This window comes from Streptomyces sp. Je 1-369 (assembly GCF_026810505.1).
Taxonomy (GTDB): domain Bacteria; phylum Actinomycetota; class Actinomycetes; order Streptomycetales; family Streptomycetaceae; genus Streptomyces.
The window spans coordinates 8,407,143-8,632,069 of sequence record NZ_CP101750.1 but is presented as its reverse complement, the minus strand read 5'-3'; the positions used below and the strand labels follow the sequence as shown (position 1 = coordinate 8,632,069).

Genomic DNA, 224,927 nt, shown 5'->3' with positions numbered 1-224,927 from the left:
GGAGCGTGATCACTGTTCCCGCCAGGACGGTCACGGTGACCTCGCCGAGCGGGCGGTGGATCCAGTCGGCGTCGTACCAGTCCCAGAAGCGGGATCCCTTGGCGAGGAAGCCGTGCAGCAGGTACCCGTACAGCGTTCCGGCGCCCAGTGCCGTGAACCACAGCCTCCGCCCCGGCACCCACGCGAAGAAGCAGGCGACGAGGACCAGCGAGCAGCCGAAGAGCCCGATGGTCATGACGGCGCCCGCCCAGCCGGGCGCGGCCAGTTCCTGCGCGCTGTCGCGGCGGTAGAACCACGCCGCGTTCATGCGCGGGGCGGCCCAGTAGGCGAAGGCGAGGGCCATGGCGAAGACCGGCAGGGCCAGGATCCGCGCCTCGCGGCGCCGCACCATCTGGAAGTGGGCCGGTTTCAGGACGAGGCCCAGGACGAAGAAGGGCAGGAACTGCAGGACGCGCTGGAGGTCGAGGTCGTCGCCGATGTCGGGGGACACGGAGGCGAGGACGGCGATGGCGAGCGCGAGCGGCAGCGGCCACCGCACGAGCTTCCAGAGGGGCGTCGTGAGGCGCCAGATGAACAGCGCGGCCAGGAACCAGGTCAGGTACCAGGGGTCGAGCAGGCTGATGGGGTAGTCAGGGTCGCCGCCCGCCCACCTTTTGAAGAAGGTGTACGCGACTTCGAAGATCACGTAGGGCACGGCGATCCCCGTGACCAGGCGGCGGATGCGGTTCGGGCCCGCGTCGAAGCTGCGGGAGAAGTAGCCGGAGATGACGATGAACGCCGGCATGTGGAACGTGTAGACGGTGATGTACAGCGCGGCGGCGGCCCTGCTGTCGCCGCGCAGCGGTTCCCACGCGTGTCCCATGGCGACGAGGACGATCGCCAGGTACTTGGCGTTGTCGAAGAACGAGTCCCGCCGCTTGGCCGGTTTCGCCGCGTCCGTGGCCGGGCTCGCAGCGACGGGCGGGCGCGGGGTGGGGCGTTGGGGAGGCAGCGCCAGTGTATGAGGGCCCGTCGGCCGTGCGGTCTCACTCAAGATGCCTCCCACAGTGAACCTGGGCCTGCGCCATCACGTCTTGCTCCGGTGCGGGTGATACGCCGTCGCGGAACATCTCCGGCACCCTAGCCATACTTCTACAGTCGCGTAAAACCCCACTGGCCATGGGCTTCACCGCGCGGATCGGGCGCCCCTCGGGACAGGTGCCGTACGCCGACTGCCCCCGGATACCCACAAAGACGTCAACGAATCAGAGGCGCTGCCGAAACGGATGAGGCCGGCGCGACACCTTCTGGTGTCGCGCCGGCCTCATGTGCCGTCAGTGGCTGCCGCTCCGATGGCGTGCGCGGGCGTGCGGGTCAGTCCGTGCCGAACTCCATCGCGGCGCGGTCCAGCGCCGCGTCCTGGGTGGAGACCTGGCCGCGGGAGGCGATGGCCTCGGCGCCGCCTTCCGGCATCTCCGGCATGCTGCCGATCAGGCCGGTGGCGGCCGCCTGGGCGGCGCCGATGGACGGGTTGGCGGTGCCGATCAGGCCGAGGCCCGCGTACTGCTCCAGCTTGGCGCGCGAGTCGGCGATGTCGAGGTTGCGCATGGTGAGCTGGCCGATGCGGTCCACCGGGCCGAACGCCGAGTCCTCGGTGCGCTCCATGGACAGCTTGTCCGGGTGGTAGCTGAAGGCCGGTCCCGTGGTGTCGAGGATCGAGTAGTCCTCGCCGCGCCGCAGCCGCAGGGTCACTTCGCCGGTGACGGCCGCGCCCACCCAGCGCTGCAGCGACTCGCGCACCATGAGGGCCTGGGGGTCCAGCCAGCGGCCCTCGTACATCAGCCGGCCGAGGCGCCGCCCTTCGTTGTGGTACTGGGCGAGGGTGTCCTCGTTGTGGATCGCGTTGACCAGGCGCTCGTACGCGGCGTGCAGCAGGGCCATGCCGGGCGCCTCGTAGATGCCGCGGCTCTTGGCCTCGATGATCCGGTTCTCGATCTGGTCGGACATGCCCATGCCGTGGCGGCCGCCGATGGCGTTGGCCTCCATCACCAGGTCGACGGCGGAGGCGAACTCCTTGCCGTTGACGGTGACCGGGCGGCCCTGGTCGAAGCCGATCGTCACGTCCTCCGCGGCGATCTCGATCTCGGGGTCCCAGAACCGCACGCCCATGATGGGCTCCACGGTCTCCACGCCGGTGTCCAGGTGCTCCAGCGTCTTGGCCTCGTGGGTGGCACCCCAGATGTTGGCGTCCGTGGAGTACGCCTTCTCCGTGCTGTCGCGGTAGGGCAGCTCGTGGGCGACGAGCCACTCCGACATCTCCTTGCGGCCGCCGAGCTCGGTGACGAAGTCGGCGTCCAGCCAGGGCTTGTAGATCCGCAGCTGCGGGTTGGCGAGCAGGCCGTACCGGTAGAACCGCTCGATGTCGTTGCCCTTGAAGGTCGAGCCGTCGCCCCAGATCTGGACGTCGTCCTCTAGCATCGCGCGGACCAGGAGGGTGCCGGTGACGGCGCGGCCGAGCGGCGTGGTGTTGAAGTACGCGCGACCGCCGGAGCGGATGTGGAACGCGCCGCAGGTCAGCGCGGCCAGGCCCTCTTCCACGAGCGCGGCACGGCAGTCGACCAGGCGTGCGATCTCGGCGCCGTAGGTCTTGGCGCGGCCGGGCACCGAGGCGATGTCGGGCTCGTCGTACTGACCGATGTCGGCGGTGTAGGTGCACGGGACGGCGCCCTTGTCGCGCATCCACGCGACCGCGACGGAGGTGTCGAGACCGCCCGAGAAGGCGATGCCGACGCGCTCGCCGGCGGGGAGGGAGGTGAGGACCTTAGACATAGGAAGAGTATGCATCATCGCGCATGGTCATGCAAAGACGGGTGTGACTCGGTACGCGGCGCCTTGCATGAGGAGGCCGGCTGGACCTGGCACCCGACGCCGGTCCTGTGAGGTACGAGGGTCAGGCTGCCCCATCGAACGGGGTGATGCGGCGGTATGCGGCCCGGGCGTACCACACCCGGGCCGTGGCCGTTCCGATGAGGGCGGCGGCCAGCAGGCACGCCACCCAGCCGGGGTCCCGGTGTCCGGCCCAGGAGAGTTCCCCGGTGGGGTGGGCGGCGAAGACGTTCAGCAGGGCCCAGCAGAGCAGGGCCGTGCCCGGCGCCGCGACGAACCGGCCGAGCGTTCCGACGAGCGCGGCCAGTACGGACAACGCGGCGAGAGCGAGGCCGGTGCGGTCGAGCGCGCCGAGCAGATCGAACGCGATGACAAGGACGAGGGAGCCCGAACAGGCCGTCGTCCAGACGAACGGCGTGGCCATGGGTTCAGGGACGGCCCTTGCGCCCTTGGCGATGTACCGCCACTCCACCACCGTCGTTCCTCCCCACCACCGGGTGCCGGGCGCCACACCGGCCCCCGGCCTCTCCCCGGTCGGCCGATTGTCCCACCCCGTAACGGGAAGGCCGAGGTCGGATCAGTAGAGCTTGTTCACGGCGGTGGCGGTCGTGGTCTTGAAGTCGGCCACCTGAGCGTCGGCGAAGTCGCCCATCCGACCCCACTGCACGAGCGTCACCGTGGTGCCGTCGCGGCCCACCGAGAACATGTTGATGTCGGAGGCGCCCCACGTGGCGGTGGTGTGGACGCCGTAGACGTGGGCGCCGTCCTCGGCGTTCACCTTTCCGTAGTACTTCTGCTTCGCGGTGATGTCGGGGTACTGCTGCATCACCTTCTTCGCGCAGCCGTCGAGGTTCTTGCGCAGCAGCGCGGCGAAGTCCTTGGCCCGCTGTTCGCTGCGCTCGACCACGGTCACCTGGAGGGCGCCGGTGTCGAGGTCGGTGCGGTAGGTGCGGTGCACCGAGATCGACGGCAGAACCTCGCCGACGCACATCGGCAGCGGGTCGGGCTGCCCCGCCGTGACCGGCCCGGCGGTCCAGGAGGACGAGGCGTGCGGCGGCAGTTCGCTCGGCGAGAGGAAGCGAGGGGTGCCGGCCGCGGCGGCCGGTACGGTGCTCGCGGCGATGCCCGCCGCGGCCAGGGCAGCGCCCATGGCGAGCAGTCCCTTGTTCACGCGCGTGTTCGTCTCCATCGTGTTCCCCCATTTGATGCGGTCGGTGTGCTGGTCCGGGACCACGTGAGCGTCACACACCGCCCTCCTGATCCCACGCTCCATACGACCCGCGACCCCCCGCACCCGTTGCCCTCCGCCACGTCACAGCTCGGTCCCCGCTGTCACCGAACGGCAACAGCGCTCACGCCCCGTCGGTGACCATCGCACCATTCACTCGTTTGACGGAGGTCAGGACGTAACACCGTCAGCCTTCGGAAGGTTCCTCGATCGATGAGCACATCGCAGCGGCGCCGGGGCAAGGCGTTCGAGCCCGTGGCCCTCGATCATGCCGAGGCCGTCATCGTCGACCAGTACACACGGCTCGTACGTCTCGCGTACCTCACCCTGCCCGGCAGGCTCAGTCGGCATCGGCGTGTTCTCGCCGCTCATTCTCTGGTACAGCGTGCCCTGCCGGGTTTCAGGGTGCGGCATGCGACCGTCCGGGTTCCGCTGCCGCGTACGGGGAGTGGGGGTGAGCCCGCCAGGACGGGTACCGCTTACATGACCGCGCGGGTGCTGTGCGCGGCGCTGGCTCACGAGCGGCGGCCGCGTGGGTGGCCGGACCGGCTGCCGCCGCCCCGCGAACTGCGCCCGGCGCTCCCTGTGGTGTGGGGGCTGCGGCTCTTTCCCCGCGCGGGCGGCACGGAGGAGATCGCGCTGGCGCAGGTTCTCTCCAAACTCTCCGCGCCCGCCCGTGCGGCGTTCGTGCTGTGCAGGCTGGACGGTCTGGCGCACCCCGAGGTCGTTGATCTGCTCGCCGCCGCCGACGTGCCCGATCCGGAGGCAGCGCTGCGCGCCGCCCGCCGCGTCGAGGAGCAGGCCGGCGAGGCGGCGGGCAAGCTGCTGCGCTCGCAGGAGTTCGACGCCTGCTCCGTGCAGACCCGCCCCACCGACCTGCTCCGCCGTCGGCGCCGCTTCCGGCTCCTCTGGTGCGCGGCGGGCATCACCGCGATCAGCTGCGCGGCGCTCCTGACGATCGGCCCCGTCCCGGTCCCGGGCGAAAAGCCGACACGGCCGACCGGCGGGCGCCCCGCGATCAGCGCCGACGCGCTGCTCCGCACCTCCCCCGCCGTGTGGGCCGACACCTCGCGGGTGGACTTCAGCGCCTGGCCGGTCCGCGGCGCCCGCGCCGACGACCGCGAGCTGCTGACCCGCGCCCTCGCCGCCTGGACCGAGCCCCCACCCGGCACCCGCGTCGGCGCCGCCCGGGCGACGACCACCGAACCCCCGCCCGCAGCAACCCAGTTGCTGTACGCCGATGTCGTGGGCGGTGAGGCGGTCGTACTGTTCCACGACGGTCGGCGCGTGGTCCGCTACGTGGAACCCGCGTCGCCGAAGGAGCCCGCCTCCCTCGACTTCTCGCGCGCCGACGACTCCGACGTGACCACGGCGGCCGCGCTCACCGTCAGCCGCAAGGACGGCAGGATCCGCTACCTCACGGCTCCGTGGATCGCGGAGGCCCGCACGCGCGATCTGCTGCGCCCCAACTCCCCCGGCCGACCGCTCGACGTGTCCGGCCAGGGCCTCACCGCGGCCGTCGACGCACCGTCGGCCGCGGGCCCGTGCGACAGCCTGCCGGTGCTCCAACTGCGTTCGTCCGCCCGCATCGTGGAGAAGCACGCCTTCCTCGTCACCGACCTCGGCGACCTCGCCCCCGCGCACCTCAGCCACACCCCGCTGCCCGGCACGGGCGCGCCCGCCCGCCAGCCGCGCGAGGCCACCAGCGGCACCGCGCTGCGGAGCTGGGCCCGGGGTGCGTGCCACCTCTCCGAACTGCGCGGCCGAGGCGTGCGGGCCGTCAACCAGTGGGACTTCGCCGATCAGAAGCTGCCGGAGGACGGCGGCCGGGCCGTGTGGTCGTGCACGCGCGCCTCGACCTGGCGCGGGCCGGGAAGTGTCCTGCTCCAGTTCCGTACGTCCGCCGAGTCCGCGACGGCACCGGCGAAGGTCGTCGGACGGGCCCGCTCGACGGCCGCGTGCAGCAGGTTCGGCCAGCATGTCGTGGCGAGTGCGCGGTGGACGGCGGGCTCCGGGCACCGGTACCTCCTGGCCGCCGGCAGCCGCGACGTCACCCGGATCACGGTCACCGGGGAGGTCGACGCGGAGCGGCGCGGCCGAACCCTGGCCGTTCGGGCTCCGAAGGACGCCCGCGTGACGGTGCGGGCACGTCTGGCGGACGGTGAGGACCTGGCCGAGGTCGGCGCTCATGCGAACCCGCACGGCTCGGCGCCCGACCCGGCGCGTGACCGTGGGTCGGCCACCTCGGGTGGCGGACGTCGATGACGTAGTCGTGCGCGTGCCGCCAGCCGTGGGGGCCCGCGTGCGCGTCGGCGAGGTGCGGGTCGTCGGCGGGCAGGGCGGTGTGGAGGTGGGTGAGGCGGGCTGGGTCGTGGGTCGGCCACAGCAGCGCGGCCGTGGTCGCGGCGGCCAGTGCGAGAACGGTGAGTGTCGCCGCCGCGACGGTCATCCCCGCGGTGGCGGCCAGCCATCCTGCGAGCGGGTAGGTGAGCAGCCAGCAGCCGTGGCTGAGAGCGAACTGGGCGGCGAACGCGGCCGGCAGGTCGGCGGGCGCGGCCGAGCGGCGGATCAGTCCGCCGCTCGGGGTCAGGACCATGGACGAAGCCGCGCCGAGGAGCGCCCAGGCCGCCAGCAGCCCTCCCCAGGACCGGGTGCCGTGCGCGATCCCCGTGGTGAGTGCGGCGAGCACCGCGCCGAGCACGAACCCGGCGGGCAGCATGACGCATCGGTCGCCGAAGCGTTCCAGGGCGCGCGGCAGGAGCACGGCGGCAGCCATGGAACCGGCCCCGAACGCGCCCAGGGCCAGCGACACTTCGCCCGCCCCGAGACGCAGGTGTTCCCTGACGAGCACCACCGTGTTGACGATGACCATGGCACCGGCGGCGGCCGCGACGAGGTCCAGCGCGAGCAGGGCGCGTAGCCGGGGCGTGGCCCAATGGAGGCGGGCGCCGAACGTCACCCGTGCCTGGACGCCGTCGCGCTCGACCGGGCGCGGCGCGGGCAGCGCGACCGACACGACCAGGGCCGCGGACGCGAGGAAGCCGAGAGCCGTACCGGCGAACAGCCAGTTGTACGTGACCGTCGCGAGCAGTGCGGCGGCCAGGACCGGGCTGAGCAGGCTCTCGAGTTCGTAGGCGAGCCGGGAGAGCGACAGGGCGCGCAGGTAGTCGCGCTCGGCGGGCAGGATCTCGGGGATCGTCGCCTGGAAGGTGGGCGTGAACGCGGCCGATGCGGCCTGGAGCAGGAAGATGAGGACGTACACCTGCCACACCTGGTGCACGAACGGCAGGACGAGTGCGGTACCGGCGCGGACGCCGTCCATGGTCACCAGCAGGGCGCGGCGTGGCACGCGGTCGGCGAAGGCGCTGATCAACGGGGCGAGGCCCACGTAGGCCACCATTTTGATCGCCAGTGCGGTGCCGAGGACGGCGGAGGCGTCCGCTCCGGCGAGGTCGTACGCCAGAAGGCTCAGGGCAACGGTTGCGAGGCCCGTGCCCGTGAGGGCGACGACTTGGGCGGTGAACAGGCGGCGATAGGTGCGGTTCCACAGCACTGAGCGCATGACGGTGTCCCCTGGGTCGACGGCCCGGACACCTCTACGGTAGACGACATGTGCGCAGATGCGCACATGTCGACGAGAAGAATTACGCGTGCCAGGGCGCGCCGGTGACCTGATGGTCGGCGTGGCTCAGCGCCTCGGTGACCAGGCGCCGCAGATGGCCGTCGCGCAGCGAATACACCATCCGGCGCCCGTCCTTGCGGGCCTGGACGAGGCCCGCGAGCCGGAGCTTGGCCAGATGCTGACTGACGGCAGGCCGGGCCGCCTCGCTCTCGGAGGCCAGCTCGGTCACGTCCGCCTCTCCTCCGGCCAGCAGCCACAGCAGGTGCAGCCGGGTGGGGTCGGCGAGCAGCGCGAACACGGTCGTGGCGGTCTCCAACTGCTCCCTGCCCGGGCTCCGTTGGTGCCCATGATGTGCAGGTGAGGTTTCCGTGCGCTCCGACATGGACCCATCGTAGGGCCGTACGCCCCGGCGGCACCGGAACGGTCCCGCTGTTCCGGTGCCGCGTGCGAAGTCGGACTCTCAGCCCCGCAGGCGCGCCCAGGTCTTGGGCCCTACGATGCCGTCGTCATTGAGGTTCCAGTTGCGCTGGAACTTCTTCACGGCCTTGAGAGTGTCGCCGCCGAACTGGCCGTCGACTCCGTAGCGGCCGATGTTGTACCCCCGGTACTGGAGAATCGCCTGGATCTCCCTGACCTTGTTCCCGCGGTCGCCGTAGTCGGCGTATGTGTTGTTGACGTCGTAACCGCAGTAGTAGCCGAAGTTCGAGTAGTAGGCGCAGGCGGCCAGAGCGGTGGACGGCGCGGCCGACGGGGCGGCTGCCGAGGTGGTGGCCGCCGACGGGGTCGCGGCCGATGCGGTGGCGGCGACACCGGTGGCCGCCGTCCCGGCGAGGAGACCCGCGGCCAGCAAGGTCGCGGCAGTGCGGTGGATGGGCATGTGAGCTCCCTGATGGAGGGGCGGCGTCGCAGCCGCCTCGGACGGGAATGCCCGGGCACTGTCCACGGTAGGAAAACGGCCGCCGGAACACGTCAACCGACGGTGTGACTCCTGTCTGCTCCCACGGTTTGCGGCTCTGCTCCCATGGTTTGCGGCTCTGCCCTCACGGTTTGCCGCGTGGTCAACCCTCGGTGCACCGTGAGGCGCCTCCCTCAATCCCGCGCGGTACGACGGCGTACGCCCGTACACGACTGCTGTGACCCGACCACTACAGGCTCGTCGCCTCGATCACGCACATAGGGCCACCCGTCTCCACGACACGGTCGAGGCGGAACCCCGAGCCCGACAACAGGGACTGCCAGTCCGCGCGGCTGCGTTCCCTGCCGTTCAGCATGCCCATCATCGTGAGGTCGAGCAGGGTCGCGACCTCCGGGGCGGAGCCCTCGTCCAGTACGGTCTCCACGAGGAAGAGGCGGGCCCTGGAGCCCGCGGCCCGGCGTACGCGGTCCAGAATGACGGCGCTCTGTTCGTCGTTCCAGTCGTGGAGGATGAAGCAGGCCAGGTAGGCGTCCGCGCCGGGCGGCACGCTCTCGAAGAAGTCGCCGCTCCAGGTGCCGACCCGATCGGCGACCCCGGCCGCGCGCAGTACGGGTTCGGCGCCGGCCACGACGTGCGGCAGGTCGAAGACGGTCCCCCAGAGCCACTCGTGCCGCCGGGCGAGCGCGGCGAGCGCCGTGCCGTCGGCGCCGCCGATGTCGACCAGGTGGTGGACCTTGCTCAGGTCCAGGCTGTCGAGGGCGTCCTGCCGGAGGGCGAGCAGGTTGCCCATGGCGGCGCTGAAGCCGTCGACCCGGTCCGGTTCCTCCGCGATCCAGTCGAAGAGCGGCTTGCCCAGCTCCCGTTCGGCGGCGGGCACTCCGTCGTGCAGCGTGGACCAGAGGCCGGCGAAGGGTCCGTAGTGGGTGTCCATCCACATGAGGGCCACATCGCGCAGCGAGTCGTCGGTGTCGCTGCACAGCGTGTGCCCCAGCGGGCCGAGGCCGACGGTGTCCCGGTCCGCGTCGAACGCGAAGACCTGCTCGGCGGCGAGGGTGCGGATCAGCCGCCGCAGCAGGTCCGTGCGGACACCGGCGGCCGCGGCCGCTTCGGCGACCGGCCGCGGTCCTGCGGCCAGGTGGTCGGCCACGCCCGCGCGGGCGATGACGTACAGGGCCTGGGAGACCTGGAAGCCGGCGAGCAGACGCAGCATGGCGACGGCCGGGGGACGCGTACCGGAGGCGGCGCGCGTACCGGCGGCGGAAGTGGAGGGTCCGTTCAATAACATGATCGAAGCCCTACCCCCGGGCCGACCACGCACCACCACCCCTCGCACCCTGTGGCCGAAAGCCCTCGCGCCGCCGGACCGGACGGGCCGCCGGGCCCGCCGCTCCGGCGTGCCGGTTCAGGCCTTCGTCTCCGGCGCCTCGGAGGCGGTGACGGGCGCGGGGACCGTGGCGGGTTCGATGCGGTCGGTGGTGGGGCGTACGGGAATGAGCGCGGCAACGACCGCGGCCGTCAGGCCCACGCCGCAGCCGATCGCCATGGCGACGCGGAAGCCGCTCTCGGAGGGCAGGGCGTAGCCCCCGAAGTCCGTCGTCAGCTGGGCCAGGACGACACCGATGACGGCAGCGGAGACCGAGCTGCCGATCGAGCGCATCAGGGTGTTGAAGCTGTTGGCCGACGCGGTCTCCGACGGGGGTACGGCGCCCATGATGAGGGCGGGCATCGCGCCGTAGGCGAAGCCGACTCCCGTGTTGCAGACGATCGTCACGATCAGCAGGCTCCAGGTGGAACCGGAACCGGTCAGGGGCAGGCCGAGGCCGTACCCAGCGGCGATGACGAGGCTGCCCACGGACAGGGTGACCTTGGGGCCGCGTGCGGCGGACAGCTTCGCGCCCAGCGGGGACATGGCCATCATCATCAGTCCGGCCGGCGCCATCCACAGGCCCATGGCGACCATCGACTGACCCAGGCCGTAGCCGGTGGCCTCGGGGAGCTGGAGCAGCTGCGGTACGACCAACGACTGGGCGTACATGGAGAATCCGACCAGGACCGAGGCCGCGTTGGTCATCAGCACCTGAGGTCGGGCGGTCACCCGCAGGTCGACCAGCGGGTCGGTCAGGCGCAGTTCCCACCAGGCCCAGGCCAGCAGCGTGACGACGGCGCCGGCGAACAGGCCCAGCGTGGTGGCGCTCCCCCAGCCCCAGTCGGCGCCCTTGGAGACACCGAGCAGCAGGCAGATCAGTCCGGCTCCGAGACCGACCGCGCCGAGCCCGTCGAAGCCGCCGCGCGCGGCGTTCTGCCGTTCGGCGGGTACGAGGCTCAAAATCAGGGCGCCGACGACGACGGCCAGGCCCGCGACGACCCAGAACAGCACGCGCCAGCTGGCATTCTCGGCGATCGCGGCGGCGAGCGGAAGGCCGAGCGCGCCGCCCACGCCCATGGACGCGCTCATGAGGGCGATGGCCGAGCCGAGGCGCTCCGCGGGCACCACGTCGCGCAGCAGGCTGATGCCGAGCGGTACGACGCCCATGCCCATGCCCTGCAGTCCGCGGCCGGCGATCATCGGCACGACGGACGAGGACACGGCGCACACGACGGAGCCCACGACCAGTGGTATCAGGGAGACGAGCAGCATGCGGCGCTTGCCGAACATGTCGCCGAGGCGCCCGGCGACGGGGGTCGCCACGGCGGCGGCCAGCAGGGTCGCCGTGATGACCCACGAGGCGTTGGACGCGGACGTGTCGAGCAGGTCGGGGAGTTCCGCGATCAGCGGCACGACCAGGGTCTGCGTGATCGCGGCCACGATGCCCGCGAGGGCGAGGATGCCGATCACGGCGCCCGGCCGGGTCGCTGGTTGTGCACTGTCCACGGGTGCTCCCTGTTGCTGCGTAGTGCTGTTGGTTGCCGTATGCCGGTGTGCCGTGGCACAACACCACGGAGACGATGTGCACCGTACACGAGATGTGCATGATGCACATCAAGTGTGCGATGCACTCCATGTGCAGCATGCACACAATCCGTGATATATCTGCTCGCATGGACAAGCCGCTGGATCAGATCGAATTCGAGACGATGCTCCTCGGCCGCCACATGAGCCTGCTCACGTCGAGGGGCGGCGGGCGGCTCGACCGCAGCGCCTACATCGTTCTCAGCCGGATCCGCGCCGAAGGCCCCATGTCCATCGGACAGTTGCGGGACGCGTTCGGGCTGGACACCTCCACGCTGAACCGGCAGACCGCCGCGATGCTGCGGGCCGGCGTCGTCGAGCGCATCCCCGACCCCGACGGCGGCATCGCCCGCAAGTTCGCCATCACCGGAGAGGGCGAGCGCCGTCTGGACGACGACAGGTCCGAGAACGTCGCGGGCCTCGGCAAGGTCCTGGCCGACTGGTCGCCCGAGGAGGCGGCGCAACTCGCGGACTGTCTCGCCCGTCTCAACCGTGACATCGAGCGACTCGACGGGCGTCCTTGGCCGCGCGACTGAGCTACTCCGTGTGCCGCTCGCACGGGACGAAGCGGCCCCGGCTGCAGATGTGCACGCCTCGCCCACCCCGTCGTCGTCAGCGATGCCGGGCGATGAGCATGCGGGCCATCTCCTTGGCCCGCAGGGCCGCGTCGTGGTCGCCCTCCGCCGCCGAGATGATGGACCCCTTCATCAGGATGTGCCAGGACCGGGCGAACCCGTCCGTGTCGCGCAGCCCCGCTTCTTCGGCCATGCCGCCCACGAGGGAGCGGATGTTCTCCAGGTACTCGATGCTCGCCCGCCCCAGCGGATGCTTCCAGCCCATCTCCAGCAGAACGTTGATGAACGTACAGGCGTCGAAGTCATCGCTACGGAACCACTCGTCGAAGACGTCGAAAATGGCCAGCAGCCTGCCTTCCGGGGTTCCGCCGCGGCTGCGGGCACCCGCGACGACCCTCCCCAGGGTCCACTGCCGCTCCCTGCGGGCCAGGAACGCCAGGACGAGCTGGTCCTTCGAGGGAAAGTGCCGGTAGAGGGTCGCCTTGGCGACTCCCGAACGCGCGATGACTTCCTCGATGCCGACATCACGGATGCCGCGTTGCGAGAAGAGCTCGTACGCGGTCCTCAGAATCCGTTCGCGGGGCGCCAACTGTTCCGTTTCAGGCGGCGAATGACTGTCCATCACCGACCAGAATAGTCCTGGACACGGGCGCCGCACGCTGCCATGGTCGAGGCAGCGACGCACGAGACAGACCGGTCTTTCTGGTCCCTGCCGATCACGGCTTTCCGCCCCAAGCACCACAGGCCCCCATCACCACCACAGGTCCCGGTGTGCTCACCAACCGGCAGGGCAGCCGACGCGGGAGATACCGGCCACCTGCCCGCCACCGGGAGCCGTCCCGACGGGTGGGGCCGCACGCTCCCTGGCGCGCCCCTCCCGCCAGGTGAGCCGCCCCACCCGTCGGACGCGCGACGCGGCCTCTCACCTTGAGTACGGGTGGTGTCTCGGCCGGGGCCACGCCCATGTCCGCGGTCGGCGCTCAGAGCCTGTCTTTGAACCCCCGTCGTTCGCGCGGAGCGCGGGCGCAGCGGCGTTCGGTGCGTGCGATCGGTGTGCGGCGTGCCAGGTCATGTGGCGGAGCCACCTGTCCTGGGACGCCGTGCGGCATGGGGGTCCCCCCTGCTCGAGCGGAGCCGAGAGCTTGGGGGAGTGCGTGCCGGGCGTCGGGGCGCAGGCGGGGGTTCAAAGACAGGCTCTCAGTCCCAACGGACCGGCAGGCGGCGTGGGCCGCGGACGAGCATGCCGGTGCGCCACGACAGCGCCCCGGCATCGGGGTCCTGGGCCAGACCGGGGCAGCGTTCCAGGAGGGCGCGCACGGCGATACGGCCCTCCAGCCGGGCCAGCGGGGCGCCCAGACAGTAGTGGATGCCATGGCCGAAGGCGATGTGGCCGCGGGCGTCGCGGGTGATGTCGAAGCGGGCCGGGCCGGGAAAGCGGCCGGGGTCACGGTCCGCGGAGGCGAGGGCGATCAGCACGAACTGCCGGTCGGGGACGACCGTGCCGGCGATGCCCACAGGACCATCCGTGAAGCGCCAGGTGGCCGCCTCGATCGGCCCGTCATAGCGCAGCATCTCCTCCACGGCCCCCTCCAGGAGGCCGAAGTCGGCCCGCAGGGCTGCCAGTTGGTCGGGGTGGTCGAGCAGCGCCCGGGTGCCGTTGGCGATGAGGCCGGCGGTCGTCTCATGGCCGGCGAAGCGGAACCGACGAAATATGGTCCGCGAGTCGACGGAATGCGCTAGGCCGGTCAGTGGGCCGGGCGGCCGGATCGCGTCCGGAACGGCGCGGCCGCTCCGCGTGACGGCCGAAGGTGCAGAGCAAGCTCAGTGGCTGGGAACGCCCTCGTCCTCGAACTCCCTCTTGAGGTTGCGCAGCGTCCGGTCGATGTTGCCCACCTGGAACACGGCGAAGGTCCGGCCTCGCGTAGCGATGCGGTCGAAGGCGTTCGCCACGAAGTCCGGCCACGAGCGCCGGTCGTCCGTCCAGGTCTCGGTCACCCGCGTCACCGTCCCCGCCCCCTCCGCACCGGCCTCCGTCCCCGCTTCCACCTGCTCGAAGCGGTACTCCCAGGTCGCGATGGGGGCGCTCAGCCGGGGGCGCTTCAGGCCGATCGCGTGCACCCGGAACGCGAAACGGCTGCCGGGGTCCGCCGCGGTCACCGTGCAGCGGGTGGTCCAGCGGAACGCTCCGCGCTTGTTGTGGCCCACGAAGACCAGGCCCGTCGCGGCCGGTTCGTCCGGGCCCGGCACGGTCGCGCCGAGGTTCTCCGGGCTCCAGCGGCCCATCTGCGCGGGCCTGCTGACCTGCGCGTACACCTCCGACGGGGACGCCTGGACCAGGATGCTGCGGGAGACGCTCAACGTGCGGGCCATGGGGAATGCTCCGTTCCTCGGCCCCCGACCTTACCCGCCAGTAGGTCCGACGGGAAGCGCCAGATCATCGCGCGTTCCCAGGGGCGGATGTGCCAGTGCCGCCCGTTCCTTGGTCAGCGCCTTGGTGATCCTGCGGGCCAGGAGCGGGTCGGCCGGCAGCGTGTGCGCGGCGAACCAGCGGGCGGCCGACGGGTCGGGGGACGGCTCCACGAACTCGGCACCCGCGTAGTCGTCGAGCGGTGGATCGTAGATGTATCCGGCGACCACCCCGTGCCGCACCAGGCGGTCCACCAGCTGGTCGCGGTCCCGCACCAGGAGCGGTACGCGGAAGAGCGGCGACGGCCCGCCGTCGGCGGGCAGGTCCTGGAGCGCCCGGGTCGCCCAGCCGGTGCCCGCCAGGAGCGACGAGCCCGCCCTGCGCCGGGCGAGGTCGGCGTCGAGGCGGGCGGCGCGCAGCTTCAACTGCCCGCGGACCAGGGCCCCGTGGCGGGACCGGTAGCCGTGCAGGTCGACGCGTACCCACGGGTCGTACGCGGCGAGACTCGGCGCCTCGGACGCGCAGCCTGCGAGACGGGGCGCGTGGAGGTTCATCCGGAACGTGTCGCGCTCGCGCTCCAGCATTCCGAAGCGCTGCAGGGTGCGCCATACGGGGTGCACGAGGTGCAGGCCCCGCACGGTCGAACGGGCCAGGGGGCGCAGGGTGGTGGACAGGTCGGCGCGGAGGCTGCGCGGGAGCAGGAGTTCGTCGCGCAGCGTTTCCAGCTTGCGGCGGGTGCGCTCGTCCTCGACGGCGAGGAAGCCGCCGGCCGTCGCCGCCACGTGCTTGGAGAGGCTGAACGCCGCCGCGGTTCCGAACGTCCCGATCGGCTGCCCGTCCACGCGCGTGCCGATCGCGTGCGCCGCGTCCTCGAAGAGCGGGATGCCCAACTCGTCGCAACGGCGGCGCAGTTCCACTACGCGGTCGGGGATTCCGTACAGGTTCGTGGTGAGGACGGCGTCCACGTTCCGCCAGGTCCGCTCCGGCACGGCGGCCGGGTCGATGTTGCCGTCCCAGACGGAGACGGGGGCCTGCACCGGGCGCAGTCCCGCCGCGAGCACCACGAAGAGGATCACGTCGTCGTTCACCGGGGACATGAGGACGCGCCCGCCGGGTCGGCACCAGTGCCGCAGCGCCAGGTAGAGCGCGAGCCGCGCCGAGGGTGTGTAGACGCAGGGACGTCCAAGCCGCCGTGCCATCGCTGTGGCGAGCCCCGATCCGTACGGCAGCATCCTCACCTCTTCCGTACCGCTCTCGAACCGTGCGTCCTCCGTACCGGCCCTCGCTCAGCGCCCGGCGTCCCGGCGCGACGTGCGCATCGTGCCGACGGTCTTCAGGAGCCGGTCGGCCGGCTCCTTGAGCCGGGGGTGGGCCAGGACCGTGTTGCGCAGGCCCCGCACCGGTCTGCGCCACAGCCGGTGCGCCGCGGCCACGGGGTGGGGGCGGGTCGCGAACCCTTCGCCGACGCGCAGTTCACGGGTCTTGAGCCAGTCCTTGTACTCCTTCTCACCCCGGCCCATGTCCATGATCCGCACCCCGTTCCTGCCCGCGGCCTCCGCCATCCGCAGATGCATGATGAGGCCCGGGGAGTAGTAGCCGAGTTCGGGGTCGTACGCGGTGAACCATGCGGCGGACACCGTGCGCGAGGTCGGCCCGAAGTGCGCGGCCACCGGCCGGTCGCCCGCGTACACGACGGACAGCATGCCGGTGAAGTGGTCCTCGCGGACCTGGAAGAGGTCGTGCGCCAAGTCGACTATCCAGGGCCGCGCGAAGCGGTCCATGCGGCCGGTCCTGCGGTACTGGGCGGACTTCCAGCGCATGAGGGTGCGCAGTATCTCGGGGTCGCGCTCGTCGTGGACGAACCGCATCTCGCCTACGTCGCGGCTCAGGCGGCGCTCCTTCTTCAGCGTCGTCTTGGCCAGGCCCGGGTAGGCGCCGCGCAGCCACTCCGCGTAGCTCTCCGCCTCGCCGACCTTCAGGTCGAGCACCGGGGAGGCGAAGGTGCCGGTGACGTACGCGCCGAACGGTTTCTGCTCCTCGACGAGGTGGTCGAACTCGAAGACGGAGAGCCGGCAGGCCCGCAGCAGGTCGTCGGTGTTCCAGGTGGTTCCGGGCCGGTGCACGAGCGCCTGGCAGTCGGAGAGGCCGAGGCCGATGGCCCGGCCCACGCCGAAGGCGTTGCGCTCGAAGGGCAGGAAGCCGACGGCCTCCCCCTTCTCGCGCAACACCGCCACGTATGTCCCGCCCCGGTGCCTGGCGACGCCCATCGCGAACTCGGGTGCCAGGAAGGGGTTGGCGAACCGGGGCGACTCGTCCATCGCCCGGTGCCAGGCCGCGCGCAGCGACGCGCTCAGCCCGTCGAGCCGGTGGATCGTGAAGTCCATCTCAGGCCGACCGCCCTTCCCGCGAGCTGACCGTTCCCCCGCCCCTGTCCTGCGAGGCTCAAAGGTCGCGAAAGCGTACGCATGTGTCAAGAGCGCCGACCACGAGCGCGCCGCCGGGTGCGGGTCGGCGCCGCGTCACTCGCAGTACTCAGCGTCGAGGATCGCGCCCATGGACCCGCCGTCCCAGTCCGCGTTGTAGCTGTAGGACAGTTGGTGCCGGCCGTCCTCCGTGCTGTACGCCATGGAGAGCCAGCCGACCATGCCGCCGCCGTGGCCCCAGAGCGTGGTGCCGCAGCTGGTCCTGATCCGTGAGAGGCCGAGGCCGTAGGACATGTCCGGTGCGTCGGGCACGGCGACGGTGGTCTTCATCGCCTTGAGCTGCTCCGGTGGCAGGAGCCTGCCGCGCAGCAGCGCGTCGTAGAAGCGGTTGAGGTCGCCGGTGGTGGAGACGATGTCGCCGTCGGCCCAGCCCTGCGAACCGTTCATCTCGGTGATGTCGTCGATCCGGTCGGGGTCGGAGGGGAAGAGTTTCGCGTAGCCGCGGCTGCTGGGCCCGGGCAGGTGGATGCTGTTGCCGGGGTTGGTGGTTGACTTCAGTTTCAGGGGCTTGATGATGCGGTCGCGGACTTCGGCCTCGTACGTCCTGCCTCCGGTCCTCTCGATGATCAGTCCGGCCAGGATGTAGTTGGTGTTGGAGTACGAGTGCTTGGCACCGGGCTCGAACAGCGGCTTGTGGGAGAGGGCCACGGCCACGTGCTTCTCGGGCGGCAGGGTGTCGTACCGGTGCGTGAGGTAGCCGTCGCCCTCCAAGTACGTCTTGCTGTACTCCGCGTCGGCGAGGTAGTCGAACAGTCCGCTGGTGTGGTTGAGGAGCTGTCGCACGGTGATTTTGCGGCCGTCGTTCCCGTTGCCGCGCACGAGACCGGGCAGCTGTCGCTCGACGGTGTCGTCGAGGTCGAGCTTCCCCTCCGCTTCCATCTGGAGCAGCACGGTCGCGACGAACGACTTGGTGATGCTGCCGACGCGGAACCGGTCGTTCTTGCCGCGCGGCGCACCCGATGCGAGGTCGCCGACGCCCGCCGTCGACGACCAGACGCCGCGCGCGTCGCGTGCCTGTGCCGCGATGCCGGGGGTGCCCGCACGCACGGCCGCGTCCATCGCACGCTGGGTGGCTCGGTGGCTCTTGTCCGCGGAAGCCCGCTGGCTCCTGCCCTCGGAGGCCGGGTGGTCCCTGTCCGCGGAGGCCTGGCGGTCCCTGTCCGCGGAGGCCCGGTCTGAATCCGCTCGGGCCGGGGCGACGAACGCGGTCGCCGCGACCGCCGCCGCGACGATGCCCACCACTCCGGTCCTCGTGCGCTTGCGTAACGCCATGCCTCACTCCTCGCAGGTGTCGGCCGGGGGCTCAGCCACCCCTGTGGCAAGACCTCGAGCCGGTGCGGGGGGTTGAGCGGGCGGCCGATGCACCTCGTGCGTAATGGCGCTATACAGGCCGAGGTTGAACGGTGTACCGGTCCTTCACCTTCACCTCGGCGACCGAGCGCCCCTCGGGGAAGACGCTCTGCCAGTCGCCGATCACGTGGAGCTCGTCAGTACCCATCGCGCGTACGACGGTGAGGCCCTCCTCGTACGCCTTGTAGGCCTTCATCCAGAGGTTGGAGAACGCCTGCGAACGGATCAGGTGCATCCAGTCGGGGCGGTAGAGCTCGCGGTTGTAGTTCGACTCCCCCATCGTGGCGACGAACTTGGAGTACATCGCCTTCACGTACTCCAGCGTCACCTCGTCGTCCTCGCCGATCGCCCGGTCGCGGGCGTCCTTGAGGGCGACGCGGAACTTCTCCAGGAGCCCTTCGGTCGCGCCCGAGGTGTACGACTCGTGGATCGTGGGTGGTTCGCACAGCCCGTACTTCGGCGACGACAGGCGCAGGAGCAGGCGCAGCGTGGGCTCGGTGATCCAGAGCGGCCCCGGCTCGTCGCGGTTGCCGATCGGGTTCGGCAGCACGCCCTCGTGCTCCCAGACGGGAGGCGTGACGAGGTGGACGCCGGCGCGGCGTCGGTCGTGGCCGAAGCCGGTGGAGTGCTCCAGCTGGCCGATCGGGAGGTGCGTCTTGAGCGCGGAGAGATAGGCGCCGTTGATGTCCAGGGCCGTCACCTCGTGCGCGCCCGGCGGGAGTTCGGGGCGGGTCCACTTGGGGCGGGCCTCCCAGATCTGGTCCGGGCCGCGCGAGGTCTGCTTGCGGAGGATGTCGGGGATCCAGGGGTGCGCCACGATGTCGTAGCGGCCGCCCTTGCGGGTCTCGTCGAGCAAGGCCATCGCATCCGGGATGGCCCGCTTCACGAGGGCGGCGGTGGCGGCTTCGACGTCACCCTCGTGCGCGGCGAGCGCGTCCCGCACGGCGCGGCCGATGGCGTCGGGGGCCTCGGCTGTTGTTGCTGCCGTGGCGCGGCGGCCGGTGGGGGCGAGTTTCGTGGGGGTGGGGGCGAGTGCGGGCGCCGGTTCGGGGGCGGTGGTGCCGCACTCGGCAGGGTCCAAGTGCTGCGTGAAGCCTTCGATCTGGTCGGTCGCGGGGCGGCCGCACAGGACGCACGGTTCGGGGTCCGGCTCGGGCGGAGGCGTGGGCGCGGGTGTCCGCTCGGACTCCGGTTCAGGTTCCGGTTCGGGCTGCGGCTGCGGCTGCGGCGTGAGCCTCGTGCGGGCCGACGCCAGGAAGTACGCGTACTTCTCACGGATCGCCCCCGTCGGTTCCCGTCCCGACTCCCAGCCGCCGACCGTCGTCGGACTGACGCCGATGGCCCGCGCCACCTGCGCCTGGGACAGGTTGAGGGCGTCGCGCAGGGCGCGTCGTTCCTCGGCGGGGGGCAGCTCCGCTTCGGGCCCGGACGCCGCCACCAGGGCGTCGATCGCGTCGAAGTCGCTCACCGCCGGGCCCCCTTCGGCTCGTCGGCCGCGGCACGGCGACTCGGCACAGTGCGGCGGCGGTCGGCGGCCAGCGTCTCGCACGCGCGCGTGGGACCGGCGAGGAGGTCGAGCACGTCGATGCCGTAGTGCGCGGCGATCGCGTCGCAGTCGTCCAGGCCCCAGGCGGCGGTGCCCGACTGACGACGCGACACCTGCGTCTGGTCGACGCCGAGCACGGCGGCAAGGGTTGCCTGCGTGTCGCCGGTGAGCTGCATCAACGCGGCCACGGCCGCGCGCAGTCGCTCCCTGGAAGACATCCTCATGGCCGCAGCCTAGCCAAGGGCGCGCGTTTTTCGCACATGGCACGCGGAATACGCATTCATCGAGGTCAGAGAGTCACCACGCATCGATCCGCCAGACGAATACCTCAGTACTCGGGCCGCGTTCCGAGAACAGGCCCGAGGCGGAGACCTCCCGCAGCAGTGTCCGCAGGTCCGCCTCGAAACGGTCGCGGCGACTGCCGAAGAGGTGGGGTGCGGAGCCGGACATCGAGAACACCTCCGCCACGACGTCGTCGACCGAGCGTTCCAGAGTCTGCCCGCCCGGGACGACGAGGCGCTGCGGACCGGCGAATCCGGCACGGGCGAGTACGTCGCGCTCGCCGCCAGGGGTGCCTTGCGGGAGAACGCCGCGGCCTGCTCGGCGTACCAGCGCCCTCGGCGATCATCCCGCCGTCCGGGTCCACGCCCACGACCTCGTGGAACAGAGGGGCCAGCGTCAGCGCGAGGGTTCCCGGACCGCAGCCCACGTCGATGAGGCGCCCTCGGCCGTCGAGCTGCACGGCCTCGACCAGCGCGGCGGCCAGCCCCGGCGCGTAGGGAAGGCGTCCGCGCGCGTACGTATCGCGCTCCCCCGTCGGCCGGAGCCCGCACGCAGAACGTACTCTTTTCGCTCATCCGGGTCTTTGCCCGCGAGATGCCATCAAGGTGCCCGCAAGAGGAGTTTCATCAGTGGAGTTTCGGCTGCTCGGAGCGGTTTCCGTCGCCACTGAGGTCGGCGTGCTGCCCCTCGGCCCCGCCAAGCGGCGCAGCCTGCTCGCCGCCCTGCTGCTCAGGCCGAACCATCCGGTCCCGGTCGACCAGCTGACGGCCGCGCTGTGGGACCACGAACCGCCCGCGCGGGCACGCGGCGTCATCCAGGGCCATGTGTCGCGGCTGCGGGTCCTGTTGAACAGCGCCGAGGCCGACATGTTCGGCGTCGAGCTGCTCACCCAGGGCACCGCGTACGTCCTGCGGATGCCGGAGTCCCTGCTGGACGCCCACCGATTCGAGGAACTGGTGACGTTGGCCCGCAGCCAGCGGGCGCCCTCCGATGCCGTGGCGATGTACCAGGAGGCGCTGTCGCTGTGGCAGGGTCCGGCGCTGACCGGCGCGTATCCGAGTCAGCCGCTTCAGGCCGCCGCGCAGGCCCTGGAGGAACTCCGCCTCGCCTCCGTGGAGTCGCTGGCTACGGCCTACTCACTGATGGGAGAGCACGCGCGCGCCGCCGCGGTCCTGCGCGCGGAGGCGAGCGTTCACCCGCTGCGCGAGTCGCTGGCCGCCGCGCTCGTGCGGGAGCTGCAGCGGGCGGGGCGGCGCTCGGAGGCCCTCGACTGGTTCCACCGCACCCGGCGGCTGCTCGCCGACGAACTGGGGGTCGACCCGGGCCGGGAGCTGGCCGACGCGTACACGGATGTGCTGCGGGGGGAGGACGAGGCGGGTGGTACGGCGCGACGTTCCGGTACGGCGCGACAGCCCGCCTCGCCCGCTGTCACCGCCTCCGCCTCCGCCTCCGCCTCCGGGGCGACCCCAGCCCCGGCCTCGTCCTCTCTTCCGCCTGTCCCTGTACCTGTACCTCCACCTTCACTTTCACCTTCAGTCACCCCCGAACCGTCAGCCTCCACCTCACCGTCAGCCTCAGCCTCGATCTCCACCCCAGCCATCCCTGCACCACCTCCCACAGTCGACCTCCTCCCCCGCATGCCCCGCGGCTTCCACGGCCGTGCCGACGAGCTCACCGCCCTGTCCCGGGCCGCCGCCGGCGAAGCGCCGGTCTGTCTGGTCACCGGGCCCGCGGGCGTCGGCAAGACGGCGCTCGTGGCGCATTGGGCGCACCGCAACCGTGAGCAGTTCCCCGGCGGGCTGCTCTACGCCGATCTGCGCGGGTTCAGCGACACGGGTGAGCCGGCCCTCCTCGAAGTGCTGCGGGAGTTCCTGCTCGCGCTGGGCGTCGCGCCGCGCCGCATACCGGAGTCGGCCGGCGGCGCGTCCGCGTTGTTCCGTTCGCTGTGCGCCGACCGCAGGATCCTCGTCGTACTCGACAACGCGCGGGCGTCCGAGCAGGTCAGGGAGTTGCTGCCGGGCGGTGCGGAGTGCGTCACCGTGGTGACGAGCCGGTACCGGCTGCGCGGACTCATCGCCTCCGACGCGGCCCGGCCCGTCCCCCTTGACGTACTCGAACCGGAGGACAGCACGGCGCTGCTCGCCGCGGTGCTCGGCCAGGAGCGGGTGCTCGCGGAAGAGGTGGCCGCCCGGCGCCTCGCGGAGCTGTGCGGCGGGCTGCCGCTGGCGCTGCGGGTCGCGGCCGCGAGGCTGGCGGACCAGCCCGACTGGCCGTTGAGCTCGATGACCGCCGAACTGTCCGACGAATCACGCCGGTTGAGCCTCCTGGACGTGGAGGACACGGGCGTCAGGGCGGCGTTGCGGCTGACGGTGCGGCGGCTGCCGGACGATGCCGCGCACCACTTCGCCCATCTCGGGCAGCATCCGGGGACGCACGTCGACCGGTACGCCGCCGCGGCGCTCGCGGGCACGGACCCGGACACCGCAGCCGCCGCGCTGGACAAGCTCACCGCGGCGCACCTGGTGATCCGTACCGCGCCGGACCGCTGGACGCTGCACGACCTCGTACGGCTTTACGCGCGGGGCCTGGAGGCCGGGCCGGACGCCCTGGTGCGCGGGCTCGACCACAGTGTGGCCACGGCGCTGGCCGCCGCCGACGCGGCCGAGCCGGGCGACGAGTCGTGTTTCTCACTGCCCGTGGACTTCCGGCCGCCGCAGGCCACCAGGGAGTTCGCCGACCGCGAGCAGGCGATGGCCTGGTACGCGGCCGAGCGCGACGACCTGGCGCTGGCGGCGGCCGCCGCGCGCGCCGGAGGGCTGCACGGCAGGACGTGGCGGATCGTCCTCGCGCTCTGGCCGCAGATCGTGTGGCGGGTGCGGGACGACTGGACTCCCCTGCTGCGTACGGCACTTGAGGCGGCGCGGGCCGACGGGGACGCGCGAGCCGAGTCGCGGGTGCGTGCCCTGCTCGGGTGGGTTCTGACGGAGGAGGGCCGTACCTCCGAGGCGCTGGCTCATCTGGAGGCCGCGCCCGTGCTCGCCGCCCGGGCCGGTGACCGGCGGGGCGAGGCGACGGCGCTGATCAACCTGTCGCTCGCGCAGTCCGAACTCGGCAGCCCCGAGGAGGCCGCCGAGGGCTGCGCGCTCGCCGCGGAGCTCGCGCACAGCGTCGGCGACCGGAACACCGAACGCCTCGCCCTGTACCACCTGGCCCGGCACCGCCTCGACGCACGGGAGTGGCAGCCGGCCTTCGAGACGGCGGTCGCCGCGCTCGACCTCGACGCCCCCTCGGAGGCGTCGGCGGCGGCCCGGGTGCTGCTGCGGACTGTCATCGGCGAGGCACTGCTCGGCATGGGCGACGAGGCCGAGGGCATCCGGCGGCTGGAGAGCGCGGCCCGCGAGGCGGAGTCGTCCGGCTACGACGACGGTGCGGTCCGCGCGCTCGGTGCGCTGCTGCGGGTGTCGGCGGACACGGGGCTCCAGGCGCGGTACGACACGGCGATGGTGCGGCTGATGGCTCGTACGTGACGGGCGGTGCTCACGGTCCGCACGCGCGTCGGCCCCGGCCGCCCGTGCGCCTCACTCCGCGGCGCTCCCGGGCGGCGTCTCCTGCTCACCGCGGGCGGCGTGCTCGGTGAGCTGCTCGTTCACCTCGCGGGTCTGCTCGGCGAGCCTGCGGGCCCGCTCCTCGGCGCGGTCCGCCCGCGCGTTGATGCGGGCGATGTCGTCCTCGATGACCTTCAGGGCCGTCTCGGTCGCGGCGTCCGCGTCCTGCGGCGGCAGGTCGTCGGGGAGCGCCTCCAGCGCGGTCTTGACCGCGGGGATGCCGCCGCGCTCGTGGATCTCTTTCCAGAACTCGTAATCCATCGCGCCATCCTGGCCGATAGGGCGGCGCCGACGCGAACGGCGGCCGGGGCGGCCGGCCGCGGGAGGGCCCCCGAGTGCCCGCGCGCTAGGACGCGGGCGCGGCGGGCGTACCGGCGCGGGCGGGCGTGCTGAAGTCCAACAGGTCCTCGGCCGTCTGCTGGGTCTCCTCCGCAGCCTTGCGGGCCGTGGCGACGACGTCGCCGTGTTCCTGGACGAGCGTGTGGTAGATCGGCGCCTGGGTGGCGTCATTGGCCGGCATGACCTGCGGCTCCTTGTTCGGGGACGGTGTTCGACTGGTCGGCCGTGGGCGGCCGACCCGCGACCTTACGCGAACCTCGTACCTCGATGGCACCCGACCCCGATCATGAGACGGGCGCTTGTGACGACCTTCACACGCGAGGGGCCGCCGGGGCCGGTGCGGCCTAAGGTGACGGTGTGCGCGAGGAGAGCATCGAGGTGTCGCCCGTCGTGCGACGCCGGGCCGAGCTGCTCGGAACGGCCGGTGAAGAGTGGCTGGCGGGACTGCCCGCGCTCATCGCCGACCTCGAGCACCGGTGGTCCGTCACGGTCGGGCCGCCGTTCCGTGCGGGAGCGGGCGGGTACGTGGCCCGGGCCCGCGCCGAGGACGGTACGGACGCGGTCCTCAAGCTGGCACTGCCCGAGCCCGGGAGCGCGGGGCAGATCACCACCCTCCTGCGTTCCGGAGGCCGCGGCTACGTCCGCGTACTCGACCACGATGCCGACCGGTTCGCACTGCTCATGGAGCAGCTCGGCACGCCGCTGTCGGAGCTCGCCTTCCCGCCCGAACGCCGGATCGCCGTCCTGTGCGCGACGCTGCGCCGGGCGTGGCAGGTGCCGCGCTCTCCCGAGCTGCTCGTGGAAGCCGCCGAGGGAGGCAAGGCCAGGGGGCTCGCCGTGCTCGTCGAACGGTTGTGGCGGGACCTGGGCCGCCCGTGCTCCATCGCTGCCTACGACCGCGCCATGACGTACGCCGAGCGCCGCGCTGCCGCCCACTGCCCTTCCCGGGCGGTGGTCGTCCACGGCGACCCCCACCCGGGCAACCTGCTGAGGCTGCCCGCTGCGGGGGCGCCACGTGCGGGGGCGGAGAGCGGCTTCGCCTTCGTCGACCCCGACGGCTTCCTCGCGGACCCGGCGTACGACCTCGGTGTCGTCCTGCGCGACTGGTGTGCCGAGCTCCTGTCCGGCGACGCGCCCCGGCTGGCCCGCCGCTACTGCGCGCTCATTGCCGAGGCAAGCGGGACCGACGCCACGGCCGTCTGGGAGTGGGGCTACCTCGAACGCGTCTCGACGGCGCTCTACCTCCTGGCCCACGGCGCGGAGGGACCGAGCCGCCCGTTCTTCGACACGGCGGAGATCCTCGCGGACACGAACCCGTAGCGCGCGTGAGGGGCGCCCCCGCCCCCCATAAAAACCCGTGCCGTGACGGCCCCCCTCTGTTACCGTCCCCGACATGAACAAGCGCGCTGCGATGACGACGACGCCGGAGAGTGTCCCGGCGCGCTGACCATGTCTCAGTTCGAAGCCCCGGGGCGAGTGCCCCGGGGCTTCGGCTTGCGGTCACTCGCCTCATGTCCGCGAGGAGACCCTCATCATGAAGAACGCCACCAGCGATTACGCCCCCGCCCACGACCACCGCAAACTCGGCCGCGAGCTCGGGCTGTTCGGCACCGATCCGCTGATCGGCGCGGGGCTGCCGTACTGGCTGCCGGACGGGGCCGCCGTGCGGCACGCCCTGGAGGAGTACATCCGCGACGCCGAGCGGCGTGCGGGCTACCGGCACGTGTACTCGCCCGTGCTCGGGAAGCGGGAGCTGTACGAGATCTCGGGGCACTGGTCGCACTACAGCGACGACATGTTCCCGCCGATGGATGTGGGCGGCGAGCAGGTGGTGCTGCGGCCGAGCCTGTGCCCGCACCACGCGGTGATGTACCGCTCCCGCTCCCGCAGTTACCGCGAGCTGCCGCTGCGCATGGCCGAGACCGGGGGCATGTACCGCGCCGAGCTCTCCGGCGTGCTCGGCGGGTTGAACCGGGTCCGCGCCATCCACCTCAACGACGCGCACGTCTTCTGCACCCTGGACCAGGCCGCCGACGAGGCGCGCGCCGCACTGGAGATGATCCGCCGGGCGTACGACGCGCTCGGCATCAGGCCCGCCCGTTTCCGGCTGTCCCTGCCGGGCCCCGGCGGCAAGTACGTCGCCGACCCCGAGAAGTGGCGGCGGTCCACCGCCCTGCTCACCGAGGTGCTCGACGGTTCCGGGCTGCCCTATGACGCCGTCGAGGGCGAGGCCGCGTTCTACGGCCCGAAGATCGACGTGCAGGTCGTGGACGCGGCGGGCCGCGAGTCCACCCTCTCCACCGTCCAGGTCGACTTCCACCAGCCCGAGCGGTTCGATCTGCACTACATCGGCGCGGACGGCGCCAAGCACCGCCCCGTGATGGTCCACCGCAGCATCATCGGCAGCGTCGAGAGAGCCGTCGCCCATCTCATCGAGCGGCACGGCGGCGCGTTCCCCGCCTGGCTGGCGCCCGTGCAGCTGGTGGTCCTGCCGGTGTCCGAGGCCCAACTGCCGGGCGCCGACGACCTGCTGCGGAGGTGCGCGGAGCGCGGTCTGCGGGCCGAACTCGCCGGTCCCGAGCTCGGCAGTCTCGGCGCGCGCGTGCGGGCCGCCCGTCTCGTGCCCTACCAGGCCGTCATCGGCGCCAAGGAGGACGCCGACGGCATGGTCGCGCTCCGGCTGCGCGACGGGCGGCGCGTCGATCCGATGCCGGCCGCCGACGCCCTCGCCCGCATCAACGCCCTCGTCGGGGCGCACCGCACCGAACTGTGGGACACCGAGTAGAGGTCAGAGCGCGCCGATGACCAGCGTCAGACCCATGACCGTCATCGTCGCGGCGATCAGGAAGTCCAGCGCGCGCCAGGCGGCGGGCCGCGCGAAGAAGCCGCTGAGCAGCCGCGCGCCGTAGCCGAGCGCGGCGAACCAGCAGACACTGCCGAGCATCGCGCCCGCCCCGAAGGCCCAGCGCAGCGCGTCGTGGCCGGCGGCGACGGAGCCGAGGAGGAGGACGGTGTCGAGGTAGACGTGCGGGTTGAGCCAGGTCATGGCCAGACAGGCGAGCACAGCGCCGCGCCGTGACCCGGCCGTCGCGCCCGTGGCCGTCATGGCGGTGGGGCGCAGAGCGCGGCGGGCCGCGAGTACGGCGTACGAGAGGAGGAAGCCTCCGCCTATCAGGCCGACGAGGGTCAGCGCGGGCGGCCAGGCCGTGACCACCGTGCCGACTCCGGCCACGCCCGCCGCGATGAGCACCATGTCGGAGAGCGCGCAGATGGTGACGACGCTGAGCACCGACTGACGTCGGATGCCCTGGCGCAGTACGAAGGCGTTCTGTGAGCCGATGGCGACGATGAGCGAGAGTCCGGTGCCGAATCCGGCAGCCGCGGCGGTCAGTGCTGTTCCCATGGCTTCGACGTTAGGGATCTTTGGCTGCCTAAGTACAGGTAATGATTCTGATGTAGCTTAAGCAAATGTGAAGTCAACACTGTCCGAGCTGCCGCTGGAACACGTGCGGACGCTGCTCGCCGTCGTCGACGAAGGCACCTTCGACGCCGCGGCTGCCGCCCTGCACGTCACGCCCCCGGCGGTCAGTCAACGCGTGAAGGCGCTTGAGCGCCGGACCGGGCGTGTCCTGCTGATGCGGACGAAGCCGGTCCGGCCCACCGAGTCGGGGCAGGTCGTGGTGCGGTTCGCGCGGCAGCTGGCCCGTCTGGAGCGCGACGCGCGCGCCGAGCTCGGCATCAGCGACACGGGCGAGCCCGCCGTGCTGCCGGTCGCGGTGAACGCCGATTCGCTCGCCACGTGGTTCCTGTCCGCGCTGGCCCGGATCGCGGACGAGCCGCGGATCTGTTTCGAGCTGCGCCGCGAGGACGAGGACCACACGACGTCGCTCCTTCGCGAGGGGTCGGTGATGGCGGCGGTCACGTCGTCGCCGGACGCGGTGTCGGGCTGTACGGTGCGGCGGCTCGGCCGGATGCGGTATCTGCCGGTCGCCTCGCCCGAGTTCGTGGCGCGGCGGCTCGGCGACTGGCCGCGCGTACCGCTCGGGGATGTCCTCGCGGACGCTCCGGTGGTCTTCTTCGACCGCCGCGACTGTTTGCAGGACGACTTCGCGCGCAAGGTGACGGGCGGGCGCGGAGCGAGCCCCCTGCGCCATTACGTCCCCTCCTCGCGCGGCTTCGTCGAGGCGATCGAGGCGGGCCTCGGCTGGGGTGTGGTGCCGCGGGCGCAGGCCGAGCCGCTGCTGCGCGCCGGGACGCTGGTCCTCCTCGATGCCGAGCGGGTCATGGACGTACCGCTGTTCTGGCAGCAGTGGAAGCTGGACTCCCCCGCGCTGGCCGCGCTGGCGAAGGCGGTGGTCGCCGCGGCTGCGACGGCTCTCGATCAGTGACACGGCGCGAACAGAACGTGCGGCGCGCGCGAGTCATGTCTAGCGTCACTGGCATGAACACTGATCCGCAGAGTTACGAGCTCCTGCTGGTGCCCGAGTTCACCGAGGGCGACGGAACGGCGGAGGGCGGCTCCGCCGGGGCGCTGCGTTCGGCGCTCGTGGTGGCCACCGGGGAGACCGGCGCCTCCGGCTATCCGCGGTACGTGGGCGACGGCATGGAGGCCGACATCGACCCGGAGACGAGGTCCGTCGAAGCGGTCCTGATCGACGGGGCCGAACTGGACTACGGCCTTTCGGTACGGATCGCGCCCGCGGGGCCGGGGACGGCAAGGTGACAAAAAGAATCGTTGCGTCAAGATTTCCGCCGCACAACTACTTATGCGGAAACCCGCAACATAAATCATTTACGCTGGCTTGAACGTATCGCTTTCCTTGGGACTCACAGGTTGAACGGGTAGGATTCGGTCACCAAAAGACCTGCAAAAAGACCGGCCAGAAGTAATCCTCCTGCCGACCACGTGGGGAGCTGGGTCATGCGACCGGGCGAGCGGATCGGGGGCCTCGTTCAGTCCCTCTCGGAACATCTCGTCAACAATGTCGAGGAACACGCATGGGAGGGGGCGCGTCGCGCTTTTCTCCAGAACGGATTCACGAAATTACCCTTCTTGGTGCCCGACCGGGTCAAGTCCTCGGTCGCGGACGAAATAGAAGGTCTCGTCGCCGAACACGGTGTGCGGCGCGGAATGAGCTTCGAGGAAACCGGCGGCACACCCCGGCTGATGCGCAATGTCCGGCATCACGAGATCAGCGAACACGGGACCGTGATCCCGCAGGTGTACGGGTCCACCGAACTGCTCGAAGCCCTGGGGAGGGTCGCCGGAGAGCCGGTGCTCCCGTGTCCCTACGAGCCGGAGCGGTACGTGATCACCGAGCTGGAGCAGTCCGGTGACACGCACGGGTGGCACTGGGACGACTACAGCTTCGCGCTCGTATGGGTGGTCGCGTGCCCGCCCGCCGAGCACGGCGGATTCGTGCAGTGCGTGCCCCGCACGTACTGGAACAAGCAGGACCCGCAGCTGCACCGGCAGTTCATCGGACAGCCCATCCACTCCTTCGAACTGCGGCCGGGCGACCTCTACTTGATGCGCACCGACACCACCCTGCACCGCGTCTACCCGCTCAGCAGCGGCCGGCGCCTCATCATCAACATGGGCTACGCGTCCCGCGCCGACCTGCACAAACCGATCAGCCACGAGACCATGGACGGGCTCTGGAACGGCTCCCGCGAGGATCAGACTGAGCGGATGGACCACACAGATCAGGCGGAGCAGACCGTATGACCCCAGTGGAGGGGGCCACGGCGCCGGCGCCCGGGCCCCCTCGACTGGTCCGTCAGTTGGGCACCTCGGGGCTCGTCGCGCACTACGTCACCTCCGTGATGGGCGCGGGCGTGCTGCTGATCCCCGCTCTCGCCTGGGCGGAGGCAGGGCCGTTGTCCCTCGTCGCATGGGGGGTGCTGATCCTCTACAGCTATCCCTTCGCGCTCGTCTTCGCGAAGATGTCCGTGCGGCATCCCACGAGCAAGGGCGTCGCGCAGTTCGTGGAAGCGGCGTTCGGCGTCCGCGCGGGCCGGATCGCCGCCGTCTTCCTGCTCCTCACGCTGCTGGCGGGCAATCCGGTCCTTGGGCTCGCGGCCGGCCGCTATCTGCTCGCGGCGGTCGATCCCGCGGCCTCGAACCGGGCGTCCCTCCTCGCGGGCGCCGCCGTCATCGTGTTCTGCGTCGCGCTCAACCTCTGGGGAATCAGGGTGAGTACGCGCGCCCAGATGGCGGTGCTCGGTTCCGTGGTGCTGCTGCTGGCCGTCGTCATCTGTCTGGCACTTCCCCAAGGGGACTACGGACGCCTCACCCCGTTCGCCCCGCACGGCTGGGGCTCCCTCGGCAGTACGGTGCTCATCTGCTTCTTCGGATTCATCGGCTGGGAGAACGCGGCCCCGGTCGCCGAGGAGGTCCGGGACCCCGAACGCACCTTTCCCAAAGGCATTCTCTACGCCGTCAGTTGCGTGGGACTTCTCTATTTCGCCATGGCGTTCACCGTCTCCGTGGCCCTGCCCGACGCGTCCGCGGGCCAGTCCGATCTGACGGCGTTCGTACGGCTCCTCCAGGTGGCCACGGGGTCGGGCCTGGAGAGCACCGGGTACCTCGTCGCGGGCGCTCTGCTGCTGCTCACCACCAACGCCTGGTGCCTGGGCACCTCGCGCGTCGTCTTCGCACTCGCCCGGGACGGCATCCTGCCGACCCGGCTCAGCAGGCTCTCCCGGCAGGGCAAGGTCCCGGCCCGCGCGGTGCTCGCGCTCCTGCCCGGCTACGCCGTGTCGGTGCTGCTGCTCCTCGCCACCGACTCCAGCGAGACGGCGCTGATCAAAGCGTCGTCGGCCACCTACCTGCTCATCTTCCTCATGGCCTTCCTCGCCGCCGCCCGCCTGCTCCCCCGGGGCGGGACCGCCCGCCTGAACCTGCTGCTCATCGCGACGACCGTCGCGATACTGCCGTTCTTCGGCGTCAGCGTCGTCATCGCGCTGGCGATGCTGCTCCTCTCCGTCATCGCCGAGCGCCGGCTGCGCAAGCGCGTCCCCCCGTCCACCGACACAGGAGTACTCACGTGACCGCGCGACACATCCTGCGGATACAGGACCTCTCAGCCAAGGAAATGTGCTCCCTGCTCGACCTCGCCGAGGCGATGAAACGCGGCGACGACTCGCGCGCTCCCCTGGCGGGCCGCTGCATAGGCCTGCTCTTCAACGTGCCGTCCACCAGGACCCGCGTCTCGTTCCAGGTCGCCGCCTCGCAACTCGGCGCCGACTGCTATCCGTACGGGGTGGAGGAGCTGCGGCTCGCCAACCGCGAGTCGATCGAGGACACCATCGGCGTACTCAACCGCTACCTCGACGCCCTCGTGGTGCGCTGGTACGACATGAACGACTACGGCGCCGGGCACCGACGGCTGCGCGCGATGGCCGAGCACGCCACGATCCCCGTCATCAACGCGCTGGACGACGAGGAGCATCCCTGTCAGGTCCTCGCCGACCTCATGACGCTGCGCGAGCTGTACGGCGCCGACGTTCCGGCCCGACGGATCGTGTACGCCTGGTCCTACTCCCCGCGGCAGAAGACCCCCGGCGTCCTGCACTCCTCCATGATGGCCGCGGCCCTCCTCGGACACCGCGTCACCGTGGCCCACCCGCCGGGCTTCGCCCCCGAGGAACGTGTGACCCGCGCCGCCCGTGACATCGCCGCCCGCACCGGCGCGAGCGTCGACCTGACCCACGACCTGGAGGGCGCCGTCCGCGGCTGCGCGGCCGTGTACACCCTCAGCTGGAAGTCCCCGACCCTCGTCGGCCAGGAGGAGATCCAGGCGCGGACGCGGCTCGCGGACCGGTGGCGGATCACCGAGCCGCTGATGCGGCTGGCGGGCGACGATGCGGTGTTCCTCGACTGCATGCCCACCAACCGGGGCGAGGAGGTCGACGCCGAGGTCAAGGACGGACCGCGGTCGCGGATCTTCCAGCAGGCGGAGAACCGTCTGCACACCCAGAAGGCCCTGCTCACCCAACTGTTCGACGGAACACTGACGGGCGGCGGACGATGAGGGTCGCCCGCTCGGGCACACGGGTGGCGCTGGTCACCGGGGGCGGCGGAGGCATCGGCGGCGCCGTCGCTCGTCGGCTCGCGGACGAGGGCGCGGCCGTAGCGGTCGTCGACCGGGACGCCGAGGCGGAGACCGTGGCCCGGAGCATTCGCGCCGACGGCGGGCACGCCGAATCGTTCCTGTGCGACGTCTCCGACGAGGAGGAGGTGCTGACCCTCGTGAAGGAGGTCGGCGGTCGCCTCGGTGCCATCACCGACGTGTGCTGCGTGGCGGGGAGCATCCGGCGCGGGACGGTGCAGGACCTGTCCCTGGAGGACTGGCACAAGTCGTTCGCGGACAACGTGGACTCGGTCTTCCTCGTGTGCCGGGCGGTGCTGCCGCTGATGGAGCGGGCGGGCCGCGGCAGCATCGTCACCGTCGCCTCCGGGTGGGGGCTGCGCGCCGGGGAGAAGGCGGCCGCGTACTGCACGGCGAAGGCCGGTGTGGTCATGCTGACGCAGGCGATGGCGCTGGACCACAGTCCGGCGGGCATCCGCGTCAACTGCGTCGCCCCGGGCGACACGCGCACGCCGATGCTCGCCCGCGAGGCGCGCCAACTGGGCCAGTCCGACGCGGACTTCCTCGCCGAGGCCGCCGACCGGCCACTGGGCAGGATCGGTACGCCCGAGGACATCGCCGCCGCGGTCGCCTTCCTCGCCGGCCCCGACGCGGACTTCGTCACGGGCAGCGTGCTGTCGGTCGACGGCGGGGGAAGCGTCTGAACCGGTGTCCTAGAAGGCGCCGTCGGGGGCTGCTGCTCGCGTGAAGTATTCGAGCGTGCCGGTGAGGTCGAGGAGCCGCTCCAGGTTCGGGGGCCGGTCGTCCAGGTGCAGCCGTGTCCCGGTGTCGGCGGTACGGCGGCCGATCATCAGCAGGATGGACAGGCCCATGGAGTCGACGTTGGCGATGCCCGCGCAGTGCAGGTGCAGGTCCCGGAGCTGCGGCCGGGCGCCGAGCTGGTCGGTGACCTCGGCGAGGAGGAACTCGGCGTTGTCGTAGTCGAGATCGCCGGTGATCTCTATGTGGACGGTGTCCGCGGTGCCGGCGGTGGCCAGGCGCAGCGCGGCGTGCGATGTGGTCATACAGGTGTTCCAGGCGCGGTGGCGTGATCGGTGGTGAGGGCTTCGAGTCCGCTGCGGAGGATGCGGGATGCCCGGGGGAAGTCCTTGAGTTCGCGGAGGAAGAGGTCGAGGGCCGGGGGGAGTGACCGTGCGGGCACCCCTCGGGCCTCCAGGATCCGGGCGGTCCAGGTGATGAACCAGCGGAAGAGTTCTTCGTCGCCGAGGTAGAGGGCCGTGGCGAGGAACTCCACGATGTGCGCGAGGTCCTCCGCGGTGCGCTCGCGCTGCGTTTCGTCGTAGCCGCGCATGGCGGGGAACGCGTCCTCCAGAGCGCGGAAGACGGTCCGCACCAGGGAGTCGCCGCTCCGGGTGACCATCGTGTATTCCTGGTCGGCCAGGTGCGGGAGGTCGTCCAGCTGCTGGTGGTCGGCCTGCGGGCGCGGCAGGCGTCCTTCGGCGAGGTGGTCGGCGGCGGTCGGGGCATCGGGCGCCCACGCGTCGGCGCCCAGCAGCCGCGCGTAGCGGCCGCTCGGTCCGAACGCGGCGCCGCCGACCAGGACGGGCACGCCGACGGCCTGGCACGCGGTGATCGCCGCGTGCGCGGTGGGGAGTCTGGTGGCGATCGAGCTGGACAGCGCGACCGCGTCGGCCTGCGTGGTGTGCAGGTGGGTGATCAGATGCGGTACGGGGACCTGCGCTCCCAGGTAGTCGACCTGCCAGCCGCGCAGCTTGAGCACCTCGGCGAGGAGCCGGGCGGGCAGGGCGTGCCATTCGCCGTCCACGCACGCCACCGTGACCCGGCCCCGGTCGGGTGTCCTGCGGGCGGCGGGGTGCAGGGCCAGGGCGGCGACGGCGCGTTCGTTGATGGAGGTGGCCGCGTGCTCCTGGGCGATGCTGAGGCGGTTCGCGGCCCACTCCTCGCCGACTCGGCTCTGCACCGCGGCGATGACGTCCACGAGGACGGCTTCCGGATCGGCGCCGTCGTCGAGGGCGCGCAGGAGGACTTCGGTGGCCGTGTACTCGTCGCCGACCGCCACGGCCTTCCACAGCCGGTCGGCCAGCTCCGGGGGCGGGGGCGGGACGGCGGCCCGGAGGCGGGGCGGGGTGCTGGTGCTCATGCGGTGAACCTGCCCCGAGTGCGGCCGTTCACGGCACTCAGGTGGTGCGTGCGGGGTGCGGAGATGGCGACGACGGCCATGTCGTCGTGACGGCGGTTGCCGAGCCACTGGGAGGCGAGCATCTGGACATGTTCCACGATGCCCTCCGACGGCATGCCGGCACATCCGGCGAGGGCACGCTTGAGGCGTCCTTCGCCGAACTGCGCGTCGCCCATCGGGCCGCCCTGGGCTTCGGTGATCCCGTCGGTGTACAGGATGCAGGTCTCCCCCGGCGCGAGCGTGACCGCCGTGGTGCGGGCGGGCACGTTCGGCATGGCGCCGACGAGGGTGCCGCGGGTGTCGGCTTCCTCGACCGTGCCGTTGGCGCGGATGATCAGCGGGGGTGGATGACCGGCGCTGGTCAGCCGCAGGTGCACCTCGTCGTCCCTGCGGATGGCGGAGGCCAGGACCAGCGTCGCGAAGCGGGTGTGGTGGGAGTTGAGCAACGCCGTGTTGAGCAGGGTAAGCATGCGCTGGTGGTCGTCCGCCATCGGCAGCAGCGCGTGGAGGGTATTGCGGATCTTGCCGGTGAGGACAGCGGCCTCCAGGCCCTTTCCGCAGACGTCGCCCAGCGTCACCAGCGACGGCTCGCCCTCGACGGTGGCGGGGTGGACGTCGTAGAAGTCCCCGCCGATGCGTTCGTAGTCGGCCGAGGGCCGGTATCGGCCTGCGAAGTCCACTCCTGAGATGTGCTGCAGGGTCGGGGGCAGCAGCTCCCGCATCAGCACTTCGGTGATGGCCGTCTGCTCGGCGTAGAGACGGGCGGCCGACATCGCCGCTCCGGACCGTGCGGCGAAGAGGCGGGCGAAGACCTCTTCCTTCTCGGTGAAGCCGACACCGCCCTCTTTGCGCAGCAGGATCAGCGCACCGGCGGGGACGCCGTGCCCGGGCAGCGGGGTGATCACTATGGCGCCGACGGGGCCGAAGCCCTCGGGAATCATCCACTCCGGCGCCGCCGACGGGTCGATCCACCGCGAGGGCACCGGCGGGAACCCCCGGAGGGCCTCACCGAGGCCGGGGACCTCGTTGGGGTCGACCGCCTGCTCCGACGTGGTGGGGCTGCCGCCGCGCAGGCAGGTCACCACGGGCAGCCGGTGGCCGCGTGCCGGGGCGATGGCCAGCGCCGCGTCGGCGAGGTTCTCGGCGGCCAGCTGCGCGGTGACGTCCATGCAGCGCCCCAGGTTGAGGGAGGAGAGCAGCGTGCTGGACGCCTTCGCCAGGAACGCGGTCCGCTCCCTTTCGATGTGCAGGGCTTCGCGGGCGAGCTGATGGTCCGTCTGGTCCACCAGCCACCAGGCGACCGTGCCGTCGTCGCGCACGCTGGGGTGTGCCTCGAAACGGCGCGCTCCGATCACACCGGACAGTGGGGCGTCCGATGCCTGTACGGGGCGTGGTCCGGGCAGGCGCGTGGCGCGATGGGCGGCGGCCAGCCAGGCCGGGACCACGTCGTCGAGGTGCGTCCCGGGTCGGGCCGCGGGGAGCAGTGCCCGCGCGGCGGCGTTGCACTGCGACAGGAAGCCCGCCGCGTCAGCGACAAGGACTGGGTAGGGGGCACCGTTCCACGGGAAGTCGGGCTCCGTGACCGCGGCGGTCTGCATGTGGGGGGAGACCAAATATCGAGGACCCGCTGGGCGAATCCCTCACCTCACCAACTCATAGGGAAAATGTTGCCTTGCGGCAACGATCCCGCACGGGACACCTTCCTGGCAACCCGTGTCCGGTCGGGGAGATGGCCGCGTCCTGCTGGCATAGTCGCGAGCATCCGAACACCATGCAGCTTCGGCCCGCCGAGGGGTACCCATGTCCGGCAATGACAGCACCTCCCCGTACGAGATCCTCGACGAGCGGTTCCGTACCGGGCAGTGTGCGAACGGCGACGACCGCCTCGAACAGTTGCACGGGGGCTGCCGGTGGGCCGAGGGGCCGCTCTACCTCCCCGCCTGGCGTCAGCTCGTCTGGAGCGACATCCCGAACGACCGGCTGCTGCGGTGGGACGAGTCGACCGGCGCGGTCTCCGTCTTCCGCTCCCCCGCCGGGCACGTCAACGGCAACACCCTCGACCGGGAGGGCCGCCTCATCAGCTGTGAACAGGGCAACCGCCGGGTGACGCGCACGGAGCCGGACGGCAGGATCACGGTGCTGGCCGAGCGGTACGGGGGCAAGCGGCTCAACAGCCCGAACGACGCGGTCGTCCGCTCGGACGGATCGGTGTGGTTCTCGGACCCGGACTTCGGGATCCTCAGCGACTACGAGGGACATCGCGCCGAGCCCGAGATCGACGGCCTCAACGTGTACCGGATCGACCCTTCGACGGGCGAGGTGCGTCTGGTGGCGGACGGTTTCGGGGGGCCGAACGGGCTCGTCTTCTCACCCGACGAGCGGCAGTTGTACGTGTCCGACACGCGCGGCGGCTGCATCCGCGTCTTCGAGGTGCGTGAGGACGGCACGCTCTCCGAAGGCAGGGTGTTCGCCGAGACGAAGGACGACGTCAGCCGGTTCGACAACATCCGCTTCGACGACGGCGGCCGTCTGTGGGCCGCCGCCATCGAGGGCGGGGTGCACTGTTACGACCCCGACGGCACCCTCATCGGGCGCCTGCGGGTGCCGGAGCCGGTCTCCAACATCACCTTCGGCGGCCCGAAGAACAATCGCCTGTTCATCACCGCGACCAGTTCGCTGTACTCACTGGTCATGTCCGTGACGGGGCTGCCGCGCGTGCTCCGTTGAGTGTCAGAAGCGGACGTCGGAGCAGGCGTAGAAGGCGTTGCCGGTGTCCGCGATGGTCCAGACGCCGAGGATGATGTGCTGGCCGGTCTTCTGGGGCAGAAGACCGCTGTGGGTGACCGTGGAGCCGGGCTGACGGCCGCCGAAGGGCACCGCGAGGAACGGCTGCGGGTCCAGGTCGGCCCTGGTCAGCGGCTTGGTCGGGTCCCAGCCGTCCTTGGTGATGTAGTAGCGGAAGTCCGTCGTGGCGTGGCGGGCGGTGATGCGCCAGACGAAGGTGTGGTTCTGGCCCGCCGTCAGCTTGGTGGTGGGCCACTTGCCGCCCCGCGGGTCGTCCAGTTCGGAGAAGCGTCCGATGCCGCCCGAGCAGATGCGGCCGTCGCCCGGCCCGCGCGCGGGGAATCCCTTGGGTCCCTCCACGCTCGGCGGCTCCCACTGGATCTGCCCGCAGTTGCGGACGGTGCCGTTGCCGCACAACTGCTGGCGGCTGACGGGCGAGTCGGTGTAGCCGTGGGCCTGGGCGCTGCCGCTGGTGGCCAGCATGGCCGATCCCGCGAGGCCGAGGCCCAGGAGTAACGAGGTGAGCTTCCTGCGCATGATGTGCTCCCGTGGTCCGAGGATGCGGTTGGGGCCGGACGCACACCTCTGGAGCACCGCCGCTAGCACCGTGCGGAGCGGGCGGCAGTGCGGGAACAACCGGAGGGCACACGTCCGACGCGGTCTAGACCAAGTCCGAGGCTAGCCCCACGAGTTAGGCATGTCCATACCAATGGAGCCCCTGCGGATGGAACCCCACCGACGGCCGATCGGCGGCGGGACTCCATCCGCAGGGGCAGGGCCACCCGCACCGCTCACTCCGTGGCTTCCGCCTCCACCGGCTTGGGGATGAGGAAGGACGTCGCGAAGGCCAGCGCGATGAGGACGACTCCGGCGATCATGCCTGCCGTGTAGCCGGCGGGTGACGTCTTGTCGGCCGGTGCCGCGGCGGTCTGCACCGCGTACAGGACGGCGAAGCTGAGGCCCGCGCCGAGGTTGAAGGCGCCCGCGTTCAGGCCGGGCAGGAAGCCCGGGTTCTCCTTCGGGGAGAGCACGATGCCGAGCCCGTTGAGGACGATGTTGCCCACGCCCGCGTAGGTGACGCCGATCAGGACCGACGCGACGAGCAGCAGCAGCCGCGAGTCGGCGTGCAGCGTGAACAGCATCAGGGCGACCGTCACGGCCGAGCCGATGAGCCCGAGGCGCAGGATGCGCCCGTAGCCGTACGTGGCCGCGAGGCGTCCGGCGATGGGTCCCATGGCGAGGCCCGCGAGGGCGTACGGCGTCAGGGTCCACCAGGCGCTGTGCTCGGCGCTCATGCCGAAGCCTGCCTGCGCGTCCTGCGCGAACGCGGGGATCATGCCGTTCATCACGGCGAACACGCCGGTCATGGTGAGGACCGTGGTGAGCAGCAGGGCCCAGGTGGAGCGGCGGCGCAGGTGCCGGGTGGCGACCAGGGGGTGGCTGCTGCGGTCCTCGATGCGCCAGAACAGGGCGAAGGCTACGGCGGTGACGACGAAGAGGCCCACGACGAGCGGCCAGTTCGCGTTGCCGAGCTTGCCCGCCTCGTTGAGGGCGATCAGGGCCGCGCCGACCGAGATGACCAGGAGGGTGACTCCCGGCCAGTCCATGCGGCTGTCCGCGCTGTCGGCGGACGGGGCGGCCTTCGACTCGGGGGTCAGGGTGGCGACGAGGAGCGTGGCGATCGCGGCGACGCCCGCCATGGCCCAGAAGACGGACTGGAAGCCGTGGTGGTCGGCGAGGTAGCCGCCGGCCAGGGAGTCGACGCCCGCGATGCCGCCGTTGACCGCGGTGATGACGCCGAGGAGCGTGCCGTACTTCTTCGGCTCGTGGACCTCGTTGCGCAGCATGATGAGGCAGAGCGGCACGGTGGGTCCCGAGACGCCCTGGATGACGCGGCCCGCGAAGAGCATCGGCACGCTCTCGGCGAGGGCGGCGACGATGCAGCCGACCACCATCAGCGCGAGCATCCCGGCGAGCACCTTGCGCCGTCCGACGAGGTCGCCGAGGCGGGGCAGGAAGAGCGAGAAGAGCGCGGCCGACGTGAAGAACGCGGTCTGGGTGAGGCCCACCTCGGCGGAGGTCGCGCCGAGGGAGTCCTCGATGTTCTTCAGGGCGGGGCTGAGCATGCTCGCGTTGAGCTGGAAGGCGAAGCAGGCCGCGAGGAGCGCGGTGACCAGGACCCCGATGCGCACCGGCCGGGAGCCGCGGGCGCCGCCCGGAGCGGCGGCGGGTTCGGTGAGGGCGTTCATGCGCTGACGTCACCGATCCGCTCGAGGGCGTCCACGATCAGGTCCCAGAAGCGCGTGTGGTCCAGGTCGACGGCGACCTGGGTGGTGCAGTCGTCCGGGGCGGGGGCGCGGAAGTCCGTCACGGTCATGCCGAGGGTGAGGGTTCCGGTGAGCTCGATGTCGACGGGAGCCTTACGGACGGTCATGACGCTCGGGTCGATGACGTAGGCGACGGCGCACGGGTCGTGGACCGGCGGGGCGTCGAAGCCCTGGGCCTCCAGGTACATGGCGCCGAAGAAGTCGAGGAGCTCGTTGACGAAGAGGGCGGGCTTGGTGCCGACCTTTCCGATGCGCTCGATGACCTCGGGGGTGGCGAGGGCCTGGTGGGTCAGGTCGAGGCCGACCATGGTGACGGGCCAGCTCTCGTTGAAGACGATGTGCGCGGCCTCGGGGTCGATCTTGATGTTGAACTCGGCGACGGGGCTCCAGTTGCCCGTGTGGTAGCCGCCGCCCATGAGCACGACCTCGCGGACGCGCTCGACGATGCGGGGCTCCTTGCGGGCGGCCAGGGCGATGTTGGTGAGGCCCGCGGTGGGGACGATGGTGATCTCGCCGGGCTCGTGGGCCATGACCGTGTCGATGATGAGGTCGACGGCGTGGCGCTCGTCCAGGGCCAGGGTCGGCTCGGGCATGACGGGGCCGTCGATGCCGCTCTCGCCGTGGATGTCGGGGGCGGTCTCGACGTCGCGTACGAGGGGGCGGGGGCAGCCCGCGGCGAACGGGACGCCGGTGATGTTCGCGATGCGGGCCACCGAAAGGGCGTTGCGGGTGACCTTCTCCAGGGTCTGGTTGCCCACCACGGTGGTGACGGCTACCAGCTCGACATCCGGGTTTCCGTGCGCCAGGAGCATGGCGATCGCGTCGTCATGTCCGGGGTCGCAGTCCAGGATGATCTTTCGGGGCATCGCGGAACCTCTTTGTTCGGCTGAGCGGGCGCTGCACATGCGGCGACGCTCGGGAAAACGTTCTCCCAAGACTGTGTGCACCGGCGCGAATTATGTCAATGGTCAACGACACACCCCGGCAAACTCGCCCGGAACGGACAGGAGTCCGAAGCGCGTTCGGCACCACAGAAATGGTCCAACAGGGAGAATACGCCCGGAAAATCGGCTCTGGTGACGTTGGTGGCCCGCTGATAACGTTTGCCGAAACGCATCGAAGGGTGGGCGCGGCGTGGCCGACGTAACGCTGAGAGACGTGGCCCGGGCCTCCGGCTGCTCCGTCGCCACGGTCTCCCGGGTTCTCGCGGGCACGCGCCCCGTCGGCGCGGAGACCGCGCGCCGGGTGCGCGAGGCCGCCGAGACGCTCGGCTACCGGCCGAACCACGCGGCGCGGGCTCTGCGCAGCCGTTCCACGGGCACGGTCGGGCTCGTCCTGCCGCAGATCACGAACCCCTTCTACCCGACGCTGGTACGCGAGTTGACGCACGCCCTGCACGCCGGGGGCCGTGCCGTGCTGCTCGCCGACTGCGACGACGATCCGGTGGCCGAGGCGGAGTACATCGCCGATCTGCTGGGCCGGCGGGTCGACGCGCTCCTGGTGATCCCGGCGCACGAGGAGCGCAGCCGGGAGGCGGTGACCGCGGCGGCGGCCCGGGTGCCGCTCGTCCTGATGGACCGGGGCTGCGGGCCCGCCGTCGCCGACTCCGTGGCGGTGGACAACACCGCGGGCATGGCTCTCGTCCTCGACCACCTCGCCGCCACGGGCCGCCGCCGCGTCTGCTTCCTCGGCGCGACGGGCACGGCATCGGCCGCCGCGGAACGCCGGGTCGCCTACGCGTCCGGCGCCGCGGCGCTCGATCCCGGGGCGCCGGACCGGGTGGCCCTCGGCGACTTCTCCGTGGAGTGGGGCCGGGCCGCGGTCGACGAGGTCTGGCCCGCCCGGCCCGACGCCCTCGTCTGCGCCAACGACCTGATCGCCATCGGCGCGCTGCAGCGCCTGCAGCAGCTCGGCGTCGACGTGCCCGGCGAGGTCGCCGTCACGGGCTTCGACGACATCCCGATGGCGGCGCTCTCGGCGCCGGGCATCACGACGGTCCGCCAGCCGGTGGCGGAGCTGGCGGCGGAGGCGGCGCGCCTGCTCGGCCGCCGTCTCGCGGGGGGCGAGGACGGCCACCCCCGGCAGGCGATACGGCTGGCACCCGGACTGGTCGTGCGGGAGTCGAGCGTGGGGGGCGCTGGCGTGGCGGGTGCGGGAGTGGTGGACGGTACGGTTCCGGCGCCAGGGGGCGCCGCCGCACTATGGCGGTAATGGCACAGGCTCGCAGGTCAACGCCGCACGCGATAGCGCGAATAGACGACGGCGGCTGAGCCGACAGCGCGGGTCTCGACGAGGTCGAGGTCCACTCGGCGCTCGTGCTGGGCGAAGAACGGGGTGCCGCCGCCGACCAGCACCGGATAGCTGCGGATGCGGTACTCGTCGATCAGGTCCAGCGCGGCCACGTCGGCGGCGAGACCCGCACCGCCGATCGCGATGTCTCCCTCCCCCGGTTCGGCCCGCAACCGCTCGATCTCTTCCGCCGGCGTGCCGGAGGCCAGCCGGGTGTTGCTCGCCCGCACCTCCGACAGCGTGGTGGAGAAGACCACCTTGGGGAGCGCGTTCCAGAGCGCGGCGAACTCGAGCGTGGGGGCGTCGAGCGACGGGTCCTGGTCGGCGGTCTCCCAGTACAGCATCGTCTCGTACAACCGCCGTCCCAGCAGATGCACGCCGAGCCCGCGCACCTCGTCCATGGCCAGGCTGAAGACGTCCTCGTCGGGCTCCGACCAGTTGAAACCGCCGTCCGGCCCAACGATGTAACCGTCGAGGGAAAGGCTCATGGAGTAGGTCACGCTGCGCATCGGAAGTCCTCCCGCCGGCGGGCGTCGGACGTCGGGCGCCGACGGATATCAGAAGGGTGCGGCGTGCGGTACATCGAAGCACGAGCTCTCGGCCCCATCAACCGCGAGCCGCCGGGCAGTTGCGCCGCGCTCCCTTCAGCGCACGGCTCCCGGCACCGTCCACGCGTGGACCGGCACATCCTCCGACGCCAGTTCCAGGGAGTGGCGGAAGATCTCACGGTCGCAGGCGCCGGCGCGGCGGGCGCGGCGGTGCCAGTGTGCGGGGGAACGGCCGGAGGCGACGCGGGCCTCGATGATGCCCAGCCACCGCTGGATCTCGTCGTCCGTCACACCGGCCCCGGCCAGACCGCGGGCCGCGCGCCCCAGGAGAGAGCCGACCACGTCGTGCGCGGTCCGCTGGACCGGCGCGCTGCCCGCCCGCGGCCACCACAGTGTGGCGTCCAGTCCCTGGCGGGCGGCGGCGTAGAAGTTGGCGCGTGCGTGCGCGAAGGGCAGGGGCGGGACCACCGGCTCGTGAGCGGCCGCGTGGTCCAGGACGAGACCGATCAGCAGGGCGGTGTTGGCGGCCATGTCCACGGGGGTGGGGCCGGAGGGCAGGGCGCGCATCTCGATGCGCAGATGCCCGTCGCCGGTGGGGTCGTACACGGGACGGTTCCACCACCAGACGGTGCCCACGTGCAGCCGTAGCTCTTCCAGTTCCGCGGGCCCTCCGCCCCACGTCGTCTGCGTCGGTGGTATGTCGGCGCAGATCGGCACGAGCGGGCGGTGCCTGCACGCGGCCTCCATGAGCTCGCCGACACCGTCGCGCACCCATCCCTCGCCGAAGCCCGTACGCTCGCCCGGGCCGGACGAACCGGTGCGGTACGTGCCGAAGGTCTGCTCGTACCACGGGATGCGGGTCTCGTCCCACAGCAGGCGGCCGAGCAGCACGGGCGAGTTCGCGCAGACGGCCAGCACCGGGGCGATGACGAGTTGCGCCGCGTTGTAGTAGCGGGCGAAATCCACCGCGGGGACGGTCAGGTGGATCTGCCAGGAGCTGACGGCTCCCTGGGCACACAGGGTGTCGGAACGCAAGCGGCAGCTCTGCTCGCCGCGGACGTTCAGATAGCGCGGGACGCGGCCGAGGGCGTCGTCGAGGACTCCGTAGCGACGCTTCGCGGAGACGTTGTGGCGGGTGAGGTCACCGGGGCGCAGGGTGGACAGGATGCCGGAGCAGTACGGCACCGCGCCGTGCGGAAGGGCGGCCTTGGCGACCGCACTGAGCAGGTCACGCGTCTCCTGGTGCAGGGCGGTGAAGGGGGACCCGCGCACGGGAACGGGGGTGAGGTTGCCCTCCAGGTTGTACCGGTTGACCTCCAGGACGAGACGTGGGTCGGCCGCGGCGAGGCGGACCTCCTCGTTCCGCGGGACGGGGCGACCGTCGTCCGGGTCGGCCAGGAACATCTCCAGTTCGGCGCCGAGCATCGGTTGCGGAAGGCCGAAGGAGGACCGGGTCACCGTGTCGCCGAGGACGCCGAGCGACTGTTGCAGCCTCGTACGGAAGAGCTGGTGATCCTGATCGGTGAACACGGTCTGCCGCAATTCGCGACCCATGGCCTGCTCCTCGTCCGATGACCGACACGACTGCACGACTGACCGACACGACGGCTCCGTGCCCCCGACCGGGCCGCCCCGGGGGGCCGCCCACCGTTTGGAGTCGTTTCACAGCAGTATGTGGCGATTACCCGTCCGCGGCTCCCCGAGGTGACGGAGGGCGGACCAAGGGCCGTGTGATCCGGCCGGAATACTGGCCGCCATGAACAAGGTCGAGGTAGTCGTCGCACACTCCGAACGCACCACTCTGCGCGTCGGTGACATGTTTTTGAAGGTGGATGCCGATCCGGAGCGCCTCGACGCCGAGGCCGAGGCGATGTCGCTGGTGCCGGTGCCGACCCCGCCGATCCTGTGGCGCAAGCCGTCCGTGCTCGCGATCGCCGCGGTCCCGGGGACAGCGCTCGGACGGCTCGGCGAACCGTCGACCGCGTCGCCCGCGGCATGGGCGGCGGCGGGCAAGGCGATCCGCACGCTGCACGACGCGCCGTTGCCCACCCGGCACGGCCGCGGCCCGGACGAGCTGGCCGCGGATCTCGACGCCGAATGCGCGTGGCTCGTGGCGAACGACGTCCTGCCCGCCGACCTCGTCACCCGCAACCGCGAGATCGCCGAGCTCGCGCTGCGGCCGTGGACTCCGGTGTTCACGCACGGGGACCTGCAGATCGCTCACGTCTTCGTCGACGGGGACCAGGTCACGGGCATCATCGACTGGTCCGAGGCGGCCCGCGGCGACGCGCACTTCGACCTCGCCACCCTGACGCTCGGACACGAGGACTGTCTCACCGACGTGCTCGTCGGCTACGGCACGGACGTCGACCTCGACGCGATCCGCGCGTGGTGGTCCCTGCGGAGCCTGCTGGGGGTCCGCTGGCTGGTGGAGCACGGCTTCGACCCGACCGCGCCGGGCTGCGAGGTCGACGTGCTGAGGGCCCGGATGTGAGGTGACGCGGCCGCGTCACCTCACATCCGGGCCCCTATGTCTCAGCGGCCGACCCGCCACGTGAGCGAGTCCGTCAGCAGGGCGCGCAGGTCCGGGGCGCGGACCGCGTCCGTCGGGTCCGTGGCGCGGACCGTCAGCTCGTGGGTGCGGCCGTCGGCCGGGACGCCGAGGGAGCGGGGCGTCACCACCAGGTCGCCCCGTGCACGACGGACCTCGCGCCCGTCGACGCTCCAGCGCAGCTTGATGCCGTCCGCGGCGCGCACGCGGACCTTGTCGTCACGGCGCACCGCGCGGTCCGTGGGCGTTTCCGCGGTGACGACGGACGCGTGCCGGTGGAAGCCCGCGATCATGGCCTCGCGGCCGGGAAGGTTGAACTCGCGGCCGAGCGTGCGCATGATCGAGTCCGCGGTGGGGCGGTAGAGGCCGCGCGGGTAGTAGCCGCCGCCCTCGTACGCGCCCACCTTGCCGCCGTCCGGTGAGGCCTGGCCGATCCACCGGTACCACTTCTTCTTCTGGGCGGTGAGCTGCGCGGCCGTCAGCTTGCTGATGTTGCTTTCCCAGGGTTCGGCGCCGGTGTACGTGCCGTACTCCTCGTACCAGTACTCGTCGGCCAGCTTGCCGAGCGAGTGCCCGGTCTCGTGGACGACGACCTGGTCGGACTGGGCGTTGTCCGATGAGGCGGTGGCGATGCCGTCGTAGCCGGACGGCGAGGTGATGTCGTTGTAGCCCGCGCCGCCGTACTTGGTGGAGTTGGCGAGGACGATGACGAGGTCGGGGTCGGCCGCCTTCTTCGCGTACGTCTCGACCTTGTTCGTGTCCACGCACAGCAGCCGCTCGATGCCGTCACAGAAGAAGGCCGAGCCGAGCGCGGTGTCCTTCACGGTGCCGTTCGTCGGGTCGTTGGAGACCCCGGACTGGCGCGAGACGGCGTCGACCGCCCACACGTTGAACAGGCTCTTGTACGACGCGTAGGGCTCGACGGCCGAGACCTTCGCCCACTTGGCGCGTACGTCGGCGTGGAAGTCCTCCTGCTGGGAGGCGGTGTAGCCGTCGCCGATGAAGACGACGTCGAGTTTGGTGCCGGTCGGTCCCGCCTGCACGATCGGGACGACGTCGCCGTCGCCCTTGATCTTCTCGCGTTCGCTCGACGAGAGCGCCGGGGAGGCGGGGACGTCGGTGTGGCGCGGGTGGGCGTCGGGTCCTGTGAAGTACTCGACGCGCTGGGACTGCGCGGCGGCGGTCGGCTCCGGGGCCGGGTTCGCGGCTGCCGCCGTGCCGACGGGCCCCGCGGCCGTGGCCGCCGCGGCGAGGGCGATGCCCGTGGCGAGCGCCACTCTCAGGGGCGTGCGTCTGGTGCGGATGGATATTCGATGCGTGGGGGGCATGGGCTTCCTTCCGAAGTCCGCGATATAAATGGCGGGTTAAGTAGAGTTAAGGCGCGGCTCAACGTAGAGGCTCCCGGGAGTCGAGGCAATGGGTGAGCTTCAATTCGCTGGTGGGGTGGGTGTGTTCACGCCGCAGTAATGAGCGGATCCGCCCGGCCTCGCGTACGAAGAGTCAAGCCTTCCCGAGAGAGGACGCAGTGGCGCACAAGAGTTCCGAGGCCGTGTCACCCGACGACCCGGCCGAGATCGGCCGGCGCGTCCTGCGCCTGCGCGGTGAACGCGGCCTCACCCAGCGGCAGTTGGCCGAACCCGCCTACACCGCCGCGTACGTCTCCACGCTGGAGTCCGGCAGGGTGCGCCCCTCCGAAGCCGCGCTGCGCCACCTCGCCGAGCGCCTCGGCGTCAGCTACGAAGAGCTGGCCACAGGACGCCCCGCCCACCTCGCCGCGGAGCTGCGCCTGCGCCTCACCGACGCCCGCCGCGCCCTGGCCACCGGCGCGCCCGAGGACGCGGCCGAATTCTTCCGCACCGTCCACGAGGAAGCCGTCACACACAGCCTGGCCGAGGAGCAGGCCGACGCGCTCCTCGGACTCGGCGACTGCCTCCTGGAGTCCGGCGAACTCACCGACGCCCGCGACCGGTTCGCCGCCGCCGAACGGCTGCTCGCCGACCAGCCGCTGCCGCGCCGCGTCCCCGCCGTACGGGGACGTGCCACCGCCCACCTGCTCAGCGGTGAACTGCGGTACGCCTGCTACCTCCTGGAGAGCACCCTCGACGAGCTCGACGCCGCCGGGCTCCACGACCCCGAGGCCCTGCTGCTCCTCTACACGGCGTCCATCGCGCCCTACATGGACATGGGCGCGCACGCGCGGGCCGCGCACGCCGCCGAGCTGGCACTCGCCCTCGCGCCGCGCGTCGACGACCCGGCGCTCGTGGCGGGGATGCACCGCGGGGTGGCCCGCACCCTCATCGCTGAGGGGCGCATCGCCGAGGCCGACGCGTCGCTCGCCAAGGCCCAGGAGCTCTACCGCCAGCTGCACATCCGTACCGAACTCGCCCACTGCCACTGGATGCGCGGCTACGTACACGCCCAGGACGGCGACCTGGAGCACGCCGAGAACGAGCTGCGCACGGCCCGCGGCATCCTCGCGTCCAAGCGCGCCGCGCTCTTCACCGAGCAGGTCGAGGTCGAACTGGCGGACGTGCTGCGGCGGCGCGGCAAGACCGACGAGGCCGAGGCGCTCCTGCGTCCCCTGCTCACCGCGGGCGACGAGGAGGAAGGAGGCGCCGGGCCGCTCGGTGCCGGACGCGGCGCGGTGCACGCGGGCGGCGCGCACCGGTTGCTCGGCCTGATCGCCGAGGAGCGGGGCGACACCGAACGCGCCGAGCAGCACTACTGCGCCGCGCTCTCCCTGCTCGAACGCTCCAGCGCGGTCGGCGATCTGGCCGACCTCTGCCGCCTTCTCGGTGACCTGCTGCGCCGCGCGGGGCGGGTGGAGGCCGCGATGGACGCGTACCGCACGGGCCTCGGACACCGCGCCGCCCCCGGCACCACCACGCTGGGCCCCGCACCCGCCACTCCCCCGATGTGACGTGCCCCGCCGTCCCAGGTGACCCGCCGCTGCATCGAAAGATGTACGGCGATCTCATCCACCGTCACGACTCCCATGATCGTGAGGGCGCCGAGGATGGGGAGTATCCCTTGCCGCGGCGGTGTGGAGCGGCGGCAACCGGCATCGAGGAGACACAGTGGTTCTGGGACGCGCGCTGGGCGGCGGTCTCATCATGGGCGTGGCCCTCGGCGTGGGCACGGCGGTGGGGCCCGTGCTCGCCGACGGCCTCGGCCTCACCGGGTTCGCGGCGCGGCTCGTCCCCGCCGCGCTGGTCAGCGCGGTGGCGGTGCCGCTCGTCGTGCTCACGCTGCGCCGCCGCGGCACCTCCCTGCGGGCCATCGGCTTCGGCGGTTGGGCCGGAAACCTGCGGGCCCTGCTCGTCGGCGCGGGCGTGACGTCAGGCGCCGCGGCGCTCGTGCTGGGTGCGGCGACGGGCGCCGGGCTGCTGACCTGGTCACGCCCGGACCTGCCCGAGCTGGCCGGGTTCCTGGTGACGAACGGCGTGGTCGCCCTGCTGCTGGAGGCGCTGCCCGAGGAGACGACGCTGCGCGGGCAGACGTGGACCGCGCTGCGCGGCCGGTTCGGCGGCGCGGTCTCCGCGCTCGGGACGACGGCCGTGTTCCTGGTGGTGCCCGGCCTGTCGACCGTGGTGGAGGCCGGGGTCGCCCCGCTGGTCGGCGGGGACGCCGGGCCCGTCGGCCTCGCGCCGGGCGGCCAGAACCCGGTGGACTACCTGATCCTGCTGACCGTCTTCGGCCTGATGCTCGTCACGGCCCGGACCGCCGTACGGCGCGCCCCGCTGTGCGTCGGCATCGGGGCGCATCTGGCCTTCCTGACCGTCAACCGGGTCGTGTTCGAGGGGGACGAGCGCGGCGCGGGGTGGTCCGTGCACCTGTCGTCCCCGGACGTGGAACTCCTCGTACCGGTGTACCTGCTGGTCGCCATGGCCGGGTTCGCGGCATGGCGGCGAGTGGAGGGGCGACGCGCGGGCGGTGACGGGTTCGCCGGTCCGGGGACGGAAACGCCGTCCACGGCGGACGCCGGTTCGCTCAGTCGCCGAGCAGCCGCCACGCGGTGAGGCTCCTGCCGAGGTGTCGCCGCAGGGAGCCGGTGCGCGGCGCCGTCCCGGGCCTCCGACCTCTCGGGTCCCCCGGGATCACGACGACCGCCTCAATCCGCCGGGGCGCGCCGGGGCTGCGGGGGCGGCGCGGATACGCCTCATGGACGCCGTCGGGCGGCGTGCTGCACCATGGGCGAGCAGGCTGCTGTGCACGTGCTGTACAGCGGTTCCCTGCCGCGCCGCGCCATGCAGTACCGCGCCATGTCATGCCACGACAGTCCGGGCCCACGCCCGGAAGGGAGCGGCCTCTTGGCCCCCTCACCGCCCGCGACCGCGTCCGCGTCCACGTCCACGTCCACGTCCACGTCCACCCACCGTGCCGTCCCGTCCAGCGCCGACGTCGTGATCATCGGGGGCGGGGTAATGGGGACGAGCATCGCGTTCCATCTCGCCGAGGCGGGCGTGCGCGACGTCCTCGTCGTCGAGCGCGGCGAACTGGGCTGCGGAAGCTCCGGGAAGCCGATCGGCGGGGTGCGGGCGCAGTTCTCCGACCCGCTCAACATCGAGCTGGGCCTGCGCAGTCTGCGCGCCTTCCGGGACTTCCCGCAACGGCCGGGCGCGGACATCGGCCTCGACACCGTCGGCTACCTCTTCCTGCTCACCGACCCGGCCCGGGTCGCCGACTTCGAGGCCGGGGTGCGGACGCAGAACGCCCTCGGCGTGCCCAGCCGCATGATCGGACCGTCCGAGGCGCGGGCGCTCTGCCCCTACCTGACCACCGATGGCCTGGTGGCTGCCGCGTACTCCCCCGACGACGGCCACGCACGCCCCGCGCTCGTCGTGCGCGGGTACGCACGTGCCGCCGCACGGGCAGGCACCGTGTTCGCCACCCGTACCGCGGTCACCGGCCTGGACGTGACTGGAGATCGCGTCACGGTCGTCCACACCGACCGCGGGCCCGTCTCCTGCTCGACGGTCGTCTGCGCCGCCGGTGCGTGGTCGGCGCGGATCGGCGCCATGGCGGGTGTCGGGCTGCCGGTCCGGCCGCTCCGCCGCCAACTCGCCTTCACCGTCCCGCTGGTGCCTCCCGCGCCGCGCATCCCGTTCACGATCGACTTCGCGTCGTCGGCGTACTTCCACAACAGCGACGACGGGCTGCTCCTCGGCCTCGCCGACCCCGGCCAGGCCGAGGGTTTCGACACCACGTGGACGCCGGGCTGGCTGGAGCTGTTCCGCGACGTGGTGCGGCAACGGGCACCCGCCCTCGCGGAGATGGAGACCTCCGGCGGCTGGGCTGGCCTGTACGAGGTCACACCCGACCACAACGCGCTGATCGGCCGCTCCGACGCACCGGTCAACTTCCTCTACGCCACGGGTTTTTCCGGCCACGGTTTCCTCCAGGCCCCAGCGGTGGGCGAGATCGTCCGCGACCTGTACCTGGGACGGCGGCCGTGCGTCGACGTCGAGCCGTTCGGTGCGCACCGTTTCCGCGCCGGGTCCGAGAGCCGCCCGGAAGCCCACGTGGTGTGAAGCCGACAGGACGCCAGAAGGAGCAACCGGAAGGATGACGTGTCGATGGTCGAGCAGTGGCGGCTGCGCGCCGGTTTCGCCGAGCGGCTCTCGCGGATGTACGGGCGTGAGGTCCCCGCGTACACGACGCTGGTGGACGTCTCCCGCGAGGTCAACGAGGACGTGCTGCGCAAGCGCGGCGCCGACGCCGAGCGCCTCGGGTCGATCGGCCGCGTCACCGCCGAACGGCACGGCGCCATCCGTGTCGGCACCCCGCGGGAACTGCGGCAGGTCGGCCGCGTGTTCGGCGCTCTGGGCATGCACCCGGTCGGCTTCTACGACCTGCGCGACACCACGACCGGCGCCCTCCCCATCGTGTCGACGGCGTTCCGGCCGGTGGACGAGGACGAACTGGCCCACAACCCCTTCCGGGTCTTCACGTCCATGCTCACCGTGTCCGACGCCCGCTTCTTCGACGACGGGCTGAGCGCCCGCCTCGACACGTTCCTCGCGGGCCGCGAACTGTTCCCGCCGGAGCTGCTCGCGCTGGCCGACCGGGCCGAGGCCGAGCGGGAACTGTCCGGCGCGGACACCGAACGCTTCCTCGAACTCGCCGTGCGCTCCTTCGAGTTGTCGGCCGAACCCATCGACGAGGACTGGTACGCGCCCCTGGAGCGGGTCTCCGCCGTCGCCGCCGACATCGGCGGCGTCCGCAGCACCCACATCAACCACCTCACCCCGCGCGTCCTGGACATCGACGAGCTCTACCGGCGCATGACCGAACGCGGCATCGAGATGATCGACACCATTCAGGGGCCGCCGCACTGGGCAGGACCGGACGTGCTCCTGCGCCAGACCTCGTTCCGCGCGCTCGCCGAGCCACGCGCCCTGCGGGCGGCGGACGGCAGCGTGCGGCGCGGCGCGCTGCGGGTGCGGTTCGGCGAGGTGGAGGCCCGCGGCATCGCCCTGACCCGCGAGGGCCGCGTCCTCTACGACCGGCTGCTCGGCCTCGTCGACGAGCGGGCCGTGTCGCGTCCGCGGGCCGAGCGGGCCGCCGTGGCCCGCACCGTGTGGGCCGAGCACCTGCCCGCGACCGAACACGACTTGGCCGCACGGGACCTCGGGTTCTTCACGTACCACGCCGTCCCCGACCGCCCCGCGGACGGCCGCCGCCCGCCCACCGACCTCGGCGGGCTCCTGGCCGGAGGCTGGCTGCGGGCCGAGCCGATCGTGTACGAGGACTTCCTGCCCCGGTCGGCCGCCGGCATCTTCCACTCCAACCTCGACGCAACCGGGTCCGGGGAGAGTGCCGGGCACGGCGACCGGGAGAGTGCCGCGTACGACGCCGACCGGCTCTCCGGAGCCATGGGCCGCGATGTCCTCGACCCCTTCGCCCTGTACGAGCGGCAGCGGGACCGCTCCCTCGCCGTTCTTCCCCGCGCACTGCGTCCCACCCGCGCACCACGTCCCCAGGGAGCGTCATGACCGGCATCGCCCTGCCCGCCACCGACGAGCTGCGCGCCCGCGCCCGCTCGGCACTCGACCGGGTCGGCGTCACCGTCCCCGAAGGGAACGGTCTGCGGGCCCGCACCCCCATCACCGGCGAGGACCTCTTCGGTCTCGCCGCGACCGGCCCCGCCGGGACCGAGGAAGCGCTTACGGCGGCCCGTGCCGCCTTCCTCGACTGGCGCACCACCCCCGCCCCGCGCCGGGGCGAACTGGTCCGGCGCCTCGGCGACCTGCTGCGGGACCACAAGGAGGACCTGGCGGACCTGATCACCATCGAGGCGGGCAAGATCCGCTCCGAGGCGCTCGGCGAGGTGCAGGAGATGATCGACATCTGCGACTTCGCGGTCGGTCTGTCCCGGCAGCTCTACGGACGCACCATCGCCTCCGAGCGTCCGGGGCACCGCCTGGCGGAGACGTGGCATCCGCTCGGTGTCGTCGGCGTCATCTCCGCGTTCAACTTCCCGGCGGCGGTCTGGTCGTGGAACACCGCCGTCGCCCTGGCCTGCGGCGACACCGTGGTGTGGAAGCCCTCCGAACTGACCCCGCTGATCTCCCTGGCCTGCGACCGGCTGCTCGCCCGGGCCGCCGCCGACGTGGGCGCGCCCCGCGACGTGCACCGGCTCCTGCTCGGCGACCGCGCCGTCGGCGAGCAGCTCGTGGACGATCCGCGGGTCGCGCTGGTCAGCGCCACCGGGTCGACCCGCATGGGCCGCGAGGTCGGCCCACGCGTCGCCGCCCGCTTCGGCCGCTCCCTGCTCGAACTCGGCGGCAACAACGCGGCGGTCGTCGCCCCGTCCGCCGACCTGGACCTCGCCGTGCAGGGCATCGTGTTCGCGGCGGTCGGCACCGCCGGGCAGCGCTGCACGACGCTGCGGCGCCTCATCGTGCACCGCGACGTCGCGGAGACGCTCGTGGGGCGCCTCACCGCCGCGTACCGGAAGCTGCCCATCGGTGACCCCTTCGACCGGGCGACACTGGTCGGGCCGCTGATCTCCGCACGGGCGCTCGCGGAGATGCGGGGCGCGCTGGACCGGGTGCGCGGCGAGGGCGGCGAGGTGCTCGCGGGCGGCGCCCGTCGTCCGACGCCGTCCGCGCCGCACGCCGCGTACGTGGAACCGGCGGTGGTGCGCGTCGGCCGACAGACCGACACCGTCCGTGAGGAGACGTTCGCGCCGCTCCTGTACGTCATGACGTACGACACCTTCGACGAGGCGATCGCCCTCCACAACGACGTTCCCCAGGGCCTCTCGTCGAGCATCTTCACCCGCGACCAGCAGGAAGCGGAGCGTTTCGTGTCCGCCGAGGGCTCCGACTGCGGCATCGCCAACGTGAACATCGGGACGTCCGGCGCGGAGATCGGCGGCGCATTCGGCGGTGAGAAGGAGACGGGCGGCGGCCGCGAGTCCGGCTCCGACGCGTGGCGTGCCTACATGCGGTCGGCCACGAACACGGTCAACTACTCGGGCCGGCTCTCCCTCGCCCAGAACGTCAGCTTTCTCTGACCCAGCCGTTAATCCGGGCAGCCCCAGGACGCGCCGGTGAGTTCGCAGCTCGCGTCCCACAGCCGCGCCGCCACGGAGGGGTCGGCCAGGTGGTCCCACACCGGTTCGCGGCGCGGCTCCCCGCGCAGCCCGAAGACGCGCGGGCCCCACAACTCGCCGCCCCGCACGGCGGGGTCGAGGACGGCACGGACCGCAGGCCATGCTCCGGCGTCCTTGCCCTGGACGAGGATGGCCGCGGGTGCCGCGCCGAGCCGTGCGCCGGTCGTCCGCACGTGGACCGGCGGCCGTGAGGGGGTGAGGGAGTCGAGGGCGCCGCCGGGGTGGGCCACCACGCTCGACACCGTGCTGCCGGTGGCGCGCAGGCGGCGGTCGAGTTCCATGCCGAAATACATCTGGGCCAGCTTGGAGCGGCCGTACGTGCGCTTGGCTCGGTAGTCCTTCCGGTTCTGCAGGTCGTCCAGGTCGAGCCGCTCGGACTTCGCAGCGAAGCTGCCCATGGTCACGACGCGGGCCGCCGGCGCCGCCGACAGCAGTGGCATCAGCCACCGGGTCAGCGCGAAGTGCCCGAGGTGGTTCGTGCCGAACATGAGCTCGTGGCCGTCGCCGGTCTCCTGGCGCGGCGGGTCGTCGAGCGCGACGCCCGCGTTGTGCACCACCGCGTCGAGCCGGTCCACCGCCAGGGATTCCACGGCTGACGGCAGTGACGCGAGGTCGGCGAGGTCGAGGCGTACGGCCCGGACCCGCGCGCCGGGGACCCGCATACGGATCGAGTCCATGGCGGCCTCGGCCTTCGCCGGGCTGCGGCTGCCGAGCACGACGGTCGCGCCGGTCGCCGACAGCTGCTCCGCGACGAAGTACCCGATGCCGGCGTTGCCGCCGGTGACCAGGTACACACTGCCGTCGGCGCGCGGCAGGCGTTGGACGTTCCAGGGCGGGGTGGGGGATGCGGGCGACATGGCGGCGGGGGCTCCCTTGGTGGTGCGGTCCTGTGAGCACCCACGGTGTCAGCGTCCACCGACACTTCGCCGACAGCTCGACGACGGTCGTGCCGGTCGACCGACAGCTCGCCGACACGGTGAACGTTTCCCGTGCCCGCCGCGTCACAGGAGCAGCCGCGTCAGGGCTTCGGAGCCGGTGTCATGACACCGGCTCTCACTCAGGAGGTCACATGCTCACCCGTTCTCTCCGCGCGCTCGCCGCGGCCGCCGTGTCCGGCGCGGCCCTGGCGGCGGCTTCCGGCTGCGGCGGCGGCCAGCGGGCTCCCGCCGACGGCGCGGACGACGGCCTCGTGGAGGCCCGGCTCGCGGACCGTGCCCGGCAGGTCGCCGGGGCCTGGGACGGGTCCGCCGCGGCCGCCGCGTGGCGCTCCGGCTATCACCCCGCCGGGGAGACGGTCCAGCCGCCGCGGGGCGGACTGCGCGGCCGGGCCGACGAGCGGGCCTTCGAGGACGGGCGCTTCGTCCTGCGCGGCAAGCCACCCGGTCCCGGGCCAGAGAACGGCCGCGTGACCTGGTCCCGCGGACCGGCGCTCACGCGGCCACTCGTGGGGGCGGACGCGGCGTACAGGTCCCTCGCCCGCTCCCCGGTCGCAGTCGCGGGAGAACCGCGCCTCACGGTGACCGGGGTGGAGCGGGGTGAGATGCGCGTGGCCACCAGCCGCGGACCGGCGACGGTCCCGGCCTGGCTCTACGCCCTGGACGGCTACGCCTCGCCCCTGAAACAGGCCGCGGTCCTCCCGTCGAAGCCCCCTCGGCCACCGATCGGCCGGGCCCGCGACCTCCCCGGCCTTCCGCTCCACCGGCTCGTCGGGACAGCCGCGGGCGGACGGGCGGTGACCGTGACCGCCCTCCGCGGCGCCTGCGACGACGGAGCGGTGGTGACGGCGCTCGAAACCCGCGGGAGCGTCGTGCTGACGCCCTCCGTCAGGAAGCGGGAGCGGGACGACGACGCCCCCTGCACCAGTCAGGCGGAGATGGAGCGGGTGACGGTGGAGCTGGACCGGCCGGTCGGCGATCGCGTCCTGCTCGACGCGCTCACCGGCCGGCCGGTCCCCTACCAGGTCATGCGCGGCAGCACGCCCTGACCTTCGCCCGTTACGGCGCCATCTCGTACGTCCCCGCCAGCGCCTCGACGCGCTCCCAGACCCGCGCCGAGCGGGCGTCGTCGACGACCGGACGCCGCACCGCGCCGAGTGCCCACGTCTGCTGGTCCTCGGTGGCGGAGTCCTTGCCGTGCAGCTCGACGGCGTGCGTGGAGAAGTCGCGTACGAGGACGGCGAAGAGCTCGTCGAGCACGTCCTGGTCCAGGCCGGTCAGGCGCGCCTGCTCCAGGATCAGCTGGCCGTGCACGACCAGCGCGAAGAGCTGGCCGACGGCGAGGAGCAGGTCGAGGTCGCGGCTCTGCCGCTCGTCGGGGGCGGCGGTGGTGACGAACTCGCAGAGGGCGTCGGCCTGCTCACGGAAGCGGGCGACGTTGGGCACCTCGGCGTACGCGTCGAAGGCGGTGCGCCAGTCGTGGAAGCGGATGGCGCCGAGGCCGCGGGCCGGGCCCTGCCGGAAGAGGAAGGCGTCGTCGGCCGCGTCGACGCGGGTCGGTACGGGCGCGTACTCAGCCGGGTTCAGGAGGTGGTTGCCCATGAACTTGAGGATCAGCGCGAGGTTGACGTGGACCGTGCCCTCCAGCTTGGGCAGGCCTCGGATCTCGACGGCCGCCTGCGCGAAGTAGTTGTCCTTCTCGAAGCCCTTGGCGGCGATGACGTCCCACATGAGGTCGATGACCTTCTCGCCCTCCGTGGTCACCTTCATCTTCGTCATGGGGTTGAAGAGGAGATAGCGGCGGTCGTCGGGGCCCGCCGAGCGGAAGTAGTCGACGGCGCGGTCGCTGAAGAGCTTCATCCCGACGAGGCGGACGTAGGCGTCGGTCAGCTCGCGGCGCACGTGCGGGAAGGCGGTGACGGGGCGCCCGTAGAGGATGCGGTTGTGGGCGTGGGTGACCGCCTCGTACATCGCGTGCTCGCAGATGCCGATCGAGGCGGTGCAGAGGTTGAACTTGCCGACGTTGACGGTGTTGAGGGCGGCGTCGAAGGCGGCGCGGCCGGTGTGCAGCACGTCGTCGGGGCCGACCGGGTAGTTCTCGAGTCGGAACTCGCTCACGTACTTCGACGAGTCGACGACGTTCTTGACCAGGTGGTACGCGTCGTGGCGGCTGTCGGCGGCGAAGAAGACATAGCCGTCGGGGCCCTCGACGTCGGTGCGGCGGCCGAAGACGGAGACGAGCCCGGCGGCGTTGCCGTTGCCGATGTAGTACTTGGATCCGGTGGCACGGAAGCCGCCGTCGCCGTCCGGCTCCAGGAGCATGTCGGTCGAGTAGATGTCGGCGCCGTGGCTCTTCTCGGACAGGCCGAACGCGAACACCTCGCCCTGGTCGAGGAGTTCGGCGGCGCGCGTGCGGGCGGCGGCGTTGTCGCTCTGCCAGACCGGGCCGAGGCCGAGGATGGTGACCTGCCACGCGTACCAGTAGTCGAGGCCGTAGAAGCCGAAGATCTCGTTGAGGGCGGCGATGCGGGCGGTGTCCCAGCGCTTGTCGCCCTGCCCCTCCGCCGCGGCGGACGCCGGGGTGAGGAAGGTCGCGAACAGCCCTTCCTTGGCGGAGAACTCCAGGAAGTCGGCGAGCCAGGCGCGGGTGCGGTAGTCCTCGATGAGCTTGCGCTTGCCGCGCGCCTCGAACCAGTCGACGGTCGCGCGCAGCAGCCTGCGGGTCTCGGGGTCGAAGTGGGTCGGGTCGTAGGTGTTCGGGTTGAACAGCAGCGGGTCGGCCATGGCGGTTCGCCTTTCCAAGAGGTACGGGGAGCGCGCTCAGCGCTCGGGGTTGAGTCGGTGGAGGGTGGCGAGCACGTCGTCGAGCCAGGCGAGGGTCATCCGCTCGTACGCGATGCCGCCGCGCAGCACGACGTGCTGGAGCTCTTGTCCGGCATCGAGTTCCGCGCGGCCGGAGGCCTCGGGTGCCTCGCGGGGCGGGGCGTCGGGGCCGGTGAAGTCGCGCCGCTCCCCCGCGAGGTAGTGCGCGAGGCGGTCGGCGTGTGCCTGGCGGTGCCGCTCCACCTCGTGGATCAGCGCGACCGGGTCGTCGAAGGCCGCGCCGCGGATCTTCACGGCGAGCTCGTGCCGGACGCTCTCGGGTTCGATCGGCTCGTGCAGCCACTGGGAGAGCGCGGCCCGGCCCGGCGACGCGACGGAGTACTCCTTCTTGTCCGGCCGGTCCTGCTGGACCACCTCACGGACGTCGACCCAGCCGTCGCCCTCCATGCGTTTGAGGACGCGGTAGATCTGCTGGTGGGTGGCCGCCCAGAAGTAGCCGATGGACCGGTCGAACCGCCGGGCGAGTTCGTATCCGGAGCCCGGCTTCTCCAGCAGGGAGACGAGGATCGCGTGCTCGAGCGCCATACCCGAATTCTTCTATGCAACTAGTTGCATAGACAAGCGGCACGGGTCAGGTGAGACACGGCTCACCCGACGAGGTCGGCTGTCGGCCGGTAGGGCATGTACGTCGAGGGCTCAGCCCGCCGCCAAGCGCCGTACCGCCGCGAGCGCCCGGTCCGCGTGTGCGCTCATACGGAACTCGCTGCGGACCACCTCGGCGACGGTGCGGTCCTTGCCGATGACGAACGTGACACGTTTCGTGGGCGCCAGTGAGAAGCCGCGGGTCACGCCGAACCGGGCGCGCACCATGCCCTCGGGGTCGGCGAGCAGGGGGAAGCCCAGGGTGTGACGCTCCGTGAACTCCCGCTGCCGGTCGACCTCGTCGCCGCTGATGCCCACGGGCCGCGCTCCCGCGGCGGCGAACTCGGCGGCGAGGTCGCGGAAGTGGCAGGCCTCCGCCGTGCAGCCGGGAGTGAGGGCCGCCGGGTAGAAGAACAGCACCACCGGGCCGTCGTCGAGGAGTTCGGAGAGGCGGCGCGCGGTGCCGGTCTCGTCCGGCAGCGTGAAGTCCTCGACGGTGTCGCCCACCGCCACGCGCGCCGTCATGCCCGGGTCCTGAGCGACGTGAGGTCCATCGGCGCCACGGTGCCTCCTCGAGTGCGGGAGCGAAACCCTACTCGACCGGCGGCGACCGGCCGTCGGCAACCCGCCCCACCGTCCTTGACCTCCCGAAACGGCGTCGTGCGATGCTGGGGAACGCCGGGAGGCACCGAGCGAGCGACGGGGAGTACGGGCAGAACGATGGCAACGGTACGACGGACAGCGAAGGGCATCTGGGACCGTTACTCGGCATCCGACCCCGGGCTCCTGCGACTCATGGCGGGACTGCGCACGGTCGGGGCGATCCTCCTCGCCCTCGCCGTGCTCGCACCGCTCGGCACATCGGTGACGCACCTCGTCGCGGGCGCGATGACGGCGATGGTCGCCACGTTCGCGATCCAGGAGAAGGAGGTGCGGGGCCAGGCGGTCACCCTGGCGCTCGGCCTGCCGGTCGCGCTCGCGGCCATCTCACTGGGGGCGCTGCTCAACTCACGCGTGGTGGCCGGGGACGTGTTCTTCCTCGTCCTGATCTTCGGGGCCGTCTACTGCCGCCGGTTCGGCGACCGCGGCACCGCGCTCGGACTCATCGGCTTCCAGGTCTACTTCGTCTCGCTCTTCGTCAGCGCGTCCACGTCCGCGCTGCCCAAGCTCTATCTCACCCTGACGATCGCCTTCGCGTGCAGCGCGGTCGTGCGGTTCGCCGTGGTGCCGGAGACCCCCGAGCGCACCCTGGCACGGCTGCGCGAGGCGTTCCGGGCCCGGCTGGCCCAGCTGATCGCCCACCAGATCGAACTCCTCGACGCGGACGCGGACTCCGGCGAGGGCCCGGAGAAGGTCCTGGACGACCTGCGACGCAGCACCGCACGGCTGCACGAGGCCGCACTGATGATCCAGGGCCGCCTTGAGGAGGGCTCGCGCGACGCGGCAGCTGCGGCGCTGCTGCAACGCAGGGTGGCCGACGCGGAGATCGCCGCGGAACGCCTCGGCGTGCTGCTCCTCAACGCCCGCAGCGCGGAGCGCGTGGAGACGCTCACCCTGCACCTGCCGAGCGCCGCCGCCCCCCTCACGCGGCGCGGCCGCATCGCGCCCGACGCGGGCACCGCCCTGCGCAGGGACCTGCGCGCCCTGCACCTGCTCGTGGTGCGCCTTGTGCCGGACGACCGCGGCACGGCACTCCCGTACGTGCGCAACAGGCTGCTCGGCTACCGCGAGGAGCAGGGCCTGCCGCAGGGATCCCCGGCGATCCAGGACTGCTTCCGTGCGATCGGTGAGGCGGCGCGCGCCATCCTGGGTCTGCGGCTCGCGACGGACGCGGCGCCGGACGAGGAGTACGACAGTCCGGAAGTGATGCGGTCCCGCGAGGAGTTCGAGGCCGAGGAGATCTCGATATCCGGTGAGGCCGCCGCGGCGGAGGAGCAGACAGGGCTGCGGCGGCCCACCACCCGGGCGGCGGTGCAGGTCTCGGTCGGCTCGGCGCTCGCGATCGTGGGCGGCGAGTTCCTGTCCACGCAGCGGTGGTACTGGGCGGTGCTGACCTGCTGGGTGGTGTTCCTCAACACCGCGTCCACGGGCGAGATCATGGTCAAGGGCTACCGTCGCCTGCTCGGCACGGTGCTCGGCGTGGTGGCCGGGGTGGCGCTGGCCGGGGCCGTCGGCAACCACACGTGGGCCGCGTTCGCCCTGGTCGTGCTCTGCGTCTTCGGCATGTTCTTCACCGCGCCGCTCTCCTACGCGATGATGTCGTTCTTCGTCACGGCGATGCTGGGCCTGCTCTACACCCTCCTCAACACGTACAGCCTCGACGTCCTGGTGCTGCGCATCGAGGAGACGGCACTCGGCGCGGCCTGCGGGATCATCGCGGCGGTCGTGGTGCTTCCGGTCCGGACCTCGCACCGGACCGACGAGGAGCTCGGCACGGTCCTGGCGCGACTGCGGGACGTCGTGTCGGCGGCGGTGTCCCAGCTCAGTGGCGGGCCCGCGGTCGACCTCGTGGACCTGGCGCGCGACCTGGACACGGCGCTGGACGATCTGCGCAGCTCCACGAAGCCGCTGACGCACCCGATCGCCCCGCTGCGGGCCCGTCGGCAGACGGCCCGCTACATCGTCGCGCTCCTGGAGACCTGCGCGTACCACGCCCGTTCGCTGGCGGCGACGGCCGAGCTGGTGCCCTCCAGCAAGAGCGTCGCGGCCGACGCGCGCCTCGCGCTCGCCGGGCGGCGCATCACGCACAACATCGACCTGATCGCCGCTCAGGTGCGCGACGAGGAGCCCGACGGTGTCATCGAGTCCGGGTCGAGCATCGCCTCGATGCTGGACAGCGGGCGCCACGAGGTGCTGCGGACCGGTTCGGTGGCGTTCCGCGTGCTGCGGCACCTGCAGCGGCTCGACGAGGGGATCGTCGGTCTTGCCCGGCCCCTGGGGGTTCCGCTCGCGGCGCCCGAGTCAGCCCCTGAACCCGAGCGTCGCCTCCCGTGACGCGTTGCCGTGCGCGTCGACCGCACGCACCCGCGCCACGTAGCGTGCGCCCTTCTCCGTGGCGGGGAGGGGGATGTCCAGGGAGTTGGGACGAGGCATGAAGTAGTACTCGGAAAGAACCTTCGACGAGAGCAGCTTCGTGCCGGTCGCCGTGTTCTCGATGTCGACGCGGTAGTGGTGCACCATCCGGTCGTCGCGGGCCTGCCGGACTCGCAGGGTCCGGCCGCCGTCGGCGAGGGTGAGCGGGCGGCGGCCCGTGAACTCCGGTGCGGTCTTGTCGCGTCGGGCGTCGGTGTAGGTGAAGGCGTCCTTGATCTGCTGGGGGCTGTTCCCCTTGAGGCGCACGGTCCAGGTCGGTCCGCTGAGGGTGCCCGCGCTGGCGTACGGTGGCTGCCAGTCGGCCGACCACGTGCCGTCGGTGTAGATGTCGTGCTTGTCGGCGGCCATGTTGACGCGTGCGATCTCCGTGCGGTCGCGGTACACCTCGACGAACAGGGCCTGCGCGGTCGGCGCCTCGAAGCGGTCCGCGAGGCCCTTCTCCGTGACGGCCTGGTAGCCGTGGTCCATTTCGACGTACGACATCGAGCCGTCGTTGACGGCGGTGAAGTCGCGCTGGTGGACGGAGCGTTCGTCGTTGATGTTCAGGTGTGAGTGGCCGGAGAAGTAGATCACCTGCGGGTGGGGGGCGAGATCCTCGGTGAGACGGGGGTTCGAAGCCTGCTGGCCGTCCATCGCGGTGCCGGGGGCGGGCCGGTGGCCCTGCACGAGGACGGGGGTGCGGGCGTTCGCCGGGTCCGCCGCGATCTCGGCGAGCCGCTTCTTGAGCCAGGCGCGCTGCGCGCGGTCCGAGTCGTACGTCTCCGTGTTCACGGTGAACAGGTGCAGACCCCGCACGGTCGACTCGTAGTAGCCGCCGCCGGAGTCGGGGAACCAGGCGCGGGGGTAGTGGGCGCGCATGTCGGCGAGGCTCGCGTCGTGGTTGCCGTGGGAGAGCAGGACCTGGGTGTCGTCCATGGCCTTGCGCTTCAGGTTGGCGCGGAAGATCTCGGAGACGATGCGGTGGTCGCCGCCGCGGCCGTCGCCGTTGTCGTTGATCATGTCGCCGTTGGAGAGGATCGCGTCCGGCTCGGGGAATACCGACCCGATGGTGTCGAAGAAGCTCTCGTACTTCTTGTCGTTCTTCTCGTGGCCCCCGATGTGCACGTCGGACATGACGACCAGGCGGGCGACGGGCTTCTCCTTCCCCCGGACGAGATAGCCGGCCGACACCGGGACGCTCGCCCGGCCACCGCGGAACGCCACGGCGGTGACGTTGGTGTCCTTCGTGAGACGCAGCGGCCTGCCCGGCACGACGGCGCGGTCCGCGCGGGTGGGTGTCGTCCCGTCCAGGGTGTAGCGGATCGTGGTGCCCCGTTCGGCCCGCAGCGTCGGCGAGACGGGCTGTTCGTAGCGGCCGCCTGGCGTGCCGAAGGTCGGGGGCGCGGGGGCGGTGTGCGCGGCGGCGGGCCCGACGACCGGCAACAGCAGCGCCAGGGACGCAGCGGTGATCACGAAGGGGGTACGCCTCACGGGGGTACGTCTCACGGGGGTCCGGATCCTTGCCTCTGGCCGGGCCTACGGGGCGTGCTGCTGCCCGGCGTGAACTCCCGTGACGCTAGGATCCGTTGATGAGGTAACGAGGCAAGACCAGTTACCTTTCGGTGACTTGCCCATGAACGGCTTGCCCGTGAACGGCTTCCCAGTGAACGACTTACCCGTGAACCGCCGCAGTGGGCGGGCGGCATGCCGGGTGCACGTCGTGGACGGCGCACCCGGCACGCGCCGTCCGCCCTACTCGTGCGCGAGCATCCCCGTGCGCAGCCGGGCCAGCGTCTTGGACAGCAGCCGCGACACGTGCATCTGCGAGATGCCCATGACGCTGCCGATCTCGGCCTGCGTCATCTCCTGGCCGAACCGCATCTCGATGATGCGGCGCTCCCGTTCGTCGAGCTCCGCGAGGAGCGGGGCGAGGGCGTGGATGTTCTCGATGACCTCCATGGCAGGGTCCGGCTCCCCCATGATGTCGGCGAGCGAGCGGTTGTTCTTGTGCGTGGTGCCGTCGTCGCTCCCCCCGTGCTGGGAGTCCAGGGAACCGGCCGCGTACCCGTTGGCGGCCACGATCACCTCGAGGACCTGCTCCTCGGTGACCGACAGGTCCTCCGCGAGTTCACGGACGGTCGGCTCACGGCCGAGCACGGCGAACAGCTGCTCCCGGGCCCTGACCAGTTCGGTGCGGAGTTCCTTGAGCCTGCGCGGCACGTGGACGGCCCAGCTGGTGTCACGGAAGTGTCGCTTGATCTCCCCGAGGATGCAGGGGACGGCGAACGACACGAACTCGAAGCCGCGGCTCCTGTCGAACCGGTCGATCGCCTTGATCAGCCCGACGGTCCCGACCTGGACGATGTCCTCCAGCTGCCCGTTGCCACGGTTGCGAAAGCGGCCGGCCACGTAGTGGACCAGGGAGAGGTTCATCTCGATCAGGGTGTTGCGCGCGTACAGGTAGTCGGGCGATCCCTCCTCAAGGGTGTGGAGCCGGTCGAAGAAGAGCTTCGACAGCTCGCGGGCGTCCTTCGGTGCGACCTGGTCGGCCTCCGCGACGCGGGGCAGTCCCACGATCTCGTCGCGCGTCCGCCGTATCGGCTCCACGGCATCGTCGACGGCGTCGGCGACGCCCTTCTGCCGAAGAAACATCGTCTGATTCCCCATGTGCTCGGCTTGCATGACTCGGCTGTTCGGCGTCCCCGCCCGCGGACTCAGCTCGCCACCACCGTGAACGGGATGCCTTCGCGGTCTGCGAGGACGGCCTCGCGCCGGTGCGCCGGCCCCTGTGGCGGGGTGATCACCCGGCCGCCCCAGCCCACCGCGGCAGCGGCGGCGGAGTCGACGTCGGGCACGCGGAAGCACGCGTGCCAGCGGTGCCGGCCCTCGAAGCCCGGCGGGGTGCCGTCCCGCAGCGCGGCGACGGTGCGCAGCCCGTCGCGGACCAGGATCCGCCCGTCGGCGTACTCCACCTCGCAGCAGTCGCAGGAGGAGTCCGCCCAGCCGAGCGCGCCCCCGTAGAAGAGGGCCGCGGCGAAGATGTCCCGCGTGAGGAGTTCGAGCCGGGCGACCGGTCCCTCGCCCACCGTCCAGTGCTCGTCGGGAGCCTGCTCGCGCAGTCCGAACACGGCGTCGTCGGGGCCCGCCGCCACCACGACGCGTCCGGCACTCGTCGCCAGCGGGCCGACCGCCACGGTCGCGCCGCGCTCATGGAGCCTGGCCACCGTGACGTCCACGTCGTCGACGGCGAAGTACGGCATCCAGCCCGCGTAGATGCCCAGGTCCGACGCGGTCTCGCTGAGCGTGCCGACCGGCCTGCCGCTCTGCAGGGCGAGGGACCGCGGCCGGCGCGGCGAGCCGAGCAGCGGCACGTGGCACCAGCCGAGCACCCGGCTGTAGAACTCCTCGGCGGCCCGGATGTCCCGCGAGGCAAGGCTCAGCCAGCAGGGTGCGCCGCGCGCCTTCCCGAGGGTCGGCGGCAGGCTGCCACCGGACGTGGCCGGCTTGCGGGCGCCGGTCGGGATCAGGCGGGTGCCTCCGGCCCTGCGCGCCGAACCGTCGCGGGTCCAGACGCGTCGAGCCGTCCTGTCCCGGCCGTGCGCGCTCGGAGCCGGTGCCTCGCTCCGGGCCCGCCGCTCCCGGTCTCTGTCCATGTCGATGTCCCTTTGCACAGCGCTCTCTTCTCACCCGGTATGTGCCGTCCCGCGTGTGGTTCCGCAAACGGAAGCTCGCGTACCGGGACCTTCCGCACGGACCTGTGGGACTTAGGCCCTGCGTCGGGTGGCTCGAAAGGCCCGGTAATTCGATTGCTCCGGGTCCACGCTGCTGACATGGTCACGGCCATGCCCACCTTTGCCGCGCCTGACGGAACCGAGCTCGCCTACCGCGTCGTCGGGGGCGGCGGGGGCACCCCCGTGATCTGTCTGCCGGGCGGCCCGATGCAGGATTCCGCGTACCTCGGTGACCTCGGGGGTCTTGCCGCGCGGCGGCCGCTGCTCATGCTTGAGCTGCGCGGCACCGGCCGCTCCGCCGTACCGGAGGACCGCTCCTCGTACCGCTGCGACCGTCTCGTGGCCGACGTGGAGGCGCTGCGCGTACACCTCGGTCTGGAGACGCTGGATCTGCTGGCGCACTCCGCCGGAACCAATCTCGCGGTGCTCTACGCGGCCCGTCATCCGGAGCGCGTCGGCAGGCTGGCGCTGATCACGCCGAGTGTGCTGGCCGTCGGCATCGCCATCGACGGCTCCGTACGGCGCGAGACTGCGCTGCTGCGCCGGAACGAGCCGTGGTTTCCGGTGGCCTTCGCCGCCCTGGAGGCGATCGTGGGCGGCCGGGCGACGGCCGAGGCCTTCGAGGCCATCGCGCCGTTCGCCTATGGCCGCTGGGACGAGGCGGCACAGACCCATCGGGCCGCCGAGGACGGGCAGCGCAACGACGAGGCGGCCGCCGTGTTCGGGGCCGATGGCGCCTACGACCCGGAGGGCACGCGGGCCGCGCTCGCACGGCTGGGGTGCCCGGTGCTGGTGCTCGCCGGGGAGGCCGACCTGAACTCGCCGCCGCCCGCGATGGCCGAGCTCGCGGGGCTGTTCCCGGGCGCCGGACTGGTGGTGCAGTCCGGCGCCGCGCACTTCCCCTGGCTGGACGACCCGGCCGCGTTCGTGGCGGCGACCGGGCCGTTCCTCAGCTGAGGGAACCCGCGAGAAGGGCGTGCCTCACCAGATCCGTACGCGCTCCGACGGGTCCAGCCACAGCCCGTCGCCCTCCGCCGTGCCGAACGCCTCGTGGAACTCGTCGAGGTTGCGGACGATGTTGGCGCGGAACTCCGGCGGCGAATGCGGGTCGATCGTCAGGTACTGCTGCTCCTGCTCCTTGCGGCGCTTGGTCCGCCAGCAGTACGCCCAGTTCTTGAAGAGCCGCTGCGACCCCGTCATGCCGTCGCTCTCGGGCATCGGCGCCCCGTCGAGGGCGATGAGGTAGGCGGTGTGGCCGATGGTGAGGCCGCCGAGGTCGCCGATGTTCTCGCCGACGGTGAGGGAGCCGTTGACGAACTCGCCGGGGAGGTTGCGGGGCGAGAAGGCGTCGTACTGCTTGACGAGCGCCTTCGACTTCGCCTCGAACGCGGTCTTGTCGTCGGCGGTCCACCAGTCGTTGAGGTTGCCCGCGCCGTCGTACTGCGCGCCCTGGTCGTCGAAGCCGTGGCCGATCTCGTGGCCGATGACCGCGCCGATGCCGCCGTAGTTCTCCGCCGGGTCGGCGTCGGGCGAGAAGAACGGCTTCTGCAGGATGCCCGCGGGGAAGCAGATCTCGTTGGTGCCCGGGTTGTAGTACGCGTTGACCGTCTGCGGCAGCATGAACCACTCGTCGCGGTCGACCGGCGACCCGATCTTGCCGAGCTCCCGGTCGGACTCGAACGCGGCCGCCGCCTGCGCGTTGCCGAGGAGGTCGTCGGGCGAGACCTGCAGCGCGGAGTAGTCGCGGAAGGTGTCCGGGTAGCCGATCTTCGGGCGGAAGGTCGCGAGCTTGTCGTACGCGCGCTCCTTCGTGTCGTCGGTCATCCAGTCGAGGCGGGCGATCGACTGCCGGTAGGCCTCGAGGAGGTGGGCGACGAGGTCGTCCATCTTGGCCTTGGAGGCCGGCGGGAAGTGCCGCGCGACGTACTGCTTGCCGACGGCCTCGCCGATGGAGCCCTCCACGAACGCGACCGCGCGCTTCCAGCGGGCCCGCATCTCCGGGGTGCCGTTGAGGGTGCGGCCGTAGAACTCGAAGTTGTTCCGCACGAACTCGTCCGTGAGGTACGGCGAGCAGGCACGCAGCACGCGCGTGAGCAGCCAGTCCCGCCACTGCTCGATCGGCACCTCGACGAGGAGCGTGGAGAGGTGGGTGAGGTAGGACGGCTGGCGGACGCAGGTCTCCGCGATGGTGGCGTCCGAGCCACCGAGCGCGGTGGCGTAGCCGTGCCAGTCGAACTCCGGAGCCAGCGCGGTGAGCTCGTCGGCGGTGGTGAGGTTGTACGTCTTGAGGACGTCGCGGGTCTCGGCGCGCTCCCAGTGGCCCGCGGCGAGCTTCGTCTCCACGGCGAGGACGGTCCGCGCGGCGGTCGCCGGGTCGGCGTGCTTGCCGAGGGTGAGGAGCTCGGTGAGGTACGCGACGTACTTCTCGCGGATCTCGGTGAACTTGTCCTCGCGGTAGTACGACTCGTCGGGGAGGCCGAGTCCGCCCTGGAGGATGTTGAAGAGGTAGCGGTCGGAGTCGCGGTCGTCCGTGTCGACGTACGCGCCGAAGAGGCCGGAGCCGCCGATCCGCTCGAAGCGGCCGATGAAGGCCGCGAGCTCCCGGGTGTCCGACACGGCCGCGGCCTCGTCGAGCAGCGGCTGAGCCGGGGCGAGGCCGCGGGCGGCGATGGTCTCCTCGTCCATGAAGGAGGCGTACAGCGCGGCGATCTTCCGGGCGTCCTCGGAGACCTCGCCCCGGCCTGCCGAGACCTCCTCGGCCAGTTCCTGGATGATCGTCTTGACCTGTTGCTCCGCGGTGTCGGCCAGCTCCACGAAGGGGCCCCAGCTGGAGCGGTCGTCGGGAATCCTTGCGGTGTCCAGCCAGACGCCGTTGACGTGGCCGAAGAGATCGTCCTGCGGCCGGATCTCGGGGTTCATGCCCGGGCGGGCGTCATCCAGAATGCTCATCCGGGCAGCCTATGCGAGGGGTCCCCCCGGCACGACGGGCCGCGGGGGCCGTTCGGCGCGGAGCGAACAGCGAGCTGCTCCCGGGCGGCCCCGCGGTACGCCAACTCGCGCGCAAAACATCTCAATAGGAGCGATAAAGTATCGCGTCAACCTTCGTACGCCTGTGACACCCAGGAGCACCTCTGTGACCGTAGCCATCGTTCCGTCCCAGGAAGACGTCCCGTCCCAGGAGGCCGTCCCGTCCCAGGAAGACGCCGCGTCCGCCGAGGCCACCGCCGACACGGCCGCCCTGATCGCCGAGGACGCCCGCGACTTCGGGGTCTACGCGCGCACCGGCGGCTGGGCCTTCGGTCTCAAGGTCGCCCGCAGCGTGCGGCCCGGCGGGCAGAGCGCGGGCGAGACGCCGAAGATCTCCGCCAAGGAGTTCGCGGAGCTCGCGGGCTGCTCGGCCGACCGCGTCATGCGCTACTACAAGGCGTGGGACAAGGCCGCCGACGACGGGATGGTCCCGCACTTCGAGGCGCTCTCCCCCGGCATGGACGTCGAACTGCCGGACGCCGACGTCTGGTTGTCGTACTACAGCGCACGCTCCAGCGCCCTCACCCAGCGCGGCGAGGCGATCACGGAGGCCGCCGAGGCCGAGGGCATCCGCCCCACCAAGGCCCTGGAGGTCGCGGAGAACCCCACCGCGCTGCGTGCGGCGATCCTCGCCGACCCCGGGACCGCGGAGGCGGCCCGCAAGGCCCTGATGGACCGCCTCGACGAGGACCCGGCGCTCCGCACCGAGCTGGTCCGCGACATCGTCCGCACCGACGACCTCAAGAAGGCCGTGGCCGCCGAGTCCAAGGCCGGTGACCGCGTCGACTACGTCCGCCAGATCGTCGAGAAGGGCCAGGTAAAGACTCCTGCCGGGCAGATGATCGACGCCCCGGCCGAGCTGCGCGAGGAGGCCGAGCGCCACCTGTCGCTCATCGACGAGCTGGACGAGGGCGAGGAGTCCGGCGAGTGGGCGCGCGAGGCGTACGACACCGTGCGCGACCTCGTGGCGCAGACCGTCCAGAGCAACCCGGAGCTGCGGGTGCAGGAGCGGCGCGCGAAGTTCTACAGCAGCCTGCAGAAGGCCACGAAGGTCTTCGAGGAGCTGACGTTCGACGACGTCGATGACATCGACGACATCTACGAGGACGACATGGTCAAGCGCCTCGAGGACCTCCAGCAGGCCATCGGCGCGTGCATCACCGCTCTCCGGACCGCGACCGTACGTCCCGAGTCTGACCAGGCCCCCCGCCCGTAGCACTCGAGTCGTACGCGAGGACCCGTACCTGGAGGGATTCGCCACCCCAGGCCCTGCTCATAGCTTTTTGATCATGCCGTTTTACCGGACGATCGAAAGGCGTCGCATCCATGTACGTCAAGGCATTCGCCCCGGAGTACCAGGGCGAGCTGGGCTCGGAGCTGAGCGTGAACTCCTCGTACGAGGACGTGCGCGCGTCGGCGGGCCGTGCGCTGTCCCGGGCGGGTGGCGCCGCCGAGCGGGCGCGCGCGGCGCTGGCGCTCGCGGAGGCGAGCAGGCGGCTCGGCCGGGTCGACGACGCGGGCGCCGCCTGGCGGCAGAGCTACCGCAGCGCCCGCGCCGCGGGGGACGAGGGCGCCATGGCGTGGGCGCTGTGGAGCGGCGGCACCCTCGCGCGGCAGTGCGGGGCGCTGCGGCTCGCGCGGCGGCTGCTCGCCCACTCCGTGGAGCTGGCCTCGGGCAGCGGTGACCGGCTCGCGCACGGCTACGCGCTCGCGGGTCTCGCCGAGACGGGACGCATCCAGGGGGATTACGCGGCCGTCGCCGCGCTCCACGAGGAGCTGCTCGAACAGGGCCGGGCGCACGGCGAGGCGCGGCACATGGTGTGGGCCATGACCGGGATAGCGCAGATGCACCGCAACCGCGGCGATCACGCGAAAGCCTTGGAGCTGTTCGAGGAGTCGGTGCGGATCGCGACCGACGCGGACGACGCGCGGGGGCGCGCCTGGTCGCTGCGGGGCGTGGCCGACGTGCTGTCCCTGCGGGGCGATCCGGACCGCGCCCTGGCGCTGCTCTCCGAGGCGGAGGCCGTGTGCCGGGCCATGGACCTGGCGAGCGCGCTCGCCTACAACCACAAGATGCGCGGGAACGTCCTGTACCGCGCAGGGCGGTACGAGGCGGCTCGCGAGACGTACGCCGTCGCCCTCGACGAGTTCACCGCGATGCGGGAGCCGCGCGGCACCGCGCTGTCCCGGCTGGGCCTCACCAAGTGCCGGGCGCGGCTCGGGCGTCCCCGGGCGGCGACGCTCGCCGAGCTGAAACTCCTGGAGGCGGACTTCGACGGCATGGGACTGCGGCACGCTCGCGACATGGTGGTCGCGTTCCGGGCCGAGGTGGCGCCCGCCGCCGGACAGGTTCTCAGCGCGAGAGTGTGATGCGCACCCCGACCGTGCCCTTCAGACCTCGGCGGATCCGGCTGCCGAAGAGCGTGAGGAAGCCGGGCACCCCGTACTTGTGCAGGATGAGGGTGCGATAGCGGGCGGTGACGTCGGGCGTGCAGATCTCGGCGGTGGCGGGCACCTGCTCGCCGGTCGGTCTGCCCCGCCGGTCGCACGGGCCGACCATGACGTCCGCGCGCCTGCGGATCCGCTTCACCTTCCAGGATTCGCCGGGCGTCCAGATGCCGAGGGCGCCGTCGTCCTCGACGACCCAGACGGGGGTCGGCACCAGGGTGCCGTCTTTCCGGTAGGTGCTGACCAGCAGATACTTTCCGGAGCTGAGCTGTGCCAGCGGGGTGTCGTGCATGCGGAGAGTCTAGGACGCGCCGCACACCACCCACGTAACCCCTATTATTGGTTACATGGAAGAGTCCCCGGGCCTCGTGCTGCGCTCCCACAGCGGGTCCACCTACCGGTTCGACCCCGGCGCGCTCTGCCTGGAGCTGCTCCCCACCGGCGGTCCGGGTGAGTTCCGGCGGTACGAGGTGCTGCACGCGCCCGGCGACCTGACCGCCTGGGCGGAGCGGTCACGACTGACACCGACCCCGGTCCTCGACGTGTCCGACACCGAGGTGGCGGACGCGCGGCGGCTGCGCGACGCGCTGTTCCGCGTGGCGACCGCGCGGGCCCACGACGAGCCCGCGGATCCGGCCGACATCGCCGCCGTCAACGCGGCGGCGGCCCACGCTCCGCTGGTCCCCGCCGTCGGGCCGGACGGCGGGCGCGCCTGGGCCGGGCCCGCGGACGGCACCAGCCTGCTCGCCACGGTCGCGCGGGACGCGGTGGACCTCCTGACCGGACCGTTCGCGCACCGCATCCGCACCTGCTCGGCCGGGGACTGCGCCCTGGTCTACGTCGACACCTCGCGCCCCGGACGGCGCCGCTGGTGCTCGATGGAGCACTGCGGCAACCGCCACAAGGTACGGACGCTGCGTGCGCGCCGCTCCGAGGAGAGCTGAGTTCACCGGGTCGCCTTCGACCTCCCCCGAAGTATCGACGGTTCACGCCGGAGCGGTCCTCCACGGGGACACCTCGACCACCGCGTCCACGGGCAACGGCCCGTAGATGTGCGGGAACTCCACTCCCCCGGGCCGCGGCGCCTCGAACCGCACCGGCGCGGTGAGCCGTTCGCTGTCGATACCGAGGACCACCAGCTCGTCGGGCCCCTCGTACCCCCCGTAGAGGAACGCGGCGACCCCCGGCAGCTGCTCGGGCAGCGAGCAGTGGATGAAGCCCACCTCGCCCAGCGTCTTGCCGCGGGTCGACATCTCGTACGTCCCGGTTCGCCTCGCGGCGTCCCACAGGGCGCGCTCGGTGAGGTGCAGCAGTCGTGTCATGGAGCAACGGTATGCGGTGCCCGGAACTATGGCCGTACGGCCTCCAGCGCCTCGGCGACCGCGGTGTGGAAGCGTGCGTGTTCCCGTGCGCTCGGGGGCAGTTCGGGGTTCCAGGAGAGGGTGGGGACGTGCGGCCCGAGGGCGTCCCCCAGGGGCGCCGCGTTGCCTCGTACGTCGGTGAGGACGAGGTCGGGTTCCAGTGCGGCCGCCTCGGCCCAGGTCGTCGTGGCCCAGTTCGCGCCCTGCCCCGGCGCGGGGTCCACGAGGCCGACGCCGAACCCGGCGAGGGCGGCGAGGTCGGGCCACGCGTAGGGCCTCGCCAGGTGGACGGAGTCGGGTCCTGCCGGGGAGAGGGCGAGCACACGCGGCCGTACGGGGCCTGCGGCGGCGGTCAACCGGCGCTCGGCGGCGGTGAGTTCAGCGTCCGCAGCCGAGTCCGGAGCGGCGCCCAGGCTGCGCGCCAGGGCGGTGAGCCGGTCCCTGATCCCGGTGAGGCTGCGGCCGCCGCCGACGTCGAGCACGACGAGCGGGACCTGCTCCTCCAGGTGCTTGGCGGCCTCCGGGTCGATGCCGTAGACCTGGCCGCCGCCGTAGGTCAGCGCCACGACCAGGTCGGGCCGGGCGGCGAGGAGGGCGTCGAGGTCGAGTGCGGGACCCGCTCCGAAGTAGGGAAGGGCGGTGAGGGGGAGGCTGCCCGTCTTGGCCGGGTCGGGCAGGGCCGGGTCGTCGTGCGCGGAACCGAAGATGCCGACGGGCCGTATGCCGTGGTCGTGCAGGGCCGCGCCGGTCGGTACGTAGGCGACGAGCCGGGACGGGCGGCGTGCGGCTCTCACCAGGTGGTCCCTGTCGTCGGTGAACTCCCAGTTGCCGCCCGCTCGTTGTGCCATGATCTCCGATTCCTCCTGTCGTCCCGCGCCGCGACCGGTCCTGCCGTGGCCGTCCCGCTGCTACCTGCCCGGGCGCACCCCGGCGTACACGGGTCGGTCCCCTCGCTCCGCCGGTGGGCCTAGGCCTCACGCAGGTACCGGTCCCGGTCGTGCGACAGATGCGGGGGCGGGGTGCGGATTCGTAGCGTCGTCGGTGTCAGCGCGAGCTGGCGAGCGAGCAAGCAAGCAAGTACCGAGCCGGGGAGGCAATCATGAGCATGCACGACACGCAGCGAGCCGTCAGGGGCGGACGGGTCGGAAGGGGACTGGCCGGGGACGGTCCTTTCGAGGGCGGGGCCACCCTCAAGTTGGCCGTCGTCGTCGCCAGCACGCGGGAGGGCCGCTTCGCGCCGACCGTCACGGCCTGGTTCCTGCGCCAGACCGCGCACCGCCACGATCTGGACGTCGACGTGATCGACCTGGCCGAGGCGCGCCTCCCCGAGGGGCTGTCCGGGCGCCCGGGTCCGGAGGTCACCGACGTCGCGGCGCGCATCGACGCGGCGGACGCGTTCGTCATCGTCACCCCCGAGTACAACCACAGCTTCCCCGCCCCGCTGAAGACCGCGCTCGACTGGCACTACACGGAGTGGCGCGCCAAGCCAGTGGGTTTCGTCAGCTACGGGGGCCTGTCGGGCGGCCTGCGCGCCGTCGAACACCTGCGGCAGGTCTTCGCGGAGCTCCACGCGGTGACGGTGCGCGACACCGTGAGCTTCCACGGCGCGCGCAGCTGCTTCGACGCGTCCGGCGAGCCGCTCGACCCGACCGGCCCCGAGACCGCGGCCAAGACGATGCTCGACCAGCTCACGTGGTGGGGCCGGACGTTGCGCGACGGCAAGACGGTACGCCCGTACGCCGCCTGAGTCAGCGCCCGGACCTGACTTGGCGTCACCTTCGCAACCAGTGTCCCGCGCCCCGCACCCAGTCGGCGAACAGCGCCTCGTCGCCGAGGACTTCGATGCCGTCGGCGGGCGTTGGGGTGCGGCGTCGGTAGAGGAGGAGCAGGAGGTCGGTGAGCGGGCCGCGTACGGCGGTGGTCGCCTTCTTGTGGGCGTGCGAGACGGTGATCGGGGCTCCGGTGAGGTCGATCAGCCACTCCCCCGTCCCTGCGGGGGCGTCCGTGGCGTGGAAGTGGAGGGTGTGGTCCGGGCGCAGGAGCGCGTACATCGCGGCCTCCGATTCGTAGGCCTGGGGCAGCGTGCTGAACTCCAGCCACTCTTCGAGGCCGTCGAGGGCGACGTCCGCGTCGAGGGTGTACGTTCCGCCGACCGCCGCGGTCGCGTCGAAGCGGTGGACAACCGTCTCGTACGTCATGCGGCGGGCCCAGAAAAGGGGCGTGCCGCCGGGCGCGACGGTCCACACGCGCACCTCGGGCCCCGCCTCGCGCAGCGTCTCCGCGAACTGTACGGCGCCTTCGGTGAGCCAGGCGGACAGCGCCGGGACGTCGTCGTCCGCTTCGGGTGTGACGAGGTTGACCTGCTCGTCCGGCACGGGTCCGGTGGCCCGGGTCCGGACCACCGTCTCGGCCCAGCGGTGCGCGCCGCCCACGTGGCGCAGGAGGTGAGCGAGGGTCCAGCCGGGGCAGCCCGGCACGGGCGCGGTGGCATCCGCGCCGGTGATGGTCGAGGTCAACTGGGCGGTCTGGTCGACGATTCGGTCGGCGTAGCGGTCGTGGACCGCGTGGAGGCTCGGACGCGTCATGGCGTCACGGTAGACCACGGACCGCAACGTGCTGGGCACGAACCAAGGGCTCGTGAGGACGGGCGAGGGGGCGGGGGGCGGGGGGGGGGTGCGGGGTGCGGGGGTGTCGGGGGTGTCGGGGGTGTCGGGGGTGTCGGGGGTGTCGGGGGTGTCGGGGGTGTCGACTGTGGGGAGGGTGTCGCTCGGTCGGTCATGTGGGGTTCGCCGAGGTCGAGGAGGTCCCGGTCGCTGAAGCCGAGGCGGCCGCTGCGCTGGTCGGCACCGTTGCGTCGCCCGGTGCCGCCGGACGCACGGACGCTGCCGGACCCCTCGGCACGGCCGGGCTTGCCGATGTCGCCGAGCCAGTCGGCACCGCCGGGCCTGCCGACGTCGCCAGAAACTGTGTCGCCGCCAGTTCCCCGTACAACGGATCCGCCGCCACGAGTTCCCCATGCGTACCCACCGCTCGTACCTTCCCCGCGTCCATCACCACGATCCGGTCCGCGAGCGTCACCGTCGACAGGCGGTGGGCCACCACCAGGACCGTGACCTCGCGGGACACCTCGGCCACCACGTCCCTCAGCGCCAGTTCGTTGACCGCGTCCAGCTGCGAGGTGGCCTCGTCGAGCAGCAGCAGGCGCGGCTTCCGCAGCAGCGCCCTGGCGATCGCCACCCGCTGTCGCTCGCCGCCCGACAGCTTGGAGCCCCGGTGGCCGACGACCGTGTCCAGGCCCTCGGGCAACCGCTCGACCACCGCGTCGAGCCGGGCGCGCACCAGGACGTCCCGTATCTCGGAGTCCGTGGCGTGCGGCGCCGCGAAGAGGAGGTTCTCGCGCAGGGTGCCCGCGAGTACGGGCGCGTCCTGCTCCACGTATCCGATCGTGGCCCGCAGTTCGGCCAGCGGCCACTCCCGTACGTCCTCGCCGTCGACCAGGACCCGGCCGCCCGTCACCTCGTAGAACCGCTCGATCAGGCCGAACACGGTCGTCTTGCCCGCGCCCGACGGCCCGACGAACGCCGTCATCCCCGGGCCCGGCACGTCGAAGGTCACGCCGTGATGGACGTACGGAAGGTCGTCGCGGTAGCGGAAGGTCACGTCGTCGAAGGTGACGGACGCGGCGGTGGCGGCGGTCGCGGCGGGTGTTGTCGGCGCGGTGCGTCGCGCCCCGTCCACCGTCCCGCTCTCGGTCCGTTCCGTCCGCTCCGTCTCCAGGCGTTCCGCCTGTACGATCCGTGCGATCGCCGCCGACCCCACCTGGTACTGCGATGCCGCCTCGACCAGGCGCGACACCGGGTCGATCAGATAGAAGAGGAAGAGCAGGAACGCCACCAGCGTCGAGACGGAGATCGCGCCCGAGGCGACCCGCGCGCCGCCGATGCCGAGCACCGCGAGGAACGACACCTGCACCGCGAGGCCGACCGAACTCCACGCCACCGACTGCCACTTCGCCGACCGTACGCCGTGCCGCCACGCCTCCTGCGCGGCCGCCTCCACCGCGGCCGACTCGCGCTCTTCGGCGCCGGAGGCCTTCAGCGTACGGAAGGCGCCGAACGCCCGCTCCAGCGCCGTGGAGATCGTCCCCACCGCCTCCTGCGCACGCTGCGTCGACCGCGCGATCTTCGGCATGACGACGGAGACCGCGCCGCCGATCAGCACGATCACGCCGAGCGTGACGCCGAGCAGCACCGGGTCCATCAGCCCCATCATCACGATCGTCGCGACGAAGGTGAGGCCTCCGGAGGCCGCGGAGACCACGGACTGGGTCGTCACGGCCCGCAGCAGCGTCGTGTCCGAGGTGACGCGTGACATCAGGTCGCCCGGCTGGGTCCGCTCCACCTCCCCGAGGCGCAGGCGCAGCAGCCGCCCGATGAGGGTGCGTCGGGCGGCAAGGACCACGGACTCGGCGGTGCGCTCCAGTACGTACGCTCCGACGGACTCGATCGCGGTGCCGAGCACGACCAGCGCCGTGAGGAGGACGAGGATGCCGGTGATGGAGTCGTCGCTGCCGAGCCGGTCCACGAGCGACTTGGCCGCGAGGGGCTGGGCGAGACCGGTCACGGAGCCGATCAGCGTCAGGAAGGCGCCCAGCGCGACGGCGCCGCGGTGCGGGCGGAAGTGGCGGTACAGGGCGCGCCAGGTCTCTTTCGCGGGCAGCCGTGCGGGCTTCTCCGGGGTCGGGGCCGGCGCCGGGAACCCGGTATTCGCGGGTGGTGTTGGCGTTGGCGTTGGCGTGGGTCTGGGGGTTGGGCTGGGAGCTGCGTCGGTCACGTCGGGCAGGACGCAGCGAGGCGTGATCCACCTGACTGACGTGTATGGGGCACCGAACAGGGGTGCGACGGACAGGACCGCCCGGCGCCGCGCTCATCCAGCAGCTGATCGCCGACATCGAGGCGGGCACATCAATGGCTAGGGGAGCGGGAACTTACGACGCCGCGGACGAGGCCGAACCCGACGACGCCCCGAAGCCGCGCCGCAGACGCCCACCGGGCGCACCACCGCCCGACCGGACTCCCTGAACTCCCCTCACCGCGCCCCCCGCCCCTCCAGAACCACCTTCCAGTCCGGCACCCCCCGCGTAGCCGCCTCCGTGCGGGACGGGGTCGCTCGGCGGCCGCCTCGGGTGAAGAAGTCGGCGAGGGGGAGCGTCGCCGCACCCACCGTGACCGCGTCGGGGCCGAGTTGCCCGAGGTCGACCGTGGCACGCGACGCCGGATAGCGGAGCGCGTACGCCTCCGTGTACTGCCGGACCGCGGGCAGCAGGTACGGGCCCAGTTGGAGGCCCGCCCAACCGCCGACCAGAACGCGTTCGGGGCCGAAGAGGTTGACGAGGTCGGAGATGCCCGCCCCGAGATACTCGGCGGTCTCGTCGAGCACGGCGGCCGCGACGGGGTCGGGCGCGCCGCCGTCCCGCGGATGCGCGGCCGCCAGCAGCGCGCTCACCCCGGTCTCCTCGTCGGCGCCGGCGGGCAGCACACCCCCCGCCTCCTGCCAGCGCGCGAGCAGCGCCTCGGCGCCCGCGTACGCCTCGAGGCAGCCTCGCGCCCCGCACCGGCAGCGGCGGCCTCGGACGTTCACCGTCAGGTGGCCCCACTCGGCGGGCCCGCCGCGCGCGCCGCCGTGGATGACGCCACCGGTGACGACGCACGCGCCCACTCCGGAGCCGATCAGCACGATCGCCGCATCGTTCGCGCCCCGTCCGCCGCCGAACCACATCTCGGCCTGGCCGAGAGCGCGGGCTCCGTTGTCCACGAAGTAAGCCGTGTCCGGGGGGAGTTGGATCGCGTCGCGCAGCATGCGTTCCAACGGGACCGCGTCCCACCCGATGGTCTGACCGTGCACCACCGTGCCACCCGCGCCGCCCATACCCCCAGCGCCACCCATACCGCCCCCGCCACCCCCGCCGTCGACGATGCCCGGCACACCGACCCCCACGCCGATCAGACCCCCGTACGGCACGTCGGCGGCGCCCCCGACCCCCGGCCCTGCACCCGTCCCCGTTTCGATCCCCGCCTCCGCCACCACCTCCGCCACACCCTCCGCGATATGGCGGACGACCGTCTCCACATCGTGTCCCGAGTCCGTCAACGGGCGTTCCGTGCGGGCCAGTTCCGTGAGTGCCAGGTCGAACGCCTCCACGCGGACCCGCGTCTCCCCCACGTCGACGCCGATGAGGCGGCCGCTCGACGGTGCGACGCGCAGCAGCGTGCGCGGGCGGCCGCCGTCGGACTCGACGCTGCCCGCCTCCTCCAGGAGGCCGTCCGCGGTGAGTTCGGCGACGACGTTGCTCACGGAACCCGAGCTGAGTCCGGTCGCGGGGCCGAGTGCCTGGCGGCTCATCGGCCCGCCGAAATACAACCGTTGCAACACCGAGGCGCGGTTGCCCACGCGCAGGTCGCGCACCGTTCGACTGCTCCGCTCGGCCATGTGGCTCCTCTCCGATCGGCAACATACCCGTGCGCGACCCCTTGACGCGACTTTCTCTCAGGTTTTAACTCACGTCCTAAATTAAGTCGTGAATCTGTTCAGACGTCGAACTCGGCGCCTCCTCACGCCTGTGCTCCTTCGTTCTCATTCCCGTTCATCCACCACGAAAGGGACGGATCCGTCATGCGCAGACTCCGAGCCTTGGCAGCTCTCGCCACCGTGACCGCTCTCTCCGGTGCCACCCTCACGGCCTGCGGCGGCGGCACGAACACCGGCGGCGAGGGCAGCAACGCCTCGCCCAAGACGCTCACTTACTGGGCCTCCAACCAGGGGCCGAACATCGCGGCGGACAAGAAGATCCTCGCGCCCGAGCTGAAGAAGTTCGAGGAGCAGACGGGGATCAAGGTCGAGCTGGAGGTCGTCCCCTGGTCCGACCTGCTCAACCGGATCCTCGCGGCGACCACGTCGGGACAGGGCCCCGACGTCCTCAACATCGGCAACACCTGGTCGTCCTCGCTCCAGGCCACGGGCGCCCTGCTGCCCTGGGACGCGAAGAACTTCAAGGCGATCGGCGGCAAGGACCGCTTCGTCGACGCGGCGCTCGGCTCGACGGGCACCGAGGGCAAGGACCCGGCGGCGGTGCCGCTGTACTCACTGTCGTACGCCCTCTACTACAACAAGGCCATGTTCAAGGAGGCGGGCATCAGCAAGCCGCCGGCCACCTGGGACGAGCTCGTGACCGCGGGCAAGAAGCTCTCCAAGGGTGGCAAGTGGGCGCTGGGCGCCGAGGGTTCGAACCTGGTGAACAACATCCACCAGGCCTTCGCCCTCGGCAAGCAGCACGGCGCGGACTTCTTCGACGCGCAGGGCAAGCCGACCTTCACCTCGGACGGTGCGGTGTCCGCCGTGAAGCAGTACGTCGACTTCATGGCCAAGGACAAGATCATCGCGCCGGGCAACGCCGAGTACGCGCAGAACCAGTCGCTGCGGGACTTCGCGCAGGGCAAGACGGCGATGGTGCTGTGGCAGGCCGCGGCGACCACGTTCGAGGCGCAGGGCATGAAGCCGGACGAGTGGGGCGTGGCCCCCGTCCCCGTGGCGTCCGGGAAGCCCGGCGCGGAGCGGCAGGTCAACTCGATGGTCGCGGGCATCAACCTCGCCGTCTTCAAGAACACCGACAACCTCGACGGCGCCCGCAAGTTCGTCAAGTTCATGACGAGCGACGCCGAACAGGCCCGCCTCAACAAGGCGTACGGGTCGATCCCGCCGGTCACCGCCGCGCAGAAGGACGCGGCCTTCGACCGGGCCGACACGGCCGTGCTGCGCGACACGCTCCGCAAGAGCGCCGCGCCGCTGCCGCAGGTGCCCAACGAGTCGCAGTTCGAGACGTCGGTGGGCACGGCCATCAAGAAGCTGTTCGCCGACGCGGCCGCGGGCAGGCCGGTCACCGCGGAATCCGTGAGGTCCGAGCTGTCCAAGGCGCAGCAGCAGATGCCGAAGAGCTGAGAGCCGAGAACCGAGAGTCGAGAGCTGAGAGCCGACCCGTGACCACCCTCACCACACCACCCCCCTCCAAGGAGCGGGCCGCGCCGCCCGGCGGCAAGCGCCCCTCACGGCTGCGCCTGCCCGCCCGCCTGCGCCGCGTCTCGCTCCCCTACCTCCTGCTGCTCCCCGCCCTGCTCCTCGAACTCGTCGTCCACCTCATACCGATGGGCGTCGGCATCGTGATGAGCTTCAAGGAGCTCACGCAGTTCTTCATCCGCGACTGGGGCGCCGCCCCCTGGACGGGCCTGGACAACTACAAGCTGTCGGTGGACTTCGACGCCCCGGTCGGCGAGGCGCTGCTGCACTCGTTCTTCGTGACCGTCGCGTTCACGGTGCTGTCCGTGGGCCTGTGCTGGCTCATCGGCACGGCCGCCGCGGTCTTCATGCAGGAGCACTTCCGCGGCCGCGGTCTGCTGCGGGCCGTCTTCCTCATCCCGTACGCGCTGCCGGTGTACGCGGCGGTCATCACCTGGTCGTTCATGTTCCAGCGCGACACCGGTCTGATCAACCACGTGGTTCACGACCAGCTCGGACTCACCGACAGCCGTCCGTTCTGGCTCATCGGCGACAACAGTTTCGTCGCGCTGCTCACCGTGTCGGTGTGGAAGGGCTGGCCGTTCGCCTTCCTGATCGTCATGGCGGGGCTGCAGAACATTCCCAAGGAGCAGTACGAGGCGGCGGCGATCGACGGGGCCGGGATGTGGCAGCAGGTGCGGCGCATCACGCTGCCGTCGCTGCGGCCCGTCAACCAGGTCCTCGTCCTGGTGCTGTTCCTGTGGACGTTCAACGACTTCAACACGCCGTACGTGCTGTTCGGCAAGTCGGCGCCCGAGGCCGCCGACCTCATCTCCATCCACATCTACCAGTCGTCGTTCGTCACCTGGAACTTCGGCACCGGCTCCGCCATGTCGGTCCTGCTGCTGCTCTTCCTGCTTCTGGTGACGGCCGTATATCTCCTGGTGACCTCGCGGGGAAGGAAGACCGCCGATGTCTAGCCGCTCACCGAGGTCCGGCCGCTCACCCATGGCCGCGCCGCGTTCGTTCCTGTGGTCGCGGCGGATCTTCCTGACGCTCCTCGCCGGCTTCGTGCTGCTTCCCGTGTACGTGATGGTGAGCAGCTCCCTCAAGCCGCTGCAGGACGTGTCCGGCTCGTTCCGCTGGATGCCCAGCGGGTTCACCGTGCGGCCGTACTTCGACATCTGGAAGACGGTGCCGCTGGCCGACTACTTCATGAACTCGCTGATCGTGGCGGGCGCGGCGACGGTGTGCTCGGTGGTCATCGCGGTGTTCGCCGCCTACGCGGTCAGCCGTTACCGCTTCCGCGGCAAGCGGGTGTTCACCGTGACCGTCCTGTCGACGCAGATGTTCCCGGGCATCCTCTTCCTGCTGCCGCTCTTCCTCATCTACGTCAATGTCGGCAACGCCACCGGCATCGCGCTGTTCGGCTCGCGCGCCGGGCTCATCCTCACCTACCTCACGTTCTCGCTGCCGTTCTCCATCTGGATGCTGATCGGATACTTCGACTCGGTGCCGCGCGAGCTGGACGAGGCGGCGCTGGTCGACGGCTGCGGGCCGCTGCGGGCGCTGTTCCGGGTCGTGGTGCCCGCCGCGATCCCCGGCATCGTCGCCGTCGCCGTCTATGCCTTCATGACCGCGTGGGGAGAAGTGCTCTTCGCCTCCGTCATGACGAACGAGACCACGCGCACCCTCGCCGTGGGCCTCCAGGGCTACGCCACCCAGAACGACGTGTACTGGAACCAGGTCATGGCCGCCTCGCTCGTCGTGAGCATCCCCGTCGTCGCCGGCTTCCTGCTCCTGCAGCGCTATCTCGTCGCCGGACTGACCGCCGGAGCCGTCAAGTGACGCTCCCGCCCCTCCCGGACCCGCCCCTTCCCGAAAGGAACCCCGTGACCGACCCCTCCTCCCCGGCCACCTCCTCCCCCGACCTCTCCGCGCTCCCCCGGGACTTCGCGTGGGGCGTGGCCACATCGGCGTACCAGATCGAGGGGGCCGTCGACGAGGACGGCCGGTCGCCCTCGATCTGGGACACGTTCGCGCGCACCCCGGGCGCGGTCGACGGCGGTGACACGGGCGACGTGGCCTGCGACCACTACCACCGCTGGCCCGAGGACATCGCGCTGATGCGGGAGCTCGGCGTCGACTCCTACCGTTTCTCGCTCGCCTGGCCGCGGATCGTGCCCGGTGGCGACGGGCCGGTCAACGCGGCGGGCCTCGACTTCTACGACCGGCTCGTCGACGCACTCCTGGAAGCGGGCATCACCCCCAACGCGACCCTCTACCACTGGGACCTGCCGCAGGTGCTGCAGGACCGCGGTGGCTGGCCCGAGCGTGCGACCGCCGAGCATTTCGCCGCGTACGCCTCGGTGGTTGCCGAACGCCTGGGCGACCGGGTGCCGCTCTGGGCGACGCTCAACGAGCCGCTGTGCTCCGCCTGGATCGGTCACCTGGAAGGCCGCATGGCGCCGGGTCTCACCGATCTGACGGCGGCCGTGCGCGCCTCGTACCACCTGCTGCTGGGGCACGGTCTGGCCGCGCAGGCGATCCGTGCTGCGGCGCCCCGCGCGCAGGTCGGCATCGTCAACAACCTGTCGCCGGTGGTGGCCGCGTCCGACCGGCCGGAGGACGTCGCCGCCGCCCGGCGGGTCGACGGGCACACCAACCGCTGGTGGCTCGACCCGCTGCACGGGCTCGGCTTCCCCGCCGACATGCGGGAGGTGTACGGCGTCGACCTGCCGGAGCGTGCGGGTGACCTCGCGACGATCGCGCAGCCGCTGGACTGGCTGGGCCTCAACTACTACTTCCCCGCCGTCGTCGCCGACGACCCCGAGGGCCCCGCGCCGTTCGCCCGGCAGGTGTACCGGCCCGAGGTGCCGCACACCGGCATGGACTGGGAGATCGACGCGGACGGTATCGAGAGCCTGCTGATGCGGCTGACAGAGGAGTACGGGGCGCGGCGGCTGTACGTGACCGAGAACGGCTCGGCGTTCCCCGACCTCGTCCGCGCGGACGGCACGATCGACGACGTGGAGCGCACCCGTTATCTGCGCGAGCACCTGGCGGCGTGCGCCCGTGCGGCCCGTCGGGGCGCCCCGCTGGCCGGGTACTACGCGTGGTCGCTCCTGGACAACTTCGAGTGGGCGTACGGCTACGACAAGCGTTTCGGTCTGGTCCACGTCGACTACGCGACGCAGCGCCGCACGGTCAAGGGCAGCGGCCGCCACTACGCGGACCTCGTCCGGACCCACCGCCACCGCACCGCGCGGGCCGCCTGAGCTCGGAGCCTGTCTCAGCGGCGCAGGCCGGGCAGCATCCGCATCTCCCCTATCCGCAGCAGGCGCGCGAGGACGAGATAGCCGACGGCCATCGTCAGCGCGCCGGCGGTCAGCGCCAGGGCCGTCGCGGCCGTACCGGCCGAGGTCACCTCGGATCCGGCGCGGGCGGCGGCCCAGCCGAGGGCACCGGCCAGGGCGGACGCGAGGATCAACTTGCCGTACGTACGCGTCAGCCGACGGCCGTCCAGGTAGCCGCCGAGGCGGCGGCGCAGCAGCCGCGCGGTGAGCAGCAGGCCCACGGCGTACGACAGCGTGTACGCGGCGGCCATCCCGGTGACCGCCCAGCGCGCGGGCAGCAGCAGATGGCAGACGGTGGCGAGGCCGATGTTCACGCCCGCCACCCAGGCCGCCATCCAGAAGGGGGTGCGGGTGTCCTCGCAGGCGTAGAAGCCGCGGAGCAGGAGGTACTGCGCGGAGAACGGGATGAGGCCGAGGCCGAACGCCTGGAGCATGTGGCCGAGGGGTTCGGTGGCCGCGGCGTCGGACGCGCCGTGGGCGAAGAGCAGTTCCGCGGTCTGCGGGCCGAAGGCGAGGAAGAAGAACCCGGCGGGCACGATCACCGTGCCGGTGACGCGCAGCGCGCGGGACAGTTCGCCGCGCAGGTCGGCGGTCCTGCCCTCGGCGGCGGCCTTGCTCATCCGGGGCAGCAGCGCGGTCACCAGGGAGACGGTGACGATGGACTGCGGCAGGAGCCAGATGGTCTGCGCGTACGAGTAGGCGGTGTAGCCGACGCCGTCCTTCGGCAGGGTCCGGTCGGCGGCGTTGGCGTAGTTCGTGACGACGGTCAGCGCGACCTGGTTGGCGAGGACGAGCAGCAGCGTCCAGCGGGCGGCGCGGGCGCTCCTGCCGAGGCCGGTGCCGCGCCAGTCGAAGCGCGGCCTGAAGCGCAGGCCCGCGGCGCGCACGTACGGCACGAGCGCGAGGGCCTGCACGGCTATGCCGAGGGTGGTGCCGATACCGAGGAGTCCGACCTGCTCGGCGGTGATGTCCCGGACGTCGTCGGGCACGGTCATCAGACCCAGGTATGCGCCGAACATGGTGACGAGCACGACGTTGTTGAGGACCGGGGTCCACATCATCGCGCCGAACTTCTCGCGGGCGTTCAGGACCTGTCCGAGGATCGCGAAGAGCCCGTAGAAGAAGATCTGCGGCAGCAGGAACCGGGCGAAGACGACGGTGAGCTCGAACGCCTCGTGGTTCTCGGCGGTGTCCCTCATGTAGAGCGCGACGATCTGCGGGGCCGCCCATACCGCGAGGGCCGTGCCGACGCCGAGGACGCAGACGACGAGGGTGATCAGGCGCTGCTCGAACGCCGTGCCGCCGTCGGGGTCGTTCGCACGGGCGCGCACCAGCTGGGGCACCAGGACGGCGTTCAGGGCGCCGCCGATGAGCAGGGTGTAGAGGCTGGTGGGGACGGTGTTGGCCGTGTTGTACGTACCGGCGAGGAGGCCGGTGCCGAGGGCAGCGCCCTGGAGGACCTGCCGGATCAGGCCGGTGGCGCGGGAGACCACGGTCCCGAAGGCCATGAGGAGCGAGGAGCGCGCGAGGGTCGCCACGTCAGCAGCACCTCGTGTGCGGCTCGGCGCGTACGTACGGCTCGGCCCGGCGTATGTACGGCTCGGCGCATATGACTTCGAAATCCATGCACTTGATCTTCGCACGGGCCTGTGACACCTCACGGTCACCCGAACGCGTCACCGCCACGCGCGCGTGGCCTCGCCCTCCCGCCGTAACGTCCGATTCGTCCCCGATCGTGCGTTACCCGGCAAGAAAGCGAGACCCCACCCCCCATGTCGAGATCCGCGCCAGCCCTCCCGGCACCGGCCCGCTTCGTCGTCCTCTTCCTGCTCGCCCTGCTCACCGCGGCGAACGGCTTCCTCGTCGCCCCGGGGCAGGCTCACGCGGCCCAGGCATCCGCCTTGGCCGCCACCGCGCCCGCCGTCGTCGACGAGTCGTGCACCAGCAGCGACCCCGCCGTCTGCATGATCCGGGAGATGACTCCGGAGCAGCGCGCGCAGGCGCGCGAGACCCGGATCCGCTATCACCAGCTGCTCGACGCCATGGAGCGCACGGCCGACGAGATGCACGACGCGGGCCGCTCGGACGAGGAGATCGCCCGCACGCTGGTGGACATGCGCAACGAAGCCAAGGACATCACGCGCGCGGGCATGTCGCCCGAAGCCGTGCAGGCCCTGGAGGCACGCAACATGAAGAAGTACGGCAACCCGCTTGGCCCGACGGCGGACCAGCAGTACGCCAAGTACGGCAGCTGGAAGGCGGTCATCGCGGCCGCCACGCGGAGCAGCGCCGCCGTGGACCGGGAGCTCGGCCTGGAGCCGCGCGGCTGATGACGCGTCTGTCGGACTACGACCGGCACGGCCGGGTGTGGGACCTGGATCCCGCTTCGGGGCTCCTCTCCCCCGCACCCGGCGGCAGCTGCCACGGTTTCGTGCACCTTCCTGGAGACGGCGAGCAGGCGGCGGGCGCGCTGTACGGCGCCGGGGAGGACTCCGGGACGCTGTGGCTGCAGTTCGGGGCGCGGCGCTGGGACTGCGCGTCGGCCTCGGTCCGGCAGGCTTCGCTGCCGGACGGCACGCGGCACTTCGCCGTCGCCGGTTCCGGCGGCGACCCGGAGTTCGAACTCCCGTACGCGGCGCCGGATTCCCACCCCTTCGACCCGGCGTACGACTGGCTGGACGAGCTCGCCGACGATTTCTACCTCTGGGTGGCGGACCGGCTCGCCACCGCCGCATCGCGTCAGACGCTGCTGGAGCACTTCCGGGCGGGGTTCCCCGCCCCCTGAGCGGTCTCCCGCAGGATGCCCGCCGCGCAGGCCGCGACGGCGCAGAACGCCACGGGCAGGAAGAACGTCAGGTTGAGCGGCACGAAGTGGGTGAGCGGGCCGATCACGGCGGGGCCCGCGAGCATGCCGAGATAGCCGAGCCCCGCGACGCGGGAGACATTGACGCCCGCGGTTTCGGGGTCCGCGTGGCCCGCGGCGCTGAAGAGCTGGGGGATGCAGCCCGAGAGGCCCGCGCCGAACACGGTCCAGCCAGTCAGGGCGAGCGGGATCCAGGGTGACAACGCCGCCACCGTCAGGCCCACCGCGGCGACGGCGGCGCCGTACCGGAGGATGGCCACCGGCCCGTACCGCGCGGCCACCCGGTCGGCGAGGAGGCGGCCGATGGTCATGGCCGTGGCGAAGGCGCCGTAGGCGAGGGCCGCGGTCGCGGCGGGCGCGTCGAGCACGTCGCGCAGGTGCAGGACGCTCCAGTCGTTGGCCACGCCCTCGCAGAGCATGAGCATCAGGGCGAGGGCGGCGAGGACCCAGATCCGGCGCGGGGTTCCGCGCCGCGATGGCGTCGGGGACTCGGGCAACGGTACGGATCCGGGTTCGGGGCGCAGCAGCGCGGGAGCGGACACCGCCGCCGCCACGACCCCGAGCGCGGCCACCGCGCCGAGCGTCGCGGCCGGGCTCCAGCCCCAGCTGAGCGTGCGGGCGCCGACCAGCGCGGCGAGGACGCCGCCGATGGAGAACGTGGCGTGGAAGGCAGACATGACGGGGCGTCGGTAGCCGCGCTCGACCTGCACGGCGTGGGCGTTCATGCTGACGTCGAGGCAGCCGTTGCCGAGCCCGAAGGCGAGCAGCGCGGCCCCCAGCGTCCACACGTTCGTGGCGAGCCCCGGCAGCACCACGGCCGCGGCGCACAGCGCGGCGCTGACGGGCACGACGATGCGGGCGCCGAGCCGGTCGGTGAGCGGCCCGACGATCTGCATGCCCACGAATGCGCCGGCGCCGAGCAGCAGCAGGAGCCAGCCGAGCACGGCGTGACTGATCCCGGCACGGTCCTCGACGGCGGGGATGTGGACGATCCACATGCCCATGAGGAAGCCGTTCAGCGCGAAGTAGGCGAAGGTGGCCAGTCGGCCGACTCGCAGTGTTCTTTCCATGCTTTCGAACATAACGAACAGTTTCGATGTTCGGAAGATTGATCTGCGAACAGAATTGTTGTTTGCTGTGTGCGTGGCCAGTACAGATCGACTGAGGCAGATCACCGAAGCCGTACGCGACGCGGGGCGGCTCGGTGTCGCGGAGCTCGCCGGGCTCACCGGCGCATCCGAGATGACCGTCCGCCGCGACCTGGAGGTTCTCGCGGAGCAAGGTGTCCTTGAGCGCTATCGAGGTGGCGCACGGAGCCTGCTGCTGCGCGGCGAGGAACCGCCGTTCGCGCTGCGGGAGCAGGAGGGCCTCGCGGCCAAGCGGCGCATCGCCGCCGCGGCGGCCGGGCTGATCGCGGACGGGGAGTCCGTCGTCGTCGACAGCGGCACGACCTGCCTCGAGGTCGCCCGCGCCCTGGAGCACCGGCGCCTGACCGTGATGCCGCTGTCCCTGCACGCGGTGAACGCCCTGTCGGCCGCCCCGCAGGTGACGCTCCTGGTGCCGGGCGGGCGGCCGCGCCCCGGCGAGCTGGCCCTCACCGGCCCGCTGACCACCGCGTCCCTGGCCGCACTGCGCTTCGACACCGCCGTGATCGGCTGCTGCGGACTGACCGCGGCGGACGGCCTCACCGCCTACGACCTGGACGATGCCGCCGTGAAACGAGCCGCGATCGGCTCGGCCCGCCGCGTCATCGCCGTCGCGGACGCCGCGAAGCTCTCCCGTACCGCCCTGGCGTTCGTCGCCGCCGCCGACGCGCTGCACGCCGTCGTCACGGACGACGCGGCACCGGACACGGAGACCGACATGATCGCCGCGGCGGGCGTGGCCGTACGAAAGGTATGACCCCCATGAACGACCACCACCGCACTCACGACGTCGTGCTCTTCGACATGTGATCTCGCCAGTTGGAGCGCCGTCGACGACACGAGGGTCGTCCTCGTCGAGGAGCTGGCGGCCGCGGGACAGCCCGTCGCGCTGCTCTCCAACATCCCCGAGGAACTGGCCGCCCACTACGAAGAGCGGCATTCCTGGCTCAAGCACTTCCAGGTGTGCGCCTTCTCCTGCCGCACAGGCCACGCCAAGCCCGAACCCGGCGCCTACCACTGGTGCCTCACGACCCCCGCCCGGCTGCGCGAGGTGCTCCGCCTCAGCGCGTGATCGCGCCCAGCAACGCCTTGGCACACAGGTCCCTGACCTGCTCCCGCGTCAGGTCGGGCTCCTCCAGCCACTCCAGACAGACCGCCACCATGAACGCCAGCCACCCGCGCACCGCGAGGCGCAGCGCGGGCAGGTCCTGCGTGCCGTGCGACGCGGCCGGGTCCGCGGCGAGGGCGGCGAGGATCTGCCGCTCCTGCGCGGCGAGACCGTTGCGGTAGACCTCGCGGACCAGCGGGTCGCCCGCCGCCTCGGCCCGGTGGAAGGCGCGGAAACCCTGTGCGTGGCTCTCCACGTAGCCGAGGAACGCGTCGAGGCCCGTACTGATCTGCTCGCGCACCGGCAGCCCGGGGACCGCCGCCGTCAGGCGCAGCATGCGCTCGCTCTCCCGGTGCACCACGGCGGCGAAGAAGTCCCGCTTGGTCGGGAAGTAGTGGTAGAGGAGCCCCCGCGAGACGCCGGCGATCTCCGCGACGCGCTCGATCCACACGTCGTCGTAGGGCTTCTGCGCGAAGAGCCGCGCCCCGACCGAAAGCAGCTGCTCACGCCGCTCCTCGGTACTCAGTCTGCGGCGCGTGCGCTCCTGGGGATTCGCGGCCATGCAGGCACCTTACTTGACGCCAATTCAATAGGGGCACCAGACTGGGATCTCCTATTGAATCCACGTACAACAGGCCCAACGGGCCCGTCGGACAAGGGAGATGGGCACATGGCGCAGACGACGCGGTCCGCGGCGGCGAACGGACCGGACGGGCAGCGTGCCCCGGCCCCTCCCCCAAAGGGTTTTCGCAGCGCCGAGCTCGGCTGGCCCGAGCTGCACCGGATACCGCATCCGCCGCGTCGGCTCCCGGTGGTCGGCGACATCCTGGGCGCCAACGTCCGCACGCCGCTGCAGGACTCGATGAAGCTGGCGGAGCAGCTCGGTCCGATCTTCCGGCGCAAGGCGTTCGGCAAGGAGTTCGTCTTCGTGTGGGGCGCCGACCTCGCCGCGGACATGGCCGACGAGTCGCGGTTCGCGAAGCACGTGGGGCTCGGCGTGGCCAATCTGCGGCCGGTCGCGGGCGACGGTCTCTTCACGGCGTACAACCACGAGCCCAACTGGCAGCTGGCTCACGACATCCTCGCCCCCGGGTTCAGCCGCGACGCGATGGCGGGCTACCACCCGTTGATGCTGGACGTCGCACGGCAGCTGACGGCCCGCTGGGACGAGCGGGAGGCGGCGGGCCGGGCGGTGGACGTGCCGGGCGACATGACGAAGCTGACGCTGGAGACGATCGCCCGTACCGGTTTCGGGCACGACTTCGGCTCTTTCGAACGGTCCGCTCCGCACCCGTTCGTGTCGGCGATGGTCGGCACGCTCTCCTTCGCCCAGCGGCGCAACGTCGTGCCGCCGCTGCTGACCCCGCTCGTGCTGCGCGGCGCCGACCGGCGCAACGACGCGGACATGGCGTACCTCAACCGCACGGTCGACGCGGTGATCGCGGCCCGCCGCGCGGAGGGCGCTCCGGGGTCGGGCGACAGCGGAGACCTGCTGGACCGCATGCTGCAAGTGGCCCACCCCGAGACCGGGGAGCGGCTCACTCCGGAGAACATCCGCCGCCAGGTCATTACTTTCCTGGTCGCCGGGCACGAGACGACGTCCGGCGCGCTGTCGTTCGCGCTGCATTACTTGTCGCGCTCCCCGAAAGTGCTCGCCCGCGCGCGGGCCGAGGTCGACGAGGTCTGGGGCACCGAGGGCGAGCCCGCGTACGAGCAGGTGGCCAAGTTGCGATATCTGCGCCGGGTGCTCGACGAGTCGCTGCGGCTCTGGCCGACCGCTCCGGGATTCGCCCGCGAGGCCCGCACGGACACCGTCCTCGGGGGTGAGCATCCGATGCGGCGCGGCGCGTGGGCGCTGGTTCTCGCGACGATGCTGCACCGCGACCCGGCCGCATGGGGCGAGCACCCCGAGGAGTTCGACCCCGACCGGTTCGCCCCTTCGGCCGTACGCGCGCGCCCCGCCCACGTCTTCAAGCCGTTCGGTACTGGCGCACGCGCCTGCATCGGACGTCAGTTCGCGCTGCACGAGGCGACCTTGGTGCTCGGACTGCTCCTCCGCCGCTACGACCTGCACGCCGATCCGGGCTACCGGCTGCGCGTCGCGGAGCGTCTCACCCTGATGCCGGACGGCCTGACGCTGCGTCTCTCGCGCCGCGCCCGGGCCGCGTAGAGCGCGATTGTCAGACCCGTGCGCAAGAGTGGAGGTGGCATCCCGAGATGCCGCCATGCCATCCAGCGCAGAGGAGTCGCTCGACATGACCGGCACGACGTCCGAGGAACTGCTCGCCGCCCAGGCCTGCTTGCGCCTGCTGCACACGGCGCGCGCCACACTCTCCGACTCCGCGTCGGTCTCCCCCGTGGCCGCGGCGACGCTGCTCGCGGGGCCCATCGCGGAGGCCGACGAGGCGCTGCGCCGGGCGGGTCTCGCGGGCAACGAAGCAGCGCTCATCGACCGGATCTACGATCTCGCGCCGCCTCTCCCGCGCTCCGCGGACCCGGGTCCGCCGTCCGAGGAGCGGGCGCGGATGTCCCACTCCTGCGCACGCGAGGGCAGCCAGTCATGAGCGCGGACCAGGGCAACGCCTCGTACGGGCACAAGGAGTTCAAGCGCTCCAAGAGCCACTTCTCGGACCGCGTCACGGCGGACGGCAGGGACGGCTGGCCGGTGGAGGCGGGGCGGTACCGGCTTGTGGTGAGCCGCGCCTGCCCCTGGGCGGGCCGTTCGCTCATCGCGCGGCGACTTCTCGGCCTGGAGGGCGCCGTCTCGCTGGCCGTCACGGACCCGATCCAGGACGACCGGAGCTGGCGGTTCACGCTGGACCCCGACGGCCGCGACCCGGTGCTCGGCATCCGCTATCTGAGCGAGGCGTACGAGGCGCGGGAGAGCGGCTATCCGGGAGGCGTAAGCGTTCCCGCGCTGGTCGACGTGGAGAGCGGCAAGCTGGTCACGAACGACTACCAGCAGATCACGCTGGACTTCGCCACGGAGTGGACGGCACTGCACCGCGAGGGGGCGCCTGACCTGTATCCCGAGCCGCTGCGCGACGAGATCGACGCCGTGATGGACGGCATCTACCGCGACGTCAACAACGGTGTGTACCGGTCCGGTTTCGCCCCGGACCAGGAGACCTACGAGTCCGCGTGCCGCGACGTCTTCCACCGTCTCGACCTGGCCTCCGAGCGTCTGTCGAGCCGCCGCTATCTCGCCGGGGACACGATCACCGAGGCCGACATCCGCTTCTTCTGCACGCTGGTGCGGTTCGACGCCGTCTACCACGGCCACTTCAAGTGCAACGTACGGAAACTGTCCGAGGACCGGGTCCTCTGGGCGTACGCGAGGGATCTCTTCCAGACGCCCGGTTTCGGCGACACCATCGACTTCGACCACATCAAGCGGCACTACTACCAAGTGCACACCGGCATCAACCCGACCGGCATCGTGCCGCTCGGCCCGGACCTCTCGGGGTGGCTGACGCCGCATCACCGGGAGGAGCTGGGCGGCCGCCCCTTCGGTGACGGCACGCCTCCGGGGCCCGTGCCCTCCGGGGAGGAGGTGCCCGTCACGGCCAGGTCGGCTCCTTGTCGGGCTTCCACGTGAACTTGTCGCCGCCCACCCAGCGCACGGCGTCCGGGTCGTCGAGGTCGTGCACGGTGATGCCTGCCATGGCGGCCGCGTCGAGGACGTCCGTGACGGTCTTCGCCTTGCCCACCACCTCACCGTCGATCTCCACGATCCGGAACGGGGGGTGGCCGGGCTGGACCCCGAGCACCGTGATCCGGGGATGCGCCATGTACAGATAGCTTTCGGTCATGTCCGGAACTCTTCCATGACGCGCCCCAGGGCCGCCTCGCCAGTCGGCCGCTCGGGCTAGAGGGTGCGGACACGGGGCTGAAGAGCCCGCTCGACCGCGGCCACCACGCGCCCCGCGCCGTCCTCCGCCGCCAGCGTCCCGGCGAGGCGTTCGGCGGCGCGGGCATGCGTGTCCTCACGGACGGCGCGGCCGAGCGCGTCGGCCAGGCGGGGCGCGGTGAGGTCCTTGAACGGAACCGGGACGGTGGCCGCGCCCAAGGACGCCAGCCGGGCGGCCCAGAAGGGTTGGTCGGCCGTGACCGGCACGGGGACGGCGGGGACGCCCGCACGGAGTGCCACCGCCGACGTGCCCGCCCCCGCGTGGTGCACCACGGCCGCCACCTTGGGAAACAGCAGGGCGTGCGGCACCTCACCGATCGTCAGGACGTCGTCGCCGGACGCCGCGAGGCCGGCCCGGCCCGCCTGCAGCACACCGCGCAGCCCCGCCGTCCGCAACGCCGTCACAGCGATCTCGCTCAGCCGGTCGCCGTCACCGCCCGCCATGCTGCCGAACCCGATGAACACCGGCGGCGGCCCCGCTCGCAGGAAGTCGTCGAGTTCCGGAGGCAGCCGGTCCGCCGGATCCTGGTACGGCCACCAGTTGCCGACGACGTCGAGTCCGGGGCGCCAGTCCGCGGGCCGCGGCACGACGGCCGGGCTGAAGCCGTGCAGCACCGGCCACCGCGCCCGCTCCTGCCGGGCGCGGACACTGCCCGGCGCGGCCGCGGGCAGCGAGAGGCGGGCGCGCAGGTCACGGACCGCGTCGGCGTAGACACGGTCCACCATGCGCAGGGAGAAGGCGCCGAGCGCGCGGTTCCCGAACCGGCCGAGCGACCGCGTGCCACCGACGACCGGCGGGAACGCCCGAGTGGGATGGGTGGGTTGCAGGTACGCCCCCACGGCCGGTATGTCCATGGCCTCGGCCAGCTGCCAGCCGAGCGGCGCGGTGGTCGTGGAGAGTACGAGGAGGTCCGCGCCGCGCACGGCGGCATCGGCGAGTCCGCCCCCGAGCCCGTGCACGAAAGCCGAGGCCGAGCGCATGAGTTCCGTGCGGCCGCCGGCGCGCTGACCGTCCTCCGGAGAGGCCTGCAGCTCACGGAAGCGCAGGCCGGCGGCCTCGACGAGCGGCGCGAACGAGCGGTGCGTGGCGAGTGCGACCTCGTACCCGGCGGCGCGGAGCCGGGCGCCGAGGCCGGTGTAAGGGGCGACATCGCCGTAGGAACCGGCTGCGGTGATCAGTACGCGTGTCATCGAACACCTTCGGGGAGGGAGGAGCGGGAGGACTCGGCGGCGGCGCCGACCGCGCGACTCTCGACCTCAGGTACAGCGTGAGGGTTGGCGTCTTCCTCAGGTCGAGCCTGAGGTCCCGTGCGGCTCTCGGCGTTGGCCCGTACCGCCGTACGCAGATACGTGGCGAGCCCCGGCCGCTGCTGCGACGGCGGCACGACGAGCGCGAAAGCGCGGGCGTCGTCGACGAAGTCGTCAGCGATGCGCCGATGCATGTCGGGCGGGCACGGCGTGAACCAGCGGGCGATGTGCTGCCGGTGCGCCTCGGCGAGTTCCAGGGCCCGTTCGCCCGCAGCGGGCTCCCCGGCGTCGAAGGCGGCGAGCAGGTCCTCCCTCCACCGCGTGGCCTCGCCCATGAGGTCCGCCCAGTCCTCCTTGGTGTGCTCGGCGGCGCTTTTCATGGCCGCTCGATGCCCGTCGCTGCCCTGCCACTTCAGCTCGGCGTCGGTGGCGTAGCTGAGGTCGAACGTGATCTCGCCGAACACCTCGAAACGTTCCCGGGGATCGAGAGGCACCCCGGTCTGCTGCACCTCCATCGCCCGCTCGGCGACCTCCACCAGCCGCTCCAGCCTGTCGATCTGTTCACGCAGCGCCTGGCGCCTCGCGCGCAGCCGGGCGAGGGCGTCGGCCTGCGGGTCGGTCAGGATCTCGACGATCTCGTCGAGGGCGAAGCCGAGCTCGCGGTAGAAGAGGATCTGCTGCAACCGGGCCAGGTCGGCCTCGCCGTAGAGGCGATAGCCACCGTTGCTGCGCTCGCCGGGCGTGAGCAGCCCCGCGCGGTCGTAGTGATGCAGGGTGCGGACGGTGACGCCGGCAAAGCCCGCGACCTGACCGACGGTGTAACTCATGGACCTCGCCTTTCGTCGGCGCCCAGCTTGAAGCCTGACGCGACGTGAGGGTCAACCCGGGTGCCTGCCTCGACGCCCAGCCCCTTCAATTGCTAATGGGATCCATTTTCATATAGCGTGCGGACGTCCGCACGAAACCCCTGCCCACCCCCGCCCCGGAGGACCCCATGGCCGTACCCAAAAGGAAGATGTCCCGCAGCAACACCCGGCACCGCCGTGCCCAGTGGAAGGCCGTCACCGCGCAGCTCGTGCCCGTGACCGTCGACGGCGTGTCGCACATGGTGCCGCAGCGCCTGGTCAAGGCGTACGAACGCGGCCTGGTGCGCCCGGAGAGCTGACGGCGCGCCCCCTCACCCCGGGGTCAGGTCAGCTGCCGCAGCAGATGCGCGCAGGCCGCATCCTCGTCCCCGTACCGGGCGAGCGGCTGGTGCGTGCCCCTCTCGTACGTACCGACCTCCCACTCCCCGCCCTCGACCCTGCGCAGGTAGACGAAGTCGGGGGGCGTGGGAGCCGGCTCGTGGACGCCGTCGATCCAGTAGTAGCCGTCGGCGACCCCTGCGGCGCGCACAGCCGCCGCGGCCTCACGGGCGTCCACGATCCGCGTCCTCTCCGCTAGCCGTTGGCGGGCTCGAGGTACCCGTGGTCCAGCAGCCACCTCACGTTGAGCCGCTGGCCCTGACCCGGGTCCAGGAAAGCCGGGTCCAGCTTGATCTGCTGGCCGCGGCCGGGCTGCTCGAACCAGGGGGCGATGCTGCCCTGCCAGACGTGGAACGGCTTGTTCACCTCGTAGACCCGGTAGTCGCAGGCGAAGGCCGCCTCGCGGGTGTTGAGGTTCTGCGGGGGCAGGGCGCGCTTCGCGTACGGGTCGCCCGCGGGCGCGAGGTACCCGCCGAACTCCGAGCCGAAGCGGTCCAGCTCCTCGCCCTTCTTGAGGAGCTCGCGGTGCTTGTCGACCTGGCCGTTGACGGTGGCGAAGCCGTCATTGGGCGGGTATTTCCAGCTGCCGGTGCTCGCCGGGCCCTCCCAGTACTTCTTCAGGAAGGCCTTCGGCGTCAGCTTGCCGGTCCGCTTCCAGTTCTTCAGGAGCGGGCCGACAGGGCGCTGCCCCTTCTTGGGGAGCCAGGCCGGGCCGAGGCGGGCGTCCCCGTTGAACTTCCCGGTGCACGGCTCGTGCGCCGCGCCGGCGGCCGCCGGGGGCGCGGGGGCGGCGGAGGCCGTGACGCTCGCGGCGGGGGCGGCCGCCATGGCGCCGGCGACGCCGAGCGCGGCCAGGACGGTACGGATCCGGATCACACGACTGTGGTCCACTCGACAGCTCCTAGGGCATCTGTGTGCAGTCGACAGCTATTGCTCGCACAACGTATCGGAGCCATGGCTCTCCGTTGCGCGCCATGGTCAACTCGCCGTGATGTCCGCCCCCGTTGGCCGAATTCGGCCACTTGCGCCGCCCTCCTCCCTGCCGGTCGCCGCGCCGGTGCGTGCGGCTCTTGTCCGCTCCCTCCTCCACGCGGCACTGTGTGTCTGCCACATCCGTCACTACCGACGCACGAGGTGCAGGTATGAACAGCGGAGCAGAGCCGGGCAGGGATTCGCGGAGCGGCCCCGGGCGGCGGAGTTTCATCGGTGCGCTGGTGGGGGCGGCGACCGCCGGGGCGCTCGCGTCCACCTCTGCCTGTGGGTCGCCCGGCCCGGCGAGCCGCGAGCGCTCCGACCTCACCCGCCGCAGCACCGCCTCCTCGGCCGCGCACCATCCGCGCCGCGAGGGACGGTTGTTCCTGGGGACGTACACCTCGCAGGAAGGCGGCGGCAACGGCATCGGCCTGGCGACGTACGACGACGCGACGGGCCGCATCACCGGCACCGGCACGCTCGACGGCGTCCCCGACCCCTCCTACCTGGCGCTGCATCCGTCGGGTCGCACGCTCTACGCCGTCAACGAGCGGGCGAAGGGCGGCGTGACCGCCGTCGCGCTCTCCCCCGGCGGCGAGCACGACGTCCTCGGCACTAGGGAAACCGGCGGCAACGGCCCCTGTCACCTCTCCGTGCACCCGAGCGGCCGCTGGCTGCTCAGCGCGAACTACGGCTCCGGCAGCGTGGCCGTGCACCCCATCCAGGCGTCGGGGGCACTCGGCGAGCGGACGGACCTCGTCACGCACTCCTCGCCGCCGCCGGGCCCCGGCCGGCAGGGGCCGCACGCGCACCAGATCATCACGGCCCCGGACGGCCGCCACGTCCTGGCCGTCGACCTCGGCAACGACACGGTCTACACGTACCGCCTCGACGACAAGGCCGGCACGCTCAGCCGAGCGTCGTACGCGAGCCTGCGCCCGGGAGCGGGCCCGCGCCATCTCACCTTCCATCCGTCGGGCCGCTTCGCGTATGTCGCCGACGAGCTGGACAACACAGTCGTCGTCTGCGCGTACGACCCCGCGACCGGCCGCCTCACACCTGGCGAGCCGCAGTCGACCGGCACGGGTGAGGGCACCAGTTATCCGGCCCAGATCGTCGTGACGCGCGAGGGCCGCTTCGCCTTTCTCGCCAATCGCGGGCACAACAGCATCACGCGGTACGCGATCGAAGGCGAAGGCGCCCGGCTGCGGCTCCTCGGCACGGTGCCCGTCGGCGGGGACTTCCCGCGTCAGCTCGCCTTCTCCCCGTCCCAGCGGCTGCTGTTCGCCGCGAACCAGAAGTCGAGCTCGGTGAGCGTCTTCCAGGTCGACGGGGACAGCGGCGCGCTCCGCCTCACGGGCAAGCCGTTCGCGTCACCGATCGCGGTGTGCGCGCTGCCTCTCTAGGGCCTGTGTCACCGGCGGCTCAGTTGGACGTCAGCCCGCCGTCCACGGCCAGGGCGGTTCCCGTGGAGAACGACGCGCGGTCGCTGCACAGCCACAGCGCCGCCTGGGCGATCTCGACCGGCTCCGCCATGCGCTTCTGCATCTGGCGGGCGACGAACGCCTGCTCCAGCTCCGGGTGGGCCTCGACGGCGTGGCTGATCATCTCCGTGCGCGTGGTGCCGACGACGAGTGTGTTGATGCGGATGTCGTGCGCTGCGTACTCGGCCGCGGCCGCCCTGGTCATGCCGAGCACCGCGTGCTTCGCGGCGACGTAGGGCACGGGTGCTCCGGTGGCCACCATGGCCGCCGTGCTGGCCGTGTTGACGATCGCGCCCTTGCCCGCCTCGAGCATGACCGGGATCTGCGAGCGCAGGCAGTTCCAGGTGCCGCGTACGTTGACGTCCATCGTCCGCTCGAAGACGTCCTGGTCGAGCTCGTGCAGCGGCAGCATCTGCGAACCCGCGTAGCCCGCGTTGTTGAACGCCGCGTCCAGGGCGCCGAAGTGTTCGCGCGTCGCGTCGACGGCGCGCTGGACGTCCTCGGCGCTCGCGACGTCACCGGCGCTGACGGCCGCCCGTCCGCCCGAGTCGTTGATCTCCTGGGCGAGTTGCCTGAGTGTGTCCTCGCGGCGGGCCATCAGCAGAACCGCCGCCCCTTCGGCGGCGAAGAGCCGTGCGGCGGCCTCGCCGATCCCGCTCGAAGCCCCCGTGATCATGACGGCCTTGCCGGCCAGCATTCCATTCGTGTCGGTCATGCCGTGAGTAAAACCCGTACGGGACCGGACCACACCCCTCAACGATCATGAGATGCCCCACAGTGACGGCCGGGTCAAGGGCGCCCCTGACGCACCCTCACGGCGTGGCTGAATACCGTACGGACCTACCGCAGACCCATGGCCAGAGCCAACACCGCCCGTACTTGACGATGTACTGTCACGAGCGAGCGTTGGTGGCACTGAGCGAGATCCAGACTCCCCACACCCAAGATCGAGACTCCCCACCCCCGAAGGGACAACGATGCTGCACTTCAGACGGCTGGTCATAGCCCTCGCGGCCACAGCGGCCGCCCTGACCACGGCACCAGCGGCGAACGCCGTGTCCACGCCGGACACGGTCGCGGCCAAGAGCGCATCCGCCGTGGTGACACTCCGGTACGACGCCAGCCAGGCCAGGGGCTGGGAGACGGCGATCGACGCCGGAGTCGCCTCGTGGAACACGAACGTGGACAACGTCAAGCTGGCCAAGGCCCAGCCCGGCACCCGGGCCGAGATCCAGATCGTGGCCACCAGCGGCTGGCCGCAGGCGACGATCGGTCCGGTCCGGCCTGGTGGTCGCGGCCGCGTCGAACTGGGCAGCCAAGCGGTCGGCCAGGGGTACGACAAGACCCGCATCGCCGCCCATGAGATCGGCCACAACCTTGGCCTGCCCGACACCAAGCCGGGCCCGTGCTCCCAGTTGATGTCGGGCTCCACCGGTGGCGTCGGCTGCAAGAACGCGGTGCCCAACGCGGCCGAGCAGGCCCGCGTCGAGGGCTTCTACGCCAACGGCGCCGCAGCACGCGTCCCGGCCGCCGGCCACATGGTCGTGGACGCGCCCTAGCCACACGAGCCACACGAAAACCCCCTGCGCACAGGTGCCCGGCCGTGACACCCTCTCGGCCGGGCATCGCGACGGGTGATTCGGAGTACTGGTTCATGGCAGACGGCGGACTCGGTGTGCGGCTTCTTTCGGCGGTTCGGGCCGGGGACGCCGAGAGGGTGCAGGATCTGCTGGACGAAGGCGCGGATCCGGACACGGTGGACGAGAACGGGCTGCCCGCGCTCTGTGTCGCGGTCGCGGCGTACGACGCGCCGGTCGCCCAGGCGCTCGTGGAGGGCGGCGCCGCTGTCGAGCGTGTGCTGCCCGACGGGACGACGCCTCTGTGGCGTGCGATTGACGGCGGCTCACATGCCGTCTTCGAGGCCGTGCTCGGCCGGGAGACCCGGATGCGGCTGCCGGAATCCCGTGGCGCGGAGCTCATCGCTCTGGCCTCGGAGTGGTACGGGACGGGGGTGACCGAGGTGTTGCGGCGCAGGACCGGCGCGGCGGGGCCCGTCACCACCGCCCGCGTCGAGGACGACCTGTACGACTGGGTGGACGAGGTCTCGCTCGGCGGGCTCGTCGTACGGGCCGGACACGGCGCGATCCTGAGCACACTCGAAGCGGCCTGCCGCGTCCAGACCCCCGTCGACGAACTGATCGCCCGTGCCGTCCGGCAGCCGGACGAGGAGCACGTCGACTGGGCGGCGGCCTGCTGGGTCCTCGTCCGGCGCCGCGACGACGAGTCCTTCCCGGCCGTGGTCGCCCAGCGCCACCACCCGGATCCGGTGCACCGCCGCTTCGTCGCCGACTATCTGCGGACGCGCTCATTCTGTGACGTCGAGCATCCCCGGTACGGGAAGAACGAGACCGCGGCCCTGGCGGCCTGGTCCGCCGAGGAGACGGACAGCGCCGTCCTCGCCAAGGTGTTGGGCGCGTTCACGGAGTACGAGCACCCCGGCCTTGAGGCGGCAGGCCTCCGTCACGTAGATCATCAGGATCCGCGCGTGCGACGCGAGGTGCCGTACGCGTTCCTGACGGACGGCGGTCCGCTTTCCCCGGCAGGCCGGGAGGCGCTGCGCGCCCTCGTCCGCGACCCGGACACGGAAGTGCGGCTCAGGGCCTGCTCGGTGGGCGCGAGCGACGAGGACCTCCGACCGGAGATCACCAGGGCGCTGCTCCGCATGATCGAGGACCCGGACCCCGCCGTGCACCGCCGGGCGACCGAGACCCTGGCCACTTCCCCGGACCGCACACCCGCCGTGTCGGACGCTCTGATGGCGATGCTGGACGCGGACGACCAGCTCGTCCGTCTGGAGGCCGCGTGGGGTCTGGCCCGCCGCGACGATCCGCGCACCGAGGAGGCGTACGCGCGCGTCGGCCCACTCGGCCCGGGGTTCGAGCACGACCACCGGCCCGGTGAACTCCCGCACTGGCGGTGGCGCAGGAAGGACGCGGAGGACGCGGCCTTCCGCAACGGCCATTAGGGCTTGACGAAGACCACGTCGGCCGCCCGCGGCACCACCTCGACCTCGTCGCCGAGGGTCCACTCCGCGACACGCGAGACCATCGCCGCGGGCACCACGTCGCTGATGCCCTCGGCGGCCGGGATGTCGTAGGTCGCGTGGGCGTCGTGCGGCAGGACCACGCGGAAGCCGAGTTCCAGCGCGGTGCTCGCCGTCGCCCTGACGCACATCTCCGACATCACGCCGCACACGGCGAGTTCCCGCACGCCGGCGTCCCGCAGCAGCGATGCGAGCGGGGTCTCCTCGAAGCCGTCGTCGACGGTCTTGCGCAGGACGACCTCGCCCCGGTCCGTGTCGGCGGGGAGGTGGATCTCCCAGCCGGGCGTGCCCGTCTCGTCGGAGGTGCCGGGCTCCCCGTCGTTCTGCAGCTGGACGACGACCGCGCCGCTCTCGCGCGCCCTGGCCAACAGGTCCCGTACGCGGTCCAGGAGGCGGTCCGCGTCGGGCACGGCGCCGTCGCCGGTGACGAACGCGGTCTGCATGTCGACGACGATCACTGCCTGGACGGGCGCGACGTCGTCAGTGGGGGTCAGGGGCGGGGCGGGGTGCGTGGGCATCGGCTGGTTCGTCACCCCGCCATCATCCCTACGAGACGTGAGACCTCAACTTGATTAACGTACGGGGGTATGAGCACGGACCTGACCGTCCTCCTGGTCGTCGCCGCCGTTCTGGTCGCCGCGACCCTCGCCGTCGCGGTCGCCCTTCTCATACGTCTCGTCCGGACCCGCCGCGCGCTGCGCAGAGCCGGCCTGCCCGTCGAGCGGCAGTGGGTGTTCTGGGGCGCCGTCGCCTACCTCGTACTGCCGACCGACCTGGTGCCCGACCCCGTCTACCTCGACGACATCGGGGTGCTGCTCCTCGCGCTGCGGTCGTTGCGGTCAGCCTCCGACGGGCCGACCGCGCCGCGTGGCTGAGAGGCGCGCCTTCATGAGGAGGGCGTGCATGCACTCCGTCACCTGCGTGACGTCCTCGACGAGCTGGTGGAACGGGAGGCGTACGTCGGCCTGGCCGCGGGCGCGTTCGAGACGCAGGGAGATCCCGTGCCGGTCGAGGGCGAGCGGGCGGACCCGCACCACGCCTTGCAGGCTGTCCGGGCTGATGAGGCGGGTGAGCTGCTCGACGGCGTCCGGGTGGGCGTCGGCGAGATGGGTGAGCAGGCGAGACTCGGCCTCGGCGAGCGGATCGGGCACGGTCAGGGCGAACTCGTCGAGTTCCACGCCCTGACGCTCCCCGGTGGAGTCGTGCAGTACGGCGCACGTCGGCTCGAAGACCAGGTGCTCGCCGTCGTACCCCAACGCCCCGGAGAGCCAGAGCCGCGCGCGGATCCGGTCCCTCAGCGGCACCGGTGAGACGTCGGCGAACTCGACCAGGGTGGACGGTTCGCCGCGTGGCGCGCAGATGACGGCGGCGGCGAGCGCGCTGTCCTCGGGCGGTGACAGCAGGATCCTGCCGTCCTCGGTCACGGTGTGCGCGCCCACGAGTTCGTCCCTGCCGATCTCCGTGGTCACCGCGCAGGACCACGCGGTGGCGAGCACTGAACGAGCGCGTGCCGCCGCTGAGGGCACGGTCGTGCTGCTGTGACGGACACCCATCCTCAACCTCCATTAGGTAAGCCTTGCCTAACTTATCGAAGATTGCCCGACAGGGCCAGTACGCGTCTTGGCCCCGCGCGGCGAACCACGCGGGGCCAAGAGTCGTACGTACAGGTGCGGAACCGGGTGTCAGTGGCCCCGGGCGATCCACTCCTCCAGATGGGGCGCTTCGGCACCGACCGTGGTGCTGTCGCCGTGCCCGGTGCGCACCACCGTCGCGGGCGGCAGCGTCAGGATCCGCTCCTTGATGGACTCCACGATCGTCGGGAAGTCACTGAACGAACGGCCCGTGGCGCCGGGTCCGCCGGCGAACAGCGTGTCTCCGGTGAAGACCGTACCGAGGCCGGGCGCGTGCAGGCTGACCGCGCCGTGGCAGTGGCCCGGCGTGTGCAGCACCTTCAGGACCGCGCCCGCGACGGCCAGTTCCTGTCCGTCGGAGAGCTCGCCGTCCGGGGCACGGTCGGGATGGGTCTGCTTCCACAGCTCCGCGTCCGCCGGGTGCAGCAGGATCGGCGCGCCCGTGCGGGCCGCGAGCGCCGGGGCCGCGTCGATGTGGTCGTCGTGGGCGTGCGTGCAGACGATCGCGACGAGGCGCCGCTCCCCCACCGCGGCCGCGATGGCGTCCGCGTCGTGCGCGGCGTCGATGACGACGCACTCGTTGTCGTCGCCCACGATCCACACGTTGTTGTCGACGTCCCAGGTGCCGCCGTCCAGGGAGAACGTCCCCGACGTGACGAGGTGGTCGATGCGCACGCCGGAGGCGTCGTTCGTGGCTTCGGCCGCCATCAGAACATCACCACCGAACGGAGGACGTCGCCGTGGTGCATGCGCTCGAAGGCCTTCTCGACGTCTTCCAAGGCGATGGTCTCCGTGACGAACGCGTCCAGGTCCAGACGCCCCTGCCGGTACAGGTCGATGAGCATCGGGAAGTCGCGGGACGGCAGGCAGTCGCCGTACCAGCTCGACTTGAGTGCGCCGCCGCGCCCGAACACGTCGAGGAGCGGAAGCTCGATCTTCATGTCCGGGGTCGGGACGCCGACCAGGACAACCGTGCCGGCCAGGTCGCGGGCGTAGAAGGCCTGCTCGTACGTCTCCGGGCGGCCGACCGCCTCGATGACGACGTCGGCTCCGTTGCCGTCGGTCAGCTCGCGGATCGCCTCGACGGGGTCGGCGGAGCGGGAGTTGACGGTGTGCGTGGCGCCGAGGCCCTTCGCCGTCTCCAGCTTCTGGTCGTCGATGTCCACAGCGATGATCTTCGCGGCTCCCGCGAGGCGGGCGCCCACGACCGCGGCGTTGCCGACGCCGCCGCAACCGATGACCGCGACCGAGTCGCCGCGGCCCACGTTGCCGGTGTTGATGGCGGCGCCGATGCCCGCCATCACGCCGCAGCCGAGGAGTCCGGCCGCGGCGGGCGAGGCCTCCGGGTCGACCTTGGTGCACTGCCCGGCGGCGACGAGCGTCTTCTCGGCGAAGGCCCCGATGCCGAGCGCGGGCGACAGCTCGGTGCCGTCGGCCAGGGTCATCTTCTGCTTCGCGTTGTGCGTGTCGAAGCAGTACTGGGGGCGGCCGCGCCGACACGCACGGCACTGCCCGCACACCGCGCGCCAGTTGAGGATCACGAAGTCGCCGACCGCGACCTCGGTGACGCCCTCGCCGACCGACTCGACGACGCCCGCCGCCTCGTGTCCGAGCAGGAACGGGAAGTCGTCGTTGATGCCGCCCTCGCGATAGTGCAGGTCGGTGTGGCAGACCCCGCACGCCTGGATCTTCACGACGGCCTCTCCCGGCCCCGGATCCGGGACGGTGATCGTCTCGATCCGTACCGGCTCGCCCTTCGCGCGTGCGATCACGCCCTGCACCTGCTGCGCCATGACTTCAGCCCTTCTCTGTCTGCACGTCTTACCTCCCACATCGTTACAGGTCGAGCGCGTCGGCACAGCACTCCCTCCGCCCCTTCCCGCACTCCTTCCCGCACTCCTTCCCTTCGCTTCTGTCGGAGACGGAGGGCCCCGCGATCTAGGGTGTGCCCGTGCGCACCCTCGCCGCCCAGACCCTGCTGCCGGTCAATACGGCGCTCGCCGTCGCCCTGCTCGTGCTGCTCCTGGCCGCCGCGACGGCGGCGGCCGTCTTCCGGCTCGCCCCCGACGGCTCGCGCGACCGGGCGCGGGAGATCGCCGTCGCGGGTGTGCGCGCCACCGCGCAGCTGGCGGCCGCGTCCCTCGTCATCGCCTGGGTCGTGCACCACACGGCCGCCCTCTACGCCTTCCTCCTCCTCATGTTCGCCGTGGCCACCCGCACGGCGGGACGGCGCGTCACACCGAACTCCACCTGGTGGTGGGCGGCGCTGCCCGTCGCGGGCCCCGTCGTCCCGGTCGTCGCCGGACTGACCCTCGCGGGCCTGCTCCCGGTGCGGGGCGTCGCCATGATCCCGGTGACCGGCATCCTCATCGGCGGCGCGCTCACCGCGACGGTCCTCGCGGGCCGCCGCGCCCTCGACGAACTCCACACCCGGTACGGCGAGTTCGAGGCGGGCATCGCCCTCGGCCTGCCCGACCACGACGCACGCATCGAGGTGATCCGGCCCGCCGCGTCGGACGCGCTGCTGCCCGGCCTCGACCAGACCCGCACGGTGGGCCTGGTCACCCTGCCCGGCGCGTTCGTCGGCATGCTCCTGGGCGGGGCGTCACCGGCGATGGCCGGAGCGGTGCAGCTCTTCGTGCTCATCGCCCTGATGGCGGTCCAGGCGATCGCCGTGGCGCTGACGGTGGAACTGGTCGCCCACGGCCGCCTGCACCGAACCGCCCCTACGCCCTCCGGCCCCTCTACTCCCCCTGCTCCCCCTACTCCTTCCGCTCCTTCTGCTCCCTCGCGAGGAACCTCGCCGCCGTCGCGGTGACACGCCCCGCTCTGCGCGACGCGTCCGCGGCGCGGGCCCTGTCGTCGGCGGCGTCCCCGGAATCCCCGCCGGGCTCAGCGCGGCGCCGCACGGTCGTTTTCTTGCGGAGCCTGACGGTTCGGCGGGTCATGTGCGCCGCCCCTTCCGCAGGCCCTTCCGCGAGCCCTTCCGCAGGCACACGAACGCCGGGACCACGCTGTCCGTGTCGGCGTCGAGCAGCAGATGCCGCATCTCGGCCGCCTCACCGTCCCGGATGCGCCGTTCCCGTTCTTCCTTCGTCAGGTCCAGTTCTGCGACGGTCGCCACGTCTCCCCCTGGTTGCGGTACCCGTATACGTACTCGCGTGTGGATTCGGAGCCACGGGGCCCGAGGATTGGGCGCATGCCGGAGCGTATGCTCCGGATCATGTCTGTCTACGAAGCGGTGGAAATCGAGAACCTCCAGGGCGGCCCCGCCGACCTGCGCCAGTACGAGGGCAAGGCCGTCCTGGTCGTCAACGTCGCCTCCAAGTGCGGTCTCACTCCGCAGTACGCGGGTCTGGAGCGCCTCCACGAGCAGTACGCGGCGCGCGGGCTCAGCGTGCTCGGCGTGCCCTGCAACCAGTTCATGGGCCAGGAGCCCGGCACGTCGCAGGAGATCGCCGAGTTCTGCTCGGCGACGTACGGCGTGACCTTCCCGATGACCGAGAAGGTCGACGTCAACGGCGAGAACCGGCATCCGCTGTACGCGCGGCTCGTCGACACGGCGGACGCGGAGGGTCACACGGGCGACATCCGCTGGAACTTCGAAAAGTTCCTCGTCGACCCGTCCGGCAACGTCGTGGCCCGCTTCTCGCCGCAGACCGAACCCGACTCCCCCGAGCTCGTCGCCGCCGTCGAGAAGCACCTGCCGGCCTGACGAGACCCGGCTACCTCCTACCGGGCCAAGCCGATCTGCGGACTCCGGGCAGCGCTCATACGGTGACTGAATGGTCATCAGGTACCTTTCGCGCTCCTCCTCCGTCCGCACCGCGGCCCTCGCCCTCGGTGCTCTGGTCCTCCTGTCCTCACCGGCCGCCGCCACCGAGGCCCCGGCCGAACCCGCGCCCCCGCGGCCCGTCCCCGCGTACTCCTCGGCCCTCCTCGACCGGGCGGGCACCCAGGTCCGGCCGGGCCCCGGCGCCCCGGCCGTCCCCGGCAACGTGTCCGCGCTCGCGTGGGTGGTGGCCGACGCCCGAACGGGCGAGGTGCTCGGCGCTCGGAACGCGCACCGCAAGCTGCCGCCCGCCTCGACGCTCAAGTCGCTCTTCGCCCTGGCGACGCTCCCGCGGCTCGACGCCACCGAACGGCACGTGGTCGCGCAGCACGAGCTCGACGGGGTCGGCGAGGGCAGCAGCATGGTGGGCGTCGCGGAGGGGCGCGCCTACCGGGTCGCCGACCTGTGGCGGGGCGTGTTCCTCAGCTCGGGGAACGACGCCGTGCACGTCCTCGCGGGGCTCAACGGAGGGCTCCAGAAGACCGTGCAGGAGATGCGCGACAAGGCCCGCGAACTGGGTGCGCGCGACACCCACGTCGTGTCGCCCGACGGCTACGACGCGGCGGGGCAGGTCTCGTCGGCGTACGATTTGGCGGTCTTCGGCAGGGCCGGGCTCGCCGATCCGGACTTCTCCCGGTACTGCTCGACCCGCGTCGCCCAGTTCCCTGCGGGCGGCTGGTCGTACCCCATCCAGAACACCAATCGGCTGCTGACCGGCGCCGACGGCGTGGCGGCCTACCCGGGGCTGCTCGGCGTCAAGAACGGCTACACGAGCCATGCGGGCTCCACCCTCATCAGCGCGGCGCAGCGCGACGGGCGCACGCTCGTCGTGACGGTGATGAACCCGCAGGCGGGCGGCGGGCGTGCCGTGTACGAGGAGGCGAGGTCGCTGCTCGACTGGGGGTTCGCGGCGGCCGGGAAGGTACAGCCGGTGGGCTCCCTGGTGCCGCTGGAGGAGAGCCGTCCGGCTCCCAGTCCCGCGCACGCGGGCGAGCAGGCCCCTCAGGCCGTGCGGCCCGGCGACTCCGAATGGCCCGCGCTGCTGCTGGTCGCCGCGGGCTCGGTCGTCCTCCTCGCGGGCTGCGCCATGGCCGTCCGGCGGCGGAGGGCTACGGTGGCCCGACGCAAGGACGCGCGACGCGTCATCGAGTGAGGCGTTCATCGAGTGAGGCGTTCGGGGAGGTCGTGCGGTGAGTGATCTGCTGGGGGTGGCCGTGCTCGGGGCGGGCCACATGGGCGCCGACCACGTGCGGCGGATCGGCGGGACGGTGGGCGGGGCCCGCGTGGTGGCGGTCGCCGATCCCGACACGGCACGGGCCGGGGCGACGGTGGCGGGGCGCGCCGGGGTGTCCGTTCACCGGGAGGCGCAGGACGCGTTGCGTGCGCCCGGGGTGGAGGCGGTCCTGGTGGCCTCACCGGAGGCGGCGCACGAGGAGGCCCTGTTCGCGGCCCTCGCGCGCGGCCTTCCGGTGCTCTGCGAGAAGCCGCTGACCCCCGACTCGGCGTCGGCCCTCCGGGTCGTGGAGGCGGAGGCGCGCCTCGGGCGCAGGCTGATCCAGGTGGGGTTCATGCGCCGGTACGACGCCGAGTACGCGGCGCTGAAAGCGCTCCTCGACTCCGGGGACCTGGGCCGCCCCCTGCTGCTGCACTGCCGCCACCGGAACGTGTCCTCTCCACCGCACTTCACGTCGTCGATGCTGATCAGCAGCTCCGTCTCGCACGAGATCGACGCGACGCGTTGGCTGCTCGGGCAGGAGATCACCGCGGTGACGGTGGTGCGGCCGACGCCGTCGGCGGGCGCCCCGCAGGGACTGCTCGACCCGCAGCTGGTGCTCTTCGAGACGTCGGGGGGCGCGGTCGTCGACGTGGAGATCTTCGTCAACAGCGGATTCGGCTACGAAGTGCGGTGCGAGGCGGTGTGCGAGCGGGGCAGCGCCCAGATCGGGGACGCGCACACGATGGTCGTCAGGACGCCGGGCCGGGCGTACGAGGACGTGGCGCAGGACTATCTGGTGCGGTTCGCCGACGCGTACGACCGGGAGGTGCGGGCGTGGGTGGCCGCCGCCGGGGAGGGCGGGGTCACGGGGCCGAGCGCGTGGGACGGGTACGCGGCGGCGGCCGTCGCGGAGGCGGGGGTGGCCGCGCTGGGGACCGGTGCGCGTACGGGCGTGGAGATGGCCGAGCGGCCCGCGCTGTACGGCTGAGTGGTCAACGCTCCTCCTTGTATCCGTATATCCGTGCTTCCTCAGACGCCGTCGAGCAGGCGCGAGAGTCCCCGGTCGAGGTCGAGGACCTCCTCCTCGCCGCCCGCGGGCACGACGGCGTACGACCGGACCAGGAACCGGCGCAGCACGAGCTTGTCGAACTGCACGAGGGCCAGTCCTTGGTGCGAGTGGAATTCGAGGACCGTCCGGGCCCGCCCGCACGGCCAGATGTGCACGTCACCGCTGCCCGCCGGCGCCGCCATACCCTCCTCGAGGAGCTGCCGGGCGAAGATCCATGTGACCTCCGCGCCGTCGAGCGACGCCTGCGAGGGGAAGACCATCTGAATGGCCAGGGGGTCCTCCGCCGAGTAGCGCAGGACGACGGACAGAGCGCGTTCGCGACCCTCGGGGGTGATGAGACGGGCACGTGCGGGCTGTTCGAGGGTGACGGCCATGAGCGGGGCTCCACTTCTGGTGTTTCTGCGCTCGGTATGCGGTTGCGAGGACTCCTGTGCCCTTATGACCCCTTACGAAGGGGTGTTATTACGCCAACCTGTCGAGATATCCATGTGACCTGCGCCACTCGCCTTCCCTTATCCGGACACTGCTTACCTGGAGTTACGAACCCCGTCACGCCCGCCCGGGTGCCCACCACAGGCGAATACACGCGTACCTCCGAGAAACATCAGCCGCGCGGGGGCAGCCTCGAAACGATCGGTTGACGCGCCTCACGGCCTCTACGCCCTCCTTGATGCGCCCCGCCCCCATGCGTCCCGCCCGCCCCCGATGCAGGATGACCTCATGCTGCTCGCCCGGCTCGCTCATGTGTCCAAGGAAGTGGCCGCCACCTCGGCGCGGTCCCGGAAGATCGCGCTGCTCGCCGAACTGTTCCGGGCCGCGGAGCCGGACGACGTGCCGATCGCCATCCCGTATCTGTCGGGGCGGCTGCCCCAGGGACGGCTCGGGATCGGGTGGAGCACGCTCAAGCACGCGGTGCCGCCCGCCGACGAGCCGACGCTCACGGTGCGCGGTGTGAACGAGGCGCTCTCCGCGATCGGAGCGGTGGCCGGTGCCGGGTCGCAGGGGGAGCGCAAGCGGCTGGTCGGCGAGTTGATGGGGGCGGCCACCGAGGACGAACAGCGGTTTCTGATCGGGCTGCTGACCGGTGAGGTCCGGCAGGGCGCTCTGGACGCGGTGGCGGTCGAGGGGCTCGCCGTGGCCACGGAGATTCCGGCGGACGCGGTGCGGCGTGCGGTGATGCTCGCCGGGTCCGTGAGCCCCGTCGCCCAGGCACTGCTCGCGGACGGCGCGGCGGCGCTGGACGAGTTCCGGCTGACCGTGGGCCGGCCGATCCTGCCGATGCTCGCCCACAGCGCCGGTTCCGTCGCGGAGGGCATCGAGAAGCTGGGGGCGTGCGCGGTCGAGGAGAAGCTGGACGGCATCCGAGTGCAGGTGCACCGGGACGGGGACGACGTACGGGTCTACACCCGCACCCTGGACGACATCACCGATCGCCTGCCCGAGCTGACCGCCGCCGCGCTCGGTCTGGACGGCTCGCACTTCATCCTGGACGGCGAGGTCATCGCGCTGGACGCGGCCGGGCGGCCCCGGCCTTTCCAGGAGATCGCGGGGCGCGTCGGGTCCCGCGTCGACGTGTCGGCAGCGGCGGCGGGGCTGCCGCTCTCCCCCGTCTTCTTCGACGTCCTGTCCGTGGCGGGGCGGGACCTTCTCGACCTGCCGTTCACCGAGCGCCACGCGGAACTGGCGGCGCTGGTGCCCGAGCCCATGCGGGTACGGCGCACGCTCGTGACCGAGCCGGACGACGAGCGGCAGCGCGGCGAGGCGCAGGAGTTCTTCGAGGCGACGCTGGGGCGCGGCCACGAGGGAGTCGTGCTGAAGGGGCTCGACGCCCCCTACAGCGCCGGGCGCCGGGGCGCGTCCTGGCTGAAGCTCAAGCCCGTGCACACCCTGGACCTGGTGGTGCTGGCCGCCGAGTGGGGACACGGCCGCCGCACCGGCAAGTTGTCCAACCTGCACCTGGGCGCGCGGCGCCCCGACGGCACGTTCGCCATGCTGGGCAAGACCTTCAAGGGCATGACGGACGCCATGCTCGCCTGGCAGACGGAGCACCTGCGGAGCCTGGCGGTCGAAGAGAGCGGCTACGTGGTGAAGGTGCGCCCCGAACTCGTCGTGGAGATCGCCTACGACGGACTCCAGAAGTCCACGCGCTACCCGGCGGGCGTCACGCTCCGGTTCGCGAGAGTCCTGCGGTACCGCGAGGACAAGTCTCCGGAGGAGGCGGACACCGTGGAGACGGTACTGCGGAGCGGTCCGGGCGGAGCCTGACGACCCCGCTGGGTGGATTTTGCCAATCCTTGGCCCCGATAGGGTGACAGACCGGGGGAGATCCATCCATCACGCAAGGGGAGAAGCTGTGCCCGCCTCACGACTCAGCCGTACGCCGCTTCCTGGCATCGGCATCCGGTACGACCTCACGACCCGAGAACAGCAGCGCCTCTCGGTGATCGCGCACCGGGACGGAGCACGGACGCTGAGCGCCTACCGGTCCGACGACCCGGACGAGTGCGCCCTGTCGACGCGACTGAGTTCCGGCGAGGCCGACGCCCTCATCGACGCCCTCATGCCCTCGCACCACAGCCCGACCCTGCTGCACACCACGGACCTGGGCCTGGTCGCCGAGCGCGTCCTGCTCTCGGCGACCTCGTACTGGAACGGCCGGCTCCTCGGCGAGACCCGGATGCGGACCGAGACCGGTGTGTCGATCGTGGCCGTGCTGCGCAGGGCCGACGCCATTCCGTCGCCCACCCCCGACTTCCGCCTCGCGGGCGGGGACACCCTGATCGTCATCGGAACGCGCGAAGGCGTCGAGACCGCCGCGACGATACTCGGGCGGGAGTGACCGTATGCATTCCGCTGTCTTTCTGATCGAATTCGGTGCGATCATCCTCGCGCTCGGCCTGCTCGGCCGGTTCGCGGGTCGCTTCCAGTTCTCGCCGATCCCGCTGTACCTGCTCGCCGGACTCGCGTTCGGCGAGGGCGGGCTGCTGCCGCTGGGTGCCAGCGAGGAGTTCGTCGCCATCGGTGCCGAGATCGGCGTCATCCTGCTGCTGTTGATGCTCGGCCTCGAGTACACGGCCAACGACCTCGTCAGCAATCTCAAGACGCAGTACCCGGCCGGCCTGGTCGACTGCACCCTGAACGCGCTGCCCGGCGCCATCGCCGCGCTGCTCATGGGCTGGGGTCCGGTCGCCGCCGTGGTGCTCGCCGGTGTCACGTGGATCTCGTCGTCCGGTGTCATCGCCAAGGTCCTCGGCGACCTCGGCCGGCTCGGCAACCGCGAGACGCCGGTCATCCTGAGCGTCCTGGTCCTCGAAGACCTGGCGATGGCCGTCTATCTGCCCATCATCACCGCCCTGTTGGCGGGCGTCGGCCTCGCGGCAGGCAGTCTCACGCTCGCCATCGCGCTGGGCGCCGCCGGGCTCGTCCTCTTCATCGCGGTGCGCTACGGGCGGCTCATCTCGCGGTTCGTCTCCAGCGACGACCCGGAGAAGCTGCTCCTGGTGGTGCTTGGTCTGACCATCCTCGTCGCGGGGATCGCTCAGCAGCTCCAGGTGTCCGCGGCCGTCGGCGCGTTCCTGGTCGGCATCGCGCTCTCCGGTGAGGTCGCCGAGGGCGCACACTCGCTGCTCGCGCCGCTGCGTGACCTGTTCGCGGCCGTCTTCTTCGTCTTCTTCGGGCTGCACACCGATCCGGCGAGCATTCCGCCGGTGCTGCTGCCCGCGCTCGCGCTCGCCGTCGTCACCGCCCTGACGAAGATCGCGACCGGCTACTGGGCGGCCCGCCGCGCGGGCGTCTCGGTCAAGGGCCGCTGGCGGGCGGGCGGCGCGCTGGTGGCGCGCGGCGAGTTCTCCATCGTCATCGCGGGTCTCGCGGTCGCCGCGGGCATCGAGCCTTCACTCGGGCCGCTGGCCACGGCGTACGTCCTGATCCTCGTGATCGTGGGGCCGCTGACCGCGCGGTACACGCAGCCCATCGCGGGTCATGTGAGCGGCGTGCTGGCGCGGCGTCGGGCACCGGCCGCCGCCGAGGCCGTGCGGGCCCCCGCTCCCCGGGACACCGTCGAGGCCCTGGACGGGCCGGGGAAGGACCCGGCGGACCGGTCCTAGGACCGACGCATGGCCCCTGTTGCCGTGGTGGCGGCACGCGGGAGGTAAGCAGTACTCCCCCGTGCCGCCCGCAGCGCCCACCGACCGGCTACAGGCCGGTGCAACCGACTACAGGCCGATGCATCTGGGCCGGAAGGCCGCGTCGGCCGGGCCCTCGCGGTCCAGCGCGTTCAGCACCCACCGGGCCACGACCGGATCCTTCGTCGCCTGGTCGTGCAGGAACGGGTCCAGGGGACAGTGGTCCTGGAGGACCACATTCGTGACGTACTCCTTGGGACCGCTCAACAAGGCGCTGGTGTACGGGATGACCACCTCGTCGTAGCGCGTGGTGATGACCGTGTAGTCGGGCCCGGCCGGGGTCTCGGTCCCCTCGTTGAGCTTCGTCAGGAGCTCGGATCCTGTCACCTGGTCGAGGCAGGCCGGGCAGGCGATGTCGCCGAGCGGCTTGGCCAGGGGGTTGGACGTGCCGTGGTTGGACGGCACGATGCCGATCAGGTCGTCGACCTTGTCCGCTCCGCCGAGGAACTTCACGTAGTAGCGGGGCATCATGCCGCCCTGGCTGTGCCCGACGAGGTCGACCTTCGCCGCCCCCGTGGCGGCGCGGACGGCCTGGACGAAGTCCTGGAGCTCCGCGGCCGAGTGCGGGACCGAAGCGGTCGCCATCTTGCCGTAGTTGAACGCGAAGACGCAGTAGCCCGCCCGCTTCAGCTTCGGCGAGAGCGTGGCCCAGTTCTCCGCCATCAGTTTGAACGTGCCGTTGACCAGGACGACGGGCTGCGGGTGCGCCGCGTCCGGCTTGCAGGACCAGTCGTTGGCGCCGCGGGGCGGGATGTCCAGGACCGAGGCAGGCGCGGCGGCGGGGGCGGAGGACGCGTGGGCCGGGGCGGCCAGGCCCACGCATCCGAGGGCGAGGGCGGCCGCGGCGGTCAGCAGGGACCGTAGGGCGAGACGCGGGTGCAGGTGCATCGGCATTCCCAACGTGGAAGGGGAGAGAGAGCAGGCGACGAACAGCGTTCGGCAATGCCGACCGTTGAACGAGATCATTTTCGATGCGGACACGCCGCGTCAAGGGGGTTACCGACCGGTACGTATTCTTCGTGCGCGGAACGAAACCTTCCGATCACCGGGCGGCATACGGGCAGTTCGGGCAGTTCACGGAGTCGCCTCCCGCTAGCACCCCCCGGCCTGGCACGATGCTCTCCATGACCACTGGGCCGGTGTTCCGCCTCGCACGAGCCGCGATGTTCGCGGCCGTCTGCGTGGTGGCCACCGCCCTCGGTCACGCGGTCATGTCCGGTGCCACGCTGCCCTGGTGGGCCGTGGGGTACGCGTTCGCCGCCACGCTCGCCGCCGCGTGGTGGCTGACGGAGCGCGAGCGCGGGGCCGCCGCCGTCATCGGCGCGACGGTCGCCGCGCAGCTGTGTCTGCACGAACTGTTCGGCCTGGCACAGCGGATGGCGGGGCCGCCGGGCGGTGCGTCGGCCGTCACGCGGGCCTACCCGGACGACGGCATGAACCACATGAACCATCCGATGCCGATGAACGCGCCGTCGTCCGGTGGCGGTCCGGTCGGAGCCGACTCGTCCGCTTCCGCTTCGACGCACTCCGCCGCCATGCCCGACGACGGCCTGTCCCACTGGGTCATGTCCGTCTTCGGCCACAGCGGCTTCGGCATGTTCCTCGCCCACGTCGCCGCCGCGCTGATCTGCGCGCTGTGGCTGTGGCGCGGCGAGGCCGCCGTCTTCCGTACGGGACGTGCGCTCGCCGCGGCCGTGTTCGTGCCGCTGCGGTTCGTTCTCGCGGTCGTCGTCGCGGCCCTTCCGCCGACGCCGCCCCACATCGCCACGCGCGTGCCGGTGCCGCGCCTGCGCGGGGTCCTGCTCCAGCACGTCGTCTCACGCAGAGGTCCACCGGTCCTTCCGGTCAGTTCCTGAAACCGCCCGCACCCCCAGGTGCCGGGCGGATCTTCGGCGTCCGCCCGTTCCCCGACACGGCGAACAGGCCACAGGGCGCCGCTCTCCGAACTCCCTTCACCGAAGGACCTCTTGCGATGACACCTGCCCCCGCACCCGCCCTTTCGCGGTCCCGGCCCGGCATCGACCCCACCCGCGACGAGCTGACCACGCAGTGGGCGCTCGCGGCCCGCGACGGCGACGCCCAGGCGTTCGAGCAGTTCGTGCGGGCCACCCGCCGCGACGTCTGGCGCTTCGTCGCCCACCTCAGCGGTGACCTGCACGGCGCCGACGACCTGACCCAGGAGACGTACCTCCGTGCCCTGACCGCACTGCCCGGCTTCGCCGCGCGGTCGAGCGCCCGCACCTGGCTGCTCGCCATCGCGCGCCGCGTGGTCGCCGACCGCTTCCGCTCGGCGGCGGCCCGCCCCCGTATCGCCGACACCGGCGACTGGCAGGCCGCCGCGGAGCGGGCCCAGCCGCACGGCCTGCCGGGCTTCGACGAGGGCGTGGCCCTGCTCGACCTCCTGGAGACGCTCGACGCGCCGCGCCGCGAGGCGTTCGTCCTGACCCAGCTCGCCGGGCTCCCGTACGCGGACGCGGCGGACGCCGTCGGCTGCCCCATCGGCACGGTGCGTTCGCGCGTGGCGCGGGCCAGGGAACGGGTGAGCGAGCTGCTGCTCGCGGCGGACCACGCCGCGTAGCCGCCCGTACCGCGGCCGGGGTCCTGTCGCCGGGCCCCGGCCGCGCCCGGTCGCGGCCCCCGAGCAGGGCGTTTAGCGTGGTGCGGGAGTGCCTGCGGGGGTGTCTGGAGGTCGTCGCCATGGACCGTGAAGCCATGCCCGCGCCGGAACCCGCTCCGGCGTCCGATGCCACGCGTGAGACCGGCGCGTCCGTGCCGTACACGGGAGGCGGGCGGCACGAACACCGCTGGCTGATCCTCGCGGTGGTCGGTATCGCCCAGCTCATGGTGGTGCTCGACGCGACGATCGTGAACATCGCGCTGCCGTCGGCCCAGAAGGATCTGGGCTTCTCCGACGGCAACCGCCAGTGGATCGTCACCGCGTACGCGCTCGCCTTCGGCTCGCTGCTGCTGTTCGGCGGACGCATCGCCGACCTGGTGGGCCGCAAGATCGTCTTCCTCGCCGGTCTCGCCGGGTTCGCGGTGGCCTCCGCGATCGGCGGCGCGGCGACGAGCTTCTCGATGCTGGTGGCCGCCCGTGCCCTGCAAGGCGTGTTCGGCGCGCTGCTCGCCCCCGCGGCCCTGTCGCTGCTCACCACGACGTTCACGGATCCGCGGGAGCGCGCCAAGGCGTTCGGCATCTACGGCGCGATCGCCGGCGCGGGCGGCGCGGTGGGGCTGCTGCTCGGTGGGGTACTCACGGAGTATCTGAACTGGCGCTGGTGCCTGTACGTGAACCTCGCGTTCGCCCTGATCGCGATGGTCGGCGGCGCGCGGCTGCTGCACGCGGGCGCTCCCCCGGACCGGCCCAAGCTCGACGTGCCCGGCACGCTGCTGGTGTCGGCGGGGCTCTTCTGCATCGTGTACGGCTTCTCCAACGCCGAGACGCACGCCTGGAGTGATGTGCTGACCTGGGGGTTCCTGGTCGTCGGCGCGGTGCTCCTGGTGCTGTTCGCGTGGTGGCAGACACGGGCCGCGCATCCGCTGCTGCCGCTGCGGGTCGTCCTCGACCGGGACCGCGGGGCGTCGTTCCTCGCGATGTTCATCTCGGGCGCCGGCATGTTCGGCGTCTTCCTGTTCCTCACCTACTACTTGCAGCAGATCCTGCAGTACACGCCCGTCAAGACCGGCCTCGCGTTCCTGCCCATGGTCGCGGTGATGGTGGTGGCCTCCGTGGTGACCACCAACAACCTGTTGCCGCGGGTGGGCGCGAAGCCGATCGTGCCGCTGGGCATGGGACTCTCCGCGGCCGGTATGGCCTGGCTCACCGCTCTCGACGTGAACAGCGGTTACGCCGCGCACGTCCTGCCGCCGCTGCTGGTCGCCGGGCTCGGTCTCGGTCTGATCTTCGCGCCGGCGATGAGCATGGCGACGGCCGGTGTCGCGGCCCACGACGCGGGCGTGGCCTCGGCGATGGTCAACACGAGCCAACAGGTGGGCGGTTCGATCGGCACGGCCCTGCTCAACACGCTCGCGACCACCGCCGCCTCCAACTACCTGGTGGGCAGGAAGCCGAGCCCGGAGGTACAGGCGCAGGCGGCGATGCAGTCGTACTCGACCGCGTACTGGTGGTCGGCCCTCTTCTTCGCGATCGGCCTGGTCGTTACGGTGATCCTGTACCGCAGAGGCGCGCCGAGGCCGACGGATACGGACAGCGGCGCGGTCCACTTGTAGGGCGGTGGCCGACGCGATGGGTTCTGGCCCTGGCACGGAGCAGGCCGAGGGCGGGGTCGCCCTCGCCTCGGCCCGCGGCCGCTGGGTGCTGCTGTGCGCGGTGCTCGCGTCGGGCATGGCGCTGCTCGACGGCACGGTCGTCAACGTCGCCCTGCCGACGCTCGGCAAGGACCTCGACGCGTCCCTCTCGGCCCTGCAGTGGGTCGTCAACGCCTACATGCTCACGCTCTCCGCGCTGCTGCTCCTCGGCGGGGCGCTCGGCGACCGCATCGGGCGGCGGCGCACGCTCGTCATCGGCGTGGTGTGGTTCGCGGCGGCGTCCGCGCTGTGCGGGCTCGCGCAGGACGCCGGGACGCTCATCGCGGCCCGCGCTCTCCAGGGCGTCGGCGGGGCGTTGCTGACGCCCGGTTCGCTGGCGCTGGTCCGCGCTTCGTACCGCCCGGACGACCAGGCCCGCGCGGTCGGGGCGTGGTCGGGGCTCGGCGGGGTGGCCGGGGCGGTCGGGCCGTTCCTGGGGGGCTGGCTCATCGACGGGCCCGGCTGGCGGTGGATCTTCCTGATCAACGTGCCGCTGGCCGCGCTGGTCCTGTTCGCGGTGCGGCACGTGCCGGAGAGCCGCGACGAGACGGCGGCGCGGCAGCCGTTCGACGTGCCCGGCGCGTGCCTCGCCGCGCTGTTCCTCGCGGGCGTCAGCTTCGCGCTGATCGGCGCGTCCGGGGACACGTCGGCGGCCGGGGTGATCCTGCCGGGAGTGCTTGGCCTCGCGGCCGGTGCGGGCTTCGTGCTGGTCGAACACCGCAGGCGGAACCCGATGCTGCCCCTCGAACTGTTCCGCTCGCGCCTGTTCACCGCGGCCAACGTGATGACGCTCTGCCTGTACGCGGCCATCGGCGGCATCCTGTTCATGCTGCCGGTCCAGTTGCAGACGACGCTCGGCTACGACGCGCTGCGGGCGGGCACGGCGACGCTGCCGATCACTGTCCTGATGCTGCTCCTGTCCGCGTCCGCGGGCGACCTCGCACGGCGCCTCGGCCCGCGGCTGCCGCTCGTCGCGGGGCCGCTGGTGGCGGCCGCGGGGGTGCTGCTGATGCTGCGGGTACGGCCCGGCGCGGAGTACGTCACCGGAGTACTGCCCGCGGTGGTCGTCCTCGGTCTCGGCATGAGTCTCTTCGTGGCCCCGCTCACGGCGACCGTGCTGGCCTCCGTCGACGCGAGCCGCGCGGGGCTCGCCAGCGGCGTCAACAACACGGCGGCGCGCATCGCACAGCTGCTCGTCGTCGCGGGTCTGCCGCTCGCGGTCGGCCTGTCGGGCACGGCGTACGCGGATCCGGACGTGCTGAACGCGTCCTTCGGCAAAGCGGCGGTGGGGTGCGCCGCGCTGTTCGTCCTCGCGGCGGCCGCGGCCGCGGTGTTCGTCCGGCCGGGCCGGACGGCGGCCTGGGACGGCGAAGGCGGCGAACACGGCGGCGAGCCGCAGTGCAGGACGTGCTGCGGGGTGCAGGCGCCGCCGCTGGAGCCCGGAGGACGTAACGGCGAGTGACGCCGGAGGCATCCTGGATACCGCGCAAGTTGTACATCCCTTTTCCGCTACCGCGGCTGATGGAGACCGACATCAACTCCAGGTTGAGCGACATCAACTCACGGGTTGACGAAAGCCGTTGCGCCGCCCCGTAGCTTCTGACGTGCACTGAGGCGGGCGGGTCGACCAGGACCCTCAGAGCCCGCTTCCACGCACAGCACATCAACAGAGTGTCATCCGAAGGGGGAACACATGCGTAACAGCATCATGGCGAGGACGCTCGTGAGCGTCAGTGCCGTCGCCGCGATAGCCGCCGGCAGCCTTGCGGGGGCGAGCGCGAGCTTCGCCGCACCCGCGTCCGACGCGAAGCCGGCGGTGAGCACCAAGGCCGTCACGCCGCAGGCGGTCAACAACCTCGGTCTGAACACGGCGCGGGCGAAGAACTGGCAGTGCTGGCTGAAGAAGAAGGGGTTCAACCCCGGCACGATCGACGGGAAGCTGGGCTCCGACAGCTGGAAGGCGGCGCAGCGCATGTTCCGCGTCAGCGCCGACGGGATCGTCGGGCCCGACACGATCCGGGGTCTGCAGAAGTACCTGAACGGCTTCGGCTACGGCCTCGTCGTCGACGGGGACGCCGGCACGAAGACCAGGGCCGCGTTCTGGCAGTTCAACGCGAACTGCTGACCGGGACTTGAGGGTGCGGCGGGGTGTCCTGGGCGATACGCCGCCGCACTCGGGCTGGCGGGGAGAAGACGGGGGATGGTGGCGGTTACCGCGATGTCTCCCGTACGAACAACGTCACCGACACGCTCGCCTCGAAGCCGTTGCTGCGCATCAGCGCCGCCGACGCCGTGTTGCGGGACTCGACGTCGGTGACGACGGCGCTCGCGCCCGCCTCCGTGAGCGTCGTGCAGCAGGCCTTCACGAGACGGCTCGCGATGCCCTGCCCCTGGTACTCGGGGGCGCTCGCGATCCACTCCAGGTTGCCCCAGTCGGTGCGCTGGTCGAAGCCCATCGAGCCGAGCACGTATCCGGCGAGGTGGTCCCCGGCGAGCGCGACCCAGCAGGCGGACGCCTCACCGTCCGCGTGCCGGGCGATGGCGGAGAGGGACCAGGAGGTGTACGGCTTCACCGACGTGTCGTAGACGCGGCGGCCCAGCGCGAGTACGTCGGCCAGATGGGTGGCCCGCATCGGTTCGAGGACGATCTCCGTCTCGCGCTCCGGCGCGGCGGGGCTGGTCATGAGGCCTCCCAGGGGGCGGATGCGGCGCCGGGGCCGCGGCTGCGTGCACCTCACGCTATGAGGCGGCCCGGGCTCGCGCACGCCGGGAGACCGCCCCGAGCCGCCGCGGGGCCCGCCCGCGGGCCACGAACGAAACGCCGACCTCGACGCGCCGGGCAGCCGCTCACCCCGTGCCTGCCGGGCCAACTCGCCCAGGTCTACGAGCCTTTGATCAGTTGGACGTGTGTCCGAGGCACCCCTCCGGAGCCCTTATCGTGGACGACATGTCCGTTCCTGAGCTCATCCGCATCGTCTCCCGCTCCTCCCCCATGGCCCTCGCCCAGGTGGAGCGTGTCCGCACCGAACTCGCCGCACTGCACCCCGGCATCCGTACCGAGGTCGTGCCGGTCACCACCTCGGGGGACCGCTGGATGGGCGATCTCGCGGCGCTCGGCGGCAAGGGAGCGTTCACCAAGGAGGTCGACGCGGCGCTGCTCGCCGGTGAGGCGGATCTCGCGGTGCACTGCGTCAAGGACGTACCCGCGGACCGGCCGCTCCCCGCGGGCACCACGTTCGCCGCCTTCCTCAAGCGGGACGACATCAGGGACGCCCTCATCCACCCGGACGGGCTCACGCTCGACGAGCTGCCCGCAGGGACCCGCATCGGCACGTCGTCGGTGCGCCGCGTGGCACAACTCGCCGCCTCGCACCCGGAGTTGGAGTGCGTTCCGATGCGTGGGAACGCCGGCCGGCGACTGGCGAAGCTCGCGGCAGGTGACGCCGACGCGCTGCTGCTCGCCCAGTCGGGCCTGGACCGCATCGGCCGCCCCGACCTCGCGAGCGAGATCCTGTCGGTGGAGACGATGTGCCCGCCGATCGGTGCGGGCATCCTCGCCCTGCAGTGCCGCGAGGACGACACCGCGACCATCGACGCCGTGTCGGACCTGGGCGACAAGGAGGCCTGGCGCGAGGCGACCGCGGAGCGCATGTTCCTGCACGTCCTTCAGGGGCACTGCAATTCGCCGATCGCCGGGTACGCCCGTTCGGAGCGTGGCGGCGACCTGTCGCTGCGCGCCTGCGTGTTCACGCCCGACGGCAAGACGGTGCTCAACGCCCACGAGTGGGCGGGCCCCCTCGACCCCGCGACGCTCGGCACGTCCGTCGCCGTGGCACTGCTCCGGCAGGGAGCGCGCGAGCTGATCGACGGCATCGCCCACTGAACGGCGGGGCCGCCGCCGCCCGGTCCGCGGCGTCGGGTGACGTGCCGCCGCCGCAGGCGGCCGGGACGGTGACGCCCATCGCGGCGATCAGCGCGAGTACTGCGGAGCGCCGCAGGGTACAACGTCCACCCGGTCACAGGGGGTACGCCGAGGTGACGATCACTTGGGGCTGACGTTGGCGCCGCCGGACCCGGCAGGTCGGTGACGCGCACAAGGCCAGCTTTCCGTCCCGTTCGCCCGCGACGATGCTGATCGCATCGGCGTTGATCACACGTCGACGAGGTCGGCGAGCGGCACACCCTGATCCCACCGGCGCGGACCGGGCGCGGCGCCATGGACCGTCTCGGCCTCCGGGAGCCCTGGGCGGCAGGTTCCCGGCGCACGTTCTCGCTTCTGGCACCACCGCGCGGCGTACGCGAAGCAGCAGGCCACCCGGCCGCAGACCATCGGCTACGCGCTCGTCGACTCACCGGTCGGGCTTCTCGCCTGGATCCTCGACAAGTTCGCCGAGACGTCCCGTCAGCCATCACCATGTATCCCCACGACATCGAGAAGTCGCCGCGCCCCTGGGGTACCGAGGACCTGCGAGAGGGCCTGGTGGCGGTGCTGGCCGCACACAGGTGAACGCGGCCGGTGCCGACACCCGGTCACCTCGTGGTCAGGCCGCGCTCTTCTTGCCGCCGCGGCGTCCCGCGCGGGTCAGCGCGTCGATGAGGTCGTCCCTGCTCATCTTGGAGCGGCCCTCGATGTTCTGGTCCGTGGCGCGCTGGTAGAGCTCGGCCTTGCTCAACTCCTTCAGCTCGGTCCTGCTCGGCTCCTTCAGCCCGCTCTTGCCGCCCCGGGCACGGTCGAGGCTGCCCTGGAGTACTTCCATCAGGTCGACGACCTTGGTGGCCTCGGGTGCCTCGTCGGCGGCCGTGATCTCCTGTCCCTCCGCCTTCGCACGCACCAGCTCCCGCACCTTCTCCTGATAGGTGTCGTGGTACTTGGTCGGCTCCCACGGCGCGTCCAGGGCGTCGATCAGCTGGATCGCCATGTCCCGCTCCTTGCCCTTGGCGGCACGGGCCGAGGGAATCTCGGGGAGTTCCTGGCCCGGGTCGCGGACCTCGTCCGCCCAGTGCAGGGTCTGGAGCACGAGCACCTTCTCGTCGGCCCGCAGCGCGGTCAGATACTGCTTGCCGCGCATCACGAACGTAGCGATGCCCGCCTTGCCGACCTCCGCGAGCGCCTCTCTGAGCAGCCCGTACACCTTGGTGTGGTCCTTACCGCGGGGGGCGATGTAATACGTGCGGTCGAAGTAGACCGGATCGATCGCGTCCAGGTCGACGAAGTCGCTGATGTCGATGGTCCGGGAACGCCCGGGGGCGACCTCGTCCAGCTCATCGGGCTCGATGACGACGTACTCGCCCTCGGTCGCCTCGTACCCCTTGACGATGTCCTCGGTCCGCACTTCCTTGCCGGTGCGTTCGTTGACGCGCCGGTTGCGGATCCGGTCGGACGTGCCGCGCTGAAGCTGGTGGAAGTGGACGGTGTGGTTCTCGACGGCGGTGTACAGGCCCACCGGCACGCTGACCAGCCCGAAGGTGATCACGCCGGTCCAGATCGCACGTGCCATGTACGCCCACTCCCGTCGCCATGCCCTAGTGGTTCCTACTGGTTCCTGCTGGTTTCTACTGATCCCTGCTGACCACGCTGGCATCGCGGGCCGCACGGCGCCCGCTGGGAGCGGCCGAGCGGCGGAGACCTCACGGGGACGGCCGGGAACCACTGGAACAGGGACGGACGGCGCTAATCGAGTTCTTCGCGGAGACGCTCCGACTCCTCCGCGGCCTCTTGCGCCGCTTGTTCGGCCTCCACCGTCGCGTCCGCCGCCGTCCGGCGCCGCTCCTCGGCCTCCTTCCGCTCCCGCTCGGCGTCCTTCTCCTCCCCCTGGATCCGCTGAAGCCGCTCGCGAGCCCTCCGCAGCTCGTCCTCCGCGTCGGACACCTGCTGACGGGCCTGGTCGTGCCGGTCGCGGGCCTGTTGGAGCGCGGCGTCGGCTGCCTCTTGTTCCCGGCGTCGCTCTCCGAGCCGTTGGTCCGCCGCTTCGGCCGCCTCGCGGCCCTCTCGGGCCTGCTTCTCCTGCTTCTGGCGGCGGCGCTCGGCGAGTTCGTCCTTGCGTTCCTTCTGGGGCGCCGGGCGCTCCCGAGGCGCTCGTTTCGCCGCGGGGGCCGCCGTGCGCGCCGTGGGCGCCGAGTGCCGACCGGACGCGGACGGGAAGTCCGCGGGCGGGGTGAGCGTGCTCTCCAGGCGGCCGGTCGACCACTGGTCCGCCGCGTCCTCGTCCGCGAGTACCGCGCGCAGGGTGGACGCGACGTCCTGCTGTGCCGCGTCCGAAAGGCGGTGGCCGGCGTCACGGGCGAGCGTGGCGGCCTGCCGGGAGAGGGCGGAGACGACGCTGGTGCGCTGCTTGGACAGTTCCTTGATCTCTGCGGCGTCCAGGCTCCGGTACGCCTCGCGCAGTTCCCGCCCGAGCTCCAGGAAGCGGCGGCTCTCCGCGGGCTGCGAGTGCAGCAGCAGGTTCGCCGCCCAGGCCGCGAGAGTGGGGCGGCGGGCGGCACGGATCCGCCGGGCGTCCTCCGCGCGCCCGTCCGTCCTGGCCCGCGCGGCCAGCTCCTCGCGGCGGGAGACGAACCGGGGCGGCGCCGTGGCGTAGAGCTCGTCCAGAAGACTCTCTACGTCACGTTCCTCGCCACTGTCCCGACCACCTTTGCTCCGCATCAGCTACAGAGTCCCCCGGACACGGCCACCACGCACGTCGGGCGTGCGTGACGACTCCCTCCGGAGCCGGAGTGACCATGTGGCAGACCTTCACCCCACGGGCCGACTACTGTACGGACACGGCCTGTTGCCCTCCGTGGCGACTCGAGGAGGAATCCTGTGTCATCGCCCTGCGACCCCGAGCACGCTCCCGTCGGCGATGTGGGCACGGCGCTCATGATGATCGACTCACGGCTCAAGACCATCCACGCCGGCAAGACCGAGGTCGACCCCGAACAGCAGGAGATGGTCCGGCAGTTCGCGGCGTCGCTGGGGCCGAGAGGGGCCGACGACCTGCTGAACGGTGCGTGCACGCTCATCTATATGTTCATGTCGTGGCTGCGGAAGGCGCATGAGGACCACGGCAAGGACGTCATCGAGTACGTGGTGCCCACGCTCGTGGCGACGATGCGCATGATGCCCAAGAGCATCCCGTCCGAGGCGATCCCCACCATGGCCGGTCTGGTCATCGCCGCGGGCACCGGCCTGAGCCCCAACCTCTGGCGCCAGCAGTACGGGGACTGGACCGAGGCCGAGATGAACCCCCTGGAAGCCACGGCCTTCCTGCTCGCGGAGCACATCAACCGCATCACCGACGATCCCGATTTCGCCACCCGCATGGTCTCCGAGACCCTGGCCGGCGCGGACGAGGCGGCCGGTGTGAACGCCGCGTTCGACGAGTACGACGACGGAGACGACGAAGCCTGAGGGACAGGGCGCGGCGCTCTCCGGCGTCCGGCGCGTCACACCTCGGGCGCCAGGTCCGGGCGCAGCCGGTGCCACACCGGGTGACGCAGGAGACCGGCCCGCGTGCGGGTGGTGTAGCGGACCTCGGCGACCAGGCGCGGCAGTACCCACCTGGCGCCGGGCGCCGCGGGCGCGGGGGCGAAGGGGCAGTCGTCGACGGCGGCGATGTGCAAGAGGCGGGCGAGGTCGGCTCGTTCGCGTTCGTTCCATCCCGTGCCCACGCTCCCCCGGTAGACCAGTGCCCCGTCCACGTACTCCCCCACGAGGACCGCGCCCGGCAGTCCGCCGAGACGCCCCTGCCCGGGCATCCAGCCACCGACGACCACATCCACGGTGTGCACGTTCCTGACCTTGATCCAGACCGGGGAGCGCCTGCCCGGCTCGTACACGGAGTCCAGCCGTTTGAGTACGAGCCCCTCCAGGCCCTGCGATCGGGCGAGTTCCAGCGCCTGGTGGCAGTGCCCCGTCACCGCTGTCGGTACCGACCAGTCCGGGCCCGCCTGGACGAGCTCCTTCAGGGTGTCGCGGCGCCGGGTGTACGGCAGTTGGGTCAGGAGTCGGCCGTTCAGGTGGAGGACGTCGAAGAGGATCAGGTGCGCGGGGGCCCGGGCGGCGAGACGGGCCGCCTTCGCCGGGGAGCCGGAGAGGCCCATCCGGGGCTGGAGGCGTTCGAAGCTCGAACGGCCCGCCTCGTCGAGTACGACGATCTCGCCGTCCAGTACGGCCGGTGCGTCGCTCAACACCGTTGCCAGTCGCCGTAGTTCGGGGTACGCGGCGGTGATGTCCGCGCCCGAGCGGGAGCGGATGACCAGGGTGCCGTCGCCGGGCAGGTACACCAACGCCCGCTGTCCGTCGTGCTTCGTCTCCGTGCTCCACAGGTGCTCGTTGGCCGGGGGCGGCAGCGCCCCCGGGGTGGCGAGCATGGGGGCGATGCGCGGCAGGGCCGTCATGCGGGTCGGCTCTCGCCCGCTTCGCCCTGCGCGGACGGCTGGGCGAGGGCCCACAGTTCGAGGTAGGCGCGCTGGGTGAACGCACCGGTCAGGGTGGGGCTGGTGTTGGCCAGGGCCACCAGGGCGACGTCCGTCTGTGGGCTGAAGCCCGCGAAGGCGGTGAAGCCGCGGGTGCCCCCGGAGTGGTGGTAGAGGTCGCGGTCGGGGCGGGATCGGATGTTCCAGACGAGGGCGATACGTCTGTCCGTGCGGGGCAGCGCGATGCGGGGACGGGTGACGTCGGCGAGGGCGTCGCGCAGTGTGCGGGGGACGGTGGTGGGCGCCGTGGACGGATCGCGGAGGGCGTCGAGCGTGGTCAGGAGGTCGCGTGCGGTCGACCGGACCATTCCCGCCGCGGGCAGGGTGGACATCTGCCAGGCGGGGCGGGCCCGGCCGTGCCAGTAGCCGGTGGCCTGTGGCTGGTCGGTGGTGCAGCTGGTGCGCGTGAGACCGAGCGGTCGCAGGACGCGGTCGGCGAGCAGCGGGGCGAAGTCTCGCTCACCGGCGGCGCGGGCGAGCAGTTCGCCGAGGAGGCCGACGCCGAAGTTGGAGTAGCGCACGCGGGTGCCGGGGGCGGCCCGGGGCCGGGTACGGGACAGGGCGCGGTGCAAGGACGTGGCGGAGTAGCGCGCGTACGGGTTGCTGAACCAGGTCGGCGCGGCCGTGCGCAGGAAGCCGGATGGCAGTCGGGGCAGGCCGGAGGTGTGCGTGGCCAGGTGCAGGAGGGTGATGGGCTCGTTCCGCGGGCGGGGGGCGGCGGCGCGGGGCAGGAAGCGGGTGATCGGGTCGTCGTACGCGACCTCGCCGCGCGCCACCATCTCGGCCAGGAGGAGCGCGGTGAACGTCTTGGTCAGGGAGCCGATCTCGAACCGGGTGTCGGGGTCGGCGGGCGCTCCGCCGTCGCAGGTGGTGGTACCGGTGACCGGCAGGGCGTGGTCGGGGCCGCGCCGTACGGCGAGGGCCACCGTGCTCGCGCCGGGAGCGGTGGCGCGCAGGGCGTCGAGCATGCGTGCCGCCCATGCGGGCCCTCCCCCTGTCGTGCTCCGGCCCGCGATCCCCGCTTCATCGCCGCCCGGACTCCTCACCCCGTCGCCCCGCCCAGCGTCCGCGACACCGCGAGTGTCCCCGCGACTGCGGCTACCACGGCGGTGTGCTGGTGGTCGGTGAACCGTTGCTCGGGGTCGTCGTCGACCGGGTCCCCGTCGCGCGGCATCAGCCCGTCCGGGTGCTGGACCGCGGCGAACCGCTCCCAGTCGGCGGGCTCGCAGTACGGCTCCTCCAGACAGCAGCCCACGATCAGCAGCTCGCCCACCAGATCCCACTGCTCGACCTCGGTCCAAATGTCGATCCAGACCGGCAGCCAGGTGGTCACGTACGCGGCGAGACCGGCGGGCAGACCGGAGGGCGTGCCGCCCCAGTCGGTGAGGTGGTAGACCGTGTGGGTGAGGCAGTAGCCGGTCATCCAGTCGATGAGCCAGGGCTCCGGTGTCGCACCCAGCCAGGTGGCGCGGGTCAACGTGCCCCAGTCGTACGCGCGTTCCCCGCCGCCCAAGCCGACGATGCGGGCCGCGTTGGCCACCGCGAGCCGCCGGTTGGGAAGGTACTCGGAGCTGCGGACGGAGCGCAGCGCACTGGTGTGGGCGATCAGCCGTTCCAGAGGTTCATGGCGCAGGCCGCCGCGCACGAACGGTGCGTACGTCTCCAGGGGGTCGGTCATCATCGGATAGCGCAGCAGCCGTTCGTACAGCATGTCGCCCTTGCCGAACTGCTCCCAGCAGAATCCGAGGAGTTCGCCCGCCATGCGCAGCTCGGCGCTGCCCGCGACCGACTCGCGCAGCACGAGGGAGGCGGCGGTGGCGCTCTCCCCGAGGGGTTTGTAGACGCTGTTGGGGTCGCCGAGGTCGGCGGTGGTGTCGGGCGGCAGCGCGCCGCGCTCGCGGTGTGCGTGGAGCCAGGCGAGGGCCTGCGAGCCCACCTGGTGGGCGGTGCGCGTCACGGGCGCGGTCATACGTCCTCCAGTCCGAGCAGCCGCCGGGCGATCGCGACGTCGAGGGCGAGCCGCGGTCCGGCGCCGTACAGGCCGAGGTGTTCGACGAGAGGTACCGGGTCGAGGGGCAGGGGCACGCCTTCGGTGTGCAGCAGGACGAGCCAGCGCGCGATGCGGGCGCCGGTCGGGAAGTCGTGGCGGAGCATGGCGCGGGTGGCGCCGCGGGCGAGGGCCAGCGGCGCGGCGCCGGTGCGGGCCGCGGAGTGGACGGGTCCTTCGAGGCCGGGCAGGGCGAGCGGTGAGAGCTGGCCCATGCGGACGGACCAGCGCTGCCACTCGGTGTCGGCGGAGCCGTCGGACGGGTGCGGCGGATCCGTGAGGACCGGGGCGCCCGCGGGCTGCGGCGCGAGAGGCCGCCCGTCGGGCTGCCCCTCGGCCCCCTCGGTGAACCGGGCGAGCAGGGCCGACGTGGCCCAGTCGCGCCAGGCGACGAGCCACGGTTCGGCGGCGCCTTCGGGCGGTGGTGCGGGAGTGCCCACCGCGGGCGGGAACACCGCGAAGGACTGCGTGACGGCGGCGGCGTCCTGGGGGTGGAAGACCGCGTCGCACAGCAGGTAGGGGGCGAAGCCGTCGGCTCCGACTACGCGGAGAGCGGCCAGCGCCGCCTTGGGGTCCTCCGCGCGTTCGACGTGTTCCGCGAGCATGGCGGTGCCCCCGACGCCGCGCAGGGCGTCGAGGGCACGGAGAGCCAGGTCAGCCGCTGACGCGGCGTACGCGGTCTGCGACTGCTCGGGGCTCACTTGCCTTTCGGCTCCTTCGGCTGCTTCGGCGAGAGAAGGATCAGCGCGAGGAGGGCGCCTTCCGCTCGCGGCGAGTAGATCGGTGCGTCGCTCAGAATCGCCTCTGGCTCCACCATGGCGGTACTGAGCGCCTCGGTGTCCGTCGGAGTGAAAAGAAGCGGTGTGTGCTGAGCAAGCATCAGTGCCTCCTCATAGATACGTCGTCACCGAGTTCAGTGACGCCCACCCTCGGACTAGTCTAAGGCCATTAGCCCCATATGTCTGTTTTGCGAATCTCGATGCCCACCCAGGAGGTCAACTCGCCCTACCCTTACGGCAGTTCATCCAATAGAGCCAGGAAACCGGCGGCCGGAGGTGACGGTGCGAGACGGCTCCAGACGAGGCGCTCCACCCGTACCGGCCCATCAGTGATCGGTACGCACCGCACACCGTGCAGTTCCGCCGCGAACGGCGCGGGCAGCAGGGCGACGCCCAGGCCGTGGCGGACCATCCGGGACATGAGCTCGACGCCGGACACCTCGAAGGCGACCTCGCGCGACACCCCGGCGGCCGCGAACGCCTCGTCCGACTGGGACCGTGCGGCGCTGCCCTCGGCGAAGTCCACGAACGTCTCGTCGGCGAGACGGCGGAGGTCGACCTCCTCCTCGGCGGCCAGCGGATGGTCCGGCGCGACCACGGCGACGTGCTGCCCGTGGGCGAGTTCGCGGTCCCGGACGCCCTGGGGCCGGAAACCGGGCTGCACGCCGAGGAACGCCGCGTCGACGACGCCCTCGCGCACCTGCTCCACCAACCGCTCACTGGAACCGGCCCGCAGCGTGATCCGTACCTGCGGGTAGCGCAGCCGGTAGTCCCGCAGCACCGCGGGAAGGTCGACGGCCGCCACGGTGGGGATCGACCCCACGGTCAGCTTGCCCCGCACCTCGCCGACCGCCGCGGCCACCTCGGCACGGGCCCGTTCGGCCGCTTCGAGGGCCTGGCGTGCGGCGGGCAGGAACGCCTCCCCCGCGCTGGTCAGCCACACCTTGCGACTGGTCCGCTCGAACAGCCGGGCACCCAGCTCCTTCTCGAGCCGCGCCACCTGGTGGCTGAGCGCGGACTGCACGACGTGGCATTTCTCCGCCGCACGCGTGAAGCTCGCGGTCTCCGCCACCGCGAGGACGTACCGCATCTGCTGAAGGTCCATCGATCCATCGTGAAACACGATGGATCGGATGACAAACATGCGTTGGACCGATGGATCGGTGGTCGGAGATCCTGGAGTCAGCCCGGAGAGCCCCTTCTCCCCTCCCTGTGAACCAGCCTCAACCAGCCTCTCCTCCACTCCAACCCACGGAGACAGCCATGCGCGTCATCGCCTTCGACCACCTCGTCCTGAACGTCGCCGACATCGAGCGCTCCCTCGCCTTCTACACCGGCCCGCTGGGGCTCGACCCGGTGCGGGTCGACGAGTGGCGGGCCGGCCAGGCCCCCTTCCCCTCCGTGCGGGTGAGCCCCTCCACGATCATCGACCTCATCGAGGGGCCCGACGGCGAACCGGCGGGCTCCAACGTCGACCACATCTGCCTGGTCGTCGAGCCCCTCGACTGGCAAGAGGTCATCGACTCCGGGGAGTTCACGGTGGTGGACGGACCCGGCGAGCGCTTCGGCGCCCGGGGCACGGCCCTCTCCCTCTACGTCAAGGACCCCGACGGCAACACGGTGGAGCTGCGCTATTACCCGCAGAACGCCTGATGAGGGGAGTCGTTCTCAGTTGCCGGAGTTGCCGAAGGGGACGTCGTCCGTAGTGGCCATGCGGCGGGACTCGGCGTGGGACCGGACGAACTCGTGGATGTGGGCGATGGCCTGCTTCGCGTCCGACTCGTCCTTGCCGCAGCCACCGGTGCCGGAGGCGCCGTCGGGGTAGCAGGAGGCCCGGTGGCCGTAGATCAGGCCGTCGGCGTTGCCGCCGGACGCGTCCAGGAGGCGGTTGGTGGCCTCGCCGTCGCCGGCCGCCGTCGTCCAGCCGAAGACACGCGCCAGTTCACCCCGGTCCCGCGCCTCCGAGCCGAGGCGGACCTGCTTGGCCACGTTCCCGAGGACGGTCGGCAGGTTGAGGTTGAACAGGCCCTTGTCCATGACCCGTTGGTTGTTCGCGATGGCTCCGCCGAACTCGCCGTACTGCGACCGGACTTCCTCGGCGTCGCCGCTGATGTCCACGCCTTCGAGGTCGGTGAGGTCGCGGCTGACGTCCTTCCAGCCGGTGCCGCCCGCGGTGCCGTAGAAGCCGTACAGGACCCGCACCCCGGCGCTCTCCAGCTTGGTGCGGGCCAGGTCGCGCAGGGCGGCGACCGAGCAGTGCCGCCACTTCGTGTCGCCGCTGTCGCAGTAGTCGGGGTTCTTCAGGTCCAGCCAGACGAACCCGATGTTCTTGCCCGCGCGGCGCTGCTGCGCGATCCGGTCGAACATGTCCGACATGGTGTCGCCGGAGCTCGTGGGGAGCCCGTCGTGATCGGCCCACCAGCCCTTCTTCCACGCGGTGGCGTCGATCTCCATCGCGTTGGCCCCGTGGTCGAGTGCCTTGTCGACGCCGTCGGCGGTCAGCACCCGGTGCGCGATCGCCCAGACCGGCCGTTTGTCCTGCGACTCGGCTTGAGACTTGGCTTGCGACTCGGCCTGCGGCGCGTCGTCGGCCGCGGCGCTTGCCTGCGGGGCGGCCAGGCCCATCGCCAAGGCGCCGCTCGCGGCGGCGAGCGTCGCCGCCCGGGCGGTCGAGCGGGTACGGGCTCCACGTATCACGGTTGTTTCTCCGTCCGTTCCTGTGCCGCGCTCCGTCCGGGCGCGGCACAGGAAGGTGACGGCGCCGCGGGTAAGAGCGTGCCGGACACGTGCATCCGTGTCCGGCCTCAATTGCCGCGCCTGCCCACACCGTCACCTGCGAAACATTTGCGCTGGTGGGAGAGTTGGCGCGGTCACGGGCACAGGGACCCGCGCGGCTCAGCCGTGATGCTGGTTGTAGGGGTGCGTGACCTTGTCGTTCAGAGCGCTGCCCCAGGCCCGCACCCGGGCCGCGACGGGGTGGGCCGGGGGCGCGGTGTCCTTGCCCTCCGCCAGCGGTTCACGCCTGCCGGTGCCGCTGGGCAGCGCCCTGGCCGCCAGCGAGCTGACGCGCGTGGTCAGACCGGGAGCCACGCCGTGGACGAGGTCCGCGGCCCGCGCCATGGGTGTCAGCACGAGCCTGACCCGTCGCCGCAGCACGGCACGGGTGATCCGGGCGGCCGCGCGCTGGGCGTTCATGGAGACGAGCGGCGTCCCGGCGAGCGCGGAGAACCAGGCGTACTCGGCGGTGCGGTCGCCGCCGAACCGCGCGTGCAGGTGGGAACCCGTCCGCATGAGGCCGGGGTAGACGGCTGTCACGCTCACGCCGTCCGCCGCCGCCTCGGCATGCAGCCCCTCGGCGAGCACGCCCGCCGCCGCCTTGGCGCAGGCGTACGGCAGCAGGTGCGGCACTCCCAGTAGCCCGCCCACGGACGAGATGATGCCGAGCCGCCCGCCGTGGGGGCTTTTCCGCAGGTACGGAAGGGCTTCCAGGGCCGCGTGCAGGGTTCCCTTGAACATCGTGTCCATGGCGCCCTGGAACTCCTCGGCGCCGATCGACTCCACCGGGGCGACCTGGATGATGCCCGCGTTGGCGATGACGACGTCGAGTCCGCCGCGCCGCTCGTACGTGCCGCGCATCAGGGACCGCACCTCGTCCTGGTCCCTGACGTCGCAGACCACGATGTCGACTACGGCCCCCGGATGCCGCCCCAGCAGTCTGCTCCGGGCCTGCTCCAGTTCCTCGCGGTCCCGGGCCGCGAGGGTGACGGCACAGCCGCGTGCGGCGAGCTGGTCGGCGATCAGCAGGCCGAGGCCGCGCGAGCCGCCCGTGACGCACGCCGAGAGCCCGGTCGGCTCCTTCTCGGAGCGGAGGGTGGGCATGCCGTCAGCCGGCCGGGTAGGGGCTGTCGTTGAGCAGCTTGGCGAGGTGCACCGCGTTGACGGCGAGGGTGTGCGTGGTGTCGGCCACCTCTTCGGGGGTCTCGTCCAGGTCCTTGTAGTCGGTGCCGTGCTGCGCTTCCCCGACCCAGTAGGTGACGGCGTTGGGGGCCAGGGAGAAGCCGATGTCGTTCAGCCCCTGGAACACGTCGGCGCTGACCTTGTGGGCTCCGTCCTCGTTGCCGACGACGGCCACCGCGGCGACCTTGCCGAAGACGAGCGGCCGGCCCTGGTCGTCGGTTTCCGACGACTCGGCGTTGAGCCGTTCGAGGACGAGCTGGCAGACGCTGGAGGGGTGCCCCAGCCAGATGGGCGTGGCGATCAGAAGGATGTCGGCCTGGAGGACCTTCTCGCGCAGGCTCGGCCAGTCGTCGCCGTCCCCCAGGTCGATGCCCACACCGGGGAGCACGTTGTGGTCGGTCACGCGGACCGTCTCGGTCGTGACGTCGAGCTTTTCGAGCTCGCGCAGCACCTGGTCCGAGAGCAACTGGCTGCTGGAGGGCGTGGGGGACGAGTTGAGAGTGCAGACCAATGACAGGGCGCGCATCACGGTTCTTTCTACGAGGTGGTGGACCACGGGGTGGTGGACATTGCGGTGGTGGACATCGAGCGCGTGTTCTCTCCCAGGCTGCGCACACTGTCGTGCGTACCGCCACGGGACCGCCTCGGGGGCGGTGGTACCTCCGGGTACCCCGAGCCTCTCCGCGCCACACACCCGGCACAGCGCGACGCGGGGCCCGACGGTGGGGATGATGAAGCCGAAGGGATATACCAGCCCGGTCGACATCAGAACGGTACAAAGATGAACAGCTATGAGACACCTGTCGGCGAGCATGTAGCGAGCGGCTCGGTGGCCGGTGCGCCCTGCTGGGTCAGCCTGACCACACGCGATCTGCTCGGCGCGCAGGAGTTCTACCACGCCGTGCTGGGGTGGGACTGGCGCGTCGGCAAGCTGGGCGATCAGTACAGGTTCGCGAGCGTGGACGGCCTTCCGGTGGCGGGCGTCTCCGTCGTGGAGGCCATGGGGCAGGCGGCGGTGGCATGGACGCCGTTCTTCGCCGCGGCCGACGCCAACGAGACCGTCGCCCGCAGCCAGGAGCGGGGCGGGACGACCGCCGTGGGGCCCATCTCGTTCCCGCCGGGACGGGCGGCGCTCCTGGCCGACCGGGACGGCGCGGCCTTCGGCGTCTGGGAGGGCCAGCTCGTGAACAACTGGGAGCAGTGGCGCCGGGCGGCCCCGGTCTTCGTGGAGCTCTACACCCGCAACGCCTTCGACGCGGCCATCTTCTACGCGGAAGTCCTCGACTGGGCGTCGGACACGGGTTGCTGCGAGGTCCATTACGAGGACGAGAAGGTCGTACTGCGCAACCAGGGCGACGTGGTGGCCCGCATCCACTCGGGCGCCGTCGAGTCCGCACCCGATCCCGGGATCCGGCCGCACTGGCAGGTCCACTTCACGGTCGCCGACGTGGGGGCCTGCGCCGAGGCGGCGCTGGCGCACGGCGGGACGGTCCTTCAGGGCGGAGCGGGGTCGGCGGAGGCCATCCTCAGTGATCCTGCCGGGGCGCGCTTCGTCGTCGCCGAGGCCGCGCGGCCGGGGCAGTGACGAGTTCGCCCTTTCCTGCGTAGCGGCCGGGCGGAATGCCCACGATCCGTTTGAAGTGCCGGTTCAGGTGGGCCTGGTCGTAGAAGCCCACCTCCGTCGCCACCGCCGCGGGCGGTCTGCCGTCGAGGAGGAGCCGCCGGGCACGCTCGACCTTGCGCGCCATCAGGTACTGATGCGGGGCGATGCCGAACGCCGCGCTGAACGCGCGCACCAGGTGGGTGGGGTGCGCCTGCACTTCCCGCGCGGCCTCCCCCAGCGTCACGCCGTCCAGCACGCGCGCGTCGAGGAGCTCCCGCAGGCTGTGCGCCACCCCGCGCCCCGGCTCCGGTCCCGACGCTCGGGCGCGGGGCCGCAGATGTCCGCGGAGCCGTTCGCCGACCAGGGCGAGGCGGCTCTCGGCCTCCAGCTCGTCGCCGCGCCGCCCCAGAGCCCCGTGCAGCTGGCCGATGCGTCGGCGCAGCAGCGGGTCGGTGATGTCGGGGTCGTCCACCGCGGGGCCGATGAGGCTCTCGTCGAGCAGGGGCGCGTCCAGGTACACCACGCGCTTGCGGAAGCCGTGCGCCGTGGCGGGGGAACCGTTGTGCGGCACCTGCGGCGGCAGCAGGGACACGGTGTCCCCCGGGGTGCCGCGTTCGCGACGGTCCAGGTCGTAGCGGACCGCGCCGTCGTCGACGATCAGCAGCGTCCATACGTCGTGGACGTGCATCGGGTAGGCGTGCTCGGTGAAGTGGGCGTGGAAGACCTCCACGACGCCCGGGACCTGCGGGCGCCACGCGGAGACCTGCTGCGACGACGGCACGCTAAGAACGTACAAGACGTGCACGCGGTGCTGTCGGCAGCCTGGGACGCATGACGACCGATACCACGCAGAACCAGAACGCACCCGTCCGTTTCGACACCAAGATCGCCGTGATCCTGCGCGAGGACCTGGAGACCTGGCAGCGGCTGAACGTCACCGCGTTCCTGGTCAGCGGCCTCGGCACGCGGAACCCTGAGGTCGTCGGCGAGCCGTACGCGGACGCCGACGACACCCCGTACCTCCCGATGTTCCGCCAGCCGGTCATGGTCTTCGAAGGGACGAAGGAAGTGGTGACGGCGGCCCACCGCCGCGCCCTGAGCCGTGAGCTGCCCCGGTCGGTCTTCACCTCCGACCTCTTCGCCACCGGCAACGACCGGGACAACCGGGCGGCGGTGCGGGCCGTGCCGGCGGACCAGCTGGACCTGGTGGGCCTGGCCGTGTACGGCCCCCGCAACGCGGTCGACAAGGTGCTGAAGGGCGCCCGCATGCACGGCTGAGGACACGCGTTACGCCTGCTCCCGCGCTACGCCTGCTGCCGTGCCCGGCGGCGCAGGGTCACGCAGGTGGCGAGGACGCAGCCGGCGGCGAGCACGATCAGTCCGCGCAGCCACACCTCCCCCTCGACCTGGGTCGCGAGGACCACGCAGGACGCGGCACCGAGCGCGGGCACGACCGCGGGGGCCCGGAAGTGATCGCGGTCGGAACGCTCGTGGTCGCTGTGCTCACCGGCGGGGTGCTTGCGCCGCAGGACCAGTGCGGCCGTGTTCACGATGAAGAAGACGACCAGGAGCAGGAGCACCAGCGTGGAGGCGAGCGTGGCGACGCTGCCGGTCAGGGCGAGGAGCAGGGAGAGCACCGTCGTGGCGGCGATCGCGGCCCACGGGGTGCGGCGGCCCGGCAGTACGCGGGTCAGGGCGCGGGGCAGCAGACCGTCGCGTGCCATGCCGAAGGTGAGGCGGGAGGTCATGATGCCGGTGAGCAGCGCGCCGTTGGCGACCGCGACCAGGGCCACGACGCTGAACACGCGTGGCGGTACGCCGCCGGCCTCCTTGACGACTTCGAGCAGCGGTCCGCTGCTGTCCACCAGGGTCTGCGTCGGCACGGCCGCCGCGGCGACGCAGCCGACAAGGACGTACACCAGTCCGGCGGTGATCAGCGCGCCGAACAGGGCGCGGGGGTAGGCGCGGCGCGGGTTACGGGTCTCCTCGGCCACGTTGACGGACGTCTCGAAGCCGACGAAGGAGTAGTAGGCGAGGACGGCGCCGCTCAGCACGGCGGCGGTGGGGCCGCTCCCGGCCGTACCGACGTCCGCGAGACGGCCGACGTCCCCGTCGCCCCGCAGCAGGACCCACGCGCCGAGTCCGATGACGAGGACGAGTCCGCCGACCTCGATGACGGTGGCGACGGCGTTGGCCCGGGTGGACTCGCTGATGCCGCGCAGGTTGAGCAGTGCGAGCGCGGCCAGGAACACGACCGCGACGAGGGCGACGGGCAGGGAGACGAACTCGGCCAGATAGTCCCCCGCGAACCCGCGCGCCAGCGCCCCCACCGAGACCACACCGGCGGCGAGCATGCAGAAACCGGCGAGGAACCCGACGAAAGGACCGTAGGCGAGGGTGGCGTAGTGGGAGGCGCCACCGGCCCGCGGGAAGCGTGTGGCCAGCTCCGCGTAGGACGCGGCGGTCAACAGGGCGAGCCCCAGGGCCACGGCCAGCGGCAGCCACACCGCGGGGCCGGACTCCGCGGCGACCTGCCCCACCAGCACGTAGACCCCGGCGCCCAGGACGTCACCGAGGATGAAGAAGTACAGGAGCGTGGTGGTGAGCGTCCGCCGGAGCGGGGTGCCGGGCTCCGTCGAGGAATGTGGCGTGTCGTTCATGGCCCAACGTGTGCCCGCTGAACAGGCGAAACACCCACCGTGCCACCATTCGGCCGTGCTGGGGGGCGTTCGGGCGTACCGGCCCGCCGAAATCTGGTGGCATCCAGGCTGATGCTCAGGATTTTTCTGGGTAGACGGGCGTTGTGAAACAGGAGTGTTTGGTGGGCAAGGCGGACCGCGGCCGGACGGCGGGTATGGACGACCAGCGATCGTCGGTGGGCGAGTTCCTGTCGGTGTCCGCGGCCTTCGAGGAGAGCGCCGAGATCGGTGCCGCCCGCGATCTGGCCCGCAGGTTCCTGACGGATGTGCAGGCCGTGCACGGGCTGCCCGTCTCGGCGGGAGCGATGGGCACGGTGCAGCTGGTGGTCAGCGAGCTGGTCACCAACGCGCGCAAGTACGCGCCCGGTCCTTCGCTGCTGGCCCTGGACGTGCGGTCCGGCGCCGTCGAAGTGAGCGTGTGGGACAGCAGCACCGCCCTGCCCACGATCCTGCCGCCGGACCCGAGCCGCATCGGCCAGCACGGTCTGGAGATCGTCATGGCCCTCTGCCGGAGCTTCGCGGTGCACCGCGAGCCGGTGGGCAAGCGGATCACCACGGTGATCGAGCTGGCGGAGAACTCCCCGCTCTGAGGGCCGCTACTACCGTGGTTCTCCCCAGTCCAGACGCAGCACCGCGAGGTCGTCGGAGTGCCGTCCGGCGTTCAGCGCGTGCGTCTCCTCGATGAGGCGGTCGACGTGCTCGGCCGGGTCCGCCGTCGGCAGGCCCCCGATGAGCGTGAGCAGCCCGTCGACGCCGAGCCGTTCGCCCGTGGCTCCGTTGTGTCCCTCGGTGAGCCCGTCCGTGTAGAGGGTCAGGGCACCGGAGGCCGGGAGCGGGACGACCGTGGAGGGCCACCTGCGCAGTCCGGGTACGACGCCGAGGGCGATGCCGTGCGCGGCCGCCAGTTCCTGGGTTCCCGCCCCGGTGGTGAGCAGGGGTTCGTGGTGTCCCGCCAGGTGGAGGGTGGCGGTGGCGGCGCTCTGGTCGAGGGTGAGGAGCGTGCACGTGGCGAACAGGTGCTGGCTGCCGCGCTCGGCGATCAGGATGCGTTCCATGAGGTGCAGCAGGTCGTTGCCGCGGTGTCCGCCGAGCACCAGGGAGCGCCAGGCGATGCGCAGGAAGACGCCCAGCGCGGCGGCGTCCGGCCCGTGTCCGCTGACGTCGCCCACGACGGCGTGCAGCAGCCCGTCGTCTCCCTCCACGACGTCGAGGAAGTCCCCGCCGAGCAGCGCCCACGCGGCGCCGGGCAGATAGCGCGTGGTGACGCGGACCGTGGAGGTGTCGAGGATGGGCTGGGGCAGCAGACCGCGTTCCAGGCGTGCGTTCTCCTCCGCCCGCAGCCGTGCGGCCTGCGCTTCGGCGTTCGTACGTTCGGTCTTGCTGCGGTAGACCGCGTAGCGCACCGTCCGGTGCAGCAGGTCCCCGTCGACCTTCCCCTTGACCAGGTAGTCCTGGGCTCCGGCGGCCATCGCGTTCGCGCCGGCCTGGGCCTCGGAGAGCCCGGTCAGGACGATCACCGCGGTGTGCGGTGCCAGGCGCCGGACCGCGGTGACGGCGTCGATGCCCGAGACGTCGGGCAGGTGCAGGTCGAGCAGGACACAGTCGATGGGGCCGCCGGCCAGCTCGGTGCGCGCTTCGGCCAGTGTCGTACGGATGGTCAGCTCGAACCGCAGTCCCGTGTCGTGGAGGAGCTCCTCGACGAGCAGGGCGTCGCCCTGGTCGTCCTCGATCAGCAGGATGCGGTACATCTGCTCGTCAGGGACGGCTGACACGATTGAGGTCATGGTGCGTGCTCCGCGCCGGAGCGGGTGGCTTCCGGCAGGGTGGATGGGCCGATGGCTTCCGGGGGCTCGGGTGCCAGGGTGAAGGTGATGCGGGCGCCTTCGCGGTACTCCGGGTCCACGCCGATGGTGCCGCCGTGGAACTCGACGATCTTCTTGCACATCGCGAGGCCGATGCCACTGCCGCTGTAGGCGTCCTTGGTGTGCAGCCGCTGGAAGATGACGAAGACCTTGTCGGCGTACTCCGGTTCGATGCCGATGCCGTTGTCGGTGATGGTGAACCGCCACAGTTCGCCCTCCCGCTCCGCCGTCACGCGGATCTCGGGCGGTGTTCCCGGGCGGCGGAACTTGACGGCGTTGCCGAGGAGGTTCTGCCAGAGCATGCCCATCTGGGTGGGGTCGGCGACCAGCGTCGGCAGCGGATCGAGGGCGATCGTGGCGTCGGCCTCCTCGATGGCGACGCTCAGCGTGGACAGGGTGCGGGCCAGCACCGTGTCGAGATCGACGTTCTTATGGGCGTTGTGCAGCCGGCCCACCCGGGAGAAGTCGAGCAGATCGTTGATGAGGACCTGCATGCGGTTGGCTCCGTCGACCGCGAAGTCGATGTACTGGTCCGCTCTGGCGTCGAGCTGTCCCGCGTACCGCCGCTGGAGGAGCTGGGTGAAGCTGGAGACCTTGCGCAGCGGCTCCTGGAGGTCGTGGGAGGCCACATAGGCGAACTGCTCCAGTTCGGCGTTGGAGCGCTGCAGCTCCGCGGCCTGCGCGTCGAGGCGCAGGCGGGCCTCCTCACTGAAGGCGAGCTCCCGTACGAGCCGTCGGCGCATGAAGTCGATCTCACCGCTGAGGCGGCGCAGGTCGGCGGGGCCCGTCGGGGTGATGTCGTGGTCGAACTCGCCCCCTGCGATGGTCCGGGCCTCCGTGCCGAGCTGCTCCAGCGGCCGGTTGATGCCGCGGCGCAACCCTTCGAAAATGAGAGCGGTGAGGAGGACGATGAGCGCCCCGATGGAGGCGAACACCCAGTTGCGCATGGCGGTGGTGGCCATCAGGTCGTCCCTCGCCCGGGCCCGCTCGGCACGCAGCCGCTCCTGCTGGCCGTTCAGTGCGTTCCGCACCCGGTCGAAGGCCTTCTTGCCTTCCCTCGCCCGTTCGCCCGCCAGGGGGGAGGGTGTGCCGGGCGGCGCCGCGGCGACCGGCCGGGCGAAGCTCTCCTGCCAGCGGGCCACGGCCTCCTGTACGGCCGACAGGTCCTTCCTGCCCTCGGAATCGCCCTTCAGCAGCTCGGCGAGACGGGCCTCGTTCGCCTTCTGTTCGCTGAGGCCGCGCCGGTAGGGGGAGATGAAATCCGGCGTACCGGTCAGCCCGTACCCTCGGATTCCGGTTTCCTGGTTGAGGATGGCCGTTTCCAGGCGGATCGCGGTGGTCAGCGCGGGCGAACGGACATCGACCAGGTCTTTGCTGATGGTGGCGGTGCGCGAAAGGACCCACGCTCCCGTGGCCCCGAGCAGCGCCAGGATCGCCAGGGACAAGGCCACCCCGACACGGAGCCATCTCCGTGTCGTCCACGTGGAGAGCGCTCCCACGCGCGGCCGCCCTTCTTCGCCGGTCATCCTGTGGACTCCTAGTTGCGACAGCCGCGTTGAGGATGCGGCCCGCATACTCTAGAGGCTGACAACACTTGTTGTCGCCAGCAGTCGTGGGGACCTAGAGTGCCTGACATGCCAGGCATGAACTTCGAGTTGCGAGCCACTCCGCAGGAGACGGCCGACATCGCCGACACAGCGGTCGGCGCCGTCGCGCAACGCCTGGCCTGGCAACTCCTTGACGGACCCGAGCACCCGGCATCGGACGACCCGGCGCAGGCGCTGCTCCTGCTCCATGTGCTGGACCAGCTCCAGCAGGCGACCGAGCGGCTCCAGCGGGAGGCCGCCGGGGCCGCGGCCGAGGCGGGCGCCGGCTATCCGCAGATCGGCGCCGCGTGCGGCATGACCCGCCAGGGCGCGCGGCGTCGCTGGCCGGGGCTCTTTCACCACTCCCCCGAGAAACGCACGGAGCGTTCCATGATGACGACCCCCGCCCGCCCCTTCGACGTCCTGCTCGTCGAAGACGACATCGCCGACGCGATGCTCATCGAGGAGGCACTCTCCGAGCGCGGGGCCCGCAACCTGGTTCAGGTCACCGACGGCGTCGCCGCCCTGGAGCACCTGCGCACCCCGGGCACCCCGCGGCCCGACCTCATCGTCCTCGACCTGAACATGCCGCGCATGAACGGCCGGGACCTCCTGAAGGTCCTCAAGGCGGACGAGGACCTGCAGACCATTCCCGTGGTCGTCCTCACCACGTCCACCGCCCCGGAGGACGTGACCGGCGCGTACAGCAGCCACGCCAACGCGTATGTGACGAAGCCCGTCAACCTGGAAGAGTTCGAGACGGCCGTGCAGAGCATCGACGCCTTCTACCTCGACACCGCCACGCGGCCCCGTCCCTGAACCGGCTACCGGCCCGCTGAACCGACTACCGGCCCTCCGCGGCCGGTGGTCCGCCCGTCAGGTACCGGGTGAGCATCGTGACGAGCTCGTCCTCGAACCGCGCCCGGTCGACGTCGCCCGGCCCCGCCATCACCTTGTGCACCACCATCTCCACCGTGGAGACGACGAGCCGGGCGGCGACGTCGACGTCCACGACCCGCACCTCGGGGTGGTTGCGGAGCAGCCGGTGGGCGTAGGCGATGCTCCGCGTCTCGTTCTGCGCCACGCGCTCCAGCAACTCCGGGGCGCGCGGTCCCTGTTCCATCATGACGCGGAGCAGCTGCGGGTCGTCGCGGTGGCTGTCGATCACGTTCCCGACGTAGGAGCGCAGGATGCTCTCGACGGGCCGCGTCCGCAGCGCGTCCTGGTCCGGCTGGGCCGCCTCGATGGCGGCCATCCCCGCGTCGAGGTGCCGGATCAGCAGCTCGACCAGGATCGCGTCCTTGTTCGGGTAGTACTGGTACAGCGATCCGATCGAGACGCGGGCCCGCTCCGCGATGCGGTTGGTGGTCCCCGCGGCGTACCCGTACTCGGCGAAAACGTGAGCAGCGGCGTCGAGTATGCGCTGCCGGGTCAGCTCCGCCCGGACCTGACGGGGCTGTTTACGTGGCTGAAGTCCACGTCGGTCGGACGACATCACACCTCCTGCGAGGGCCCGTGAATGCGAGTAGCGTGGGACCTGAGTAATTGCTCACAATACTGTCATGAGCTGCGGCGATGCGGGGGCCGCCCCTGCGGCCGCACACCGTCGTCCGTCTGAGGAAGGCACCATGACGCATGCCCCCGCACGCCCCCGTCGGATCTCTCCGGACGAGGTCATTGCCCGCCTCGGGCAACCCGATCCCGTGATCAAGGAGAAGGTGGCGGATCGTATCGATGACTATGTACGTCACTTCATAGCCCACTCACCGTTCCTGACCATGGCCACGGCGGACGCGGCCGGACGTGCGGACTGCTCGCCGCGCGGCGACTATCCGGGCTTCGTGAAGGTCCTCGACGAGCACACCGTCGCCCTCCCCGACCGCCCCGGCAACAAGATCGCCGACTCCTTCCGCAACCTCGCGGAGAACGACGGCGTCGGGCTGTGCTTCTTCGTCCCCGGCGTGCGTGAGGTGCTGCGCCTCAACGGCAGCGGTTACGTCACCGACGAACCCGATGTGCTGGCACGGATGCGCATCGAGGCCAAGCGGCCCGAGCTGGCGATCGTCGTCGAGGTGGCCGAGGTGTACTTCCACTGCGGGCGGGCGCTGCTGCGCTCCCGGCTGTGGGACCCGGCGAGCCAGGCGCTCGCCGAGGGCATGCCGACGATCGGGGAGATGGCGGCCGCGCAGTTCGGTCTCGACGTGGACCCGAAGCTCCTGGAGGCGTCCCTGGAGGACGCCTACCGCAAGCTCTACTGACCGCGCCGCCCACCACCTCCCGTAGACCGAGGAACCACCCATGCAACAGACCGTCGTCGAGCACATGGACCGGCTCACCGAAGACGTCATCACCCTCACCCTGCGCGCCACCGCGGGCGACCTCGCCCCCTGGGACCCCGGCGCCCACATCGACCTGTCGCTGCCCAACTGGCTGGACCGGCAGTACTCGTTGTGCGGTGACCCCGCGATGCGCGACGCCTACCGCGTCGCCGTCCGGTACGACCCGCTCAGTCGCGGGGGCTCGGAGTACGTCCACCGCTTCCTGCGCCCGGGCCGCACCCTCGGGGTGTCCCTCCCCCGCAACCACTTCCCGCTCGTCCCGGCGCCGCGCTATCTCTTCCTCGCCGGCGGCATAGGCATCACGCCGCTGCTTCCCATGCTCCGTGCGGCGGTCGCCGCCGGGGTTCCCGCGACGCTGGTGTACGTGGGTCCCGCGCTGGACAGCATGCCGTTCGCCGACGAACTGCTCCGCTCCTACGAGGACCGGGTGCGCATCGTGGAGACCGGCCGACAGGGCAGGCCGGACCTGCACGCCCTCGCGGCAACGCTGCCCACCGACACGCTGGTCTACTGCTGCGGGCCCGCGACGATGCTGACGGCGGCCGAAGCGGCGTTCCCCGCGGAGCGGCTGCACGCCGAACGCTTCCAGCCGGTGGCCCGCACCTTCGGCCCCGACACGGCGTTCGAGGCGGTCTGCGCCCGGTCCGGGGAGACCGTCGCCGTACCGGCCGACGAATCGCTGCTCGACGCCCTCGCCCACGCGGGACACCCCCTGCCCGCAGGCTGCCGCGAAGGCGTCTGCGGCAGCTGCGAGATCACCGTCCTGAACGGCACCCCCGAGCACCGCGACGACATCGGCGCCCCCGAGAACCGCATGTTCCCCTGCGTGTCCCGCGCCGCCTCCCCCCGCCTCGTCCTCGACCTCTGAGGACGGGTCACGCGGACCCGGTCGAGTCCTCGTACCTCCGCCGTCCTGGCCGGATCGGCTCCCACCATCGGATGTCTCCCCGCGCTTTGCGCGTCTTGATCGCCGTCATGCGGCATCCTCGTCACGGGCAACGCCGCCCTGACGACGACCGGAGGGTTCCGCCACCGATGCGAGATGTGCAGGGGCTGGATACGGGCGGGGCGCTGCCGGCGGAGCCGTCCGGGTTCGTGGGCCGGGTGCTTGAAGTGGAGGCCGTGTGTGGGCAGTTGACGGCTCGGCGCATGGTCACCCTGTGTGGGGCGGGCGGGGTCGGCAAGACGCGGATCGCGTGGAGGGTCGCTGCGCGGTTCGGTTCGGCGTACGAGAGGCGGTGGGTCGATCTGGCGTCGGTGTACGACGGGGCGCTCGTCGGGCAGGCGGTCATCACCGGGCTCGGGCTCCAGGACCAGACCGGGCGGTCCTCGGTGGAGGTTCTGACCGAGCATCTCGCGGAGCGGGACGTGCTCCTCGTACTCGACACGTGTGAGCATGTGACAGACGAGTGCGCCTCCTTGGCCGGTGCGTTGCTGGACGCGCTGCCGGGGCTGCGGATCCTGGCCACCAGCCGCGCTCCGCTGGGCGTGCGCCACGAGTGCGTCGTGCCGGTCGGGCCCATGTCGACCGGCCCCGATGGTGATGCGATCGCCCTGCTGACGGCACGTGTGGAGCAGGCGGGGCAGGCAGCCGGTGAGCCGTCTCCCGACCGGGTGCCCGCGCACGATGAACCCGACGAACTCGTGTCGCTGTGCGATGTGCTGGAGGGCATGCCCCTCGCCATCGAGCTGGCCGCCCCGCTGCTGCGGTCCGCCTCGGCGCGGCAGCTGAACCGTCAACTCGCCGAGCGCCTGGACCTCCTGTCGCCGGACACGCCGTCCGACACCGATCTGACAGCCGTACGTCCACGGCACGCGGGACTGCGCACCAGCATCGGCTGGAGCCACGAATGGTGCACCCCTCACGAACGGCTGCTGTGGGCCCGCCTCTCGGTGTTCCCGGGGAGCTTCACGATGACGGCGATGGAGTTCGTCTGCACCATCAAGCCACTCTTCGGGTACGACCTGACCGATGCTCTCGCCTCCTTGGTGCGCAAGTCCGTCGTGGTGCGCGAGGGGCCGCCGGGGGCCCGGCGGTACCGGATGCTGGACACGGTGCGTGAGTACGGTGCCGAGTGGCTCGAACGCTGCGGTGAGCGGGACGAACTGTGCTTGCGGCACCGGGACTTCTACCGGCATCTGGCACTGACCGGCGCAGAAGGCTGGCTCGGGCCGCGGCAGCCCGAGGTGTATCGGCAGGCGGCCGCCGAGCACGCCAATCTGCGCGCGGCCCTGCAGCACTGTCTGCGCACCGACCCTCCGGCCGCGCTGCACATGGCGGCCGACCTCTTCTACTTCTGGTTCGCGTGCGGCAACCTCCGCGAGGGCCGCCACTTCCTCGAAGCCGCCCTCGCGTCGGACCCGCCGCACGAGCCCGGACGGGCCCGGGCCCTGTGGGTGTGCGCCGTCGTCGCGTCCTGCCAGGGTGAGCACCGCATCGCGCTGAAGCGGGCCACCGAAGCTCTGGAGCTCGCGACGCGAACCGACGACGGACCCGCCCGGGCCTGGGCCACGTACGCGCAGGGCCTGGCGCTCACCCTCCAGGGGGACACCGGCCCTGCCCTGGAGCGGTTCGAAGTCGCCCTCCCGCTCGCCGAGGCCGCGGGCGAGGAGATCGCCGGGCTGCTCTGCACGGCCTCCCACAGCTACCTCCTCATGGCCCTCGGCGAACTCGACCGGGCCCAGGACCTCGCCGAACGGGTCATCGCACGCGCCGCGCCCACGGAGGACATCTGGGTCCGATCGTTCGGCCACTACGTGATCGGCACCCTCGACACGGTCCGCGGACATCCCGCCCGTGCGATCCCCTCCCTGCGCACGGCACTGGAGGCGAAGTGGCTCCTCAACGACGCGTACGGCATCGCCATAACCCTCGACACCCTCGCACTGGCGGCCGTCGACGACGGGCAGGCGGAGTGGGCGGCTTGGCTGCTGGGGCTCGGGGACCAGGTGTGGCGGAAGGTCGGCGTGCCCCAGCTGGGCGCCCCCGACATGGTCGAACGGCGCAGGACCTGCGAACAGCGGACCCGCGCCGCGTTGCCCCCGCCGACGTACGAACGCCACCACAGGGCCGGGCTGACGCTGGACACCTCGACGGACGACGTCCCTGCGCACCTGCGGGAGCCCTACCTCCTCGCGTGACCCCCGAACCGGGCGATCGTTGGCAAACCATGAACAATACGACGCGTGTACTGGCCACTTTCGCCCTCACCGGCGCCGCCGCTCTGTCCTTCTCCGGCGTGGCGCAGGCCCAGGCACCGGACCAGCAGAACCCGCTGCCGGTGGGCGACGTGACGAAGGACGTGCTCCGCGTCTTCAATCACAGCGTCGCCCCCGCCCTCGACAAGCAGGCACACGACCTGCTCCACCGAGACCGCAAGTAGCCGCCTGCGCCAGCCGCACGGAGTCCTACGCGACCTGTTCCCCTTCGACGAACGTCATCCTGACCTCGGTGGCGTGGACCTGCGTGATCGGTACCTCGAAGGGGTTCCGGTCGACGACGACGACGTCGGCGAGCATGCCGGGTTCGATGCGTCCGACGCGGTGCGCCATGCCTTCCTGGCGGGCGGCGTTGACCGTGAACAGGTCGAAGGCCTCCTCCAGGGTGATGGCCTGGGACGCGCCGAAGCGGTCGGTGCTGCCTCCCGGTTCCTGCCGGGTCACCAGCGTCTCCATGGCCGACCACGGACTCACCGACGGCACGACGCACCAGTCCGAGCCCGCCACGACCAGTGCGCGGGCCTCGAGCATCTCCCGGACGGGCCAGGCGCGTTCGACCGCCTCCGGGCCGACGGCGGCCGCGATGTCGGAGCAGATCGGGGACGGCCGCCACAGGTAGGGCGAGACTTCGAAGGTCGCGCCGATCCGCGTCGCGCGCTCGATGTCCGCCTTCGACACGAACGTGCAGTGACCCACGTTGTGCATGCACGGGCTGTGGCCGTTGGCCGTACGGGCGGCCTCGATGGCGTCGAGCGCCGCCCTGACCGCCGCGTCGCCCGCCGCGTGGAACTTGACCGTGATGCCCATCCGGTCGAACCGGGTCACCGCCTGGTCGAGGACGGCGGGCGCGACCACGAGCATTCCGTGCCGCCCCGCCTCGTCACCCCGTCCCTCCACGGTGTCCTTGTACGGTTCGAGCATGGCGGCCGTGTGGCTGTCGGTCGGCACGCCGTCGAGGAAGATCTTCACGCAGTCGGGCGTGATGTGGGCGCTCGCGTAGAGGTTGCGGTGCGCGATCACCTCTTCGCACACCGGGGCGTACGGCGACCACACGAGGCTGAGGCGTACGCGCTGACGGACGGCGCCCCGCGCGGCGAGCCGGGTGTAGGCGCGCAGTTCGGCCCGCGGCCCCGCGGTGAAGCCGACCGCGGCTTCGGTGAACGACGTGATCCCGTAGGAGAGCATCTCCCCGAGCGCCCACTCCAGAGCCGCCTCCACCTCGTCGTCGTCCGGTTTCGGAGCCGACGCCGCGAGCAGATCGGCGGCCGTCTCACGCTGGATGCCGGTCGGACGGCCGGTCGCGTCCCGCTCGAAGATGCCGCCCGGCGGGTCCGGCGTGCCGGGGCCGATGCCGGCGATGCGGAGCGCCGCGCTGTTCGCCCACGAGCTGTGTCCGCTGGTGTCCTCCAGGAGGACCGGGTGGCCGGGGGCGACGGCGTCGAGCATCGTACGTTCCGGGGTGCCGCCGAGGGCGTACGCGTCCCACTGCCCGCCCAGGATCCACGCGCCGGGCGCGGCGCGGGAGGCGTGCTCGGTGACGATGCGGAGGGTGGCGGTGAGGTCGGAGCCCTGCGGGATCTTGCAGCGGCGTTCGCGGACCCCGGCGTAGATCGGGTGCACGTGCAGATCGTGCAGGCCGGGCAGCACGGTGCCGCCGGCCACGTCCCGCACCCGCGTGTCCGGCCCGCGCCTGCGCAGCACGTCCTCGCGGGTGCCGACCGTCTCGATGACACCGGCGCGCACGGCGAGCCCGTCGGCCCGGCCGGTCGGCGTCCTGACGTGCCCGCCGACGACGATCAGATCCGCGTACTGCTCGGTCATGGCGACCCGCTTCCGGCTCAGCGGCGGTTGATGAATCCGGCGTCGACGGGCAGCGTGACGCCGGTGATGTAGCGGGCTTCGTCCGAGGCGAGCCACAGGACGGCGTTGGCCACATCGTCCGGCTCGATGGTGTCCACCGGCAGGGCGTTCGGGGATCCCCCGGACAGGACCGGGTCCTGGGCGACGAACTCGACCATGGCCGGGTCGGCGACCATGCGGGTGGCCACGCCGGTGGGGTGCACGGAGTTCACCCTGATGCTGTGCGGGGCGAGGTTGTTGGCGTACGTCCGCATCAGCCCGACCACACCGTGCTTGGACGCGGCGTACCCGAGGCCTCCGTTGCTGGCCCCGCCGATGCCGACGAGTCCCGCGGTGGAGCTGACGATGACGATCGAGCCGCCCTGGTCGGCGTCGATCATCGAAGGGACCGCCACCTCGATGGTGTGGAAGGTGCCGGTGAGGTTGATGTCGATGGCGTCGTGCCACGCCTGGACTCTGTCGTCCACCAAAAGCGGCGCGATTCCGGCGTTGGCGACGACGACGTCGATCTGCCCGAACTCGGCGAGCCCTGCGTCGTACGCCTCCTGGAGGGCGGCCCGGTCGCGCACGTCGGCCTGCCTGGCGACGACGCGGCGCCCCGACGCCTCCACCTCCTCGACCGCTTCGGACAGCTCCTCCGGCGTCGACTGCGGGTAGGGCACGGTGTCGACCGACCGGCAGATGTCCACGATGACCAGGTCGGCGCCCTCCTCCGCCAGCCGTTGGACATAGCTGCGACCGAGGCCGCCGGCCGCGCCGGTGACGAAGGCGACCTTGCCTTCGAGACGCCCCATTCCGTGGGTCATGTTCGTGGTGTACCGCGCGGGCGTCGGCCTGGCCAGGGGGTCATGAGGGGAATCGGACTCAGGGCTGCTCGTCGCGCGCCGGGCAGTCGTCGGAGGGGCTGGGGCCGGAGGGGGAGGGTGCCGGAGGTGTGCTGGTCCGGGAGGGCGAGGGGAGCGGGGTTTCCGAGGGGGGCAGGGTGTCGGAGGGTGAGGGGTCGTTCGACGGGGGCGGGGTGTCGGAGGGGGACGGGGTGGGGCAGCCGGGTGGGGTGGGGCCGGGGTGGGAGGGGCCTGGGTGGGAAGGGCCCGGCTCCGAGGGGCGTGGGGTCGTGCCGGGGGTGGAGGGGCGCGGGCCGGGATGGGTCGGTCGTGGGGAGGCTGAGTCGCCGGGTCGCGGGCGGGGCGGGTGCGACGGCTGGGGGCCGACGACCACGCCGCCGCCGACCGGCCGGTCCGCCGGGGTCCTGCCGCCCGGCCCGGGGCTGGTCGGCAGGGGGCCGCGGCCGTCGGGGACCGCGTGCACGCCGCGCCGGTAGAAGTCCAGCCAGGCCAGGACCGTGCGCAGGTAGGCCGTGGAGTGGTTGTAGCTGAGGACCGCCCGGTCCAGGCCTGCCCGCGTGGCGAGGTCGCGGTCGCCCGCGCACAGGTAGCGGCCCGCGGCGAGTGCCGCGTCGTGGATGTTGTTCGGGTCGGCGCGGCCGTCGTCGTTGCCGTCCGCGCCCCAACTCGCCCACGTGGAGGGGATGAACTGCATCGGTCCCACCGCCCGGTCGTAGGTCGCGTCGCCGTCGTACGCCCCGTCGTCCGTGTCGGAGATCCGGGCGAAGCCGCCGCCGTTGAGGACGGGGCCGAGGATGGGCGTACGGGTCGTGCCGTCGGCGTCGACGCGGCCGCCACGCGCATGGCCGGACTCCACCTTGCCGATGGCGGCGAGGAGTTGCCAGGGCAGTCGGCAGCCGGGGTCGGTGGTGGCGAGGGCGGTCTCGGCGCGCCGGTAGGCGGTGAGGACGGTGGACGGGATGCCGGACTGGGTCCCTACGGCGGCGCTCCGGCTGCCGCCGCCACCTTCGGGTGCCCCGTTCCGGACGCGCAGGGGCGGGAGTTCGGTGTGGTAGACGTCGGCCGAGGGCCCGGCGGGCGGGAACCAGCCGTCGGCCTCCGGTTCGTTGTCGGGGGCGGAGCCGTGGCGGGCCGGGGCCAGGGGGCTGCCGGGCGCGGCCGACGCGGTGAGCCCGGCCATCGCGAGGGCCGCGACGACCGTGCCCGACATGCCGCGGCGGATACGGAGGCCGCCCTTCTTGCGGTGCCTGTTGTTCCGGTGCCTGGTGCTCGTTGCCATCACTCACCTCTTGGGGTTGCGGCGCTGCTCAGCAGTCGGGGGCGGCGGGCCGGTTCGCGAAACGGTCGGCGAGATACGTCATGGCCTCGGCGTTCGCCGCCTGGATCGGCCAGAGGTGGTCGCTGATCGGCGGGCGGCCCGTGGTGTCGTACGTCTTCCAGGTCAGCGGCACGCCCTGCGCGCAGTACGCCTTGTGCAGGGCGTCGGCCTGGTTGGGTTCGACGAGGGCGTCCTGCGTCGCGTGGTACTGGAATACCGGCACCTTGATCTTCGAGGCGGCGCCGAGGGTGTTCTCGGTGTAGCGGGCGACCCAGGGTGCGTCGACGAGCGGGCTGCGGGTGACGTACGCGGACAGCGACTTGTTGCCGTACTTGTTGATCATTTCGAGGGCGCAGCCGCCCGCTTCCAGGTCGGCGACCATGGCGCGTCCCGCGTCGTTGAGCACGCCGCCGAACTTGAGCTCGGGGTAGGCGTGGTCGAGGCCGATGAGGGCGTAGAAGAGGAAGCCGGAGCCGGGGCGGCCGTTGAGCGGCAGGGCGACCTCCATGAGGTTGCCGGGGACGCCGCCCGCGACGATGCCCTTGAGGTTGAGCTCGGGCGCGTAGTCGGCCGTGGACTCCCCCGCCCACAGCGCGGCGCCGCCGCCCTGCGAGTAGCCGCGGAAGGCGACGGGTGCGTCGGCGGAGAGTCCCGCGGCGGGCAGCCGCTGGGCCGCGCGGACCGCGTCGATCAGGGCGGGTCCGAGTGACTTGCCGACCATGTACGTCGTCTTCGGTCCCGGCCGGTAGCCCTCGTAGTCGGGGACGGCGACCGCGTATCCCGCCTTGAGCATGGCGTTGATGACCCACTGTTCGTACAGGGCGCCCTTGGCGATCATCCGGGAGGGGGTGCAGCGGAAGGCGGGGCCCTGGGTGCCGGGGCCCCAGCCGACGATCGGCCGTGACGCGGGGCTGCCGCCCTTGGGCACCAGGACGGTGGCGGTGACGGCGTGCGGTCCGCCGAGGGCGTCGGTGGACCGGTACATCACCTGCCAGGTATCGGCGAGGGCGCGCGGCGTCGGGGTGCCGGGGTCGACCTTGCGGGAGCGGATGACGTCGCCGGGCCTGCCTTCGGGAAGGGTGGCGGGCGGTACGTAGAAGTCGTCGGGCGGCAGGGCCGCGGTGGTGTGCGCCGGGGCCGGGCGAGGGGTGCTGTCCGCCGGGCCCGCGGAGAGCGTGCAGGCCGCGAAGGTCAGGGCGAGGGCGACGGTGAGCCGCCCCGCCGGTGGGGAGGTGCGTACCGGCATGTCAGTTCCCCCGGAGGTCGGAAGCGTTGGTCGGGCCGAGGCGGGCGATCACCCGGTAGGCGTTGCTCAGCGGGGTCCGCCGGACGGCGGGTGCGAGCAGCAGGTCGAGGCCGTACGCGACGAGGACCAGCGGCAGTGCGGCGAGCGCCACGGCCCAGCGGACGGTGACCGCGGCCCGCCCCGGACGCCGGGCGAGCCAGGGCGCGTCCTCCTTGGGCATGGCGCGGGCCGCCCAGAACCAGGTGGCGCAGGCGAGGTCGACCGGGATGTGCTGGTTGCCGCTGCGGTGGGCGGAGACGATGGTGAAGCCGATGCGTTCCAGTTCACGGCAGAGGTTACCGATCGGGACGAAGTGCAGGTGCTGGGGCTGGAACCAGGGCATCCAGCGGCCGCGGAAGAGCCTGCCGAGGGGTGATTCGGGGTTGGGGACCTCGATGAGGAGGTGCCCGCCGGGCCGGAGCGCGGTGCGGGCGGCGGCGAGCTCGCTGCGCGGCATCAGCGTGTGCTCCAGGTAGTGGAACATGCTGACGGTGTCGTAGCGCCCGGCCAACTCCGTTGCCAGTCCGGTCAGTTGTCCACGATAGGCGGCGGCTATCCGCCCCTCCTTCACGGCGAGTTCGACGCTCTCCCCCATGTCGAGGCCGTCGAACTCGGTATCCGGAAGCTCCTCCTTGGCCGTGGCGCAGAAGTGGCCGTGCGAGGTGCCGACGTCCAGCCAGCGGCGCGGCCGCGCATGGGCGCGCAGGGCGCGGGCGCTGTGCCGGAACCGCTTCGCGCTGCCGCGTCCGGCGAACATCTTGGCCGTGGACTCCTCGCCGAGGCCGTCGTAGAAGTCCCCGTAGTAGAAGCCGAGGCCCTCGGCGGTCAGTTGCGGGTTCTGGAAGATGTGCCCGCAGTCCCGGCACTCGTCGAGGACGAAGGTGCCGGGCTTGTTCTGGACATGGTCCCGGCTGCGCAGCCGGTGGCGGAGGCGTTCGGAGGTGCACCAGGGGCAGGTGGTGCGCCGGGGCTGGAAGAACCGGTCCACTCCCCCGGCCAGCAGCCGCCGGTAGTGGGGCCTGCGCTCGGCTATATCTGCAGTCCGTGCCACGGGTTCTCCTGCTCTTCGATGGCGAGCTCTTCGAGATGGGCGGCCGCGGCGGGCGCTCCGCCCGCTTCGCGGAAGGAGTGGGCGATGCGGCGGGCGGCCGCGGCGAATCGGGGTCTGCCGAGCACGTCGTCCAGAGCGGATCCGACGGCTCTGGCGTCGGCCCTGCCGAACCGCACGCGTACGCCCGCGCCCGCGTCGGTGACCTGGGCGGCGACCACGGGCTGGTCGTCGCGGATCGGGGCGACGACGAGGGGGACGCCGTGCCACAGGGCCTCGGTGACGGTGTTGTGCCCGGCGTGGCAGACGACGGCGTCGGTGCGGGCGAGCAGGGCGAGTTGCGGAACGGCGGGGCGTATCAGGACGTCGTCGTCGCCGCGCGGGGGTCCGAGGAGTCCGCCCGGGTCGACGACCACGGCGCGCATGCCGCGGGAGCGGGCGCGTACGGCGTCGACGCACTGGGCGAGGAAACGGGCGCCCACGGCGGTGTTGGCGGTCCCGAGAGAGACGAGGACCAGCGCCCGGCCCCCGTCGTCCCGGTCGACCCACTCCCAGGGGAAGCCGGTGACATCGGCGCGCGGGCCGAGCGCGGGACCGACGAAGCGCACCGGCCCGCGGCCGTGTGCCGCGGGACCCGCGAGCTCACTGGTCGAGAAGACGAGGGTGAGCCGGGGCGAGAAGCGCGGATCGTAGCGGGCCGATGGGTCGCCGAGGCGCAGCCGCAGGCCGTCCAGGAGGTCGGTGAGCCACAGGTCGACCTTCGGGATGCCGATGAGGCTGCCCGAGAGTTCGGCGGAGGTGGTCGACGAGGTGACGTAGGGGACGCCGAGCCGCTCCGCGACCAGTGCGCCCGCGACCGTCTGCTGGTCGACGACGAGCAGGTCGGGCCCGAACTCCATGACGGCGGTGGTCACCCCGGGCGCCATGGCGTACGCGAGCGGCGCGAAGAAGTCGTCCCACAGGAACTTCAGGGCGGCCACGCCGCGCAGGTCGCGGGGCCGGTCGTCGAGGGCGGGCGCGCCCGCGCAGGGGAAGACGGGTGCGTCGGGGGCGACCCGGCCCGTGAGGACGGCGGGCTGCCCGGCCCAGGCCACGGCGTGCCCGCGGGCGGCGAGTTCGGCGGCGACGGCCGCGGCCGGGTTGACGTGCCCGGCGAGCGGCGGAACGACGAAGAGGAAGCGGCTCATACGACACCTCCCGCGAACGGCAGCCGTCGCGTCGCCCAGTCCAGGGCGATGGCGCCGACGCTTTCGGCGTCCTCGACGAGGACCGAGTGCTTCTGTCCCGGAACGACGGAGACCTCGCAATGGGGCAGCAGTGTCGCCAGGCGGGCGGTCTCCTCGGCGACGAGGCCGCCCTGGCCGTTGATCAGGAGCACCGGCCGGTCCAGGGCGCGCAGCTGGTCGTCGGTGAGGGTGCGGCCGCCCGGGATGTCCTGAGCGATGGAGGTGGTGGCGATCAGCCGTCCGGCGGCGCGGCCGAGGCGTGCGATGTGGGCGTCGTGCAGGTCGTCGCCCTGCCGGGTGGAGGCGAGCGCTCCGTACTCGGCGACGAACCAGGCGAGCGCTTCTTCCTCGGTACGCGATCCGGTCGCCTGGTGCAGGGCCCCGGACATGGTGGCCGCCCAGCCGCGCGTCGCGGGCCCCGACTCGACGACGGTGACGCAGGCCGTACGTTCCGGATGGTGCACGGCGAAGTCCAGGGCCACGGTGCCGCCGAAGGAGTTGCCGAGCAGGTGTACGGGGCCGTCGATGTCGAGGGCGTCGAGCAGGGCGGCGAGGTCGTCGGTGAAGTCTTCCAGGGTGTAGCCGGTGGGCGGACGCTCGCTGCGGCCGTGCCCGCGCAGGTCGTACATGAGGACGTCGAAGCCGGCGTCCGCGAAGTGCGGTCCGAGGGTGAAGTAGAAGCTGGCGAGGCTGTCGATGAAGGCGCCGTGGAGGAGGACGATGGTTGGAGGGTGCGGAAGGGGAACTCGGGCGTGCGGCGCCGGTGTGTGCGGGATCGGGCTGTGCGTGAGCCGCTGGACGTGGTGGAGGAGGCCGTTCGCCCGCACCTTGGCCACGGTCAGCCTCCCGTGCCGGGCCGCAGGGCGCGGCACACGTACGCGACGAGGTCGCCCACGGTCAGGGCGATGATCTCGTCGAGTTCCAGGCTCGCGAGGTAGGCGGCGAAGTTGGCGTCCGGCCCGTACCAGTCGGCGAGCAGTCCGGCGAGGGTGACCAGGTCGATGCTCTCCATCTCCAGGTCGTCGCCGAAGCGGGCGTCCATGCCGATGTCGGCGGCGTCCGGGGCGTAGTCGCCGAGCACGGTGGTGATCATCTCGGCGATCTCCCGGAGCACCCGCCTCTCGTCCGGCGCGACGGTCGTCTTCACAGGTCGTACTCCTTCACTGTCCAGGCCACGATGTGGTCCTTGACCGGTGCGGCGGGGACGTTGTCAGGTGCTTCAGGTAGGGGTGCGGGTGCGGGTGCCAGGTGTTCGCAGCGCACGTGGTGGCGCTGACGGTCCGTCTCGACGATCAGTCCGTGGGGGCGTACCGCACGGACGGCGAACCCCCGGGGCCGGCCGCGCAGACCGAACCCCTCGGCCTTGGCGGCGGCTTCCTTGGCCGCCCAGAACCGCGTGAACCACACGGCTTCGCGTTCACCACCGGCGGTGTTGAGCCCGGCGAGCAGTGCGCGTTCGCGTTCGTCGAGGGCGGCGCGGTAGGTGGCCTCGGCGCGGTCGGCGACGACTTCGACGTCGATGCCGACGCCGGTGTCGGGATGCTCCCGTTCGGCGTGCGGTCGTACGAGGGCGACGGCGGTCTCCGCGCGGTGGGCCAGCGACAGGTCGAGGGCGGGCAGCTCGCGGCCGTGCAGACCGACGGCGTACGGGCGTCCCGCGGTGTCGTTGCGGACGGCGATCTCGGCCGGGTACACGGCGTCCGGGGACCGCTGCCACAGCCAGTGCCGCACCGCGTCCTTCGCGGCGATCCGGCCGAGCAGCCACTGGCGGCGGCCACGCGGCGGATGGGTCAGGTACACGGCCCGTTCGGCGGCGCCGAGTTGGGTGCGCATCACGAGGTCGCGCGACGCCAGGTCGGGCCAGGCGTCGGTGAGCAGCGTCCAGCCGCCGGGCCGCGCTTCGGAGAGGGTGCGGCGCTCGGGGTAGCCGCCGGGGCGGTCGGCGCCCGGCACGTCGAAGCGGCGGTCCTGCCATCCCGTGATCTCGGCCCAGACGGTGCCTGCGACGGTCAGTTGGACGTCGGCGGTGAGGGCGGTGCCGGTCAGGGAGGCCACTCTGGCGTGGCATTCGACGGGGGTGCCGGGGGCCGGGTGCGGGCCGAAGAAACGGAAGGCGTGCATGCGTACGGGGAAGACGACGTTGCGCTCGGCGTGCGTGGCCAGGATCCAGTGCCCGAGCAACTGGCCGACGTTGTCGAGCAGGGCGCCGGGGGCGGCGGGTGTGGTGATGGTCCCGCGGACGTGGCGGTCACCGATGGCGGTGAGTTCGGTGAGCCCTTGGTAGGCGGGCCCGTGAAACATCCAGCGGTCCCGGTACAGCTCCTCGGCGGTGAGGGAACAGGGCCGTTCGCCCGCGTCACGGCGCCAGCGGGCGGGCGGGCGGCCGGGGTGGGCATCGGCGACCTCGAGAACGGCTCGCGCGTACGACCCGAACGCAACGCGCACGAGACGCTCATCGGCCTCGGACGTCACGACGACCTCGACCTGGGTGGCGGGTTCGGCCACGATCCACTGCTCCAGCCGCACGTCGTGCACGGCGACGACTCGCTGCCCGGGGCGGGCCCGCTCGACGGCCCGCGTCATGTGGTGGACGACGGTGGTCGCGGGGACGACGGGGTGCCGATCGGAGAGATCGGGCCAGCCGGGGCGCTGCGGGATGAAGCAGTGGTCGAGGAGGTGGGGCATGGAGGTGGTGTCGATGGTCAGGGGGGAGTCGGTGGTCAGGGGGGAGTCGGTGGTCAGGGGGGTGGGGTGGGCGGCCCCGGGGCCCGCGTCGCCCGCCTCCGACGTCGCGGCGGTGACCGGTCTCGCAGGTGGCGGCTGCGGGGTTGGCTTGTCGGCTTCGGAACGGCGCCGCGCCACCGACCCGGCGAACAGGGTTACCGCCGCGTCCGCCGTTTCCGTGAGCGCGGACCGTAGTTCCGCTGCCGCCGGGAAGAGCGTGGCCAGGGTGGCGAGGCGGTTGGGGCCGGGGGGCGGGGTGTGGTTCAGGGCGGTCAGCAAGGCCTCGCGGAGGTCCGCGCGGGCGTCGGGCGGGAGCGACACCGATGCTGCGCCCAGGTCGAGGCGGACCGGTCGGCGCGCGGTGGTACGGCGGGACAGTGGGGTGAACGTCGCCCGGGTGCTGCCCTCCGTCCACAGCGCGGCGACGACGCGACGCAGTTGGGCGAGCCCGCCGCAGCGGGGCGTGTCCGCGGCGACGGTCAGGCCCTCGCGGCCCGCCAGGGTGGCCTCGATCAGGGAGCTCAGGCGGCCGGTGCCCACCTGTACGAAGGCCCGGAACCCGGCGGCGTACATCGCGTCGATGAGCGGCCGGAAGCGGACGGGTTCGAGCAGGTGGCGTACGAAGAGGTTCCGTACCTCGTCCGGGGCCGGGGGGAACGGGGAGGCCGTGGTGCCCGACCAGACGGGGACGTGCGCCGCGCGGACGGGGGCGCGGTGGACGTCGGCCGTCAGTGGGCTCAGGTAGGGGGCCAGCATCGGGGTGTGGAAGCCGGAGCGGAACGGCAGGATCTGCGCGACGGTCCGCCGCTCGCGGAAGTTCTGGACGAGGGCGTCGACCGCGTCTGCCGGGCCGCAGATCATCGACTGGGTCGGGGCGTTGTCGTGGGAGAGCACCACGTCGGTACGGGAGCCGAGCACCTCCAGGACCTGCTCCGCGGACGCGCCGACCGCGGCGAACGCGACACCGGGCACGCGGAGTGAGTCGGGGTCGAAGTCGGCGAGCAGCGCGTCCGCCGTGGCCGTGTCGTACAGGCCGCCCGCGAGCATCGCGGACCATTCTCCGATGCTGTGTCCGGCCACCGCGTCGGGTGCGACGCCGAGGGCCCGCAGGGCGCCGTCCAGTACGCGGCCGACGGCGAGCACGCCGACACCGTGGCGGCCGACGTCACCGACGACCACGTCGGCTCCCGTCGGCAGCGGCATCGGCATGGGCAGCCCGAAGTGCTGGGCGACTTCCCCCACCCGCGGGGCGAACTCGGCCTCCAGGCCGGGGAACACGAAGGCGAGCTTGCCGCCCGCACCGGGTGCGAGCAGGGGATTCGGGGCGAACCAGACGTCGCCTCTGCCGCGCCAGGCGCGTCCTTTGGCCACCGCGCGGCGGGCGAGGGCGAGGCGTCTGGCGTCGGGGGCCACGATCGCGAGGCGCATCCGGCCGCCCGGGGGCGGCTCCGTGTCCGCGCGGGCCCGCAGCGCGGAATCGGGGGCGTCCAGGCAGTCGGCGAGGAGCTGCGGGCTGTCGGCGGTGAGGCGGAGCACCGGTTCCGGCTCCCGGACGACGGCAGCGGTGGTGACAGCTGTTCGGGTCCGTGCGCGTGCGGAGTGTGGGGCCTCTTCCAGGACGACGTGCGCGTTGATGCCGCCGAAGCCGAAGGCGTTCACCGCGGCCCTGCGGACGTCACGTCCATCGGCCTCCCACGGCTGGGCCGTGCCGAGCGGCCGGAAGCGGGTGCCCGCGAGGGCGGGGTGCGGGTCCTCGCAGTGCAGGGTCGGCAGCAGCGTCGCGTGGTGCAGGGCGAGCGCCGCCTTCACCAGGCCCGCGACTCCGGCGGCCGGCATGGTGTGTCCGATCATCGACTTCACCGAGCCGATGACTGCTCGCCGAGGGTCGTCCGGCGCGCAGCCGTGCGGCGGGCAGCCGTGCGGTGGCCCGAACACCTCGGCCAGCGTGGCGAGTTCGGCCGCGTCTCCGGCCGGGGTCCCGGTGCCGTGCGCTTCGAGGAGGCCGACGGTGCCCGGCGCGCGCGGGTCGATGCCCGCCGCCTGCCAGGCCTGGCGGACGGCGCGGGTCTGGCCGCCGGGATCGGGGCTGACCAGACTCGCGGTACGGCCGTCGGCGGCGACGCCCGTACCCCGGATGACCGCGTAGACGCGGTCGCCGTCACGTGTCGCGTCGGCGAGGCGCTTGAGGACGACGATGCCGGTGCCCTCGCCGATGAGGATGCCGTCGGCCTTCGTGTGGAAGGGGCGACTGCGCTCGGACGGCGACAGCGCGCCGAGGCGGCTGAAGACGCTCCACAGTGTGACGTCGTGACAGTGGTGGACGCCGCCCGCGAGCATCACGTCGCACCGCCCCGTGCTGAGTTCGGCGACCGCCTGGTCGACGGCGATGAGTGACGAGGCGCAGGCCGCGTCCGTCGTGTACGCGGGGCCGCGCAGGTCGAGTCGGTTGGCGATGCGCGACGCGGCGAGGTTGGGGACGAGCCCGATGGCCGACTCGGGGCGGTCGGGGCCGAGTTGCCGCGCGAAGGCGTCCTCTATGCGGGCGAGCCGGGCCGCGTCCAGCTCCGGGAGGACCTCGGCGAGCGTGTGGACGAGCTGGCGTGCGGTACGTACGCGCTGGTCGTTCCGGGCCTGGGCCGGGGTGAGGTAGCCGCCTCGGCCGAGGACCACGCCGATGCGGTCGCGCTCGGGGAGGCTCGCCTCGCCGCCCGCGTCGTCGATCGCGCGGGCGGCGACCTGGAGGGCGATGAGCTGGTCGGGTTCGGTGCCGGGTACGGAGTCCGGCATGACGCCGAACCCGGCGGCGTCCACGGTGGCGAACTCGTCGACGAAGCCACCGCGTCTGCAGTAGATGCGCTCGGGGTAGAGGGAGGCGTCCCAGCGGTGCCCCGGCACCTCGGTGATGGCGTCGGCGCCCGAGACGAGGTTCTGCCAGTACGTGTCCAGGTCGGGGGCGCCGGGCAACAGGACGGCCATGCCGACGATGGCTGCGTAGCTGGTGGCTGGCGCATCCGTCACGCCGTAGCAGGTCGTCATCGCGGCCTCACAGGGTTGACGCGGTGAGGACGACGGACGTCGCGGCCGGGTCGCCCCAGGCGAGTTCGCGGAGCAGGGCGAGCACGCCTTCGTCGGGGTCGATGAGGCGGACGCCGCGGCGTGCGTAGTCGCGGCCGAGCTCCGGCGTGACCATCCCGGCGTGGCCGCCCGTCGGCGCCCAGGGGCCCCAGTGGACGGTGAGCGCGCGGTTGCCCGTACGGGCGGACCAGTCCGCGCCGAGGCTTTCCAGGGCGTCGTTGGCGGCGGCGTAGTCGCACTGGCCGCGGTTGCCGAGCACGGCGGAGACGCTGCCGAACAGGACGGCGAACAGAGGGTGTTGTGGGTCGTAGAGGGCGGCGGCCGCGTCGAGGAGGTGGCGCGCTCCGTCCACCTTGGTGCCGTACACGCGGGCGAAGGAGGCGGCGTCCTTGTCGACCATCAGCCGGTCCTCGATGACGCCCGCACCGCCGACGACACCGTCGATCCGGCCGTACTCGGCCATGACCTCCTTCAGTGCGCGGTCGACGGCGTCCGGGTCGCGCAGATCGGTGACGTGGTAGCGGGCGGGGCTGCCCAGTCGTCCCAACTCGGCCAGAGTGGCGGCCACTTCGCGCTGGGCGAGGATGAGCCCGGCGGTCCGGTCGACCTCGGCCGGGTTCCGGTCGCCCTGCGCGGCGAGGGCCGCCCGCAGCTCGGCACGGTCCCGCGCGGCGGCTGTTTCCGGACCTTCGGGGGTGTCGGGGAGTGGCGTACGGCCCAGGAGTTCGACGCGGCAGCGCGCGGCGGTGGCCAGGGCGAGGGCGAAGCGGGCGGTGATGCCGCGGCCTCCCCCGGCGAGGACCACGACCGACTCGCGGGTCAGCCCGCAGGCCAGCACTTCGGCGCTGCCGTCGCCCCCTGCGGGGCCCGCGCCACGGTGTGCGGACGGCCCCGGAGGGGCCGCCTCCGCGCGGGGCACGAAACGGCCTTCGGGCGTGTGGTCGACGACGGGCTCGGGCTGCGGGTCGGACAGTTCGGCCACCAGCGCGCGGGCGAGTTCCTCGTCCGGAGGCCACGCGGACGACTCGGCCACGCGCACCAACCGGCTGTTGGTGGCGGGGTACTCGTGCGCGACGGTACGGAACAGACCGGGCAGACCGGCTCCTGCGGCACCGGTGACGGGGCAGGCGGCGATCAGCCAGGCCGGGCGCGGGGCCAGCACGGCGACGTAGGCGGCGAAGCCGGTGGGGAGCGCGGGCGGGGCGCCCTCCGCCAGGGCACCGAGGTGGATGACGCCGTCGAGGTGGGGGGCGTGCGGCCTGGAGGCGTTGGGGTTGGGGTTGGGTGTCGATCGGTCGCCGCCCGCCCCAGCGGAGGCATCGGTCAGTTCGTGGTCCCGGTCGAGCAGTACGACGTCCGCCCCGCGTTGCCGTAGCTCGGCCGTCACCGAGCGCGCCACCCTGTCCGCGCGGTCGGTCCGTGGGGTGCCCCGTTCCGCGTTCATGGCCGTCGACGGTCCGGCGCCCGAGGGTGCGCCACCCAGCACCGCGAACCGTTTGCCGGTCAGGTCCAGGTCCGCCGCCCCAGGTGGCAGCGGCAGCGGTACCCGCCCCACCACGTACCGCTTGGGCGCCGTCCCGAGCGGCACGTCATCCCGCGTTTCGTTCCGGCGGGCCTCGGACGCGCCCACCCCCGTCGACGCCACCCGCCTCGCCGTAAGCCACTGCGTGATCGCCTCCGCCGTACGCGCCCGGGACAGCGCTTCGAGTTCGGTGTCGCCGAGTCCCATCGCGTCCGCTCCCCCACCCAGCAGCCCCGCCAGCTCCCCGGCGATCTCGGTGCGTTTGATGGAGTCGATGCCAAGGTCGGCCTCCAGGTCGAGGTCGGGCTCGATCATGTCCGCCGGGTAGCCCGTGCGGCCGCTGATGATCCGCAGGACGGCGTCGAGCAGGTCGGCGCCGGTGGCGGGCTCCCGGGGCGCGGGCACGGGCGCGGCCACTGGCTCGGGGGCGGGCACACGTACGGACGCCGTCTCCGTTTCCGTTTCCTGCCCCTGCTCCGGCAGGGGCACCTCCACCGACCCCGCCGCCGCCAGCGCCGAACCCCCGAAGTACGCCATCAAAACGTCCCGCTGAGCCGCCACCACCTCCCGCGTCCCTCGCAGGAACTCGGTCAGCAGCTCGTCCCGGTCCGGCCGCCCCGCATCGGACACATCCGCCTCCAGAGTGATACGTCGGGCCGGGCGCAACGCGCCCGGCAGCGGCTCGCCCGAGGCGTCCCGGACAAGGTGGCCGTCGACAGTCCAGCCCGGCGACGCGCCTGCCGACGCGGACCCCTCAGGGTCGGCCAGGTCGGTCGTCGCGCGGCCGTGGAACAGCCACCCCGTGTCCACGGGCACGCCTTCGACCGCGAGGCGGGCGAGGGCGGTGAGGAAGCCGGGCAGTCCGGCGCCCGCGTGCGGTTCGGTGGGAATCGTCCGGTGCGGACGGTCGTCGCCGAGGACGCGGCCGACCAGCGTGCTCAGCACGCGTCCGGGGCCCACCTCGACGAAGATCCTCGCCCCGGCCTCGTACATCGCCTCGATCTGCGCGGCGAAGCGGACGGGTGACGCGATCTGCGCGGCGAGACCGGCCCTGATGGCCTCGGGCGAGTACGGGTAGGGCGCGGCGGTGGCGTTGGCCCACACCGGGAACTCCGTTTCCCGCACGGTCACTTCCGCGAGGGCCTCGGCGAACACCGGTCCCGCGCCCGCGACGAGCGGGCTGTGGAAGGCGCAGGCGACCGGCAGCATCTTGGCGCCGTGCCCCGCGTCGCCCAGCGCGGCCACCGCGGCCCGGACCGCCGAGGTCGAGCCCGAGATGACGCACTGGTCCGGCGCGTTGAGGTTGGCCAGCACCACCTGGTCCGCCTGCCCCGCCCCCCGCAGTACCGCCAGGGTCGCGGCCTCCCCCGCCCCCACCGCCGCCATGGCGCCCGCGTCCTCGCCCGCCGCGTCGACGATGGCTTCGGCGCGGCGGGTACTCAGCGCGAGCAGGTCGTCCGGCGTGAAGGCGCCCGCCGCGCAGAGGGCCACGAGTTCGCCGTAGGAGTGCCCGGCGGCCATGTCCGGGCGTACTCCCGCGCGGGTGAGCAGGTCGGCGGTGGCCAGCCCCGCAATGCCCAGGGCCGGTTGGGCATTGCGGGTGTCCGTGAGGCCGGCGCGGCTGCGTTCGTCCGCGTCGGGGATGAAGTCGGCCGGTGGGTAGAGCGCCTGAGCGCAGGCGGAGCCGAGGCGCAGGTGTTGCTGTGTCTCGGGGAAGGCGATGAGCAGTTCGCCGCTCATGCCGGGACGTTGGCTGCCCTGGCCGGGGAAGAGGAAGGCGACGCGGCCGCCGTCCCCGAACGTGCCGCTCCCCGTTACCCCTCCCACGAAGATTCCGGCCGCCGGGTCGTCCTCGCCTGCCGATGCTCGCCTCAGCAGCCCCGACAGGCTGTCCACGTCGCGGGCGACGACCGCGATGCGTACCGGCCCTGGACGCCCCGCCGCACGCCGGGCAGCCGTGGCCGCTACATCCCGCAGGCGTGGCGTGGTCGGCCCGCGGTCGAGCTGGTCGACGAGGTCGAGCAGCCACCGCACCTCGCGGGCCGCCGCTTCCTGGTCGTCGCCGCGGAACGTGAACAACTCGGCGGGCCAGTGGGCGTGCCCGTGCGACGGGGGCGCTCCGCCTTCGTGGGCGCGCAGGACGACGTGGAAATTCGTGCCGCCGAAGCCGAACGCGCTGACCCCGGCGCGGCGTTCGGCGGGTGCCGCCGCCCACGGGCGTGCCTCGGTGTGGAAGGAGAAGGGGCTGGTGTGCGGGTCCCAGGCCGGGTTGGGGCGGGTCAGTTGACAAGTCGGCGGCAGGACCCCGGTGTGGAGGGCCAGGGACGTCTTGATGAGGCCCGCCAGGCCCGCCGCGCACTTCGTGTGGCCGATCTGGGACTTGACCGAGCCGAGCGCGCAGTCGCCGGTCCCGGCTCCGGCCTCCGTGAACACCTGGGTCAGTACCGCGAGTTCGGTACGGTCGCCGACGACCGTACCCGTTCCGTGCGCCTCGACCAGTCCGACCTCGGCGGGCGAGATGCGGGCCTGGGCGTACGCGCGTTCCAGTGCGGCGCGCTGACCCGCGGGGCCCGGCGCGGTGAGGCCCAGGGAGCGACCGTCGCTGGAGCGGCCCACTCCCCTGATCACGGCGTAGACGCGGTCGCCGTCGCGTTCGGCGTCGGCGAGCCGCTTGAGCACCACGCAGGCCACGCCCTCCCCGAGCGCGATGCCGTCGGCGGCCGCGTCGAACGTGCGGCAGCGGCCGGTCGGGGACATGGCGCCCACGGAGGCGAAGAGCAGGTAGTCGTTGATGCCGTTGTGCAGGTCGGCGCCGCCGCACAGCACCAGGTCACTCGTGCCGTGGACGAGTTCCTTGCAGGCGGCGTCGACGGCGGCGAGCGAGGAGGCGCAGGCCGCGTCGACCGTGTAGTTGGCGCCGCCGAGGTCGAGGCGGTTGGCGATGCGGCCGGAGATGACGTTGGCGAGCATGCCGGGGAACGAGTCCTCGGTGAGGCGGGGCAGCTGCCCGGACAGCGCCTCCGGCACGGAGTCGACGTAGGAGGGCAGGACCGTGCGCAGCGTGGTGGCGTGGGCGAGGTCGCTGCCCGCCTCCGCGCCGAAGATGACCGAGGCGCGGGAGCGGTCGAAGGAGCGGTCCGCGTACCCGGCGTCGTCGAGGGCGCGGCGGGCCGCTTCGAGGGCGAGGAGCTGGACGGGTTCGATGGCGCCGAGCGAGGCGGGCGGAATGCCGTAGGACAGCGGGTCGAAGGGGATCCTGGGCAGGAAGCCGCCCCAGCGTGAGGGGGTGCGGCCGCTGTCGGCGCCGTAGTGGACCGCCGGGTCCCAGCGGTCGGCGGGGACTTCGGTGACGGCGTCGGTACCGTCGAGGATCTGCGCCCAGTAGGCGTCGAGGCCGTCCGCCCGCGGGAACATGCAGGCCATGCCGACGACGGCGACGTCCAGCGGCTCGGGCGCCATGGCGGCCTCGGTCGGCGACGGCTCCGGGAGCGGAAAGCGGGGGCGCAGAGCGGCCCGCCGCGCGGCCAGGAAGTCCGCCGCCCCTGCCCCGACCTCCGTGTGCAGCGCGCGGATCGTGGTCGGTCGCGTACGCAGCAACGACACCTGCCCCGCCATGAACATCCCGGCGGCCAGCTGACGCGGCTCGTCGGCGGTGAGCAGCTCGCCGTCGCGCCGCTCCACGCCCTTGCTGGCGATGCGCAGCCGCCCCAGGTTCAGGCGCTCCAGCTCCGCCCATCTGCGCTCCGGCGCCAGGCCCTGCTCCCGCAGCCGCTCCTCCTCCACGGCGAACGTCGCGGTGAAGGGGCTCGGCACGCAGCGGGTGGCGTGGCCGGGCGCGGTACGCAGGAGCGCCGTCGACTCCGCGGCGACGACCTGCCGCTGGAAGCCCGGCTGTACGGCGCCGAGGGCGACCGCCTCCCGCGTGAAGAGGTACGCGGTGCCCATGAGGACGCCGACCGCCATGCCCCGCGCGGCGAGCGGCGCGGTGAGGGCCGTGACCATCGCGGAGGACCGCGCGTCGTGGATGCCTCCGGCGAACATCACCTGGGTCTGCGCGAGCACCTCGGGACCGGCGTCCGCGTACTCCTCCAGTACGGCCAACTGCGCCTCCCACAGGGGGAAGGAGGCGAGCGGCCCGACGTGCCCGCCGCACTCGGAGCCCTCGAACACGAACCTGCGGGCTCCTGCGTCCAGGTACTGCCGCAGCAGCACGGCCGACGGGACGTGCAGGAAGGTCCGGATGCCGGCGGCCTCCAGTTCGGCGGCCTGTCCGGGTCTGCCGCCCGCGATGACGGCGTGGCTGGGCCGGGCCTCCCGTACCGCCGCGAGCTGGGCCTCGCGGATTCCCTCTTCGGCGAAGCCGAGGATGCCGACGCCCCACGGGCGGTCGTGCAGCTCGGCGCGGGTGGCGGTGAGGAGGGCGCGGGACTGTTCGCCGTCCGCGAGTGCCAGCGCGAGGAACGGCAGCCCGCCCTCGTGGGCGACGGCCGCGGCGAACTCCGGGCAGTCGCTGACCCTGGTCATCGGGCCCTGCGCCACGGGGAGTTCGGTGCCGGGGGCGCGGGGTGCGGGGGGCGCCGCTGCCTGGGCGATGGCGGTACGTATTCCACGTACCGCCTCCGCGGCGGTGCCCCAGCGGGCGGCGAACCGGGCGGCGAGGAAGCCGTCCTCGCCGACGGGAAGCGGGCGCTCTTGGGGATGGCGCGGCTCTCGCGGGTGGCGCGGAGGCGTGTCTCGGGGGCGGTGCGGCGTCCGTCCGCCGTCGACGGGAAGCGCCGCCCGAGCCTGGTCGCGGCGCGGGATCCGTCCCCCGTTGACCGCGGTGGTCCCGACCCCGTCCATCGTCGCGAGCACGGCGCGTTCGCGTTCGGGCAGGCCGGATTCCGCGAGCAGGGCGAGCTGCGTGTCGAGGACGACACCGGCCGCGCCGCCCATCACGGCGGCCGCGGCGGTACGGGGGCCGATGCCGCCGCACGCCCAGACGGGCACCGGCAGGTCGGGGTCGGCGAGGATCTGCTGCAGAAGAACGAAGGTGCTCGGGCCACCGACAGGCGGGGCACCCGCGCTCAGCCCTCCCGCACCCCGAGCGCCGCTCTCGCCGCCACCCTCGCTGCCACACACGACCAGGCCGTCGGCCCCGTCGGCCACCGCCCGGACAGCCTCCTCGCGGCTGGCGACCTCGACCAACACCCAGTAGTAGCCGCTGAGTTCGCCGGCCGGCCAGGCGGACCCCAGGCCCAGCAGCACCGCGTGCGGGCGACCCGGCGGCAGTGCGTCCAGGTCGGCGGGGCGCAACGCGCACCGCTCGCCCACCCGCACCCCGAACCGTTCCGGCTCCCAGCGGCAGAGCCGGGCGAGTTCCTCGCGTGCGTGCCGGTCACCCGTCCCGAGGTCGAGCACGCCGAGGCCGCCCGCCCGGCACACCGCGCTCACCAGACGGGCGTCCGGGCGACCGAAAGGGCTCACCCCGAGGACCGCGTCCAGGATTTCCTCAGAAGACAGCATGCGCACTCCGACCGCTCGTCGACACAGGCAATTACGTTGAATTGACAATCGAGCCGAGTGCGGAAGCTAGTAGCGCCCCGAGAAGCAGGTCAAGAGCTGTTTCGCCACGTACCGGAGATCTGTTGCGCGGTGAGTAAGGGGCCGGGCTCAGTTGTCACTTGGACGCACCTCCGAGAATTTGGCAGCCACGCACAAACCCAAGGCGTTTTTTGCTCACGTGAGGATGAAGTCGCCCCCGAAACCCGGCAACTGAATTCTGCCGGTAATCCACATCTTGACCGCCCAACTACTCGTCAGTAGTTTACCGATTCGAAACAGAGTCGTATCTGGCGAAGATAACGACATGTACGGCCATTCTTCCTTCACCCGTTCTGCTCCTTCACGCAGTACGAGAGGCAGCTCATGAGAGCTCATCGAAAAAGAACCGGGGTCCGCGGCATCCTGTGTACCGTCGCGACCGCGGGACTCGTCGCCGGTCTGGTCACGCTCACACCCGGCGTCGCCACTGCCGCCCCTGTGCAGCTGGCCCAGAAGTACACGTGCAAGTTCCCGATCATCAGCAACGACCCGATCGAGATCCAGATCTCCTCGGACATGCCCGCCACCATGAACGTCGGCGAGACGGTCCCCGAGTACGACATCAAGGCCCTCACCAAGGTCAGCGCGCGGGCCGCCCAAGGGCTCGGCGTCATGGGCGCGGTGACCCTGGAGGGCAAGGCCACGGCGGACGTGGTCGTCGCGCTGCCCGGCGGCGAGGGCACCCTGCCGATCAAGGTGGTCAACAACGTCGCCAAGGCGAACATCCCCAACCCCGCCGCCGCGTTCGAGGTCAACGCGACCGGCAAGTCACCCGGCTCCTTGCTGACCTGGGCCAAGCCCGGCACCGCCAAGTTCGACGTCACGGGCCTCAAGCTGCACAACATGATCGCCCGGGACGCGTCCGGCGCCCCGGTCCAGCTCCCGCCGTTCGGCGACGAGTTCGACGCAGCCTGCACGCTCGACGCGGGCCAGAAGACGCTCCTGCACACCATGGAGATCAAGGGCGGCGGCACCGACCCCGATCCGGACCCCGGCCCCGACCCCACGACCGGCAAGCAGAACGTGAACACCAAGGTCACGCCGGAGCAGGGCGGCGGTCAGCTCACCATGGCCCAGGCGGGCGACACCGTCGCGCTGTCACCGGTCGAGGAGGGCGCGGGCGGTAAATCGACCGGCGACCTGCAGAAGGTGACCGTCAAGGACGCCCGTAACGGCGCCACCGGCTGGTCGCTCACCGGGAAGGTCACCGACTTCACGGGCAGCGCCGGCGCCATCGGCGCGGACAAGCTCGGCTGGACGCCGTCCTGCGCGACGGCGGCCGGCTCGGCCAGCACATGTGTGCCCGGCTCGCAGGGGCCGGTCGGCACGGCGGGCGCCACGCTGGCGAGCGCGCCCGACGCGGCGCAGACCGGCGGCGAGTTCACGGTCGGCGCGGGCCTCGCGCTCGACGTACCGGCGACCGCGGCGGCGGGTGAGTACGCGTCCGTGCTCACGCTGACGCTGACCTGACCTGACCAGTCACACCTGTTCCACCCGCTTTACCAGTCACACCTGTTCCACCCGCTTTACCAGCCCTACCCGCTCCACCTGCTCCACCTGCTCCACCTGCTCCACCTGCTCCAGCGCTGTGCCCGGTGGACCGGCCGTTGTGCGACGGCCGGTCCACCTCTCTTCTCTCCCTGGGGGCCGCATGAATGTCGTCCGTACGCAGTCCACGCACCGCAGACGCGCCGCCGTGCTCCTCACCGCGCTCGCCATGGCGCTCGGTCTGCTCACCGCGAGCCCGCCGTCGGACGCGTACGCTGCGGACAACGGCCGTTGGTCCGTCTTCCCCACCGCCCGCAAAGGCGCCGACCATCGGGCGTACTTCCGGATGCAGGCCGATCCCGGGCGCACCCTGCGCGACAAGGTCACCGTCTCCAATCTCGCCAAGGAGCCGGTGACGTTCCTGCTCTACGCGGCCGACGCCTACAACACCCCGCGCGACGGCGGCTTCGCGGTACGCGAGCGGAGCGAGAAGCAGCGGTCCGTCGGGGCCTGGGCGCGGCTCGCACGGTCGGAGGTCACCGTTCCCGCGGGCGGCAGAGCGACCGTGCCCTTCACCCTCGCCCTGCCGCGCACCGCGCCGCCGGGCGACCATCCCGGAGCCATCATCGCCCTGGACAAACGCGTCGCCCGCGCCAAGGGCACCGGCGTCGGCGTCCGGCAGGCGGTCGGCGCGCGGGTCTACCTCCAGGTGAAGGGCGAACGGGCGCCGGGGCTGAGTGTGCGGGACGTGCGCTTCGACTACAAGGTGCCGCCGCTGCCCGGCCTCGGCAAGGACGCCACCGTCACGTACACCCTCGTGAACAGCGGGAACGTGATGCTCGAACCGAGGGTCGACCTCAAGGCCAAGGGGCTTTTCGGCCGGACGTCCTTCGACAGCGCGGGCAACAAGCTGCCGGCCGAGCTGATGCCCGGCCAGCGCGTGCGGATCACCCAGAAGTGGGCCGGACCCCCTCCACTGGACTGGGGCAGCGTCGAGCTGACCGCGAGCGACAAGGCCGGTGAGCTGGTGGCGAGCGGAAGCACGGGGTATCGCACGGTGAACTGGAGCGTGCTCGTGGCGCTCGTCCTGGTGGTGGTCTTCCTGGTCGTCGGCGTGGTGGTGCGGCGTCGCAGGGCCCGCACCACCGCGCGAGGTTGACGCGGCAGGGCGGCCGGAGGCCGGGGCGGCCTGCCGTCGAAGAACCCGCCGCCAGACCGCCCGCCCGCCCTCGAACAACCCACCGTCAGACCGCCTGCCCGCCCCTCCTGATGCGCTGCGGCAGGTAGTGGAAGGCCGCTATGCCCGCGGCGCCGAGTCCGCCCGCCGCCGCCAGCATCAGGCCGACGCCGGACGTGCCGGTGGCCGCGAGACCGCCCGAACCGCCGGTCACCTCGGTGTTCAGGTCGGTGCCTGAGGAACCGGAGCCGCCGGTCGTCGTCCCGCCGTCGCTCGCGGGGAGACCGCCGGAGCCGCTCGGGTCGGTCGGGTCGGCGGGGTCCGCGGGCGGGTCCGCGGGCGGATCGGTCGGCGGGTCGGTGGGCGGGTCCGTGGGCGGGTCGGTCGGGGGATCCGTGGGCGGGTCCGTCGGGTCCCCACCGCCGCCGCCCGTGATCGTCATCTTGTGCAGGAGCGTCTTCTGCCCAGCGTCGAGGGTGCAGTCCGCGGTGAACTCGTCGCCGTTCGGCGGAAGCGGTACGGGCTTGCCCTCCGCGTCCCGGGCGATCATGTTGTGCAGCTTCAGGCCCTTCACGTCGAAGGCCGCCTCACCCGCCTTGCCCCAGGTCAGCAGCCCGCCGGGCGACTTGCCCGTCGCCGTCACCTCGAACGGCGCGGCCGGATTGGGGATGTTCGCCTTGGCGACCGTGTTGACCACCTTGATGGGCAGGGTGCCGTCGCCGCCGGGCTGGGTGACCACGACGTCGGCCGTCGCCTTGCCCTCCAGCGTGACCGCCCCGAGCACCCCTAGGCCCTGCGCGGCCCGCGCGCTGACCTTGGTGACCGCCTTGATGTCGTACTCGGGCACCGTCTCGCCGACCTTCATGGTGGCGGGCATGTCCGTGGTGATCGCGGCTTCGATGGCGTCATTGCTGATGATCGGGAACTTGCAGGTGTACTTCTGCGTGAGCGACACGGGCTCCGCCGACGCGCTGCCACCGCCGGCGGTCAGCGCGAGCAGTACGGCGGAGACCCCTGCCAGGGCGGACCCCCGCGCCAGTCGCACCGTCGCTTTTCCCGGCTGCTCTCCCATGCGGTCTCCCATGCGATCTCCCATATGTGGCCCCTGATTCCGAGATTCGGCACAATCGAGCAATGACTACTGACAGGTAGGGGGACCGTCAACCTGATCGGCGCAGATCGGTGCGGTTCGACGGCACGAGGTCCGCAATTTGTCATCCGCGCACCACCGCGTACTCACCACCGCCACAAAAGCCCGGGCCTTCAACTCCCTTCCCGCACCGGGCGGGAATCAGGCTGGAGCAGACCTTGACCGCCCAACTACCCGCCAGTAGTTTGCGTATCCGAAACACCGCCGTATCGCCTGATGCACATTGGCAGGCGCACTCCCTCACGTTCACGGCGGCAGATTTCGCCTCTTCGTTCTTCCCGGACGGCTGGGCCGGCGAGTCCGGAATCGCAGAGGTGGCACCGACGTTCGTTCGTGCCCATTCACGTAGCCCGAGAGGTAGCTCATGGGAGCGCACAAGAGACAAGTCAGGGCACGCACCGCCCTGAGCGCCGTGGCGGCCGCCGGCCTCGTCACCGGTCTGGTCAGTCTGGGCGGCGGCACCGCCGCCGCCGACCCGGTGAAGCTCACGCAGAAGTACACCTGCAAGTTCCCGATCATCAACAACGATCCGATCGAAGTCGAGATCAGCGCCGACATGCCCGCCACCATGAAGGTGGGAGAGACGGTCCCCGAGTACGACATCAAGGCCGTCACCAAGGTGAGTCAGCGCGCGGCCCAAGGTCTCGGCGTGCTCGGGGCGGTCACGCTGGAGGGCAAGGCCACCGCCGATGTGAACGTGACCCTGCCGGGCGGCACCGGCAACCTGCCCATCAAGGTCGTCAACACGGTCGCCAAGGCGAACATCCCCAACCCGGCGGCGGCGTTCAACGTCATCGCCAGCGGCAAGTCGCCCGGCGGCCTGCTGACGTGGGAGAAGGAGGGCACCGCCAAGTTCGACGTGAAGGGCCTGAAGCTGCACAACATGATCGCCCGGGACGCGGACGGCAAGCCCGTCCAACTCCCCCCGAACGGCGACGAATTCACCGCCGAATGCACCATGGACGCGGGGCAGCCCACCACGCTCCACACGATGACCATCGGCGGCGGCAGCACCGATCCCACGGACCCGCCGACCGATCCGCCCACCGATCCCCCGACCGACCCGCCCACGGACCCTCCGACGGACCCGCCCACCGACCCTCCCACCGACCCGCCGGGCAATGACCCAGTGAAGCTCAACTTCGACATCAAGGGCACGTCGGTCATCAAGGCCGCCAACGGCAGCACCCCGCTCACCGGCGGCATCGACACCCGCTACGACCTGAGCAAGGGCACGTTCGACGCCGACCTGAAGCTCAACCCGACCAAGGGCCAGTTCACCATCATGGGCTTCCTGCCCACGACCGCGGACATCGCCTTCGAGCAGACCGGCAAGACCACCGGAACGCTGGACACGGCGGGAGCCCTGAAGTCGCAGTCCGAGATGTTCGTCAAGCTCGGTAGCGTCAACGTCTTCGGCATCCCGATCGGCGGCGGCCCCGACTGCAAGAGCGGCACGCCCGCCAAGGTCGACCTGGCCAGCGAGGGCCGCTTCCAGCCCTACAAGGGCGGCAAGCTCAAGGGCACGTACACCCTGCCCGCGCTCAAGGGCTGCGGCGGCCTCAACGACATCATCAGCGCGTTCACCGCGGGTCCCGGCAACACCATCGACATGGACCTCACCTACAAGCAGTAGCACCGTCGGCGACTCCCCAGCGGTGAGACCGCATGACGACCGACCCGGCCCCTCGCCCCTACCGGCGGGGGGCCGGACTGTTCCCCTCAAGACTTGGAGAGGCAGTGTTGAGATCGCGCGCCCTATCGCGGCGGATCGCCCCTGCCGGGGCTCTGCTCGCCGTGCTGACCGGCTTCACCTCCGGGCCGCCGGCCACCGCGGCCCCGGTAACGCTGAAGCAGAGGTATACGTGTGTGTTCCCGCTCATGGAGGAGGACCCGCTCACGGTCGACATCACGGCGGACCTGCCGGCCAAGGTGAAGGTCGGCGAGCGGATACCGGCGTTCCGGGTCGTCTCGGTGTCCAAGGTCGGCAAGGCGGCCGCCACCGCGCTGCGGACGGTCGGCGGTACTACCCTCGAAGGGGTCGCCACGGCGGACATCACCGTCCGTACGCCGGAGGGCCCACTGGACATCGGGCTCGACAACACCATCCCCAGGACACCTCTGCCGGACCCGCCCGCCGACTTCGAGGTGACGGCGACCGGACAGGCGCCGCCGCTGACGTTCCGGCAGCCCGGCAGCGTGAAGATCGACGTCAACAGCCTGCTCCTGACGATAACCCCGCGGGACGCGGCCGGTGCCAAGACGGGCCTCGACACGTTCGAGACCGAGTGCACGCTCGATCCCGCGGACCAGAACAGGACGCTCCACACCATCCAGGTGGAGCCGGGTGCGACGGATCCGACGGACCCGCCGGACCCGCCGGACCCGACGGACCCGGGCGGTGAGCCGGTGCCGCTGAGCTTCGGCATCAAGGGCAGCTCCTTCATCAAGGCGGCCAACGGCAGCGCGCCGCTGCTCGGCGGCATCGACACGCGCTACGACCTGGACAAGGGAACCTTCGACGCCGACCTGGAACTCGACCCGACCACCGGCCGCTTCACCCTCCTCGGCCTCCTGCCCGCGACCGCGGACATCGCCTTCGAGCAGACCGCAAGGACGACGGGGACCCTCGACACGGCGGGCAGCCTCAAGGCGCACGCCGAGATGTACGTGAAACTCACTGGCGTGAGCACGTTCGGCCTGCCCATCGGCGGCGGGCCGGACTGCGGAACCGTCGGACCCGCGAAGATGGACCTGGTCGGCGAGGGCCGCTTCGAGCCCTACAAGGGCGGCAGGCTCAAGGGCACGTACACCCTGCCCGGCCTCAAGGACTGCGGCGCCCTCAACGACATGATCAGCGCTTTCACCACGGGCCCCGGCAACACCATCGACATGGACCTGACGTACGAAAAGCAGTAACAGCCGTACTCGCTCCCACCCAGAACGCCGTGGGCAGGAACACCAGGTCCCCCACGATCGTGATCGCCGAGAACATCGGCAGCGCCATCAGCAGTCCGATCGTGAGATGCGTGCCGAGCATCACCACGAGCAGCGCGTACTTGAGCCGCGGGCTGAACACGAGCGCGGGGAACAGCAACTGGGTGGAGACGGTGACGTACGCGAGCACAGCCAGCCAGTCCCCGTGCCCCGCCAGCCAGTCGGAGAGCCCGGGGAAGGTGGCGAAGTCGTCCAGGCGCAGGGCGTAGTGCAGCGCGGTGCCGTCCCGCCACGACGTACCGCGGATCTTGTACAGCGCCGCGGTGCCGTAGACCACCATCACCTGGAAGGCCAGCAGGGCGAGACCCGTGTTGTGCAGGACGGTCACGACACGGCGGCGCAGCTCCTCGCGCGGCCCGACGGGCACGGGGGCCGGTCGGGCCGCCCGGCGGGCGTCGAGTGACCAGCGGCGGCCCGAAGCACACAGCACGAGGTAGTTGGCGAACAGCAGGCTCAGGAGCTCGAAACCGCTGTTGGCGACCGACGAGCGCATGTAGAAGCCCGCGACGACGCAGGCGAAAAGGACCGCCATGATCCGCGTGTGCCAGCCCAGCAGATACAGCGCGCTGACCGCGACGGCCAGGACATAGGCGGCCCAGAAGAGGTCGGGGCTCTGCGTGCCGAGCCAGGTGTACCACCAGGACAGCCGGTCGTCGGCGCCGCGCGCCTCGACCGAGGCGCGGAAGAGTTCGGGGGTGTACGGGGAGCCGGGGCCCCAGAGGCGGTCCGCGTGCCCCGCCTCGCGGAGCAGGTTGAGCAGGAACAGCCCCGACACGCCGATTCTGACGACCGCGGCGCCGTACAGCCCGTACGGGGTGCGGGCCGCCGTCCCGACGGCCTGTCGCAGGGTCACGGGAGCATCTCCCAAGTGCCGAGGGGCTGTCGGCTCCCGGCCGGGGCGGGCTGCCCTGGCGGAGCGATGGGCAGGGTGTGCAGGCGCAGTTCGACGGCGTCGGGGCGGGGCTCGCCGAGGTCTTCGAGACGTACGACGACGACGTTGCGCAGGTACTGGGCCGCGGGCGTCAGCGGCGCCCTGAGCTGGGTGTGCGGCGAGCCCGCGAGGTGCGCGCTGACCGCCTTGCGCAGCACGGTCTGGTCCTCCCGGCTGGGCAGCGGGTTGCCGCGGTGCGCGGCGACGTCGTGGGCGGTGAGGTCGATCCACGGGCCGACGTGGTCCGCGTCCCGGCCGTCCGCGTACCGGCTGCGCACCTCCAGGTGCACGTTGGCGCTGGGCGGGTCCGGCGCGAAGATGTTCCAGTCCTGCGGGAAGAGCGGCCGCAGCCATCCGTCGACCTGCGCCGAGCGGGCCTTGGCCTGAGGGGGCCCGGGGCTCAGGTACAGGACGAGCAGCGCCACGTGGGTCAGCGCGGCGAGCACGACCAGCAGGGCGGCGCCCCGTACCGCTGTCCGGAACGGGGCGGGGAGCGGGGTGCCCTGCGGGGCTAGGGGGTCGCGGGAGGCGGAGGGCTCACAGGGGACGCCCCGTCTCATCCGGCCGGAGCTGCCGAGGAACCCGCACCCGGCAGGTTCGCGCACTCCGGTGCCTTGTCGAAGGCCTTCCCGAGCTCGGGGTCGGCGCGGAAGTCATGGGCGGGCCCCTGGTAGGCGCTCGCCTTGCGCAGCCCCTCCCCCGCCTGCTTCAACGCCGCCTCCAGGGACTTCTCGTCGGTCACATCGGCCTTCTTGAGGCGGGCGGTGGTGTCGGCGAGGCTGCTGCGAGCGGAGCGGAGGTTGCCGAGCGCCTTCTCGTACGCGGCGTCGCCGCCGTCGACGGGCGGCGCGCCCTCGTGCCGCATCTTCTTGTCCAGCGCGCCGAGCCGTCGGCCGAGCGCGTCCATGAAGGTGACGACCTCCGAGTGGTACTTCTTGGCGTCCTCGCGGTCCTTGCCGTCCTTGCCGTTCGAGGCGGGGAGCGTCAGTTCCGATCCCACGTCCTGCACGCTGTCGCAGACGTCCGAGGCCCAGTCGACCTGCGGAGCGTCGTCGGCACGTGAACTGCATCCGGACAGCGCCACCGCGGCCGCGACCCCGAGGGATGCGGAGAGGAGTCCGGCGGTGTGCCGCTTGCGTCGCACACCCGCGTTCGTGCGGAATCTCTTGCTCAAGCTCTGCATGACTGCCTCATCTGTTGAAGGTGTCGATGTTCGCGATCCGCCAGCTCCCGCCCCGCTGGACCACGTCCACGGCGAACATCGCTGCCGCCTGCGTGGCCGAACCTCCCTTGGCCGTACTGGTGTTGCTCTGGTCGGCGAAGACCAGGACACGGGCCCGGTCGCCGTCGACGACCTCGACTCCGCTGTGGGTGACGGTGGTGGTCAGGACGAGCTTCTGACGTTCGCCCTGGGCGCGGACCTGAGCGAGCATCTCCCGGTGCTGGCCGACGGCTCTGCCGGTCAGGTACTTGGCCGCGGCCTTCTCGGTCCGGCCCGGGTCCGTGTGGTCGTAGGAGAAGACCGCGTCGACGGCCTGGCCGACCGTGCCCTTCACCTCGCCGGTGCGGGCCGTGTCGGTGAGCGCCGCGTTGCGCGCGGCGGGTACGTCACGCAGGTCTCCGGCCCGCGTGTGCGCGTAGGCAGCGAAGCATCCGGCCAGTACGGCGAAGAGAGTGAGTACGGCGAGCAGCACCGGCCGCGGAATGCTCCTGCGGGCGGCCGCCCGGGTCGTACGTTTCCGGGCCGTAGGGCGCGGGACGCGCGGCGGCGCGGGAGGGGGTGTGGCGGTTCTTCGGCCCTCGTAGGCGGTCAACCGCCTTTGCCGGTTGACCATATGGCGTGTCGTCGGCATGGAGCAGCCCCTCAGTCGGTCGGCTTGTCGGTGGGTGCCGTTTCGCCCGTGGGGGCCTGGCCGAGCCCGCTCAGCTTCCAGCCGTGGGCGGTGCGGGTCAGCTCGCCGAGCAGGCGGCTCTCCTTCGTGCTCGGCTTCTTCTTCGGCGGGTCGACGGTGATCCGTATCGCGATCAGGACTCCGGCCCTGCCCTCACGATCGTCCAGTTCGGTGACGGCTCCGGACAGCACTTCGGCCGTGGTGGCCGTGCGCGCGGTGCGTACCTGCTTCTCGAACTCGGGCCGCCCCTTGCGGAGTTCGTCGAGAAGTTCGCCGGTGGCGGACTCCTCCCAGGTGTCGAGTCCGTGCTCCAGGTCGCGGTGGTCGAGGGTGTTCATGTTCAACGCGGCCTGCTCGCCCGCCGCGAGGACGTCGTCACGGGTTTCCGCGAACCGCGTGGAGTCGTCGTGGGCCGCCGCGTACCAGGACGAGCCCGTCCAGCCGGCGAAGCCCAGGGCGAGGGCCGCCGCCGTGCAGACGATCGAGAGTTCCGTACGGTCCCGCGATGTCGTACGTCGTCGCATGTTCCCCTCCTCTAACGGGCCTTGATGTCAGTGATCGTCCAGCGGCCTTCGTCCAGGCGCGCGGTGACCGAGAGCTGGGCGGCCGCCGTGGTCGCCTTGGCTCCCTTGCGCTTGGCCCGCTGGTCGAGGAAGACCAGGAGCCGTGCGCTGTCTCCGGCGAGTTCGACGGTTCCGGCCCGTACCACCTGGGTCGTGAGCGACAACTCCTGCTGCCCGACCTGTCGGCGGAGCTTGCCGAACAGGACCCGGTAGTCCTTGGCGGCCTTTCCGCGCAGCACGTCGTGCGCGCGCCGCTCGGTGGCGGCCAGCTCGTCGGGGGCGTAGGTGAAGATCCCGGCGAGTGCGTCGCTGACGTCCGCGACGACCCGGCGGGTCAGTTCGCTGTCGGTCAGCGCGTGGTTGTCGGCGGCCGAGGTGTCCGTGGCCCGGGCGGTGAGGACGAGGAGCGTGCCACCGGTAAGCAGGAGGGCCGCGAGGACGAGGGCGAGGACGGTCTGGACGGTCTGGACGGTCCGGGGTCGGCTTCCGCGGCGCCGACGCGACGGCCGTGCCTCCACATCTCCGTCGATACCTCCGTCGGCAGCGTCGGTGTCGGCCGTGTCCGTGTCGGCCGTGTCCGTTTCAGTCGAACGGGCTGCCGCCGCACGCCGTGGCCTCTGCCCGGTGCTCATCCGCGGTCCAGTACTCATCTGCGCCCCCTCATCCCGTCCCGACCGTCCCGACCGGCACCGCCGTCAGCGAGCCGAGTTTCCAGCCCGCCTCCTTGCGGTCGAGGCCCGCCTCGAAGCGTTTGCGGTCGGTGGTCGACTTGCCGGTGCGTTCGGCGACCTCGACGCGGACCGAGGCGATGACCTTCGCCGTGCCCGCCCGCGTGTCGAGGGCGACGACCGCCGCGTCGGTGACCGTGGCACGCGTCGTGGTGCCCTCCTGTTCGAGGGCCCCGGCGCCGGCGTCGCCCGTGCGCCGCAGCTCGTCCGCGAGCGGCCCGTCCGCGGCCTGCGCCCAGGCCCGCAGCGAGCCCCGCACGTCCTTGCCGTCCATGGTGTTGAGTACGGCGATGTGTCTGCGGGCGGCGTCCAGGGCGCCGTCACGGTCGCGGGCGTACGCCAGATCCGCGTCGGCACGCGTCTGCGCGTACGTCCATCCCGAGAAGCCGCAGAACAGCGCCCCCAGCACCAGCGCGACCGACCACGCCCGCCACACCGTTCTCCGGCGCCTCACGACGCCCCCATTCCGAGGAGTCCGCCCAGGTCGGCCGGGCTGTTGGACCGCGTCCCGCTCCGCCCGAGGCCCAGCGATCCGGGCCGGGCCGGGTCGGGCACGCCACCGCGCGGTGCGTTGGCGGAGCCGCGTACGTTCTGGCCGCTGCCGGGGCTCGCGGTGCAGGCCGCGTCGGTGTTGGTGGGGGCCGGTGAGGTGTCGAGGCCGTCGCGGTACGTCGTGCCGCCGTATCCCGCGGTGCAGGGCAGCGGCTTGAAGAAGCTGGTGATCATGCCGAAGCGGACTCCGTCGGGGCCGATGGCGGTGGCTCCGGTGGCGGCGACCCGCGGCAGGCGCACCATGAGTTCGCGGGTGCCGCGCTGGCGGGTGACCAGGAGCTCGGAGGTGGTGACGAGGTTGGCGAGCAGGACGCCGAACGCGGGGTCGGTGTCCCGCAGCAGCCCGGTGAACTGGGTCGCCGCGTCCGGCGTCGTGGCGATGAGCCGGCGCAGGTCGGGGTCGGACTTCTTGAGCTGGTCGGCCAGTTCGGCGGTGCCGCTCGCGAAGGACTTCAGGGCGTCGGACTGTTCGTTCTGGGTGCGCAGGACCGTCTTGGCGTCGACGAGGAGCCGGGTGGTCGCGGGCAGCGCCTTGTCGGCGGCCCGGATGAACTCGCTGCTGGTGTCGATGAGGATCTGCAGGTCCTGTCCGCGCCCCTCGAAGCTCTTGCCGAGCTCGTCGACGAGGGTGCGCAGTGCGGCGGTGTCCACGGAGGAGGCGAGCCGGTCGACGCTGGTGAGTACGTCGGTGACCGGCGCCGGAGTCCCCGTGGATCCGCGGGGAACCACCGACCCCTCGGCGAGGTAGGGTCCTTCGTCGGTGCGCGGGCTCAGGTCGAGGTACTGCTCACCGACCGCCGACAGGTTGGCGACCTTCGCCTCCAGGTCACTGGGGATGCTCGGCGCCGATTCCTTGATGCGGACGCGGGCCTCGACGCCGTCGCCGGTCAGGTCGACGGCTTCCACGCGGCCGACGTCGACGCCCCGGTAGGTGACGTTGCCGTGGGTGAACAGGCCGCCGGTTTCGGCGAGTTGAACTGTGACCGTGTAGTAGTCGCGGGCTCCCACGTACCGTCCGAGGTCCGCGTAGGTCGTCGCGATGTGGACGAGGACGAACACGCCGAGGACGAGGAAGGCGATGTTCTTCACGTGGGTGGAGAGGGTCAGCACTAGGAGCCGCCTCCTGACGTTCCGGTGACCGCGGGCAGCGGCAAGGAGGAGCGCGGCGCGGCGCCGCCCCCGCGGACCGGCGGCACGATCTCGGTGCCGGGGGCCGCTGCGATCCTCAGATAGACGTTGAGGTAGTCGCCCTTCACTCCGGTGAGCACCTCGTCCGTGAAGGGATAGGTGAACATCGCCTGTAGCGATTCGGGCAGGTCGGCGCCCGCGTCGGCGAGGTTCTTCAGGACCGGGGCGAGGGCTTCGAGGTCGGCCACGAGGTCGTTCTTCGTACGGTCGACGGTGTCGACGGCGACCGCGGAGAGGGAGTCCAGGGCGCGCAGCATGGAGACGAGGGAGGTGCGCTGTTCGCTGAGGACCTTCAAGCCGGGCGGCAGGTCCCGCAGGATCTCGCCGATCTTGCGGTCGCGGGTCGCGAGGGTGGTGGAGAGCCGGTTCATGCCGTCGAGGGCGGCGGTGATGTGCTTCTTGTTCTTGTCGAGGCTCTTCGCGGTGGTGTCGATCTGCCGCAGCAGGGAGCGGACTTCGCCTTCGTTGCCGCCGAGTGCCTTGTTGAGTTCGCCGGTGATGGTACGGATCCGCTGTACGCCGCCGCCGCTGAGCACCATGGACAGGGCGCCGAAGACCTCCTCGATCTCGGGGTTGCGGTTGGTGCGGGCGACCGGGATGACCGCCCCGTCGCGCAGGCGGCCCCGGTCGTGCGCGTACGCCGCTTCGGTGCCGGTCCTGGTGTCCTGGAGGTCGGGGCGGGCGCGCATGTCGTCGGGGGCGACGAGCTGGACGTACTTCTCGCCGAGGACGCTGGACTGTTCGAGGTTGGCGTAGGCGTTGGCGGGCAGTCGTACGTCGCCGTTGACCTTGAGGGTGACCCGGGCGGCCCAGCCGTCGGCGGCGAGGGATATCCGGGTCACGCGGCCGACCTCGACGTCGTTGACCTTGACCGCGGAGTGCGGGAAGAGACTGACGACGTCCCGGAACTCGGCGGTGACCTCGTACGGATGGTCACCGAGGTCGGCTCCGCCGGGCAGCGGCAGGTCCTCAAGACCGTCGAAGTCGGGCAACCCTCCGGCGCCGAGGGCGAGCCCCACGAGGGACACGGTGAGGCAGAGGCCCATCGCGATGCGGGCGGTGCGGCGCTTCATGACCGGCGGCCTCCCCCGGCACGGGCCGTCGTGCCGTACGCGGTGCCGACCGGCGGCAGCGGCAGGGCGGGCAGGGCCTTGCTCCTGCCGCCCCGCGTGCCCGCCAGTTCGTTGATGTCGGCGCGGCCGTCGATCGTGCGGGTGCGCGGGTTGTAGGCCCGTTCGAGGTTCGCGGCGGCCAGCGGCAGCGCGTCCAGTGCCTCGGCCACCGACGCCCGCTGGTCGACGACGGACCGGGTGAGGCCCGCGAGCTTGTCGACGTTCGACTTGAGGCGGCTCCGGTTGTCGCTGATGAAGCCCTTGACCTGGCCGAGCGCCGTGCCGAGGTCCTTGAGGGCGGCGGCGAGGTCGTCCTTGTCCTCGGCGAGGAAACCCGCGACCTCGGACAGCTGGGTCTCGGCGCGCCGCACCTGCCCGTCCTTGCGCTTGAGGAGGGTGATGAACTCCTGGAGCTGCTCGACGGTCCGTACGACGTCGCCGCTGTTCCCATTGAGTACGGCGGAGGCGCCGCCGAGCTGGTGGATCGTGTCGCCGATGGCCTTGCCGTTGCCGTCGAGGTTCTCCGCCCCGGCCTCGACGAGTCCGGCGAGGGCGCCGTCCTTGTTCGCGCCGTCGGGTCCGAGGGCGTCGCTCAAGTCGGTGACGCTCTTGAGGAGTTCGTCGACTTCGACGGGCGTCGCCGTGTGCTCCGCGCTGATCACCGCGCCGTCGCGGATCTGCGGGCCGCTGCTGTAGGCGGGGGCGAGCTGCACGAACCGCCCCGACACCACGCTGGGGGCGACCACGACGGCCTGGACCTGCGCGGGCACCTTCACCCCTTCGTCGAGGGTGAGCCGCACCCGTACCCGTCTGCCCTCGGGCCGGATGTCGTCGACACTGCCGACGCGGACGCCGAGCACCCGCAGGTCGGACCCTTCGTGCACGGCGACGGCACGGTCGAAGTAGGCGGTGATGTGCTTGCCGTCCCCGGCGCGGGCGAGGGCCGTCACGCCGACGATCCCGCCCGCGACGATCAGGACGAGGACGACGAGGATGACGACGAGCCGCCCGCCCCACAGTCCGCCGGTCGCGTCCGCGATGCGTTCGCCGAGCCGGGGGCGCAGTCGTCCTTGTGTGCGAGGTGTGCGAGGTGTGCGGGGTGTGCGAGGTGTGCGGGCCATCAGCGTCCACCTCCGGGTCTCGGCGGCATGCATCCGCCGTCCGCACCCGCGCCCGCACCCGAGGCCGTCCCCGAGGCCGTCCCCGCGGGCAGGTAGTCCTCCGGGACGAGACCGCACAGGTACCCGTCCATCCAGCGCCCGTTGCCCAGCGTGTTGCCGACGAGCCGGTAGTACGGCCCCGCGGCGGCGAGCGCCTTGTCGAGGTTCTTCTTGTTCTTGCTGAGGGTGCCGGTGACCCGGTCGAGGGCGGCGAGCGTGGGTCCGAGCTGCCGTTCGTTGTCGTCGACGAGACCGCTGATCTCGGTACCGAGGTCACGGGCACCGGTGAGCAGTCCGTGGATGGCCTTCCGGCGGTGCCGTACCTCTTCGAGCAGCAGGTTGCCGTTGTCGAGCAGCCGCTCGAACTCCGTCTTCGTACTGTTCAGAGACGTGGTGAAGTCGGCTGAACCTTCGAGGAGTTCGGACAGTTCGTCGTTGCGCGTGGAGATGGTGCGGGAGAGCTTGGAGAGTCCCTTCATGGCCTTCCTGACGTGTGGCGGGGTGTTCTTGAAGGCCCCGGAGACGGCCTCGAAGCTCTTGGCGAGCCGGTCCTCGTCGAGCTCGCCGCTCGTGCGGCTCAGGCCGTTGAAGGCCTCCATCACGTCGTACGGGGAGGTGGTGCGGGCCACCGGGATGCGCTTGCCGGGGTCCTGCGTGCGGCTGCCGAGCGGGTCCACCGCCAGGTACTTGGCGCCGAGGAGGGTCTTGATGGCGATGCCGACGGTGCTGCGGTCGCCGATCCAGGCGTCCTTGACCTCGAAGGTCACTTTCACCTTCGGGCCGTCCAGCGCGACGTCCTCCACCTTCCCGACCCGTACTCCGGCGATCCGGACCTCGTCACCGGCCTTGAGGCCGACCGAGTCCTTGAAGTCGGCGGTGTAGTGCGTGCCGCCGCCGATGACGGGCAGTGATTCGGCGTTGTAGGCGAGCAGTCCGACGACGGTCATGGCCAGCAGTCCGGCCAGGGCGACGGCCACCGGGTTGCGCTCGCCGATGGGCTTGAGTCGCCTGGGGCGCCGCAGGCGTTGGAGTCGCTTCATGCCCGGCACCTCGCAGCCTTGATGGCGAGTCCGGTCGGCGGCGGACTGCCGTCGTAGGTGGAGACCCCGCTGAGTTTCGCCTCGCAGAGATACAGGTTCAGCCAGGAGCCGTACGACGCGACGCGGGAGACGGCCGCCATCTTCCGCGGCGTCTTCTCCAGGAAGTTCTCGACCAGCGGCGCGTGGTCGTCGAGGGTCTTCGACAGCCGCCCGAGGTCGCGTATGCCGTCCTTCAGGGGTGCCCGGCTCTGCCCGAACAGGTCCGCCGTGCTGACGCTGAGCTTGGCGAGCGAGTCGACGGACCGGCCGACGGTCTTGCGGTCGTCCGCGAACCCGGAGACCAGTTCCTCCACCGTGCCGATGAGTTCGGTGAAGCCCTTCTGCCGGGTGTTGACGGCCTTGAGGACCCGGTTGAGGTTCGTGATGACCTCCCCGATCACCCGGTCTTTGGCGGCGACCGTCGTGGTCAGCGACCCGATGGTCCGCAGGAGACTCTCGACCGTGCCGCCCTCGCCCTGGAGCACCTGCACGATGGACGCGGCGAGCTCATTGGTGTCCCGCGGGGAGAGTCCCTGCATCAGCGGCTGGAATCCGTTGAAGAGCTGGGTCAGGTCGAGCGCCGGGGAGGTGCGGCTCAGCGGGATGGTCTGCCCGGGTTCCAGGGCGCGGCCGACCGGACCCGCGCCCCGCCGCACATCGACGAAGCGCTGCCCGATCATGTTGAGGTACTTGATGGAGGCCGTCGCGGAGGCAGGCATCCGACGGTCCTCGTCGAGCGCGAACTCGACCTCCGCGTACCGCCGTTGGACGATCTCGATGGACGACACCTGGCCCACCTCCACCCCGGCGACGCGCACCGAGTCGCCCTCGTTCAGGCCGGTGGCGTCGGTGAACCAGGCCTTGTAGGTACGGGTACGGCCGACATCGGTGCCCGCGACGCTCACGGCGAGCACGGTGGTGGCCAGGGCGGTCACCACGATGAAGATCAGGGACTTGACGGCGGGCCCGGTCAGGCTGCGCTGTCCGCTCACTTCAGCTTCACCTCCGCCCCGCGGAAGGCCGGTCCTGCGAGCACGCTCGACCAGTCGGGCAGCGGGCCGCGCCGCGACCGGTCCTGTGCGGCGAGGAGTTCGGTGACAAGGCTGTTCTCCTGCGGCGAGTTGGCCACGCCGAGACCGCCGGACACCCCGCTCAACGCGGTGGCCGTGCTCGCCTTCCGCGCCGTGTACGAGCCGCCGGTGTAGGGGACGGGGTAGCAGCGCGGCCCGCCGCCCGCGGTGTAGCGGGGCGTGTCCCGGCCCGGCACGTACGCGCCGCGCGAGGGAACGACGTGCACGTCGACGCTCAGTCCCGGCCGGTCCGTGCCCTTGCCGAGGGCCGCGTCCATCACCGGCACGAAGTCGGCGACCGTGCTCAGGGTGCAGGGGAAGGCGGGCGCGTACTCCGCGAGGATCCGCAGCGTCGGGCGGGCAGTCGCGGTCAGCCGGATGAGGTTGGCCCGGTTGCTCCGCAGCCAGCTGCCGAGCTCCTGTGAGCTGCTGGTGACGGAGGCGTACAGCGAGGACAGTCCGGCGCGCCGCTCGGCGATGGTGGCGCTCGTGGTGGTGGCGTCGTGCAGCGCGTCGACGAGGTCGGGGGCCGCGTCGGCGTAGGTGTCGCTGAGCTCGACGAGCTCTTTGATGTCCTGGTTGAGGGACGGCAGGTGGGGATTGAAGTCCTTCAGGTAGCCGTCCAGGGCCACCATCGACGTGCCGAGCTTCTCGCCCCGCCCTTCGAGGGCCTGGGCCAGCGCCGACAGCGTGGCCGACAGCTTCTGCGGTTGTACGGCGGTGAGCAGCGGCAGCAGGTTGTCGAGCACCTGGTCCAGCTCGACGGCGCTGCGGCTGCGGTCCTGCGGGATGACGCTGCCCGCGGTCAGCGGGTGCGCGGAGGGACGTTCGGGGGGTACGAGGGCGACGTACCGCTGTCCGAAGAGGGTGGTCGGCAGCAGCTGGGCGCGGACGTCGGACGGGACCCGGCCGATCTTGTCCGGTTGCAGGGCGAGGGTGAGGCGTGCGGTGCGGCCGTCGGTGTCGATCCGCTCGACCTCGCCGACGACGACGCCCCGCAGTTTGACCTCGGCGCTCGGGCGCATCTCGCTGCCGGCCCGCCCCGTCTCGACGACGACGGACGCGGAGTCCACGAACTTCTTCTCGTACACGGCGATCGACAGCCAGACCAGCAGGGCGGGCACGACGAGGTACACCACTCCGGCGAGACGTCTGCGGCGGGCGACGGCGCCCTCCGTGGGGCGTGTGCGCGGCGCCGGCCCGGGCGACGGGCGGGGCGGGGGCTTTCGCGTGTCCGGCGGGGCGCTCATCCGGCCACCTTCACCGTGGTCGTGGCGCCCCAGAGCGCCAGGCTGAGGAAGAAGTCGGTGACGCTGATGAGGACGATCGCGGTCCGCACCGAGCGGCCGACGGCCACCCCGACTCCGGCGGGTCCGCCCGATGCGCGGAAGCCGTAGTAGCAGTGCGCGAGGATCACGAGCACGCTGAAGACGATCACTTTGAGGAAGGAGAGGAGCACGTCCGTCGGGACGAGGAAGAGGTGGAAGTAGTGGTCGTACGTGCCGGTGGACTGGGAGTTGAACAGCACGGTCGTCGCCCGTGAGGCCAGGTAGGAGCCGACCAGTCCGATGCTGTACAGCGGGATGATGGCGAGCACACCGGCCACAATGCGGGTGCTGACGAGGAACGGCGTGGAGCGGACCCCCATGCTCTCCAGGGCGTCGACCTCTTCGTTGATGCGCATCGCGCCGAGCTGGGCGGTGAAGCCCGCGCCGACCGTGGTGGACAGGGAGAGGGCGGCGACGAGCGGGCCGATCTCGCGGGTGTTGAAGTAGGCGGAGACGAATCCGGTGAACGCGTCGGTGCCGATCTGGCTGAGGGCCGCGTACCCCTGGAGGCCGACGACGGTGCCGGTGAAGACGGTGATGCCGATCATCACGCCGACGGTGCCGCCGATCACCCCGAGCCCGCCGCTGCCGAAGGCGACCTCGGCGAGGAGCCGCTGGATCTCCTTGGGGTAGCGGCGCACGGCGCGCGGGATCCAGACCAACGCGCGGACGTAGAAGAGGAGTTCGTCGCCCGGACGGTCCAGCCAGGCGAAGGTGCGGCTCTTGCCGCGGCGTTCGGTCAGGGCCATGGGTCACAGCCCCTTCGAGGGGACGAGTTGCAGATAGATGCCCGTCAGGACCGTGTTGACGAAGAAGAGGATGAGGAAGGTGAAGACGACGGACTGGTTCACCACGTCGCCGACGCCCTTCGGTCCGCCCTTGGGATGGAGTCCGCGGTACGCGGCGACGACACCGGCGATGAAGCCGAAGATCAGCGCTTTCAGCTCGCTGATGTAGAGGTCGGGCAGTTGGGCGAGCGCGGAGAAGCTCGCGACGTACGCGCCCGGGGTGCCGTTCTGCATGATGACGTTGAAGAAATAGCCGCCGAGGGTGCCGACCACCGAGACGAGGCCGTTGAGCAGCAGCCCCACCAGGGTAACGGCGAGCACCCGGGGGACGACGAGGCGCTGGACGGGCGAGACGCCCATGACGCGCATGGCGTCGAGCTCCTCGCGGATGGTGCGCGAGGCGAGGTCCGCGCAGATCGCGGATCCCGCGACGCCGGAGATGAGCAGCGACACGATCAGCGGGCTCGCCTGCTGGATGATGACGAGGACGCTGGCGCCGCCGGTGAAGGACTGGGCGCCGAACTGCTCGATGAGTGAGCCGACTTGGAGGGCGATCACCGCCCCGAACGGGATGGTCACGAGGATGGCGGGCAGGATGGTGACGCTCGCGATGAACCAGAACTGCTCGACGAACTCCCGCCATTGGAAGGGCCGTTTGAAGGTCAGGCGGACCACGCTCACCGCGAGCGCGAACATGTGGCCGATCTCGCGCAGCACGCCGAGGCCGGGCAGGGGCGGACGCGCGGCGGGAGGAGCTGTCATGCGCCCGCTCCTCTGCTCACGCGGGGCGCGACCAGCGTGGGCGCGTCGTCACCCCGCAGGCTCGCCTCGATGGCGCGGCGGGCCGCGGGCGGCAGCTCGTGCAGCATGCCCTTGACCCGCTCCTGGCGGCGGCGGACCGCCCGCCGCTCCGGCAGCCCGGGCGTGGGCGCCAGCTGCGGCACGATGGTCCGCTCCGTGGGGGGCCCGGCGACGATGCCGTGGGCCGCCTCCAGGTCCAGGGTTGCCTGGTCCTTCTCCTCGGACATGCCGATGGGTCCGGCCCGGCGGGCGTTGAGGAACTGCTCGACCACCGGTTCCTCGCTGGTGAGGAGCACTTCGCGGGGCCCGAACGTCACGAGGTTGCGGCGGAACAGCATCCCCATGTTGTCCGGGACGGTCGCCGCGATGTCGAGGTTATGGGTGACGATGAGCATCGTCGCGTCGATCTCCGCGTTGATGTCGATGAGGAGCTGCGAGAGGTACGAGGTGCGCACCGGGTCGAGCCCCGAGTCCGGCTCGTCACAGAGGATGATCTGCGGGTCGAGCACGAGCGCCCTGGCCAGGCCCACGCGTTTGCGCATGCCGCCCGATATCTCGCCGGGCAGCTTCTTCTCGGCACCGGCGAGGCCGACCAGATCGAGCCGCTCCATGACGATGCGGCGGATCTCCGCCTCCTTCTTGCGGGTGTGCTCGCGCAGCGGGAACGCGACGTTGTCGAAGAGGCTGAGCGAGCCGAAGAGCGCGCCGTCCTGGAACATCAGGCCGAACAGCTTGCGGGCCTCGTACACGTCCCGTTCACGGCTGTTGACCATGTCCACACCGTCGATGTGGACGTGTCCTCGTTCGGGGCGGACCAGGCCGACGATCGACTTCAGGAAGACCGTCTTGCCGGTACCGGACGGGCCGAGCATCACGCTGACCTCGCCGCGCGGCAGGGTGAGCGTCACGTTCTGCCAGATGTTCTGCTTTCCGAACGACTTGGTCAGCCCTTCGACGACCACTTCGACTCCCATCGCACCTCCTTGCTCGTACTTCGGGGTTGCGCACAGTTCGGTCGGCCCATCGGTCAAAGGGCGGGCAGCTCCGGGACGTTGCAGGGAGAGCCTGCGCCGCAGACGCGCCCTTGGCGGATCCTGAGCGCGTTACCGGGTCCGGAGACCGCGCCGGAGAGCAGCACGTCGAAGTCCTCGCCGCGGGCGCCGCAGCCCGCGAGCGCCGGAATGTCGAGTTCGCCCTGGAGCAGTCCGCCCTCGCTCACCGGGTAGTTGCCGGTGAGGACCGTGTCGACGGGGCGTGAAGTGCGGCAGCGGGGCCCTACGTCGAGGGGCACCCCGTTGACGCGCACGTCGTACAGGCGCAGATGCTGGCGGTAGCCGACCCTGGTCACGGGAGGCTTGCCCGGCCGGATCACGTTGACGATGGTCGCGGGCTCGGGTTCGAAGCGGACCTTGGCGGTGGTCGGCTGGAACCCGAAGGTGAGGAACGTACCCTCGGCGTCCGGGAGTTGCATGAGGCCGAGGTGGTCGTACTCGACGTAGTCGGGAGCCCTGACCTCGCGCATGCGCATGGCGAGATGCATGAGTCCGGGCCGACCGGCGCGGGCCCCGCTTCCGCTGCCGCGTGGGTCGTTGACGATGGCCGAGCTCTTCAGCTTGCGCAGGGTGGCGAAGCCCACCGGTACGGCGCACATCGAGGTCGGCTCCAGCTTGCTGACCTCCGCGCCGGGCGGCGGCGACGGCAGCCGCTTCGGGTCGAGCTCGCCCTTGGGCGGGTCGAGGGGGCACTTGTCGGTGGTGGCCCGGGGCTGGGGGCCCGCGTCGATGCCTTTCGGGGTGCCGCTTCGGGGGTCGTTCGGGGTTCCGTCGGAGGAGGTGCCGTCGGAGGTGCCGTCGTCCGGATCGGCGGAGCCGGTGCCCGGCGCCGGGGATGTCCCGGTGGGGTCGGCCCCGACCGGGACGGTGGCGAGCAGGGTGTCCGCGCCTCGGGCCGGGGTGCAGGACAGGCGGGCGGCCGGGGCGGGCTGGGCGCCCGTATCGCGCAGTTCGGGGTCGAGCACGAGGTCCAGTCGCCCGACCGTGAACGTGACATCGCCCTCGGCCCCGACCGTCACCTGCGGTACGTCGCCGCCGAAGCCGACCTCGACGGCACCGCGCGCGGGCAGCCGTACCTCTGGGGAGGCCAGCTCCGCCCACTCGGCCCGCGCCCGCTCACGCCCCTGCGCGACGGTCGTGGCGACCGCGGCCGTTCCCCCGACCGACGTCGTCCCCTCGGGCATCAGTTCAGCCACGACAGTCCGCGACAGACTCACCCGCACCCGCACGCCCACCGGCCTGATCGGCTTCCCGACGGCACCACGCCCGGGAAACGTGGCGTCGAAGGCGACATCGACGTGCCGGTCTCCGGAGGGCAGCCCGCAGTCATACGTGACCGTGAGCCGGGCCTCCCGCTGATCCCGCGCGGCGGAGCCCGAGCCGGGCAGCAGACCGGCCACGCAGGCCACGGCGGCGGCCACGGCCAGCCGTGCGGTGCGCCCGCCGCTCAGGGCACCAGTCATCGCTGCTCTCCGATCAAAGGGCGGACCCCGCGGCAGGGGGGCCGCCGCAGGGTCCGAGGGAGGGGGCTCTCCCATGGCCCGGGGGGGGTGCCGGGACCACGTGCGCGAAGGGGGATCCGCGCCGGAGAGCCGAAGCAGGCCCCGGGCCGTGCCTTCCGACCGGCAATCGTCCAATCGTCCGGAAAGGCCCGCCCTGCTTCTTGTTCAGCCAACGATTCGGACCTTACGCACGAGTAACCGGGCGACGCAACGGCCGAATTGGAAATGCGTGCCGGGCCGATCCCACCTGCCCGTTCCTCATCCCACGGGCAGTAATTCCGGGCGGACATTCATCCGACGGTGAGCACTCCGCCGCCGGCCTCTTGACGGACCGCGCGCGAGCAGGGCGCCCTGAACTCGTCACCAGAGGAACGAGGTTGACCGAATGAGAGTGCTGAGCAGGGTGCACACGGACTGTCCATGCTCTACCGTGCCAGGGGTTCCAAGGCGCCAAGATCTCTTATGACCTGCCGTCAGACGGCGATCACCGAGGTCGCCCAGGACCGGTTTCGTCCCCCACCATCACCGGTCAGCGGTTTCGATCACGGGCGGAGTAAGGGGAGTTCCATGGCAGCGACAGTCAAGGCGGTGGACGCGGGGCATCCGGTGTCCGTTCTCCCACGCGAGTTCGCCGCGGTGCTGCGGCCCGAACTCCCCGGACTCATCCAGGAAGTCATCGACGAGATCCGCCGCTCCTATCCCGAGTACGCGGAAGTCCTCGACGGCCCGTATTCCCGTGCCGTGCATCTGATCGTCGAGCACAACCTGACGAACTTCGTGGACCAGGTCGCCGCCCCGGGCGCCTCCACCGTGCAACGCGACAAGGTGTGCCGCATGTTCGGGCGCTTCGAGGCGTACGAGGGCCGCAGCCTGGACACGATGCAGGCGATTTTCCGGCTCGGCGCCCGGCTCGCCCTCCACCGCGCCAAGCGGGTGCTGCGGCGGCTCAACCTCCCGGCGGGCCTGATGCTCTCCTTCGCCGACGCCCTGCTGGCGTACGTGGACAAGCTGATCGAGGTCTCCCGCGAGGGCTACCAGCAGGCCCGCGCGGAGATGGAGCAGGGCCAGGACATCCAGCGCCAACGGCTCCTAGAGCATCTGCTGTCGGACGTGGCCGCCCCTCGGGCCACCCTCGTCGAACTCGCCGAGCGCGCCAAGTGGCAGCTGCCCGACGAGGTCACGCCCATCGCGTTCAGCGCGGACGGCAAACCGGAGCGGGGCGCGATCTCCGAGGACGTCCTGGTCGACCTCGCCGCCCCGCACCCGCGCGCCCTGATCCCCGGCCCCGTCGACGAGCACCGCCGCGCGTTCATGCGCGCGGCCCCGCACACCACCCGCGCGGCCGTCGGCCTCACCGTGCCGCTCGCGGACGCGGCGGAGTCCCTGCGCTGGGCCCGAAGAGCCCTGAGCCTCGCCGAGGCGGGTGTCCTGGAGGGCGACGCGTACATCCACTGCGAGGACCACTTGGTGGCCCTCTCCCTCTTCGCCGACCCCGGCCTGATCACGGCCCTCGCCAAGCGGCAGCTGGCCCCCCTCGCCGACCTCACGGCCAACCAGCGCGACCGCCTCATCTACACCCTGCGCGCGTGGCTGGACACCCGCGGCAACGTCGTACAGATGGCAGAACTCCTCCACCTGCACCCCCAGACGGTCCGCTACCGCCTCCGCAACCTTGAGAAGGCCTTCGGCGACCTCCTGGCCTCCCCGGACCACCGCTTCGCCACGGAACTCGTGCTGCGCGCGCTGGAGTTGAGAGCCCGGGGAACCGGGACTGCACGCCGCCCGGGCCTTTCGGCGGCCACGGGCTGATCTGCGCGCCGCAAGGAAGGTTCCGGTCGCAAAGTTTCTCAGGAGGCCGGGCCGATGGTGGTGCGGTCGTGGTGGAGGGTGACGGTGCCGGTGCTCCGGCCGTTCCAGGCGGTGGCGCTGCCGTTGTAGCGGGTGGTGGTGCGGCTCCAGCGCAGGTTGCCCGAACACATGGTGCCCAGGGTGTCGAGGTAGCGGTGGACGTCGGGGTCGGGGTAGCGGTCGCGCAGTCTGCCCGATACCTGCGCGAACGCGTCGTCGGCCTCCGCAATCAGTCGGCGGACGTCGTCGACGGCCTCGGGCAGACGGCCGCCGTTGCGATACCTGATGATCATCACGGCGTTGAAGATCTCGCCGCCGAAGGCCTCGGTGCGCAGCGAGAACAGGTCGTTGACCAGCATGATGTGGCGGATGGCCGCCTCGCGGGCGGTGGTGAAGTCGGGGTCGGCGTCGAGGAGGTCGGTGAGGTCCAGGTCAAGGACGTACTCGACGGCGATCTGGTAGACGCGCATGGCGATGGTGTAACTGCGTGCCCGCAGGTAGCTGTCCAGGTCCGGGACTTGGAGGCTCTTGCGGTACTCCAACTCCTCCAGGGTGGCCTCGAACCACGTCTGCCACGCGGCCAGGAAGCGGTCGTAGACGCGGGGCGGCATGTTGCGCTCGAAGGTGTCGAAGAGGTCGGCGAACGCCCGGCCGTAGGGGTGGCTGGAGGCCCGCCATTCGGTGACGATGTCGCCGAACAAGCCGTTGTGCAGCAGCGAGAGGTCATCCACCTCGAAGAGCAGGGCGGTGATCCTGCTCGTGTGGAACACGCGCTCGGCCCTCGCCGGCGCAGGAAAGATCATCGCGTCCCATGCCGGGTAGTCGTTCTCCAGCAGGCGCCGCCGCGCCCGTTCGTCGGCCATGGGCAAGTACTCACCGGTCCACAGGGTGCTGCGCTCGTAGATCGTGGGGTACTCCGGGTGGATGCGTGCCTGCGGGGTACAGGTGACCTCGCCCAGGTGGAAGCGGGACCCGGGGGTGACGTGAAACGACGATGGCGTGACCATGTACCGAGCATGCGTCGCGGGTACGGTCGGCAAGCATCCTGCGACGGTTTTCACCGACCGGAGTGAATGGTTGCGAACGCAATGAGGGCGGAGAGGGGCCGACCTCACGCCACGACGTCCGGTTCGACCTCACCGCACTCCTTGCCGTTGGTGACCGCCTGCGCGAGCTGCGCGCGGAGTTCCGCGGCGGTCGTACGGGCGACCTCGGCGAGATCGGGGCTGCCCAGCGCACGGCCGCGGAACGCACGGGTGACGCGGTACTCGCCGATTGCCCGTGTCGCGGCTGATGGCCGGCGTGCGCGGGGGTGGTGCCGCGGCCGGTCAGGGCGAGAGCCAAGTGGGCGTCGGCGCGGGCCCGTCGTCCAGGAGATCTTCGTCCAGCGGCTGCTCCGCCTTTCCTACATGGGCGGATCCGGACGGGCGCGCGATTGTCGTACGACCGGGACGCGTCGTCCACTGGTGCCTGGACAGGACACGGGCTGAGGTCAGCGTCGCGCGGCGAGGAAGTCGCGGTACCAGGTGATGGTGTCGTCGAGCGTGGTGTCGAGGTCGATGGGCTCGAGGCCGAACGCCTCCTGGATCGCCGATGAGTCCATGATCTGCGGTTCGATGTGCTGGTAGAACAGCTCGGCGTAGGAGTCCATGAAGACCTGGTCGAACGGGCCGAAGGGCACCGGCTTCGGCTTGACGACCGTGTTCAGCGGCTGCCCGACCTTCTTCTCGATCAGCTGGAGGACCTCCCGGGTGGTACGGGCCGGGGCGGTGGGCAGGTGCCAGACGCGGCCGTCGCCGTCCGGGTGCTCGCCCAGGGTGGCCAGGCCCGCGGCCACGTCGCGGATGTCGGTGTAGCTGTGCGGCAGGTCGATGTCGCCCAGGCCGTACACCTCGGTGCCCGTCAGCGCGCCGGGGAAGACGGCGCCGCCGAGGGTGGAGTTGAGGACGTTGGGGCCCACGAAGTCGGCCGAGCGGCCCAGGACGACGCGGGCTCGGCCCTCCTGATGTGCCGCCAGGTACTTCTCGTCCATCGCGGCACGCATCCGGCCCTTCGCGCCGACCGCCTGCCAGGCGGTGTCCTCGGTCATCACCCGTCCGTGGGTCTCGCCGTACGGATAGAGGGTGTCGAGGACGACCAGGCGGGCGCCCTCGGCCTCGACGGCACCGAGCACCGCGTCCTGGATGCCGGGCATGACGTCGACTTGGAGGTGGTAGGCCACGTTGACGCAGTGGTAGACGACGGCGGCATCCTTGATCGCGGCCCTGGCGCCGTCGACAGTGCCCACGTCGCCCTTGAGGCGGGTGACGCCCTCGGGAGCGGGGCCGTCGCCGGAGCGGTCGACGAGGCGGACCTCGTGCCCGCGGCGGGCCAGCTCGCCCGCCAGCGTCGTACCCGCCGGGCCTGCGCCTAGGACTATGTGCAGGTCAGATGCTGTGGTGGTCATGATCAACGCCCCTTCTGAAGCTTCACGAGCAGTTGAGTTCGATGCGACTGGCTCGACTGGTTACACACTATAACTTTTGCGATTGTGTGGTGCAAGACTGAGTCGTGAGCGCGACAGCATGTAACCTCCGTTAATGGAGGTAGGCCGCATGACGACATCGAGCTCGACACCGAATCCGACATCACGGGCCCGCACCCCACGGGAGCGGTACCGCGAGCAGACACGCGCGGAGATCAAGCAGATCGCCGTGGGCCAGCTCGCCACCGGCGGTGTGGAGGGCGTGGCGCTACTGCGGATCGCCAAGGAAATCGGCATGTCCGGACCGGCTCTCTACCGCTACTTCGCCAGCCGCGACGACCTGCTCACCGAGCTGGTCGTCGACGCCTACCAGTCGGTCGCCGCCGACATCCAGGCCGTCGACATCTCGGACGTCGGCACCTCGGTCGGCGACAACTCGCCCGGCGGGCGAACGGCACTGCACGCGCTGGCGACGGCCTTCCGGGACTGGGCCGTGGCGCAACCGCACCTCTACCTGCTCATCCAGGGCACCCCGGTCCCCGGCTTCCGTCCGCCGGACGAGACCGTGGCGCATGCCCGCGCCGTCCTGGGCCCCTTCCTCCCCGTCTTCGCCGAGGGGCGGCCGTCGAGCTCCGTCGAACCGCTCGTGGCCGAGTTCAGCCGCTGGCTGCGGGACGACACGGCGGTGGCCGCGTGGGTCGAGCAGTGGACCGGGCTGCCACCCGATGAGCCCGCGGCCGCTGTCGCGTTGACCGGCGCCCTCACCGCCTGGCCCCAACTGCACGGCACCGTCGGCCTGGAAGCGGCCGGTCAGTTCGCCGGCATGGGGCACCGGCCCGCGACGCTGCTCGCCGCACAGGTCGACATGCTGGCCGACGCGTTCCAGCTGCCGTAAGACCCCCGTATCACCCCACCCATCCCCCGCCACCCGCCCTCCGCCGCGCCGAGCACCGAGCACCGAGCACCGAGCACCGAGTTTTACGTATCCCCCGTCCGCGAAGTCCCGCTCCCCGCCGGGCTGCGTATGCAGGAACTGGCCCCACGAGGGCACAGCCGGTGCGCCGTGACGGGCCGGGGGGACATCATGGACGGTTCCGTACGCCGTCGGGAGCCACGGGTACCCGAGACCGACCCCACAGTGGGGGTCACGGTGGACGTCGACCGGCAGGGAGAGCCGAGGCACCGGCTGGTCGCGATCGGGGATTCTCTGACGCAGGGGTTCCAGAGCCTGGCGGTGTTCAACACGGGACTGTCGTATCCGGCGATCGTCGCCCACGAGCTGGGGTGCGCCGAACGGTTCCGGTACCCCCGCTACGAGGGCCTCGGCGGGCTGCCCTTCAACATCGAGCTGCTCCTGCGCGACCTGGAAGCGCGTTACGGGCGGACCGTGGACCTGCGGGAGGCACCGTTCGCGCTGTTCCGGGCCCGGAGTCTCATGGACCGGGTGGAGGATTATTGGGAGCGGGGGCCTGGGCTGGCGGTGCCGTCGACGACGGCCATCATGCACAACCTCGCAGTCTTCGGATGGGACTTGCGGGACGCGCTCTCGAAGTCGGCGGACGAGTGCCTCGCTCGGATCAAGGCCCCCGAAGACGACCCGATCATGCAGCTCGTCCAGAACGCGTGCGAGCGCGCCGCCCTCCGGGTCCTGCCCACGCAGCCCCCGGCGGCCGGGGCGCTGACCCAACTGGGCGCCGCGGCGGAGCTCGGGAAGGAGACCGACGGGACCGGTTCGGAGCACGGGATCGAGACGCTGGTCGTCTTCCTCGGCGCGAACAACGCGCTGAAGGCCGTGACCGAGCTCAAAGTGGTCTGGAGTGCGGACGGCTACGACGATCTGTCCCGCAAAGGAGACTTCACCGTCTGGCAGCCACAGCACTTCGCGGCCGAACTGCGCCAGGTGGCCGCCGAGGTCGCCGGGATCAAGGCGCGGCACGTCATATGGTGCACGGTCCCGCACGTCACCATCGCGCCGGTGGCGCGCGGCGTCGACGACAAGGTCGAGAGGGGTTCGAGGTACTACCCGTATTACACCCGCCCGTGGATCGGCAACGACGCCTTCGACCCTCACCGTGACCCGAAGATCACAGCTGACGAGGCGCGGCGGGTCGACGACGCCATCGACGAGTACAACGACGCGATCACGGCGGAGGTCCGCGACGCCCGGCGATCGGGTATGGACTGGTACCTGCTGGAGACCTGCGGCTTGCTGGACCGGCTCGCTTCCCGCCGGTACGCCGAGGACGCGGCGGCTCAGCCGGGGTGGTGGCGGCCCTACGACCTGCCGCCGGCTCTGGAGGCGCTGACACCGCCCCCGAACTCCCGCTTCCTCGCCGGTGAGGCGGAACAGCGCACCGACGGCGGCCTGTTCTCGCTCGACGGAGTCCACCCGACGACGGTGGGGTACGGCATCCTCGCCCAGGAACTGATCGATGTGATGCGGCTGGCGGGCGTCCAGTTCTTCCGCCCCGACGGAGAGACGCCCCGCGAGGACCCGGTGCACGTCGACTTCGAGCGTCTCATCCGCAAGGACACGCTGGTCAACCGGCCGCCGGGAAACCTGGACTCGACACTCCGCGTCATCGGCTGGGCCGATGAGGCCCTGGACCTGTTCCGGCGCGTATTCGTCGGTTTCTAATAGGGCACAGGGTTCGTCGCCGATCCGACGGCGACGACGGCATGCCGTCGCACCCACCCGACACCCGAAACCCGACACCCGTCACCCGTCACCCGTCACCCGTCACCCGACGCATCTCCCCTTGGAGAACCCCGTTGGACACCACACCGCCGAGCAACGGCCCGTCCGACCAACCGCCCGTACCGGCACACCGCATGAACCCGACCGGCGGCTGCCCGCACGCGGACAACGCCCGGCTGCTCGCCCGGGGCGCGGTCGCTCCGGTGGTCCTGCCCGGCGAGGTCGCGGGCATGGCGGTGCTCGGACACGACGCGCTGCGGGAGTTCCTCGCCCACCCCGACGTCGCCAAGAACGCGCTGCACTTCACCGCGTTGCAGACGGGAGGGGTACCGGCCGCCTGGCCGCTCAAGACCTTCGCCACGGTGCCGGGCATGACCACGGCGGACGGTGCCGACCACAAGCGCCTGCGCTCCCTGGTGAGCCGGGCGTTCACCGCGCGCCGCGTGGCGGAACTGGGACCGCGCATCGAGGAGTTGACCTCCGAGCTGCTCGACGGCCTCGATCGGGCGGCCGCCGAGGGCGACGGAGTCGCGGACCTGCGCACGCACTTCGCGCTGCCGCTGCCGATGGGCGTCATCTGCGAACTGTTCGGCGTGGACGCCGGCCACCAGGACCGTCTGCACCACCTCTCCGACCAGATCGTCGCGACGGACATCGGCCCCGAGCAGGCATCGGCCGCCAACCACGAGATGGTGGACGTGCTGGCCGACATCGTGGCCGTCCGCAGGAAGAACCCCCGCGACGACCTCACGTCCGCCCTGATCGCCGCCCGCGAGGAGAACGGCGACCGGCTCGGCCCGCACGAACTGCTCGGCACCCTGATGCTCATGATCATCGCTGGTCACGAGACGACGCTGAACCTGATCACGAATGCGGTACGCGCCCTGTGCACGCACCGTGACCAGCTCGACCTGGTCACGTCGGGCCGGGCGAGCTGGGCGGACGTGGTCGAGGAGACGCTGCGCTGGGACAGCCCCGTCAGCTACTTCCCCTTCCGCTACCCGACCCGGGACCTGACGCTGGACGGCACCGTCATCCCCAAGGGCACCCCGGTGCTGGCCGGATACTCCGCCGCGGGCCGCGACCCCAAGACCCACGGCCCCGACGCCGACGACTTCACCCTCACCCGTACCGTCTCCGCCCGCCACCTCTCCCTCGGCCACGGCGCGCACTACTGCCTGGGCGCCCCGCTGGCCCGCCTGGAGGCCACCGTCGCCCTCGAGCGACTCTTCACCCGCTTCCCCCGACTGGACCTCGCCGTCCCGGACGCGGAACTGGCGCGCCACGCCTCGTTCGTGGGCAACAGCGTGCGACGGCTGCCCGTACGACTGCACGGCTGAGGCCACCGGTCGTCCTGGGCGACGACCGCGCCGAGGGCCGGATCGTCCTCGCACATGAGTCGGACCACTCGGCGCCGTGACCCGAAGCCCCGTGCATGCCTACGAGTTCGACGCCCTGGTCGATCTCCGAGGTCAGAACCGACTGACCGAGAACGGGACTGGCCGGGCCGACCGGCCCGCCCTACCGTCGTGGCAACGCTCCGAGTCCCTGAGACGGCGACGGAGAAGCCGATGCCAGCAGCCCCGCGCGCGCCCGTCGTGGTCGGTATCGGCGCCGATACGTCCTGTGAGGGCGCCTTGGCGTGGGGCGCCGACGAGGCCGACCGGCTCAGCCTGCCGCTTCGCGTCATCGTCGCCCTGGGGCATCCGGCCCGCCGCTCCCCGCCCGCGTCTCCGCGCCCGCGCGCGGGACGCCGGGCCCAGGACCCCCCGGAGGTGCCCGTCGGTCAGGCCCTCGCCTTCGTCAAGACCCGCCTCCCCCACCTGGAGGTCTCCGCACGGCTCGCCCCGGACGACCTGGCCCCGGTGCTGGGCGAGCAGGCCCGCACGGCCGCCACCCTGGTCTTCGACTCGCGGCGAGCGAACAGGAGGACGGCGCTGTTCACCGGCAGCACCGTGCGGTTCTCCGTCTTCGCGCACGCCAAGTGTCCCGTGGTGGTCCTGCCGGTGCCCGAAGGTGACCGCGGGCGGCCGTACTTCGTCGTCGGTGCGGACCTCGACCGGGACGGTCGCCGGCACTCCGCGGCCGCACTCCATCACGCCTTCGAGAGGGCCGCGCGGCAGGACGCGGAGTTGCGGGTCCTGCACGTGTGGCATCCCCCTGTCCTCGGCGTTCTGGACGAACGGGCGGCCCTGCGGGAGTGCCGCCGCATGCTGGCGGACACCGTGGCGGGCCTGCAGACCCTGCACCCGGCGGTGCACGTGCGGCACGCGGTTCTCCGCGGCCCGGTGGCGGAGGTACTGACCGAGGAATCCGCGCGGTCGCTCGGGCTGATCGTGGGCATCCGCAGACGCGGCGGTGCGTCCCGCCTGCCGGCCGGCTCGGTCGTCATCCGTGCCCTCCCCCGAGCCCGGTGTCCGGTCATCGCCGTGCCGCGGACGGGCACGTATGCGCACCCGGAGGGACGGTCACGCGTCAGCCGACCGGCTCACCCGGGCCGCTGCGGCCGCCACCTGGACCGCTTGCGCCGCCTGAGCCACGTGGTCCGCCCGAGCCGCCTGCGCCGCCTGGGCCGGAGAGCCGTCCGGCGCCGCGTCCGCCTGCTCGCCCGCGTCGCCCGGCTCCTGCCGAGTCGCCCACGCTGACATCCGGCCGAACGACGCCGTGACCGAAAGCTGGGCTTGCCCGCCGCCGTGACGGGAGTTGAGTGGACAGGAGCAGCACGTCCCTCGTGGTCAGGAGAGACCGATGACGAACCGCATCGACCAGCCGCGCAAACTCGACCTGGTGGGGAACCCGATCCACCTGGGCGGCATGGGCACCGGCTATGAGGCCACGCTCAACTACCGCGTCGGGGACGGCCACGACGAGGTGACGGGGCACTTCCAGGTGGGCGGCGGCACCGGTGAGCACGGCCAGTTCCACGTCGCCGTCGACGTCGCACACGCGGCGTTCAAGTCCGACCAGCTCCTGGTCCAGGTCTTCGAGGTCAGCCCCAAGGACGGCAGCGAGGTCCACGTCGTCACCCTCCCGGTCATCTACGGCCCGCGCATCAAGCCGGGTTACTACGGCTACCGGGAGCACAAGGTCGTCAGGGGCGACACACTCTCCGGACTGGCGAAGACCTACTACGGAGACGCCTCCCTCTTCCAGTACATCGTCCGCGCCAACCCCGACCAGATCACCGACCCGAACAAGATCACGCCGGGGCAGGTGCTGCGCATACCCATCGGACGCAAGTGAGCGCACGGCCGGGCCGCCGCATGGGCCGAGGTCCGCTGAATCGCCCTCCTCGTCTCCTCTGATGCCGTGCTCAGCCCCTCTCCGTACGTTCTTCGGAACTCACCGCAGGACGAATGCCGGACACCGCGTCAGCGATGCGTTGCGCCCACGCCTCGATCTGCGCGAAGTCCCGGAAGTCCCCGCCCTTGCCGGCCGCCACGATCTTTCGCGCGATGAACCCTTTGGCGCCTTCTTCCAGGCATCCGCCGAAGGTGCGGTGCTCCTCCGCGTCGAACCGGAACAGCACTGCCTTCGCTCCCCGCACGGGCGGTATCTCGTGCTGTGCTGCCGCGGCGTCGAGCGGGCCGCTGCTGAAGAGCCACAACGGCCGCGTGGCCAGCGCGCGGCGGTGCCGGCGGGCGAACCGACGGGCGTCCTTGTGCCAGCGGTCGGCATAGAGCGCGCCGCCCAGCACCACGGCGTCGTAGGAATCCACGTCGGCCACGGACCCGGCCGGGAGCGCATCGGCATCGAGTCCGTTCCGGCGCAGCACGTCGGCGATGGCTTCGGCTATCCGCGCGGTCGAACCATTGGTCGTCCCGTAGGCGACCAGCACCTTGCTGAGCATGACGGCGGTCTCCTTCCACGTTCCCGTGTCGGGGGTTACGTATCAGCCTCATGGCCCGGAGGAAACACCTGCGGAAGATCCAACTCCCGCCCGACCGACAGAACGGCCTCCAGGAGGTTGCGGACCCGGTTGCCCATGCTGCGGTTGAATGAGTTGCGTTGACGCCACGCAGCCTGTCCGCGGTCACCGCCGAGGGGTCGAATCGCGCCGTTCTGGTACGTCCAACACGTCCTCTGCGTACGGGAGTTCACCTCGCACGCGGTGCGAGGGCGTCGACGGGCCCGCGCCACGGAGTCACCTCGGGCCGCACGGGCACCACTCGCCCCCGCACACACCTGCACCCGCCACCGGAGCCCCATATTCCGCGTCGTACTTCTACACCGTCTTCACCCTTTCCCTCTAGACTTCCGCACCCGGATACACGTATCCGCAGGACATAGGCATATGCCAGAAGCACCACCGCATCGTGTGTTGCCAAATCCCTTACGGCCCACCCCCTGCTGTGCGAAAGTCATTAGCGGTCCACCACCCGTCAAGCTGGTCGCACCGCACCTCCACGGAGTCGCACCGCACCTCAACGGAGCACCTCATGCCGTCCCATGTCTTTGCGGACCACGCAGCCGCCCAACCGCCCGAGCGCGGCACGGTCGATGCGCTGATCTCGCAGACGCGCCGGCTCCGCGGCGAGGTCGACGCCGTGCGACGCGACGCCGTGACGGACCGCGGGGACCCGGCGGGGCGCTGGCAGCGGGCCCTGTGCGACCTGGCGGTCCATCAGCTCAACGACCTCGACGATCATCTGGCCCAGCTGCGCGACGGCCCGCCGCGAACGGGCGGGGAGCCCGTGGCGCCGGTCGTCCCGGAGTCCGCAGAGCCGGGCCGGGGTTCCCTCCTGAGCCGGGTGGGCAGCGCCGAGTGGAACCTCCTCACCGACGAGGCGACCTGGTCCGGGGAGCTCTACGACATCCTCGGCCGCGACCCCGCCGCTCCCCCGCTCTCCCTCGACGAGTTCCCGTCCCTCGTCCACCCCGACGACCAGCCCCTGCTGACCTCGATGGTCACGGACTGCCTCATCGACGGAAAACCCATCGACGGCGAGTTCCGCATCCTGCGCTCCGACGGCCGGGAGCGCCAGGTGCACATGATGGGCGAACCCGTGCTGGCCGCCGACGGCTCCACCGCATCCATGTGGGCCGTCCTGCGGGACGTCAGCGAACTGCGCCGCAGCCAGCGCGTCGTGCGGGAGAGCCGCGACTCGCTCCAGCGCCACCACGACATCGCGCAGACCGAGCACCGCCTCGCCGTAGCCCTGCAAGAAGCGGTCCTGCCGCCCTGGCGCGGCTCCCTGCGCCTGCCGCACGGCGGGCCGGGACGGCTCGACCTCGCCGCTCAGTACCTCCCTTCCGCGACCAGCGCGCTCATCGGCGGAGACTGGTACGACGCGATGGAACTGCCCTGCGGCGACGCCCTGCTGAGCGTCGGCGACCTCACCGGGCACGGCGTCGCCGTTACCTCCGGCATGGCGATGCTGCTCGGCGCGCTGCGCGGCATGGCGGTCGCCGGTGCGCAGCCCGGCCACCTCGCACAGCCCGGCCAGATCATGGGCTGGCTGAACCAGCTGCTGGATGCCACGGTTCAGCCCGCCCTCGGCAGCGCCGTCTGTTGCCGTTTCGATCCCGCCACGCACGTACTCACCTGGGCGCAGGCCGGGCACCCCGCCCCGCTGCTGTTCCGCGACGGGACAGGGCGCACACTGACGCCACCGCACGGCGTGCTCCTGGGCGCGACCTCCGGCGCGAAGTACGAGCAGGCCGATGAGCAACTGCGGCCCGGAGACCTGTTGCTGCTGCACACCGACGGCCTGGTGCCGCGGCGCGACAGGGACACGGCGACGGGCCTGCTGCTCTCCCTCGCGCCCCGTTTCGCCAAGGCGCGTACGGCACAGGACTGCGTGCGGACCGTCGTCGAGGAATTCGGCGCGGCACCTCGTGAGGACGACGCCTGCCTGTTGGTCGCGCGGGTCTGAGGTCCCGGACCCTTCGGCCGCGCGATGTCTTATCCGCTCCGTTGAGCTACGCCCTCGCCGTCCTCCCCCTGGCGCCCTTCGGCAGGGCGAACTTGATCTCCTCGCGCAGGTCCTGGATCTTCGGGTAGCCCGCGTACTGCGCGGTCAGCCGGTACATCTCACGCAGCCGGTCCCAGGTGCGGTGCGAGGAGTTCGCCCGCATCGAGACCAGCGCCAACCGCGCGTACCGGTCGGCCTGCTCGGGGTCGTCGGCGATGAAGCAGGCCGAGGCGAGGGAGATGTAGTCGAAGATCTGCGAACGGTCGCGGTTCTTGGCCCGCAGCTCGATCGCCTCCTTCGCGTGCCGCTGTGCGGCGCTCGCCGCGGACGCCTCATGCTCGGCGAGGGTGCGATAGGCCAGGGCCTGCATGCCGTGCAGATCCGCCTCGTCGAACATCTGCATCCAGCTCGGCGTCGGCACGTCCCCCTTGTCGGACACGAAGAGGTCCTCGGCGAGGCCGAGCGTGCGCCGCATCGCCTGGCCGCGCCCCATCGACGCGTGGGCCCAGGCCTCGATGGTGTACAGCATCGCCCGAGTGCGGGGCAGGGCCTCCTCGCCCGCGCCCGACTGGGCGAGCTTCATCAGGTCCAGGGCGTCGTCCGGTTTGCCGAGGTGCACCATCTGACGCGCGGCCCGCGACAGTGCTTCACCGGCGCGCGGGCGGTCGCCGCCCTCGCGAGCGGCGTGCGCCGCGATGACGAAGTACTTCTGCGCCGTGGGCTCCAGGCCGACGTCGTGCGACATCCAGCCCGCGAGCACGGCCAGGTTGGCGGCGACGCCCCACAGGCGACGCTGGAGGTGATCGGGGTGCCGGTAGGCGAGCATGCCGCCCACTTCATTGAGCTGACCCACCACGGCCTTGCGCTGCAGCCCGCCCCCGCGGGCCGCGTCCCAGGCGCGGAACACTTCGACGGAGCGCTCCAGTTCCTCGATCTCCTGGGACCCGATGGGAGCGGCCTCGTAGCGATCGAGCCCCGCGGGGTCGACGTGCAGGGGATCTGCGATACGGGGGGCGTCCGCCTTGAGGGTCGGATCGGTGTGCAGCCAGTCGTGCATGGCGCTGCTGAGTGCGGAGCCTGCGGCAAGCGCAGCGCCCGCGCCCACCAAGCCGCGTCGGTTGAGCATGAGGTCCATTCCCGTGAATTCGGTGAGGACCGCGGCCGTCCGCTCGGGCGCCCACGGCACGCCGTCGGGGTGCTCCACACTCCCGTCGCCGCGCCGCTTCCCTACGCGCCCGTGCCGGACCAGACCCAGATCCTCAGTGGTCACGACACGGCCGAGACGCTCGGTGAACAGAACAGCCAGCACCCGTGGCACCGGATCGCGCGGGATCTCTCCCATGTCGATCCACCGCCGCACCCGCGAGGTGTCGGTGGCCAGCTGGGGGTGGCCCATGGCCGCCGCCTGCCGGTTCACCAGTCTCGCGAGCTCCCCCTTCGACCAGCCGGCCAGGCCGAACAGGTCCGACAGGCGGGTGTTGGGTTGTCCGTTCACGTCAAGCCCCCAGGTTCTCGGCTGAGTTGACAGTAACCCTCTGTCAGTTGCTGAGCGACTATTCGCCAGGGTTCGCCAGGGTGCGCCACATGGTGTGCCAGGGGACGGCGGGTGTCAGGTAGGAGTGCGCCACCCCGACCCGGTCGCCGCAAGGCACTCCCCAGGGTGCACCCGAAAGTGATCGGGCCGGGAGGCGCACGCAATTCGCAGGCACACGAAGGGATCTGTATCGCCCATGTACGCAGCATCGTCCTCCGTGTCCGCCCCGCCCCGGCCGCTGCACCCGCGCCCTCCGGTCCCCCGGAGCCGCGAGGTGACCCCGTCGTCGGGGAACGGCCCCTATCTGGAGCCGGTGCGCCCCGCGGGCGCGCCGCTGGGCGTCGGCCGCACGCCCCGTACGCCGGGGGCCGGCACGCAAACGCTCAGCGGGAGACTCGACTTGTCCGGCCCCCAGGGGGCGCAACTGCGCACCGCGATTGCTTCGGTGCACCGCATCTGCCCCGAGTTCAATCCGGTGCAGGTGCTCCGCAGAAGTGGTCGCACCGTGCTGCTCGTCGGCACGACGGGCCGCAGCACCGCCGTCGCCAAGTGTCTGCTGGACCGGTCACCCGGCTGGGCGGAGCGGATCAGGCACGAAATAGCGGTATACCGCTCGTTCGTCCGGCACCGCCCGCCGGTCCGGGCGCCGCGGCTCATCGCAGCCGATCCGGACGACTGCACGCTGGTGATCGAGCGGATGCCCGGACGGGTGGCGGCACTGCACCGGCACCCCATCGAGTCCCCGCCGCGCCCGGACATCCGGGCGGCGCTGAGCTCCATCTGCCGCCTCAACCAGTGGCGACCGCCGACCGAGATGTTCGGCAAGCCGATGGACTACGGCAAGCGCATCACCCGCTTCCACGAGCTGGGCCTGCTGACGGACCGCGACATGGGCGACCTGCAGAAGCTGCTGCACGGCATCGCGCACTCCGTCGCACACCAGGGCAACGGCCACCAGTCGATGTGGCAGTTCTGCCACGGTGACGCCCTGCTGTCGAACATCCTTCTCTCGCCTCCGGGGCCCGTCCTCGTCGACTGGGAGCACGCCGGCTGGTACCTGCCCGGGTACGACCTGGCGACCCTGTGGTCGGTGCTCGGTGACGCCCCCGTGGCGCGGCGCGAGATCAGTCAGCTGGCGCAGGCCGCGGGTCCGGCGGCGCGCGACGCGTTCCTGGTGAACCTGATGCTGGTACTGACCCGCGAGATCCGTACGTACGAAACGGCCGTGCAGCGTTCGATGCACGACGCGGCCCCGGCGGCACCGGGCCCGGCCCATCCCGGTGCTGCGCCGTCCGGCGAGGAACAGCGGCTGCTGCTGAGGCGGCTGCACGACGACTGCCAGCTGGCCCGCCGGGCCGTGCGTGCGGCGGTCGGCACTCGCTGACGGGGAGACAGGTCCGCGGTGCGCTTTGGACAGGGGCGCACCGCGGACCTTTCGTATGCGGTTATGGCGCCGAGAACTGCACCGCGTCCACGTCGAAGGAGTTGTCCTGGGGCGACTTGAAGACCAGGTACAGCTTGTGCGTGCCGGTCAGGGCCTCGACCGGGACGGCGGGTGTCGACCGGTAGGTGTCCCAGCCTCCCGTGTCGGGGACGGGTGTCGTGGCGAGGAGCTTGCCGTCGGGTGCGTCGGCGCGCAGCTCGATGGAGCCGAGGCCGTACGGCGAGGACAGCTTGTACGCGACCTTGTCGATGCCCTCCACACTCATCGGGTCGAAGGCGATCCAGTCGCCGTCGCTGATGTCGCCGACGCGTTTGCCGTTCTCGGCTCCAGCCTGCGACACGATGCGCGTCCCCGACTGGTCGTCGCGGTACTCGGCCTGCTTGTGCTTGGGCTGCAGCACCGAACGTCCGTACCCGGTCAGGGCACTGACGCCGTCGCCGCCCTTGTCCGTGTACTTGGCGTTGAGGACGTACGTGAGGTCGGCCCCCTCGGGGTGTCCGCCGAGGTCACCGGTGTCGACGGTGCCCTCGCAGCCGGGGATGTCGGTCGTGGGGTGCTCGTGGTCGTCGTGGCCGAGTGCCGGGTTGACGGTCACCTTGGAGCAGTCGACGGTGCCGTCCTCCGGGTCGGTCACGGTGACCTTGTACGGGATCTCGTCGCCGAAGTCGATGAGCTTGCCGTCGACGGGCGTCTCGATCGTCACCTTGGGTGCGGTGTTGCCCGCGGTGACGGGGACGTTGGCGTAGCCGGACTTGCCCGTGGAGTCGGTGACCTTGAGCTGTGCGTTGAAGTCGCCCTTGGCGGTGTAGGTGTGGGAGGGGTTGGCGTCGGTCGAGTCGTAGGTGCCGTCGCCGTCGAAGTCCCAGGCGTGGCTGAGGGTGTCGCCGTCGGGGTCGGAGCTGCCGGTGCTGGAGAAGTCGACCTTCAGCGGGACGGGGCCGTTGGTGGCGGACGCTTTGGCCTTGGCGAGTGGGATGCGCTGACCTTGGGCGTAGTCGATGCGGTAGAGGCCGGAGTCGTTGTTGCCGCCGCCGAACTCGCTGCCCCACTCCAGGACGTAGAGCGATCCGTCGGGCCCGAAGGTCATGTCCATGGGCTTGGCGAACTTCGCCGACTTGAGGAAGTCGTTGATCTTGAGGAGTTTACCGTCCTTGTCGAAGCGGATCTCCTTCACGGAGTCGCGCGCCCACTCGTAGAAGAAGTTCGCGCCGTCGAAGTAGGCGGGGAACTTCGTCGTGGAGGGGTTCCTCGCGTCGTAGTGGTAGACCGGGCCGCTCATGGGCGCGGAGCCGCCGGAGCCCATTTCGGGGAACTCCTTGGAGGTGCCGTAGCCGTACCAGATCTCGGGCTGCTCCAGCGGCGGCAGGTCCTTGAGGCCCGTGTTGTTGGGTGACGGGTTGACGGGCTTGGCGCAGTCGAACTTGGTGCCCGTCTTCTGGGTGTCGGGGTCGTACGGCGCGTAGGCCTGGTTGTTGCCGTGGCAGAAGGGCCAGCCGAAGTTGCCCGCCTTCTTGATGACGTTGTACTCGACCAGGCCCTCGGGGCCGCGTTCCGTGGTGGGGCCGCCGCGGTCGGGGCCGTAGTCGGAGGCGTGCACATGCCCCGTCCTGGGGTCGACGGTGAAGCGGAACGGGTTGCGGAAGCCCATGGCGTAGATCTCGGGGCGGGTCTTGGCCGTGCCCGGCTTGAAGAGGTTGCCCTTGGGGATGGTGTAGCCGCCCTTGTCCTTGGGCTTGATGCGCAGGATCTTGCCGCGCAGGTCGTTGGTGCTGCCCGCGGTGCGGGCGGCGTCCAGCATCTGCTTGCCGGGGCGCCAGTCGAGCGGGGCGTAGCCCTGCCAGGCGGGGTCGAGGTTGGGCGGGGTGTCGTCGCCGACACCGAGGTAGAGGGTGCGGTCGGGGCCGAACTCGACGGCGCCGCCGGTGTGGCCGGGTTCGGGGAAGGTGCGGTCGCGGTAGGCGGGGACGTCGAGGAGCCTCTTCTCGCTTGCGAGGTCGAGGGTGTTGTCCGTCTTGACCGTGAAGCGCGAGAGCCGGTTGACGTCGTCGGTGGCCTTGGCGGGCGCGTAGTAGAGGTAGATCCAGCGGTTGGTGGCGAACTTGGGGTCGAGCTCCATGCCGACCAGGCCGTCCTCGCCGCCCGTGTACACGTCGAGCTTGCCCGCGGTGCTCGTGGCGTGGGTCTTCGGGTCGAAGATCTTCACCTCGCCGCTGCGCTGGACGTAGAAGACCTTGCCGTCCTTGGCGACGTCGAGCTCCATGGGGTCGGCGGTGTTGTCGTCGAGTGCGGTCTTCTCGTAGCCGGACCAGACGGTGCCGCCGCAGTCGCCGGGTGCGTTGCCCGCGGCCCATTTGATGCCGCCGAGTACGTGCTCACGGAAGGCGGGCTCGGTGTAGGAGGCCTTGTCGTGGCCCATGGCGGTGGCCCACACCTTGCCGCCCTCGGCGTTGCGGCACCAGGAGATGGGGTGGTCGGCGCCCATCGCGGAGCCGCCCGGGTCGTACGTGGTCTCGTCGGCGGTGACCAGGACGTGGACGTCGCCGCGGGGGTTCTTGTCGAAGTTGTACCACTCCTCCGGGCGCTCCCAGCGCTCCGGGAGGCCCTTGGTGGAGGGGTGGGCGCGGTCGGCGACCTTGGCGGTGCCCTTGAGGACGCCCGGGGAGTGGGCGGGCATGTGGGCACCGGCGTTGATGAGCTCGTCCCACCAGGGGAAGGAGTCCTCGACGCCCATGTCGAGGGTGTTGTGCAGCGCGACGACGCCCTTGCCGCTCTTCACGTACTTCTTCATGGCGTCGCGCTGCGCCTCGGTGTCCCAGACCATGCCGGAGTTCTGCAGCATGATGATGACGTCGAAGTCCTTGAGCTTGGCGTCGTCGAAGACGGTGGCGTCGTCGGTCCGGACGACCTCGAAGTTCTCCGCGGCGGCCTGTTCCTGGACCATTTTCACGCCGACGGGGATGGAGTCGTGGACGTAACCGACGGCCTTGGTGAAGAGCAGGGCGCGGAAGGCGGGGGTCTTGTCGGCCGCCGTGGCTCCGGTGCCGGGCAGGAAGGCCACGGTGAGGAGCAGGGCGGCGGTCAGGGCGACGAACGCTCTTCGTAGGCCTCGGAGACCGGTGATGTCACGAGCATGACAGCTCATGAGCTGGTCCTCTCTATATGGACGGGACAGGACGGGGCGGGGATGCCGGATGCCGGATGCCGGAAGTCTCAGAAGACTCAGAGGGCCGCGAGGGTCCGGCGCAGGAAGCCGAGGCCGTCCGTGGCGAGCGCGTCCTGGCTGCGGGCCAGCGGCCGCCAGACGGACGCGGCGACCGCGATGGCGTCGTTGTGGGCCGTGAACGACTCGACGCACAGGGGGCCCCGGTACTCCGCCGCCCGCAGCGCGGAGAGGAAGCCGGGCCAGTCGAGGTGGTCGGCGCCGGGCGCGCCGCGGTCGTTGGCGCACACCTGGACGTGGGCGATGCGCCCCGCCGCGACGGCCACGGCCTCGGGCAGGGAGTGCTCCTCGATGTTCTGGTGGTACGTGTCCAGGGCGATGCCGATGGCGTCCTCGGGGAGGCCTTCGAGGGCGTCGAGGGTCTGGGCGACGGTGTTGAGCAGGCTCGTCTCGTACCGGTTGAGGGGCTCGACGGCGATGTGTACTCCGGCGCGGGCCGCGTAGGCGACGACCGGGGCGATGTTGGCCCGCCATTCCTCGTACGCGTCCCTGCGCACGGCGTGGTCCATGCGCCAGGTGCGGCCGACCGGCGCGTACACGGGCCCGGCCACCACGGGGGCGCCCACCGCGTGTGCCGCGTCGACGCAGCGGCGGAGGTAGTCCTGGGTGGTGCGGGCGGTGACCGGGTCGGCCCGGACGAGGTTGCGGCCGTCGGACATGACCGCGACGACGGCGGCCGGGGAGATGCCGGTGGCGTCGAGGACCTTGGTGACGGCCGCCGCGTTCCAGTCGTCGGGGTTCTCCAGGGGGAGTTCCGCGCAGTCGAAGCCCCAGTCGGCGAGGCGGGGCAGGGTCGCGGCGAGGGCGTCGGTGGTCACCGGCGAGTGCCAGATCCAGGGGTTGGCGCCCAACTGCCATGTTGGGTCGATGTGTTGAGGCCTGTCCGTCGGTGTCACTTCTCGCCTCCCCAGTCCCCGGGGTAGCCGGGCAGTTTCTGGCAGCCGCACATGGCGTAGTGCAGCGGCGGCATGCCGTCGCGGAGGTACTCGTCGAGGTTGGCCTGCGTGACGGTGGGCTGCGGCAGCTTCCACTCCTTGGGGACCGGCTTGCCGCCCAGGACGCGCAGGGCCGCGATGACCGGCGTACGCCACTGGAAGGTCGGATAGGTGGGGGCGATCGCGGTGAGCTTCTTGTCCTTCCAGGCCTCCAGGAAGTCCTGCTGGTCCTCGCCGGTGATGGGCGGTACGTCGACACCCGCGTCCTCGAAGGCCTCGACGGCGGCGACCGCGGTGGCGCCGGAGTCCATCCACACGCCGTCGATGGAGCCGTGCCGGGAGATGGCGTCGGCGACGATGGACTTGGTCTTGGCGGGGTCGCCGTCGGTGAACTTCACGTCGGCGACGTCGAGTCGACTCCTGTCGAAGGCGAGCTTCGCCGCCGACCAGCGGGTCTCCAGGACGTCGACGCCCGGCGAGATCCGCAGGGCGAGGATCTTGCCCTTGGGCTCGACCTCGTCGACGAGGAAGTCGGCGGCGACCGCGCCGTAGCCGTACCCGCCGATCGGGTTGACGAAGGTGACCGCGCAGTCCGTCTCGACACCGCGGTCGAAGACGATGACGGGCAGCTTGCCGCAGGCCTCCTTCACGGCGGGGGTGAGGGTGGCGGTGGTGTTCGGGGAGACGATGAGGGCGTCGCAGTCCTTGTTCCCCGCGAGCTCCTGGATGTCGGAGATCTGCTTGTCGTCCTTGCCCTGCGCGTCGAGGACGGTGAAGTCGGAGATGTTCCCGTGCAGCTTCACCTCGGCCTTCATGGTCTTGAGGCCGACCTGCCGCCAGGGGTTGAACACCCCCGCGTTGGAGAAGCAGAGGTGGACGCCGCCCTTGCCGTTCTTCTCGTACTGGGCGGTGCTGGTCATCTGCGGTTCGAGCATCTGCTCCCAGGGCTTGCCCGCCGGGCCCCTCGGGGTCTCGCGGGCGAGCGCCAACTGCCTTTTGTACTCGGAGCGTTCGAAGAACTTGGACGGCTTGTCGCCGCCCGTGTCCGTGTCCGTGCTTCCGCTCGCCGCGGCGGGCGCGTCGAGCGGGGTGTCGCTGGAGCACGCGGCGAGCAGGACGCCCGACAGCAGGACGGCGGCCGACGCGAGCATGGGTCTACGGACCGTGCGGGGGTCCATGAGGGGGTTCATGAGGGGGTCCCTCCCGAGGGGTGAGTACGCCGGCGGCGCAGCCGGGACCAGTCGGCGGCGCCGATGCCGACGGCGGCGATGACGATGACGCCCTGGACGGTGGACTCCAGGGCGCCGGACACGCCCCGCAGATTGAGCAGGGTGAACAGGGCCTGCAAGGAGAACGCGCCGGCCATCGCGGCGACGACGCTGCCCCGGCCGCCGCCGAGCACGACGCCGCCGAGGACCACGGCGGTGATCGCCTCGAACTCGTACCCCCGCCCGGCCTGCGCGGACACACCGGAGAAGCCGCCGACGAGGACGGCGGCGAGCGCGGCGGCCACCCCGGACAGGACGAAGGCGATGACGCGCGCCCGGTGCACGCGTACCCCCGACAGGGCGGCGGTGCGTTCACTGTCCCCGGTGGCGAGGAGCGTGCGGCCGAAGTCGGAGCGCATCAGGAGGACCGCGAGGGCGCCCGCGGCCAGACAGGCGACGACGGCCCAGGGCAGCCAGCCCATCGCGGTGCCGCGCCCCAGCTGCCGGAAGTCCTGCGGGAGTCGGCCGTGCGGCGAGCCGCCCGTCCAGTAGAAGACGGCTCCTTCGAGGATCAGCATCATGCCGAGGGTGGTGATGAACGACGGCACGCGCAGCCAGGTGGTGATCAGGCCGTTCACCATTCCGGCGAGGGCTCCCGCGAGCAGCAGTCCGGAGGCGATGAGCGGCCAGGGCGCGTCCGGGAACGAGCCGTACACCTCGGCCGCCGCGACGACCCCGGCGGTCACGATCGCACCCACGGACAGGTCGAACTCGCCGCAGACGATGACCAGGTACTGGCCTGCCGCGAGGATCACGAGGGGCGCCGCCCGTTTGACGAAGGCGAGGAAGCGGTCGGGTTCGTAGAAGCCGATGTCGGTGACGGCGAGGAGGACGAGCAGCGCCGCGAGGAGCGCGTAGACCGGGGCGCCGGTACCCAGGGAGCGGACCACGCGCTGGTACGTCGCGCCGGTCGCCGTGGCCGTGGTCATGCGGGCCTCCTGCTGCCGCGCCGGGCGTAGAGGGCGACGGCGGCGATGATGACGACGCCGCGGACGACGTTCTTGAAGAACGGGTCGACGCCGAGCTGGTTGAAGACGGAGTCGAGGACGGCCAGTACGAGGACGCCGCCGAGGGTGCCGACCACTCCCCCACGGCCGCCCGCGAGCGCCGTACCGCCGAGGACGACGGCGGCGATCGACTCCAGGTCGTAGCGGGCCTCCGTGCCGGCCCAGGGGGCGCCGGAGCCGAGGCGCGCGGCGAGGAACAGGGCGGCGGCGCCCACACACAGCGAGCACAGGACGTGCGCGGCGATGACGGTGCGGCGGGTGCGGACGCCGGAGAGGCGGGCCGCGTGTTCGTCGCCACCGGTGGCGTACAGGTGGTGGCCGAAGCGGGTGCGGCGCGTGATGAGCCAGAGCGCGGCGGCGACGGCGAGGAGCAGGAAGAGGGAGACCGGGAAGGGGCCGACGCGGTCGTAGCCGAGGTGCTGGAAGGAGACGGTGACCTTGCCCGCGGGGCCTGTGTAGTTGTCCTCGATCCAGCCGCGCAGGATGAACGCGGTGCCGAGGGTCGCGATGAAGGCGTTGACCTTGAGTCCGGTGACGATGAGGCCGTTGGCGAGGCCGACGGCGGCCGACAGCGCGAGGACGGCGAGGATCGCGGTGACGACGCCGCCGTCCTCCATGGTGGTGGCGGCGACGAGCGTGCCGAGGCTGATGAGGTAGGCCACCGACAGGTCGAGGGAGCCGGTGAGGATGACGGCGGTCTGGCCGACGGCGACGAGGCCGAGGGCGACGCAGTTCTGGAGGATGCCGACGACGTTGGCGAGGGTGAGGAAGTCACCGCCGCGGGCGGCGACGACGATCCAGCCGAGTGCGGTGACGGCGGCGGCCGCGAGCCAGATGCCGACGGCGGGGTCGGTGAATCGGTTGCGGCGGTGCGGGGCGCTCTCTCTCACGGTGGGCGGCGGCGCGACGGCGGTGCCGGTCATGCGGCTCCTTCCTCTGTGGGTCTGCCGGGCGCCGATGGTTCGGGGTCCGGCGCCGGGCGCGCTGCGGGGTGTCCGGTGGCGAGGCGCATGACGTCCTCCTCGGCGGCGCCCGGCGGGAGTTCACCGGCGATGCGGCCGTCGGCCATGACGAGGATCCGGTCGCTCATGCCGATGAGTTCGGGCAGTTCGGAGGAGACGATGAGAACGGCGAGGCCTTCGCGGGCCAGGTCGCGGACGAGGGTGTGGATGGCGGCTTTGGCGCCGACGTCGACGCCGCGGGTCGGCTCGTCGAAGAGCAGCACGCGGGGCCGTGCGGCGAGCCATTTGGCGATGACGACCTTCTGCTGGTTGCCGCCGGAGAGGTACTGGGTCTGCTGGTCCTCGCCGCGTGCGTGCAGCTGGACCCGCTCCAGGAGCGCGGTCAGTTCGCGGGCGGCGGGCGGCCGGTTCGGGTCGGGGACGGCGCGGGTGACGAGGAGCGCGTTGTCGCGCACGGACTGGCGCAGCGCGAGGCCTTCGGTCTTGCGGTCCTCGGTGACCAGGGCGATGCCGGCGCGGATGGCGCGGCGCGGGGACGTGGGGCGCAGCTCGGTGCCGTCGACGGTCATGGTGCCTTCGGTGAAGGGTGCGGCGCCGAACAGGGCGCGGGCCAGGGAGGTGCGGCCGGATCCCTGGAGCCCCGCGATGCCGGTGACCTCGCCGGCGCGCAGGGTGAGGTCGATGCCCGTCAGTCGGCCGTTGCCGCCGCCGTGCACGCTCAGGCGGACGTCTCCGGGGTCGTCGGGGCGGGCGCGGGGCGGGTAGTAGGCGCTCAGTTCCCGGCCGACCATGGCGCGTACGACCTGGCCGGTGTCGGTCCGCGCGGTGGTTACGGTCGTCACGTGGCGGCCGTCCTTCAGGACCGTGATGCGCTGCGACAGGTCGAAGACCTCGCGCAGGCGGTGCGAGATGTACAGGATGCCGAGGCCGCGCGCCGCGAGGCGGCGTACGAGCGCGTGCAGGAGGCCTGCTTCGTGGTCGGCGAGGGGCGCGGTCGGCTCGTCCATCACCAGCACGCGTACGTCGGAGGCGAGCGCCTTGACGATCTCGACGGTCTGCTGGCGGGCGACGGAGAGATCACGGACGTACGTGCGCGGGGTGATGCCCGGCACGCCGACCTCGTCGAGGAGTGCGGCCGTGCGGGTCTCCATCGTGCGGCGGTCGACGAGGCCGCGGCGGGTGGGTTCGCGGCCGAGGAAGACGTTCTCGGCGACGGTGCGGTGTGCGAGGAGCGCGAACTCCTGGTGGATGATGCCGATTCCGGCGGCCTGCGCCTGCGCGGGGTGCGTGAAGGCGTGTTCCGTGCCGTCGAGCGTGATCGTGCCCTCGTCCGGTACGTGCTCACCGGCGAGGATCTTCATCAGGGTCGACTTTCCCGCGCCGTTCTCGCCGACGAGCGCGTGCACCTCGCCCGCGGCCAGGTCGAGTGAGACCCCGTGCAGCACGCGCACCCCGAGAAAACTCTTGGAGACGCCGTGCATCGTCAGCATCGTGCGGTTCACCTGGCTTGCCTGCATCGCCTGCACCCTCGGCTCCTTCGGCAGCGGTCTGCAGAGCAATGTGGTGAGCGAGCTTTGACCTGTCAAGGGCTCAAGCACGTTTGCCTGTACGGTATTTGACGTTGACTTAGGTCGACGATCGAACAGCATCGGCCTTGTGAGCAGCGAAAGTCGTCCCTAGGGTGGCGGCATGTCTGGAGCGCCGGATCATCTCCCCGCAGCCGTGCCGTCCTCACCCGGTGAGGTGCTCGCCCTGCTGCGCGCCGGTGCCGCGGAGACGCGTGCGGACATCGCCCGCCTGACGGGCCTCGCACGGTCGACGGTCTCGCAGCGCGTGGACGCGCTGATCGCGCACGGCTTCCTCGCGGAGGAGTCCGACGGCGGGTCGACGGGCGGGCGGCCGCCGCGCAGGCTCCGGCTGCGCACCCGCGAGCACGCGGTGGCGGGCGTGGACCTGGGTGCGTCGCACTGCCGGGTGGCGCTCATGGACATCGGAGGCGAGACGCTGGCGCTGCGCGAGGACCCGCTGTCCATCGCGGACGGGCCGCAGGCGGTTCTCGGCCATGTGGAGCGCACGCTGCGCACCCTGCTCAAGGAGTCGGGGCGGGACGCGGGGGGCCTCAAGTCGATCGGTGTCGGCGTGCCGGGGCCCGTCGAGTTCTCCACCGGCCGGCCGGTGGATCCGCCGATCATGCCGGGGTGGCACCAGTTCCCCATCCCCGAGTTCTTCGCCGACCGCTTCGGCCCGCGCGCCCTCGTCGACAACGACGTGAACGTGATGGCGCTGGCCGAGCAGCGCCGCGCGTTTCCGGACACCCGCTACCTCCTCTACATCAAGGTCGGCACGGGCATCGGCTGCGGCATCGTCGCCGACGGCCGCCTGCACCGGGGCGCGCAGGGCAGCGCGGGCGACATCGGGCACATCCGGGTCGGTGACGTGGAGGATCCCTGCCGGTGCGGCAACACGGGCTGCCTGGAGGCGGTCGCGGGCGGCGCGGCGCTCGCCCGCAGACTCTCGGCGCTCGGCCTCGATGCTGCGTCGGGCAGCGATGTCGTACGTCTGGTCAAGTCCGGCAACCGGGACGCCGTGCGCATGGTGCGCGAGGCGGGCCGGGCGGTCGGCGAGGTGCTCGCGGGGCTGGTGAACTTCTTCAACCCGGACACGGTGGTCGTCGGCGGGGCGCTCGCCGCCGTCCACGACCAGCTTCTCGCGGGCGTCCGTGAGGCGGTCTACCGGCGCTCGCATCCGCTGGCCACGCATGTGCTGCGCATCGAGCCGAGCCGTACCGGGGAGAACGCGGCGGCGATCGGCGCGGGGATCCTCGCGGTCGAGCACGCGCTGTCACCGCGGCAGGTGGACCGTGTCCTGGCGGGTGCGGTGCGCTGACGCGCGAAGCCGGGTCGTCGGCGGAACGCACCGCGCCGTCTTCGGACACACTCGCCCCCTCCGCGACGGCGCGATCCGGAAGTGCGGGCGGCAGTATCGGCCAACACCTCCAAATCCCCCTTACCGCACGACACTTGAGACCATAGCGTCGGGGCATGTCCGCAACCGACGCAGAGCAGATCGACCGGGCCAATTCCTCCGACCGCACACCGGCCGTGTTCGTGCACGGCCTGTGGATGCTGGCCGCCAGCTGGGACCACTGGCTGCCGCACTTCGAGGCCGCCGGGTTCGCCCCGGTCGCCCTGACGTGGCCCGGCGAGGCGGCGACGACGACCGAGGCCAGGGAGCGCCCCGAGTCCATCGCGGGCCGGACGGTCGGGCAGGTCGCCGACCATCTGGCGGGGCTCATCGGCACGTTGGAGCGCAAGCCCGTGGTGATCGGGCACTCCGTCGGCGGGCTGCTCACGCAGATCCTCGCGGGCCGCGGCCTCTCGGCGGCGTCGGTGGCGATCAACCCGGCACCGTTCCGCGGCGTCCTCGCGATGCCGCTGTCGACGGTGCGTTCGCTGATCCCGATGATCGCGAACCCCGCCGACCGCAAGCGCGCCAAGCCCCTGACGTACGAGCAGTTCCGCTACGCCTACGCCAGCGCCGTCAGCGAGGAGGAGGCCCGCTCCATCTACGACCGGTACGCCGTGCCCGCCCCGTGCGCACCGCCCATGCAGGCGGCGCTCGCCAACCTCAACCCCCGCACGGAGGTGAAGGTGGACTGCCGCAATCCGCAGCGCGGCCCGCTGCTCGTCATCTCGGGCGGCCGTGACAACGCCATTCCCTGGGCCCTCGCCAGCGGGGCGTACAAGCGGCAGAAGCGCAATCCGGGCGTCACGGAGATCGTCGAGCTGCACGGGCGGGACCATGCGCTGACGCTCGACAGCAGGTGGCAGGAGGTCGCGGACGTCGCGCTCGCGTTCGTACGCCGGTTCGTCTGACGGCGCGCGTTCAGAACCGTCTCAACGCGCCGCCGATCAGGGCCGTCACCGACGCCAGGTGCTCCGGCAGGGGCGGCGAGTCCGTGGTGAGGGCGAGCATGGCGTGCGGCGGGACGGGGATGCGGAGGTTCGCGTACACGGGTGTCGAGTCCTTCAGGTGCAGGTCGGCTCGCGTACAGCCGAGAACCGTCGGGACATGCTTCGCGACGAGCTCTCCGACGGCCTCCGGTGTGGCGGCCGCGGCGAGCGAGGTGACCAGCGCGTGCAGGTGGCCGAGGCGGGCGTGGACGGCCGCCAGGGCCGCGTTGAGTGCGGCGCGGTCCTCGGTCGCACGGAAGCGGAGGATGCGCTCGCGTTCCAGTGCGTTGACACGGTCCTTGAGAGTGAGGAATCGGTCGCCGGGGTCGATGCGGACGGCGCGGAGGTGGACGGCCGGGGCGGGCAGCCACTGTGCCCGTGCGCCGAAGCAGCGGCATCGCAGCCGTACGCCGTCGTAGCCGTGGAGGGTGAGGCCCGCCGGGGTCGGGTGGCCGGTGCGCAGCCACTGCCGGACGAACCGGTCGACGTCATCGGCGGACTCGGACACGAGGGCGCTCAGCGGGCTCTCGTCCTCGACGCCCGGGAGCAGCCGGACGGCTGCCGGGTTGGCGGCAAGGACCCGGCTGTCGGCGGCGACCAGCAGGACGGGTTCCGTGTGCAGGGCGGTGATCTTCCGGAAGAGGCCGAGCGCCTCGTCGCGGATCACGGAAGATCGCCGTAGTACTCACGCCCTGTGCTCGGTTCGGATTCGGATGGTGGGCGAAGGTGCACGACGACGCGGCAGCCAACGTCCCAGCGGGCGATGGTCTTCTCCAGTTCCACGCGGGCGTACCCGAGGTTCTCCGCGGCGATGGTGCCGAAGACGTTGGACGTCATCATGCACATCGAGGGGCGGCCCACGACCTTCTCGCCGAAGGGGCAGACTCTGTTGCCCAGCACGATGCGCTGGTCGTTCTCCTCCACGACGAAGAAGTCACCGCCGACACGCCTCTTGAAGTCGACCATGACCTTGGCGACCTGCCCCCGGTCGAGCCGCTCGACGGAGAGCGCCTTGGCGTACTGGCCGTTGAGGTCGACGCCGATGGTCTGACTGACGAGGCTGACGTATCCGGCGGCTTCCTCGAGACCGACCACGTCCTCCAGGACCCGTGCCAACTCACGGATGAGGCTCCGCATGAACACGTCGCGGTCCAGGGCGATGGGTGCTTCGGACGGTTCCACAGAGCACTCCCTAGCGGAGTAGCCGCTCGGCATGCGGCTCTCACCTTGCGTCACACCATCGTCGCTTGTGGTGACAAGTGCTGTCGACCACTTCCACAGGTAGGACACTTTCGCCCTGCGGGACGCTTCCCATGTGGCCCACTTCACCCCATATGCGGCGAGGGCCCGGAACAACGGGCGGGAGCACGTCGTTCTGGTAGGTGTGGCTGCGGAGGGGACAGTGTCCCCGGGCCTCACCTATAGCCCATGGGGAAGATCGTTCGGCTGAAGCCCCATGGAGCCTTTCGCCGAGAGGCGACCGCCCTCCGCCTGCCACGCCCAACGGCCCCGGCTGGTCTCCCCCGTCCAGCCGGGGCTTTCTCTTGCCCGACTGCCGGGTTGGCCCCGGTCCTGCCGGGGTCAGGGTCAGGGGCGAAGGTGCGCGTCCAGGGCGCGAGTCAGCTCGCCCACCCGTCCACCGCCGCCCGGTGCCGCCGGATAGCGTCCGAGTACGTCGACGACAGCCGGTGTCGCCCGACGGGCCGCCCGCACCACCCCCTCGGCTCCGACGGTCCGATCGTCACCCGCCACGAGCTCGGCCGCGCGCGCCGCGTGGGCGGCAGCCCCCAGGATGTGTTTGACCTGGGTGGCCTTGGCCAGCGGGTGCAGATAGGCGGCTCCTGCCGCGGCCATCGCCGCCCGCGCCACCTCCTGCGCGGCGGGGGTGTCCGCTTCCTTGGCCGCCTTCAGGGCCGCCCAGGCGGTGTCGCGCAGACGCTTGCCGCGCGCACCGCCCCTGGCGAACTCCCGCGCCGCGTCGATCGCTTCCCGGGGGCGCCCGTCGTCCGGCCGGTCGGCCTCGAAGACCGCGAGCACCTCCTCCGCGCAGGCCGCCGCGAACGCCGTGACCTCGCGGAGGTCATGTCTGCTGAGCGCGATGTCCGTCGCCTCGGCCGCTTCCGCTGTTCCGCTCTCCCCTGCCATGCGTCCATCTTCGCGCGCCCGCGCCCGCTTCTCAGCGGCCGGTGGACCCGTCGATCCGCTCGCGCAGGATGTCCGCGTGTCCCGCGTGCCGACCGGTTTCCTCGATCATGTGCACCAGGACCCACCGCATCGACGGCACCGGCCCGCGACGACGGGCGCGCGGCGCCGGGAGGGTCAGGTCCGGGCAGGCGTCGATGATCTCGTTCGCCCGCTCCACGGTCTTCCGGTAGTCGGTGCGCACGCCGTCGACCGTGTCCTCGGGCGACGGCCTGAAGGTCGCCTGCCAGTCGGCGGGCTCCTCGCCGAGTAAATAGAACCGCTCGACGGACGCGAGGTGTTTGAGCAGGCCGAGCAGGCTCGTGCCCGACGGGACCCCGCCCGTGCGCACCTGTGGTTCCGGCACGCCGTCGACCTTGGCCGCGATCGAGTTCCGCAGCTGGTCGAGGACGTTCCGGAGGACTGCCTTCTCGTCGGCGCCGGTGTGCGGGGGTGCGGTGTTCGTACGCATGGAGTCATCCCTCCGTTTCGGTGGCGGGCCGGAGGAGTCCGGCGGTGGACTGGATGAGGAGGACGTTGTCGACGACGGTGGCGGTGTCGCCCCCGGGCCCCGTGGCCCGGCGACTGACCGTCTCCGCCCGCAGGACCGGTCGGCACGCCGGGTCGAGACCCAGGTCGGCGGCGACCTCTTCCGGGGTCGGGTAGTGGACGTCGGGATTCTGGTTCCAGGACCAGGGCGCCGTGGAGCCGTGGTCGACGATCAGGAGGAGTCCACCGGGGCGCAGGGACCGTGCGGCGGCTCGCAGGACGTGGGTGCGGAGCAGCGGGAACGGGGTGTGGAGGTACTGGGCGGAGACGAGGTCGAAGCGCCCTGCCGGGAAGCCTCCGGCGAGGTCGTGCTGTTGCACGGTGATCCGCTCGGCGACGCCGAGCCGGCGTGCGCGTTCCCGCAGCCGCTCGACGGCCGTGCCGGAGATGTCCACGGCGGTGACGTGCCAGCCGCGCCGGGCCAGCCAGACGGCGTCGCCTCCGGCACCGCAGCCCAGGTCCAGGGCGGTGCCGGGGAGCAGGGGCGCGGCGGTCTCGGCGAGCGGCGGGTTGGCGCGGGTGCCCCAGTCGCGGTGGGCGCGGTAGTGGCGCTCCCAGAATTGCTGGGCGGTCTCGGCGGTGTTGTCGGTCATGTTCTTGGTCGTGTTCTCGGTCTCGGTCTCGTTCTCGGTGGAGTCCATTTCGCCAGCTTCGGTAGCGGCGTTTCGTTCCTGCAAGAAAAATTGCGGATCTGCGAAGGGGCCGGCGGGGAGTCCACTGTCAGTGGTGGCTGGGAGGCTGGTCCGCATGGACAGCGACGATGAACAGCTGCTGCGCGGCCGGGTCTACGGCCAGGATCACGAGCGCCCGGGCCCGCGTCCGGGGCAGTCCTATGCGGAGCTGGTGGGCGGCCCGTTGGACGGGCTGCTGCTCGACATCACCGGCTGGACGCGCGAGGAAGTCACCGCGGGTGTCGACCTGCCGACCGAGCTGGGGCGGTTCGGTGCCGGTGGCAGGTCGACGTACCGCCCACGGCCGGGCGGTCCTGCCCGGTTCGAGTGGGCCGGGGACATCAGGTGATGCGAAAAAATCACAGGAAGAGCGGCAGGTCGCCCTGTTAGCCTGATCCGCATGGCACGAGGTATCTGGTCGCAGAAGGTCCGCTCCGCCCGCTGACGGCGGCGCCCTTCTCCCACTGAATCAGCGCTCGCCGTCCCGGTTCCCGCCGGGCGGCCGCTCACCGCTGCCCGGCTCCACTGCGAGCTGCGGAGCACCCCGTGAACCCCACCCCTTCCCACATCCGCGCCGAAGGCGTCACCGTCACCCGCGCGTCCCGACGTGTCCTCGACGACGTCTCGGTCACCGTCTCCGCCCGGTCGCGCATCGCCGTCGTCGGCGAGAACGGCCGGGGCAAGACGACGCTGCTGCACGTCCTCGCCGGGCTGATCACGCCCGAAGAGGGCACCGTGCACCGCGTCGGCACGATCGGACTCGCCCGGCAGGAGCTGTCCGCGCGGGACGGCGAGACCGTCGGCACCCTCACCTCGCGGGCGCTGGCCGCATCGCTCACGGCGCTCGACGCGCTGGACGAGGCGACGCGCGCCATGGCCGACGGCGACCCCGCGGCCGACGACCGCTACACCGCCGCGCTCGACGCCGCCACCCGGCTCGACGCGTGGGACGCCGAACGCCGTGTCGACGTAGCCCTGGAGGCTCTCGGTGCCTGTACGGACCGGGGGCGGGAGTTGTCGACCCTGTCGGTCGGGCAGCGCTACCGGGTACGCCTCGCGTGCCTGCTCGGTGCGCGGCACGACGTCCTGCTCCTCGACGAGCCGACCAACCACCTCGACGCGGGCGGGCTGGATTTCCTGACCCGCAGGCTGCGCGAGCACGACGGCGGCCTCGCCCTCGTCAGCCACGACCGGGCGCTGCTGCGCGACGTCGCGGACCGGTTCCTCGACCTCGATCCGACGCGCGACGGGAGAACCCGCTCGTACGCGGGCGGTTACGACGCCTGGCAGGCGGCCCGGCGCCGTGAGCGCGAGCGCTGGGAGCAGGACCACGAGGAGCAGTTGGAGGAGCACCGGCGGCTGCGGGACGCGGCGGCGCGGGCCCGCGACCGGCTCTCCACGGGCTGGCGTCCGGACAAGGGCACCGGAAAGCACCAGCGCCAGTCCCGCGCCCCCGGCGTCGTACAGGCCCTGAAACGGCAGCAGGACGCCCTGGAGGCGCACCGGATCGACGTGCCGGAGCCGCCGCCGGTGCTGCGGTGGCCGGACCTCGGTGTCCGTCGGGGTGCGGCTCAGCTGCGGGCGCACGGCGTCGCGGTCGAGGGGCAGCTCGCGGGGCCCGTCGACCTCACGCTCGACGGCGGCGACCGGCTGCTCGTGACGGGGCCGAACGGGTCAGGGAAGTCGACACTGCTGGCGGTGCTCGCCGGTGCGATGGCGCCCACGGAGGGATACGTCTCCACGGCTCCTGGAGGCCGGGTCGTGCGGGTGAGTCAGGAGACCGCCCGGCAGGACCCCGCTCTCACCGCCCGTGACGTGTACGCGCGTCACGTGGGGCGGCTGGTGGCCCGCGGGGTGCTCGGCGACGCCGACGTGGTCCCGCTCGGGTCGCTCGGTCTGCTGGACCGCGACGCGTCGCGCACGCCGGTCGGGCGGATGTCGCAGGGGCAGCAGCGGCGCCTTGACCTGGCGTTGGCGCTGTCCGGGCGGCCGGGGGCGATCCTGCTCGACGAGCCGACCAACCATCTGTCGTCCGCGCTCGTCGACGAGTTGACGGACGCGCTCCGTGTCACGAGCGCCGCTGTCGTGGTCGCGACGCACGACCGGCAACTGCTCCGGGACCTCGCGGACTGGCCACGTCTGGAGATCGGAGAGCCCCGAGCAGTAATGGCACACGCGTTCCACTGAGGCATGGTCCAGGGGGTATCCGGGAGAGAGTCACGAGGGCGCGGGCCACCAGGTGACGTCGGCTCCTCGCCCGGGCCCCATTGGTTCAGGCCACTGACGCATCGCAGGCGGTGGGACCGCCGTCTGCGAAAACTTGTCCGCACCTCGCCCTTGACCCATCAGGACCAGCGCTGACATGCGAATCCGCTACCTCTGGGCATGATTGACGGATCGTCGGAGAGCCGGTACCACTGACGCACGCCCGGCCCCGCACGCCCCGTCACGCTTCACCGGCCCAGAAGTCCCAGGAGGCTGCCTTGCGAGGATCCGACACCGCCCGCACGCCGTCCGCGCGCAGACGCACCGTCAGGACGGCGGGCGCCCTCGCGTCGGCCGGCCTGCTGGTTCCGCTGCTCGGCGCGGCCCCGTCGTCGGGCGCACCCCAACAGGACGCCCCGGACCGGTTGCAGGGCGCCTTCGCCGCTGCCGCCGACGCGTACCACGTACCCCAGAGCGTGCTGCTCGGCGTCTCCTACCTGCAGTCGCGCTGGGACGCCCACGGCGGCGCGGCCAGCGTCACCGGTGGCTACGGCCCCATGCACCTCACCGACGCCCGCACCGCCCTGGCCTCGGCCCCGCACCACAGCGAGGGCACGGAGGACCCGCGGGGCGACACCTCGCGCCCCGCTCCCCCGCCGAAGGCCGAGGTGCCGGAGGAGTCCGAACTCCCCGCCCGCCTCAAGACGCTGCCCCGCGCCGCCGAGCTGAGCGGCCGGTCCGCCGACGAGCTGCGCACCGACCCGGCGGCGAACGTCGAGGGCGGCGCGGCCCTGCTCGCGGCGGCCCAGCGCAAGCTCGGCAAGCCGCTGAGCAGCGACCCCGCCGACTGGTACGGCGCCGTCGCCCGCTTCTCCGGAGCGGACGACGAGGCGACCGCGGCCACGTACGCCAACGACGTGTTCGCCGTGATCCGTGACGGTGAGCGGCGCACCACGGACGCGGGCCAGCGCGTGACGCTCGCGCCGGAGCCGGGGCTCGCGCCCGACGCGGCGCAGCTGAAGCGCGCGGGCCTGCGCAAGGCACCCACGGGCGGCACGGAGTGCCCGAAGACCGTGGCGTGCGAGTGGATCCCGGCGCCGTACGAGGAGTTCAAGGACCCCAACGGCAATCCGGACTACGGCAACCACGACCTGTCGGACCGGCCGAAGAGCCAGAGCATCGACACGATCGTCATCCACGACACCGAAGGCAGGTGGGAGGGCGTCCTGAAGATGGTGCAGGACCCGACCTACGTGTCGTGGCAGTACACCCTGCGTTCCACCGACGGCCACATCGCCCAGCACGTGAAGGCCAAGGACGTCGCCTGGCACGCGGGCAACTGGTACGTGAACTCCAAGTCGATCGGCCTGGAGCACGAGGGCTTCCTCACCGCGCCCGACACCTGGTACACGGAGGCGATGTACCGCACGTCGGCGCGGCTGGTGAAGTACCTGGCGAAGAAGTACGACATCCCGCTGGACCGGCAGCACATCCTCGGCCACGACAACGTCCAGGGCACGGTGACGTCGTCGATCCCGGGCATGCACACGGACCCGGGTCCTTACTGGGACTGGCAGCACTACTTCACGCTGCTCGGCAAGCCGTTCCACCGCACGGCGGGCACGGGCGGCGGCGTGGTGACGGTGGCCCCCGAGTACGCCAAGAACCGCCCGGAGTACACGGGTTGCGTCAAGCCCGGCGAGACGTGCGTGCCGCACGGTTCGGCGGCGGTGCGCGTCCACACGGAGCCGCGTGACGACGCGCCGCTGATCAAGGACATCGGCAAGCGCCCCGGCGGCCAGGCGTCCACGATCGACGTGAACGACACGGGCGCGCGGCTCTCCACCGGCCAGCAGTACGCGGTCGCCGAGCGCAAGGGCGACTGGACGGCCGTCTGGTACCTCGGCCAGAAGGCCTGGTTCAAGAACCCGAAGAAGCAGCCCACGGCGGTCGACGCGGCGGGCCTCGTGGTCACGCCGAAGGCCGGGGCGAGCGAGGTCCCGGTGTACGGGCGCGCCTACCCCGAGAAGGAGGCCTACCCGGCCGGTGTGCCGGTGCAGACCGTCTCGCCGCTGCCGTACAAGATCCTCGCGGGTCAGAAGTACGTGGTCGGTGACAAGGTGCCGGGCGAGTACTTCTACTCCCCGACGTTCGACACCGCCCCCCACAAGGTGGTCCGCGGCAAGGACATGTACTACGTGATCCAGTACGGGCACCGGGTCGGCTACGTGCGGGCGGCCGACGTCCAGGTGGCGCGGTCGGGCAAGTAACCGCGCCGCGACCGGTCGGGGCCGGGGCCGCGTGAGGGCGGTCCCGGACCCGTCGTACGATCTGGAGCGGTCTCGTAGCGCGGGCGGGGAACTCCGGAGGTGCACAGGTGGGCGAGCAGGCGAGCAATCAGGTGCGGTCGCGTGTCTCGGCGTACGCCGTCGCCACCGTGCGGGACGAGCTCCTCCTGACGCGGCTCTCGGCCGCCTCCCCGGTGTTCGAGCCCGGCCTCTGGCATCTGCCCGGCGGCGGTGTCGACCCGGGCGAGCAGCCGGAGGAGGCGCTCGCGCGCGAGCTGCACGAGGAGACGGGCCTCGAACTCGTCGGCGCGCGTCTCGTGGACGCGCGGACGTACTCGGCGCGCAGGCTCGGCGTGAGCTGGCACCTGGTGGGGCTCTTCTACGTGGTCGAGCTCGCCCCCGGTGCCATCAGGGCCGAGGAGGCGGACGGCTCCACGTCGGACGTCGCCTGGCTGCCCCTGTCCGGCCTGGACGAGTCGGTGCTGTCCCCGGCCGCGGTCGACGGGCTCGGGATGATCGGCGCCCGGGTCTGACCGGTCGGCCTCGTGCAGGTGCCTGCGGGCCTGGTCGCTGATGGCCAGGAGGAGCGCGACGATCAGCCAGTTGGCCACCATCGACGAGCCGCCCTGGGCGAGGAACGGCAGCGCCTTGCCGGTGAACGGCATCAGGCCGGTCACTCCCGCCACGATGATGAACACCTGGAACGCGAGCACCAGGGACAGGCCCGCGGCCAGCAGCTTCCCGAACGGATTGCCGCAGGTGACGGCCGTGCGGAAGCCGCGCGCGACGAGCAGGGTGTAGAGCAGCAGCACCGCCATCACCCCGGCCAGGCCGAGCTCTTCGCCGACGGTGGTGAGGATGAAGTCGCTGCGCCCTGCGAAGCCGATGAGTTCCGGATGCCCCTGCCCGAGGCCGCTGCCCGTGACACCGCCGCTGCCGAAGCTGAACAGCGCCTCCGCGGCCTGGCCCGAGATCAGGCCCGGCGGGCGCTGATCGGCCGGCAGATAGATGTCGAAGGGGTGCAGCCAGGCCATGACGCGGCCCTTGACGTGCGGCTCGGTGGCGCCGACCGCGACGGCCCCCGCCAGGGTCATGGCGACGCCGCACGCCACCCAGTTGGTGCGTTCGGTCGCGATGTAGAGCATGGCGACGAAGACGCCGAAGAACAGCAGTGACGTACCCAGGTCGCGTTCGAAGACCAGCACCAGCAGGCTCAACAGCCACACCGCGGCGATCGGTCCGATCTGCCTGCCGTACGGCAGCGTCATGCCGAGCATCCTGCGGCCGGTGCAGGACAGGGCGTCGCGGTTGAGCACCAGGAAGCCCGCGAAGAACACCACGATGCTGACCTTCGCGAACTCGCCCGGCTGGAACGAGAGCGGGCCGAGGTGGACCCAGCGCTTGGCGCCGTACGTGTCCCCCGGGAAGAACGCGGGCGCCATCAGCAGGACCATGGACGCCGCCATGGTGACGTAGAGATAGCGCTGCAACTGCCGGTAGTCCCGCAGCGCCCACAGCACGACGATCGTGGCGGCCACCGCGAGGACGGTCCACACGAGCTGGCCGCCGCTCGCGGGGGCCGAGTGGAAACGCGCGGCGTAGGCCGGGTCCAGACGCTGGATCAGGACCAGGCCGAGGCCGGTGAGGAGGAACGCGAGCGGCAGGATCAGCGGGTCGGCGTGCGGTGCGAATCTGCGGACGGCCAGGTGGGCGGCGGTGGCCAGGCAGAGCTGCGAGACGGCGAAGTGGGTGAGGTGGGCGGGCAGGCCGCCGGTCATGGCGAGGCCGGCGGACGCGTAGCCGTAGACGATGACGGCGAGGGCGAAAGCGAGCAGCAACGCCTCAGTGCGGC

At 71.7% G+C, this 224,927-nt stretch carries 201 protein-coding genes and 4 pseudogenes (1 of these 205 only partly in view); 83 read left to right on the top strand and 122 right to left on the bottom strand.

Annotated features, from left to right (window positions below; translation table 11 throughout):
- From NOO62_RS38240 to NOO62_RS38195, 9 genes are all read right to left on the bottom strand, one after another.
- On the bottom strand, positions 1-1,033 hold the 5' portion of the coding sequence (locus NOO62_RS38240; protein WP_268775382.1) for an acyltransferase family protein. Its footprint begins 98 nt before the window's first position; the window shows 1,033 of its 1,131 coding nt (coding positions 1-1,033); its start codon is at positions 1,031-1,033; the stop codon falls past the left edge of the window.
- Positions 1,034-1,353: 320 nt separating this feature from the next.
- The gene (argG, locus tag NOO62_RS38235) at positions 1,354-2,808 is read right to left on the bottom strand and encodes an argininosuccinate synthase (RefSeq protein ID WP_268775381.1); all 1,455 of its coding nucleotides are present in this window, start codon (positions 2,806-2,808) and stop codon (positions 1,354-1,356) included.
- A 121-nt stretch (positions 2,809-2,929) separates the two neighbouring features.
- Entirely contained in the window at positions 2,930-3,289 is a 360-nt protein-coding gene (locus NOO62_RS38230) for a hypothetical protein (protein ID WP_321170644.1), read from the bottom strand.
- A gap of 153 nt (positions 3,290-3,442) precedes the next feature.
- Entirely contained in the window at positions 3,443-4,054 is a 612-nt protein-coding gene (locus NOO62_RS38225) for a hypothetical protein (protein ID WP_268775380.1), read from the bottom strand.
- Between the two features lie 2,104 nt (positions 4,055-6,158).
- On the bottom strand, positions 6,159-7,655 hold the full coding sequence (locus NOO62_RS38215) for an MFS transporter (RefSeq protein WP_268775379.1): 1,497 nt from the start codon (positions 7,653-7,655) through the stop codon (positions 6,159-6,161).
- A gap of 82 nt (positions 7,656-7,737) precedes the next feature.
- Positions 7,738-8,097 (bottom strand): ArsR/SmtB family transcription factor, encoded by a 360-nt coding sequence (locus NOO62_RS38210; RefSeq protein WP_268775378.1) that lies wholly within the window; start codon positions 8,095-8,097, stop codon positions 7,738-7,740.
- Between the two features lie 78 nt (positions 8,098-8,175).
- Positions 8,176-8,592 (bottom strand): peptidoglycan-binding domain-containing protein, encoded by a 417-nt coding sequence (locus NOO62_RS38205; RefSeq protein ID WP_268775377.1) that lies wholly within the window; start codon positions 8,590-8,592, stop codon positions 8,176-8,178.
- Positions 8,593-8,860: 268 nt separating this feature from the next.
- Positions 8,861-9,916, bottom strand: a complete 1,056-nt coding sequence (locus NOO62_RS38200) for a methyltransferase (RefSeq protein ID WP_268775376.1) — start codon at positions 9,914-9,916, stop codon at positions 8,861-8,863.
- 117 nt (positions 9,917-10,033) lie between these two features.
- Positions 10,034-11,503, bottom strand: coding sequence for an MFS transporter (locus NOO62_RS38195; protein ID WP_414930959.1), 1,470 nt, complete (start codon positions 11,501-11,503; stop codon positions 10,034-10,036).
- A 167-nt stretch (positions 11,504-11,670) separates the two neighbouring features.
- Here NOO62_RS38195 and NOO62_RS38190 point away from each other — a divergent pair, with 167 nt between their 5' ends.
- Positions 11,671-12,117 carry a MarR family winged helix-turn-helix transcriptional regulator gene (locus tag NOO62_RS38190; protein ID WP_268775375.1) on the top strand — a complete coding sequence of 149 codons (447 nt, stop codon included), beginning with the start codon at positions 11,671-11,673 and terminating at the stop codon, positions 12,115-12,117.
- Positions 12,118-12,193: 76 nt separating this feature from the next.
- Here NOO62_RS38190 and NOO62_RS38185 read toward each other — a convergent pair whose 3' ends face one another.
- From NOO62_RS38185 to NOO62_RS38145, 9 genes and pseudogenes are all read right to left on the bottom strand, one after another.
- A complete protein-coding gene (locus NOO62_RS38185) occupies positions 12,194-12,778 on the bottom strand; it encodes a TetR/AcrR family transcriptional regulator (RefSeq protein ID WP_268775374.1) in 585 nt (194 codons plus the stop codon).
- Positions 12,779-13,353: 575 nt separating this feature from the next.
- A pseudogene (locus NOO62_RS38180) lies at positions 13,354-13,848 on the bottom strand (cytochrome P450); the annotation flags it as partial.
- A gap of 129 nt (positions 13,849-13,977) precedes the next feature.
- On the bottom strand, positions 13,978-14,526 hold the full coding sequence (locus NOO62_RS38175) for an SRPBCC family protein (protein WP_268775373.1): 549 nt from the start codon (positions 14,524-14,526) through the stop codon (positions 13,978-13,980).
- A gap of 30 nt (positions 14,527-14,556) precedes the next feature.
- Positions 14,557-15,795 carry a DegT/DnrJ/EryC1/StrS family aminotransferase gene (locus tag NOO62_RS38170; RefSeq protein ID WP_268775372.1) on the bottom strand — a complete coding sequence of 413 codons (1,239 nt, stop codon included), beginning with the start codon at positions 15,793-15,795 and terminating at the stop codon, positions 14,557-14,559.
- Between the two features lie 54 nt (positions 15,796-15,849).
- A complete protein-coding gene (locus NOO62_RS38165; protein ID WP_268775371.1) occupies positions 15,850-16,947 on the bottom strand; it encodes a GNAT family N-acetyltransferase in 1,098 nt (365 codons plus the stop codon).
- A gap of 135 nt (positions 16,948-17,082) precedes the next feature.
- Positions 17,083-18,318: a serine hydrolase domain-containing protein gene (locus NOO62_RS38160; RefSeq protein ID WP_268775370.1), complete on the bottom strand. Its 1,236-nt coding sequence runs from the start codon at positions 18,316-18,318 to the stop codon at positions 17,083-17,085.
- Between the two features lie 109 nt (positions 18,319-18,427).
- The gene (locus NOO62_RS38155) at positions 18,428-19,864 is read right to left on the bottom strand and encodes a helix-turn-helix domain-containing protein (RefSeq protein WP_268775369.1); all 1,437 of its coding nucleotides are present in this window, start codon (positions 19,862-19,864) and stop codon (positions 18,428-18,430) included.
- Complete coding sequence (locus tag NOO62_RS38150) at positions 19,861-20,166, bottom strand: helix-turn-helix domain-containing protein (RefSeq protein ID WP_268775368.1); 306 nt, start codon at positions 20,164-20,166, stop codon at positions 19,861-19,863. Before NOO62_RS38150 ends, NOO62_RS38155 begins: the two co-directional genes overlap by 4 nt.
- A gap of 73 nt (positions 20,167-20,239) precedes the next feature.
- Positions 20,240-20,708 (bottom strand): annotated as a pseudogene (locus NOO62_RS38145) (class I SAM-dependent methyltransferase).
- A 145-nt stretch (positions 20,709-20,853) separates the two neighbouring features.
- Here NOO62_RS38145 and NOO62_RS38140 point away from each other — a divergent pair.
- A complete protein-coding gene (locus tag NOO62_RS38140) occupies positions 20,854-23,751 on the top strand; it encodes a BTAD domain-containing putative transcriptional regulator (protein ID WP_268775367.1) in 2,898 nt (965 codons plus the stop codon).
- Between the two features lie 51 nt (positions 23,752-23,802).
- Here the strand turns inward: NOO62_RS38140 and NOO62_RS38135 are convergent, their stop codons facing one another.
- Both NOO62_RS38135 and NOO62_RS38130 read right to left on the bottom strand, forming a co-directional pair.
- The gene (locus NOO62_RS38135; protein WP_268775366.1) at positions 23,803-24,090 is read right to left on the bottom strand and encodes a hypothetical protein; all 288 of its coding nucleotides are present in this window, start codon (positions 24,088-24,090) and stop codon (positions 23,803-23,805) included.
- An 85-nt stretch (positions 24,091-24,175) separates the two neighbouring features.
- Positions 24,176-24,349 (bottom strand): hypothetical protein, encoded by a 174-nt coding sequence (locus NOO62_RS38130; protein WP_268775365.1) that lies wholly within the window; start codon positions 24,347-24,349, stop codon positions 24,176-24,178.
- Between the two features lie 176 nt (positions 24,350-24,525).
- Between NOO62_RS38130 and NOO62_RS38125 the strand changes: the two genes are divergently transcribed.
- Positions 24,526-25,488: an aminoglycoside phosphotransferase family protein gene (locus tag NOO62_RS38125; RefSeq protein ID WP_268775364.1), complete on the top strand. Its 963-nt coding sequence runs from the start codon at positions 24,526-24,528 to the stop codon at positions 25,486-25,488.
- A gap of 214 nt (positions 25,489-25,702) precedes the next feature.
- Entirely contained in the window at positions 25,703-26,953 is a 1,251-nt protein-coding gene (gene thrS / locus NOO62_RS38120) for a threonine--tRNA ligase (protein WP_268775363.1), read from the top strand.
- Between the two features lie 3 nt (positions 26,954-26,956).
- On the opposite strand, the gene NOO62_RS38115 is transcribed toward thrS, so the two are convergent.
- Positions 26,957-27,571 carry a LysE/ArgO family amino acid transporter gene (locus NOO62_RS38115; protein ID WP_268775362.1) on the bottom strand — a complete coding sequence of 205 codons (615 nt, stop codon included), beginning with the start codon at positions 27,569-27,571 and terminating at the stop codon, positions 26,957-26,959.
- Between the two features lie 67 nt (positions 27,572-27,638).
- Here NOO62_RS38115 and NOO62_RS38110 point away from each other — a divergent pair, with 67 nt between their 5' ends.
- The 6 genes from NOO62_RS38110 (at position 27,639) to NOO62_RS38085 (ending at position 32,965) form a co-directional block, all read left to right on the top strand.
- The gene (locus NOO62_RS38110; RefSeq protein ID WP_268775361.1) at positions 27,639-28,556 is read left to right on the top strand and encodes a LysR family transcriptional regulator ArgP; all 918 of its coding nucleotides are present in this window, start codon (positions 27,639-27,641) and stop codon (positions 28,554-28,556) included.
- 53 nt (positions 28,557-28,609) lie between these two features.
- Entirely contained in the window at positions 28,610-28,891 is a 282-nt protein-coding gene (locus tag NOO62_RS38105) for a hypothetical protein (RefSeq protein ID WP_268775360.1), read from the top strand.
- Positions 28,892-29,224: 333 nt separating this feature from the next.
- Positions 29,225-29,896, top strand: a complete 672-nt coding sequence (locus NOO62_RS38100) for an ArpA protein (protein WP_268775359.1) — start codon at positions 29,225-29,227, stop codon at positions 29,894-29,896.
- The gene (locus tag NOO62_RS38095) at positions 29,893-31,221 is read left to right on the top strand and encodes an APC family permease (protein WP_268775358.1); all 1,329 of its coding nucleotides are present in this window, start codon (positions 29,893-29,895) and stop codon (positions 31,219-31,221) included. Before NOO62_RS38100 ends, NOO62_RS38095 begins: the two co-directional genes overlap by 4 nt.
- Positions 31,218-32,204: an ornithine carbamoyltransferase gene (locus tag NOO62_RS38090; RefSeq protein ID WP_268775357.1), complete on the top strand. Its 987-nt coding sequence runs from the start codon at positions 31,218-31,220 to the stop codon at positions 32,202-32,204. The genes NOO62_RS38095 and NOO62_RS38090 overlap by 4 nt, the downstream gene beginning before the upstream one ends.
- On the top strand, positions 32,201-32,965 hold the full coding sequence (locus tag NOO62_RS38085; RefSeq protein ID WP_268775356.1) for an SDR family NAD(P)-dependent oxidoreductase: 765 nt from the start codon (positions 32,201-32,203) through the stop codon (positions 32,963-32,965). The genes NOO62_RS38090 and NOO62_RS38085 overlap by 4 nt, the downstream gene beginning before the upstream one ends.
- Before the next feature lie 9 nt (positions 32,966-32,974).
- Here NOO62_RS38085 and NOO62_RS38080 read toward each other — a convergent pair whose 3' ends face one another.
- From NOO62_RS38080 to NOO62_RS38070, 3 genes are read right to left on the bottom strand one after another with little or no spacing between them, the layout of a single operon-like run.
- Positions 32,975-33,325, bottom strand: coding sequence for an STAS domain-containing protein (locus tag NOO62_RS38080; RefSeq protein WP_268775355.1), 351 nt, complete (start codon positions 33,323-33,325; stop codon positions 32,975-32,977).
- On the bottom strand, positions 33,322-34,422 hold the full coding sequence (locus tag NOO62_RS38075; protein ID WP_268775354.1) for a B12-binding domain-containing protein: 1,101 nt from the start codon (positions 34,420-34,422) through the stop codon (positions 33,322-33,324). Before NOO62_RS38075 ends, NOO62_RS38080 begins: the two co-directional genes overlap by 4 nt.
- Positions 34,419-36,059: a PP2C family protein-serine/threonine phosphatase gene (locus tag NOO62_RS38070; protein WP_268775353.1), complete on the bottom strand. Its 1,641-nt coding sequence runs from the start codon at positions 36,057-36,059 to the stop codon at positions 34,419-34,421. Before NOO62_RS38070 ends, NOO62_RS38075 begins: the two co-directional genes overlap by 4 nt.
- A 202-nt stretch (positions 36,060-36,261) precedes the next feature.
- Here NOO62_RS38070 and NOO62_RS38065 point away from each other — a divergent pair, with 202 nt between their 5' ends.
- Positions 36,262-37,188, top strand: coding sequence for an SMP-30/gluconolactonase/LRE family protein (locus NOO62_RS38065; RefSeq protein WP_268775352.1), 927 nt, complete (start codon positions 36,262-36,264; stop codon positions 37,186-37,188).
- Positions 37,189-37,191: 3 nt separating this feature from the next.
- On the opposite strand, the gene NOO62_RS38060 is transcribed toward NOO62_RS38065, so the two are convergent.
- From NOO62_RS38060 to NOO62_RS38050, 3 genes are all read right to left on the bottom strand, one after another.
- The gene (locus NOO62_RS38060; RefSeq protein ID WP_268775351.1) at positions 37,192-37,782 is read right to left on the bottom strand and encodes a lytic polysaccharide monooxygenase; all 591 of its coding nucleotides are present in this window, start codon (positions 37,780-37,782) and stop codon (positions 37,192-37,194) included.
- A 254-nt stretch (positions 37,783-38,036) separates the two neighbouring features.
- Entirely contained in the window at positions 38,037-39,494 is a 1,458-nt protein-coding gene (locus NOO62_RS38055) for an MFS transporter (protein WP_268775350.1), read from the bottom strand.
- Positions 39,491-40,438, bottom strand: coding sequence for a nucleoside hydrolase (locus NOO62_RS38050; RefSeq protein ID WP_268775349.1), 948 nt, complete (start codon positions 40,436-40,438; stop codon positions 39,491-39,493). The genes NOO62_RS38055 and NOO62_RS38050 overlap by 4 nt, the downstream gene beginning before the upstream one ends.
- Positions 40,439-40,706: 268 nt before the next feature.
- Here NOO62_RS38050 and NOO62_RS38045 point away from each other — a divergent pair, with 268 nt between their 5' ends.
- Positions 40,707-41,783, top strand: coding sequence for a LacI family DNA-binding transcriptional regulator (locus NOO62_RS38045; RefSeq protein ID WP_268775348.1), 1,077 nt, complete (start codon positions 40,707-40,709; stop codon positions 41,781-41,783).
- A gap of 17 nt (positions 41,784-41,800) precedes the next feature.
- Here NOO62_RS38045 and NOO62_RS38040 read toward each other — a convergent pair whose 3' ends face one another.
- Positions 41,801-42,370 carry a dihydrofolate reductase family protein gene (locus tag NOO62_RS38040; protein WP_268775347.1) on the bottom strand — a complete coding sequence of 190 codons (570 nt, stop codon included), beginning with the start codon at positions 42,368-42,370 and terminating at the stop codon, positions 41,801-41,803.
- A gap of 135 nt (positions 42,371-42,505) precedes the next feature.
- Entirely contained in the window at positions 42,506-43,963 is a 1,458-nt protein-coding gene (locus NOO62_RS38035; RefSeq protein WP_268775346.1) for a glutamate--cysteine ligase, read from the bottom strand.
- 202 nt (positions 43,964-44,165) lie between these two features.
- On the opposite strand from NOO62_RS38035, the gene NOO62_RS38030 reads away from it, so the two are divergent.
- Positions 44,166-44,903, top strand: coding sequence for an aminoglycoside phosphotransferase family protein (locus NOO62_RS38030; RefSeq protein ID WP_268775345.1), 738 nt, complete (start codon positions 44,166-44,168; stop codon positions 44,901-44,903).
- A gap of 41 nt (positions 44,904-44,944) precedes the next feature.
- Here NOO62_RS38030 and NOO62_RS38025 read toward each other — a convergent pair whose 3' ends face one another.
- Entirely contained in the window at positions 44,945-46,288 is a 1,344-nt protein-coding gene (locus tag NOO62_RS38025; protein ID WP_268775344.1) for a M64 family metallopeptidase, read from the bottom strand.
- A 197-nt stretch (positions 46,289-46,485) separates the two neighbouring features.
- Here NOO62_RS38025 and NOO62_RS38020 point away from each other — a divergent pair, with 197 nt between their 5' ends.
- Both NOO62_RS38020 and NOO62_RS38015 read left to right on the top strand, forming a co-directional pair.
- The gene (locus NOO62_RS38020) at positions 46,486-47,880 is read left to right on the top strand and encodes a helix-turn-helix domain-containing protein (protein WP_268775343.1); all 1,395 of its coding nucleotides are present in this window, start codon (positions 46,486-46,488) and stop codon (positions 47,878-47,880) included.
- 157 nt (positions 47,881-48,037) lie between these two features.
- A complete protein-coding gene (locus NOO62_RS38015) occupies positions 48,038-48,979 on the top strand; it encodes a hypothetical protein (RefSeq protein ID WP_268775342.1) in 942 nt (313 codons plus the stop codon).
- 140 nt (positions 48,980-49,119) lie between these two features.
- Here the strand turns inward: NOO62_RS38015 and NOO62_RS38010 are convergent, their stop codons facing one another.
- The gene (locus NOO62_RS38010) at positions 49,120-49,371 is read right to left on the bottom strand and encodes a hypothetical protein (RefSeq protein WP_268775341.1); all 252 of its coding nucleotides are present in this window, start codon (positions 49,369-49,371) and stop codon (positions 49,120-49,122) included.
- Between the two features lie 13 nt (positions 49,372-49,384).
- Here NOO62_RS38010 and NOO62_RS38005 point away from each other — a divergent pair, with 13 nt between their 5' ends.
- The 3 genes from NOO62_RS38005 to NOO62_RS37995 are packed head-to-tail and all read left to right on the top strand — an operon-like array spanning position 49,385 to position 53,481.
- The gene (locus NOO62_RS38005; protein ID WP_268775340.1) at positions 49,385-50,491 is read left to right on the top strand and encodes an NAD(P)/FAD-dependent oxidoreductase; all 1,107 of its coding nucleotides are present in this window, start codon (positions 49,385-49,387) and stop codon (positions 50,489-50,491) included.
- Positions 50,492-50,536: 45 nt separating this feature from the next.
- Positions 50,537-51,955, top strand: coding sequence for a 2-oxoadipate dioxygenase/decarboxylase family protein (locus NOO62_RS38000; RefSeq protein WP_268775968.1), 1,419 nt, complete (start codon positions 50,537-50,539; stop codon positions 51,953-51,955).
- Complete coding sequence (locus NOO62_RS37995; protein ID WP_268775339.1) at positions 51,952-53,481, top strand: aldehyde dehydrogenase family protein; 1,530 nt, start codon at positions 51,952-51,954, stop codon at positions 53,479-53,481. The genes NOO62_RS38000 and NOO62_RS37995 overlap by 4 nt, the downstream gene beginning before the upstream one ends.
- A gap of 8 nt (positions 53,482-53,489) precedes the next feature.
- Here the strand turns inward: NOO62_RS37995 and NOO62_RS37990 are convergent, their stop codons facing one another.
- A complete protein-coding gene (locus NOO62_RS37990) occupies positions 53,490-54,437 on the bottom strand; it encodes an SDR family NAD(P)-dependent oxidoreductase (RefSeq protein ID WP_268775338.1) in 948 nt (315 codons plus the stop codon).
- 212 nt (positions 54,438-54,649) lie between these two features.
- Here NOO62_RS37990 and NOO62_RS37985 point away from each other — a divergent pair, with 212 nt between their 5' ends.
- Positions 54,650-55,564 carry a hypothetical protein gene (locus tag NOO62_RS37985; protein ID WP_268775337.1) on the top strand — a complete coding sequence of 305 codons (915 nt, stop codon included), beginning with the start codon at positions 54,650-54,652 and terminating at the stop codon, positions 55,562-55,564.
- A gap of 10 nt (positions 55,565-55,574) precedes the next feature.
- Here the strand turns inward: NOO62_RS37985 and NOO62_RS37980 are convergent, their stop codons facing one another.
- The 3 genes from NOO62_RS37980 to NOO62_RS37970 all read right to left on the bottom strand — a co-directional run bounded on the left by NOO62_RS37980 (position 55,575) and on the right by NOO62_RS37970 (position 58,505).
- Positions 55,575-57,299, bottom strand: coding sequence for an acyl-CoA dehydrogenase family protein (locus NOO62_RS37980; RefSeq protein ID WP_268775336.1), 1,725 nt, complete (start codon positions 57,297-57,299; stop codon positions 55,575-55,577).
- A gap of 36 nt (positions 57,300-57,335) precedes the next feature.
- Positions 57,336-57,923 carry a PadR family transcriptional regulator gene (locus NOO62_RS37975; RefSeq protein WP_268775335.1) on the bottom strand — a complete coding sequence of 196 codons (588 nt, stop codon included), beginning with the start codon at positions 57,921-57,923 and terminating at the stop codon, positions 57,336-57,338.
- Between the two features lie 111 nt (positions 57,924-58,034).
- Complete coding sequence (locus tag NOO62_RS37970; protein WP_321170643.1) at positions 58,035-58,505, bottom strand: peroxiredoxin; 471 nt, start codon at positions 58,503-58,505, stop codon at positions 58,035-58,037.
- Positions 58,506-58,700: 195 nt separating this feature from the next.
- Here NOO62_RS37970 and NOO62_RS37965 point away from each other — a divergent pair, with 195 nt between their 5' ends.
- Positions 58,701-60,974: an FUSC family protein gene (locus NOO62_RS37965; protein ID WP_268775334.1), complete on the top strand. Its 2,274-nt coding sequence runs from the start codon at positions 58,701-58,703 to the stop codon at positions 60,972-60,974.
- Here the strand turns inward: NOO62_RS37965 and NOO62_RS37960 are convergent.
- The 3 genes from NOO62_RS37960 to NOO62_RS37950 form a co-directional block, all read right to left on the bottom strand.
- Positions 60,942-62,543 carry a metallophosphoesterase gene (locus NOO62_RS37960; RefSeq protein WP_268775333.1) on the bottom strand — a complete coding sequence of 534 codons (1,602 nt, stop codon included), beginning with the start codon at positions 62,541-62,543 and terminating at the stop codon, positions 60,942-60,944. The genes NOO62_RS37965 and NOO62_RS37960 overlap by 33 nt on opposite strands.
- A 261-nt stretch (positions 62,544-62,804) precedes the next feature.
- Positions 62,805-63,704: a SigB/SigF/SigG family RNA polymerase sigma factor gene (locus NOO62_RS37955; RefSeq protein ID WP_268775332.1), complete on the bottom strand. Its 900-nt coding sequence runs from the start codon at positions 63,702-63,704 to the stop codon at positions 62,805-62,807.
- 62 nt (positions 63,705-63,766) lie between these two features.
- Positions 63,767-64,705, bottom strand: coding sequence for a VOC family protein (locus tag NOO62_RS37950; protein ID WP_268775331.1), 939 nt, complete (start codon positions 64,703-64,705; stop codon positions 63,767-63,769).
- 189 nt (positions 64,706-64,894) lie between these two features.
- Here NOO62_RS37950 and NOO62_RS37945 point away from each other — a divergent pair, with 189 nt between their 5' ends.
- Positions 64,895-65,740, top strand: a complete 846-nt coding sequence (locus tag NOO62_RS37945; protein ID WP_268775330.1) for an alpha/beta fold hydrolase — start codon at positions 64,895-64,897, stop codon at positions 65,738-65,740.
- A gap of 24 nt (positions 65,741-65,764) precedes the next feature.
- Here NOO62_RS37945 and NOO62_RS37940 read toward each other — a convergent pair whose 3' ends face one another.
- Positions 65,765-67,732: a M13 family metallopeptidase gene (locus NOO62_RS37940; protein WP_268775329.1), complete on the bottom strand. Its 1,968-nt coding sequence runs from the start codon at positions 67,730-67,732 to the stop codon at positions 65,765-65,767.
- A gap of 184 nt (positions 67,733-67,916) precedes the next feature.
- On the opposite strand from NOO62_RS37940, the gene NOO62_RS37935 reads away from it, so the two are divergent.
- Positions 67,917-69,026, top strand: coding sequence for a hypothetical protein (locus NOO62_RS37935; protein ID WP_414930958.1), 1,110 nt, complete (start codon positions 67,917-67,919; stop codon positions 69,024-69,026).
- 110 nt (positions 69,027-69,136) lie between these two features.
- Positions 69,137-70,180 carry a tetratricopeptide repeat protein gene (locus tag NOO62_RS37930; protein WP_268775328.1) on the top strand — a complete coding sequence of 348 codons (1,044 nt, stop codon included), beginning with the start codon at positions 69,137-69,139 and terminating at the stop codon, positions 70,178-70,180.
- On the opposite strand, the gene NOO62_RS37925 is transcribed toward NOO62_RS37930, so the two are convergent.
- Positions 70,164-70,550, bottom strand: a complete 387-nt coding sequence (locus NOO62_RS37925) for a PPOX class F420-dependent oxidoreductase (RefSeq protein WP_268775327.1) — start codon at positions 70,548-70,550, stop codon at positions 70,164-70,166. The genes NOO62_RS37930 and NOO62_RS37925 overlap by 17 nt on opposite strands.
- 55 nt (positions 70,551-70,605) lie before the next feature.
- Here NOO62_RS37925 and NOO62_RS37920 point away from each other — a divergent pair, with 55 nt between their 5' ends.
- Positions 70,606-71,202: a CGNR zinc finger domain-containing protein gene (locus NOO62_RS37920; RefSeq protein ID WP_268775326.1), complete on the top strand. Its 597-nt coding sequence runs from the start codon at positions 70,606-70,608 to the stop codon at positions 71,200-71,202.
- Between the two features lie 42 nt (positions 71,203-71,244).
- Here NOO62_RS37920 and NOO62_RS37915 read toward each other — a convergent pair whose 3' ends face one another.
- Together NOO62_RS37915 and NOO62_RS37910 are read right to left on the bottom strand one after the other, a co-directional pair.
- Complete coding sequence (locus NOO62_RS37915) at positions 71,245-71,580, bottom strand: DUF952 domain-containing protein (RefSeq protein WP_268775325.1); 336 nt, start codon at positions 71,578-71,580, stop codon at positions 71,245-71,247.
- Positions 71,581-71,606: 26 nt separating this feature from the next.
- The gene (locus NOO62_RS37910; protein WP_268775324.1) at positions 71,607-72,467 is read right to left on the bottom strand and encodes an ABC transporter substrate-binding protein; all 861 of its coding nucleotides are present in this window, start codon (positions 72,465-72,467) and stop codon (positions 71,607-71,609) included.
- 251 nt (positions 72,468-72,718) lie between these two features.
- On the opposite strand from NOO62_RS37910, the gene NOO62_RS37905 reads away from it, so the two are divergent.
- On the top strand, positions 72,719-73,366 hold the full coding sequence (locus NOO62_RS37905) for an NADPH-dependent FMN reductase (protein ID WP_268775323.1): 648 nt from the start codon (positions 72,719-72,721) through the stop codon (positions 73,364-73,366).
- 25 nt (positions 73,367-73,391) lie between these two features.
- On the opposite strand, the gene NOO62_RS37900 is transcribed toward NOO62_RS37905, so the two are convergent.
- The 3 genes from NOO62_RS37900 to NOO62_RS37890 all read right to left on the bottom strand — a co-directional run bounded on the left by NOO62_RS37900 (position 73,392) and on the right by NOO62_RS37890 (position 78,108).
- Positions 73,392-74,204: a maleylpyruvate isomerase family mycothiol-dependent enzyme gene (locus tag NOO62_RS37900; protein ID WP_268775322.1), complete on the bottom strand. Its 813-nt coding sequence runs from the start codon at positions 74,202-74,204 to the stop codon at positions 73,392-73,394.
- A gap of 190 nt (positions 74,205-74,394) precedes the next feature.
- On the bottom strand, positions 74,395-76,338 hold the full coding sequence (locus NOO62_RS37895) for an ABC transporter ATP-binding protein (protein ID WP_268775965.1): 1,944 nt from the start codon (positions 76,336-76,338) through the stop codon (positions 74,395-74,397).
- Positions 76,339-76,707: 369 nt separating this feature from the next.
- Positions 76,708-78,108: an ROK family transcriptional regulator gene (locus NOO62_RS37890; RefSeq protein ID WP_268775321.1), complete on the bottom strand. Its 1,401-nt coding sequence runs from the start codon at positions 78,106-78,108 to the stop codon at positions 76,708-76,710.
- A 183-nt stretch (positions 78,109-78,291) separates the two neighbouring features.
- On the opposite strand from NOO62_RS37890, the gene NOO62_RS37885 reads away from it, so the two are divergent.
- The 4 genes from NOO62_RS37885 to NOO62_RS37870 are packed head-to-tail and all read left to right on the top strand — an operon-like array spanning position 78,292 to position 82,946.
- Positions 78,292-79,614, top strand: coding sequence for an ABC transporter substrate-binding protein (locus NOO62_RS37885; protein ID WP_268775320.1), 1,323 nt, complete (start codon positions 78,292-78,294; stop codon positions 79,612-79,614).
- Between the two features lie 38 nt (positions 79,615-79,652).
- The gene (locus tag NOO62_RS37880; protein WP_268775319.1) at positions 79,653-80,648 is read left to right on the top strand and encodes a carbohydrate ABC transporter permease; all 996 of its coding nucleotides are present in this window, start codon (positions 79,653-79,655) and stop codon (positions 80,646-80,648) included.
- Between the two features lie 28 nt (positions 80,649-80,676).
- Positions 80,677-81,516 (top strand): carbohydrate ABC transporter permease, encoded by an 840-nt coding sequence (locus NOO62_RS37875; protein WP_268775964.1) that lies wholly within the window; start codon positions 80,677-80,679, stop codon positions 81,514-81,516.
- Positions 81,517-81,560: 44 nt separating this feature from the next.
- Positions 81,561-82,946 carry a GH1 family beta-glucosidase gene (locus tag NOO62_RS37870; RefSeq protein ID WP_268775318.1) on the top strand — a complete coding sequence of 462 codons (1,386 nt, stop codon included), beginning with the start codon at positions 81,561-81,563 and terminating at the stop codon, positions 82,944-82,946.
- A gap of 14 nt (positions 82,947-82,960) precedes the next feature.
- Here the strand turns inward: NOO62_RS37870 and murJ are convergent, their stop codons facing one another.
- Positions 82,961-84,532 carry a murein biosynthesis integral membrane protein MurJ gene (gene murJ, locus NOO62_RS37865; RefSeq protein WP_414931043.1) on the bottom strand — a complete coding sequence of 524 codons (1,572 nt, stop codon included), beginning with the start codon at positions 84,530-84,532 and terminating at the stop codon, positions 82,961-82,963.
- 264 nt (positions 84,533-84,796) lie between these two features.
- Between murJ and NOO62_RS37860 the strand changes: the two genes are divergently transcribed.
- A complete protein-coding gene (locus NOO62_RS37860) occupies positions 84,797-85,354 on the top strand; it encodes a hypothetical protein (RefSeq protein WP_268775316.1) in 558 nt (185 codons plus the stop codon).
- Complete coding sequence (locus NOO62_RS37855) at positions 85,354-85,809, top strand: hypothetical protein (protein ID WP_268775314.1); 456 nt, start codon at positions 85,354-85,356, stop codon at positions 85,807-85,809. Before NOO62_RS37860 ends, NOO62_RS37855 begins: the two co-directional genes overlap by 1 nt.
- On the opposite strand, the gene NOO62_RS37850 is transcribed toward NOO62_RS37855, so the two are convergent.
- Complete coding sequence (locus NOO62_RS37850) at positions 85,764-86,957, bottom strand: MFS transporter (protein WP_268775313.1); 1,194 nt, start codon at positions 86,955-86,957, stop codon at positions 85,764-85,766. The genes NOO62_RS37855 and NOO62_RS37850 overlap by 46 nt on opposite strands.
- Positions 86,958-87,030: 73 nt before the next feature.
- Between NOO62_RS37850 and NOO62_RS37845 the strand changes: the two genes are divergently transcribed.
- Positions 87,031-87,789: a DeoR/GlpR family DNA-binding transcription regulator gene (locus tag NOO62_RS37845; protein ID WP_268775312.1), complete on the top strand. Its 759-nt coding sequence runs from the start codon at positions 87,031-87,033 to the stop codon at positions 87,787-87,789.
- A 304-nt stretch (positions 87,790-88,093) separates the two neighbouring features.
- Here NOO62_RS37845 and NOO62_RS37840 read toward each other — a convergent pair whose 3' ends face one another.
- Complete coding sequence (locus NOO62_RS37840) at positions 88,094-88,702, bottom strand: TetR/AcrR family transcriptional regulator (RefSeq protein WP_268775311.1); 609 nt, start codon at positions 88,700-88,702, stop codon at positions 88,094-88,096.
- A gap of 108 nt (positions 88,703-88,810) precedes the next feature.
- On the opposite strand from NOO62_RS37840, the gene NOO62_RS37835 reads away from it, so the two are divergent.
- From NOO62_RS37835 to NOO62_RS37825, 3 genes are read left to right on the top strand one after another with little or no spacing between them, the layout of a single operon-like run.
- Positions 88,811-90,310: a cytochrome P450 gene (locus tag NOO62_RS37835; RefSeq protein WP_268775310.1), complete on the top strand. Its 1,500-nt coding sequence runs from the start codon at positions 88,811-88,813 to the stop codon at positions 90,308-90,310.
- 55 nt (positions 90,311-90,365) lie between these two features.
- Positions 90,366-90,704: a hypothetical protein gene (locus NOO62_RS37830; RefSeq protein ID WP_321170642.1), complete on the top strand. Its 339-nt coding sequence runs from the start codon at positions 90,366-90,368 to the stop codon at positions 90,702-90,704.
- Positions 90,701-91,738, top strand: coding sequence for a glutathione S-transferase family protein (locus tag NOO62_RS37825; RefSeq protein ID WP_268775309.1), 1,038 nt, complete (start codon positions 90,701-90,703; stop codon positions 91,736-91,738). Before NOO62_RS37830 ends, NOO62_RS37825 begins: the two co-directional genes overlap by 4 nt.
- Here the strand turns inward: NOO62_RS37825 and NOO62_RS37820 are convergent.
- Genes NOO62_RS37820 through NOO62_RS37810 form a run of 3 tightly spaced genes read right to left on the bottom strand, consistent with a single transcriptional unit; the run spans position 91,701 to position 94,125 of the window.
- The gene (locus NOO62_RS37820; RefSeq protein WP_268775308.1) at positions 91,701-91,952 is read right to left on the bottom strand and encodes a hypothetical protein; all 252 of its coding nucleotides are present in this window, start codon (positions 91,950-91,952) and stop codon (positions 91,701-91,703) included. The two genes, NOO62_RS37825 and NOO62_RS37820, sit on opposite strands and share 38 nt — an antisense overlap.
- A gap of 56 nt (positions 91,953-92,008) precedes the next feature.
- Positions 92,009-93,241: a glycosyltransferase gene (locus tag NOO62_RS37815; protein ID WP_268775307.1), complete on the bottom strand. Its 1,233-nt coding sequence runs from the start codon at positions 93,239-93,241 to the stop codon at positions 92,009-92,011.
- Positions 93,238-94,125, bottom strand: coding sequence for a MerR family transcriptional regulator (locus NOO62_RS37810; RefSeq protein WP_268775306.1), 888 nt, complete (start codon positions 94,123-94,125; stop codon positions 93,238-93,240). The genes NOO62_RS37815 and NOO62_RS37810 overlap by 4 nt, the downstream gene beginning before the upstream one ends.
- Before the next feature lie 167 nt (positions 94,126-94,292).
- On the opposite strand from NOO62_RS37810, the gene rpmF reads away from it, so the two are divergent.
- On the top strand, positions 94,293-94,463 hold the full coding sequence (rpmF, locus tag NOO62_RS37805; RefSeq protein ID WP_268775305.1) for a 50S ribosomal protein L32: 171 nt from the start codon (positions 94,293-94,295) through the stop codon (positions 94,461-94,463).
- A 23-nt stretch (positions 94,464-94,486) separates the two neighbouring features.
- Here the strand turns inward: rpmF and NOO62_RS37800 are convergent, their stop codons facing one another.
- A complete protein-coding gene (locus NOO62_RS37800) occupies positions 94,487-94,720 on the bottom strand; it encodes a hypothetical protein (protein WP_268775304.1) in 234 nt (77 codons plus the stop codon).
- A gap of 17 nt (positions 94,721-94,737) precedes the next feature.
- A complete protein-coding gene (locus NOO62_RS37795) occupies positions 94,738-95,418 on the bottom strand; it encodes a TNT domain-containing protein (protein ID WP_268775962.1) in 681 nt (226 codons plus the stop codon).
- Between the two features lie 266 nt (positions 95,419-95,684).
- On the opposite strand from NOO62_RS37795, the gene NOO62_RS37790 reads away from it, so the two are divergent.
- Positions 95,685-96,920, top strand: a complete 1,236-nt coding sequence (locus NOO62_RS37790) for a lactonase family protein (RefSeq protein ID WP_268775303.1) — start codon at positions 95,685-95,687, stop codon at positions 96,918-96,920.
- A 19-nt stretch (positions 96,921-96,939) separates the two neighbouring features.
- On the opposite strand, the gene NOO62_RS37785 is transcribed toward NOO62_RS37790, so the two are convergent.
- Positions 96,940-97,713, bottom strand: coding sequence for an SDR family NAD(P)-dependent oxidoreductase (locus NOO62_RS37785; RefSeq protein WP_268775302.1), 774 nt, complete (start codon positions 97,711-97,713; stop codon positions 96,940-96,942).
- Positions 97,714-97,975: 262 nt separating this feature from the next.
- On the opposite strand from NOO62_RS37785, the gene NOO62_RS37780 reads away from it, so the two are divergent.
- Positions 97,976-98,557: a snapalysin family zinc-dependent metalloprotease gene (locus NOO62_RS37780; RefSeq protein ID WP_268775301.1), complete on the top strand. Its 582-nt coding sequence runs from the start codon at positions 97,976-97,978 to the stop codon at positions 98,555-98,557.
- A gap of 95 nt (positions 98,558-98,652) precedes the next feature.
- Positions 98,653-100,023 carry a HEAT repeat domain-containing protein gene (locus tag NOO62_RS37775; protein WP_268775300.1) on the top strand — a complete coding sequence of 457 codons (1,371 nt, stop codon included), beginning with the start codon at positions 98,653-98,655 and terminating at the stop codon, positions 100,021-100,023.
- Here NOO62_RS37775 and NOO62_RS37770 read toward each other — a convergent pair.
- Positions 100,020-100,619, bottom strand: coding sequence for an isochorismatase family protein (locus tag NOO62_RS37770; protein ID WP_268775961.1), 600 nt, complete (start codon positions 100,617-100,619; stop codon positions 100,020-100,022). The two genes, NOO62_RS37775 and NOO62_RS37770, sit on opposite strands and share 4 nt — an antisense overlap.
- A 69-nt stretch (positions 100,620-100,688) precedes the next feature.
- On the opposite strand from NOO62_RS37770, the gene NOO62_RS37765 reads away from it, so the two are divergent.
- Positions 100,689-100,976, top strand: coding sequence for a DUF1232 domain-containing protein (locus tag NOO62_RS37765; protein WP_268775299.1), 288 nt, complete (start codon positions 100,689-100,691; stop codon positions 100,974-100,976).
- Here NOO62_RS37765 and NOO62_RS37760 read toward each other — a convergent pair.
- The 3 genes from NOO62_RS37760 to NOO62_RS37750 all read right to left on the bottom strand — a co-directional run bounded on the left by NOO62_RS37760 (position 100,941) and on the right by NOO62_RS37750 (position 103,525).
- Positions 100,941-101,654 (bottom strand): DUF2470 domain-containing protein, encoded by a 714-nt coding sequence (locus tag NOO62_RS37760; RefSeq protein ID WP_268775298.1) that lies wholly within the window; start codon positions 101,652-101,654, stop codon positions 100,941-100,943. The two genes, NOO62_RS37765 and NOO62_RS37760, sit on opposite strands and share 36 nt — an antisense overlap.
- A 129-nt stretch (positions 101,655-101,783) precedes the next feature.
- A complete protein-coding gene (locus NOO62_RS37755) occupies positions 101,784-102,440 on the bottom strand; it encodes an MBL fold metallo-hydrolase (protein ID WP_268775297.1) in 657 nt (218 codons plus the stop codon).
- Positions 102,440-103,525, bottom strand: coding sequence for an S-(hydroxymethyl)mycothiol dehydrogenase (locus tag NOO62_RS37750; protein WP_268775296.1), 1,086 nt, complete (start codon positions 103,523-103,525; stop codon positions 102,440-102,442). Before NOO62_RS37750 ends, NOO62_RS37755 begins: the two co-directional genes overlap by 1 nt.
- A gap of 158 nt (positions 103,526-103,683) precedes the next feature.
- Here NOO62_RS37750 and NOO62_RS37745 point away from each other — a divergent pair, with 158 nt between their 5' ends.
- On the top strand, positions 103,684-104,550 hold the full coding sequence (locus tag NOO62_RS37745; RefSeq protein WP_268775295.1) for an ABC transporter permease: 867 nt from the start codon (positions 103,684-103,686) through the stop codon (positions 104,548-104,550).
- A gap of 126 nt (positions 104,551-104,676) precedes the next feature.
- On the opposite strand, the gene NOO62_RS37740 is transcribed toward NOO62_RS37745, so the two are convergent.
- Positions 104,677-104,856, bottom strand: coding sequence for a hypothetical protein (locus tag NOO62_RS37740; RefSeq protein ID WP_268775294.1), 180 nt, complete (start codon positions 104,854-104,856; stop codon positions 104,677-104,679).
- 99 nt (positions 104,857-104,955) lie between these two features.
- On the opposite strand from NOO62_RS37740, the gene NOO62_RS37735 reads away from it, so the two are divergent.
- From NOO62_RS37735 to NOO62_RS37725, 3 genes are all read left to right on the top strand, one after another.
- A complete protein-coding gene (locus tag NOO62_RS37735; protein ID WP_268775293.1) occupies positions 104,956-105,447 on the top strand; it encodes a glutathione peroxidase in 492 nt (163 codons plus the stop codon).
- A gap of 70 nt (positions 105,448-105,517) precedes the next feature.
- On the top strand, positions 105,518-106,717 hold the full coding sequence (locus tag NOO62_RS37730; RefSeq protein ID WP_268775292.1) for a D-alanyl-D-alanine carboxypeptidase family protein: 1,200 nt from the start codon (positions 105,518-105,520) through the stop codon (positions 106,715-106,717).
- Between the two features lie 37 nt (positions 106,718-106,754).
- Positions 106,755-107,768 carry a Gfo/Idh/MocA family protein gene (locus NOO62_RS37725; protein WP_268775291.1) on the top strand — a complete coding sequence of 338 codons (1,014 nt, stop codon included), beginning with the start codon at positions 106,755-106,757 and terminating at the stop codon, positions 107,766-107,768.
- A 41-nt stretch (positions 107,769-107,809) separates the two neighbouring features.
- Here the strand turns inward: NOO62_RS37725 and NOO62_RS37720 are convergent, their stop codons facing one another.
- Complete coding sequence (locus NOO62_RS37720) at positions 107,810-108,223, bottom strand: SsgA family sporulation/cell division regulator (RefSeq protein ID WP_268775290.1); 414 nt, start codon at positions 108,221-108,223, stop codon at positions 107,810-107,812.
- Positions 108,224-108,569: 346 nt separating this feature from the next.
- Between NOO62_RS37720 and NOO62_RS37715 the strand changes: the two genes are divergently transcribed.
- The 3 genes from NOO62_RS37715 to NOO62_RS37705 all read left to right on the top strand — a co-directional run bounded on the left by NOO62_RS37715 (position 108,570) and on the right by NOO62_RS37705 (position 111,955).
- Positions 108,570-110,114, top strand: coding sequence for an ATP-dependent DNA ligase (locus tag NOO62_RS37715; protein ID WP_268775289.1), 1,545 nt, complete (start codon positions 108,570-108,572; stop codon positions 110,112-110,114).
- Positions 110,115-110,202: 88 nt separating this feature from the next.
- The gene (locus tag NOO62_RS37710) at positions 110,203-110,688 is read left to right on the top strand and encodes a cation:proton antiporter regulatory subunit (protein ID WP_268775288.1); all 486 of its coding nucleotides are present in this window, start codon (positions 110,203-110,205) and stop codon (positions 110,686-110,688) included.
- A 4-nt stretch (positions 110,689-110,692) separates the two neighbouring features.
- Positions 110,693-111,955, top strand: a complete 1,263-nt coding sequence (locus tag NOO62_RS37705) for a cation:proton antiporter (protein ID WP_268775287.1) — start codon at positions 110,693-110,695, stop codon at positions 111,953-111,955.
- A gap of 108 nt (positions 111,956-112,063) precedes the next feature.
- On the opposite strand, the gene NOO62_RS37700 is transcribed toward NOO62_RS37705, so the two are convergent.
- A complete protein-coding gene (locus tag NOO62_RS37700) occupies positions 112,064-112,921 on the bottom strand; it encodes an alpha/beta fold hydrolase (protein WP_268775286.1) in 858 nt (285 codons plus the stop codon).
- A gap of 236 nt (positions 112,922-113,157) precedes the next feature.
- Between NOO62_RS37700 and NOO62_RS37695 the strand changes: the two genes are divergently transcribed.
- The 5 genes from NOO62_RS37695 (at position 113,158) to NOO62_RS37675 (ending at position 118,466) form a co-directional block, all read left to right on the top strand.
- Entirely contained in the window at positions 113,158-113,889 is a 732-nt protein-coding gene (locus NOO62_RS37695) for a hypothetical protein (RefSeq protein ID WP_268775285.1), read from the top strand.
- Between the two features lie 116 nt (positions 113,890-114,005).
- Positions 114,006-114,611: a sigma-70 family RNA polymerase sigma factor gene (locus NOO62_RS37690; protein WP_268775284.1), complete on the top strand. Its 606-nt coding sequence runs from the start codon at positions 114,006-114,008 to the stop codon at positions 114,609-114,611.
- A gap of 119 nt (positions 114,612-114,730) precedes the next feature.
- Complete coding sequence (locus NOO62_RS37685; protein ID WP_268775283.1) at positions 114,731-116,263, top strand: MFS transporter; 1,533 nt, start codon at positions 114,731-114,733, stop codon at positions 116,261-116,263.
- A gap of 16 nt (positions 116,264-116,279) precedes the next feature.
- Complete coding sequence (locus NOO62_RS37680; protein ID WP_268775282.1) at positions 116,280-117,803, top strand: MFS transporter; 1,524 nt, start codon at positions 116,280-116,282, stop codon at positions 117,801-117,803.
- Between the two features lie 231 nt (positions 117,804-118,034).
- Complete coding sequence (locus NOO62_RS37675) at positions 118,035-118,466, top strand: peptidoglycan-binding domain-containing protein (RefSeq protein WP_268775281.1); 432 nt, start codon at positions 118,035-118,037, stop codon at positions 118,464-118,466.
- A gap of 85 nt (positions 118,467-118,551) precedes the next feature.
- On the opposite strand, the gene NOO62_RS37670 is transcribed toward NOO62_RS37675, so the two are convergent.
- Positions 118,552-119,025 (bottom strand): GNAT family N-acetyltransferase, encoded by a 474-nt coding sequence (locus NOO62_RS37670; RefSeq protein WP_268775280.1) that lies wholly within the window; start codon positions 119,023-119,025, stop codon positions 118,552-118,554.
- 263 nt (positions 119,026-119,288) lie between these two features.
- On the opposite strand from NOO62_RS37670, the gene hemC reads away from it, so the two are divergent.
- Positions 119,289-120,224, top strand: coding sequence for a hydroxymethylbilane synthase (gene hemC / locus NOO62_RS37665; RefSeq protein ID WP_268775279.1), 936 nt, complete (start codon positions 119,289-119,291; stop codon positions 120,222-120,224).
- A gap of 337 nt (positions 120,225-120,561) precedes the next feature.
- Positions 120,562-120,848, top strand: a pseudogene (locus NOO62_RS37660) (epoxide hydrolase); the annotation flags it as partial.
- A 34-nt stretch (positions 120,849-120,882) separates the two neighbouring features.
- On the opposite strand, the gene NOO62_RS37655 reads toward NOO62_RS37660, so the two are convergent.
- Together NOO62_RS37655 and NOO62_RS37650 are read right to left on the bottom strand one after the other, a co-directional pair.
- Positions 120,883-121,839, bottom strand: a complete 957-nt coding sequence (locus NOO62_RS37655) for a Ku protein (RefSeq protein WP_268775278.1) — start codon at positions 121,837-121,839, stop codon at positions 120,883-120,885.
- Between the two features lie 173 nt (positions 121,840-122,012).
- Positions 122,013-122,984, bottom strand: coding sequence for a hypothetical protein (locus tag NOO62_RS37650; RefSeq protein ID WP_268775277.1), 972 nt, complete (start codon positions 122,982-122,984; stop codon positions 122,013-122,015).
- Between the two features lie 159 nt (positions 122,985-123,143).
- Here NOO62_RS37650 and NOO62_RS37645 point away from each other — a divergent pair, with 159 nt between their 5' ends.
- Entirely contained in the window at positions 123,144-123,731 is a 588-nt protein-coding gene (locus NOO62_RS37645; RefSeq protein ID WP_268775276.1) for a hypothetical protein, read from the top strand.
- 35 nt (positions 123,732-123,766) lie between these two features.
- On the opposite strand, the gene ligD is transcribed toward NOO62_RS37645, so the two are convergent.
- The 6 genes from ligD to NOO62_RS37615 all read right to left on the bottom strand — a co-directional run bounded on the left by ligD (position 123,767) and on the right by NOO62_RS37615 (position 128,729).
- Positions 123,767-124,720, bottom strand: coding sequence for a non-homologous end-joining DNA ligase (gene ligD / locus NOO62_RS37640; RefSeq protein ID WP_268775275.1), 954 nt, complete (start codon positions 124,718-124,720; stop codon positions 123,767-123,769).
- Positions 124,717-125,766 (bottom strand): serine hydrolase domain-containing protein, encoded by a 1,050-nt coding sequence (locus NOO62_RS37635; protein ID WP_268775274.1) that lies wholly within the window; start codon positions 125,764-125,766, stop codon positions 124,717-124,719. The genes ligD and NOO62_RS37635 overlap by 4 nt, the downstream gene beginning before the upstream one ends.
- Before the next feature lie 74 nt (positions 125,767-125,840).
- The gene (locus NOO62_RS37630) at positions 125,841-126,767 is read right to left on the bottom strand and encodes a DUF6895 family protein (RefSeq protein WP_268775273.1); all 927 of its coding nucleotides are present in this window, start codon (positions 126,765-126,767) and stop codon (positions 125,841-125,843) included.
- Positions 126,764-127,546 carry a hypothetical protein gene (locus tag NOO62_RS37625; RefSeq protein WP_268775272.1) on the bottom strand — a complete coding sequence of 261 codons (783 nt, stop codon included), beginning with the start codon at positions 127,544-127,546 and terminating at the stop codon, positions 126,764-126,766. The genes NOO62_RS37630 and NOO62_RS37625 overlap by 4 nt, the downstream gene beginning before the upstream one ends.
- Positions 127,543-127,725 carry a hypothetical protein gene (locus tag NOO62_RS37620; protein WP_268775271.1) on the bottom strand — a complete coding sequence of 61 codons (183 nt, stop codon included), beginning with the start codon at positions 127,723-127,725 and terminating at the stop codon, positions 127,543-127,545. The genes NOO62_RS37625 and NOO62_RS37620 overlap by 4 nt, the downstream gene beginning before the upstream one ends.
- A gap of 131 nt (positions 127,726-127,856) precedes the next feature.
- The gene (locus NOO62_RS37615) at positions 127,857-128,729 is read right to left on the bottom strand and encodes a LysR family transcriptional regulator (protein WP_268775270.1); all 873 of its coding nucleotides are present in this window, start codon (positions 128,727-128,729) and stop codon (positions 127,857-127,859) included.
- 158 nt (positions 128,730-128,887) lie between these two features.
- Between NOO62_RS37615 and NOO62_RS37610 the strand changes: the two genes are divergently transcribed.
- Positions 128,888-129,277, top strand: a complete 390-nt coding sequence (locus NOO62_RS37610; protein ID WP_268775269.1) for a VOC family protein — start codon at positions 128,888-128,890, stop codon at positions 129,275-129,277.
- A 15-nt stretch (positions 129,278-129,292) separates the two neighbouring features.
- Here the strand turns inward: NOO62_RS37610 and NOO62_RS37605 are convergent, their stop codons facing one another.
- From NOO62_RS37605 to NOO62_RS37595, 3 genes are all read right to left on the bottom strand, one after another.
- Positions 129,293-130,321, bottom strand: a complete 1,029-nt coding sequence (locus NOO62_RS37605) for a phospholipase (protein WP_268775268.1) — start codon at positions 130,319-130,321, stop codon at positions 129,293-129,295.
- 198 nt (positions 130,322-130,519) lie between these two features.
- Positions 130,520-131,503 (bottom strand): SDR family NAD(P)-dependent oxidoreductase, encoded by a 984-nt coding sequence (locus tag NOO62_RS37600; protein WP_268775267.1) that lies wholly within the window; start codon positions 131,501-131,503, stop codon positions 130,520-130,522.
- A 4-nt stretch (positions 131,504-131,507) separates the two neighbouring features.
- Positions 131,508-132,107 carry a flavodoxin family protein gene (locus NOO62_RS37595; RefSeq protein ID WP_268775266.1) on the bottom strand — a complete coding sequence of 200 codons (600 nt, stop codon included), beginning with the start codon at positions 132,105-132,107 and terminating at the stop codon, positions 131,508-131,510.
- A gap of 255 nt (positions 132,108-132,362) precedes the next feature.
- Between NOO62_RS37595 and NOO62_RS37590 the strand changes: the two genes are divergently transcribed.
- Positions 132,363-133,166, top strand: coding sequence for a VOC family protein (locus NOO62_RS37590; RefSeq protein WP_268775265.1), 804 nt, complete (start codon positions 132,363-132,365; stop codon positions 133,164-133,166).
- Here the strand turns inward: NOO62_RS37590 and NOO62_RS37585 are convergent.
- Complete coding sequence (locus NOO62_RS37585; protein ID WP_268775264.1) at positions 133,108-133,965, bottom strand: helix-turn-helix domain-containing protein; 858 nt, start codon at positions 133,963-133,965, stop codon at positions 133,108-133,110. The two genes, NOO62_RS37590 and NOO62_RS37585, sit on opposite strands and share 59 nt — an antisense overlap.
- A gap of 50 nt (positions 133,966-134,015) precedes the next feature.
- Here NOO62_RS37585 and NOO62_RS37580 point away from each other — a divergent pair, with 50 nt between their 5' ends.
- Entirely contained in the window at positions 134,016-134,462 is a 447-nt protein-coding gene (locus NOO62_RS37580; RefSeq protein ID WP_268775263.1) for a DUF2000 domain-containing protein, read from the top strand.
- Positions 134,463-134,488: 26 nt separating this feature from the next.
- On the opposite strand, the gene NOO62_RS37575 is transcribed toward NOO62_RS37580, so the two are convergent.
- Complete coding sequence (locus tag NOO62_RS37575) at positions 134,489-135,844, bottom strand: APC family permease (RefSeq protein ID WP_268775262.1); 1,356 nt, start codon at positions 135,842-135,844, stop codon at positions 134,489-134,491.
- Between the two features lie 194 nt (positions 135,845-136,038).
- Between NOO62_RS37575 and NOO62_RS37570 the strand changes: the two genes are divergently transcribed.
- On the top strand, positions 136,039-136,473 hold the full coding sequence (locus NOO62_RS37570; RefSeq protein ID WP_268775960.1) for an ATP-binding protein: 435 nt from the start codon (positions 136,039-136,041) through the stop codon (positions 136,471-136,473).
- Between the two features lie 9 nt (positions 136,474-136,482).
- Here NOO62_RS37570 and NOO62_RS37565 read toward each other — a convergent pair whose 3' ends face one another.
- Positions 136,483-137,667 carry a PP2C family protein-serine/threonine phosphatase gene (locus NOO62_RS37565; protein WP_268775261.1) on the bottom strand — a complete coding sequence of 395 codons (1,185 nt, stop codon included), beginning with the start codon at positions 137,665-137,667 and terminating at the stop codon, positions 136,483-136,485.
- Positions 137,664-139,271 carry an ATP-binding protein gene (locus NOO62_RS37560; RefSeq protein ID WP_268775260.1) on the bottom strand — a complete coding sequence of 536 codons (1,608 nt, stop codon included), beginning with the start codon at positions 139,269-139,271 and terminating at the stop codon, positions 137,664-137,666. The genes NOO62_RS37565 and NOO62_RS37560 overlap by 4 nt, the downstream gene beginning before the upstream one ends.
- A 108-nt stretch (positions 139,272-139,379) precedes the next feature.
- Between NOO62_RS37560 and NOO62_RS37555 the strand changes: the two genes are divergently transcribed.
- Positions 139,380-140,150 (top strand): response regulator, encoded by a 771-nt coding sequence (locus NOO62_RS37555; RefSeq protein ID WP_268775259.1) that lies wholly within the window; start codon positions 139,380-139,382, stop codon positions 140,148-140,150.
- A gap of 25 nt (positions 140,151-140,175) precedes the next feature.
- Here NOO62_RS37555 and NOO62_RS37550 read toward each other — a convergent pair whose 3' ends face one another.
- Positions 140,176-140,826 (bottom strand): TetR/AcrR family transcriptional regulator, encoded by a 651-nt coding sequence (locus NOO62_RS37550; RefSeq protein WP_268775258.1) that lies wholly within the window; start codon positions 140,824-140,826, stop codon positions 140,176-140,178.
- A 133-nt stretch (positions 140,827-140,959) separates the two neighbouring features.
- Here NOO62_RS37550 and NOO62_RS37545 point away from each other — a divergent pair, with 133 nt between their 5' ends.
- From NOO62_RS37545 to NOO62_RS37530, 4 genes are all read left to right on the top strand, one after another.
- Positions 140,960-141,589 carry an MSMEG_1061 family FMN-dependent PPOX-type flavoprotein gene (locus tag NOO62_RS37545; protein ID WP_268775257.1) on the top strand — a complete coding sequence of 210 codons (630 nt, stop codon included), beginning with the start codon at positions 140,960-140,962 and terminating at the stop codon, positions 141,587-141,589.
- A gap of 40 nt (positions 141,590-141,629) precedes the next feature.
- A complete protein-coding gene (locus NOO62_RS37540; RefSeq protein ID WP_268775256.1) occupies positions 141,630-142,538 on the top strand; it encodes a PDR/VanB family oxidoreductase in 909 nt (302 codons plus the stop codon).
- A 281-nt stretch (positions 142,539-142,819) separates the two neighbouring features.
- Positions 142,820-144,811 (top strand): ATP-binding protein, encoded by a 1,992-nt coding sequence (locus tag NOO62_RS37535; protein ID WP_268775255.1) that lies wholly within the window; start codon positions 142,820-142,822, stop codon positions 144,809-144,811.
- 29 nt (positions 144,812-144,840) lie between these two features.
- Positions 144,841-145,053, top strand: coding sequence for a hypothetical protein (locus NOO62_RS37530; protein WP_268775254.1), 213 nt, complete (start codon positions 144,841-144,843; stop codon positions 145,051-145,053).
- 25 nt (positions 145,054-145,078) lie between these two features.
- Here the strand turns inward: NOO62_RS37530 and NOO62_RS37525 are convergent, their stop codons facing one another.
- The 10 genes from NOO62_RS37525 to NOO62_RS37480 are packed head-to-tail and all read right to left on the bottom strand — an operon-like array spanning position 145,079 to position 165,297.
- Positions 145,079-146,710, bottom strand: coding sequence for an amidohydrolase (locus NOO62_RS37525; protein WP_268775253.1), 1,632 nt, complete (start codon positions 146,708-146,710; stop codon positions 145,079-145,081).
- Between the two features lie 17 nt (positions 146,711-146,727).
- The gene (locus tag NOO62_RS37520; protein WP_268775252.1) at positions 146,728-147,555 is read right to left on the bottom strand and encodes a mycofactocin-coupled SDR family oxidoreductase; all 828 of its coding nucleotides are present in this window, start codon (positions 147,553-147,555) and stop codon (positions 146,728-146,730) included.
- 58 nt (positions 147,556-147,613) lie between these two features.
- The gene (locus tag NOO62_RS37515; RefSeq protein WP_268775251.1) at positions 147,614-148,873 is read right to left on the bottom strand and encodes a lytic transglycosylase domain-containing protein; all 1,260 of its coding nucleotides are present in this window, start codon (positions 148,871-148,873) and stop codon (positions 147,614-147,616) included.
- A gap of 28 nt (positions 148,874-148,901) precedes the next feature.
- Complete coding sequence (locus NOO62_RS37510) at positions 148,902-150,158, bottom strand: lipase family protein (protein ID WP_268775250.1); 1,257 nt, start codon at positions 150,156-150,158, stop codon at positions 148,902-148,904.
- 1 nt (position 150,159) lies between these two features.
- Entirely contained in the window at positions 150,160-151,248 is a 1,089-nt protein-coding gene (locus tag NOO62_RS37505; RefSeq protein WP_268775249.1) for a class I SAM-dependent methyltransferase, read from the bottom strand.
- Positions 151,227-152,432: a glycosyltransferase gene (locus NOO62_RS37500; RefSeq protein ID WP_268775248.1), complete on the bottom strand. Its 1,206-nt coding sequence runs from the start codon at positions 152,430-152,432 to the stop codon at positions 151,227-151,229. The genes NOO62_RS37505 and NOO62_RS37500 overlap by 22 nt, the downstream gene beginning before the upstream one ends.
- On the bottom strand, positions 152,429-153,307 hold the full coding sequence (locus tag NOO62_RS37495) for an alpha/beta fold hydrolase (protein WP_268775247.1): 879 nt from the start codon (positions 153,305-153,307) through the stop codon (positions 152,429-152,431). The genes NOO62_RS37500 and NOO62_RS37495 overlap by 4 nt, the downstream gene beginning before the upstream one ends.
- 2 nt (positions 153,308-153,309) lie before the next feature.
- Positions 153,310-153,618: an acyl carrier protein gene (locus NOO62_RS37490; protein ID WP_321170641.1), complete on the bottom strand. Its 309-nt coding sequence runs from the start codon at positions 153,616-153,618 to the stop codon at positions 153,310-153,312.
- Entirely contained in the window at positions 153,615-158,231 is a 4,617-nt protein-coding gene (locus NOO62_RS37485; RefSeq protein WP_414930955.1) for a beta-ketoacyl synthase N-terminal-like domain-containing protein, read from the bottom strand. The genes NOO62_RS37490 and NOO62_RS37485 overlap by 4 nt, the downstream gene beginning before the upstream one ends.
- Positions 158,232-158,238: 7 nt before the next feature.
- Positions 158,239-165,297, bottom strand: coding sequence for a type I polyketide synthase (locus tag NOO62_RS37480; RefSeq protein ID WP_268775246.1), 7,059 nt, complete (start codon positions 165,295-165,297; stop codon positions 158,239-158,241).
- 402 nt (positions 165,298-165,699) lie between these two features.
- On the opposite strand from NOO62_RS37480, the gene NOO62_RS37475 reads away from it, so the two are divergent.
- Entirely contained in the window at positions 165,700-166,845 is a 1,146-nt protein-coding gene (locus tag NOO62_RS37475; RefSeq protein WP_268775245.1) for a DUF6801 domain-containing protein, read from the top strand.
- A 181-nt stretch (positions 166,846-167,026) separates the two neighbouring features.
- Positions 167,027-168,022: a WxL protein peptidoglycan domain-containing protein gene (locus NOO62_RS37470; RefSeq protein ID WP_268775244.1), complete on the top strand. Its 996-nt coding sequence runs from the start codon at positions 167,027-167,029 to the stop codon at positions 168,020-168,022.
- Positions 168,023-168,107: 85 nt separating this feature from the next.
- Here NOO62_RS37470 and NOO62_RS37465 read toward each other — a convergent pair whose 3' ends face one another.
- Positions 168,108-169,112, bottom strand: a complete 1,005-nt coding sequence (locus NOO62_RS37465) for a DUF6801 domain-containing protein (RefSeq protein ID WP_268775243.1) — start codon at positions 169,110-169,112, stop codon at positions 168,108-168,110.
- Between the two features lie 442 nt (positions 169,113-169,554).
- Between NOO62_RS37465 and NOO62_RS37460 the strand changes: the two genes are divergently transcribed.
- Positions 169,555-170,826, top strand: coding sequence for a DUF6801 domain-containing protein (locus tag NOO62_RS37460; protein ID WP_268775242.1), 1,272 nt, complete (start codon positions 169,555-169,557; stop codon positions 170,824-170,826).
- Between the two features lie 32 nt (positions 170,827-170,858).
- The gene (locus NOO62_RS37455; protein ID WP_321170640.1) at positions 170,859-172,109 is read left to right on the top strand and encodes a DUF6801 domain-containing protein; all 1,251 of its coding nucleotides are present in this window, start codon (positions 170,859-170,861) and stop codon (positions 172,107-172,109) included.
- On the opposite strand, the gene NOO62_RS37450 is transcribed toward NOO62_RS37455, so the two are convergent.
- The 17 genes from NOO62_RS37450 to NOO62_RS37370 are packed head-to-tail and all read right to left on the bottom strand — an operon-like array spanning position 172,054 to position 187,894.
- Positions 172,054-173,040, bottom strand: a complete 987-nt coding sequence (locus NOO62_RS37450) for an HTTM domain-containing protein (RefSeq protein ID WP_268775240.1) — start codon at positions 173,038-173,040, stop codon at positions 172,054-172,056. The genes NOO62_RS37455 and NOO62_RS37450 overlap by 56 nt on opposite strands.
- Positions 173,037-173,678, bottom strand: coding sequence for a DUF5819 family protein (locus tag NOO62_RS37445; protein ID WP_268775239.1), 642 nt, complete (start codon positions 173,676-173,678; stop codon positions 173,037-173,039). Before NOO62_RS37445 ends, NOO62_RS37450 begins: the two co-directional genes overlap by 4 nt.
- Positions 173,675-174,301 (bottom strand): hypothetical protein, encoded by a 627-nt coding sequence (locus tag NOO62_RS37440; RefSeq protein WP_268775238.1) that lies wholly within the window; start codon positions 174,299-174,301, stop codon positions 173,675-173,677. The genes NOO62_RS37445 and NOO62_RS37440 overlap by 4 nt, the downstream gene beginning before the upstream one ends.
- A gap of 7 nt (positions 174,302-174,308) precedes the next feature.
- Positions 174,309-174,971, bottom strand: a complete 663-nt coding sequence (locus tag NOO62_RS37435; RefSeq protein WP_268775237.1) for a hypothetical protein — start codon at positions 174,969-174,971, stop codon at positions 174,309-174,311.
- Between the two features lie 11 nt (positions 174,972-174,982).
- Positions 174,983-175,534: a hypothetical protein gene (locus NOO62_RS37430; protein ID WP_268775236.1), complete on the bottom strand. Its 552-nt coding sequence runs from the start codon at positions 175,532-175,534 to the stop codon at positions 174,983-174,985.
- 11 nt (positions 175,535-175,545) lie between these two features.
- Positions 175,546-176,223: a hypothetical protein gene (locus tag NOO62_RS37425; RefSeq protein ID WP_268775235.1), complete on the bottom strand. Its 678-nt coding sequence runs from the start codon at positions 176,221-176,223 to the stop codon at positions 175,546-175,548.
- A 10-nt stretch (positions 176,224-176,233) separates the two neighbouring features.
- Positions 176,234-176,755 carry a hypothetical protein gene (locus NOO62_RS37420; protein ID WP_268775234.1) on the bottom strand — a complete coding sequence of 174 codons (522 nt, stop codon included), beginning with the start codon at positions 176,753-176,755 and terminating at the stop codon, positions 176,234-176,236.
- Positions 176,752-177,963 (bottom strand): MCE family protein, encoded by a 1,212-nt coding sequence (locus NOO62_RS37415; RefSeq protein ID WP_268775233.1) that lies wholly within the window; start codon positions 177,961-177,963, stop codon positions 176,752-176,754. The genes NOO62_RS37420 and NOO62_RS37415 overlap by 4 nt, the downstream gene beginning before the upstream one ends.
- Positions 177,963-179,114, bottom strand: coding sequence for an MlaD family protein (locus tag NOO62_RS37410; protein ID WP_268775232.1), 1,152 nt, complete (start codon positions 179,112-179,114; stop codon positions 177,963-177,965). The genes NOO62_RS37415 and NOO62_RS37410 overlap by 1 nt, the downstream gene beginning before the upstream one ends.
- Positions 179,111-180,274, bottom strand: coding sequence for an MCE family protein (locus NOO62_RS37405; protein ID WP_268775231.1), 1,164 nt, complete (start codon positions 180,272-180,274; stop codon positions 179,111-179,113). The genes NOO62_RS37410 and NOO62_RS37405 overlap by 4 nt, the downstream gene beginning before the upstream one ends.
- Positions 180,274-181,353 carry an MCE family protein gene (locus NOO62_RS37400; protein WP_268775230.1) on the bottom strand — a complete coding sequence of 360 codons (1,080 nt, stop codon included), beginning with the start codon at positions 181,351-181,353 and terminating at the stop codon, positions 180,274-180,276. The genes NOO62_RS37405 and NOO62_RS37400 overlap by 1 nt, the downstream gene beginning before the upstream one ends.
- A complete protein-coding gene (locus NOO62_RS37395) occupies positions 181,350-182,384 on the bottom strand; it encodes an MCE family protein (protein WP_268775229.1) in 1,035 nt (344 codons plus the stop codon). The genes NOO62_RS37400 and NOO62_RS37395 overlap by 4 nt, the downstream gene beginning before the upstream one ends.
- The gene (locus NOO62_RS37390; protein WP_268775228.1) at positions 182,381-183,712 is read right to left on the bottom strand and encodes an MCE family protein; all 1,332 of its coding nucleotides are present in this window, start codon (positions 183,710-183,712) and stop codon (positions 182,381-182,383) included. The genes NOO62_RS37395 and NOO62_RS37390 overlap by 4 nt, the downstream gene beginning before the upstream one ends.
- The gene (locus NOO62_RS37385) at positions 183,709-184,539 is read right to left on the bottom strand and encodes an MlaE family ABC transporter permease (protein ID WP_268775227.1); all 831 of its coding nucleotides are present in this window, start codon (positions 184,537-184,539) and stop codon (positions 183,709-183,711) included. Before NOO62_RS37385 ends, NOO62_RS37390 begins: the two co-directional genes overlap by 4 nt.
- A gap of 3 nt (positions 184,540-184,542) precedes the next feature.
- On the bottom strand, positions 184,543-185,340 hold the full coding sequence (locus tag NOO62_RS37380; RefSeq protein WP_268775226.1) for an MlaE family ABC transporter permease: 798 nt from the start codon (positions 185,338-185,340) through the stop codon (positions 184,543-184,545).
- Positions 185,337-186,353, bottom strand: a complete 1,017-nt coding sequence (locus tag NOO62_RS37375) for an ABC transporter ATP-binding protein (protein ID WP_268775225.1) — start codon at positions 186,351-186,353, stop codon at positions 185,337-185,339. The genes NOO62_RS37380 and NOO62_RS37375 overlap by 4 nt, the downstream gene beginning before the upstream one ends.
- 53 nt (positions 186,354-186,406) lie before the next feature.
- Positions 186,407-187,894, bottom strand: a complete 1,488-nt coding sequence (locus tag NOO62_RS37370; protein ID WP_268775224.1) for a DUF6801 domain-containing protein — start codon at positions 187,892-187,894, stop codon at positions 186,407-186,409.
- Between the two features lie 606 nt (positions 187,895-188,500).
- Here NOO62_RS37370 and NOO62_RS37365 point away from each other — a divergent pair.
- Complete coding sequence (locus NOO62_RS37365) at positions 188,501-189,742, top strand: PucR family transcriptional regulator (RefSeq protein ID WP_268775223.1); 1,242 nt, start codon at positions 188,501-188,503, stop codon at positions 189,740-189,742.
- A gap of 38 nt (positions 189,743-189,780) precedes the next feature.
- Here NOO62_RS37365 and NOO62_RS37360 read toward each other — a convergent pair whose 3' ends face one another.
- Positions 189,781-190,788 carry a terpene synthase family protein gene (locus tag NOO62_RS37360; protein ID WP_268775222.1) on the bottom strand — a complete coding sequence of 336 codons (1,008 nt, stop codon included), beginning with the start codon at positions 190,786-190,788 and terminating at the stop codon, positions 189,781-189,783.
- 62 nt (positions 190,789-190,850) lie between these two features.
- Here NOO62_RS37360 and NOO62_RS37355 point away from each other — a divergent pair, with 62 nt between their 5' ends.
- Positions 190,851-191,075, top strand: a complete 225-nt coding sequence (locus tag NOO62_RS37355) for a hypothetical protein (protein WP_268775221.1) — start codon at positions 190,851-190,853, stop codon at positions 191,073-191,075.
- A 198-nt stretch (positions 191,076-191,273) separates the two neighbouring features.
- Here the strand turns inward: NOO62_RS37355 and NOO62_RS37350 are convergent, their stop codons facing one another.
- On the bottom strand, positions 191,274-192,227 hold the full coding sequence (locus NOO62_RS37350) for an NAD-dependent epimerase/dehydratase family protein (protein ID WP_268775220.1): 954 nt from the start codon (positions 192,225-192,227) through the stop codon (positions 191,274-191,276).
- 148 nt (positions 192,228-192,375) lie between these two features.
- Here NOO62_RS37350 and NOO62_RS37345 point away from each other — a divergent pair, with 148 nt between their 5' ends.
- From NOO62_RS37345 to NOO62_RS37325, 5 genes are all read left to right on the top strand, one after another.
- Positions 192,376-193,140, top strand: coding sequence for a TetR/AcrR family transcriptional regulator (locus NOO62_RS37345; protein WP_268775219.1), 765 nt, complete (start codon positions 192,376-192,378; stop codon positions 193,138-193,140).
- 189 nt (positions 193,141-193,329) lie between these two features.
- Complete coding sequence (locus NOO62_RS37340; protein WP_268775218.1) at positions 193,330-194,883, top strand: hypothetical protein; 1,554 nt, start codon at positions 193,330-193,332, stop codon at positions 194,881-194,883.
- Between the two features lie 194 nt (positions 194,884-195,077).
- Complete coding sequence (locus NOO62_RS37335) at positions 195,078-196,283, top strand: cytochrome P450 family protein (protein ID WP_268775957.1); 1,206 nt, start codon at positions 195,078-195,080, stop codon at positions 196,281-196,283.
- A 231-nt stretch (positions 196,284-196,514) separates the two neighbouring features.
- Complete coding sequence (locus tag NOO62_RS37330) at positions 196,515-197,588, top strand: universal stress protein (RefSeq protein WP_268775217.1); 1,074 nt, start codon at positions 196,515-196,517, stop codon at positions 197,586-197,588.
- A 103-nt stretch (positions 197,589-197,691) separates the two neighbouring features.
- A complete protein-coding gene (locus NOO62_RS37325) occupies positions 197,692-198,186 on the top strand; it encodes a Gmad2 immunoglobulin-like domain-containing protein (protein WP_268775216.1) in 495 nt (164 codons plus the stop codon).
- Between the two features lie 70 nt (positions 198,187-198,256).
- On the opposite strand, the gene NOO62_RS37320 is transcribed toward NOO62_RS37325, so the two are convergent.
- On the bottom strand, positions 198,257-198,793 hold the full coding sequence (locus tag NOO62_RS37320; RefSeq protein ID WP_268775215.1) for a flavodoxin domain-containing protein: 537 nt from the start codon (positions 198,791-198,793) through the stop codon (positions 198,257-198,259).
- Between the two features lie 589 nt (positions 198,794-199,382).
- Here NOO62_RS37320 and NOO62_RS37315 point away from each other — a divergent pair.
- Positions 199,383-200,819, top strand: coding sequence for a PP2C family protein-serine/threonine phosphatase (locus tag NOO62_RS37315; protein WP_268775214.1), 1,437 nt, complete (start codon positions 199,383-199,385; stop codon positions 200,817-200,819).
- 46 nt (positions 200,820-200,865) lie between these two features.
- Here the strand turns inward: NOO62_RS37315 and NOO62_RS37310 are convergent, their stop codons facing one another.
- On the bottom strand, positions 200,866-202,353 hold the full coding sequence (locus NOO62_RS37310; RefSeq protein ID WP_268775213.1) for a hypothetical protein: 1,488 nt from the start codon (positions 202,351-202,353) through the stop codon (positions 200,866-200,868).
- Positions 202,354-202,588: 235 nt separating this feature from the next.
- Here NOO62_RS37310 and NOO62_RS37305 point away from each other — a divergent pair, with 235 nt between their 5' ends.
- Positions 202,589-203,776: an aminoglycoside phosphotransferase family protein gene (locus NOO62_RS37305; RefSeq protein ID WP_268775212.1), complete on the top strand. Its 1,188-nt coding sequence runs from the start codon at positions 202,589-202,591 to the stop codon at positions 203,774-203,776.
- Between the two features lie 61 nt (positions 203,777-203,837).
- On the opposite strand, the gene NOO62_RS37300 is transcribed toward NOO62_RS37305, so the two are convergent.
- From NOO62_RS37300 to NOO62_RS37275, 6 genes are all read right to left on the bottom strand, one after another.
- Positions 203,838-206,978, bottom strand: a complete 3,141-nt coding sequence (locus NOO62_RS37300) for a ThuA domain-containing protein (RefSeq protein ID WP_268775211.1) — start codon at positions 206,976-206,978, stop codon at positions 203,838-203,840.
- Positions 206,979-207,055: 77 nt separating this feature from the next.
- Positions 207,056-207,952, bottom strand: a complete 897-nt coding sequence (locus NOO62_RS37295; protein WP_268775210.1) for a sugar phosphate isomerase/epimerase family protein — start codon at positions 207,950-207,952, stop codon at positions 207,056-207,058.
- Positions 207,949-209,169 (bottom strand): substrate-binding domain-containing protein, encoded by a 1,221-nt coding sequence (locus NOO62_RS37290; protein WP_268775956.1) that lies wholly within the window; start codon positions 209,167-209,169, stop codon positions 207,949-207,951. The genes NOO62_RS37295 and NOO62_RS37290 overlap by 4 nt, the downstream gene beginning before the upstream one ends.
- Positions 209,170-209,177: 8 nt before the next feature.
- On the bottom strand, positions 209,178-210,188 hold the full coding sequence (locus tag NOO62_RS37285) for an ABC transporter permease (protein WP_268775209.1): 1,011 nt from the start codon (positions 210,186-210,188) through the stop codon (positions 209,178-209,180).
- The gene (locus tag NOO62_RS37280) at positions 210,185-211,189 is read right to left on the bottom strand and encodes an ABC transporter permease (protein WP_268775208.1); all 1,005 of its coding nucleotides are present in this window, start codon (positions 211,187-211,189) and stop codon (positions 210,185-210,187) included. The genes NOO62_RS37285 and NOO62_RS37280 overlap by 4 nt, the downstream gene beginning before the upstream one ends.
- Positions 211,186-212,718 (bottom strand): sugar ABC transporter ATP-binding protein, encoded by a 1,533-nt coding sequence (locus tag NOO62_RS37275; protein WP_268775955.1) that lies wholly within the window; start codon positions 212,716-212,718, stop codon positions 211,186-211,188. Before NOO62_RS37275 ends, NOO62_RS37280 begins: the two co-directional genes overlap by 4 nt.
- 199 nt (positions 212,719-212,917) lie before the next feature.
- On the opposite strand from NOO62_RS37275, the gene NOO62_RS37270 reads away from it, so the two are divergent.
- The gene (locus NOO62_RS37270) at positions 212,918-214,114 is read left to right on the top strand and encodes an ROK family transcriptional regulator (protein WP_268775207.1); all 1,197 of its coding nucleotides are present in this window, start codon (positions 212,918-212,920) and stop codon (positions 214,112-214,114) included.
- Positions 214,115-214,269: 155 nt separating this feature from the next.
- Positions 214,270-215,103, top strand: coding sequence for an alpha/beta hydrolase (locus NOO62_RS37265; protein WP_268775206.1), 834 nt, complete (start codon positions 214,270-214,272; stop codon positions 215,101-215,103).
- A gap of 10 nt (positions 215,104-215,113) precedes the next feature.
- On the opposite strand, the gene NOO62_RS37260 is transcribed toward NOO62_RS37265, so the two are convergent.
- The 5 genes from NOO62_RS37260 to NOO62_RS37240 all read right to left on the bottom strand — a co-directional run bounded on the left by NOO62_RS37260 (position 215,114) and on the right by NOO62_RS37240 (position 218,552).
- Positions 215,114-215,848, bottom strand: coding sequence for a PAS domain-containing protein (locus NOO62_RS37260; protein ID WP_268775205.1), 735 nt, complete (start codon positions 215,846-215,848; stop codon positions 215,114-215,116).
- Complete coding sequence (locus NOO62_RS37255) at positions 215,845-216,363, bottom strand: methanogen output domain 1-containing protein (RefSeq protein ID WP_268775204.1); 519 nt, start codon at positions 216,361-216,363, stop codon at positions 215,845-215,847. Before NOO62_RS37255 ends, NOO62_RS37260 begins: the two co-directional genes overlap by 4 nt.
- Before the next feature lie 405 nt (positions 216,364-216,768).
- On the bottom strand, positions 216,769-217,326 hold the full coding sequence (locus tag NOO62_RS37250) for a putative immunity protein (protein WP_268775203.1): 558 nt from the start codon (positions 217,324-217,326) through the stop codon (positions 216,769-216,771).
- A 31-nt stretch (positions 217,327-217,357) separates the two neighbouring features.
- Positions 217,358-217,834, bottom strand: coding sequence for a DinB family protein (locus NOO62_RS37245; RefSeq protein ID WP_268775202.1), 477 nt, complete (start codon positions 217,832-217,834; stop codon positions 217,358-217,360).
- 4 nt (positions 217,835-217,838) lie between these two features.
- A complete protein-coding gene (locus tag NOO62_RS37240) occupies positions 217,839-218,552 on the bottom strand; it encodes a class I SAM-dependent methyltransferase (RefSeq protein ID WP_268775201.1) in 714 nt (237 codons plus the stop codon).
- 106 nt (positions 218,553-218,658) lie between these two features.
- Between NOO62_RS37240 and NOO62_RS37235 the strand changes: the two genes are divergently transcribed.
- The 4 genes from NOO62_RS37235 (at position 218,659) to NOO62_RS37220 (ending at position 223,608) form a co-directional block, all read left to right on the top strand.
- Positions 218,659-218,931: a hypothetical protein gene (locus tag NOO62_RS37235; protein ID WP_268775200.1), complete on the top strand. Its 273-nt coding sequence runs from the start codon at positions 218,659-218,661 to the stop codon at positions 218,929-218,931.
- Between the two features lie 197 nt (positions 218,932-219,128).
- Positions 219,129-220,769, top strand: a complete 1,641-nt coding sequence (locus tag NOO62_RS37230) for an ABC-F family ATP-binding cassette domain-containing protein (protein ID WP_268775199.1) — start codon at positions 219,129-219,131, stop codon at positions 220,767-220,769.
- Positions 220,770-221,065: 296 nt separating this feature from the next.
- The gene (locus NOO62_RS37225; RefSeq protein ID WP_268775198.1) at positions 221,066-223,057 is read left to right on the top strand and encodes an N-acetylmuramoyl-L-alanine amidase; all 1,992 of its coding nucleotides are present in this window, start codon (positions 221,066-221,068) and stop codon (positions 223,055-223,057) included.
- 107 nt (positions 223,058-223,164) lie between these two features.
- Entirely contained in the window at positions 223,165-223,608 is a 444-nt protein-coding gene (locus NOO62_RS37220) for an NUDIX hydrolase (protein WP_321170665.1), read from the top strand.
- Between the two features lie 84 nt (positions 223,609-223,692).
- Here NOO62_RS37220 and NOO62_RS37215 read toward each other — a convergent pair.
- A pseudogene (locus NOO62_RS37215) lies at positions 223,693-224,853 on the bottom strand (FtsW/RodA/SpoVE family cell cycle protein); the annotation flags it as partial.
- Between the last annotated feature and the right edge of the window lie 74 nt (positions 224,854-224,927).

What these genes read in the sequence shown, in the direction of transcription:
- NOO62_RS38070 (WP_268775353.1), bottom strand. Translation starts at nt 36,059, where the DNA reads ATGCAGACCGCCGCGGTCACGGAGCCCGACTTCCCGTGGAACGGTGCC.
- NOO62_RS37975 (WP_268775335.1), bottom strand. Translation starts at nt 57,923, where the DNA reads ATGGCGCTCGAGCACGCGATCCTCGTCTCCCTGCTGGAGAAGCCGGGC.
- NOO62_RS38095 (WP_268775358.1), top strand. Translation starts at nt 29,893, where the DNA reads ATGACCCCAGTGGAGGGGGCCACGGCGCCGGCGCCCGGGCCCCCTCGA.
- NOO62_RS37390 (WP_268775228.1), bottom strand. Translation starts at nt 183,712, where the DNA reads ATGAGCGCCCCGCCGGACACGCGAAAGCCCCCGCCCCGCCCGTCGCCC.
- NOO62_RS37840 (WP_268775311.1), bottom strand. Translation starts at nt 88,702, where the DNA reads ATGGCCGCGAATCCCCAGGAGCGCACGCGCCGCAGACTGAGTACCGAG.
- NOO62_RS37470 (WP_268775244.1), top strand. Translation starts at nt 167,027, where the DNA reads ATGAATGTCGTCCGTACGCAGTCCACGCACCGCAGACGCGCCGCCGTG.
- NOO62_RS37890 (WP_268775321.1), bottom strand. Translation starts at nt 78,108, where the DNA reads ATGGCCGAGCGGAGCAGTCGAACGGTGCGCGACCTGCGCGTGGGCAAC.
- NOO62_RS37920 (WP_268775326.1), top strand. Translation starts at nt 70,606, where the DNA reads ATGGAAGAGTCCCCGGGCCTCGTGCTGCGCTCCCACAGCGGGTCCACC.
- NOO62_RS37610 (WP_268775269.1), top strand. Translation starts at nt 128,888, where the DNA reads ATGCGCGTCATCGCCTTCGACCACCTCGTCCTGAACGTCGCCGACATC.
- NOO62_RS37900 (WP_268775322.1), bottom strand. Translation starts at nt 74,204, where the DNA reads ATGACGCGTCCGAGCCTCCACGCGGTCCACGACCGCTACGCCGACCGA.
- NOO62_RS37315 (WP_268775214.1), top strand. Translation starts at nt 199,383, where the DNA reads ATGCCGTCCCATGTCTTTGCGGACCACGCAGCCGCCCAACCGCCCGAG.
- NOO62_RS37770 (WP_268775961.1), bottom strand. Translation starts at nt 100,619, where the DNA reads ATGCCCACGCACCCCGCCCCGCCCCTGACCCCCACTGACGACGTCGCG.
- NOO62_RS38165 (WP_268775371.1), bottom strand. Translation starts at nt 16,947, where the DNA reads ATGGACTTCACGATCCACCGGCTCGACGGGCTGAGCGCGTCGCTGCGC.
- NOO62_RS38080 (WP_268775355.1), bottom strand. Translation starts at nt 33,325, where the DNA reads ATGACCACATCGCACGCCGCGCTGCGCCTGGCCACCGCCGGCACCGCG.
- NOO62_RS37340 (WP_268775218.1), top strand. Translation starts at nt 193,330, where the DNA reads ATGGACGGTTCCGTACGCCGTCGGGAGCCACGGGTACCCGAGACCGAC.
- NOO62_RS37590 (WP_268775265.1), top strand. Translation starts at nt 132,363, where the DNA reads ATGAACAGCTATGAGACACCTGTCGGCGAGCATGTAGCGAGCGGCTCG.
- NOO62_RS37275 (WP_268775955.1), bottom strand. Translation starts at nt 212,718, where the DNA reads ATGCTGACGATGCACGGCGTCTCCAAGAGTTTTCTCGGGGTGCGCGTG.
- NOO62_RS37570 (WP_268775960.1), top strand. Translation starts at nt 136,039, where the DNA reads ATGGACGACCAGCGATCGTCGGTGGGCGAGTTCCTGTCGGTGTCCGCG.
- NOO62_RS37560 (WP_268775260.1), bottom strand. Translation starts at nt 139,271, where the DNA reads ATGACCGGCGAAGAAGGGCGGCCGCGCGTGGGAGCGCTCTCCACGTGG.
- rpmF (WP_268775305.1), top strand. Translation starts at nt 94,293, where the DNA reads ATGGCCGTACCCAAAAGGAAGATGTCCCGCAGCAACACCCGGCACCGC.
- NOO62_RS37350 (WP_268775220.1), bottom strand. Translation starts at nt 192,227, where the DNA reads ATGACCACCACAGCATCTGACCTGCACATAGTCCTAGGCGCAGGCCCG.
- NOO62_RS37825 (WP_268775309.1), top strand. Translation starts at nt 90,701, where the DNA reads ATGAGCGCGGACCAGGGCAACGCCTCGTACGGGCACAAGGAGTTCAAG.
- NOO62_RS37540 (WP_268775256.1), top strand. Translation starts at nt 141,630, where the DNA reads ATGCAACAGACCGTCGTCGAGCACATGGACCGGCTCACCGAAGACGTC.
- NOO62_RS37595 (WP_268775266.1), bottom strand. Translation starts at nt 132,107, where the DNA reads ATGCGCGCCCTGTCATTGGTCTGCACTCTCAACTCGTCCCCCACGCCC.
- NOO62_RS37325 (WP_268775216.1), top strand. Translation starts at nt 197,692, where the DNA reads ATGACGAACCGCATCGACCAGCCGCGCAAACTCGACCTGGTGGGGAAC.
- NOO62_RS37780 (WP_268775301.1), top strand. Translation starts at nt 97,976, where the DNA reads ATGCTGCACTTCAGACGGCTGGTCATAGCCCTCGCGGCCACAGCGGCC.
- NOO62_RS37335 (WP_268775957.1), top strand. Translation starts at nt 195,078, where the DNA reads ATGAACCCGACCGGCGGCTGCCCGCACGCGGACAACGCCCGGCTGCTC.
- NOO62_RS37670 (WP_268775280.1), bottom strand. Translation starts at nt 119,025, where the DNA reads ATGACCAGCCCCGCCGCGCCGGAGCGCGAGACGGAGATCGTCCTCGAA.
- NOO62_RS37650 (WP_268775277.1), bottom strand. Translation starts at nt 122,984, where the DNA reads ATGCGGAGCAAAGGTGGTCGGGACAGTGGCGAGGAACGTGACGTAGAG.
- NOO62_RS37985 (WP_268775337.1), top strand. Translation starts at nt 54,650, where the DNA reads ATGCTCACCCGTTCTCTCCGCGCGCTCGCCGCGGCCGCCGTGTCCGGC.
- NOO62_RS37475 (WP_268775245.1), top strand. Translation starts at nt 165,700, where the DNA reads ATGAGAGCTCATCGAAAAAGAACCGGGGTCCGCGGCATCCTGTGTACC.
- NOO62_RS38055 (WP_268775350.1), bottom strand. Translation starts at nt 39,494, where the DNA reads ATGAACGCCCTCACCGAACCCGCCGCCGCTCCGGGCGGCGCCCGCGGC.
- NOO62_RS38205 (WP_268775377.1), bottom strand. Translation starts at nt 8,592, where the DNA reads ATGCCCATCCACCGCACTGCCGCGACCTTGCTGGCCGCGGGTCTCCTC.
- NOO62_RS37715 (WP_268775289.1), top strand. Translation starts at nt 108,570, where the DNA reads ATGCTGCTCGCCCGGCTCGCTCATGTGTCCAAGGAAGTGGCCGCCACC.
- NOO62_RS38210 (WP_268775378.1), bottom strand. Translation starts at nt 8,097, where the DNA reads ATGTCGGAGCGCACGGAAACCTCACCTGCACATCATGGGCACCAACGG.
- NOO62_RS37970 (WP_321170643.1), bottom strand. Translation starts at nt 58,505, where the DNA reads ATGACGGCGCGCGTGGCGGTGGGCGACACCGTCGAGGACTTCACGCTG.
- hemC (WP_268775279.1), top strand. Translation starts at nt 119,289, where the DNA reads ATGTCCGTTCCTGAGCTCATCCGCATCGTCTCCCGCTCCTCCCCCATG.
- NOO62_RS37265 (WP_268775206.1), top strand. Translation starts at nt 214,270, where the DNA reads ATGTCCGCAACCGACGCAGAGCAGATCGACCGGGCCAATTCCTCCGAC.
- NOO62_RS37930 (WP_268775328.1), top strand. Translation starts at nt 69,137, where the DNA reads ATGTACGTCAAGGCATTCGCCCCGGAGTACCAGGGCGAGCTGGGCTCG.
- NOO62_RS37380 (WP_268775226.1), bottom strand. Translation starts at nt 185,340, where the DNA reads ATGACAGCTCCTCCCGCCGCGCGTCCGCCCCTGCCCGGCCTCGGCGTG.
- NOO62_RS38000 (WP_268775968.1), top strand. Translation starts at nt 50,537, where the DNA reads ATGGTCGAGCAGTGGCGGCTGCGCGCCGGTTTCGCCGAGCGGCTCTCG.
- NOO62_RS37955 (WP_268775332.1), bottom strand. Translation starts at nt 63,704, where the DNA reads ATGTTTCTTCGGCAGAAGGGCGTCGCCGACGCCGTCGACGATGCCGTG.
- NOO62_RS37925 (WP_268775327.1), bottom strand. Translation starts at nt 70,550, where the DNA reads ATGCACGACACCCCGCTGGCACAGCTCAGCTCCGGAAAGTATCTGCTG.
- NOO62_RS37765 (WP_268775299.1), top strand. Translation starts at nt 100,689, where the DNA reads ATGAGCACGGACCTGACCGTCCTCCTGGTCGTCGCCGCCGTTCTGGTC.
- NOO62_RS37620 (WP_268775271.1), bottom strand. Translation starts at nt 127,725, where the DNA reads ATGCTTGCTCAGCACACACCGCTTCTTTTCACTCCGACGGACACCGAG.
- NOO62_RS38200 (WP_268775376.1), bottom strand. Translation starts at nt 9,916, where the DNA reads ATGTTATTGAACGGACCCTCCACTTCCGCCGCCGGTACGCGCGCCGCC.
- NOO62_RS37815 (WP_268775307.1), bottom strand. Translation starts at nt 93,241, where the DNA reads ATGACACGCGTACTGATCACCGCAGCCGGTTCCTACGGCGATGTCGCC.
- NOO62_RS38060 (WP_268775351.1), bottom strand. Translation starts at nt 37,782, where the DNA reads ATGCGCAGGAAGCTCACCTCGTTACTCCTGGGCCTCGGCCTCGCGGGA.
- NOO62_RS37810 (WP_268775306.1), bottom strand. Translation starts at nt 94,125, where the DNA reads ATGAGTTACACCGTCGGTCAGGTCGCGGGCTTTGCCGGCGTCACCGTC.
- murJ (WP_414931043.1), bottom strand. Translation starts at nt 84,532, where the DNA reads ATGGCCTTCGGGACCGTGGTCTCCCGCGCCACCGGCCTGATCCGGCAG.
- NOO62_RS37235 (WP_268775200.1), top strand. Translation starts at nt 218,659, where the DNA reads ATGGACAGCGACGATGAACAGCTGCTGCGCGGCCGGGTCTACGGCCAG.
- NOO62_RS37565 (WP_268775261.1), bottom strand. Translation starts at nt 137,667, where the DNA reads ATGACCTCAATCGTGTCAGCCGTCCCTGACGAGCAGATGTACCGCATC.
- NOO62_RS37950 (WP_268775331.1), bottom strand. Translation starts at nt 64,705, where the DNA reads ATGGACAGAGACCGGGAGCGGCGGGCCCGGAGCGAGGCACCGGCTCCG.
- ligD (WP_268775275.1), bottom strand. Translation starts at nt 124,720, where the DNA reads ATGACGGCCCTGCCGCGCATCGCCCCCATGCTCGCCACCCCGGGGGCG.
- NOO62_RS37690 (WP_268775284.1), top strand. Translation starts at nt 114,006, where the DNA reads ATGACACCTGCCCCCGCACCCGCCCTTTCGCGGTCCCGGCCCGGCATC.
- NOO62_RS37500 (WP_268775248.1), bottom strand. Translation starts at nt 152,432, where the DNA reads ATGAGCCGCTTCCTCTTCGTCGTTCCGCCGCTCGCCGGGCACGTCAAC.
- NOO62_RS37850 (WP_268775313.1), bottom strand. Translation starts at nt 86,957, where the DNA reads ATGGAAAGAACACTGCGAGTCGGCCGACTGGCCACCTTCGCCTACTTC.
- NOO62_RS37290 (WP_268775956.1), bottom strand. Translation starts at nt 209,169, where the DNA reads ATGGACCCCCGCACGGTCCGTAGACCCATGCTCGCGTCGGCCGCCGTC.
- NOO62_RS37980 (WP_268775336.1), bottom strand. Translation starts at nt 57,299, where the DNA reads ATGGCCGACCCGCTGCTGTTCAACCCGAACACCTACGACCCGACCCAC.
- NOO62_RS37760 (WP_268775298.1), bottom strand. Translation starts at nt 101,654, where the DNA reads ATGGGTGTCCGTCACAGCAGCACGACCGTGCCCTCAGCGGCGGCACGC.
- NOO62_RS37615 (WP_268775270.1), bottom strand. Translation starts at nt 128,729, where the DNA reads ATGGACCTTCAGCAGATGCGGTACGTCCTCGCGGTGGCGGAGACCGCG.
- NOO62_RS37250 (WP_268775203.1), bottom strand. Translation starts at nt 217,326, where the DNA reads ATGGCAGGGGAGAGCGGAACAGCGGAAGCGGCCGAGGCGACGGACATC.
- NOO62_RS37700 (WP_268775286.1), bottom strand. Translation starts at nt 112,921, where the DNA reads ATGCACCTGCACCCGCGTCTCGCCCTACGGTCCCTGCTGACCGCCGCG.
- NOO62_RS37775 (WP_268775300.1), top strand. Translation starts at nt 98,653, where the DNA reads ATGGCAGACGGCGGACTCGGTGTGCGGCTTCTTTCGGCGGTTCGGGCC.
- NOO62_RS37280 (WP_268775208.1), bottom strand. Translation starts at nt 211,189, where the DNA reads ATGACCGGCACCGCCGTCGCGCCGCCGCCCACCGTGAGAGAGAGCGCC.
- NOO62_RS37915 (WP_268775325.1), bottom strand. Translation starts at nt 71,580, where the DNA reads ATGACACGACTGCTGCACCTCACCGAGCGCGCCCTGTGGGACGCCGCG.
- NOO62_RS37680 (WP_268775282.1), top strand. Translation starts at nt 116,280, where the DNA reads ATGGGTTCTGGCCCTGGCACGGAGCAGGCCGAGGGCGGGGTCGCCCTC.
- NOO62_RS37995 (WP_268775339.1), top strand. Translation starts at nt 51,952, where the DNA reads ATGACCGGCATCGCCCTGCCCGCCACCGACGAGCTGCGCGCCCGCGCC.
- NOO62_RS37285 (WP_268775209.1), bottom strand. Translation starts at nt 210,188, where the DNA reads ATGACCACGGCCACGGCGACCGGCGCGACGTACCAGCGCGTGGTCCGC.
- NOO62_RS38050 (WP_268775349.1), bottom strand. Translation starts at nt 40,438, where the DNA reads ATGCCCCGAAAGATCATCCTGGACTGCGACCCCGGACATGACGACGCG.
- NOO62_RS37375 (WP_268775225.1), bottom strand. Translation starts at nt 186,353, where the DNA reads ATGGGAGTCGAAGTGGTCGTCGAAGGGCTGACCAAGTCGTTCGGAAAG.
- NOO62_RS38135 (WP_268775366.1), bottom strand. Translation starts at nt 24,090, where the DNA reads ATGGATTACGAGTTCTGGAAAGAGATCCACGAGCGCGGCGGCATCCCC.
- NOO62_RS37755 (WP_268775297.1), bottom strand. Translation starts at nt 102,440, where the DNA reads ATGGCGGCCGAAGCCACGAACGACGCCTCCGGCGTGCGCATCGACCAC.
- NOO62_RS37685 (WP_268775283.1), top strand. Translation starts at nt 114,731, where the DNA reads ATGGACCGTGAAGCCATGCCCGCGCCGGAACCCGCTCCGGCGTCCGAT.
- NOO62_RS37875 (WP_268775964.1), top strand. Translation starts at nt 80,677, where the DNA reads ATGGCCGCGCCGCGTTCGTTCCTGTGGTCGCGGCGGATCTTCCTGACG.
- NOO62_RS37860 (WP_268775316.1), top strand. Translation starts at nt 84,797, where the DNA reads ATGTCGAGATCCGCGCCAGCCCTCCCGGCACCGGCCCGCTTCGTCGTC.
- NOO62_RS37480 (WP_268775246.1), bottom strand. Translation starts at nt 165,297, where the DNA reads ATGCTGTCTTCTGAGGAAATCCTGGACGCGGTCCTCGGGGTGAGCCCT.
- NOO62_RS38075 (WP_268775354.1), bottom strand. Translation starts at nt 34,422, where the DNA reads ATGAGCACCAGCACCCCGCCCCGCCTCCGGGCCGCCGTCCCGCCCCCG.
- NOO62_RS38040 (WP_268775347.1), bottom strand. Translation starts at nt 42,370, where the DNA reads ATGCGCAGCGTGACCTACTCCATGAGCCTTTCCCTCGACGGTTACATC.
- NOO62_RS37465 (WP_268775243.1), bottom strand. Translation starts at nt 169,112, where the DNA reads ATGGGAGAGCAGCCGGGAAAAGCGACGGTGCGACTGGCGCGGGGGTCC.
- NOO62_RS37410 (WP_268775232.1), bottom strand. Translation starts at nt 179,114, where the DNA reads ATGAAGCGCCGCACCGCCCGCATCGCGATGGGCCTCTGCCTCACCGTG.
- NOO62_RS37940 (WP_268775329.1), bottom strand. Translation starts at nt 67,732, where the DNA reads ATGAGCATTCTGGATGACGCCCGCCCGGGCATGAACCCCGAGATCCGG.
- NOO62_RS38230 (WP_321170644.1), bottom strand. Translation starts at nt 3,289, where the DNA reads ATGGCCACGCCGTTCGTCTGGACGACGGCCTGTTCGGGCTCCCTCGTC.
- NOO62_RS37320 (WP_268775215.1), bottom strand. Translation starts at nt 198,793, where the DNA reads ATGCTCAGCAAGGTGCTGGTCGCCTACGGGACGACCAATGGTTCGACC.
- NOO62_RS37515 (WP_268775251.1), bottom strand. Translation starts at nt 148,873, where the DNA reads ATGGCAACGAGCACCAGGCACCGGAACAACAGGCACCGCAAGAAGGGC.
- NOO62_RS37750 (WP_268775296.1), bottom strand. Translation starts at nt 103,525, where the DNA reads ATGGCGCAGCAGGTGCAGGGCGTGATCGCACGCGCGAAGGGCGAGCCG.
- NOO62_RS37630 (WP_268775273.1), bottom strand. Translation starts at nt 126,767, where the DNA reads ATGACCGCGCCCGTGACGCGCACCGCCCACCAGGTGGGCTCGCAGGCC.
- NOO62_RS37600 (WP_268775267.1), bottom strand. Translation starts at nt 131,503, where the DNA reads ATGCCCACCCTCCGCTCCGAGAAGGAGCCGACCGGGCTCTCGGCGTGC.
- NOO62_RS37910 (WP_268775324.1), bottom strand. Translation starts at nt 72,467, where the DNA reads ATGGCACAACGAGCGGGCGGCAACTGGGAGTTCACCGACGACAGGGAC.
- NOO62_RS38105 (WP_268775360.1), top strand. Translation starts at nt 28,610, where the DNA reads ATGAACACTGATCCGCAGAGTTACGAGCTCCTGCTGGTGCCCGAGTTC.
- NOO62_RS37575 (WP_268775262.1), bottom strand. Translation starts at nt 135,844, where the DNA reads ATGAACGACACGCCACATTCCTCGACGGAGCCCGGCACCCCGCTCCGG.
- NOO62_RS37530 (WP_268775254.1), top strand. Translation starts at nt 144,841, where the DNA reads ATGAACAATACGACGCGTGTACTGGCCACTTTCGCCCTCACCGGCGCC.
- NOO62_RS37330 (WP_268775217.1), top strand. Translation starts at nt 196,515, where the DNA reads ATGCCAGCAGCCCCGCGCGCGCCCGTCGTGGTCGGTATCGGCGCCGAT.
- NOO62_RS37245 (WP_268775202.1), bottom strand. Translation starts at nt 217,834, where the DNA reads ATGCGTACGAACACCGCACCCCCGCACACCGGCGCCGACGAGAAGGCA.
- NOO62_RS37830 (WP_321170642.1), top strand. Translation starts at nt 90,366, where the DNA reads ATGCCATCCAGCGCAGAGGAGTCGCTCGACATGACCGGCACGACGTCC.
- NOO62_RS38175 (WP_268775373.1), bottom strand. Translation starts at nt 14,526, where the DNA reads ATGGCCCGCACGTTGAGCGTCTCCCGCAGCATCCTGGTCCAGGCGTCC.
- NOO62_RS37790 (WP_268775303.1), top strand. Translation starts at nt 95,685, where the DNA reads ATGAACAGCGGAGCAGAGCCGGGCAGGGATTCGCGGAGCGGCCCCGGG.
- NOO62_RS37370 (WP_268775224.1), bottom strand. Translation starts at nt 187,894, where the DNA reads ATGACTGGTGCCCTGAGCGGCGGGCGCACCGCACGGCTGGCCGTGGCC.
- NOO62_RS37405 (WP_268775231.1), bottom strand. Translation starts at nt 180,274, where the DNA reads ATGGCCCGCACACCTCGCACACCCCGCACACCTCGCACACCTCGCACA.
- NOO62_RS37735 (WP_268775293.1), top strand. Translation starts at nt 104,956, where the DNA reads ATGTCTGTCTACGAAGCGGTGGAAATCGAGAACCTCCAGGGCGGCCCC.
- argG (WP_268775381.1), bottom strand. Translation starts at nt 2,808, where the DNA reads ATGTCTAAGGTCCTCACCTCCCTCCCCGCCGGCGAGCGCGTCGGCATC.
- NOO62_RS37550 (WP_268775258.1), bottom strand. Translation starts at nt 140,826, where the DNA reads ATGTCGTCCGACCGACGTGGACTTCAGCCACGTAAACAGCCCCGTCAG.
- NOO62_RS37945 (WP_268775330.1), top strand. Translation starts at nt 64,895, where the DNA reads ATGCCCACCTTTGCCGCGCCTGACGGAACCGAGCTCGCCTACCGCGTC.
- NOO62_RS37425 (WP_268775235.1), bottom strand. Translation starts at nt 176,223, where the DNA reads ATGAGTACTGGACCGCGGATGAGCACCGGGCAGAGGCCACGGCGTGCG.
- NOO62_RS37905 (WP_268775323.1), top strand. Translation starts at nt 72,719, where the DNA reads ATGAGCATGCACGACACGCAGCGAGCCGTCAGGGGCGGACGGGTCGGA.
- NOO62_RS37305 (WP_268775212.1), top strand. Translation starts at nt 202,589, where the DNA reads ATGTACGCAGCATCGTCCTCCGTGTCCGCCCCGCCCCGGCCGCTGCAC.
- NOO62_RS38185 (WP_268775374.1), bottom strand. Translation starts at nt 12,778, where the DNA reads ATGGACAGTCATTCGCCGCCTGAAACGGAACAGTTGGCGCCCCGCGAA.
- NOO62_RS37695 (WP_268775285.1), top strand. Translation starts at nt 113,158, where the DNA reads ATGACCACTGGGCCGGTGTTCCGCCTCGCACGAGCCGCGATGTTCGCG.
- NOO62_RS37965 (WP_268775334.1), top strand. Translation starts at nt 58,701, where the DNA reads ATGGCAACGGTACGACGGACAGCGAAGGGCATCTGGGACCGTTACTCG.
- NOO62_RS37580 (WP_268775263.1), top strand. Translation starts at nt 134,016, where the DNA reads ATGACGACCGATACCACGCAGAACCAGAACGCACCCGTCCGTTTCGAC.
- NOO62_RS37545 (WP_268775257.1), top strand. Translation starts at nt 140,960, where the DNA reads ATGACGCATGCCCCCGCACGCCCCCGTCGGATCTCTCCGGACGAGGTC.
- NOO62_RS38005 (WP_268775340.1), top strand. Translation starts at nt 49,385, where the DNA reads ATGGGGACGAGCATCGCGTTCCATCTCGCCGAGGCGGGCGTGCGCGAC.
- NOO62_RS37820 (WP_268775308.1), bottom strand. Translation starts at nt 91,952, where the DNA reads ATGACCGAAAGCTATCTGTACATGGCGCATCCCCGGATCACGGTGCTC.
- NOO62_RS38065 (WP_268775352.1), top strand. Translation starts at nt 36,262, where the DNA reads ATGTCCGGCAATGACAGCACCTCCCCGTACGAGATCCTCGACGAGCGG.
- NOO62_RS38115 (WP_268775362.1), bottom strand. Translation starts at nt 27,571, where the DNA reads ATGGGAACAGCACTGACCGCCGCGGCTGCCGGATTCGGCACCGGACTC.
- NOO62_RS38150 (WP_268775368.1), bottom strand. Translation starts at nt 20,166, where the DNA reads ATGAGGATGTCTTCCAGGGAGCGACTGCGCGCGGCCGTGGCCGCGTTG.
- NOO62_RS37345 (WP_268775219.1), top strand. Translation starts at nt 192,376, where the DNA reads ATGACGACATCGAGCTCGACACCGAATCCGACATCACGGGCCCGCACC.
- NOO62_RS37855 (WP_268775314.1), top strand. Translation starts at nt 85,354, where the DNA reads ATGACGCGTCTGTCGGACTACGACCGGCACGGCCGGGTGTGGGACCTG.
- NOO62_RS37720 (WP_268775290.1), bottom strand. Translation starts at nt 108,223, where the DNA reads ATGGCCGTCACCCTCGAACAGCCCGCACGTGCCCGTCTCATCACCCCC.
- NOO62_RS37385 (WP_268775227.1), bottom strand. Translation starts at nt 184,539, where the DNA reads ATGGCCCTGACCGAACGCCGCGGCAAGAGCCGCACCTTCGCCTGGCTG.
- NOO62_RS38030 (WP_268775345.1), top strand. Translation starts at nt 44,166, where the DNA reads ATGAACAAGGTCGAGGTAGTCGTCGCACACTCCGAACGCACCACTCTG.
- NOO62_RS37705 (WP_268775287.1), top strand. Translation starts at nt 110,693, where the DNA reads ATGCATTCCGCTGTCTTTCTGATCGAATTCGGTGCGATCATCCTCGCG.
- NOO62_RS37300 (WP_268775211.1), bottom strand. Translation starts at nt 206,978, where the DNA reads ATGAGCTGTCATGCTCGTGACATCACCGGTCTCCGAGGCCTACGAAGA.
- NOO62_RS37400 (WP_268775230.1), bottom strand. Translation starts at nt 181,353, where the DNA reads ATGAAGCGACTCCAACGCCTGCGGCGCCCCAGGCGACTCAAGCCCATC.
- NOO62_RS38010 (WP_268775341.1), bottom strand. Translation starts at nt 49,371, where the DNA reads ATGATCACGACGTCGGCGCTGGACGGGACGGCACGGTGGGTGGACGTG.
- NOO62_RS37430 (WP_268775236.1), bottom strand. Translation starts at nt 175,534, where the DNA reads ATGCGACGACGTACGACATCGCGGGACCGTACGGAACTCTCGATCGTC.
- NOO62_RS38130 (WP_268775365.1), bottom strand. Translation starts at nt 24,349, where the DNA reads ATGCCGGCCAATGACGCCACCCAGGCGCCGATCTACCACACGCTCGTC.
- NOO62_RS38215 (WP_268775379.1), bottom strand. Translation starts at nt 7,655, where the DNA reads ATGCGCTCAGTGCTGTGGAACCGCACCTATCGCCGCCTGTTCACCGCC.
- NOO62_RS37835 (WP_268775310.1), top strand. Translation starts at nt 88,811, where the DNA reads ATGGCGCAGACGACGCGGTCCGCGGCGGCGAACGGACCGGACGGGCAG.
- NOO62_RS37440 (WP_268775238.1), bottom strand. Translation starts at nt 174,301, where the DNA reads ATGCAGAGCTTGAGCAAGAGATTCCGCACGAACGCGGGTGTGCGACGC.
- NOO62_RS37525 (WP_268775253.1), bottom strand. Translation starts at nt 146,710, where the DNA reads ATGACCGAGCAGTACGCGGATCTGATCGTCGTCGGCGGGCACGTCAGG.
- NOO62_RS37435 (WP_268775237.1), bottom strand. Translation starts at nt 174,971, where the DNA reads ATGCCGACGACACGCCATATGGTCAACCGGCAAAGGCGGTTGACCGCC.
- NOO62_RS38025 (WP_268775344.1), bottom strand. Translation starts at nt 46,288, where the DNA reads ATGCCCCCCACGCATCGAATATCCATCCGCACCAGACGCACGCCCCTG.
- NOO62_RS38225 (WP_268775380.1), bottom strand. Translation starts at nt 4,054, where the DNA reads ATGGAGACGAACACGCGCGTGAACAAGGGACTGCTCGCCATGGGCGCT.
- NOO62_RS37730 (WP_268775292.1), top strand. Translation starts at nt 105,518, where the DNA reads ATGGTCATCAGGTACCTTTCGCGCTCCTCCTCCGTCCGCACCGCGGCC.
- NOO62_RS37455 (WP_321170640.1), top strand. Translation starts at nt 170,859, where the DNA reads ATGACGACCGACCCGGCCCCTCGCCCCTACCGGCGGGGGGCCGGACTG.
- NOO62_RS37635 (WP_268775274.1), bottom strand. Translation starts at nt 125,766, where the DNA reads ATGCTCGACGCCCTGCGCGCCACCGCTCCCGGCGCGAGCACGGTGGCC.
- NOO62_RS37535 (WP_268775255.1), top strand. Translation starts at nt 142,820, where the DNA reads ATGGTCACCCTGTGTGGGGCGGGCGGGGTCGGCAAGACGCGGATCGCG.
- NOO62_RS37365 (WP_268775223.1), top strand. Translation starts at nt 188,501, where the DNA reads ATGGCAGCGACAGTCAAGGCGGTGGACGCGGGGCATCCGGTGTCCGTT.
- NOO62_RS37555 (WP_268775259.1), top strand. Translation starts at nt 139,380, where the DNA reads ATGCCAGGCATGAACTTCGAGTTGCGAGCCACTCCGCAGGAGACGGCC.
- NOO62_RS37785 (WP_268775302.1), bottom strand. Translation starts at nt 97,713, where the DNA reads ATGACCGACACGAATGGAATGCTGGCCGGCAAGGCCGTCATGATCACG.
- NOO62_RS37885 (WP_268775320.1), top strand. Translation starts at nt 78,292, where the DNA reads ATGCGCAGACTCCGAGCCTTGGCAGCTCTCGCCACCGTGACCGCTCTC.
- NOO62_RS37990 (WP_268775338.1), bottom strand. Translation starts at nt 54,437, where the DNA reads ATGTCGCCCGCATCCCCCACCCCGCCCTGGAACGTCCAACGCCTGCCG.
- NOO62_RS37485 (WP_414930955.1), bottom strand. Translation starts at nt 158,231, where the DNA reads ATGACGACCTGCTACGGCGTGACGGATGCGCCAGCCACCAGCTACGCA.
- NOO62_RS37240 (WP_268775201.1), bottom strand. Translation starts at nt 218,552, where the DNA reads ATGGACTCCACCGAGAACGAGACCGAGACCGAGAACACGACCAAGAAC.
- NOO62_RS38190 (WP_268775375.1), top strand. Translation starts at nt 11,671, where the DNA reads ATGGACAAGCCGCTGGATCAGATCGAATTCGAGACGATGCTCCTCGGC.
- NOO62_RS38170 (WP_268775372.1), bottom strand. Translation starts at nt 15,795, where the DNA reads ATGCTGCCGTACGGATCGGGGCTCGCCACAGCGATGGCACGGCGGCTT.
- NOO62_RS37445 (WP_268775239.1), bottom strand. Translation starts at nt 173,678, where the DNA reads ATGAGACGGGGCGTCCCCTGTGAGCCCTCCGCCTCCCGCGACCCCCTA.
- NOO62_RS38035 (WP_268775346.1), bottom strand. Translation starts at nt 43,963, where the DNA reads ATGGGTCGCGAATTGCGGCAGACCGTGTTCACCGATCAGGATCACCAG.
- NOO62_RS37675 (WP_268775281.1), top strand. Translation starts at nt 118,035, where the DNA reads ATGCGTAACAGCATCATGGCGAGGACGCTCGTGAGCGTCAGTGCCGTC.
- NOO62_RS38085 (WP_268775356.1), top strand. Translation starts at nt 32,201, where the DNA reads ATGAGGGTCGCCCGCTCGGGCACACGGGTGGCGCTGGTCACCGGGGGC.
- NOO62_RS38160 (WP_268775370.1), bottom strand. Translation starts at nt 18,318, where the DNA reads ATGGCGTTACGCAAGCGCACGAGGACCGGAGTGGTGGGCATCGTCGCG.
- NOO62_RS37520 (WP_268775252.1), bottom strand. Translation starts at nt 147,555, where the DNA reads ATGACCCACGGAATGGGGCGTCTCGAAGGCAAGGTCGCCTTCGTCACC.
- NOO62_RS37655 (WP_268775278.1), bottom strand. Translation starts at nt 121,839, where the DNA reads ATGGCACGTGCGATCTGGACCGGCGTGATCACCTTCGGGCTGGTCAGC.
- thrS (WP_268775363.1), top strand. Translation starts at nt 25,703, where the DNA reads ATGAAGAACGCCACCAGCGATTACGCCCCCGCCCACGACCACCGCAAA.
- NOO62_RS37360 (WP_268775222.1), bottom strand. Translation starts at nt 190,788, where the DNA reads ATGGTCACGCCATCGTCGTTTCACGTCACCCCCGGGTCCCGCTTCCAC.
- NOO62_RS37270 (WP_268775207.1), top strand. Translation starts at nt 212,918, where the DNA reads ATGTCTGGAGCGCCGGATCATCTCCCCGCAGCCGTGCCGTCCTCACCC.
- NOO62_RS37510 (WP_268775250.1), bottom strand. Translation starts at nt 150,158, where the DNA reads ATGCCGGTACGCACCTCCCCACCGGCGGGGCGGCTCACCGTCGCCCTC.
- NOO62_RS37460 (WP_268775242.1), top strand. Translation starts at nt 169,555, where the DNA reads ATGGGAGCGCACAAGAGACAAGTCAGGGCACGCACCGCCCTGAGCGCC.